165 protein-coding genes, 2 tRNA genes, 1 other RNA gene and 1 pseudogene (1 of these 169 running past the window's edge) are annotated in these 230,686 nt (G+C 39.0%); 51 read left to right on the top strand and 118 right to left on the bottom strand.

Annotated features, from left to right (window positions below):
* Nucleotides 1-85 precede the first annotated feature (85 nt).
* Both pnp and rpsO read right to left on the bottom strand, forming a co-directional pair.
* Nucleotides 86-2,221, bottom strand: coding sequence for a polyribonucleotide nucleotidyltransferase (pnp, locus tag ACN9MR_RS10340; RefSeq protein WP_426329613.1), 2,136 nt, complete (start codon nt 2,219-2,221; stop codon nt 86-88).
* 175 nt (nt 2,222-2,396) lie between these two features.
* A complete protein-coding gene (gene rpsO / locus ACN9MR_RS10335) occupies nt 2,397-2,681 on the bottom strand; it encodes a 30S ribosomal protein S15 (RefSeq protein ID WP_029275143.1) in 285 nt (94 codons plus the stop codon).
* Nucleotides 2,682-2,869: 188 nt separating this feature from the next.
* On the opposite strand from rpsO, the gene ACN9MR_RS10330 reads away from it, so the two are divergent.
* Nucleotides 2,870-3,418 carry a hypothetical protein gene (locus tag ACN9MR_RS10330; RefSeq protein WP_426329612.1) on the top strand — a complete coding sequence of 183 codons (549 nt, stop codon included), beginning with the start codon at nt 2,870-2,872 and terminating at the stop codon, nt 3,416-3,418.
* 166 nt (nt 3,419-3,584) lie between these two features.
* Here ACN9MR_RS10330 and ACN9MR_RS10325 read toward each other — a convergent pair whose 3' ends face one another.
* Nucleotides 3,585-4,061: a hypothetical protein gene (locus ACN9MR_RS10325; RefSeq protein ID WP_057934205.1), complete on the bottom strand. Its 477-nt coding sequence runs from the start codon at nt 4,059-4,061 to the stop codon at nt 3,585-3,587.
* Between the two features lie 7 nt (nt 4,062-4,068).
* Entirely contained in the window at nt 4,069-4,272 is a 204-nt protein-coding gene (locus ACN9MR_RS10320; RefSeq protein WP_426329611.1) for a hypothetical protein, read from the bottom strand.
* Between the two features lie 113 nt (nt 4,273-4,385).
* On the opposite strand from ACN9MR_RS10320, the gene ACN9MR_RS10315 reads away from it, so the two are divergent.
* The 4 genes from ACN9MR_RS10315 (at nt 4,386) to ACN9MR_RS10300 (ending at nt 9,640) form a co-directional block, all read left to right on the top strand.
* On the top strand, nt 4,386-4,805 hold the full coding sequence (locus tag ACN9MR_RS10315; protein ID WP_116249858.1) for an acyl-CoA thioesterase: 420 nt from the start codon (nt 4,386-4,388) through the stop codon (nt 4,803-4,805).
* Between the two features lie 326 nt (nt 4,806-5,131).
* Complete coding sequence (locus ACN9MR_RS10310) at nt 5,132-6,556, top strand: MATE family efflux transporter (protein WP_426329610.1); 1,425 nt, start codon at nt 5,132-5,134, stop codon at nt 6,554-6,556.
* 298 nt (nt 6,557-6,854) lie between these two features.
* Nucleotides 6,855-8,642, top strand: a complete 1,788-nt coding sequence (gene lepA / locus ACN9MR_RS10305; protein WP_426329609.1) for a translation elongation factor 4 — start codon at nt 6,855-6,857, stop codon at nt 8,640-8,642.
* Nucleotides 8,643-8,758: 116 nt separating this feature from the next.
* Nucleotides 8,759-9,640: a bifunctional 5,10-methylenetetrahydrofolate dehydrogenase/5,10-methenyltetrahydrofolate cyclohydrolase gene (locus ACN9MR_RS10300; RefSeq protein ID WP_426329608.1), complete on the top strand. Its 882-nt coding sequence runs from the start codon at nt 8,759-8,761 to the stop codon at nt 9,638-9,640.
* A 410-nt stretch (nt 9,641-10,050) separates the two neighbouring features.
* Here ACN9MR_RS10300 and ACN9MR_RS10295 read toward each other — a convergent pair whose 3' ends face one another.
* On the bottom strand, nt 10,051-10,386 hold the full coding sequence (locus ACN9MR_RS10295) for a Rieske (2Fe-2S) protein (RefSeq protein WP_426329607.1): 336 nt from the start codon (nt 10,384-10,386) through the stop codon (nt 10,051-10,053).
* 107 nt (nt 10,387-10,493) lie between these two features.
* Here ACN9MR_RS10295 and ACN9MR_RS10290 point away from each other — a divergent pair, with 107 nt between their 5' ends.
* From ACN9MR_RS10290 to ACN9MR_RS10280, 3 genes are read left to right on the top strand one after another with little or no spacing between them, the layout of a single operon-like run.
* Nucleotides 10,494-11,117 carry a 7-carboxy-7-deazaguanine synthase QueE gene (locus ACN9MR_RS10290; RefSeq protein ID WP_426329606.1) on the top strand — a complete coding sequence of 208 codons (624 nt, stop codon included), beginning with the start codon at nt 10,494-10,496 and terminating at the stop codon, nt 11,115-11,117.
* A 37-nt stretch (nt 11,118-11,154) separates the two neighbouring features.
* On the top strand, nt 11,155-13,041 hold the full coding sequence (locus ACN9MR_RS10285) for an OmpA family protein (protein ID WP_426329605.1): 1,887 nt from the start codon (nt 11,155-11,157) through the stop codon (nt 13,039-13,041).
* Between the two features lie 31 nt (nt 13,042-13,072).
* The gene (locus ACN9MR_RS10280; RefSeq protein ID WP_426329604.1) at nt 13,073-13,489 is read left to right on the top strand and encodes a DUF6526 family protein; all 417 of its coding nucleotides are present in this window, start codon (nt 13,073-13,075) and stop codon (nt 13,487-13,489) included.
* Nucleotides 13,490-13,692: 203 nt separating this feature from the next.
* On the opposite strand, the gene ACN9MR_RS10275 is transcribed toward ACN9MR_RS10280, so the two are convergent.
* The 3 genes from ACN9MR_RS10275 to recQ form a co-directional block, all read right to left on the bottom strand.
* Complete coding sequence (locus tag ACN9MR_RS10275; protein ID WP_426329603.1) at nt 13,693-14,409, bottom strand: YqjF family protein; 717 nt, start codon at nt 14,407-14,409, stop codon at nt 13,693-13,695.
* A gap of 2 nt (nt 14,410-14,411) precedes the next feature.
* Entirely contained in the window at nt 14,412-15,224 is an 813-nt protein-coding gene (gene kdsA / locus ACN9MR_RS10270; RefSeq protein ID WP_426329602.1) for a 3-deoxy-8-phosphooctulonate synthase, read from the bottom strand.
* Between the two features lie 81 nt (nt 15,225-15,305).
* Nucleotides 15,306-17,495, bottom strand: coding sequence for a DNA helicase RecQ (gene recQ, locus ACN9MR_RS10265; RefSeq protein ID WP_131031993.1), 2,190 nt, complete (start codon nt 17,493-17,495; stop codon nt 15,306-15,308).
* A gap of 91 nt (nt 17,496-17,586) precedes the next feature.
* Between recQ and ACN9MR_RS10260 the strand changes: the two genes are divergently transcribed.
* Nucleotides 17,587-18,555 (top strand): KpsF/GutQ family sugar-phosphate isomerase, encoded by a 969-nt coding sequence (locus ACN9MR_RS10260; RefSeq protein WP_426329601.1) that lies wholly within the window; start codon nt 17,587-17,589, stop codon nt 18,553-18,555.
* A gap of 15 nt (nt 18,556-18,570) precedes the next feature.
* On the top strand, nt 18,571-19,662 hold the full coding sequence (locus tag ACN9MR_RS10255; protein ID WP_426329600.1) for a mannose-1-phosphate guanylyltransferase: 1,092 nt from the start codon (nt 18,571-18,573) through the stop codon (nt 19,660-19,662).
* A gap of 161 nt (nt 19,663-19,823) precedes the next feature.
* On the opposite strand, the gene rlmB is transcribed toward ACN9MR_RS10255, so the two are convergent.
* Nucleotides 19,824-20,591: a 23S rRNA (guanosine(2251)-2'-O)-methyltransferase RlmB gene (rlmB, locus tag ACN9MR_RS10250; RefSeq protein ID WP_057934366.1), complete on the bottom strand. Its 768-nt coding sequence runs from the start codon at nt 20,589-20,591 to the stop codon at nt 19,824-19,826.
* A gap of 200 nt (nt 20,592-20,791) precedes the next feature.
* Here rlmB and dnaB point away from each other — a divergent pair, with 200 nt between their 5' ends.
* The gene (gene dnaB, locus ACN9MR_RS10245) at nt 20,792-22,354 is read left to right on the top strand and encodes a replicative DNA helicase (protein WP_029275163.1); all 1,563 of its coding nucleotides are present in this window, start codon (nt 20,792-20,794) and stop codon (nt 22,352-22,354) included.
* A gap of 335 nt (nt 22,355-22,689) precedes the next feature.
* On the opposite strand, the gene chrA is transcribed toward dnaB, so the two are convergent.
* Both chrA and ACN9MR_RS10235 read right to left on the bottom strand, forming a co-directional pair.
* Nucleotides 22,690-23,907, bottom strand: coding sequence for a chromate efflux transporter (gene chrA / locus ACN9MR_RS10240; protein WP_426329599.1), 1,218 nt, complete (start codon nt 23,905-23,907; stop codon nt 22,690-22,692).
* 37 nt (nt 23,908-23,944) lie between these two features.
* A complete protein-coding gene (locus ACN9MR_RS10235) occupies nt 23,945-24,280 on the bottom strand; it encodes a tetratricopeptide repeat protein (protein WP_426329598.1) in 336 nt (111 codons plus the stop codon).
* Between the two features lie 131 nt (nt 24,281-24,411).
* Here ACN9MR_RS10235 and ACN9MR_RS10230 point away from each other — a divergent pair, with 131 nt between their 5' ends.
* The 5 genes from ACN9MR_RS10230 to ACN9MR_RS10210 all read left to right on the top strand — a co-directional run bounded on the left by ACN9MR_RS10230 (nt 24,412) and on the right by ACN9MR_RS10210 (nt 29,564).
* The gene (locus ACN9MR_RS10230) at nt 24,412-25,149 is read left to right on the top strand and encodes an electron transfer flavoprotein subunit beta/FixA family protein (protein ID WP_426329597.1); all 738 of its coding nucleotides are present in this window, start codon (nt 24,412-24,414) and stop codon (nt 25,147-25,149) included.
* Nucleotides 25,150-25,211: 62 nt separating this feature from the next.
* Nucleotides 25,212-26,180 (top strand): electron transfer flavoprotein subunit alpha/FixB family protein, encoded by a 969-nt coding sequence (locus ACN9MR_RS10225; protein WP_426329596.1) that lies wholly within the window; start codon nt 25,212-25,214, stop codon nt 26,178-26,180.
* A 71-nt stretch (nt 26,181-26,251) separates the two neighbouring features.
* Nucleotides 26,252-26,866, top strand: coding sequence for a bifunctional nuclease family protein (locus ACN9MR_RS10220; RefSeq protein ID WP_029275168.1), 615 nt, complete (start codon nt 26,252-26,254; stop codon nt 26,864-26,866).
* Nucleotides 26,867-27,054: 188 nt separating this feature from the next.
* Nucleotides 27,055-28,434 (top strand): nucleoside permease, encoded by a 1,380-nt coding sequence (locus tag ACN9MR_RS10215; RefSeq protein WP_426329595.1) that lies wholly within the window; start codon nt 27,055-27,057, stop codon nt 28,432-28,434.
* Nucleotides 28,435-28,442: 8 nt separating this feature from the next.
* Entirely contained in the window at nt 28,443-29,564 is a 1,122-nt protein-coding gene (locus ACN9MR_RS10210; RefSeq protein ID WP_426329594.1) for a DUF3667 domain-containing protein, read from the top strand.
* A 149-nt stretch (nt 29,565-29,713) separates the two neighbouring features.
* Here ACN9MR_RS10210 and ACN9MR_RS10205 read toward each other — a convergent pair whose 3' ends face one another.
* The 12 genes from ACN9MR_RS10205 to ACN9MR_RS10150 all read right to left on the bottom strand — a co-directional run bounded on the left by ACN9MR_RS10205 (nt 29,714) and on the right by ACN9MR_RS10150 (nt 43,560).
* A complete protein-coding gene (locus ACN9MR_RS10205; RefSeq protein WP_057934373.1) occupies nt 29,714-31,003 on the bottom strand; it encodes a citrate synthase in 1,290 nt (429 codons plus the stop codon).
* A gap of 133 nt (nt 31,004-31,136) precedes the next feature.
* Nucleotides 31,137-31,667, bottom strand: coding sequence for a DUF3347 domain-containing protein (locus ACN9MR_RS10200; RefSeq protein ID WP_426329593.1), 531 nt, complete (start codon nt 31,665-31,667; stop codon nt 31,137-31,139).
* A gap of 95 nt (nt 31,668-31,762) precedes the next feature.
* Nucleotides 31,763-32,314 carry a hypothetical protein gene (locus tag ACN9MR_RS10195; RefSeq protein ID WP_426329592.1) on the bottom strand — a complete coding sequence of 184 codons (552 nt, stop codon included), beginning with the start codon at nt 32,312-32,314 and terminating at the stop codon, nt 31,763-31,765.
* A gap of 149 nt (nt 32,315-32,463) precedes the next feature.
* On the bottom strand, nt 32,464-32,982 hold the full coding sequence (locus ACN9MR_RS10190) for a hypothetical protein (protein WP_426329591.1): 519 nt from the start codon (nt 32,980-32,982) through the stop codon (nt 32,464-32,466).
* Between the two features lie 117 nt (nt 32,983-33,099).
* Entirely contained in the window at nt 33,100-34,029 is a 930-nt protein-coding gene (gene miaA / locus ACN9MR_RS10185; protein ID WP_426329590.1) for a tRNA (adenosine(37)-N6)-dimethylallyltransferase MiaA, read from the bottom strand.
* On the bottom strand, nt 34,029-34,688 hold the full coding sequence (locus tag ACN9MR_RS10180) for a hypothetical protein (protein WP_426329589.1): 660 nt from the start codon (nt 34,686-34,688) through the stop codon (nt 34,029-34,031). The genes miaA and ACN9MR_RS10180 overlap by 1 nt, the downstream gene beginning before the upstream one ends.
* 177 nt (nt 34,689-34,865) lie before the next feature.
* Entirely contained in the window at nt 34,866-35,228 is a 363-nt protein-coding gene (locus ACN9MR_RS10175; RefSeq protein ID WP_426329588.1) for a hypothetical protein, read from the bottom strand.
* 52 nt (nt 35,229-35,280) lie between these two features.
* The gene (locus ACN9MR_RS10170) at nt 35,281-36,375 is read right to left on the bottom strand and encodes an MBL fold metallo-hydrolase (RefSeq protein WP_426329587.1); all 1,095 of its coding nucleotides are present in this window, start codon (nt 36,373-36,375) and stop codon (nt 35,281-35,283) included.
* 147 nt (nt 36,376-36,522) lie between these two features.
* Nucleotides 36,523-38,079 (bottom strand): SusD/RagB family nutrient-binding outer membrane lipoprotein, encoded by a 1,557-nt coding sequence (locus ACN9MR_RS10165; protein WP_426329586.1) that lies wholly within the window; start codon nt 38,077-38,079, stop codon nt 36,523-36,525.
* 25 nt (nt 38,080-38,104) lie between these two features.
* Nucleotides 38,105-41,473 (bottom strand): SusC/RagA family TonB-linked outer membrane protein, encoded by a 3,369-nt coding sequence (locus ACN9MR_RS10160; RefSeq protein WP_426329585.1) that lies wholly within the window; start codon nt 41,471-41,473, stop codon nt 38,105-38,107.
* A gap of 204 nt (nt 41,474-41,677) precedes the next feature.
* Nucleotides 41,678-42,832 carry a FecR family protein gene (locus ACN9MR_RS10155; RefSeq protein ID WP_426329584.1) on the bottom strand — a complete coding sequence of 385 codons (1,155 nt, stop codon included), beginning with the start codon at nt 42,830-42,832 and terminating at the stop codon, nt 41,678-41,680.
* A gap of 140 nt (nt 42,833-42,972) precedes the next feature.
* The gene (locus ACN9MR_RS10150) at nt 42,973-43,560 is read right to left on the bottom strand and encodes an RNA polymerase sigma factor (protein WP_426329583.1); all 588 of its coding nucleotides are present in this window, start codon (nt 43,558-43,560) and stop codon (nt 42,973-42,975) included.
* 621 nt (nt 43,561-44,181) lie between these two features.
* Between ACN9MR_RS10150 and ACN9MR_RS10145 the strand changes: the two genes are divergently transcribed.
* Nucleotides 44,182-45,198, top strand: a complete 1,017-nt coding sequence (locus ACN9MR_RS10145; protein ID WP_426329582.1) for a LacI family DNA-binding transcriptional regulator — start codon at nt 44,182-44,184, stop codon at nt 45,196-45,198.
* A 21-nt stretch (nt 45,199-45,219) separates the two neighbouring features.
* Here ACN9MR_RS10145 and ACN9MR_RS10140 read toward each other — a convergent pair whose 3' ends face one another.
* The gene (locus ACN9MR_RS10140) at nt 45,220-46,149 is read right to left on the bottom strand and encodes a helix-turn-helix domain-containing protein (protein ID WP_426329581.1); all 930 of its coding nucleotides are present in this window, start codon (nt 46,147-46,149) and stop codon (nt 45,220-45,222) included.
* Nucleotides 46,150-46,443: 294 nt separating this feature from the next.
* On the opposite strand from ACN9MR_RS10140, the gene ACN9MR_RS10135 reads away from it, so the two are divergent.
* Entirely contained in the window at nt 46,444-48,516 is a 2,073-nt protein-coding gene (locus tag ACN9MR_RS10135) for a TonB-dependent receptor plug domain-containing protein (RefSeq protein ID WP_426329580.1), read from the top strand.
* A 26-nt stretch (nt 48,517-48,542) separates the two neighbouring features.
* On the top strand, nt 48,543-49,583 hold the full coding sequence (locus ACN9MR_RS10130; RefSeq protein WP_426329579.1) for an HmuY family protein: 1,041 nt from the start codon (nt 48,543-48,545) through the stop codon (nt 49,581-49,583).
* Between the two features lie 200 nt (nt 49,584-49,783).
* On the opposite strand, the gene ACN9MR_RS10125 is transcribed toward ACN9MR_RS10130, so the two are convergent.
* The 4 genes from ACN9MR_RS10125 to ACN9MR_RS10110 form a co-directional block, all read right to left on the bottom strand.
* Nucleotides 49,784-49,963: a hypothetical protein gene (locus tag ACN9MR_RS10125; RefSeq protein WP_010602585.1), complete on the bottom strand. Its 180-nt coding sequence runs from the start codon at nt 49,961-49,963 to the stop codon at nt 49,784-49,786.
* Between the two features lie 182 nt (nt 49,964-50,145).
* On the bottom strand, nt 50,146-50,730 hold the full coding sequence (locus ACN9MR_RS10120; protein WP_426329578.1) for a biliverdin-producing heme oxygenase: 585 nt from the start codon (nt 50,728-50,730) through the stop codon (nt 50,146-50,148).
* A 74-nt stretch (nt 50,731-50,804) separates the two neighbouring features.
* Nucleotides 50,805-51,224 carry a response regulator gene (locus tag ACN9MR_RS10115; protein WP_426329577.1) on the bottom strand — a complete coding sequence of 140 codons (420 nt, stop codon included), beginning with the start codon at nt 51,222-51,224 and terminating at the stop codon, nt 50,805-50,807.
* Between the two features lies 1 nt (nt 51,225).
* A complete protein-coding gene (locus tag ACN9MR_RS10110) occupies nt 51,226-53,439 on the bottom strand; it encodes an ATP-binding protein (RefSeq protein WP_426329576.1) in 2,214 nt (737 codons plus the stop codon).
* A gap of 144 nt (nt 53,440-53,583) precedes the next feature.
* On the opposite strand from ACN9MR_RS10110, the gene ACN9MR_RS10105 reads away from it, so the two are divergent.
* Nucleotides 53,584-53,952: a response regulator transcription factor gene (locus tag ACN9MR_RS10105; RefSeq protein WP_426329575.1), complete on the top strand. Its 369-nt coding sequence runs from the start codon at nt 53,584-53,586 to the stop codon at nt 53,950-53,952.
* A gap of 3 nt (nt 53,953-53,955) precedes the next feature.
* Here ACN9MR_RS10105 and ACN9MR_RS10100 read toward each other — a convergent pair whose 3' ends face one another.
* The 3 genes from ACN9MR_RS10100 to ACN9MR_RS10090 are packed head-to-tail and all read right to left on the bottom strand — an operon-like array spanning nt 53,956 to nt 55,320.
* Complete coding sequence (locus tag ACN9MR_RS10100) at nt 53,956-54,762, bottom strand: mechanosensitive ion channel family protein (protein ID WP_426329574.1); 807 nt, start codon at nt 54,760-54,762, stop codon at nt 53,956-53,958.
* Nucleotides 54,763-54,786: 24 nt separating this feature from the next.
* Nucleotides 54,787-54,939, bottom strand: a complete 153-nt coding sequence (locus tag ACN9MR_RS10095) for a hypothetical protein (RefSeq protein WP_426329573.1) — start codon at nt 54,937-54,939, stop codon at nt 54,787-54,789.
* 12 nt (nt 54,940-54,951) lie between these two features.
* Complete coding sequence (locus tag ACN9MR_RS10090; protein ID WP_426329572.1) at nt 54,952-55,320, bottom strand: STAS/SEC14 domain-containing protein; 369 nt, start codon at nt 55,318-55,320, stop codon at nt 54,952-54,954.
* 141 nt (nt 55,321-55,461) lie between these two features.
* Here ACN9MR_RS10090 and ACN9MR_RS10085 point away from each other — a divergent pair, with 141 nt between their 5' ends.
* Nucleotides 55,462-56,577 (top strand): alpha/beta hydrolase, encoded by a 1,116-nt coding sequence (locus ACN9MR_RS10085; protein WP_426329571.1) that lies wholly within the window; start codon nt 55,462-55,464, stop codon nt 56,575-56,577.
* An 84-nt stretch (nt 56,578-56,661) separates the two neighbouring features.
* Here ACN9MR_RS10085 and ACN9MR_RS10080 read toward each other — a convergent pair whose 3' ends face one another.
* A complete protein-coding gene (locus tag ACN9MR_RS10080; RefSeq protein ID WP_426329570.1) occupies nt 56,662-57,432 on the bottom strand; it encodes a Ku protein in 771 nt (256 codons plus the stop codon).
* 129 nt (nt 57,433-57,561) lie between these two features.
* On the opposite strand from ACN9MR_RS10080, the gene ACN9MR_RS10075 reads away from it, so the two are divergent.
* Nucleotides 57,562-59,832, top strand: a complete 2,271-nt coding sequence (locus tag ACN9MR_RS10075) for a glycosyltransferase (protein WP_426329569.1) — start codon at nt 57,562-57,564, stop codon at nt 59,830-59,832.
* Nucleotides 59,833-60,149: 317 nt separating this feature from the next.
* On the opposite strand, the gene ACN9MR_RS10070 is transcribed toward ACN9MR_RS10075, so the two are convergent.
* Nucleotides 60,150-61,616 (bottom strand): glycoside hydrolase family 130 protein, encoded by a 1,467-nt coding sequence (locus ACN9MR_RS10070; protein ID WP_426329568.1) that lies wholly within the window; start codon nt 61,614-61,616, stop codon nt 60,150-60,152.
* A 181-nt stretch (nt 61,617-61,797) separates the two neighbouring features.
* On the opposite strand from ACN9MR_RS10070, the gene ACN9MR_RS10065 reads away from it, so the two are divergent.
* Nucleotides 61,798-62,865, top strand: a complete 1,068-nt coding sequence (locus ACN9MR_RS10065) for a sensor histidine kinase (RefSeq protein WP_426329567.1) — start codon at nt 61,798-61,800, stop codon at nt 62,863-62,865.
* Here ACN9MR_RS10065 and ACN9MR_RS10060 read toward each other — a convergent pair.
* On the bottom strand, nt 62,851-63,954 hold the full coding sequence (locus ACN9MR_RS10060) for a metallophosphoesterase (protein WP_426329566.1): 1,104 nt from the start codon (nt 63,952-63,954) through the stop codon (nt 62,851-62,853). The two genes, ACN9MR_RS10065 and ACN9MR_RS10060, sit on opposite strands and share 15 nt — an antisense overlap.
* Nucleotides 63,955-64,213: 259 nt before the next feature.
* On the opposite strand from ACN9MR_RS10060, the gene ACN9MR_RS10055 reads away from it, so the two are divergent.
* Nucleotides 64,214-65,416, top strand: a complete 1,203-nt coding sequence (locus ACN9MR_RS10055; RefSeq protein ID WP_426329565.1) for a DUF763 domain-containing protein — start codon at nt 64,214-64,216, stop codon at nt 65,414-65,416.
* A gap of 264 nt (nt 65,417-65,680) precedes the next feature.
* Here ACN9MR_RS10055 and ACN9MR_RS10050 read toward each other — a convergent pair whose 3' ends face one another.
* From ACN9MR_RS10050 to gltB, 3 genes are all read right to left on the bottom strand, one after another.
* Nucleotides 65,681-66,238 carry an REP-associated tyrosine transposase gene (locus ACN9MR_RS10050; protein WP_426329564.1) on the bottom strand — a complete coding sequence of 186 codons (558 nt, stop codon included), beginning with the start codon at nt 66,236-66,238 and terminating at the stop codon, nt 65,681-65,683.
* Nucleotides 66,239-67,152: 914 nt separating this feature from the next.
* A complete protein-coding gene (locus ACN9MR_RS10045; protein WP_426329563.1) occupies nt 67,153-68,619 on the bottom strand; it encodes a glutamate synthase subunit beta in 1,467 nt (488 codons plus the stop codon).
* Between the two features lie 3 nt (nt 68,620-68,622).
* Nucleotides 68,623-73,122 carry a glutamate synthase large subunit gene (gene gltB / locus ACN9MR_RS10040; RefSeq protein WP_426329562.1) on the bottom strand — a complete coding sequence of 1,500 codons (4,500 nt, stop codon included), beginning with the start codon at nt 73,120-73,122 and terminating at the stop codon, nt 68,623-68,625.
* A 423-nt stretch (nt 73,123-73,545) separates the two neighbouring features.
* Here gltB and ffs point away from each other — a divergent pair.
* Together ffs and fsa are read left to right on the top strand one after the other, a co-directional pair.
* Nucleotides 73,546-73,645: signal recognition particle sRNA small type (gene ffs, locus ACN9MR_RS10035), an RNA gene on the top strand.
* 85 nt (nt 73,646-73,730) lie between these two features.
* Entirely contained in the window at nt 73,731-74,390 is a 660-nt protein-coding gene (gene fsa / locus ACN9MR_RS10030) for a fructose-6-phosphate aldolase (RefSeq protein WP_025141909.1), read from the top strand.
* A gap of 812 nt (nt 74,391-75,202) precedes the next feature.
* On the opposite strand, the gene ACN9MR_RS10025 is transcribed toward fsa, so the two are convergent.
* From ACN9MR_RS10025 to ACN9MR_RS10015, 3 genes are all read right to left on the bottom strand, one after another.
* Entirely contained in the window at nt 75,203-75,709 is a 507-nt protein-coding gene (locus ACN9MR_RS10025; protein WP_086546192.1) for a D-glycero-alpha-D-manno-heptose-1,7-bisphosphate 7-phosphatase, read from the bottom strand.
* 249 nt (nt 75,710-75,958) lie between these two features.
* On the bottom strand, nt 75,959-77,245 hold the full coding sequence (locus ACN9MR_RS10020; RefSeq protein WP_057934408.1) for a sugar MFS transporter: 1,287 nt from the start codon (nt 77,243-77,245) through the stop codon (nt 75,959-75,961).
* Between the two features lie 104 nt (nt 77,246-77,349).
* Nucleotides 77,350-78,468, bottom strand: coding sequence for a formylglycine-generating enzyme family protein (locus ACN9MR_RS10015; protein ID WP_426329561.1), 1,119 nt, complete (start codon nt 78,466-78,468; stop codon nt 77,350-77,352).
* Nucleotides 78,469-78,650: 182 nt separating this feature from the next.
* On the opposite strand from ACN9MR_RS10015, the gene ACN9MR_RS10010 reads away from it, so the two are divergent.
* Nucleotides 78,651-78,723 (top strand) — tRNA-Lys (locus ACN9MR_RS10010).
* A 431-nt stretch (nt 78,724-79,154) separates the two neighbouring features.
* Here the strand turns inward: ACN9MR_RS10010 and ACN9MR_RS10005 are convergent.
* From ACN9MR_RS10005 to ACN9MR_RS09975, 7 genes are all read right to left on the bottom strand, one after another.
* The gene (locus ACN9MR_RS10005) at nt 79,155-80,327 is read right to left on the bottom strand and encodes a glycoside hydrolase family 88 protein (RefSeq protein ID WP_426329560.1); all 1,173 of its coding nucleotides are present in this window, start codon (nt 80,325-80,327) and stop codon (nt 79,155-79,157) included.
* Between the two features lie 2 nt (nt 80,328-80,329).
* Entirely contained in the window at nt 80,330-81,445 is a 1,116-nt protein-coding gene (locus tag ACN9MR_RS10000; protein ID WP_426329559.1) for an alginate lyase family protein, read from the bottom strand.
* A gap of 81 nt (nt 81,446-81,526) precedes the next feature.
* The gene (locus ACN9MR_RS09995) at nt 81,527-83,989 is read right to left on the bottom strand and encodes a glycoside hydrolase family 2 TIM barrel-domain containing protein (RefSeq protein WP_426329558.1); all 2,463 of its coding nucleotides are present in this window, start codon (nt 83,987-83,989) and stop codon (nt 81,527-81,529) included.
* Between the two features lie 474 nt (nt 83,990-84,463).
* Nucleotides 84,464-85,348: a polysaccharide lyase gene (locus tag ACN9MR_RS09990; RefSeq protein WP_426329557.1), complete on the bottom strand. Its 885-nt coding sequence runs from the start codon at nt 85,346-85,348 to the stop codon at nt 84,464-84,466.
* Between the two features lie 218 nt (nt 85,349-85,566).
* Complete coding sequence (locus ACN9MR_RS09985; protein ID WP_426329556.1) at nt 85,567-87,441, bottom strand: RagB/SusD family nutrient uptake outer membrane protein; 1,875 nt, start codon at nt 87,439-87,441, stop codon at nt 85,567-85,569.
* A gap of 11 nt (nt 87,442-87,452) precedes the next feature.
* On the bottom strand, nt 87,453-90,539 hold the full coding sequence (locus ACN9MR_RS09980) for a SusC/RagA family TonB-linked outer membrane protein (RefSeq protein WP_426329555.1): 3,087 nt from the start codon (nt 90,537-90,539) through the stop codon (nt 87,453-87,455).
* A 622-nt stretch (nt 90,540-91,161) separates the two neighbouring features.
* Nucleotides 91,162-93,063: a 7TM diverse intracellular signaling domain-containing protein gene (locus tag ACN9MR_RS09975; protein WP_426329554.1), complete on the bottom strand. Its 1,902-nt coding sequence runs from the start codon at nt 93,061-93,063 to the stop codon at nt 91,162-91,164.
* A 163-nt stretch (nt 93,064-93,226) separates the two neighbouring features.
* Between ACN9MR_RS09975 and ACN9MR_RS09970 the strand changes: the two are divergent.
* Nucleotides 93,227-93,388: pseudogene (locus ACN9MR_RS09970) on the top strand (helix-turn-helix domain-containing protein); the annotation flags it as partial.
* Between the two features lie 169 nt (nt 93,389-93,557).
* Here the strand turns inward: ACN9MR_RS09970 and ACN9MR_RS09965 are convergent.
* Both ACN9MR_RS09965 and ACN9MR_RS09960 read right to left on the bottom strand, forming a co-directional pair.
* Entirely contained in the window at nt 93,558-94,637 is a 1,080-nt protein-coding gene (locus ACN9MR_RS09965) for an NADP-dependent oxidoreductase (protein ID WP_426329553.1), read from the bottom strand.
* Nucleotides 94,570-95,121, bottom strand: a complete 552-nt coding sequence (locus ACN9MR_RS09960; protein ID WP_426329552.1) for a hypothetical protein — start codon at nt 95,119-95,121, stop codon at nt 94,570-94,572. Before ACN9MR_RS09960 ends, ACN9MR_RS09965 begins: the two co-directional genes overlap by 68 nt.
* 109 nt (nt 95,122-95,230) lie before the next feature.
* Here ACN9MR_RS09960 and ACN9MR_RS09955 point away from each other — a divergent pair, with 109 nt between their 5' ends.
* On the top strand, nt 95,231-96,124 hold the full coding sequence (locus ACN9MR_RS09955) for a LysR family transcriptional regulator (RefSeq protein ID WP_426329551.1): 894 nt from the start codon (nt 95,231-95,233) through the stop codon (nt 96,122-96,124).
* Nucleotides 96,125-96,316: 192 nt separating this feature from the next.
* Here the strand turns inward: ACN9MR_RS09955 and ACN9MR_RS09950 are convergent, their stop codons facing one another.
* The 5 genes from ACN9MR_RS09950 to ACN9MR_RS09930 form a co-directional block, all read right to left on the bottom strand.
* A complete protein-coding gene (locus ACN9MR_RS09950) occupies nt 96,317-97,636 on the bottom strand; it encodes a gluconate:H+ symporter (RefSeq protein ID WP_426329550.1) in 1,320 nt (439 codons plus the stop codon).
* Nucleotides 97,637-97,643: 7 nt separating this feature from the next.
* Nucleotides 97,644-99,359, bottom strand: coding sequence for an IlvD/Edd family dehydratase (locus ACN9MR_RS09945; RefSeq protein ID WP_426329549.1), 1,716 nt, complete (start codon nt 99,357-99,359; stop codon nt 97,644-97,646).
* 24 nt (nt 99,360-99,383) lie between these two features.
* Nucleotides 99,384-100,961, bottom strand: a complete 1,578-nt coding sequence (locus tag ACN9MR_RS09940; protein WP_426329548.1) for an aldehyde dehydrogenase (NADP(+)) — start codon at nt 100,959-100,961, stop codon at nt 99,384-99,386.
* Nucleotides 100,958-101,794, bottom strand: coding sequence for a fumarylacetoacetate hydrolase family protein (locus ACN9MR_RS09935; protein WP_426329547.1), 837 nt, complete (start codon nt 101,792-101,794; stop codon nt 100,958-100,960). The genes ACN9MR_RS09940 and ACN9MR_RS09935 overlap by 4 nt, the downstream gene beginning before the upstream one ends.
* Nucleotides 101,795-102,498: 704 nt before the next feature.
* On the bottom strand, nt 102,499-103,386 hold the full coding sequence (locus ACN9MR_RS09930) for an AraC family transcriptional regulator (protein WP_426329546.1): 888 nt from the start codon (nt 103,384-103,386) through the stop codon (nt 102,499-102,501).
* Nucleotides 103,387-103,960: 574 nt separating this feature from the next.
* Here ACN9MR_RS09930 and ACN9MR_RS09925 point away from each other — a divergent pair.
* The 3 genes from ACN9MR_RS09925 to ACN9MR_RS09915 all read left to right on the top strand — a co-directional run bounded on the left by ACN9MR_RS09925 (nt 103,961) and on the right by ACN9MR_RS09915 (nt 110,397).
* Nucleotides 103,961-107,131: a SusC/RagA family TonB-linked outer membrane protein gene (locus tag ACN9MR_RS09925; protein WP_426329545.1), complete on the top strand. Its 3,171-nt coding sequence runs from the start codon at nt 103,961-103,963 to the stop codon at nt 107,129-107,131.
* A gap of 13 nt (nt 107,132-107,144) precedes the next feature.
* Entirely contained in the window at nt 107,145-108,695 is a 1,551-nt protein-coding gene (locus tag ACN9MR_RS09920; RefSeq protein ID WP_426329544.1) for a SusD/RagB family nutrient-binding outer membrane lipoprotein, read from the top strand.
* A 370-nt stretch (nt 108,696-109,065) separates the two neighbouring features.
* Complete coding sequence (locus ACN9MR_RS09915) at nt 109,066-110,397, top strand: Gfo/Idh/MocA family protein (protein ID WP_426329543.1); 1,332 nt, start codon at nt 109,066-109,068, stop codon at nt 110,395-110,397.
* A gap of 139 nt (nt 110,398-110,536) precedes the next feature.
* On the opposite strand, the gene ACN9MR_RS09910 is transcribed toward ACN9MR_RS09915, so the two are convergent.
* The 5 genes from ACN9MR_RS09910 to ACN9MR_RS09890 form a co-directional block, all read right to left on the bottom strand.
* Nucleotides 110,537-111,496 carry a DKNYY domain-containing protein gene (locus ACN9MR_RS09910; protein ID WP_426329542.1) on the bottom strand — a complete coding sequence of 320 codons (960 nt, stop codon included), beginning with the start codon at nt 111,494-111,496 and terminating at the stop codon, nt 110,537-110,539.
* 237 nt (nt 111,497-111,733) lie between these two features.
* Nucleotides 111,734-112,207 (bottom strand): hypothetical protein, encoded by a 474-nt coding sequence (locus ACN9MR_RS09905; protein ID WP_426329541.1) that lies wholly within the window; start codon nt 112,205-112,207, stop codon nt 111,734-111,736.
* A 121-nt stretch (nt 112,208-112,328) separates the two neighbouring features.
* Nucleotides 112,329-113,294 carry a hypothetical protein gene (locus tag ACN9MR_RS09900; RefSeq protein ID WP_426329540.1) on the bottom strand — a complete coding sequence of 322 codons (966 nt, stop codon included), beginning with the start codon at nt 113,292-113,294 and terminating at the stop codon, nt 112,329-112,331.
* A 165-nt stretch (nt 113,295-113,459) separates the two neighbouring features.
* Entirely contained in the window at nt 113,460-114,011 is a 552-nt protein-coding gene (locus ACN9MR_RS09895) for a hypothetical protein (RefSeq protein WP_426329539.1), read from the bottom strand.
* Between the two features lie 119 nt (nt 114,012-114,130).
* Nucleotides 114,131-114,451, bottom strand: coding sequence for a hypothetical protein (locus ACN9MR_RS09890; RefSeq protein ID WP_265852144.1), 321 nt, complete (start codon nt 114,449-114,451; stop codon nt 114,131-114,133).
* 375 nt (nt 114,452-114,826) lie between these two features.
* Between ACN9MR_RS09890 and ACN9MR_RS09885 the strand changes: the two genes are divergently transcribed.
* Both ACN9MR_RS09885 and ACN9MR_RS09880 read left to right on the top strand, forming a co-directional pair.
* Entirely contained in the window at nt 114,827-115,738 is a 912-nt protein-coding gene (locus ACN9MR_RS09885) for a HEPN domain-containing protein (RefSeq protein ID WP_426329538.1), read from the top strand.
* Between the two features lie 4 nt (nt 115,739-115,742).
* Entirely contained in the window at nt 115,743-116,330 is a 588-nt protein-coding gene (locus tag ACN9MR_RS09880) for a hypothetical protein (RefSeq protein ID WP_426329537.1), read from the top strand.
* A gap of 234 nt (nt 116,331-116,564) precedes the next feature.
* Here ACN9MR_RS09880 and ACN9MR_RS09875 read toward each other — a convergent pair whose 3' ends face one another.
* The 10 genes from ACN9MR_RS09875 to ACN9MR_RS09830 form a co-directional block, all read right to left on the bottom strand.
* Nucleotides 116,565-117,257 carry a hypothetical protein gene (locus ACN9MR_RS09875; RefSeq protein WP_426329536.1) on the bottom strand — a complete coding sequence of 231 codons (693 nt, stop codon included), beginning with the start codon at nt 117,255-117,257 and terminating at the stop codon, nt 116,565-116,567.
* A gap of 869 nt (nt 117,258-118,126) precedes the next feature.
* On the bottom strand, nt 118,127-118,996 hold the full coding sequence (locus ACN9MR_RS09870; protein ID WP_426329535.1) for an S-4TM family putative pore-forming effector: 870 nt from the start codon (nt 118,994-118,996) through the stop codon (nt 118,127-118,129).
* 2 nt (nt 118,997-118,998) lie between these two features.
* Entirely contained in the window at nt 118,999-119,991 is a 993-nt protein-coding gene (locus ACN9MR_RS09865) for a hypothetical protein (RefSeq protein ID WP_426329534.1), read from the bottom strand.
* A gap of 581 nt (nt 119,992-120,572) precedes the next feature.
* Nucleotides 120,573-122,402, bottom strand: a complete 1,830-nt coding sequence (locus ACN9MR_RS09860; RefSeq protein ID WP_426329533.1) for an ABC transporter ATP-binding protein — start codon at nt 122,400-122,402, stop codon at nt 120,573-120,575.
* Nucleotides 122,403-123,345: 943 nt separating this feature from the next.
* Nucleotides 123,346-123,753, bottom strand: coding sequence for a VOC family protein (locus tag ACN9MR_RS09855; protein WP_426329532.1), 408 nt, complete (start codon nt 123,751-123,753; stop codon nt 123,346-123,348).
* Between the two features lie 767 nt (nt 123,754-124,520).
* On the bottom strand, nt 124,521-125,591 hold the full coding sequence (locus ACN9MR_RS09850; RefSeq protein ID WP_426329531.1) for a dipeptidase: 1,071 nt from the start codon (nt 125,589-125,591) through the stop codon (nt 124,521-124,523).
* An 8-nt stretch (nt 125,592-125,599) separates the two neighbouring features.
* A complete protein-coding gene (locus tag ACN9MR_RS09845; RefSeq protein ID WP_426329530.1) occupies nt 125,600-126,715 on the bottom strand; it encodes a D-TA family PLP-dependent enzyme in 1,116 nt (371 codons plus the stop codon).
* Nucleotides 126,715-127,185 (bottom strand): RidA family protein, encoded by a 471-nt coding sequence (locus tag ACN9MR_RS09840; RefSeq protein WP_426329529.1) that lies wholly within the window; start codon nt 127,183-127,185, stop codon nt 126,715-126,717. Before ACN9MR_RS09840 ends, ACN9MR_RS09845 begins: the two co-directional genes overlap by 1 nt.
* A 19-nt stretch (nt 127,186-127,204) precedes the next feature.
* A complete protein-coding gene (locus ACN9MR_RS09835; protein WP_426329528.1) occupies nt 127,205-128,521 on the bottom strand; it encodes a gluconate:H+ symporter in 1,317 nt (438 codons plus the stop codon).
* 152 nt (nt 128,522-128,673) lie between these two features.
* Nucleotides 128,674-129,024, bottom strand: a complete 351-nt coding sequence (locus ACN9MR_RS09830) for a cupin domain-containing protein (RefSeq protein WP_426329527.1) — start codon at nt 129,022-129,024, stop codon at nt 128,674-128,676.
* A gap of 218 nt (nt 129,025-129,242) precedes the next feature.
* On the opposite strand from ACN9MR_RS09830, the gene ACN9MR_RS09825 reads away from it, so the two are divergent.
* Complete coding sequence (locus tag ACN9MR_RS09825) at nt 129,243-129,695, top strand: VOC family protein (protein ID WP_426329526.1); 453 nt, start codon at nt 129,243-129,245, stop codon at nt 129,693-129,695.
* A 56-nt stretch (nt 129,696-129,751) separates the two neighbouring features.
* Here the strand turns inward: ACN9MR_RS09825 and ACN9MR_RS09820 are convergent, their stop codons facing one another.
* Together ACN9MR_RS09820 and ACN9MR_RS09815 are read right to left on the bottom strand one after the other, a co-directional pair.
* Nucleotides 129,752-130,108, bottom strand: a complete 357-nt coding sequence (locus tag ACN9MR_RS09820; protein WP_426329525.1) for a VOC family protein — start codon at nt 130,106-130,108, stop codon at nt 129,752-129,754.
* 132 nt (nt 130,109-130,240) lie between these two features.
* A complete protein-coding gene (locus ACN9MR_RS09815) occupies nt 130,241-130,987 on the bottom strand; it encodes an SDR family oxidoreductase (protein ID WP_426329524.1) in 747 nt (248 codons plus the stop codon).
* Nucleotides 130,988-131,069: 82 nt separating this feature from the next.
* Here ACN9MR_RS09815 and ACN9MR_RS09810 point away from each other — a divergent pair, with 82 nt between their 5' ends.
* The 5 genes from ACN9MR_RS09810 to araA all read left to right on the top strand — a co-directional run bounded on the left by ACN9MR_RS09810 (nt 131,070) and on the right by araA (nt 136,925).
* The gene (locus ACN9MR_RS09810; protein WP_426329523.1) at nt 131,070-131,453 is read left to right on the top strand and encodes a winged helix-turn-helix transcriptional regulator; all 384 of its coding nucleotides are present in this window, start codon (nt 131,070-131,072) and stop codon (nt 131,451-131,453) included.
* Between the two features lie 211 nt (nt 131,454-131,664).
* Nucleotides 131,665-132,537 carry an alpha/beta hydrolase gene (locus ACN9MR_RS09805; protein WP_426329522.1) on the top strand — a complete coding sequence of 291 codons (873 nt, stop codon included), beginning with the start codon at nt 131,665-131,667 and terminating at the stop codon, nt 132,535-132,537.
* Nucleotides 132,538-132,673: 136 nt separating this feature from the next.
* Nucleotides 132,674-134,374, top strand: coding sequence for a ribulokinase (locus ACN9MR_RS09800; RefSeq protein WP_426329521.1), 1,701 nt, complete (start codon nt 132,674-132,676; stop codon nt 134,372-134,374).
* Nucleotides 134,371-135,072 carry an L-ribulose-5-phosphate 4-epimerase gene (locus ACN9MR_RS09795; protein WP_426329520.1) on the top strand — a complete coding sequence of 234 codons (702 nt, stop codon included), beginning with the start codon at nt 134,371-134,373 and terminating at the stop codon, nt 135,070-135,072. Before ACN9MR_RS09800 ends, ACN9MR_RS09795 begins: the two co-directional genes overlap by 4 nt.
* 362 nt (nt 135,073-135,434) lie before the next feature.
* Entirely contained in the window at nt 135,435-136,925 is a 1,491-nt protein-coding gene (gene araA / locus ACN9MR_RS09790; protein ID WP_426329519.1) for an L-arabinose isomerase, read from the top strand.
* 212 nt (nt 136,926-137,137) lie between these two features.
* On the opposite strand, the gene ACN9MR_RS09785 is transcribed toward araA, so the two are convergent.
* The 17 genes from ACN9MR_RS09785 to ACN9MR_RS09705 form a co-directional block, all read right to left on the bottom strand.
* A complete protein-coding gene (locus ACN9MR_RS09785; RefSeq protein ID WP_426329518.1) occupies nt 137,138-138,157 on the bottom strand; it encodes a zinc-binding alcohol dehydrogenase family protein in 1,020 nt (339 codons plus the stop codon).
* 122 nt (nt 138,158-138,279) lie between these two features.
* The gene (locus tag ACN9MR_RS09780) at nt 138,280-139,068 is read right to left on the bottom strand and encodes an SDR family oxidoreductase (protein ID WP_426329517.1); all 789 of its coding nucleotides are present in this window, start codon (nt 139,066-139,068) and stop codon (nt 138,280-138,282) included.
* Nucleotides 139,069-139,175: 107 nt separating this feature from the next.
* Nucleotides 139,176-141,371 (bottom strand): DUF5703 domain-containing protein, encoded by a 2,196-nt coding sequence (locus ACN9MR_RS09775; protein WP_426329516.1) that lies wholly within the window; start codon nt 141,369-141,371, stop codon nt 139,176-139,178.
* Between the two features lie 169 nt (nt 141,372-141,540).
* Nucleotides 141,541-142,968: a sialate O-acetylesterase gene (locus tag ACN9MR_RS09770; protein ID WP_426329515.1), complete on the bottom strand. Its 1,428-nt coding sequence runs from the start codon at nt 142,966-142,968 to the stop codon at nt 141,541-141,543.
* A gap of 128 nt (nt 142,969-143,096) precedes the next feature.
* On the bottom strand, nt 143,097-145,160 hold the full coding sequence (locus ACN9MR_RS09765) for an aceric acid hydrolase (protein ID WP_426329514.1): 2,064 nt from the start codon (nt 145,158-145,160) through the stop codon (nt 143,097-143,099).
* Between the two features lie 43 nt (nt 145,161-145,203).
* Nucleotides 145,204-145,794, bottom strand: a complete 591-nt coding sequence (locus tag ACN9MR_RS09760; RefSeq protein WP_426329513.1) for a hypothetical protein — start codon at nt 145,792-145,794, stop codon at nt 145,204-145,206.
* Nucleotides 145,795-145,819: 25 nt separating this feature from the next.
* Nucleotides 145,820-149,224 (bottom strand): glycosyl hydrolase, encoded by a 3,405-nt coding sequence (locus ACN9MR_RS09755; RefSeq protein ID WP_426329512.1) that lies wholly within the window; start codon nt 149,222-149,224, stop codon nt 145,820-145,822.
* 115 nt (nt 149,225-149,339) lie between these two features.
* Complete coding sequence (fucP, locus tag ACN9MR_RS09750; RefSeq protein ID WP_426329511.1) at nt 149,340-150,641, bottom strand: L-fucose:H+ symporter permease; 1,302 nt, start codon at nt 150,639-150,641, stop codon at nt 149,340-149,342.
* Between the two features lie 150 nt (nt 150,642-150,791).
* Nucleotides 150,792-151,235 carry a MaoC/PaaZ C-terminal domain-containing protein gene (locus ACN9MR_RS09745; protein WP_426329510.1) on the bottom strand — a complete coding sequence of 148 codons (444 nt, stop codon included), beginning with the start codon at nt 151,233-151,235 and terminating at the stop codon, nt 150,792-150,794.
* A 210-nt stretch (nt 151,236-151,445) separates the two neighbouring features.
* On the bottom strand, nt 151,446-152,528 hold the full coding sequence (locus ACN9MR_RS09740; RefSeq protein ID WP_426329509.1) for a Gfo/Idh/MocA family protein: 1,083 nt from the start codon (nt 152,526-152,528) through the stop codon (nt 151,446-151,448).
* The gene (locus ACN9MR_RS09735) at nt 152,525-153,763 is read right to left on the bottom strand and encodes an extracellular solute-binding protein (protein ID WP_426329508.1); all 1,239 of its coding nucleotides are present in this window, start codon (nt 153,761-153,763) and stop codon (nt 152,525-152,527) included. The genes ACN9MR_RS09740 and ACN9MR_RS09735 overlap by 4 nt, the downstream gene beginning before the upstream one ends.
* A complete protein-coding gene (locus ACN9MR_RS09730; protein WP_426329507.1) occupies nt 153,756-154,919 on the bottom strand; it encodes a CaiB/BaiF CoA transferase family protein in 1,164 nt (387 codons plus the stop codon). The genes ACN9MR_RS09735 and ACN9MR_RS09730 overlap by 8 nt, the downstream gene beginning before the upstream one ends.
* A 473-nt stretch (nt 154,920-155,392) precedes the next feature.
* Entirely contained in the window at nt 155,393-156,544 is a 1,152-nt protein-coding gene (locus tag ACN9MR_RS09725) for a CaiB/BaiF CoA transferase family protein (RefSeq protein WP_426329506.1), read from the bottom strand.
* Complete coding sequence (locus ACN9MR_RS09720) at nt 156,541-157,701, bottom strand: ABC transporter substrate-binding protein (protein ID WP_426329505.1); 1,161 nt, start codon at nt 157,699-157,701, stop codon at nt 156,541-156,543. The genes ACN9MR_RS09725 and ACN9MR_RS09720 overlap by 4 nt, the downstream gene beginning before the upstream one ends.
* A 105-nt stretch (nt 157,702-157,806) precedes the next feature.
* Entirely contained in the window at nt 157,807-160,386 is a 2,580-nt protein-coding gene (locus tag ACN9MR_RS09715; RefSeq protein WP_426329504.1) for a glycoside hydrolase family 2 TIM barrel-domain containing protein, read from the bottom strand.
* Between the two features lies 1 nt (nt 160,387).
* The gene (locus tag ACN9MR_RS09710; RefSeq protein WP_426329503.1) at nt 160,388-161,500 is read right to left on the bottom strand and encodes a glycosylase; all 1,113 of its coding nucleotides are present in this window, start codon (nt 161,498-161,500) and stop codon (nt 160,388-160,390) included.
* Entirely contained in the window at nt 161,497-164,256 is a 2,760-nt protein-coding gene (locus ACN9MR_RS09705) for a family 78 glycoside hydrolase catalytic domain (protein WP_426329502.1), read from the bottom strand. Before ACN9MR_RS09705 ends, ACN9MR_RS09710 begins: the two co-directional genes overlap by 4 nt.
* A gap of 276 nt (nt 164,257-164,532) precedes the next feature.
* Here ACN9MR_RS09705 and ACN9MR_RS09700 point away from each other — a divergent pair, with 276 nt between their 5' ends.
* On the top strand, nt 164,533-165,306 hold the full coding sequence (locus tag ACN9MR_RS09700; protein WP_426329501.1) for an IclR family transcriptional regulator: 774 nt from the start codon (nt 164,533-164,535) through the stop codon (nt 165,304-165,306).
* A gap of 321 nt (nt 165,307-165,627) precedes the next feature.
* Here ACN9MR_RS09700 and ACN9MR_RS09695 read toward each other — a convergent pair whose 3' ends face one another.
* From ACN9MR_RS09695 to ACN9MR_RS09595, 21 genes are all read right to left on the bottom strand, one after another.
* Nucleotides 165,628-167,793 (bottom strand): amylo-alpha-1,6-glucosidase, encoded by a 2,166-nt coding sequence (locus ACN9MR_RS09695; RefSeq protein ID WP_426329500.1) that lies wholly within the window; start codon nt 167,791-167,793, stop codon nt 165,628-165,630.
* Between the two features lie 141 nt (nt 167,794-167,934).
* The gene (locus ACN9MR_RS09690; protein WP_426329499.1) at nt 167,935-169,524 is read right to left on the bottom strand and encodes a sodium:solute symporter family transporter; all 1,590 of its coding nucleotides are present in this window, start codon (nt 169,522-169,524) and stop codon (nt 167,935-167,937) included.
* Between the two features lie 309 nt (nt 169,525-169,833).
* Nucleotides 169,834-170,919: a Gfo/Idh/MocA family protein gene (locus ACN9MR_RS09685; protein ID WP_426329498.1), complete on the bottom strand. Its 1,086-nt coding sequence runs from the start codon at nt 170,917-170,919 to the stop codon at nt 169,834-169,836.
* Nucleotides 170,920-170,986: 67 nt separating this feature from the next.
* Nucleotides 170,987-173,605: an L-rhamnose mutarotase gene (locus ACN9MR_RS09680; RefSeq protein WP_426329497.1), complete on the bottom strand. Its 2,619-nt coding sequence runs from the start codon at nt 173,603-173,605 to the stop codon at nt 170,987-170,989.
* Nucleotides 173,606-173,615: 10 nt separating this feature from the next.
* Complete coding sequence (locus tag ACN9MR_RS09675; RefSeq protein WP_426329496.1) at nt 173,616-174,512, bottom strand: sugar phosphate isomerase/epimerase family protein; 897 nt, start codon at nt 174,510-174,512, stop codon at nt 173,616-173,618.
* 5 nt (nt 174,513-174,517) lie between these two features.
* Complete coding sequence (locus tag ACN9MR_RS09670) at nt 174,518-176,065, bottom strand: acetylxylan esterase (RefSeq protein ID WP_426329495.1); 1,548 nt, start codon at nt 176,063-176,065, stop codon at nt 174,518-174,520.
* A complete protein-coding gene (locus tag ACN9MR_RS09665; protein ID WP_426329494.1) occupies nt 176,062-177,198 on the bottom strand; it encodes a sialidase family protein in 1,137 nt (378 codons plus the stop codon). The genes ACN9MR_RS09670 and ACN9MR_RS09665 overlap by 4 nt, the downstream gene beginning before the upstream one ends.
* Before the next feature lie 93 nt (nt 177,199-177,291).
* The gene (locus tag ACN9MR_RS09660; protein ID WP_426329493.1) at nt 177,292-177,957 is read right to left on the bottom strand and encodes a DUF3826 domain-containing protein; all 666 of its coding nucleotides are present in this window, start codon (nt 177,955-177,957) and stop codon (nt 177,292-177,294) included.
* A 149-nt stretch (nt 177,958-178,106) separates the two neighbouring features.
* Nucleotides 178,107-180,845 (bottom strand): family 78 glycoside hydrolase catalytic domain, encoded by a 2,739-nt coding sequence (locus ACN9MR_RS09655; protein WP_426329492.1) that lies wholly within the window; start codon nt 180,843-180,845, stop codon nt 178,107-178,109.
* Nucleotides 180,846-180,941: 96 nt separating this feature from the next.
* Nucleotides 180,942-183,755 carry a glycoside hydrolase family 2 TIM barrel-domain containing protein gene (locus ACN9MR_RS09650; protein ID WP_426329491.1) on the bottom strand — a complete coding sequence of 938 codons (2,814 nt, stop codon included), beginning with the start codon at nt 183,753-183,755 and terminating at the stop codon, nt 180,942-180,944.
* Nucleotides 183,755-185,173 (bottom strand): sialate O-acetylesterase, encoded by a 1,419-nt coding sequence (locus ACN9MR_RS09645; RefSeq protein WP_426329490.1) that lies wholly within the window; start codon nt 185,171-185,173, stop codon nt 183,755-183,757. Before ACN9MR_RS09645 ends, ACN9MR_RS09650 begins: the two co-directional genes overlap by 1 nt.
* Nucleotides 185,174-185,346: 173 nt before the next feature.
* The gene (locus tag ACN9MR_RS09640) at nt 185,347-187,179 is read right to left on the bottom strand and encodes a six-hairpin glycosidase (protein WP_426329489.1); all 1,833 of its coding nucleotides are present in this window, start codon (nt 187,177-187,179) and stop codon (nt 185,347-185,349) included.
* Between the two features lie 100 nt (nt 187,180-187,279).
* Nucleotides 187,280-188,212, bottom strand: a complete 933-nt coding sequence (locus tag ACN9MR_RS09635; RefSeq protein WP_426329488.1) for a glycoside hydrolase family 43 protein — start codon at nt 188,210-188,212, stop codon at nt 187,280-187,282.
* Between the two features lie 174 nt (nt 188,213-188,386).
* A complete protein-coding gene (locus ACN9MR_RS09630; protein WP_426329487.1) occupies nt 188,387-189,787 on the bottom strand; it encodes a glycoside hydrolase family 140 protein in 1,401 nt (466 codons plus the stop codon).
* A gap of 3 nt (nt 189,788-189,790) precedes the next feature.
* A complete protein-coding gene (locus ACN9MR_RS09625; protein ID WP_426329486.1) occupies nt 189,791-192,922 on the bottom strand; it encodes a DUF6298 domain-containing protein in 3,132 nt (1,043 codons plus the stop codon).
* A gap of 164 nt (nt 192,923-193,086) precedes the next feature.
* Nucleotides 193,087-194,727: a pectate lyase family protein gene (locus ACN9MR_RS09620; protein ID WP_426329485.1), complete on the bottom strand. Its 1,641-nt coding sequence runs from the start codon at nt 194,725-194,727 to the stop codon at nt 193,087-193,089.
* Between the two features lies 1 nt (nt 194,728).
* Nucleotides 194,729-196,384 carry a pectate lyase family protein gene (locus ACN9MR_RS09615; protein WP_426329484.1) on the bottom strand — a complete coding sequence of 552 codons (1,656 nt, stop codon included), beginning with the start codon at nt 196,382-196,384 and terminating at the stop codon, nt 194,729-194,731.
* 393 nt (nt 196,385-196,777) lie between these two features.
* Complete coding sequence (locus ACN9MR_RS09610; RefSeq protein ID WP_426329483.1) at nt 196,778-198,793, bottom strand: RagB/SusD family nutrient uptake outer membrane protein; 2,016 nt, start codon at nt 198,791-198,793, stop codon at nt 196,778-196,780.
* 36 nt (nt 198,794-198,829) lie between these two features.
* Nucleotides 198,830-202,066: a SusC/RagA family TonB-linked outer membrane protein gene (locus ACN9MR_RS09605; RefSeq protein ID WP_426329482.1), complete on the bottom strand. Its 3,237-nt coding sequence runs from the start codon at nt 202,064-202,066 to the stop codon at nt 198,830-198,832.
* Between the two features lie 402 nt (nt 202,067-202,468).
* On the bottom strand, nt 202,469-203,137 hold the full coding sequence (locus tag ACN9MR_RS09600; protein ID WP_426329481.1) for a DUF3826 domain-containing protein: 669 nt from the start codon (nt 203,135-203,137) through the stop codon (nt 202,469-202,471).
* A 10-nt stretch (nt 203,138-203,147) separates the two neighbouring features.
* Nucleotides 203,148-204,782 carry a fucose isomerase gene (locus tag ACN9MR_RS09595; protein ID WP_426329480.1) on the bottom strand — a complete coding sequence of 545 codons (1,635 nt, stop codon included), beginning with the start codon at nt 204,780-204,782 and terminating at the stop codon, nt 203,148-203,150.
* A gap of 224 nt (nt 204,783-205,006) precedes the next feature.
* On the opposite strand from ACN9MR_RS09595, the gene ACN9MR_RS09590 reads away from it, so the two are divergent.
* Nucleotides 205,007-205,876: an AraC family transcriptional regulator gene (locus ACN9MR_RS09590; protein WP_426329479.1), complete on the top strand. Its 870-nt coding sequence runs from the start codon at nt 205,007-205,009 to the stop codon at nt 205,874-205,876.
* Nucleotides 205,877-206,087: 211 nt separating this feature from the next.
* Here the strand turns inward: ACN9MR_RS09590 and ACN9MR_RS09585 are convergent, their stop codons facing one another.
* The 7 genes from ACN9MR_RS09585 to ACN9MR_RS09555 all read right to left on the bottom strand — a co-directional run bounded on the left by ACN9MR_RS09585 (nt 206,088) and on the right by ACN9MR_RS09555 (nt 221,296).
* Entirely contained in the window at nt 206,088-207,020 is a 933-nt protein-coding gene (locus tag ACN9MR_RS09585) for a dihydrodipicolinate synthase family protein (RefSeq protein WP_426329478.1), read from the bottom strand.
* Between the two features lie 57 nt (nt 207,021-207,077).
* Nucleotides 207,078-208,646: a sodium:solute symporter gene (locus ACN9MR_RS09580; RefSeq protein WP_426329477.1), complete on the bottom strand. Its 1,569-nt coding sequence runs from the start codon at nt 208,644-208,646 to the stop codon at nt 207,078-207,080.
* Between the two features lie 98 nt (nt 208,647-208,744).
* Nucleotides 208,745-212,365, bottom strand: coding sequence for a malectin domain-containing carbohydrate-binding protein (locus ACN9MR_RS09575; protein ID WP_426329476.1), 3,621 nt, complete (start codon nt 212,363-212,365; stop codon nt 208,745-208,747).
* Between the two features lie 3 nt (nt 212,366-212,368).
* Entirely contained in the window at nt 212,369-215,185 is a 2,817-nt protein-coding gene (locus ACN9MR_RS09570) for a glycosyl hydrolase family 95 catalytic domain-containing protein (RefSeq protein ID WP_426329475.1), read from the bottom strand.
* A 1-nt stretch (nt 215,186) separates the two neighbouring features.
* Nucleotides 215,187-216,773 (bottom strand): glycoside hydrolase family 28 protein, encoded by a 1,587-nt coding sequence (locus ACN9MR_RS09565; RefSeq protein WP_426329474.1) that lies wholly within the window; start codon nt 216,771-216,773, stop codon nt 215,187-215,189.
* Between the two features lie 234 nt (nt 216,774-217,007).
* Nucleotides 217,008-218,561, bottom strand: coding sequence for an MGH1-like glycoside hydrolase domain-containing protein (locus ACN9MR_RS09560; protein WP_426329473.1), 1,554 nt, complete (start codon nt 218,559-218,561; stop codon nt 217,008-217,010).
* Nucleotides 218,561-221,296, bottom strand: a complete 2,736-nt coding sequence (locus tag ACN9MR_RS09555; protein WP_426329472.1) for an alpha-d-galacturonidase — start codon at nt 221,294-221,296, stop codon at nt 218,561-218,563. Before ACN9MR_RS09555 ends, ACN9MR_RS09560 begins: the two co-directional genes overlap by 1 nt.
* A 269-nt stretch (nt 221,297-221,565) precedes the next feature.
* Between ACN9MR_RS09555 and ACN9MR_RS09550 the strand changes: the two genes are divergently transcribed.
* From ACN9MR_RS09550 to ACN9MR_RS09530, 5 genes are all read left to right on the top strand, one after another.
* The gene (locus tag ACN9MR_RS09550) at nt 221,566-222,330 is read left to right on the top strand and encodes an SDR family NAD(P)-dependent oxidoreductase (protein WP_426329471.1); all 765 of its coding nucleotides are present in this window, start codon (nt 221,566-221,568) and stop codon (nt 222,328-222,330) included.
* Nucleotides 222,331-222,363: 33 nt separating this feature from the next.
* Nucleotides 222,364-223,218: a fumarylacetoacetate hydrolase family protein gene (locus ACN9MR_RS09545; protein ID WP_426329470.1), complete on the top strand. Its 855-nt coding sequence runs from the start codon at nt 222,364-222,366 to the stop codon at nt 223,216-223,218.
* A 1-nt stretch (nt 223,219) separates the two neighbouring features.
* The gene (locus ACN9MR_RS09540; protein ID WP_426329469.1) at nt 223,220-223,549 is read left to right on the top strand and encodes an L-rhamnose mutarotase; all 330 of its coding nucleotides are present in this window, start codon (nt 223,220-223,222) and stop codon (nt 223,547-223,549) included.
* An 11-nt stretch (nt 223,550-223,560) separates the two neighbouring features.
* Nucleotides 223,561-224,382 carry an amidohydrolase family protein gene (locus tag ACN9MR_RS09535; RefSeq protein WP_426329468.1) on the top strand — a complete coding sequence of 274 codons (822 nt, stop codon included), beginning with the start codon at nt 223,561-223,563 and terminating at the stop codon, nt 224,380-224,382.
* Between the two features lie 394 nt (nt 224,383-224,776).
* Nucleotides 224,777-225,946 carry an alpha-hydroxy acid oxidase gene (locus ACN9MR_RS09530; protein ID WP_426329467.1) on the top strand — a complete coding sequence of 390 codons (1,170 nt, stop codon included), beginning with the start codon at nt 224,777-224,779 and terminating at the stop codon, nt 225,944-225,946.
* Between the two features lie 156 nt (nt 225,947-226,102).
* Here the strand turns inward: ACN9MR_RS09530 and ACN9MR_RS09525 are convergent, their stop codons facing one another.
* Entirely contained in the window at nt 226,103-227,254 is a 1,152-nt protein-coding gene (locus ACN9MR_RS09525; protein WP_426329466.1) for an aldose epimerase family protein, read from the bottom strand.
* Nucleotides 227,255-227,443: 189 nt separating this feature from the next.
* Here ACN9MR_RS09525 and ACN9MR_RS09520 point away from each other — a divergent pair, with 189 nt between their 5' ends.
* The 3 genes from ACN9MR_RS09520 to ACN9MR_RS09510 all read left to right on the top strand — a co-directional run bounded on the left by ACN9MR_RS09520 (nt 227,444) and on the right by ACN9MR_RS09510 (nt 229,079).
* Nucleotides 227,444-228,115, top strand: coding sequence for an HAD family hydrolase (locus ACN9MR_RS09520; RefSeq protein ID WP_426329465.1), 672 nt, complete (start codon nt 227,444-227,446; stop codon nt 228,113-228,115).
* Between the two features lies 1 nt (nt 228,116).
* Entirely contained in the window at nt 228,117-228,815 is a 699-nt protein-coding gene (locus tag ACN9MR_RS09515; RefSeq protein WP_215127090.1) for an NUDIX hydrolase, read from the top strand.
* A 191-nt stretch (nt 228,816-229,006) separates the two neighbouring features.
* A tRNA-Lys gene (locus ACN9MR_RS09510) sits at nt 229,007-229,079 on the top strand.
* Here ACN9MR_RS09510 and ACN9MR_RS09505 read toward each other — a convergent pair.
* A complete protein-coding gene (locus ACN9MR_RS09505) occupies nt 229,033-229,923 on the bottom strand; it encodes a recombinase family protein (protein WP_426330223.1) in 891 nt (296 codons plus the stop codon). The genes ACN9MR_RS09510 and ACN9MR_RS09505 overlap by 47 nt on opposite strands.
* Here ACN9MR_RS09505 and ACN9MR_RS09500 point away from each other — a divergent pair.
* A protein-coding gene (locus ACN9MR_RS09500; RefSeq protein WP_426329464.1) for a hypothetical protein crosses the window boundary here: on the top strand, nt 229,855-230,686 show its 5' portion. The gene runs 3,176 nt beyond the window's last position; the window shows 832 of its 4,008 coding nt (coding positions 1-832); its start codon is at nt 229,855-229,857; its stop codon lies off the right edge, out of view. The two genes, ACN9MR_RS09505 and ACN9MR_RS09500, sit on opposite strands and share 69 nt — an antisense overlap.

Raw genomic sequence — 230,686 nt, 5'->3', positions numbered from 1 at the left:
TGTCACTCTGATCCGATAGCTATCGGATTTATTTCAGCGTCTATCAGGCAGATGCTGAATCAAGTTCAGCATGACGTATCGATTATTACGCTTGTGGCGCTGCTGGTTTTTCTGGTCTTGGTAATAAAACTTTGCGAGAAAGTTTCATTTTACCTTGCTTATCAATGTCTAACAATTTAACCTCGATTTTATCGCCTTCTTTTAACACACCATCCATGGTTTCTAAACGTTCCCATGAAATTTCAGAGATGTGCAATAAGCCATCTTTACCTGGCATAACTTCAACAAATGCACCGAATGGCATAATTGATTTTACTTTACCTTGGTAAACTTCGCCGATTTCTGGTTTAGCTACGATATTACGGATACGCGTAACCGCTGCATCAATAGCTGCCTTGTTATCTGCAAATACTTCTACAATACCTTTACCATCAACTTCTTCGATAGAGATTGAAGCACCGGTTTCGCGTTGCATTTCTTGGATAATTTTACCTCCAGGGCCGATAATTGCACCGATAAATTCTTTATCAATAGTTAAAGAAACAATACGTGGTGCATGTGGTTTATAATCTTCATTAGGTGAGCTGATGGTTTTCTTCATCTCGTTTAAGATGTGTAAACGACCTTCTTTAGCCTGTAATAAAGCTTTAGTTAAAACTTCGTAAGATAAACCATTGATTTTTAAGTCCATTTGACAAGCAACGATACCGTGTTCAGTACCAGTTACTTTAAAGTCCATATCACCCAAGTGATCTTCATCACCTAAAATATCAGAAAGGATTGCATATTTACCAGTTTTCTCGTCGGTAATTAAACCCATCGCGATACCTGATACCGGAGATTTGATTTTAATACCCGCATCCATTAATGCTAATGTACCAGCACAAACAGTTGCCATTGATGATGAACCGTTAGATTCTAAGATATCAGAAACAACACGGATGGTATATGGATTTGCTTCACCTTGAGGTAATACTTTTTTCAATGAACGTTGTGCTAAAGCGCCGTGACCAATTTCGCGACGGCCAGCGCCTCTGTTTGGTCTAACCTCACCAGTTGAGAAACCAGGGAAATTATAGTGCAATAAGAATTTGTTGTAACCATTAAAGAAAGCACCATCAATCATTTGCTCATCATCTTTGCTACCTAAAGTAACTGAAGTTAATGATTGTGTTTCGCCACGCGTAAATACTGCCGAACCGTGAGCAGCAGGTAAGTAACCAACTTCACTCCAGATCGGACGGATTTCGGTAGTCTTACGGCCATCTAAACGGATACCTTCATCTAACAATAGGTTTCTGATGGCATCATACTGAACATCATGATAATAATGTTTAGCCATTGCTTTAGTTAAATCTGGAGTATCTTCTGGCATTGCCTCGAAGAATTCGTTGATGATCGCAGTGAAACCTTCTTTACGAACATCTTTATTGCCACCAGCTTTTGCTACAGCATAAACTTTATCATAAGTATCAGCATAAACTTTAGCTTTTAAATCAGCATCATGGTCTTCGTGGCTATATTCGCGTTTAACGGTTTTACCAGTAGCCTCAGTTAATTCAACCTGAACGGCACATTGAACTTTAATTGCATCGTGTGCAAATTTTAAAGCCTCAACCATTTCGTCTTCCTGAATTTCATCACACTCACCTTCAACCATGCCTATATCGTTAGCTGAACCCGCAACCATAAACTCTAAAGTTGCACGTTCTAAATCGCTGGCCAATGGATTGATTACCAATTTACCATCAATTTTAGCAACACGTACTTCAGAAATTGGACCGTTGAAAGGAATATCAGATACCGATAGTGCAGCTGATGCTGCTAAACCTGCCAAACAATCAGGCATTATATTTTTATCAGCAGAGATTAAAGAAATCATCACCTGTGTATCAGAGTGATAATCACTTGGGAACATTGGGCGTAAAGCTCTATCCACTAAACGAGAGATTAATACCTCGTAATCAGATAATCTTGCCTCACGACGTAAAAAGCCTCCTGGGATACGGCCTGTAGCCGCATATTTTTCCTGATAATCAACCGATAAAGGTAAAAAATCAGTACCTGGTTTAGCGCCAACAGTTGATACTACAGTTGCTAACAACATGGTATCGCCCATTTTCACCACAACCGAACCATCAGCTTGTTTAGCTAATTTACCAGTTTCAATTTCTACAATTCTGCCATCGCCCAAATCGAACGATTTTTTTATTACATTCATTTAAATAGAATTATGGTGTGTTTTCCTCTTTCTACACACCGTTGTTTATATATGTATTTGTTTTTGCAAACGAAGATAGGATTAAAAAAGCCTATCTATAATAAAACCCGTCAAAAAATAACAGGGAATTAAAAAGCCATTCCCTAAAGAATGGCTTTTTTTGATAAACTTGCGCTTATTTTTGTTTGATGATATCACGAAGCGATAAAGCTTTGATGATAGCACGATAGCGCTCAATATCTTTTTTGTATAGGTAAGCCAAAATACCGCGGCGTTTACCTACCAATTTTTGAAGTGACAACTGGGTAGAGAAATCTTTACGATTTTTCTTTAAGTGTTCTGTTAAGTGCGCAATACGGTATGTAAATAACGCTACTTGACCTTCTGCAGAACCCGTGTTGGTTTCTACTTTGCCGTGTTCTTTAAAGATTACAGCTTTTTTCTCTGGACTTAAATACATTCTTGAATAATATTAAAGCAATAAAAATTAATTAATTGTGGCGCAAAGATAAGGCTATTTTTGTTTATAAGCAAGTACTTGTTGCTATTATCTTTCTTGTGTATTTGCCGTTTTAGAAATATTTATCATCTTATAGGTTCAACAACTGATATTTTCTATTTTAGATTGAATTTACAACCTAATGAAATATGCAGAAAGCGCAAAATAAGCTCAAATTATCATTAAATACCGTGGTTGGTTTATGTGCAATTGTGACCAGTATTTGTGCTATTATTATAACATTATATCAAACAAGGTTACAAAAAGTTCAGCAGTATGCGTCTGTGAAACCACTGCTTATGAGTTATTCAAATAGTTTTTCGGATTTAAAAAAAACTGGGGAAAATAATTATCATTATGAGTTTCTGATTGTAAACCAGGGCCTTGGTCCAGCGATTGTATCTGATTACGATTTTTATTATAAATCAAAACGTTATAAAAATATAGCCGAAATTCTTAAACAAATAAAAAAGGATCACGGTTTAGAGGCTACTAAATCAGTAGTCTTGGCTAATCTTTGGAAAAACGAAATTTTGCCTGTTGGTGAAAAATTAAGTCTAATAAATATAAATGATGAACACCTTGGTCCACTTGTAGAAAAAGCTAATATTAAAATTATGGTTCAATATAAATCGCTTTATGGAGAAGAATGGCGTTTTATCAGTAATGATAAAGCCGGGCCACAGGAAATTGATTAAATTTTAATTTATCATTTTTTAAAAAGCCAATTCAGTTTTACATCGTTTGCTACCCTCTTGCCCTCGCAGCAATCTTTTTGTCAATGTCAGCCTGAGCCTGTCGAAGACCTGCATCAAAAAGGATTTCCGCTAAGTCAGGTTTAGGAACCAACACGTTGCAATTAACTTAATTTCTTTTGTTAATGCGCTCTAATTCCAAAACATCCAATTGATCTTTAGGTCTGTTTGTTGCCCGCTTATTGTCTAAGAGGTGGTTATAATGAAGAAATCTGGCTTTAATTCCATTTATTTCATCAACAGTAGCCATTTCAAAATACTCATTAAATTTCTGTTTATCCAACCCAGGGATATCGGTCATTAGATCTGCATACATGCCATCATCCATTAAGACTTCGCAATAGCCTGCTATAATTGGAACGTCTAACAACATATCGTACCGGCCGTAACCCATTTTATCTAAAGCGTAAATAAGGTTTTGCCTGTTCTCTTTTGTGTCTTTTAAGTAGATGTCTAAATCGCCTGTAGTACGGTTATAACCATATCGGTTAACGGCAAAGCCGCCAACAATTAGATAATTGACGTTAAAATGCTCAAATGTTTCTAATAACAAAAGCATTTCAGGATTTTCTTTATCAAAAGACATAAACCAATTAAATTGATGGCTTACGGATTACAAGCCCTTTGCCTTGCGGAGATTTTAGTGGCTTGCCGCCATTCATGGTAACCGAAATATTATTAAGCAGCAGAACGCTAAAAAAACGCTGTTCAGGGGTGCGACTCAAATAAATAGCATCACGTTCCTCAACGATTGTTTCGCGTGGAGTGTTGATATCATATAGTTTGAGTTTTCCCATTTCATATCAAAAATACGAAAAATTGTCAAGTAATACATTACATCATGTTCACATTTGTCAAGTAATACTTTACATTCAGTCATTATTAATACTTTTGCACAAAACATTTACCCTTGGAAAAGAATCAATACAGCATTTTCGAAAGTGAATTAAGAGTTCGTCCGGATGATATCGATATGTTTAACCATGTGCATAACAGCAAATACTTAGATTATGTACTGGCAGCACGTTATGAGCAGATGGAAAAATTTTACGGTATGCCCTGGGAGCACTTTACCAAACAAGGTTTAGGCTGGGTGGTAAGCCATGTAGATATTAATTTTAAACGCCCATTGTTGATGAATGACTTAATGCTAATTAGGACCGGTATTTTAACTATGAACGATAAAGGTTGTTCGGTTCAGTTTGAAATCATTAATCAAAAAACTGGCAAAGTGGCTTCGGATGGCATCTTTGATTACGTATTGATCGATTTAACTACCGGTCGTGGAACAAAGGTTTCAGAAGAAATGATTAAAGCATACAGTATATAAGTGTTCGACTACGCTCAGACTGGCAGCTGTTAAAATAGTCTCCGATTTTAAAAAAAATACGCCTAAATCCATCTGGATGGTCTGTGAGACAGAGACCATGGATCAACAATAAAAAATTAATCACTTCAATAAAAATTAGTCATCTAAATTTGACAATTCGAAATTTTATCTATCTTTGTTGCACCAAAAAGACCAGAGCCATGATAGTATCTGCAATCCGTTTGAGGTTCTAAATAACCGAGGATTTCCTCCCATTTCAATTTTTAGATATGTACGCTAAAAAGGCGTATCATTGGTTTATACATTACACTTTATTTTATTATTATATGTCACAGTCAACAAAGACGCAGGGCAAACTTTCGTCTTTTTTCGATATTCTTGTTCAATCTTTAAAAGGGCACGAAGTTGATTTAACTTCAATTAGTATTAAACGCGCAATTATTTTATTGGCTATTCCAATGATGCTCGAAATGGCTATGGAATCGGTTTTTGCCTTAGTCGATCTATATTTTGTAGGCCATTTAGAAAATAGTAGTCATGCTATACAAACCGTTGGTTTAACGGAATCCGTTTTAACCATTATTTACTCATTGGCTATCGGGTTGAGTATGGCTGCAACCGCGGTGGTTGCCAGGAGAATTGGAGAGAAAAATCCTGAAGCGGCATCGAAAGCTGGCATGCAGACGATTGTAATTGCGGTTTTCGTTAACATTATAATCAGTATGCTAGGTTTAATTTACGCAAGAGATATTCTATTGCTCATGGGTGCTTCAATTGAAACAGCTGATCAAGGTGTTCCATTTGTTCGGATTATGATGGGTGGAAGTATTATTATTGTACTCTTGTTCTTAATCAATGGGATTTTTCGTGGTGCAGGTAATGCAGCAATCGCAATGCGGAGTTTGTGGATTGCCAATATTGCGAACATCATCCTATGCCCTATCTTTATCAATGGTTTTGGGCCAGTACCAGCATTTGGTTTAACAGGCGCTGCAATTGCCACAACAATTGGTCGTGGTTTGGGGGTTACTTATCAGGTTTACAATCTGTTTAGTGGTAAAAACATATTAAAAATACGCATTAGTCACTTCTTGCCTGATTTTATCCAGATAAAAGCTATCGTTAAGATTGCCGCTCCAGCTATTTTTCAGTTCGTAATTGCGAGCTGTAGCTGGGTGTTTTTGGCAGAGCTTGTTGCCACTACCGGTGGTGATACAGGATCGGCAGGTTATCAAACAGCACTGCGACTTATGATGTTTTTTATGTTACCAGCCTGGGGCTTAAGTAATGCAGCCGCTACTTTGGTTGGTCAGAATTTGGGCGCAGGTCATATAGATCGCGCTGAAAAATCGGTTTTCCAAACCTTGAAATACATCATTATTTTCATGGCGATAGTAAGTGTACTGTTCTTAACCTGTGGGCATTTGTTCGCGGCATTTTTTACATCAAATGAAAATGTAATTGTCGTTGCAAGCAAAGCTTTAAAAATTTTAAGCATTGGTTTTGTGATTTATGGAGCTGCGATGGTTTTTAGCAGTGCATTTAACGGTGCTGGCGATACCTGGACGCCTACCAAAATTAATGTTTTTGCCTTTTGGCTGTTTCAGATTCCATTAGCTTACTTTTTGGCCAAATTTTTAGAAATGGGCCCAACAGGTGTTTTTATTGCCATCCCAACAGCTGAAGCGGGTATTGCGATAGCTGCCTATATCTTGTTTAAAAAAGGTAAATGGAAAAAAACGATGGTTTAGATTAAACCTATACAGAATTTAACCACAGATGCACACAGATAAACATAGGTAAGATAGCTGTGTGCATCTCTTTTATCTTTGATTCAATTTTTATAATCCGTACTAATAAATTTTCAAAAGCACTACTATCTCCGATAAAATAAACCTGATTGGAACGTACGCGGAGTGCAACGGAGTAAAGGGGAAAGCAGGTCTGCAGTAACAGAAAAGCCACTGTATTTGCTTTTCAAATCAAAGTGCTTGGAGTAGATATTTTCTAGATTAAAAATTACCTTAAAAAGCATATCTTTGCGCAAAGATGAAGCATATACGTAATTTTTGCATTATTGCACATATTGACCACGGTAAAAGTACTTTGGCTGATAGGTTATTAGAATATACCGAGACAATTTCAAAGCGTGAGGCGCAGGCACAATTGCTCGATAACATGGATTTAGAGCGTGAGAGAGGCATAACAATTAAAAGTCATGCCATACAAATGAACTATAAAGTAGGTGATATTGAATATAACTTCAACCTGATTGATACACCTGGACACGTAGATTTTTCGTACGAAGTTTCGCGTTCTATCGCTGCCTGTGAGGGTGCATTGCTGATTGTCGATGCTTCACAAGGTATTCAGGCTCAGACTATTTCTAATCTATATTTGGCTTTAGAGCACGACCTTGAAATTATTCCGATTTTAAATAAAATGGATTTACCTGGGGCAATGCCAGAAGAGGTTAAAGACCAGATTATTGATTTAATTGGATGTAAACGAGAAGATATTATTCCTGCCTCGGGTAAAACCGGCATGGGTATCCCTGATATTATCCAGGCAATTGTAGACCGCGTTCCAGCTCCGGTTGGTGATCCCGAAGCACCTTTGCAGGCTTTGATTTTCGACTCTGTTTTCAACTCATTCAGAGGAATCATTGCTTATTATAAAGTAGTAAACGGAGAAATTAAAAAAGGCGATAAAGTTAAATTCATCAATACCGGCAAAGAATACCTGGCTGATGAGGTTGGTATTCTAAAACTGGATATGTCGCCACGGAGTGTGGTAAAAACCGGCGATGTAGGTTATATTATTTCTGGAATTAAAGAAGCCAGAGAGGTGAAAGTTGGTGATACGATTACGACTGTGACGAGGCCTTCATTAGATGCTATTCAAGGTTTCGAAGAGGTTAAACCAATGGTTTTTGCAGGTATTTACCCTGTTGATACGGATGAATTTGAAGAACTTCGTGAAGCAATGCACAAGTTGCAACTGAACGATGCTTCTATCGTTTTCGAGCCTGAAAGTTCTGCGGCATTAGGATTTGGTTTCCGTTGTGGTTTCTTAGGAATGCTGCATATGGAAATTATCCAGGAGCGTTTAGAACGCGAGTTCGACATGACTGTAATTACAACGGTTCCCAACGTATCGTACATTGCACATACTACAAAAGGTGATGAGTTTATCGTAAATAATCCATCTGATTTGCCAGATCCAAGTAAATTGGATTCGGTTGAAGAACCTTACATTAAAGCAAATATTATTACCAAGGCTGACTTTGTTGGTCCAATAATGTCGCTTTGTATCCAAAAACGGGGAGCGATTATTAATCAGTCATATCTAACATCAGACAGGGTTGAATTGGTTTTCGAAATGCCAATGGCTGAAATTGTATTCGACTTCTATGACAGGTTAAAAACACTTTCTAAAGGATACGCTTCGTTTGATTATCATCAAATTGGTTATCGTAAATCTGATTTGGTGCGATTAGATTTATTGTTAAACGATGAGCCTGTTGATGCGTTATCATCTCTGATCCACCGTAGCAATGCTTACGATTTTGGAAAGAAAATTTGTGAAAAATTAAGAGAATTAATCCCTCGTCAACAATTCGAGATTAAAATACAGGCTTCTATCGGTGCCAAAGTTATTGCCCGCGAAACATTGAGTGCCTTACGTAAAGATGTAACAGCTAAATGTTATGGTGGTGATATTTCCCGTAAGCGTAAGTTATTGGAGAAACAGAAAAAAGGTAAAAAACGTATGCGCCAGGTTGGAAACGTAGAGATTCCACAAAGTGCATTTATGGCGGTTTTGAAATTAGATTAATACATAGTATCTTGATACCAGTATTAGGTATCAAGATAAAAATATAGTTTAGCACAGTGATGATTGAGTTGACCATTGGTCTTGATACTTGATTCTCACTACTCGATACTTTTAGAATGAAATTATTAGACGGTAAATACGTATCAGAAAAAGTTAAAGTTCAAATTGCAGAGGAAGCTGCCGAATTTTTAAATAAGAGTGGTCGCAAGCCACACCTAGTTGCCATTTTAGTTGGTAATGATGGTGGAAGCGAAACCTATGTGGCCAGTAAGATGAAAAACTGCGAAAAGGTTGGTTTCAAATCTTCACTTCACAGATATGACAACTCAGTAACTGAAGCTGAGTTATTGGCGAAGATTGAAGAGATTAATCAGGATGATGATGTAGACGGATTAATTGTTCAATTGCCTTTGCCAAAACACATCGATCCGGAGAAAGTTACCGAAAAGATCGATCATCGTAAAGATGTGGATGGTTTTCACCCGGTAAATTTGGGTCGGATGATGCGCAACCTGCCTTGCTTTATCCCAGCTACACCTTATGGTATTTTATTAATGCTGCAGGAATACAATATCGATACAACCGGAATGCATTGTGTTGTTGTTGGTCGCAGTAATATTGTAGGTAGTCCGATGAGCATTTTAATGGCCCGCAACGCCAATCCAGGCAACTGTACAGTAACGCTTACCCATTCTCGTACAAAGGATTTAAAAGAACAGGTTCTCCAGGCAGATATCGTGATTGCTGCAATTGGTAAAAAGAATTTTGTTACTGCCGATATGGTTAAACCTGGTGCCATTATTATTGATGTAGGTATTAACCGCGAAACCTCTACCGAAACCAAATCTGGCTTTAAGTTATATGGTGATGTAGATTTCGAAAATGTGGCACCGAAAGCTTCATACATTACGCCTGTACCAGGTGGTGTTGGTTTAATGACCATTGTCGGTTTATTGAAAAATACATTGGCATCGGCTAGAAAAGAGATATACGCTTAAAGGTGGAGGGTTGAAGGTAAAACCCAAAGCCAAATTAAATAAAACATAACAGGCGATTCAATATTATTGAATCGCTTTTTTTTTGAGATTGATCATATTTCCCATAAGTTTTATACAAGGAAGTAACGAAGACATAAATTAGTTTAGAAAAGGATAATTAATCGCCTATAAAAATTAACTTATTTAAACAGTTTAGCGTATTATTTGACCATTAAGAAGTTAAGAAAATTAAGATTTTAGCCATTGTAACGGATAATACGGTTATTAACTATAAACGAAATTTAGACGCTTTTAAGCTCGGTGTTTAGTTTGATTAACCGATTGAAACAGTTAATTAACCATAAGGCTATGGCCATCAAACTAATGAAATAATCACTAATAAACTAATGACTAGTGAACAAATGGAACCACTACCCCCAAAGTTTACTCCACCAGCTTTCTTCAAAACCGATATAGAGGCCATCTTCTCGTAATTCGGTTGGGTAGATGTTGATATAATCACCTTGCCCCTCTGCTCCCCTTCCCGTGGTTAAGCTGTATTCGTACCGATGGATTGGACAAACCAGGTGTCCGTTTTTACACCAGCCGCCACTAAAATGCCCCCCTGCATGCGGGCAGTGCGATTGGGTTGCAATAATTTTATCATCATTATTGATCAGACAGATCTGTTTTCCACCAACTTCTACGGTCTTGATGGTATCTGGACGGGGAATCTGATTATTATTTAGTGCCTTAAACCACTTCATTCTGCTAAAATACAGCAAATAAATATCACTCTTATTTCATCTTTCTATTAAATTTCAAAAGAGGAACAGCATCACCATATTTTTTTAGGATATTTGCATCCTCAAAAATGAAACAAGAAATACCAGAAGACGGCACATTACTTCCTTTAATGGAAGAATTTTATACCATACAGGGCGAAGGATTTAATACTGGTAAAGCAGCTTATTTTATCCGTTTAGGAGGCTGTGATGTAGGCTGCCATTGGTGCGATGTGAAAGAAAGCTGGGATGCCGAAATGCATCCACTTACGGCTTCGGATGTAATTGTTGAAAACGCAGATAAATTTCCAGGTAAGGCGGTTGTAATTACCGGAGGTGAACCCTTGATTTATAACCTTGATTATTTAACCAATAAATTAAAAGAAAGAGGCATTCTTACTTTTATTGAAACATCTGGTGCCTATCCACTTTCTGGAAACTGGGACTGGATCTGTTTATCACCAAAAAAATTTAAAGCACCAAGACCAGATATTACACCTTTTGCGCACGAATTAAAGGTGATCGTTTTTAATAAAAGTGATTTTAAATGGGCTGAAGAATACGCAGCTATGGTTTCTCCTACCTGTAAATTATATCTACAACCAGAATGGTCTAAATCAAAAGAAATTACACCGTTAATTATTGATTATGTAATGGCAAACCCAAAATGGGAAATTTCTTTGCAAACGCACAAATTTTTAAATATTCCTTAAAAACAATACATTAGCTTTGTCACCAAATGTTAATGTAATGAAATTTCGCTTAGCCCTCTTCTTTAGCATTCTGAGTATTTATTGTTTTGGGCAAAATTCCCTGAATAAAAAAGCACAGATTTTTTTTGAAAAATCAGGTCCATTTATTGATAAAATGGATTATACTGCTGCCGAACAGGTATTAAAAAGTGCAGTTGAAACTGATCCGTTATTTCAGAATGCCTATATTGTACTTGCTGGCGTTTATAAAGCACAAAAAAAGTATGCTGAAGCCAAAGCTACTTACGAAAAAGCCATACTGATCAATAAAACTGTAGCTCCGGCTGTAATTTGTGGCTTGGCTGAAACCGAATTCGCAACTCAGGATTATTTAAAATCGAAACAGCATTTTAGTGAATTTTTGACATTAGATTCTTCATCTGATAGAGCAAGGAGGGCAAAGAAATATCTTTTAGATTGTGATTTCGCTGCCGTAGCAATCAACAAACCCGTAAAATATAGTCCAACAAATTTGGGTGAAGGGGTAAATACAACAGATGCTGAATACTTTCCGGCGATAACAGCTGATGGCGAAACCCTGGTTTTTACCCGTCAGGTAAATGGTAATGAAGATTTTTGGACATCACAGCTTAAAAATAATAAATGGGATGCCGCTACTCCCTTATCCAGCAAAATAAATACTATCCGATACAATGAAGGGGCGCAAACCATTTCACCTGATGGGAAATACCTTTTTTTTACGGGCTGCAACCGACCAGATGGCCTAGGTAGGTGTGATATTTATGTTTCACACCGTGAAGGTAAAGATTGGGGCGAACCTTATAATGTTGGGAAACCCGTTAATTCTGAATATTGGGAATCACAACCGGCAATCAGTCCTGATGGAAGAACTTTGTATTTTATAAGCAACAGACCGGGCGGATCGGGAGGTTATGATATCTGGAAAAGCAGCATTACCGATGATGCCAAATGGGGACCAGCCATTAATCTTGGACCAGATATCAATACTGCTTTCGATGAGAATACCCCTTTTTTGCATGCAGATGGCAAAACGCTGTATTTTTCTTCTGATGGCTGGCCAGGTTTCGGTAATAAAGATATTTATTATAGCAGACAGGAAAATGATGGCAAATGGCAAAAACCAATTAATATGGGTTATCCGATCAATTCCTTCGAAGATGAAAGTGGTTTAGTGGTAAGTGCCGATGGTAATTTCGGTTTGTTTTCTTCGAATTTGAAAGGCGGCTTTGGTTTACAGGATATTTATAGTTTTGGAATGCCTGAATTAGCTAAACCCCTGAAAATTTCTTATGTAAAAGGAATTGTAAGGGATCGGGATACTAAAAAAACGATCGAAAGTAATGTTCAGGTGGTAGATTTGAAAAGCAATAAAACTGTTTTCGACGATTATACTGATCCAGAAACGGGTCAGTTTTTAGCTGTAATGCCTGTTGGGAGCAATTATTTGTTCAATGTAAATGCTGAAGGCTACATGTTTTACTCCGAAAACTTTGAGCTCAAAGCCGGAGATATCAATAAACCTTATCAGATTGAAGTTTACATCGAAAAAATAAAGCAAGGTGGAAATGTAACCTTAAGAAACATTTTCTTCGATACCAATAAGTTTAATCTTTTACCAGCCTCTATCCGTGAACTGGATCTGCTTATCGATTTTTTGCATCAAAATGAAAACGTACAAATTGAGATTCAGGGCCATACCGATAATGTTGGCGATGACAAGCTGAATGAGAAATTATCATTTAACCGGGCAAATGCTGTTTATGAATACCTGATTAAAAATAGTATTGATGCTAAAAGACTTACTTTTAAAGGATTTGGAGCGAGTAAACCGATTGCTGATAATAAAACTGAATCAGGTAGGAAAAACAATCGTAGAACTTCATTTGTAATCACTAAAATATAAGCATGTAAAGTATTACTTAAAAAAAATCAAGATGTCTCAGCATTACAGAAACCATAAAAGATTTTATCCACCTTTTCATTTTTTTACAATACCCTTAGCGATATTAGGATTAGGTTTCGCCATTTATTCTTGCATAGCCATACCTACTATAATTACAGGCCTGCTTGTGCTTGCGTTTTTCCTGATATCAATTATAGCTGTAATGGCACGGATGTTTTCACTTAAAGCACAAGATAGAGCCGCAAGGGCTGAAGAAAAATTACGTTATTATATCCTTGCGGGTAAAGCATTCCCAGATGGATTGAAGATGGGGCAGATTTTGGCTTTACGTTTTGCTAGTGATGAAGAATATTTGGCTTTGGTTGATAAAGCTGTGGCTGATAAGTTATCTCCTGATGAGATTAAGAAAGCCGTTAAAAACTGGCGCGGAGACTATCATAGGATATAATGTTAACTCCTTAATTCCGAATGTGTTGACGAAGGCACTGGACTGGAAATGATCAATAAAAGATCGTCATTTCGACTGAAGTGCAATCCCGAACTTTCGGGAGAGAGATCTTTCAGCAAAATTATTAATTGAATTAAAAAGATCTCTCCTCCGAAGGAGTTCCTTTAGAACACTACGGTCGAGATGACGATTTAGCTTGGCAATTAAAACTTCTTTCCTTTTAGTACCCTTATTTCAGAGCCTTCGGCCAAGAATACAGAATCAGGCTTAGCTTCGTTTAAAAAAGAAAAATCATTTCCGTAGTTAATTCCGAAATTCACATCAATATTATAATTTTTTACCGGATAAGTTTGCCAGCGCGGATGCTCCACACCATATTCAGAGGTTTTATTCGCTCCGATTTTGGTGTAGCCCCAATAATGTTCTGTAATAAATTCTTCTTCGCTACCAATCCGTATTTCTTCTGCCTTTGAAGAAGAAATAAGTGAAAAATTATGCCAGGTTCGGTTCTTCCAGCGATAATCTACCTCAAGCTGATGTTCTTGTTCAATCCAAACATGTTTCATTGGAAATGTTTGGTAATTCTCCTTATAAATGGTGTTGGCTACAAAAGTGATGGCAGGCTTTGGTACAAATTCTTTAATAAACACCACTCCTCTTTTCCACATATCTCCATCTTTAAATTTAACATAAAACCTTAAGTTAACTTCTTCAAAATTGGTATGGAAGGGAATATTAATGCCCCGGAGCTTGACATCAACAAACATAAAGCCCACTAAACTCACATAGTAGTTACCTCGCCAATCATCCAGTTCGGTGTGTGGAGGGAGGTATTTCGAAAGTATTTCTTTATCTACAGCATACTGTGCCAAAGCCAGTTTACGCCATTCGGCAGTGAGAAATACTTTCGGATTGTTCAAGATTATAATATAGCTTGTCTGATTCGGATCAGTTTGGTTAATGTTTCTTCCAACAGGTCTAAATGTAACATATTGGCACCATCCGATTTTGCATTTGCAGGATCAGGGTGCGTTTCAATAAATAAACCATCTGCTCCTACTGCAATTGCTGCTTTGGCAATAGTTGAAATCAATTCTGGCTTACCACCAGTAACACCACTACTTTGATTAGGTTGTTGTAAAGAATGCGTACAATCCATCACTACAGGAACGCCAAAACTCTGCATTTCGGGTAAACCACGGTAATCAACAATCAGATCCTGATAACCAAAAGTATTACCTCTGTCTGTTAAAATTACTTTGTTATTTCCGACTTCTTTTACCTTCTCAACTGCAAATTTCATAGAACCTGCAGAAAGGAACTGACCTTTTTTAACATTTACTACTTTTCCGGTTTCGGCAGCAGCAATTAACAAATCAGTTTGACGACATAAAAATGCAGGAATCTGCAATACATCTACATAAGCAGCTGCCATCTCGGCCTCGCCACTTTCATGGATATCGGTAACTGTTGGCACACCAAATTCTCTACCAATACGTTCTAAAATGCGCAAAGCTTTTTCATCGCCGATGCCTGTAAAAGAACTTCCTTTGCTTCTATTTGCTTTTCGGTACGAACCCTTAAAAATATATGGAATCTGAAGTTTATCAGTAATTGTAATAATCTTTTCGGCAATTCTCATGGCAATATCCTCGCCTTCAATAGCGCATGGACCAGCCATTAAAAAGAAATTTCCTGAATCGGTATTTTTTAATTTATCTAAATAGTTAAGCATAGTTGAGATGTGAGATGTGAGACATGAGATTGAGATCTGAGTTTGTCTCAAATCTAGTTTCTCCTATCTCGCATCTAATTTTTAATTTCCTAGTTCTGACATGAATTTAATCCGCATCAATTGAATTTCTTCGCGGGTATAATCGGTTTCGCCTAATTCGTTAAGTGCTTCGTCGATAGAATCGCTTTCAGCTGCTCTGAAATAGTCAAATACTTCATCCTGTCTATCATCATCAATTACCTCATCAATGAAATAATTTAGGTTCAGTTTAGTGCCAGAGTTTACAATCGATTCTACTTCTTTCAGAATTTCTTCATAAGTGATGCCTTTCGAATCGGCAATATCTTCCAGGCCAATCTGTCTGTCGATATTTTGAATGATCGAAACCTTCATCTGCGATTTATTGGCCTGAGTTTTTATAATCAGATCAATTGGGCGTTCGATATCGTTATCCTCGACATATTTTTTGATCAGCTCGATAAAAGGTGTCCCGAATTTCATCGCTTTACCCGAACCTACACCAGAAATCTGGCGAAGCTCTTCCATCGTAATCGGATAATGTGTGCACATTTCCTCTAAAGACGGGTCTTGGAAAACTACAAATGGTGGAACGCTTTTTTGCTTCGCGATTTTTTTGCGTAGCTCTTTAAGCAAGGATAAAAGATGGGTATCTAAAGCGCCTGTACCTTGTTTTACATCATCATCATCGTCATCGGCACCGTTTTCTATTGGTTCGTTTAGTATGAATTTAAGGCTATAAGGGTTGATAATAAAATCTCTTCCCTGTTTGGTCAACTTTAATAAACCGTAATTATCAATGTCTTTAAAAAGGTAATTATTTAAAACAGCCTGGCGGATAATCGATTTCCACATCAGCTCGCCTTCTTCTTTACCGATTCCAAATTCAGGAATCTTGCTGTGTTCGTAAGCAATGGTTTGAGCAGTTTCTAAACCTAAAAATACGTTTAACAAGTGTGCATCATCAAATTTTTCGCCTGATTTTTCGATAAATTTCAAAACGGTCAACAATTGACTTTCTGCATCAAATTGCTTTTTAGGCTTTTTGCAGTTATCACACATACAGTTACAGCCCGTTTCGTTAAAATTTTCACCGAAATAATGAAGGATCTGCTTTCGTCGGCATACGCCAGATTCAGCATAATCGATCACTTCTTTTAATATCTGTGTGCCAATTTCGCGTTCCGAAACTGGTTTATCTTTCATAAATTTTGCCAGCTTATCTACGTCTTTTTGAGCGTAGAAAGCAATACACACACCTTCGCCCCCATCACGTCCGGCCCTGCCAGTTTCCTGGTAATAACCTTCCATACTTTTAGGCACATCATGGTGAATAACAAAACGAACATCTGGTTTATCGATCCCCATACCAAAGGCAATGGTTGCAACAATTACCTCAGCATCTTCCATCAAAAATTTATCCTGTGTTTCGGCCCTAACCTTTGGATCTAGTCCCGCATGATAAGGTAAGGCACTAATTCCATTCAGATTTAATGCTTCTGCTACCTCTTCAACCTTTTTACGGCTAAGGCAGTAAATAATTCCGGATTTACCCGGATTAGATTTGATATATTTAATAATTTCTTTGGTAATGTCTCTTTTAGGACGGATTTCGTAAAATAAGTTGGGCCTGTTAAATGACGATTTAAATAATGTTGCTTCCGTCATTCCAAGATTCTTCATAATATCCTGCTGTACTTTTGGCGTAGCAGTTGCAGTTAATGCAATAATTGGAATGTTATTTCCTAATCCTGCAATAACCTGTTTAATCTTGCGGTATTCTGGCCTGAAATCGTGCCCCCATTCAGAGATACAATGCGCTTCATCAACGGCAACGAAAGAGATTTTAATCAGATTTAAAAATTCAATATTGTCCTGCTTCGCCAAAGACTCCGGCGCAACATACAGTAATTTAGTCTGACCGCTTAAAAGATCAGATTTAACTTGAGTAATTTCAGATTTGTTTAGGGATGAATTAAGAAAGTGAGCAATACTGTCATTTCCACCAAAAGCCCTTAATTGGTCAACCTGGTTTTTCATCAATGCAATTAGTGGAGAGATTACAATTGCTGTTCCCTCGCTCATTAAAGCGGGTAACTGATAGCAAATAGACTTCCCTCCGCCTGTTGGCATAATAACAAACGTGTTATTGCCTTCTAAAATATTTGTAATGATCGACTCCTGATCACCCTTGAAATTGTCAAACCCGAAGAAATTTTGTAGGTTATCAAATAACGACTTTTTCACGTCCATTTTGTGTAATAAAATATGCGATGCTATTTTTGTATCCAAAATAACATAATTTTACAAGAATTTCAAGTATTAACAGACAATTATTTTCTCTTTGAAAAGTAAAAAATCAATAATCCAATCAGCTGTAAGCACATTAGAGCTTGAGGCAGCAGCAATATTAAATGTTGCAAAGAATATTAACAGCGATTTTGAAAAAGTCGTATCAAGCATTTTACATGGCAAAGGACGGGTAATTGTTACGGGTATAGGAAAGAGTGCAATCATTGCACAAAAAATGGTAGCTACTTTTAATTCTACAGGTACCCCTGCTATTTTTATGCATGCCGCAGATGCTATTCATGGCGATCTGGGGATGATCCAGGTAGATGATATTGTAATCTGCCTCTCTAAAAGTGGAAATACACCAGAAATAAAAGTGCTTACCCCCCTGTTAAAAACATCTGGCAATCTTCTAATCGGGATGGTTGGTGAATTGAATTCTTTTTTAGCCGAACAGGCCGATCTGATTTTAAATACTTCTTTCGAAAAAGAAGCCTGTCCGCATAATCTAGCGCCAACTACCAGTACAACAGCACAATTGGCATTGGGCGATGCCTTAGCTATTTGTTTGTTGGAATGCAGAGATTTTAACGAATCCGACTTTGCAAAATATCACCCAGGCGGATCATTAGGTAAAAAGCTCTATTTAAAAGCCCGGGACCTGGCCTTGTCGAATGAGAAACCTTCCATACATCCCTCCGCTTCTGTTAAAGATGTGTTAATAGAAATTAGCAAAAACCGTTTGGGGGCTGTTGTTGTTGTTGATAGCGACGATAAGGTACTTGGCATCATTACCGATGGCGATATTAGACGGATGTTAGAAAATAACAATTCTATTGCAAATTTAAAGGCTGAAGATATAATGGGCAGAAAGCCAAAGAGCATACAATTTGATGCCTTAGCAGTTGATGCTTTAGATATTATTAAGCAAAATAACATTACACAGTTGCTAGTTCTAGAACAAAATACTTACTTTGGCATTATCCATTTACATGATCTCCTTAACGAAGGCATTGTGTAATTTTTAAAATAAAAAATGAATAAAGATTATTATGCATTAATTATGGCCGGTGGCGTCGGAAGTCGTTTTTGGCCAGTAAGTAGAACAGAATATCCAAAACAGTTTATCGATTTTTTCGGTATTGGAAAAACCTTGATTCAAAGTACTTACGAAAGATTTCTAAACATCTGTCCTCCTGAAAATATATTTATCGTTACCAACGAAATTTATTCAGATTTAATTAAAGAGCAATTACCACAATTAACAGATAACCAGATTTTGGCTGAGCCTTTAATGAGAAATACAGCCCCTTGCGTTGCTTATGGAAGTTTAAAAATAGCCGAATTAAATCCTAATGCAACGATTGTTGTTGCCCCTTCTGATCATACCATCGCAAATATTGATGGCTTTATAGCATCTATTGAGCAATCTTTAGCGGCCGCCTCGAAAAACGATTGTTTAATTACTTTGGGTATTAAACCAAACCGACCGGATACAGGTTACGGTTATATTCAGCATACAGATTATGTGCTCAATACCGATACTGATCTGCATAAGGTTAAAACTTTTACAGAAAAGCCAAATTTAGAATTGGCAAAATCATTTTTGCAGAGCGGCGATTTCTTGTGGAATGCGGGCATATTTATCTGGTCGGCGAAGTCGATACTGAACGCTTTCGAGAAACACCTTCCAGATATGTACGAAATATTTAATGTTGGTAGATCTGAGTTGAATAAAGCTGGCGAAAAAGAATTTATCAATAACGCTTATTTTCAATGTACCAATATTTCAATAGATTTTGGGATTATGGAAAAAGCAGAGAATGTTTATGTACTTCCTTCCGATTTCGGCTGGTCTGATTTAGGAACCTGGGCTTCTATTTATGAGATGGCTGAGAAAGATTATGTGGGTAATGCGGTTATCCCTTCAGAGCAGGTGCTGATGTTCGATTCATCGAACTGTATGGTAAATGTTCCTAAAGATAAATTGGTGATCCTGCAAGGGCTTCACGATTACATCGTTGTAGAAAACAATAATATGCTAATGATCTGCCCAAGAAACGAAGAGCAGCGGGTTAAAGAATTTGTGGCTGAAGTTAAATCGAGATTTGGAAATAAATTCATCTAATAGATAGATAGTATGAGATGTAAAATGGATGATGTAGCATAGTTTTCATCATCCATTTTATATTCCTATCTTATTTTATTGTGGAAGATCCTGAAACAAGTTCAGGAAGACGAACCTCAATGGGGTTTAGTAATAGATATTCATATCATTAACCCGTTTACCTAAACTGTTCTTTGTCTGACAGCTTCGTATAGAATTACTCCGGCAGCTACAGAAACATTTAACGATTCAATTTTTCCTGCCATTGGTATTTTGGCCAAGTGATCAGCTACTCTTAAAAGATCGTTAGAAATTCCTTCATCTTCCGACCCCATTACAATTGCCGTAGGCATGGTATAATCTGGGGCGTAAATAAAATCGCTGGTTTTTTCGGTACACGCTACAATTTGCAGTCCACTTTCTTGTAGAAATAAGCAGGTTTTGTGCAGGTTAGCATGGCGACAAATCGGAATGCTGAATAAGGCACCTGCAGATGTTTTAATCGCATCTGCATTGATCTGCGCTGCATTTTTTAAAGGAACAACAATTGCATGAACACCTACGCAGGCGGCCGTACGTGCAATTGCACCCATATTACGCACATCAGTAACACTATCTAAAACCAAAATTAGTGGAACTTCGCCCTTTTCGAAAACGGTTGGAATAATATCTTCAATATTCTGATAAGTAATTGGAGAAATTACAGCAATTACGCCTTGATGGTTTTTCTGCGACATGCGATTCAACTTCTCAATCGGAACGGAATTTAAAGGAATCAAAGTATCTTTTAAAAGGGCTTTTAATTCTAAAAAAAGATCGCCTCCCAGACCGCGTTGCTGGTAAATGGTTTCAATGTCTCTTCCTGCTTTAACGGCTTCTATTACTGCCCTGATGCCGAATACAAACTCATTATTCTCTTTTGCGCGTTGCGGTCTTCTAAAATTATCCATGTTTTGAAATTGTTAGGCAAAAGTATTCAAATAAAATGTTTTAGCCCTAAACAATGTGTTCCTTATTAACATTTAATTGTTTAAAAATTTATATGGCATCATAAATCCAATAAAATTTAATCTGATTATGCATCAATTTGTTAACAAACAGCTAGTAACTAATTCGAACAACCGCATCAAAATTTGCTTACTTTTGTGGAATGAGTATCGATAATGAACAAGGCGGAAAGAACAGTATAACTGCTAGAAAAAGCAGGTTAAGTAATACTATAAGTTCACAGGGGAAAATTCCCCCTCAGGCATTGGATCTTGAGGAAGCAGTTCTCGGAGCATTAATGCTCGAAAAAGATGCGCTTTCTGCTGTAATTGATGTTTTGAAACCAGAGGTTTTTTATAACATTGCCCACCAGAAAATTTTTGAAGCGATTCATATTCTATTTCAAAAATCGCGTCCGGTTGATATTTTAACAGTAACGGCAGAACTGCGAACATTAGGCTCTTTAGAAATGGTTGGTGGCGCATACTACATTACCAATTTAACCAATAGAGTTGCTTCAGCAGCAAATATCGAGTTTCATGCCCGTATTATTTCTCAGAAATATATTCAGCGTGAACTGATCAGAATTTCAACCGAAATCATTACAAATGCCTACGAAGATACAACTGATATTTTCGATCTCTTAGATCAGGCAGAAAAAGGACTTTTCGAAATTGCCCAGAATAACCTGCGTAGAGATACACAGAAAATGGACGATATCATTAAACAATCGTTAGCAACGCTTGAAGAGCTTCGTACCAAAACCGATGGTTTAACTGGTGTACCAACTGGTTTTACAGGATTAGATAGAATAACCGGTGGTTGGCAAAAGCAGGATTTAGTAATTATTGCTGCACGTCCGGCGATGGGAAAAACGGCTTTCGTACTAACCTGCGCAAGAAACGCCACCGTCGATTTTGCAAAACCAACGGTAGTATTCTCGTTAGAGATGTCTTCAGTTCAGCTGGTTAATCGTCTGATTTCTGGAGAAGCAGAAATTGAGCAGGAAAAAATCAGAAAAGGAAATTTACAGGAATGGGAATGGCAGCAGTTACACAGTAAAATTGGCCGTTTAACCGAAGCCCCCCTATTAATTGATGATACGCCTGCACTAAATATTTTTGAGTTCAGGGCAAAATGCAGAAGATTAAAATCACAATACGATATTCAATTGGTAATTGTCGATTACTTGCAGTTAATGCATGGTAAAGGCGAAGGAAAAGGCGGTGGTAATCGTGAGCAGGAAATTGGTAGTATTTCGAGGGCACTAAAATCGGTTGCAAAAGAACTTGATGTTCCGGTGCTGGCACTATCGCAGTTAAGTCGTGCGGTAGAGAGTAGACCAGGTTTGCAGGGAAAACGGCCAATGTTATCCGATTTACGTGAGTCGGGTTCAATTGAGCAGGATGCGGATATGGTATTGTTCTTGTACCGCCCTGAATATTATGGTATTACCGAGGATGAGCAAGGAAGATCACAAGCGGGTATTGGTGAGGTTATCATTGCAAAACACCGTAACGGTGAAACCGGGATTGTACCACTTAAATTCGTAGGTAAATTTGTGAAGTTTACCGATTTGGAAGAGGACTTTAATGCGCCGCCAAGTTCGTTTGCAGCTGATCCTTCAGCCGGTATGTACCCATCGCAGGATTTTGAAAAACAAAGCAACGTAATTATCCGTCCTTCAAAAATGGACGATTATAATGATGATGACCCACCGTTTTAGGAATTAGTAATCTATCTATTATTCGGAACAGAACTCATTTTTATTTTTTAGCATTTTTGAAGTTTGCTCCTGCTTTTATGTTATGATCTTTTTTGCCCTTCGACTCCGCTCAGGGTGACAAAAAAGAATTTCCGCTTCTTTTGGGATTAAAAACTATACACTGGCAAGGGAAATTTGGCCTAGTAGCAGGGAACCAACCTATCTAAACCCGATAAAACGAATGCTCCCGATTCTTCATCGGAGCAGCAGTGATAGCGGGGCTCTACATTAACCTATATAGTACTGTAATTGCTTTTCAAATTATAGTTAAGAATCAAAACCTTCATCTGTTATTACTAAAATAAATATCCAATTAATATACCTGCTAATACAATAACAGGTGGACTAACTTTTGTAAAATTTAACAATAAAAATGTAGCGACCATTATCCCTAAAAATATCCAGTTAAAGCCCATTGGTATTAACAGTAGCACAAAAGCAGCAATAATAAATCCAACGCTAACCGCATTGATTCCTGAAAGGCTATGACGGATCCGCGAGATCTTTTTCAGATCGTCCCAAAACGGTACAATAAATAAAACGAGGATTAGTCCAGGTAAGTTAATGCCAATAACCCCGATCAATCCTCCTAAAATTTGGCCCCATAGTCCGTAACCAAAATTCTTCATGCTTAATGCCCCTAAGTAACTGGTAAAAGAGAATGTTGGACCAGGTAAGGCCTGTTGTAATGCAAAACCCGATAAAAATCCGGATGAAGGCAAATAATGTTTCATCTCTACAAACTCGGTAAACATTAAAGGTACAAGCACTTGTCCACCACCAAAAACCAATATTCCGTTACGGTAAAAGTTTTCGAGCAAACGAATCGGTAAGCTAAAGGGTGATGTTCTGTTTATAATTGCACCTACTAAGGCAAACAGAAGCAAAGCACCTAAGAAGTAAATCAGTTTTTTGGGATTGATATTCGAAAAAAGTTTAACCCTTAACTCTGTCTCCTCTTTTGGTGTTTCGATGGCTGAAGAGATCATTCCGCCTATCAGTATCGACAATGGAAACACATAAGCATTTCTTAAAACTAATGTAGCAATAACCGAAGCAATGGCCAAAAATATAGAAACCTGAGAGGATAAAACCTTTTTACCAAGTTTCCATGCGCCGTAAGCTACGATACCCAGTGCAATCGGCTGGATGTATTCTAAAATATCGTTAAATTTTTGTTTTTGATCTAATAAAGCATAACTAATTGCAGCAAAGGTCATTATGGTTGCTGTGGGTAAAATCCAGATCAGGAAAGTAATAATAGCCAGTTTAAGTTTTCCAACTTTCCAGGCTATCCCGACCAGGGTTTGGGTAGATGCTGGTCCAGGAAGTACCTGTGCCAGTGCATTTAACTCTAAAAGTTCTTCCTCTGAGATAAATTTAGTGCTCTGAACAAAGTATTTAAGCAACAAAGCCAGATGCGCCTGCGCGCCTCCAAAAGAAGTAAATGTAAAAAAGATTACGTTTCTAATAAATAACCACTGTCTTTTAGCAGCAATAGGTTTTATTTGCATTTATAGTTAAACTAAAAGTCCCTTTAGGGGTTTGGGGTTAATCATCTTCATAATCTAATCCGGCAGCGGTATTATATGCGCCCTGTAATTCAGAAAAAGCGTGCATGTCTCTTTTGTTGCGTGCTATCTCCATACCCTTCTGGTAAATGGATATAGCTTTCTCTTTTTGATCATCTTTTTCGAGCAATTTCCCCAAATGGTAATAAGTACCAACATAATCAGGATGTTTATCCGTTAACTGAAGGTAAAAAGAATAAGCCTTTTCCTTATCATTTTGTGCGTTATACTCTGTGGCTAAGGCATATAGTATAAAAGGATCGTTTGGATCGCTTTCTAAAAATTCTAATAACTTACTTAAACGGGTTGATGACATTTTATTTCCTTGCTTTTTTAATTAAATTTGCAGAAAGACCTTATATAATAAACACATAACATATGGAATTATCATGAGCTAAAAATTTCAGCTTGCGATAGCTTCATAGCAATAAAAACCACTATTAACATATGAAAATATTAGTTTGTATCAGTAATGTGCCAGACACAACGACAAAAATAACTTTTACTAATGATAATACCGAATTCAATACGTCAGGAGTGCAATATATTGTTAATCCATACGATGAAATTGCATTATCAAGGGCAATTGAGCTAACCGAAGGCGGTAAAGGAACGGTAACGGTTATTAATGTAGGCGAAGCGGGTAACGATCCAACCATCAGAAAAGCGCTTGCAATTGGTGCAGATGATGCAGTTAGGGTTAATGCGGCACCGAGAGATGCCTATTTCGTGGCAAAACAGATTGCGGAATATGCAAAAGATAAAGATTTTAATATTATCCTAACCGGTCGTGAGTCTATCGATTATAATGGTAATCAGGTTGCCGCTATGGTTGGCGAATTTTTAGACATTCCATCTGTATCGATTATCAAAAAATTAGCTATTGATGGTGATACAGCAACAATTGAAAGGGAAATTGAAGGCGGTAAAGAAGTGCTAACCGTTTCAGGTAAGTTTATAGCAAGTTGTGCTGAAGGTGTAGCAGAGCCAAAAATCCCCAATATGCGCGGGATCATGAGTGCAAGGACAAAGCCATTGGCTGTTGTTGATGCAGTTGCTATCGAAGAGGTAACCAAAGTTACGAAATATGAAACTCCTGCTCCACGCGGAACGGTTAAGTTAATTCCCGCCGACCAAACAGAATCGTTAATTGGTTTACTTCACAGTGAAGCTAAAGTAATCTAAGTTTTCAGTCATAATAAATCAAATCGTTTACACCATCCTGTTAAGGATAAAGAAATAAATATATGTCAGTATTAGTATATGTAGAACAAGCTGAGGGGAAATTTAAGAAATCTGTATTTGAAGCTGTATCTTATGCCAAAGCCATTGCCGATCAACAATCAACTAATTTAACCGCAATTTCTATTGGCGATGTAGCTGATAGCGAATTAAAGGAATTAGGTAAATACGGTGCATCAAAAGTACTAAACGTAAGTGCCGATCAATTAAAAACTTTTGTAAATCAAGCCTATGCAAGTGTTATTGCTGCAGCGGCAGAAAAAGAAGGTGCCGATATTGTGGTTTTATCTAACTCTTTCTCTGGTAAAGGTTTAGCGCCGCGTATTGCAGTAAAACTTAAAGCTGGTTTAGCTGATGGTGCAGTAGAATTACCGAATACCGATGGTAAATTTTCGGTTAAGAAAACGGCTTTCTCAGGCAAAGCATTCGCCATTACCGAATTAACATCGGCTAATAAAATAATTGCTTTAAATCCAAATGCTTTTGGTGTTAAAGAAAATGCTACGGATGCGGCAATAGAGGCCTTTACTGCTGATGTTAAACAATCAGACCTGGGAACTGTTATTAAAGAAATTGTTAGGGCAACTGATAAAGTGTCATTACCTGATGCAGAATTGGTAGTGTCGGCTGGCAGAGGTTTAAAAGGACCAGAAAACTGGGGAATGATCGAAGAATTAGCTGGTTTGCTGGGTGCTGCTACAGCTTGTTCTAAGCCAGTATCGGATGCGGACTGGAGACCACATTCAGAGCACGTTGGTCAAACTGGTATTGCCATTAGCCCTAACCTTTATATTGCTATCGGTATTTCCGGTGCTATACAGCACTTGGCTGGTGTGAGTTCATCAAAAGTGATTGTAGTAATCAACAAAGATCCGGAAGCTCCTTTCTTCAAAGTGGCTGATTATGGTATTGTTGGTGATGCTTTTGAGGTTGTACCTAAATTAATTGAAGCATTAAAAGCACATAAAGGATAATTTTTGTCATCCTGAGCCTGTCGAAGGATTAAATTAAATGTTTCGACAAGCTCAACATGACATCGACAAATATGAAAAAAGTTAAATTAGATATTGTAGGTTTATCTTACAGCCAGACTCAATCTGGTGCTTATGCCCTTGTTTTAGGAGAAGTAAATGGACGCCGACGGTTACCGATTATTATTGGTGCATTTGAAGCACAGGCCATTGCAATAGAAATTGAGAAAATGACTCCTAGTAGGCCATTAACACATGATTTGTTCAAATCAATGGCTGATACTTTTCATATCAATATTCAGGAAATTATCATTTACAATCTGGTTGATGGTGTTTTTTATGCTAAGTTGATCTGTAGCGATGGTAAAAATACACATGAAGTTGATGCCAGAACATCTGACGCCATTGCTTTGGCCGTTCGGTTTAATGCCATGATTTATACCTACGAATTTATTTTGGCTTCTGCCGGAATCGTAATTGAAGGGAATGATTTTCTTTTTCTCGAAAATATGGATTCTATTGCAAAAGAGCCTGAAGCAGATAGCTTGCCTACCTCAACCCAACAACAAGGCTTTGGTGATTTGACATTAGAAGAACTTCAGCAGAAGTTACAGGAGGCCATTGCAGAGGAAGCCTATGAAAAAGCTGCAAGGTTAAGAGATGAATTGAATAAACGCGGAACATCTTAACGTTGTTGCTCATAAAAATGTTCACCTAATCAAAATTTGTCTAGATTTTTTCTCAAATCCTTTCAATAAAAAGCTAAATTCTAAGATGAGCCAAATTGTTTAAAATAATTTAGGTTCATTTTGGATTATCATTCAAAATAGTTCTATATTCAGCTTTTACTTTCAATAATTCAAACTAAACTACTATTATGAACGTTAAGTTTCGCTTAACTATAATGAGTTTCATGCAATTCTTTGTATGGGCTGCATGGTTAATTACGATTGCAAATTATTGGTTCGGAACCAAACAATGGGACGGTGCAGATTTTGGGATAATTTTCTCCACCATGGGCATTGCATCGCTATTTATGCCAACCATAACAGGTATTCTTGCTGATAAATGGATCAATGCAGAAAAGTTATATGCGATTTTACATATCCTCTACGCAGCCACCATGTTCTATCTGCCTCAAGTAGAAGATCCGCATACTTTCTTTTGGGTAATATTAGTGTCTATGTGTTTTTACATGCCAACCATTGCATTAAGTAACTCAATCAGCTATACAACGTTAAAAAATGGCAATTTCGACGTAGTAAAAAACTTTCCACCCATCCGGGTTTGGGGAACAGTTGGTTTTATTGCCGCCATGTGGCTTACCAATTTAACAGGGAATAAAGCAAGTGCAAATCAATTTTATATTGCTGGTATAAGTGCTTTATTTTTAGGTATATACTCTTTCACTCTACCTCCATGTAAACCTTTAAATTTAATCAGTGAGAAAAAAACATTCGCACAGAAACTTGGATTAGAATCTTTCAAGCTGTTTGCTGATTATAAAATGGCATTGTTTTTCATCTTCTCGATGTTTTTAGGGGCAGCATTACAATTAACCAATGCTTATGGTGATGTTTTTTTAGATGAATTTAAATTATTCCCGGTTTTCGCAGAATCTTTCGTAATCAGATATTCTACTATCATTCTATCCATCTCTCAAATATCGGAAACACTGTTTATTCTTGCCATTCCATTCTTTTTGAAAAGATTTGGGATTAAATGGGTAATTGCAATTGCCATGTTTGCCTGGGTATTACGTTTTGGATTATTTGCCTTTGGCGATCCTTCTGCCAATTTATGGATGATCATCACGTCTTGTATTGTATATGGTATGGCATTCGATTTCTTTAATATTTCGGGCTCATTGTTCGTCGAAACTTCAACCACACCAAAAACACGTTCATCTGCTCAAGGTTTATTTATGATGATGACTAACGGTTTCGGAGCTGTGTTTGGAAGTTTGGTGTCGGGTTGGATGATCAATAAATATTTTACTACCTATTATAGCAGTATCGATTCTTTATCAAAATATGTAAAGAGCGAAGCAGACAATAAACATCTGCTTCAATTTTTGAAAAACAAAGGAATCAGTGTATTAGAGAATGGAAATTTAAGCAGGGCATTAGATGTGAAAGACTGGCATAACATCTGGTTATCTTTCACCATTTATGTTCTGGTTATCGCAATAGTTTTTGTAGTCATATTTAAACACAAACATACAAGGGCAGAAGTAGAAGCCATTAACCATTTATAATTTATTCCATGTCAGCTGGTAAGTATAGAAAAGAACACAATTGCTTAAACTGCGGTGCTCATGTTGAGAAACATTATTGCAGCGATTGCGGTCAACCAAATTTAGAGTTAAAAGAAAGCTTCTGGGCTTTTATTAGTCATAGTATCGCGCATTATTTTCACTTTGATAATAAGTTCTTTCAAACCCTCTCTCCTCTTTTAACAAAGCCCGGCCAGGTTACACTCGATTATTTAGCTGGCAAAAGAGCAAGGTATATTAATCCGGTGAGCATGTACATCTTCGTCTCAATCGTATATTTTTTGGTCGTGTATTCACCAAAACATGTTGAAAAGGATCCTGATCATGGCGGGATCGGTATTGAAAATGAAAAGAGCGAAAATGTAACTGATAGTGTAAATAAAGCCCTCAAACTTACGGGAATGCCTAAAAGCATTGCAGATAGAACGACCAAATCGATTAATAAAGCGATTCGGAAAAAAGAATTTATTAAAATGGGCTTTGCTGATCAGGAAAAAGAACTGAACAGGCTTAGAACCGAAAACGATAAACTAGCATCTGATTCTATTGCCGATATGATCGAAGATTATAATGAGATCCATATTGAAAGAAATGATAGCACTTATGCAGCTTATTTAGGAAGGCAAAAGAAATTACCTCCCACCGAGCAAGACAATTGGTATGAGCGGATGATCAAAAAAAGGGCAATTAATATTGGAGAAAAATCGGAGGTCATTCAGGAAACTTTAGAACATAACCGACCAAAACAATACTTTTTGCTGATGCCTTTACTGGCCTGGTTTATTATGCTCAACTTCAGGAAAAACCATATCTATTATTTGGATCACCTGATTTTTACCATCCATGGCATGATGGTATACTTTATCGTTTCCATTTTTACCCAACCCATTATGAAACATGTGTTTGGGGAAACTTCTTTGGTCAGCAAAATTATCGAAGTTGGGGTTACCGTATATTTATTCTGGTACATGTTTAAAGCGCTTACCGTTTTTTATCAGCGCAAAACCTGGAGTACTATCTTTAAAATATTCTGGATATTGATCCTATACTCAGTTGCTTTTAAGCTTTCGGAAATGGTCATGATCAACCTGATTTATTTCGTGGCTACATAATAAATCCAAACGTCATCCTGAATTTATTTCAGGGTCTGATTTAGGATAAGATACAGAAATAGATTCAGGATGATTACAATTTGGTAAAGAGTTAACCTCATAAAAAAACCACCCGATATTATCGAGTGGTTTTTTTATGCTTAATGAAATTATTTTCTGTCTTTAAGCTCAACAAATTCTCTATCGGTTTCGCCAACATAAATCTGGCGAGGGCGGCCTATCGGCTCTTTGTTTTCGTGCATTTCTTTCCATTGTGCAATCCATCCTGGTAAACGGCCTAAAGCAAATAACACAGTGAACATTTCGGATGGGAAGCCTAATGCGCGGTAAATAATACCTGAATAGAAATCTACATTTGGATATAACTTACGGTCTATGAAGTATTGATCGGTTAAAGCTGCTTCTTCTAGTTTCTTGGCAATTTCTAAAATCGGGTCATCAATGCCTAGGTTTTCTAAGATATCATCACAAGCTTTTTTAATGATTTTAGCTCTTGGATCGAAGTTTTTATAAACCCTGTGTCCAAAACCCATCATGCGGAATGGATCGTTTTTGTCTTTCGCTTTTGCAATCCATTTCTCTGTATCACCACCATCAGCTTTAATCAACTCAAGCATATCAATCACTGCTTGATTAGCACCACCATGTAGTGGACCCCAAAGTGCAGCAATACCAGCGGCAATTGAAGCATATAAATTACAATCAGACGAACCTACGATGCGTACTGTAGATGCTGAACAGTTTTGCTCGTGATCTGCATGCAGGATAAGCAATTTGTTCATGGCGTTAACAACGATCGGATTTACATCATAATCTTCTGTACGTTGTCCAAATGTCATCCAAAGGAAATTGGTTACATAATCGTATTTATTTTTTGGATAAATAAGTGGATGACCTAATGATTTTTTATAAACGAAAGAAACAATGGTTGGGAATTTAGCCAAAAGTTTAATAATGGTTAAATCTTGTTCTTCGGCAGTTTGATTTGGTTTTAAGCACTCGGGGTAGAATGTAGATAACGAGAAGATCAGGGAACCTAATTGACCCATTGGATGAGATCTTGATGGGTAACCATCAAAAAATTTCTTCATGTCCTCATGGATCAAAGTATGCTTGCTTATGTCAGCCTGTAGATCTTCAAGTTGTTTTTGCGTTGGCAGATCTCCATAAATGATCAGATAAATAACCTCTAAAAAACTCGATTTTGCGGCAAGCTCTTCAATCGAATAACCTCTATATTTTAAAATGCCTTTTTCACCATCTAAAAATGTGATTTTACTCTTTGTAGAACCAGTATTTTTAAAACCAGTATCTAAAGTCACAAAACCTGTTAGATCTCTTAATTTTGAAATATCAATGGCCTTTTCATCTTCTGTTCCTGTAATTACTGGCAATTCTACTGTCTTACCATCAACTTTAATCTCTGCAATATCTGACATATTATTGTATTGTGTTTATAGCTTTCTAAATTATATAAAATTAATATACATGCATAACAAATCTGTTAAATTAATATGAATAATTAGTCAAAATGACGTAACAATCGTGCTTAATTAGACAGGATTTGAAATCTTATTTTGCTTTGATTTCTTCGGCAACTCGCCCACACTCCAACATTTCTTTGCCATAGTAAGGATTTTTAATTTCCTTTTCGGTTGATAACCAGTCACCTCCATCACCTTTGTTAGCCATTGGGCAATGCTGAACATAAATAGTGCCTTTTTCTATTTCCGCATTCTTAAATAATGCAATTAAATCAGCGCTTAAAACTGTGAAATCTTTTCTCTGCGAAACGAGATTATTGCTTGCAGCGATTTTGCCCGCAACAGCTGCAGTAGGCTCACAGCCTTTATAGTCAGCCAAACTCGTTTGTAACTGTGCTGCAGATTTTTGTGCACTAGCTGAATCTGATTTTACCAGTGCATTTTTTAAATCTACATATTGGTTAAAGATTTCAGATTTCTGTTTGTCTTTTATAGAAACTTCATTTTTAACCGATGCCGAATCTGTTTTTATTGAATCTTGAGTTTCTGTAGATTTTTTTTCTGCCTGGTTACAGGCCATTAAAGCGGTAAGTATTACTAATCCGAATATTCTTTTCATTGTATTTGGTTTTCGGCTCAAAATAGCAATTAAAATGGTAAATAAATAAAAAAGTCCCGATTTTCATCGGGACTTTAAATTAAATGATGTTTTAATTATAATTTGAAATTATATCCTAATCTCAGGTTAAATTGTCCGGTTTTCATGAAGTAGAGATCAGAAGCGCTATTGTTTACATAACCTTCATATTTTACACCAAGATCTAGACCGTTTTTCCATTCATAACCTAAACCTCCGGTATAAATAAAGTTCATATTAGCACCATCTTTTATGGCCAAACCAGAGCCTAACTCAGTACTTAAGTACATTCTTTCGACTGGAAACACTCTAACACCGCCTAATAAAGGGATAAATTCGAACTTAAGCGGACTTCCTTTCCATTTTAATCTGGTATAACCCCCCGAAGCTGTAAGGGCCACATAAGGGCTTAAATCATACTGAAGTTTTACATCTGCACCATAACCATAATCCATTTCAGACTTGTCCGGAAATAATCCACCGTTTACACCCACACCGATTTTAAAAGCCATTCCGCTTCCTGTTGTCATCGGCTCGGTGGTGCCCATTGTTTGAGCCTTTAAATTTGAAGTGCTTAATATTGCAAAGGCCGTTAATGTCGTTGCAAAAAGTTTAGTAACTGTTTTCATCTTAGATATTTTAAGTTATTAATTAAGGGTTTGGTTTATATACGTTAAAATACCTGAGGTGGATTTTTAAATTTTCATTTTTTTCAGAATGTTATGAAATAAAAAAGCCCCCTAAAAAAGGGGGCTTCCAATGTTATTTGTGATTAAGCTTATAGACTAAATCCGTATGCTAAACGTAGGCCAACATAACCAGTACTGTTACCATCTTTAGCTAAGCCTTCGTATTTTACGCCTAAATCTAAACCGTTACTCCAGGCATAACCAAGAGCTGGTGAATACACAAATGATGTTCCACTACCTTCGTTAGTACCAAAACCTGCACCAAGTTCTGCTAAACCATAAATACCGGAACCCGATTCGTTAAAGAAATATTTAACACCAGCTTTTACAGGAATGTATCCAAAATCTGGAACATCTACACCAGTATTACCAATTTCTTTACCTAAGAAACGGGTATAACCAGCAGTAACGGGAATCGATAATTGTTTATCAATATCAAATTGATAACGTAAATCTGCACCAAGCGCTACACTATATGCATCGCTTGTTGGTATACCGCCAAAAATTCCTATTCCTAATTTTTGAGAAGATTGCGCGTTAGCATTTGTGGTAAAGAATAAAGCCACGACAGCTGCTGAAGTAGCAATGATTTTAGTAATTGTTTTCATTTTAAAGTATTGTTTTTGAGTTAAACTAATATGCTGCAACAAATACAAAGGTTGTGCCAAAAGGGCTTTTTTAATGTCATTTAGGCCATAAACCAACATTAAGATGACCAATGAAAGTTAATTTTTATTAAGTGAAACTTTTTCAATTACAAACTGTTTTAACAGGTTTGTAGGTGCTGATGCATCGAGCCAAATGATCTCAACACTGTCCTTTTCCATTTTCCTAAAAAAGGTATTTTGCCGTTTAGCATATTGGCAAATGGCGATGCCAAGTTTAAGTTTCAGTTCATCCAATGTAAATAAGCCATCCAGATAATTAACAATGAATTTGTATTCCAAACCATAGAAAACCAGAATTTCTTTACTAATACCTTCTTTAAGCAATTGCACTACCTCCTCAATTAAGCCTGCTTTAAATCTTTGATCAAGCCTTGCCAGGATTTTTGCACGTGTTATTTCGACTTCATTCTTTAAGCCAAAAATAATGGGTTTAATTTCGGGCCGCTCTATAGCTTCCAGCTGGTTATATTTCAAATATTGTGCTATTTCTAATGCTCGGATCAGTCTTTTTTTAGAAGATAGATCAACATGATCGATGTTTTGGCTTCTATCTCTTTGCAATTTTGAAATCAACTCTTCTTTCGATAATAGATTTAGTTGATCTCTCAATTCTTGATTGACGGGAATGGCTGTAAAAGTTTGATTTTGCAAAAGACTGTGGATGTACATTCCTGTTCCACCGCAAAGGATAGGTATTTTGTTTTTTTTTGTTATGGTTTCAAAAGCTTCATAGAAATCGTTTTTAAAGGCATCTACATGATAACGTTCACCGGGAGCTAAAATATCAATGAGGTGGTGAGGAATCGTTTTGCCATTAATATGGTACTCTTGTAAGTCTTTCCCAGTACCAATATCCATCTGTTTAAATATCTGGCGGCTATCTGCACTAATAATTTCGCCATTTAACGCTTCAGCAACACTTACAGCAAGTTTCGTTTTACCAGATGCAGTTGCACCTAAAATGATGATGAGATTATGCTGATCCATTAAAATTTGAGGATAAACTTTAAACTTCCCGTATTAAACACTTCCGTTGCCAAAACCTGATTATCCTTTTTAAGCAGGCGGTTTAGATTTTCATCCAGAACATATATTTGAGGTTCTAAAATTGCTGTTTGGGTGAATCCTAGTTTAGTATAAGCCGCTCCTGCCGACCAGTCGCGGTCTGCATATGTCATCAGGTCATTAGGTTTATAAGTTTCAGCGAAAAAAGCAATCAACTTGCTAAGCCCCCCAGTAATAGAATAGCCTGCTTTAACCGCAAACCTGATCAATTCTGCCGATCTATAATTTTCAGTATGGTTCATTTTGCGTAGTGCCGAAAAAGTAGCGACAGCCACAAGCTCATCTTTTTCAAATAAACCAATTTTATATCGGCTGCTTACTGATCCCTGTAAGTGATTTTCAATTAAAAAAGAATCCGCAACGGGTTTGGTAATTTTGAATGCTTTGGTTTTTCTGCCATGAATTCGGATATTTTTGCCAAGCAAAGATTTTATTCTCGCTAAAACCTGATCTGGTTTTGATTGCCACAGATCTTCCCAAAGATGAATGAGTTTAATGTCTTCTTGAAGATATTTCTCCTGCAGCTCAATGAGATGTTGTGGGGTAAATTTATTGTTTAAATTTACCAGATGAATGATCAATTGATGATCAGTCCGTAATAATCGAAATTCATGCGCTATAAAAAAAAAGCAACCAATTTTATTATTAGCAAGTGCTAGGCTTAATTGGTGATGCCAGTTAGAATCAGAAGTTAAATTATTCAATCAGTAGAAGCTTGTTTAGAAAAATTATCTGCTACAAATTTAACCATCCGATTGTTAAATCCATTCTTTTTCTTTAAAGTTAGTATGGATAATTTCTACCAGTGTTTCTACTTCTTTTAGCTTAGAATCATCAAGGGCTGAAATTTTCAAACCCGCTTTGTTTTCGCCAAAATCACTTAAATTATGATTTGTAGTGGAAAACTCATCGGTATTGATTTTAACTTCTACAGCATCTCCATTAATATAAACACCTGAAAAAAAACGTTCAGTTACTTTTTCACCGTTTAATTCAATGTTTTTTTCACTATAAAGATCATAGCCGTTTTCCGAATTTTCGTGTACCGTATATCCGCGGGTGGCATAGGGCTGTATTCCGGCTCTAATGGTCTGAAAAATTTCAACAAGATCAGTTTTCATAATTGTATTTGATTTTAGAATTAAACACCATAGTACAATTATTGTTTAGTTTTTATTCTTCAAGCCACCAATTTTCCGTTGGTAAATATTCATTTAAAATTATTGTTTCACCTAATTTTGGGGTAACCAGAGGAAGCTGATTTGCTGCTGCAGCTAAAACCACTCTTTTTATGGGCTCGTTCCAGGGGTGCATGGCTAAGCTAAATTTGCCCCAGTGCACCGGCATTAAAACTTTTGCTTTTAAATCGATAGCAGCCTGCACTGTTTCTTCGGGAAACATATGGATGTACGGCCAATAGGCATTGTACTGTCCACATTCGAGCAAAGCTAAATCAAAAGGGCCAAACTCCTCACCTATTTTGGCGAAGTGTGTATCATAACCTGAATCGCCTCCTAAAAATAATTGGTAGTTTTCAGTTTTCAATACAAAGGCCGACCAAAGGGTTTGATTTCTTTTAAATTTTCTTCCGGTAAAATGCCTTGCCGGAACCGCTGTTAACTTCACGTTACTGAATAAGGTTATCGATTCTTTCCAGCACAATTCATTTATCTTATCAGCTTTAATTCCCCATTTTTCTAAATGTTCTCCTACGCCCAACGAAGTTACTATGGTTTTAACTTGTGGTGCAATTTTCAAAATACTGTTATAATCCAGGTGATCGTAATGATCGTGTGTGATGATCAGAAGATCAATATTCTTAAATTCTTCCGCTTTTACAACGTCTGTACCTAAAAAAGCCTTACTCCCAATAAATGAAAATGGAGATGGGGTTTTACTAAAAACAGGATCGACCAGAATCCTTAAGCCATCTATTTTGATCAGGTAAGATGAATGACCAAACCAAATAATTTCAGGGGTATCGCTTTTAGGGTCGCCGTTTATGTTAGGCAAAATAAAAGGGAGTGCTTTATCCGGAACTTTATCAGGGTGTTTTTCAAAAAAAAATGCCTTCAAAATCTTAAAAAAGCTTACACCCTCAGGCTGCATTGGTGTTACCGATTGATTTTGCAGTGCGCCATCACGATAATTGGCCAAATGGTGGATTTTTTCCAGCCGCAATCCCTTTGGTAAACGGCCAAAAACAGGCAGGTTTGTTATAATGAAGAATGCGATTAAGATAAAAAGTAAAAGATATACAGCTATCATTTTCAAAAATTAATAAAACCAAAGTAGGAATATGATTTTAAAAGAATAGCATGCTTTAGATATATGACGTATGGATTACTTGTGGTTTAAAGCAAAAAAGTTCTCCGCGTTAATAGCAGAGAACTTTTTAAGTTGATCAGGAGCGTACTATTTTAAAAGCCACATCGTCTGGTTTACATCATCGCTACCACCATACTGGCTGGCAACAGCAGCCGAAAGGTTGGCCGAATTGTAATTCAGCTCATTCGAAGGATATAACCACCTTAATGGAAAATTAGTAGAAGGTGAATTTAAATTCGTGGTCGAGTTTAATTTAAATACCGGATAACCTGTTCTTCGGTTTTCGAACCACCCCTGGTATTTGTTTCCCTGCAAAAAGCTGGCTACGTATTTTTGTGTAATTACCTGCGCTATTTGCTGCTCTGTTGAGCCAGTTAAGGCCACGGTAGCAGGAAAGGTATCAATATAGGCTACATCCATTTTCATGTTGTGATGATAATCGGCCAGATCAGGTGTATACTGGGCTATGAACTTCATAGAATTTGTAATCCCATTAGCATAATAGGTTTGTGCTGGTGTACCAGTTATCCATCCGCGAATAGTTGCTTCGGCAAGGATAAACTGTAGGTCCCAATAATTAAAAACGCCTACAGGTTCAGCATTAACCAGGTTTACATATCTAATATTAATATCGGTATAATCTTTATTCACCCTTCTGGTCTGCAAGCTTGAAAACGAATCAGAAGGCTCTATACTTGGATATGCGGCAATATCAGACTGCGAAACACCAGCGGTTATTTTAACAGGCGATGGTTTAGCATAATAAAATAGTCTCTTATCACTTGTTGTCTTTAGCGGCTCTAACAATACATTGGTTAACATCGTATAATTAGATTTTACAAATGAATTACCAGATCCGGCCGGAACATCGCTCCAAGGATAATTTTGACCAGCAGTAGCATTGTATGCCAATGCAAAATTATCGTTATAATCTCTCATTAATGGGCGGTTAGCCACGATATCCTTAAAGCGTTCGATTACTTTTAGGTCGGCATCGCCTGTTTTTTTGTAGAGATTAATAAGTACGTGCAGCTCAAAACTATTGGTTAATCTTCTCCATTTATCGGTATTACCTGCAAAAATAGGGTCGCCTTCAAAAGTAGCCCCTGAAGCAAATAAAGTATTGGCCTGATCCAGTTCGCTCAGAATGCCCAGAAAAACTGTTTTTTGACTATCGTATTTAGGTTGTAATATGGCGTCCGACTCACCTTTAACTGCATCGGTATAAGGAATATCCCCAACCTGCATTGTAGTCATAAAAAACTGCCAAGCCCTGATAAAATGGCCCAACGCCTGATAAGATTTTTTCAGCCCGTCGCTGGTCGCGTAATTTTCCATGGGCGTAATGTTGCGTAAGAGGGTTATACGGCTAAAATCAGTCCGGCTAATTTTATTGTATTGAAAATTCTCCTGTCCCTCGCCCCAAGTAAGATACTTACCCAGTAAAAATGGCTGCATAAAAGATTTGGCACTGCTGATATCTCCACGCGTGATATTTAATATCATCCCTGTAGCCAGCATAGCCGAATTTACCTGAGTAGTTGCATTTGGATTGGTATTAATGTCGTCGAACTTGCTGCAACCATTACTTAATAATGCCAACGCTGGCAACAATAAGCTATATTTTAAAAATTTACTTTTCATAAAATCTTCCTTAAACAATAAATAACTAGAAACCTACTTTAACGTTAAATCCTACCATTCTCATTGATGGTGAGTTTAGGTTCTCGGTATCAACATCAGGATCTGAGTATTTGAAATTGGTCCACATAAACAGGTTTTGACCAGTTAAAGAAAAAGACGCACTCTTTAAACCTAGTTTGGTTGCTGTTTTTGATGATAAGCTATAACCCAGCGAAACTTCACGAAGCTTAATAAACGATTCATTCTGTACCCTTGCATCACCACCACGGTACCATTGTGCATAATCCTGATAACCGATAGGCACATCATTTACGGCATACTTGCGTGTATCGCTGGTAATCTGTCCATATTTATCGTAGGTAACACTACCTGATACCACTTTAACGCCTTGTCCCACGTAGTTATTCTGCCCTAGCACAACCTGGTTATAGCGATATTCGTTATCTGTTTCAGGTGCAGTTCCAGAATCGAACATTTTGTCATATACATAATTATACATTAGACCGCCAATACGGCCATCGATATTAATACCTAGCGACCACTTTTTATAAGTGAAATTATTGATAAAGCCAAAACTGAAATCGGGCTCGCCGTAACCTAATTTTTTAACATAATCGCTCCAAACGGGATAACCACTTTCATGAATTACATTGCCTTCAGGATCTTTAACCCAGTAGTTATCGGTATAGGTATCTAACCTTTCTCCCTTTTTTACCCATAAATTATCGGGTGAGTATACAGGATCGAGATTGACATAATAGCGATGCTGGTTAGACCAGTTGATAGTAGAATACCATTCGAAGTCTTTATTCCTGATCACAGATCCATCAACAGTAATTTCAATGCCTCTTCTTTCGTAAGTTTCTTGTGTATTAACCAAAGTAGATGAGAAACCTGATGATGCAGGAATTGAAGTGCTTACCTGCTGGTTATAGTAATATTTATTAAAGTAAGCTACATCAAAATGCAGGCGTTTCTTAAATAAATATCCAGCAGCCCCAATTTCGTATGTTCTTTGTTCGCTTGGCAGCAGGCTGTTACCCAATAACGACGATGGATAGCTTGCAGAATTTAAAGTATTCCATGCGGCAGTTGTTGTACCGAAGGTTCTGTTTGTGGCATATACCCCTAAAGCGGTTTTAAATACCGCCCACGAACCGCGGATTTTAAACATATCGATTACCTTAGGCAGTTTCACCAATTCTGAAACTACGATACTTGAACCAATGGATGGATAAAAATAAGATCGTGATGCTTTTGGTTGGGCAGAATTCCAGTCGTTTCTTCCCGTAAAATCAAGGAAAATAGCATCGTTATAGCCAATAGAAGCCCTGCCGTACAAACTGTTGATCTGCCTGGTGCTATACCCTTGCGATACTGTAGGTGGCTCTACCGAACCAGCTAACGAATAAAAAGTTGGTGAAATTAATCCGTTTTTAGTTGTTCCACTTAATGATTCGTCAACGAAATAGTAAACTGTTCCACCTGCTAAAGCATCGATAGTAAATCTGTCTAGTTTCTTTTTGTAGCTCAGAATCACATCATCATTGGTACTGAAACCTTTAGCATCCTGGATAGAATACATACCGTTAGCATTCCATCCGCTACCATTAACCGCGCCGCCGCGGGTGGAATATATATTGGCAGTAGGATTACGGAAAGTAGTTTTATTGTTATAGTTATCGTATCCTAAACGCACTAATAAATTAAAATCTTTATTAATTTGGTAATTAGCCGTAACATTAGCATTTACGGTATTGTTTTGGATACCGTTTAATTTTTCGTTAGCAATTAAATATGGGTTATCATACCAGTTGGTATACATCCAGTTTTGTGTTTTATAAGGCACTTTCCAGTAGTCTTTATAATCGCGGATATCGTATTCGGTACCTGTCCACATAATTAACTGGTACAAATAGCCCTGGTTATTATAACCACCGCCCCAAATCTGATCGGCCCATCGGCGACTTACCCCCATGTGTCCTTCCAGCTTAAATTTATCGCTAAGCTTCATCTCTCCCGACATGGTTAAATTTATCATGTTCAGATTCTGGTTTGGAAACTGTCCTTTATTATAAATATCGTTTAGGCCGATCCTGAAACTTCCATTTTCGCCGGTTTGGGCAATACTTACATTATTATTTAAGATAATACCTGTAGAAGTAAAATTCTTCAGGTTGTCCTTTCCTTTCGATACCAAAGGCATGTTATCTTCAAACTGCTTTGTAATGGGATTCCAATCTCTGGCAGTTTTACCAATATCCAGCTTAGGCCCCCAAACATAATCGTTATCAATTACGCCGTTCTGTCCCCTGCCATAGGAGCTTTGTACTTCGGGTATAGCCAGAAAACCCAGTGATGCCATGGTACTGCTGTTCAAATCGATAGATAAGCCTTTACCAGCGGCACCTTTTTTAGTCGTAATTAAAAGTACGCCACCAGATGCCCTTGAGCCATACAATGCAGAGGCTGTGGGACCTTTAAGTATATCCATACTTTCAATATCATCTGTAGGCACATCTCTTAATGTCATGTTGCCATAAGGCACACCATCAATAACAAGCAAAGCACCCTCACCACGTAACTCGATGGTTGGCCTGGCGTTAAATTCGGTTGAGTTTTTAATCACTAAACCCGAAACCCTTCCAGTTAATGAAGTACCAACATCTACCCCTTTAACGGTTTGCAGCTCTTTACCGGCTACTTTTTGCACCGCATAACCCAGCGATTTTTCTGAACGTTTAACCCCCAGGGCTGTAACAACCACATCTGTTAGTTCGGTTGTGGTAGCTTGCAAAGAAATGCTATAATCCCGCTTACTGTCTATAGTAATTTCTCTGGTAGTGTAACCAATAAAAGAGACGATTAGTGTTGTGCCAATATTGGCGTTAATGGAAAAATAACCATTAGCATTAGTCGTGGTTACCGTTTTTGTTTCCTTGACCATTATACTTGCCCCAACAATCGGCTGGCCATTTTCATCCAGAACTTTGCCACTGATGGTTTCAAAGAAGGGATTTGATATCAGCTCGCTTTTTTTTCTGAGTACGATTGTTTTATCAAATATTTTATATGTCAATAACTGATTTTTAAAGCATAAATTCAGGACTTGCTCAAGAGGTACATTTTTAACATCAATACTTACGTTGTGGGCATTTTGCAGTTCAAGGTTATCGTAAAGAAAAACATATTCAGTTTGTTTCTCTATTGATTTAAATATCACTTCCATCGAAACATTTTTTTGTCTCAATGTGATGTTCTGACTATAAACACTTGCGCTTACCTGGCATAGGCACGCGAATAAAAATAGTGCGGTTAGCTTCATCACCAATATTAATTGTGTGGGCTTACGCCGGATTAATGATCCGGGCGCAAAAAAAATACTAAAATTCATGATTGAATTTGGGTTTAAAATATAATTGCTTAGATAACTTATTGTGCCCCTGCCGCAGAATAGCTGGCGCAGGCAGTCAATTTCCAAATGGCAAATAAAAGTGGTACGAACACTTTACATTGTTTGTAGAGGAAATTGAAGTCGAATGGTTTAGAGTATTATATCTTCATATGCTGCGTTTATAGTTTGACTTGGTTTGGTTATTTATTTAGGGTTTACTGTAATCTGATTGTACTCTACCTTACAATGGATGCCACTATAAGCCAGCATTTCGATCAATTTTGCCACGTTTACATTTCTAGGTATTTTTCCGGTGTATTGTTTTGCCGGAATTTTGCCGTTATAGATAACGTCGGCATCATACCAACGCGAAATCTGGCGCATTACTGCCGGGAGATCCGATTTTTCAAACTGGAAATAGCCATTCTTCCAGGCAATTACAGCCTCCAGATCTTCTATTTCACTCACATTAATCCCATCCACTTTTCCGTTAAAGCTCGCCTGTTGGCCAGGTTTCAGAAGTGCTTTTTTATCACCATGTTTAATTTCTACACTGCCTTCAAGTAAGGTAGTACGCTCATAAGCTTCATCAGCATAAGTATTCACGTTAAAATGAGTACCCAGCACTTTGATATCAGATTGATCCGTATGAACAATAAATGGTTTGGTCTTATTCTTAGCCACTTCGAAATATACCTCGCCAGTAATCTCCACCTTGCGTTCGTTGCCCACAAAAGCAGTAGGGAATTTAACCGAAGAGTTTGCATTTAACCATACCTCAGTACCATCAACCAAAATTAAATGGTATTGGCCACCCCGAGGGGTGCTTACCGTATTAATGGCTCCCGCTTTCGCATTTGAATTACCTGTAAACCGGTAAAGCAATTCGCCACTTTTTGTTTTAATTACTTCAACACCCGATTGGTTTGCCAATTGTCCGTCTGAAGTTTTATTGAGGATGATCTGAGAGCCATCGGCCAGTAACAATACCGCATTATTGCCACCTGGAACAATTGTTTTTTTATTTGTTTTAGTAGATGGGGTTAAAACGCCTGAACGATCTGATTTGCTAAAATAAATATAACTACCTGCAATCAGAGCGATTAAAATAACTGCAGCTTTAAAAAACAGTGTATAATTTAATTTGATCTGCTTGGTTTTTGTTGTTGCTTTATTTGCTATGCGTGAAGAAACCTGATTTAAAATTTGTTTTTTTACTTTACTATCTTCAAACTGGTTTTGGTTCAGATCTGCACCATTTATACGTTCATACCACTCCTCTACCAGCTTTTTTTCCTCTGGTGTAGCAGTTTGGCTATTGTACTTTCCGATTAAATATTTGATTTCGTTCGTATTCAAAATAGTGGCCTTTATAGAGATATACGGTTACCATGTAAAAAGTACCATGGCATTTAATGTTTTTTTTAATAAATTGAAAAACCTTCCTGAAAGGTAACAGACATACAAATTATTGGCATAGTGAAGTAATCTGGATGGAGTTACAAGTGTTTAGCAATAAACAATGCCAGTAAGGCCAGAGAAGAATCGTAATTTTTAATCTTTGCACGTAAACGTTGATAGGCCATCTGGAGTTGGTTTTTTACCGTTTGCTCTGATAACGATAGTTCTTCAGCTATTTGCCTGATAGAAAGATCATCTTCTTTTTTAAGCATATAAATTTCTTTCATCCGGATTGGCATCCGGGTTACTTCGATATCGATAATTGCTTTCAATTCTTTTTCGAGGAGCGTGTTTTGAGAATGTACATCAGATGGGCTTGCACTTGATGTTACACTTAAGGCATACCTTAAACGAACCTCGTCTTTTTCGTAAAGTTTTAAAATTTTGTTACGGAGAATAGCAAAAAGATAAGCCAATACACTACCCTCGGCATCTAAAAGCTCTATTTTATCCCATAGACTAACAAATACATCCTGCACAAGGTCTTGCGCAAGATCATTGCAATGAACCTTTTTGCAGGCCTGTTTGTAAAGTGCATTCCAATAAGCATCGAACACCAGGCCAAATGCCTTTGCTTTGTCCAATTTTACAATAAGAAAAAAATTACTTTCTAATTCTTCGTACATATGCACAATTAGGGAATGACTTTTAAGGTTTTAAAGAATGCCAAAGAAAGAACTTCCTTTATTAACCCTATGTTAAATTTAATAAAATATTTAATATCGTTTATGTAAACTAAAAATTCGCTAAAGGTTAAAAGGATCCTTTTGTGTGTGTTGTTTATTTGGTTAAAAGTGCTGTAAAAATATAAAGTATTTCACAATTGGCGGAAACAAATAGGCTGTTAAAAAAAATGCGTAAATTTTATACCTTTGAATAAGGGTTAAACATATAGCTTAGATAACTTTTGTGCCTGCTTGCAGGAAAATAACCCAATTTGGCGAGGAGTGGTACGAACACTTCTCGTCTTTTTTGTTTAAATACCCCTCCAAATTGAGGGGTACAATTGTTAATTATTGGGGTGTAGTTTATGATTGTATATCAATTTTGATTTTTAAGGGACTAAAATTGCTTTCTATTTATAATTTTTCTATTATTATTTTTTAGAACGTATGGCCTTTAGCCTTTCCGAAAGTATTGATATTTATATAGCAGAGGAAAGAAATGAGAAAAAAAAACAACGCAAACGTTTGATTAATTTTGTAATATTACATATTGAAGAAATTTAATGTAGTTTAGCACTCAGAATGCAGTCGAAACCAACAACCATCAAAGAAATAGCCAGAATTCTAAACATTTCTCCATCTAGTGTTTCCAGGGGATTGCACGATCATCCGAGCATTGGAGCGGTAACCAGGGAGAAAATTAAGCAGCTGGCGAAGTCTCTAAACTATGAGCCTAATAACGCGGCAATTCTTTTTCAAAAAGGGAAAACATATACTATTGGCGTAATTTTACCTGAACTATCAGAACACTTTTTCTCTACAGCTATTTCTGCAATTGAAGATGAAGCCATTAAGAAAAACTATACGGTTATTTTTGCGCAGTCGCACGATAATTATGAGCAGGAAGTAAAGCTCGTTGAAAAAATGAAAAATCAACGTGTAGATGGTTTATTGGTATCCATCAGTAAGGGCACTTCAAAGTTCGATCATTTCGAGAAACTCAATTCATTCAATATACCTGTCGTATTTTTTGACCGGATACCTCCTTTTAAAAATGTGCATTACGTAGCTTGTAGCTTGGAGAGTGCAACAATCAAAGCGGTGAACTATCTTTTAAAAAAAGGACATAGAAGTATTGGTATGATTAATGGGCCAAGTACCTTGTACGCAAGTGAGGAACGTAAAGATGGCTACATGCAGGCGATTACTTTCAACCGCTTAAAATTCGATCCATCGTTGGTGGTGAACTGTGATTTAACTGAAGAAGGTACTATCGACGCAGCCAATCAATTTTTAAATCATAAACGTAAACCTACAGCAATTGTGGCCTTTAACGATTATGTAGCCCTATTCCTGATTAAATATTTCAAAAAACTGAATGTAATTAATGATTTTGATATAGTGAGTTATGCAAATCTGCCCATTATCAGCTATTTGGATAATTCGCCGGTAGCTTCAGTTGAGCAATACCCATATTTACAGGGTCAAAAAGCAGCTAATATTCTGTTGGATCTTATTCACAGCCCTAATTCTGAGAACCAGGCTTACTACAACACCATTGTAGAGTCTGATCTGATTGTAAACGAGGTGAAAGAATAAACAAACGTTTGCGCTAAATTTCTAGCTTTTGTTTAAACTTCCAGGTAAAATATTAAACTGTTTTTTAAAAGCAGTGATAAAATGTTGTGCATTTTTATAACCTACAAGGAAGGCAACTTCGTTAACCGTTTTCTTTTCGTTAGATAGAAAATAATACGCCTTTTCCATCCTGATTTTATATAAATAGCCAAACACGGTATAACCGGTTAGTTCCTTAAATCCTCTTTTAAGTTTATAATCATTAATCCCAGCCTTGCGCGAAAGTTCCATTAACGAATTTGGCCTCTGCAAATCATGCTCAACCAATTGTTTTGCCAACAGAATCTTTTCTATATCCTCCTTTTTTAAAACGTGTGTTTGTTTCTCTGGTTTTTGATTAAAATAGGCGATAATCAACTCAAATATCCTGGCTTCTAGGAATAGACGTTTTACCCTACCCTCGTGTTTTGGGTAAATAATCTGCTGCAGTATCGATCCGATTTCCGGACTGATTGATTTTTCCGTTTTGATGTCGTTACCAAGTTCTCCTCCTGTTACCTGTCGAAAATAATCTTCTGTGAGCTGTATATAAAGGTATCTGGTTTTCTCTGTTATTTTAAATTTGATTGAACTAACGCCACCTGCATTAAAATCCTGCTCGTTTTTAGCCAATGATAATAAATTATCCTGCTGATGATTATAATAATAACTAATAGCACCATTCAGGCAAAATAGAAAGCCGGTATGTGGCTGAGAACATTCAAAGCAAAAATTCTCTTCCTGATTCGGATGGATCTCTATAATACCGATGTGGATACCCCTAAACCACATTTCTTTTATATTATACTTTACATCGCTCTCTTCAAATGTTATATCTGCCTCATCTATGTCTTTTATGCTATCAAAATTATCAAGATAAACATTCTTATAAACGATGTTTCCTTTAGGATAGTTTGAGAGTTTAATTTTCATCTGTATAAATTATTAATTTATTGCTCATTGTTTTCAATGGTATTTTTCACTTGCATTTATTTTCTCTATAGTGTTCAAGAGAACGTTTCGCTTAGTTAATGCGCTCGCAAAAGCTCGGTTTTTTAAGGGTGCTTAAGCACGCACAATTTTATTCACACCTTCTTGTGATTTGAAAAATCACGATGATTCCATATTCATTTAATCCGTTTGGCGGTATTAATTATCCGTTTAGCGTTATCTGTTTTTTGTGATTATCCACAAATTTGCACAATTATTTATAATTAGTCTAAATAAATGAAAATATATTTATCAGTTGCCTTATCGCTTTGTGGATTTGTTACTGTGGCTCAAGAAATTAAAGTAGATACTACAAAAGCAAATGATTTAAAAGATGTAGTGGTTACGGGGCAATATAGACCACAAAGCTTGAGGAACTCGGTATACAATGTAAAAACAATAAATGCAGAGCGGATTAAGTTAAGAGCTGCAACCAATGTGCAGCAGATTTTAAATACCGAACTCGGTTTCCGTTTTAGCAACGATTTAACTTTAGGTACAACTGATGTTTCTTTAATGGGGATGACTGGACGGAATATTAAAATTTTATTGGATGGTGTACCGATGGTAGACCGATCTGATGCCCGCGAAAGTTTAAACCAAATTGACATTAACACCATTGAAAGGATAGAAATTGTAGAGGGCCCGATGTCTGTTGTGTATGGCACTGATGCGCTTGCAGGGGTAATTAATATCATAACCAAAAATCCAGGAAAGCAATTGTTAAGCGTTAATGCGCGTGTACAGGAAGAAAGTGCCGGAAAAGAATATAACCTACTCAATGGTGCAGGTCAGCATAATCAGAATTTAAGTATGAGTTGGCAGCAAAAAGGCTGGAGTGTTTTGCTTGGTGCATCACATAACGATTTTGGTGGCTGGAATATGGCTCCGAAAACAGCATTTTTAGAAGAATTTAATAGCTATAAAAATCAATGGAAGCCTAAGGAGCAATGGCTTGGTCATACTAAAATCGGTTATAGAAATCAAAACTTTAGTATATGGTATCGTTTAGATGGGCTAAACGAGGATATCGATTCGCGTTTTGGTATAAATCCATCAAGTTTAGAAGGAAAGCTATCCACCTATACCACCAAGCGTTATACGCAACAATTGCAGTCTGAATGGAGGGTAAATGATAAATTACAGGTCACAGCTATAGGAGGTTACACCGATTTACAACGATCAACCCATACCGTTATCCATAATTTTACAAACAACACAGAACGTTTAAGCGACGATAAGGGCGAACAAGATATAGCAAAATTCAACTCAGCTATTTTTAGGGCCACAGCAATTTACACTTTAAATAAGTCAGTTTCATTTCAGCCTGGCATCGAATACAATAGAGATGCTGCTGGCGGACAGAGAATTAACGGATCACCTGTAATTAATGATTATGCTGCGTTTATTTCTGCAGAGGTTAAACTTGCTGGTAGAATAAGTGTAAGGCCAGGATTGAGGTTTATTAAAAACTCAATTTACGATTCCCCTCCTATAATTCCATCATTAAATACCAAGTTTACGTTAACCAAAGATTTAGATCTTCGATTGGCTTACGCTAAAGGTTTTCGTTCTCCGGCATTGAGAGAATTATATTACGATTTTGTAGATGCCAGTCATAATATTTTAGGTAACGCCAATTTAAAAGCCGAAGAATCGAACAGTTTTAATGGCTCCTTGGCCTGGGCCGGCATACATGAAAAAGATTTGCAGTTCCGTTCTACGCTGTCGGGTTTCTACAATTTGTTTAAAAACAGGATTAATTTTGCCCAGTCTCCTACAGATAACTCCATAACCTCACTATTTAATGTAGATAAATATAAAACCACAGGTGGTACGTTAGACAATACGTTGATCTATAAAAATATTCAGGCTACAATGGGCGTATCATATATCGGCCGATATAATGATTTAAGAGTGAGCAATCCAGACTTGGAGACTCCTGAATTTGCATGGGCTACGGAAGTAAACTCGAATATAACTTATACCCTTCCGAAAATAAATGGGAGTATCAGCCTCTTTTATAAATATACGGGGAGCTTACCAAGCTATAAACTTACTGCCGAAAACGATCCCAACTCAGTAAAACTGACGAAAATTGACGATTTCCATACTGCAGATTTAATGCTGAACAAAAATCTATTTAAATCTTTAACCATTAATGCAGGTATTAAAAACCTCTTTAATGTTACACAATTGAGCAACACTTCAACCGCAACTGGTGGAGCACACAGCACAGGTGGCGATGTTCCATATAGTTATGGCAGATCGTACCTGCTTGGGCTAACCTATAACTGGAATAAACTTTAACAATAAACAACATTAATTATAATAACATGAATAAACTGAACCCATTAATCGCTATCGCGTTTTTAGCTACAACATTTACGGCCTGTAAAAAGAATACAGAAGAACCAATTTTTGTTGCCCCACCTTCTGATGGAAGTACTTTAACACTTAGTGGTAAAACAGCAGAATCAAACTATACGAATATCGTTTATGCAGATTTTAGTGCTGATAAACAGTCTTCCGCAGAGCGAAAAAGTTTTAATATCGGATTAACCTCTGATAGCAAATTCAGAGTTGTGCTTAACCCTTCCTATCAAACTACAGCAACTGCAACTTCTAAAACCGATATTACAGCAGTTACATTGGCAGATCCAGGAACATCAGTTAATTTAAATCATGATATCATGGATCCGCTTACGGTGTCGTTAGTTGATTACTGGGATGGAAATATCACTAAAACAGCTTTTGCCGAAGTAAGTGCTACTGAAGCAGAAAACAAAGTTTACCTATTAAGCTACGAAGGAAATAAGGATAAAGACAAGTGGTTTAAATTAAAAGTTACACGTAATGGTTCAGGCTACAAAATTCAATATGCCCGACTAAACGAAACTGTAATAAAAACTTTGGATGTGCCTAAAAGTGCTGATTATAACCTGGTTTTTGTTTCATTAGAAAACAATAAAATTGTTCAGGCCGAACCGGTAAAAAACGCATGGGATATTTCATGGAGTTATAGTACGTTCAATTCTGGTTTAGGCTCGCCTTATTGGGTTCAGGATTTTGTGTCAATCAATAATTTAGGTGGCGTAAGTGCGGCAATGGTAGTTAAAAAAAATGCTTACGCTACATTTACAGAGACTGATCTGGCTGGTCTTACTTTTCTATCGGCTAAAGATGTAATTGGTACAACCTGGAGAACTTCACCTAGCCAAGCTGGTACGGGCGGCGCAGTTAAAAGTGATCTTTGCTATATTATTAAAGACGCTACTGGTAATTATTATAAACTGAAATTCAACAGCTACATTTCTGGCGATGGTGGTGAACGCGGTAAACCGGTAATCGAATATAAATTGGTGAAAAAAGGATAAGGTAAACCTGGGCTTACCTAAAAAAATATGTTTTGTTAGTTGGATATAGGCTCTCCGCGATGGGGAGCTTTATCTTTTTATGGGGTGGCCAGACTTACGAAGTCTTATAGGCCTCTTGCAGATAGACTTCGTAAGTCTACCCTAAACGCAAAAAGGGCTCTGGCATACCAGAACCCTTTTTGTTTCTTACTCGCGAAATATTATTTTCCAGAGTTTTTCTTGTCAGTTACTTCTGCACGGATTTCTTGTGCTAAAACTTTAAGATCTTGCATTGCTTTACGCACACGAGTACCAGCAGCTGCATTGCCAGCATTATAAAATTTTTCTACATCTGCTTCAATAGCAGCAACAGCAGCTTTAACTTTTGAGAATTTTTCCATCGCTAATTGATGTTTTTAAGGTTTAAAAAATTTATTTTTTCAATAATACATATTTACCTTGAATTAACAACAGAAAGCAAATATTTATTTGAAAGAAGTTTTGCACATTTACACAATCAAAAAAATGCCCTGGCACTATTATAGAGGTATTTTTTCGGATTTTGAGATCAAAATCTGGCAACTTAATTCAGTTGTTTCGATAAGTTGATCAGGTTATTGAAGGTCAAATTGGCGCTATTTATACAGCGTTCATAATCTGCCTCAGCAACGCTCTGGTTTATTACTGACACAAATATTTTCCATTTTGTACTCAGTTCGTCACCATAAACACCATAATAATTTAAGCCTCCTTCATGGTCTTTAAAATTTGGATTGGCTAAAATATGCCTTTTAATTACGTTTCCACCCAAAGTAGCCCCTTCTAACACGTACAGTGCACCTAAAACTTCGGCGGTATTTTTGTCCGGAACAAACAGTTCAAAATCTAAACCAGGCAATGTTAAACTATCTATATTCCAATATTTTAAGTCTTCTTCTAAAGCAGCAAGTTTCAATCTGCTTTTCATTTCCAATTGCTCGGCAATAGCCGCATCCAACATATTCGCGAGCGTATTCTCTAATTTCTGGTGAATAATATAATTAATGGTCAACAGCTTTTTATACTGATCAATACTTAAAGAATTGTTCATAATCTCATCAACAAACATTAAGGATTCTAATGTTTTATGGTTTTCTGCTGTTTCAGTTCTCAATAAATTGGCAATCATATAAGGGAGTTTAATTATTAAATAGAAAAGATCCGGATTTAATACCCGAATCTCTCCATATGGTTTTATAAAATTTAATTTAACCTCAAATGTTGGTTAAACCAAAAATCGTGTACAGAATGCACGCATTTAACCAGGTTCTCATAACCGTCAGGTTTGGTAAGATAGGCGTTCGCACCAAACTCAATTGATGCTTTAACATCGTCAGGATTATCTGATGTAGAGAATAGGATTACAGGTACGGTTTTGAGATAAGGAATATCCCGTATAAATTTTAAAAGATCTAATCCTGATAAGCCTGGCAAATTCAAATCAAGCAATATTAATTTAGGCTTGGTTTTACTTTCGGCAAAATTTTGAAGTTTTTGTAATGCCTCCGCACCATCTTCAACTATAGTTAAATTAAGGGTATCCTTAACCTCTTGTACGGCACTTTGCATAAAAAATGCATAGTCTACATCATCCTCAACATAAAATATATCTGGTGTTTTCATTTTATCTGTTTTTAAAAGCAACAAAAAAAGTCGATCCTACATTTAACTTACTCTCAAACCAAACCCTGCCATTGTGCTTTTCTACCACCCTTTTTACAATAGCCAGCCCCACTCCTGTTCCTTCTATATCCTTAACATTATCCATACGCTTAAAAAGCTCAAAAACCCGGTCGTAATAACGGTTGTCTATTCCTATACCATTATCTTTAACTGCGTAGATAGTCTCTCCTCCGTCTATATACGCAGAAACCTCTACTTTAGGTTTATCTACCATGGCAGAGTATTTTACGGCATTACCAATTAAGTTTGTGAAAACCTGCGCTATCATGGTCTTATCTCCTTTTACATTTGGGAGTAGCCCTAAAACCAATTCCGTACGGTCTGCTTTAAAGGCCGACCATACTTCGCTCCTTATTTCTTTTAACAGAGATTCTATATCAACTGTTTCAAAATTTATTTCAGAACGGCCAACTCTCGCCAAATTTAAGATCTCTTTAATTAAAAAGTTCATTTTATCAGCGCCTGTTAAAATCCTGCTCAACATTTTTTGGCCATTTTCATCAATGCTCTTATTTTTAAGCATTAGCTCAGCATAAGTTTTTATCGAGGTTAACGGTGTTCTTAAATCGTGCGAAACTGTATAGCTAAAAGTATCTAATTCTTCGTATGCGGCCTGTAGCTTTTCGTTAAGCAGCCTGATTTCGTTGGCCTTTTTATTGATGTCGGTAATAATAATTTCGCGTATCCTTAAAACCGAGGCGATTTCTTCGGCCATCCATTTTTCAGAAGTGTTATTAACTACCTGCGACCAGATTTCGAAAGATTTACGGGGAGATAGGCTCAACAAGCCATTTTCTGAAGGAACTACAGGTTTTTCAGGATTTCCAGCCCAATTCACGGTGGTAATGATTTCGGGTTTAAACCAGATGATCATTTCGCCCATTTCTTTATTGAGCATACAAGAAAGAAGTCCAGAGGCTATCGACTTGTATTTTTTAGCCGGAGAATGGATTTCAGACAGCCGATGGGTGTAATATATCGATTCATCATTGGTTGTTTTTAACCATTCAATGAGTTCTCTTATTTCTTCTTCTGATGGTACATTTCCGATAGTTTTAAGTTCATTTTCGAAAATAACGGCCACTCCCGAAGCTTTGGTTGCATCTAAAATAGTTCTTTTGTGAGTAGTTATGGCCTCAACTAAATACTTATCACGGTTTAAATGTTCTAAAAGAACATTGGCAGTACTTTTAAATTGCTCAATAATTTCTGCATCTTCTTCTTCCTGGCGGTATTCTAATGCTGAGGAAAGGATCTGCCCGATTAACTTAGCACCTTCTCTGGCTTTATAGTCTATAAACTTAGGACTATAGTTATGACAGGCAATCAATCCCCATAATTCGCCATGAGAGATTAAAGATATACTAAAACTCGAATGAACCCCCATATTCTTCAGATATTGAATATGTATAGGCGATACGGCGCGTAAGCCTCCATTGGTTAAATCGAGCGCTTCGTTTTCTTTAAAAGTTAGAATTGGCGAATCAGTTTTGTTTACATCGGCAATTAGCCTGGTCAGATTTAGTTTATAAAGCACCCGGGCCTGTTTAGGAATATCGGATGCGGGGTAATGCAACCCAAAAAATGGTTCTAAATCTGCTTCTTTTTCTTCTGCTACAACTTCGCCATGACCATCCTCTAAAAATTTATAGATCATAATCCGATCGTAATTGATGAGTTTTTTTACTTCTAGAGCAGCACCTTTTAACAAGGCTGAAATACTTTTTCCCTGAAGCATAGACGAGGCAGAACGGCCTATAGAACTCTGAATGTCGAATTGTAAGGTTACTGGTTCAAATTCCAATAACCACTCGCTTTCCGATGAAGAAATAATCAGATAAAAAGAAAGGCCATTAATTTCAACAGGATGGGGACTAATAGCATCAAAGCTTTTACGGATAATGCCTAACTTGAGCAGTTCTTCGATATGAAACGCTGGATCTTGTTGTTTAATAAACTGGTTTAAGACCGAAAGTTGTTTGTTTAATAGGCTTTTAGCTTCTTCCGCTAAAAAAACTTCTGCATTTTCACTAACGTAGGTAATGGATAGGCTGTTCTTATCAACTGCTATTAAAAAGCCATGTGATTGAATTTTACCGGGAATATGAATGGGTTCTTTATCGCAGTTGCTTAGGTCAACAGAAAATTTAGTCATATGTATTTTAATCTTGCAGCATATTTAATTCCACGAATTAACAAATATTAAGCCTCTTTTTAGAATGTCTCTATTTTATTAAATTCGGTTTTGAGATTTATTTTTTATTATATATTTGTTTGAAATTTAAAAATCATCTCAACTTTGGCAAAGAAGAATATTTTGGTTATCGAAGATAACCATGCAATCCTTGATGTTATAACCCTTATTTTAGAAAGCGAAGCTTTTAACGTTGATGGACTAAACAAAGGTGCTGATTTTATTGACCATGTTCAGGAATTTAATCCGGATGTAATAATCATGGATATTATGCTCCCAGACGCTGATGGAAGGCTACTTTTAAAAGAACTTAAAGATACTGCAGCTACACAACATATTCCCGTTTTAATGATTTCGGCCCGTTATAATGCCAGCAATTATACCTTAGATGGAATAGAAGCGGATGACTTTATGGCCAAGCCATTTAATATCGACGAATTGATGGATAAGATTTATGCTTTGCTAAGAAAATAGTTTTTACTCGTCCATTCCAGGTAATTTTATTCCTCCCAGTTTTAGGTTTTTCATCAGCACTTCTAAAAAAGAGAGTTTAGTATCTGTAAAACCATGTGCTTTAACCCAAACATTTAAACTTACTTTAAACCCACTATCTTCTAAAGCAGACACACCAATTCTCCTTTCGGGTGTTTTGAGACAATCCTTAAATTCATCGACAGTTTTATTGAAAACAGATACAACCTGTTCATAATCGATACCATAGCTAAACTTCATTTCAATATCCAATCTCCTGCTGCCTTCCCTGCTGATATTGATAATCACTTCGTTTGATAATTTGCCATTTGGAATAACTACTGTTCTGTTATCAAATGTTTTAACAATGGTATAAAATATCTGGATCGATGTTACAGTCCCTTCCTGACTTTGTGCAATAATATTATCGCCCACAACGAAAGGTTTCAAGAGTAAAATCAATACACCGCTGGCAAAATTTTGCAATGTACCTGATAAAGCTAAGCCTGCCGCAACACCAATACCACCAATAAGTACCGTTAAAAAAGTAAGCTGAATGCCAATAATCTGCATTACTGTAAGTACCAGTAAAATCCTTAAGGTAATCAGTATTAAGCTGGTTAAAAATGGCCGCAATGATGGATTTATATCTTTACGGTGCATGCCACCCTGCATCCATTTGCCCAGTAGCCTAATTAGCCATAAGCCTAAAATAAGCAGCACTATACCTAAAATTACAGATGGTCCTTTATCAATTATCCAATCGTAGGCCTTATCGTAAAAATGTGCTATGTTACTGGCATCAGTCTTCATAAACTAGGATTTTGTTGCTAATTATTAAGGTTTTTTATGTTTAACGGGAGCATCTTTAGTTACATTTACTTTTTTGGCATCTTTGGCTGATGTTACTTTATCATCAGCACCTTTAGCTTTTGCATTTTTCGGTGCAGTAGCCTTGCTACTTTCTGCCGATGTTTTAGATTTTTTCATCTTTTTTAATCATTAATCTTCAGCATTCAGCCAGGCCTTTGCCTCTTCTATCTCTTCGGGCTTAAAGCCTTTTGATTTACCTGGCGTAGCTAACGTAAAAACATCAGTAAACCACTCTACTCCTTTTTCGGCACTTACTACTGCAATTTTTTTCCATTTGGTAAAATTTTGCAGACCGGCTTTAACGTCCTGTACCCATGCACCCGCAGTGAAATTTTTCACATCAGTTTCTAAAACGAGCAGATACCTGATTTCCTTAAATCGCTCAGCGGTTCTTTTCAAGCCCGTTAATAAAACGCTCTTTATATCATCGCTTGTCACTTCGCCGGTAGCTCTTACGCCAAAAATATGATCCGGTAGCCCTGTTATTTCTGTTAGCATAATTATTTCGTTTATTTAAGAACACACTAATTCATCAAGATGTTTGCCATTTAAATAAATTAGGAAAAGTTGAGTAGCAACAAAAACACTATCTTACTGATACTGTTATAAAAACAATATTTATTATAAATAAAAAATCCTATGAAAACTAACTGGTTAAAACCTGCTTCATTTATTTGTGCTGTAGCTGTTTGTATTACTGCTTGTACAAGCGGAACAAAAACGACTACTATTACAGATTCGACCATAACTGACTCTACATCAACAACATTAAAACCTGCCGGCCCTGCGCCAGAGTGGGGAAAAACAATAAAGCCAGAAATGCAGGCTGTAATAGAAAAATTAAATAGCTATGGAGACAAGCCTTTAGAAACTCTAAGTGTTACCGATGCACGCAAAAATCATACACCAACCGATGCGGTAATGGATTTGGCAAAACAAAATAATATAACTGTGCCAGCTGCAAAAGTAGATACTATGGGGAAAGATATTGATGTTAGCGGAGGAAAAATCCACCTGCGTATTTATACGCCAAAAGCAGGCAGCGGGCCTTTCCCGTTAATTGTTTATTATCATGGCGGTGGTTTTGTTATTGCCAATTTAGATGTTTATAATGCTTCTGCACAGGCTTTGGCCGAGCAGGTCGGTGCAATTGTGGTTTCTGTAGCTTACCGCCTGTCACCCGAAAACAAGTTCCCTACTGCACATAACGATGCTTTTACAGCTTACGAATGGGCTGTTAAAAATGCTGTTGATTTAAAAGCTGATCCAGCTAAGATTGCGGTTGTTGGTGAAAGCGCAGGCGGAAATTTAGCAGCAAATGTATCTATTATGGCCAGAGACAAACACATTATGCTTCCTGTACACCAGGTTTTGATCTATCCTATTGCCCAGGCAGATACGAACACCGAATCGTATAAAATGTACGAAAAAGCAAAACCGCTTAACAAAGCAATGATGGGCTGGTTTACAGAAAAATATCTGACTACAATGATTGAAGCGCAGGACCCTAAAATATCGTTGGTTAATGCCAATTTAAATGGGCTTCCACCAACAACTATTATTACAGCCGAAATAGATCCTCTACACGATGATGGTGTAATACTCGCCAATAAATTGAAAGCTGCAGGGGTAAAAGTGGACAGTAAAAATTATGAAGGCGTAACACATGAATTTTTTGGCATGGCGCTGCTTGTACCAGAAGCGAAAGCGGCTCAGGCTTATGCCGCGGATCAATTGAAGGCTGCTTTTAAATAGAAAGAACAGCCTTGGAGTGATATCCACTCCAAGGCTGTTCTTGTAAAGCGTTTAGCGCAGCGCGCTTTTAAAACTTCAGGTTAGCTATGCCCCTTTTTTCGAGCCTAAACTCTGCATCAATTGATCATAAAGGTCATCGCTTGTCGCTTTTTGTGGTTTCATCTTTTTAACCGTTGCCCGTTTGCCTTTAGACTTTGCTTTTATAATCTTCAATAATTCGCTGCTGTAATCATCTTTAAAGGCGCTCAAGTCGAATTTGGAGCTGTATTGCTTAATTAAAGCCAAACCCACATCCATTTCTTTTTTGGTGATGGTAATATCATCAGCCTTGTTAATTTCTGATAAACTTCTTATTTCCTGTTCAAACCTGATTTTAGTAATCACAATTACATGTTCCATGGGATGGATAACACAAAGATTTTCGGTATTCCGCAGTACAAATCTGGCCACTCCAGCCTTACCCGATTTCTCTAAGGCCTTTAACAATAATCCATAAGCTTTTTTGCCCTGCTTTTCAGGCTCGGTGTAATAAGAAGTTTCGTAATAAATAGGATTAATATCTTTTATATCAACAAAATTCTCTAATTCAATAATTTTGGTTTTTTCAGGTGCAGCTTCTTCAAAATCGTGTTTGTCTAATACAACATACCTGTCTTTTAAAAAATAGCCTCTAACAATCTTCTCATAAGGCACTTCTTTATGGGTGTTTTCATTCACCCTTAAAAATTTAATCTTTGCGTGATCACGCTCGTCGAGCATATCTAAATCGAGATTACTATTCTGGACAGCAGAAAACAACTTAATTGGAATGTTTACCAAACCAAATCCAATAGAACCCTTCCATATTGATCTCATAGTTAAATATTTACTTACTAACAAGTGTCCAAATCAGATTGTTTTGGCTTTATTAAGTGTAAATTGAGGAAATCACAAACTATTTAGATAATACAATGTTATTTAAGTATCAACCCTATTTGAATACATATGAAAATCGCCTACATTTCAACCTATCCTCCTCGTGAATGCGGTTTAGCTACATTTAATCAAAATTTGGTTAATGCCCTAAGTTTAAATCCTGCTTATAATTCACAGAAAAGCTTTGTTGTTGCATTAAATGAATCGGATGATGTTAATGAACACGATTACCCAAGCGAAGTTAAATTCGTTATCCGTCAGCAAAATCAAAAAGACTATATCGATGCTGCAGATTTTATTAATAACAGTGATGTAGATAGTTGTATTATTGAACATGAATTCGGTATATATGGCGGCAACAGCGGCGTATTCTTATTGTCCTTAATAAATAGATTAAAAAAGCCATTCATTACCATTTTGCATACGGTTTTAAAAGAACCGAATTTCATGCAACAGACCATTATTAAAGAGATTGCTGTTAAATCATCTAAAGTAGTGGTGATGAGCAAAAAAGCAGTCATGTTTTTGAGCAATATTTACCAAATCCCTAAGGCTTCAATCAAATTAATTGAACATGGCGTTCCGGATCTGGAACCTATACCCAATAACGAGATTGCGCAAAGTGAACTTTTTGCCAATCGAAAGGTACTTTTTACTTTTGGCTTAATTAGCAGAAATAAAGGCTTAGAAACCGTAATTAAAGCTTTGCCAGAAATTGCCGCCCAACATCCGGATGTTTTATATGTGATTCTGGGCAATACTCATCCTGGCGTTGTAAAACATAATGGCGAAGAATACCGCGACAGTTTGAAAGCGTTGGCAAAAGATTTAGGCGTAGAAAACAATATTGCTTTCGTTAATAAATTTGTATCTGAAGAAGAATTGCACCAGTACTTAACGGCCTGTTATTTATACATCACGCCTTATCTAAATGAAGCTCAGATAACCAGCGGTACTTTATCATACGCTATTGGTGCAGGTGCAGCAGTAGTTTCGACTCCATATTGGCATGCACAAGAGCTTTTAGCCGATAATAGAGGCAAATTATTTGATTTCAAAAATGATGCGCAATTGGCAACCATTGTAAACGAACTTTTAAGCGATAAAGATAAATACCAAAAACTGAAGCAGAATGCCTACGAATATGGATTGAACCTCCGCTGGCCAGCCATAGGCAGTGTTTATCTTAACGTATTAAATGAGGCTGTGGCTACAGGGAAAAAACCAGAAAGAGTTACGCCTCCTATTATTGATGTAGAAGGTATGCCGGCGCTTAACTTAGATCATATTTCTTTACTAACAGATGATACCGGAATTATTCAGCATGCCCGTTTTGGCATTCCAAATTTGAAAGAAGGTTATTGTATTGATGATAATGCCAGGGCTTTAATTATGGCATTAATGGCTATTGAGCGGGATAAAAATCCTAAAGCTTTAAAATTCATGCCTGTTTATCTTAGCTTTATTCAATATATGCAAACAGATGATGGGAACTTTAGGAATTTCTTAAGCTTTAACCGTAATTATTTAGATGAAATTGGTTCAGAAGATTCGTTTGGCCGTACCATATGGTCGTTGGGCTATCTAGTTTGCAGTGCACCTAACAATTCATATCGTGAATTCGGCAGGGAATTATTGTTCCATTCTATTCCACATTTTAAAGGATTAAAATATCTGCGGGGAAAAGCCAATACCATTATAGGTCTATCCTATTATCTGTGTGCCCATCCTGGTGATGAGTTAGTCACAAAAGAAATCAATATGCTGGCCAATTCTTTAACGGCATCATATCAAGACAATAAAGATGGCGATTGGCATTGGTTTGAAGACATCCTTACCTACGATAATGCAATCCTTCCTTTAGCTTTGCTTCACCATTACGAAGTTACGGGGAATGCAATATCGTATAAAATTGCGATGGAAAGTATTGAGTTTTTAAATAGCTTTTCTTTCGAAAATGGATATCTAAATCCGGTTGGAAATGCAGGGTGGATGAAAAAACATGGCAAAAACCCGATCTACGACCAACAGGCTATAGAAACGATGGCAATGGTTTTACTCTATGCTAAAACATTCGAGGTAACTAAAGATGATAAATATCTGAATTTAATGCATATCAGCTATCAGTGGTTCTTAGGAAAAAACAGCCTGCATATTCCTTTATACGATTTTGAAACACATGGATGTGCAGATGGGCTACAGTATAACAGTGTGAATAGGAATCAGGGTGCTGAGAGTACATTGGCCTATTTCATCTCCCATTTGGCCATATTAAAAGCTGCAGAAGCAGAATATGAAACGCTGTCGTCTCCCTTGGTGGAAGCAGATAAGTGTAGTTAGAAGTTAAATGCACAGGAAATATAAAAGGCTGATTCAGAAATGAACCAGCCTTTTGTGTTATTTTCTTAGACAAATTAAGTTCAGATGATCGTCACCCTGACCTATAGCGGAAAGCAACGGAGATAATTAACTCAGGTCGAATCAGGCTTTCGATATAGATACTGAAACAAGTTCAGCAGGACGGCTTGCTATACGATCTGTCATCCTGAGCCTGTCGAAGGACTTGTTTAAATGCCGCTTAAAGCGTTTCGACAAGCTCAACGTGACAAATCGAATGAAACCACAACTGATGACAAAGCCCTCGTAAAAGATCGATTTTAATTATTCTCCAGTAATTTGGCCAGCAACAACTCGAGGTTTACACTAGCAAACGAAGAACTATAATCAGATAAGCCATAAGGGATTATTAATTCGCCATTACTAATAATCGATCCGCAGGAATATACTACGTTGGGCACATAACCTTCACGTTCATCGTTATTAGGAATAATCAATGGTTCTTTTAAATGGCCTATTTCTATATTAGGGTTTTCAAGATCCAATAAACTTACACCAATACAGTACCTGCGCATTGGCCCCACGCCATGTGTAATTACAATCCATCCTTTTTCCGTTTCTATTGGAGAGCCACAATTGCCGATCTGTACCAGTTCCCAATCGTACCGTGGTTGTTTTAAAAGAACCGGGTTTTCCCAAACATTAACTTTGTCAGAAAACATCAGGTAGTTATTCCAGCCATCTATCCGGCTCATCATCACGTATTTTCCTTTAATTTTTCGTGGGAATAATGCCAGATTCTTATTTTGTGCACCATCGCCATAAAGTGGGATTACTTTAAATTCGTAAAAATCTTCGGTTTGTACCAGTTTGGGAATAATTAAAGAACCGTCGAAAGCAGTATAAGTAGCATAGTACAGTACTTTGCCATCATCTTTAATAAATTTTACAAAACGGGCGTCTTCAATCCCTTTACGTTCAAATTCTGAAATAGGAAAAATTACCCGGTCTGAAATATCCGTATCTTTTGAAAAAGTTATGGTATGATAAGTGTCTGATAGCCAAAGTATTTTATCATATTCGATTAAACGGGCTGGATTTTCTTTATGTAAACTTTTAGAATCTTTAATGATGTTGCTTAAGCTGGTGTATTCAAATTTATCATCTAGCTTTGATTCAATTTCTTCCAATACAGAAGGATCGATTTGTGCATAAGCAGCTTTTTTTAAGAATAATTTTTTTACGTAAATGGCATTCTTCACTACCTCAGCCTCATCAACATAGTTGCCAACAGGTAAAACCTGAATATTATTGTCTTTATCAATTAAAGCACGCCTGAAAACAATTGAAGAAATATGCCCCTCACCTACAGCCCGAAAGCTAATGATTACCCGCTTTTCTCCCTCTACTAAGTCGGTTTGATCAGGATCGTCTACTATGCTTGGATTAAAAAAAGCTGCCGATTCTATTGAGTATTCATGTGTAAAGTAAGCACCGATCAGTAACCTGGTGTATTCATCAATATCGTCGAATTCGGTACCTAGGGCCGCAAACTGTTTTCTTAATTTTTTACAGTGCCGGGTCAGGATTTTGGTAATGTTACGGTGTCTTTTAGAATATTCCTGTAAGATGGGCGATATCAGCGAAAATACTTTTTCATCTGAAAACTCTAAAACTTTCCGGATTACTTCTAATGCTCTCTCCTCTCCATTAAAAAAAAAACGTGCAATAACTCTTTTTGTATCTGGGTTAACCTTAACTGGTTTACGTTCTATGTATAATCTCATTATTTCGCTGTTTTGGTGGTAATTTTAACGCTTTCCGCCTGATGTTCTCCAACTTTATATTAACGAAATTTACGACTTAATTGTTTATATTATTTATAGTATTTGCACATAATTTTTACCTTTAGTTATTCTCTCTTATAAATTAATTAAACCTTAAATGCATTATTAAAAAGCAGATAACATGATTCCATTAGATGAAACCTTGCGTTTAGGAAAATTAAGATACTACGAGATTTTAGGTACACCGGCAGAAGTTGCTTTTGATCAGATTGCACGATTGGGTGCTGAAATATTTGATGTTCCGAATGCAGGTATCGGTTTTCAGACAGATGACGACATTTTTATGAAAGCTCAAGTGGGATCATCAGTCGGCTTACCTTTAAAAAATGATGCATTTACTTTTTTTGCCTCTGCCCCAATCAGCTCACCTGAAGGTTACCCTATCGGCCTGATTTACGTTGCCGATGCCAAATCTAAAACAGTCAGTGAGCAGCAGCTAAAAATGCTGAAGCATTTGGCGGGTATGGTAATGGAAAAACTGGAGTCTAGAATTACAACCAGAAGGGCGCTAAGGGCCTATGATGATCGTTTACATGTACTTATTCACGATCTTAAAAACCCCATGACTACCATTTCTTTACAATCAGAATTACTGGGCCGCATTCCCGGTGTTGAAGAAAGGGCAAGCTTAATTGCGGATCGGATCAATATGCAATCTAAGAGAATAATCGAAAACCTGAATACTCTTTTGATTTCGGCTCGTAAGGAACCCCATTCATTTAAGCCCCAAAAGGCGAAAGTTGACCTGAAAGAAGTGCTCGAAGATGTAAAGTTTAATTTGGATTTTGCGCTTAAACGTAAAAACCAAACCATTTTGATCGATATTGAAACTCCGGTAGAAATTTTTGGTGATGCGGATAAACTTAAGGTTGTTTTTAGCCAATTATTGGACAATGCCATTAAATTTTCTCCAAAAGGAAAGAAAATTAAAATATCACATCAAACTGCCGAAAATGAAGTAACCATTGCAATAAAAGATAACGGTGTGGGCTTAACAACAGAAGATCTGGATAAAATTTTCTTGAAGTTCGCTTCATTAACGGCTATAGCTACAGATCATGAAAATACCTATGGTCTGGGGCTAATCACCGCAAATGCCCTAGTGGATATACATAAAGGAAGGTTGTGGGTAGAAAGCGAAGGAAAAGATTTAGGTGCAACATTTTTCGTTGCGCTACCCATTAAATAAGTTTAAATCTAATAATTCGCTGACTTTCATTTCTTCGAGTAAAATTCTTTCAGGAATAGCATTTCTATGGTACGACCATTTTATTAATCTTATAAAGCCATTCTCGATTTCGATACCGGTCATATCGCCATCACTAAAACAACAACATCCGCTATTAAAATAACCGGGTTTGTATTTGCCAAAACGTGGCGTTTTATCTCCTTCTTTTATCAGTTTACGAAGCTCTGCATTCAAAACAGCAAGATCATCAGCATTCTTTTCTTTTTTGGCTTTATTCAGTTTTATATAAATCCGCTCCAGGTGTGTTAATGAAGCAAAAACCGGCTGATGTGTATGTCCGGTAATTAAAGCAAGGTTCTTTTTTGTAGCTACCCAGCTGTACATTAGCGCATTATGTGCTGTTTTAAGTTGGTTGCTGTATGCTGGTGTATTTGGGTTAATTTGAAGGTACGATTGTAATGGCGCCCAAACTGTACTCACAAACCACTTGCTAAACCAGTTTCCATCACTCTGTAAATCGCCCTGATGGCCGTGGGTTAAGAAAATATCGAGTTTACTTCCCCCCACTGGCATTCTTAAGATTGCGCCTTCATAAATGTGGATTTTAGTTCCGTAAATTCTATTGAGGTTAAATCCTGCTAAAGGATCATTATCCCAATATAAATCATGGTTGCCGAATATCTTAGTGAAATGATTTTTTGAAATAAAAGCTTTTTCTGCTTCGAAAGTGTCCTTATTGTGTTTTATTACAGATTCTAGCAAATTCTCCCAAAGCTCTTCGCTATCGCCCAAATTTATGTAATGGAAATCCTGCTGGTTGTAATATTCGAGTGCTTTTAAATAATTCTTTTCAGCTAAAGTAAAATCATCGGCATAATCGCGGGCACCTTTATGCTGGTCTGATAAAATGATAAATTTATCAGTTTCGGCAACTTCAAAAATAAGTCCCCGTTTGCCAGGTGTGGTGTTGATGGTTTTGTATAGTTTGTTTAAAGCTGCATGAATGCGTTTACGGTTGGGCCTTGAACCAAATTTATTCGACATTCGAATAATCCAGGCACTGAGTAAACGTTGTAAGAATTTCTGCATTTATAAATGAGTCTTCGCTGTTGAATAATTTCTCAAAATAACAAAAAATATCAGCAATCGTTTTTTCTGAAAAGCAATAGTGGTAATTCTTAGCTTAGGTTCGGCCTTGCTTTCCGTTTTATGCCGATGTAAAATCGACATGCTCACTCCAATCAAGTTTAGTTTACAGCGGTTAATCGCTTTTATTAAAGTCAGCTCCTTTCTATCGCCAATAAAATAAGGCCTTTATTTTAAATAAAATTTACTAAATTTGTTAGTATTGAAAAGATCAGGAAGCGCAGATTTACCCTTACATTATGGCCACGTACCACCATGGCTGGCGCAGCGTATGGCAACACTTGGCCTGGCAATAACGGAAGCGATACTATTAGAATATGGTAAAGCAGAAGTAATACGCCGTTTAAGCAGTCCTTTTTGGTTTCAGAGTTTAGGCGCTGTAATGGGGATGGACTGGCATTCGTCTGGTATTACAACATCGGTAATGGGCGCTTTAAAGAAATCGATCAATCCCTTATCAAAAGAATTGGGCATTTACATTTGTGGAGGCAAAGGAAAATACAGCAGAGAAACGCCAAATGAACTTTTAAAAATTGCCGATAAAACGGGTTTAAATGGAACAGCATTGGTTCGGGCCAGTAAACTCAGTGCAAAAGTAGACAATACGGCCATTCAGGACGGTTTTCAACTGTATCTTCATAGTTTTATTTTAAGCAGCGAAGGCGATTGGGCAGTGGTGCAACAAGGCATGAGTGATAGTAGCTCCACAGCAAGAAGATACCATTGGCATTCTGAAAACCTAAAATCTTTTGTCGAAGAACCACATACCGGTATCTGTGGTATTAACCAAGGTAAGATCCTGAACCTAACGGCTAATGATGCTGATAAGACCAGACAGCGTATGATGAGCATTACAGCTGAATCGCCGGTAATGATGCTTAATGAAATACAAAAATTGGTATTGCCCGATCATCATGAGGTAAAATCGAAAGATATAGATTTAAAACGTTTAGGAAGTATTTTATGGCTGGCACAGGAAAAGCAACCGGGAGATTTTGAGGAATTACTATTACTCGAAGGCATGGGGCCAAGAACCTTACAATCGATGGCTTTAGTGAGTGAGGTGATTTATGGTACGCCTTCCCGATTTAGTGATCCTGCCCGTTATTCTTTTGCACATGGCGGTAAAGATGGGCATCCCTTCCCTGTTCCGGTAAATGTTTATGATGAGACCATAAGTGTTTTGCAGAAAGCAATTGAAAAAGCGAAGATTGGGAATACAGATAAACAACAAGCCATCAAATCATTGCATCAAATTGCCCGTAATGCAGAAAAAGACTTTGTTCCGAATATGGATTTTGAAAAGGTGATTCAAAAAGAACGTACTGAAAGCTGGAAATATGGCGGCAGAACAGTTTTTGGGAAAGTAAAACCGCCAAAAGATGATCAGCTGAGTTTGTTTTAGATAGAAGCTATCCGTAGCGTTCCAACGGTCTCTACGGATTGAGGAATGGATAAGCATCTCTGACTCGCTATAATATGGATTTTGAAAACCCAATCTTATTAAAAACCCGTAGAGACGCTGTGCTTAACTCCACGGACAGAACGTATAAGCCTTTCCTGAATGTTAGATCTATCCGTAGAGTTCCAACGGGCTCTACGGATTGAGGAATGGATAAGAGTCTTTGACTCGCTATGATATGGATAGTAGTATCCACCCTATCCAAAATCATTCTATAAAATCTACTTCTATCAACCCCTTTGTTGTTGTGTAATAATCAATAGCTGAAGAATAAACGTATTCTTCAGCGTTTCTAACAGCGCCCGATCTCACTGGATTTTCGTGTAAATAATTAAGCCTTTGATCCATCATTTCATTTGTAGAAAGTTCGACCGGATGATTTTCCTGCTGCCAAAACTGATAATCTTTATTTCTTTTATTTTCTTCACCAGCTTTTTTGAATATCCAAAGCATCCAACTTCGCCTACTTTCATAATTATTATTTTTGATTGCTTTAATAATGTTGCCCGAAGTAAACTTTTTAAAATCTCTCAATGCATCAGACAAGTTATTATCTTCATCTACCGACAAAATCAGATGTAAATGATTGCTCATGATACACCATGCATGGATTCTTAAACCTTTATTCTTTTTGCAATAAATTAAGCTTTCTACAATAATATTCGAATATTCCTTTCTGGTAAACACATCTACCCATTGTACTGTAGCAAATGTTATAAAATATATAGCTGTCTGATCTTTTATTTGATAACCATTTTCTCCCATATACTAATATAAGCTTTTAGGATTAAGATTATTATCTCTATAGGCATTACAAGATCTCTAGCCATTAGATTTATGTTAGATCTATCTGTAGAGTTCCAATGGGCTCTACGGATTGTGGAATGGATAGGCGTCTTTGACTCGCTATGATATGGAATTTAAAAACTCAATCTTATTCATAAATCCGTAGAGACGCTGCGCTTAACTCTACGGATAGAAAGGGGCTTGCATAGGTTCTTAAACATTAAGGAATAGATAAGGGTCTTTGACTCGCTTTTTATTGTTGAGTTATAAACTCGTTTTTATTCGCAAGTCCGTAGAGACGCTGCGCTTAACTCTACGGATAGAAAGGGGCTTGCATAGGTTCTTAAACACATATCTATCCGTAGAGTTCCAACGGATCTACGGATTAAGGAATAGATAAGAGTCTTTGACTCGCTTTTTATTGTTGAGTTATAAACTCGTTTTTATTCGCAAGTCCGTAGAGACGCTGCGCTTAACTCTACAGACAGAAACGGGTTTCCGTGTCGAAAGATTATCAACAACTAAACTATGATAGATGCTGAAATAAATTCAGCATGACGACCGCACTAAAACTTGCTAGCTGTAAGCTCGCTATGACAAGGTTAAGCTCACTAAATTCAGTATTTCCGTGTCAGAAAGTTAATTGATGATTAAACGTCTGCAAATAGTTCTCTTTTATAACGAAGATTAGCAAGGTTCGCATTTCTAATGCTTAATAAGAATTCTAGTGGCGATAAAATCGCCATTCTCTTGCATCCTCGTTATCAAACGAGGACGATATTTCTTAAAGGCATAAGCTCAGTGCCTCCGTGGCAGAGAATTAACTAAGATTTATTAAAACAAAAAGGTCGTGGTTTGCACCACGACCCTAAAAATATAGAATTTAAAACCTACTAAGCGTACGCAACTGCATCTTTCGATGCCAGTTTAGTTGTTCCCATCAGGTATTCGTCTACCTTACGGGCAGCCTCTCTACCTTCTGAAATGGCCCAAACTACTAATGATTGTCCGCGGCGAACATCACCTGCGGCAAAAATTTTAGCAATATTGGTTTGGTAGGTGTGTTCAGATGCCTTTACGTTTCCGCGGTTATCCAATTCCACTCCTAATTTCTCAATTAAACCTTCTTTTTGAGGGTGTAAGAAACCCATTGCTAAAAGTACCAGTTCGCATGGAAGATCTCTTTCGGTACCAGCTACTTCTTTAAAAGTAACCGGACGTCCGTTTGCATCAATTTCCCATTCTACATCAACTACTTTTAATGCTTTAAGATTTCCCTTTTCATCAGCAATAAAGTTTTTAGTATTTACCGACCAAGCCCTTTGTGCACCTTCCTCGTGAGAAGAAGTATTTTTTAGCAACATCGGGTAATTTGGCCAAGGCATATGCTCGTTACGTGCCTGTGGCGGCATTGGCATAATCTCAAACTGTGTAACCGATTTCGCCCCATGACGGTTTGAAGTACCAATACAGTCAGATCCGGTATCGCCACCACCAATTACAATTACATTTTTACCGGTAGCCATAATATCTTCCGCCTCAACGGCTCTGCTCGCTACACGTTTATTTTGTTGTTTCAAGAAATCCATTGCAAAGTGAACCCCTTTAGCAGAACGGCCGTCAATTGGTAAATCGCGTGGAATAGTTGAACCACCAGCCAATACAATGGCGTTGAAATCGCGTAACAATGTACCTATCTCAACATTTTCGCCTACATTGGCATTACATTTAAAAATAATGCCTTCTTCTTTCATTAAATCGATGCGGCGATCCACTACATTTTTCTGTAGTTTGAAATCAGGAATACCGTACCTCAATAAACCACCTGGCGCATCGTCACGCTCGAAAACGGTAACTTCGTGTCCAACCTTATTTAACTGAGCAGCAGCAGCTAAGCCCGCAGGACCTGAACCAATTACAGCTACTTTTTTACCAGTTCTGATTAATGGTGCTTTTGCTTTGATAAATCCTTTTTCGAAAGCGATTTCGATGATGTGTTTTTCAATTTCCTCGATAGAAACCGGCGGGCGGTTAATCCCTAATACACATGCAGATTCGCATGGTGCAGGGCAAATCCTGCCTGTAAATTCAGGGAAATTATTGGTGCTTAATAAAATATTTGCAGCTAATTCCCATTTACCTTGATAAACGGCGTCGTTAAATTCTGGTATCACGTTACCCAATGGGCAGCCTGACTGGCAGAAAGGTACGCCGCAATCCATACAACGGGCAGCTTGATTGTTTAATTCTTGTGAAGGTAAATTATTTAAAAATTCACCGTAGTGCTTTACACGTGTTGCAGCCTCTTCTCTGGTGGGCGCAACTCTATCGTATTCTTGAAATCCTGTTACTTTTCCCATGGCCTAGTGTGTTTTTACTTGTTGATTACGTTTGCTTAAAACTGCTTTGTATTCTTTAGGGAATACTTTTACGAAATGAGCAGATTGCGTTTTCCAGTCGCTTAAGATAAACTCAGCTACTCTACTGTCCGTTAAGCGGATATGTGTTTTAAGTAAAGCTAAAATACGCTCTTCATCTTCAGCTTGTAATGGATCCAGGTCAACCATCTCTTTATTGCATTTGCGTGCAAAAGTTCCATTGGCATCATAAATCCAGGCCACACCGCCACTCATACCGGCAGCAAAATTACTTCCGGTATCACCAAGAATCAACACTTCACCACCTGTCATGTACTCGCAACCGTGATCGCCCACTCCTTCAACAACAGCTGTTGCACCAGAGTTACGTACGGCGAAACGCTCGCCTGCTTTACCACGGGCAAATAACTCACCAGAAGTTGCACCATAAAGGGCTACGTTACCGATAATGATATTTTGCTCAGGGATAAAAGTTGAGTTTGAGAAAGGATAAATGGCTAACCTTGCGCCCGATAATCCTTTACCCACATAATCGTTCGCTTCACCTTCTAATGACAACGTTACCCCACGGGTATTGAAAGCACCGAAACTCTGTCCGGCCGAACCAACAAATTTAAAGTTGATCGTGTCTGGAGGCAAACCAGCGCCTAAATGAACTTTCGAAATTTCATTTGATAACATGGTACCCAGTGCACGGTCGGTATTTTTTACATCGAAACTGGCAAAAACCGGTTCGTTATGATCAATAGCAGGTTGTGCAGCAGCAATTAATTTATGATCTAAAACATGATCAAGACCGTGATCCTGGCCTTCAGTATTGAATAAAGGCAAGCCATTTTCTTCTGCTTTATATAATATCGCCGATAAATCAAGGTGTTTCAATTTCCAGTCTTCAGCAGGCAATTCGCGTACTTTTAAAATATCAGCCTGACCGATCATTTCGTTGATGGTTCTGAAACCTAATTCAGCCATAATCTCACGTAATTCTTCAGCAAGGAAATAAAATAAGTTCACTACATGGTCGGCATCACCGGTAAATAGTTTTCTTAATTCCGGATCTTGTGTTGCCACACCAACCGGACAAGTATTTAAATGGCATTTACGCATCATAATACAACCTGATGTTACCAGGGCTGCTGTTGCAACACCCCATTCTTCAGCACCTAATAATGCAGCGATAGCGATATCCCTACCAGTTTTAAGCTGACCATCTGTTTGTAACACGATACGGTTACGCAATTTGTTTTTTACCAAAGTTTGGTGTGCTTCTGCCAAACCTAACTCCCATGGTAAACCAGCATGTTGGATCGAGGTTAAAGGAGATGCTCCTGTTCCACCGTCAAAACCAGATACCAGAATCACATCGGCATGTGCTTTGGCAACACCTGCGGCAATAGTACCTACGCCAGCTTTCGAAACCAATTTCACATTGATCCTTGCTGCACGGTTAGCATTTTTCAAATCAAAAATTAACTGTGCTAAATCTTCGATCGAATAAATATCATGATGAGGCGGAGGAGAAATTAAACCAACCCCTGGTGTAGAGTGACGAACTTTTGCAATCCAGTCATCCACTTTGTGCCCTGGTAATTGACCACCCTCTCCTGGTTTAGCACCTTGAGCCATTTTAATCTGTAACTCATCCGCATTGGTTAAGTAGTAACTGGTTACACCAAAACGTGCAGAGGCCACTTGTTTAATTGCCGAGCGCATGCTATCGCCATTTGGCAATTTAGTATAACGCATTTCATCTTCACCACCCTCTCCGGTATTGCTCTTTCCACCTATACGGTTCATGGCGATGGCTAAAGTAGAGTGTGCCTCATGAGAAATTGAACCAAAAGACATCGCTCCTGTTGCAAATCTTTTTAAGATTGCCTCGGTAGATTCTACCTCATTTAAAGGTACTGACGGGCGGCTATAGTTAAATTCGAACAATCCACGGATGGTATAAGCTTGTTGTGTTTGCTCGTTTACCAGTTTAGAGTACTGCTTGAAAATATTGTAATCGTTTTTACGTGTTGCGTTCTGCAGCAAGTGAATGGTTTGCGGGTTAAACAAATGCGCTTCACCTTTACGGCGGAATTTATAAGTTCCACCTGCCGGCAACAGGTTTTCGGTTTCTGTTAACGGACCAAAACTGCGGTGATGTTTAATTAAGGTTTCTCTTGCAATTTCATCCAGTCCCAGGCCACCAATACGTGAAACCGCACCGGTGAAATAAGTATTCACTACTTGTTTATTTAAACCTAAAATCTCGAAAATCTGCGCACCCTGGTATGATTGCAGGGTTGAGATTCCCATTTTAGAGAAAATTTTAAGTAAACCGCTATTTACCGCGTAGATATAGTTTTTGGTAAGCTGCTCTGTTGATAAGCCCGATTCTTCTTTAAATTCATTAATGGTTTCTAAAGCCAGGTAAGGGTTAATTGCAGTAACACCAAAGCCCAGTAATGTGGCGAAATGATGTACCTCCCAGATATCGCCAGCTTCGATCACAATACCCACAGCCCCACGGTATCCTTTGCGGATCAAGTGATGGTGTACGGCAGAAACGGCCAGTAAAGAAGGCATTGCAGCATGCTCAGAGTCAATAGCCCTATCAGTTAATACAATTACCTGGAAACCATCTTCAACGGCATCAACCGCATAACGGCATAAACGGTCTAAGGCTTTTGCCATAGCACCAGGCTTGCCATCGGCCCTGAAATATGTCTGTAAAGTTTTCGCCTGGAAAACACCTGTATCAATACTTCTTAACTTCTCTAATTCCTGATTGGTTAAAATAGGGTGTTTAATGGCTACACAGTGTGCCTGTTTTGGGGTTTCTTCCAACAAGTTACCCATGCTACCCATAAAACTGGCCAAACTCATTACCACTTTCTCCCTGATCGGATCAATCGGCGGGTTGGTTACCTGTGCAAATAACTGCTTAAAATAAGAAGATAAATGCTGGGGACGTTTTGATAAAATAGCCAATGGTGTATCGGTACCCATCGAACCGATTGGTTCTTTACCTTCAATGGCCATAGGTTTAAGCAAAAGATCTACATCTTCCCTGCTGTAACCAAAAACCTGTTGATATTTAAAAATAGACTCTGTAGATAAGCCGGTGAACATTACACGTGGCTCAGGCAATTCCTCTAAACGGATCTGGTATTGATTAATCCAATCGGCATAAGGGCTTTTACCGCAAACTTCTTCTTTAATTTCGTTATCACTGATAATTCTACCCTGCTCCATATCCACCACGAACATTTTGCCTGGCGTTAAACGGCCTTTTTCGATTACAGTACTTTGGTCGATAGCTAATGCGCCGGCCTCAGAACCCATAATTACACGGTCATCAGAGGTAATGGCATAACGTGAAGGACGAAGACCATTACGGTCTAAAGTAGCACCTATTAATTTACCGTCGGTAAAAGCAATAGCTGCAGGTCCATCCCATGGCTCCATTAAAGTAGCATGAAATTCGTAGAATGCCCTCTTAACCGGATCCATATCTTCGTTACCATCCCAGGCTTCCGGCACCAACATCATCAATACATGAGGCAGGGTTCTTCCTGAGTGAAGTAACAGTTCAATAACATTATCTAAACAGCCTGAATCTGAATTGGTTTCGTCAATTACAGGCAATAACATATCTAATTCTTCCGGTGTAAAGTAAGCCGAAGCAAAAGACTTAACGCCTGCCCTAAACCAGTTTAAATTTCCCTGTAAAGTGTTGATCTCACCGTTATGTGCAATAAAGCGGAATGGCTGGGCCAATCTCCACGAAGGGAAAGTATTGGTTGCAAAACGTGAGTGGACTAAACCTAAAGCAGAAACCATGCGCTTATCGGTCAGGTCGGTGAAGTATGTACGTACCTGTAAAGAAGTAAGCTGACCCTTATATATAATGGTTTGCGCAGAAAGCGAAACAATATAAAAATCTTTACCACCATGAACAGTGTTTACGATCAGTTTAATCAGGTAATTTTTAAAAATATAAAGTTTACGTTCGAAATCTGCCCCCGGCGCTACTGCATAAGGACGAGCAATAAATACCTGCTCAATTTCTGGTTCAACAGAAAGGGCCATATTGCCGATATCTGTTGTATCAACATCAACTTTTCTAAAACCTAAAATTTCCAGGCCTAATTTTTCGGCGGCACGGTAAATCAATTCTCTGCACTCTTCTCTCGATCTGATATCTTTTGGCATAAATAACATACCTACACCATAATTATTGGTTTCAGGTAGGCTAAAGCCAGCTTTTAAACATTCGTCGTAAAAAAATTCGTGAGGAATCTGAATCATAATACCTGCACCATCGCCTGTATTTGGTTCTGCTCCACATGCCCCCCTATGATCTAGATTCTCTAAAATAGTAAGTGCATCAGAGATGATTTGATGCGATTTTCGCCCTTTCACATGTGCAACGAACCCAATACCGCAGGCATCGTGTTCAAATTGCGCATCGTACAATCCACTGTTTGGTTCCATTCTTTGCTCGTTAGTTGTTAGTGTATAGGAAACACTAAGATACGAAAAACAAATTTTAAATTACAGAGTTGACACGATTTTTAGAAAAATTTTAGTTCTTAAGTAATTTAAAGCTTTTAGATTAAAAAAATGATAATGATATCAATAAATATTTGCCAAATTTATAATGATAATATTATACAATAAATGCGCTTTTTCTACTAAATTCCGTCATAAATCGTTTTAATTACATGATTTATTTGTGAATATTTAATTCATATACGAATAGTATATCTAAAAAATTGTTTATCCTGTATTTCCTGCTGTAATCTAAAAATACACATTTCAATTTTATTAATTTACTAATCAGCTACATAGCCTAAAAGAGAAAAAAAATACAAAAATGCATTTTGTGTAACAACTTCTTTTTCTACCTTTGTGGCCGGGCAAGTCTTTTACGACCAGCTCCCTTTGAACTCCCCCAGGGTGGGAACACAGCAAGGGTAGAAGGTTGTAGCGGTGCGATAGAAGGTGCTTGCCCTTTTTTCTTTTCCCTTAATCCCCTGAAGGGGGAACTAAATTCTTCAGGGTTCAACCATAAAAACTCAAATATTTAAGAATTTATAACCATGAAATTTTTTATTGACACAGCAAATCTTGATCAAATCAAAGAAGCGCAAGATCTTGGCATTTTAGATGGCGTAACCACCAACCCTAGCTTAATGGCGAAAGAAGGTATTACTGGCGAACAAAATGTAATCAACCACTACAAAGCGATCTGCGATATTGTTGATGATAACGTAAGTGCTGAAGTTATTGCTACTACTTTCGATGAGATTGTTAAAGAAGGTGAAGCTTTAGCCGCTTTAAACCCTAAAATCGTAGTAAAAGTTCCGATGATTAAAGATGGTGTTAAAGCCATTAAATATTTCTCGTCAAAAGGAATTAAAACCAACTGTACTTTAATTTTCTCTGCCGGACAGGCTTTATTGGCTGCTAAAGCCGGAGCTACTTATGTTTCTCCGTTCTTAGGCCGTTTAGATGATATTTCTAGCGACGGTTTAGTATTGATCGAAGATATTAGAACCATTTTTGATAACTACGGCTACGAAACTCAGATTTTAGCTGCATCAATCCGCGGACCATTACACATTGTAAACTGTGCTAAATTAGGTGCTGATGTAATTACGGCACCGTTGGCTGCAATTGTAGGTTTATTAAAACACCCACTAACAGATAGCGGTTTAGCTACATTTTTAGCCGACCACGCTAAAGCTGCTGGAAAATAAGAATTAAAAAGGCGAGAGTCTTTAGAGTCCTAAGTCTTGAGTCGGATTTCCGGTTCAAAACTTAGGATTTTTTGTTTCATAGGCACCTTACGAAATCTCAATGGACTGAGCCTGGCAGGATTTCGTAAGTATGAGGTAGGGAAAAGCGTATTAGAATTCCAGAAGCTGCTGACTTACGAAGTTATTCATCCGCTTCTTCTCTTTCTAAACCCGTAAGTCATTGCGATTTTTTTTGGAGCGCAGGAACAGTGCTCGTAGGTTTCTGTAGTCCTGCTTTCCATTATATTCCGGTGAATTTTCGATAAAGATAAATTAGTCGAATACCGGAATGCCATTTCAATCAGGGCTAGGTGGCCAGGGCACCTTACGAAATCTCAATGGGCTGAGCCTGGCAGGATTTCGTAAGTATGAGGTAGGAAAAAGCGTATTAGAATTTCATAAGCTTCTGACTAACGAAGTTATTCATCCGCTTTCTCTCTTTCTAAACTCGTAAGTTATTGCGATTTTTTTTTGGAGCGCAGAAACAGTGCTCGTAGGTTTCTGTAGTCCTGCTTTCCATTATATTCCGGTGAATTTTCGATCAAGATAAATTAATCGAATACCGGAATGCAATTTCAATCAGGGCTGGGTGGCAGTAATAAAAGTTCTTTTGCCAGTTTAGAAATTCTGTAAAATGATTCTGCGTTAACGATGGAAACGGCATCCTTTTTGGCTGTCATCCTGTCCAAAGGACTCCTGTGGAGATCGTAGTCGAAGGACAGCCAAAAAGATATAGTGTACAGCGTGTTAAAACGCCCAAATGATAAAAGACACTAAACTAAAGACTCACGACTAAGAACTTCCTTTATCTTCTCATAACTGATCTGCTCATCAGGTTCGATCAGGATGCCCTTTACTCCTGCCCCATTTGCGGCCTCTACGTCTCTTGGCTTATCGCCGATCATAACAGATTGTGCCGGGTCGATATCGTACATGTCAATCGCATCTAAAATCATTCCCGAAGCAGGTTTTCTGCACTTGCATTCTCCGCCAACCGTGGGATGGTGCGGGCAATAATAAAAACCTGCAATATCGGCTCCTTTAGCCACAAAAGCATTGCGGAGCATTTGGTGCATAATGGCCAGTTCTTGCTCGGTATAACGTTTTAAGGCAATACCGCCCTGGTTGGTAATTACAATTAAGAGATAACCTTCATCAAATAGTTTTTTTAATACCGGAATCTGGTAATCCAGGATTTTAAAATCTTCAACACGGCAGATGTAATCATATATTTCGTGATTGAGTACACCATCACGGTCTAGAAAAATAGCTTTATTCATTATTGAGATATGAGTATGGTAATTTGAGCATATATCATAAATATAGAATTGTCATCCTGAGCCTGTCGAAGGACCTTTTAAAATGTCTCTCAGCGTTTCGACAAGCTCAACCTGACAACATTTGGAACGGAATTATAACAAATGATATATTCTCTTAATAATTTTGCCAAAATAACTGAAAATTAAGGACAAAAGAAAGCCCAATCTAATTAAAGACCGGGCTTAATCATAAAATTTATTTGGTTTTGGTTATTTCAAATTCAATCCTGCTTTATGGCCTTTTATAGCAAAATACAGAATGTACAAGTAACATGGTAATACGGTTAAAAGATAGGCCAGCTGAAAGTTAATATGTAATTTTTCATTTAAGAAAGCATATAATAAAGGCATTAAGGCACCGCCTGCAATCCCCATAATCATAATCGCCGAACCGATTTTGGTAAATTTACCCAGGTGGCTAATGCCCAGTGGGAAAATTGCCGGCCACATTAATGAATTGGCCAAACCCAGTAAGGCTACAAAAATCACCGCGAACCAACTGGAAATAGCAAAAGATAAAACGGTAAATATGATGCCTAAAATAGCACAGATTCTAAGGGCTTTTTGCTGAGAGATGTATTTTGGAATCGTAACAATACCGATAATATAACCGATTAACATACTAAAAAGCGTAATAGAGGTTAACTTCCCGCTAATTTCTGCGCTAATACCTAGCTCGCGACCATAAATACCGATAATATCGCCAGCCATAACCTCTGCGCCTACATATACAAAAATACAAAGTGCACCCAGGAATAAGTGTGGGAACTGAAAGATACTTGTATGTTTTACTACTTCCCCTTTGCTTTCGTCGATCACATCTTCTTCTACTTCAACTTCTGGAAGGTTGGTGAATTTAATAAAAACGGCAAAAAGACAGAAAACGATTGCCAAAACAATGTAAGGCATATTTACACGGCCTAAAACATCATTTAATAACTGCTCGTGAACAGCGCCGGTAGCAGCTTTGATCTGTTTCTCTACTTCTGAAGCATTTTTCAAAAACAGACTACCCATAATCAAAGGCACAATCATTCCGGCAAATTTATTACAGATACCCGCAATACTGATCCGTTTTGCAGCACTTTCTATAGGACCTATAATGGTTAAGTACGGGTTTGATGCGGTTTGCAACAAAGCTAATGCTGCACCCTGAACAAAAATTCCGGTTAAAAACAAGCCAAATGTCCTGGTTTGAGCCGCAGGTATAAATATCAAAGAACCAAGGCCTAAAATAACCAAGCCTAAAACAATTCCATTTTTAAAGCCAACTTTTTTAAGGATCCACGATGATGGCAGTGCTAAAAAGAAGTAAGCCATGTACGATGCAAAGGTTACGAAGAATGCCTGTAAGTTTGATAAGCCGAAAGATAATTTAAAGAAAGGAATTAATGTTCCGTTTGCCCAGGTTACAAAGCCAAAAATAAAGAATAGGGCACAAATGATAATAAGTGGTTTAGGCCCTTGCGTTTGACCAGGTTTAGTTGTTTGTTGCATAAAGTTTTGGTTCGGTTTAATTTGTTCGGGCCAAACTAAACAATAATATTTAATAAAATAAGGGTCAAACGTTTGCGTAATTTTAACTTTAACAGAAAAGGGCTTTAGTTGGAGCTTACGCACCTAAAACCGGTATGCTCTAAGCCTGTATCAACAGAAGTTTTCATTCTCGAAGTTACCCGGTAACCTTTACAATAAGAGGCATTACACATAAAAGAACCACCCCTTACCACTCTTTTAGGTATAGTCGGCTCCATAGGATCGTAGCTATCCGACGGACCTTTAGGATCGGTGCTCAACCCTGAAAGCTTGCTATAATAATCTGGGCGGTACCAATCGCTGCACCACTCCCAAACGTTGCCTGCCATATCATAAAGTCCATAACCATTCGGTTTAAATTTTTTCACTGCTGCTAAACCATTAAAACCATCCCAATTGGTGTTTTTAACCGGAAAGCTTCCCTGCCAGGTATTGGCTTTTACTTTACCTTTTTCTATATCTTCATTCCCCCATGGATATTTTTCATTTTTCAAAGCACCTCTCGCGGCGTACTCCCACTCTGCCTCAGTTGGCAACCGTTTACCCGACCATTTACAATAGGCCATGGCATCATCCCAGGATACATGTACCACCGGAAAGTTTTCTTTTCCTTTAATATCGCTGCCAGGGCCATGAGGGTGTTTCCAATTGGCGCCTTTAACCCAACGCCACCATTGTGATGCATCGTTTAAAGAGGTAACACTTTTAGGCTGGTAGAAAACCAAAGATGCTGCAACAAAAACACTGTCGGGCGGTTTTGGTGTACCTTCCGGAAGCTGTTTTTTCATTTCTTCCCAATCTGGTTTACGTTCGGCCGTAGTCACATACCCGGTTGCATCAACAAACTTTTTAAAACTGGCATTGGTTACTTCGGTAGCATCAATCCAGAAGGAAGAAACTTTAACCCGATGTTGTGGGTATTCATCATCTCTACCCTCTTTATCAGAAGCACCCATGGCAAACTCGCCTGCCGGAATTAAAACCATGCCTTCATGACTTACTTTGTTGTTGGAAGCAAAACTTGAAGAATCTTTTACTGCACCAAAACGGCTTGGCATATTTTTTTCGCATGAAGCTAAAGAATCTTGCTTGTGTTTATCCTGTTCTTCTTTAGCGTGGTTGGATTGACAAGAAAGTATAAAGAGAAGCGGCAAAAAAAACAAAGCAGAAAGAAATCTATGCATGATTGATATTAAATTAGGAGCGATAAAAATATCAATTAAGTTTAAAAAAGAGAAGCTAAATAATTAATTCGCCTATAAATCAATACACTAACACATTTGGCCATTTTTTATTTGCAGGAAATGCTTCATAACCCTATATTTGCACCACTTTAAAGGAAACGGATAACGTTTTAAGCAAAGTAGATTCCGTAGCTCAGCTGGTAGAGCATTACACTTTTAATGTAGTGGTCCTGGGTTCGAATCCCAGCGGGATCACAAGAAACCTCACAGAAATGTGAGGTTTTTTTGTTTTATTCCGGCTCGGATTCGAACAGCAGCGTTGGCCTGGGTTCGGGATATTGCGGGCTGAGCCAATCCTAGCGGGACCACAGAAAATAGTATCAAAACTACGTAAAATCTTGCAAATCAAATGATTGTATGCTTTTTGTTTTGGTGGAAAAGCCAAAATACTCACCGAATCTCATATTAAAAGTGTGTGATTTGGTGAGTAATTCTGGAATTAAAGAACTCACTGAATTATATATAATCACTTGATTAACAGGACATTCTATTATCGAGCATCTTGACGTTTTCAGACTGCAGGGCTAATTTTGTTAACCTTAATTCAGTTTAAAGATGGAAGCTTTGGTAGGAAAGGATTACGTCATTGGTAGCGCAACACCACGAAACCCAATAGTTTTCTCATATTACTTACTCCTCAAAAGCGCTTCCAGATAATAATAATCAGCATAATTTATGGGCACATCAATTTCTGATTTTGCGGGAAGATGCCCGGTACTATGCTCGAGAATGAAGCCATAATTATCACCAAATTTACTGGTATATTTTAGGTTGAGGCTAGATAAAATTTTATCAGCTGAGGCTTTATATTTTTTGCCTTTCACACTATATTTTGCGAGCTCATAAAGCGCAGAAGCGGTGATTGCTGCAGCGGAAGCATCCCGGGAAACATTTGGAATACCAGGGTCGTCGTAATCCCAATACGGAATACCGTCTGCGGGTGTAATTTTGTTATTCAGTATAAAACCTGCAATTCCATCTGCCTGAGATAAGTATTTATTGTTTTTTGTTTCTCTAAAACATAATGTGTATCCATATAAAGCCCATGCCTGACCACGGGCCCATGCCGATTCGTTTGCATAACCCTGAGCAGTTATTTTCTGAAGAATATGCCCTGCCTTGATTGTATCATAATCAACTACGTGATAAGAACTGAAATCGGAGCGAAAATGATTTTTAATAGTATTATCTGCATGGGACACAGCAATTTTATAAAAGGATGAATCACCCGTCATTTTGGTCGCTTCAAACAGCAATTCAAGATTCATCATATTATCAATAATTACCGGATATTTCCATTTATCACCATTGTGATCCCATGATTTTAGCACTCCGGCAGTCTTGTTGAAACGGGTGGAAAGCGATTTAGCCGCCTGAATGATGACTGCTCTGTATGCAGTATCTTTGGTTAGGCGGTAGCCATTTCCGAACGGGCAGTAAATCATAAAACCCAAATCGTGGGTACCACGATTGTATTGTTCTTTCCTGATATCTGCAGTATATTTCTTGGCAAGATCAAGCCACTTTTTATCTTTTGTGTATTCATAAAAATACCAGAGTTCTGCCGGAAAAAATCCACTTGTCCAATCTCTCGATGCAACCATTTTAAACTGCCCCTTTTCTACGGTTCGTGGAGATACCAGACTGGGTTTAACCAGACGTGCCGAGTCAACATTTTTAACCAAAACGTCAGTTTGTTTTGCTGCTGCTGCAAAAGCCTGCATTACGTTAACTTTCTGAGCATTTGCTGAGCCAGCCAATAACAAACAACATAACGTTATCTTATTTTTTAAATTCATATTTATAACCATATTAAAGGATTGCGAATGGGTAAATTCCTAACAACTTCTTCTACTTGAGGTGCATGGTCTAGTTTTTCCCAGTTGGAATACCATTCATGCTGATTAAACTGAACCGCTCCGAAAATTAAAAAGGGTTGTGCAACAGGCCAGTTTTCCCAATACATTACATCGGCTTTTAGAGGCCATTTATTTTTTTCGGCTATAAAAGGATAAAGATAATCCAGGCCTTTGCGGATCGATTTTCCATCTGCTGTTTTAAAATTCCACAGATCATCATTTGGAATGGACAAAATCTGGCAAAGCATCACCATCGCATCAAGGTTAAAAATCGAGTATCCATAGGGTTTCGTTCTGGCCATTTCTAAAGGAAAACTACCATCTATATCCATTTGATTGGGCAGTAAGATTGTTTTATACCTAATGCGCAACGAATCGAGGGTTGGCTCATCTTTACATAATTTAGCGAAAGATGCCACTTGCATCGCCCAGCACGTGGCGTGATTATTTTTAACTGTCTTTTCCTGTATGCCCGGTTTGGAAGTATTCAGCCACAACGTATAACTGGTAAACCATTTTTTAATTCCACTGGAGACAGACTTATCAAATGCCTTTGCGTCTTCCATCACCAAAGCACCCTGGGCAACTTCCATTAAGTGAATGGTATCGATAATACCATAATTTCTTCCGGTAAATCTGCCTTTTACTGCCTGGGCAAACAGAAGATTTGGATTCATTAAGGTTTCAGGATTGATAAACCATGCCTGAAAATGTTTAACCGCATGGTTTACATAACTTTCATTGCCTGTTATTTTATAGGCTGACGCCAATGCACCGATGATTTTACTAAAACGAATCATAGCCTTCCTATGCTCGACAAAATTATCCGGGTTCGTTAATCCATCTCGATTGATATAAGGTCCATCCGGATTTTTCGGGTCGGGCCAGAAGTAATCTGCTTCCGAAAAAAAATCATGTTTGCCACCAGCACTTCTAGGCGAAGATGATGCGGTGATGGTAATCGGCTCTTGTTCCATTGCCCATTTTGCCTGGCTTAAAATTTGCCTTTTAAGCAAAATACTAGCTTTCCTTTTGAAATCTACAGGTGCATTTTCCAAATCTATAATAGTATTAGAAAATGAACTTAATGCTAGATAAAAAACAGTTTGGACTAAAATTATTGATATCCTTTTCATCATCTACATGGTTATGAAAACGGTTGGAATGTCATCAGATTTTACAGAAGCTACACTTTTGCCTTTGTTTAGTTTCACTTTGATAATTGCTCTGCCATTGTAAGCCTGCACTTTTCTCGAACCGGAAGATGTTCCCAAGTCATCAATTAATCTTCCATCCCCCGTTAATCCAAAATTTACCCAGTTTGTTGCATCCAGACATTGTATCCCGGCTTCATCAAAAAGCTTAACCTCCAAGGTTGCAACATCTGCCTCCTCATTTATTTTGGTTAAGGTCATTTTAGCGGCTTTAGTCCATTTCTCTGTTTGATAGATAAATTTTATTTCATCGCTTACCGTAACCTTACCTTTTTTAGCTACGACCTTAACTGTATTTTCCCCTTTAAGAAACGGAAGGTTCCAACGTAAACCCGCAGCGGGGAAATCCTGGCTGTTTCTTTTCTTTGTCCCAAAGCTCTTACCGTTCAAAAATATTTCTGCGTGCGTACAGTTAGCATAAACTTTTACCATTTTTTCCTCTCCCTGCTCACCCCAGCGTACCGGCCAGCTATGCCCATAGATATGAACCATCGGTTTATCTGTCCAATACGATTGAAAAACATAATAGGCTTCTTTTTTAGTGAAATCTCTTTCAACAACACCCTTCTGGTTCATGTAAGGCACCGGATTATCAGGACGAACAGGGGTTGAAAAATCTTTGAATGGCCAGTAGGCCGTACCACTCAGCCAAGACATGTTTTCCTGTTCTTTAAGGTGCCAATCAATTAAATTGGTGATGTAGGATTCACTCCAATCGCCATCTTTGGATATTCTTGCGGCACCCCCGAATAATGAAGCGTCACCTGCCCGCTCGTCAGCGCTTTCACCGGTTTTAATTTTACTTAGGGCTTTATCAGGATTTTCTGAATGTCGCATGGCATGGCTATCGCCCCCCCATTCTACATGTAAAAAGCGCTTAACTTTAGCAAATTCATCTTGAGAAACCTTTTTATAATCGGTATAGGCACCACGGTACCAACCCGCCCAGATGGATGGAGAATATACATCAACAATATCTGCACAAAAATCGCATCGCCGGATTGCAGTATACCTGGATAAATCCAGTTTATGGGAGAGTCCATTAAGTTCTTTCATAAAGGTTCTGATTTTTTCTTTATCAAATTCAGCAAAATCACCTGGCCAATCATTTTCATTTCCCAAGCCCCAGATAATGATAGAAGGATGGTTATAATGCTGCTCAATCATGTTTGTAAGCATGTTTCTGGCTTGTTTTTTATAAGTTTCGCCACCTAAACCACCCCGGCACCAGGGGATTTCTTCCCATACAAGGATGCCCAAACTATCACAGAGGTTCAACACAATTCTCGATTGCTGATAATGCCCCAGTCGGATAAAATTCACGCCCATATCCTTCATCATCTGCATTTCAGTGCGAATCATTTCCTCGCTCATTGCTGCCGCAACGCCTGCATGGTCTTCGTGCCGATGGGTACCACGCAAGAGCAAACGATTTCCATTTAAACTGAAAGGGCCTTTCTCTGCAAAATTGATGTTTCTAAAACCTATTTTCTCTTCACTCTTATAACTGCCTGTGGATGAAACGAGATCATAAAGCAGACGATACTGCAAGGGTTTATCTGTCGACCATAATTGCGGCTTATTGATCTGCAAGCTCCATAACTCAGTATCGCCATTTAAATTATTGAGTTTTTTTTCCTGCTGTGCAACAACCTTTCCTTTTGGGTCGATCAATTTAAGATGAATAGTAGCATTTTCTAGGTCTGCAGGATTATAAAATCTTCCGCTCACATTTAATTTTCCAAATTTTCCCTGCGCGTCCACTTCAGCCTTGGCAAACATTTTTTCAACAGAGAGCGGTGGGGCATAAACCAGGTTTAAATAGCGGTAAATCCCTCCATAAACATTAAAGTCTGAAAGATCCGAGGGAATCATTTCCAAATCTCTTGAATTATCCGTACGGATCGAGACCGGCACTTGCCCTTTAAATTGCTTTTGGTAAACTTCCTCTTTTTTAAATGCGGCAACCGCATCTGTAATATCAGCCGTCCATTCATCGTAACCGCCTACATGAATTGCAACTTTTGTCGTGTACACATAAACCTCTGTTTTTTGACCAGCACCTTCGAAATGCAAAATGGTTCTACCATTTTGATAAGGATTTTCAATCTTTAGTGAAGTGCGGTACCACGCAGGTCCCTGATAATAATTCACATCAGGATCCACCGCATCTGTAGCATTAACGCAATGTGGTAAATTCACATTTTCCCATAATGGAACGGATTCAGGATTTCCTAAACCGATGGGACGGACAGCTTCCCATATACCTCCTAAATCATGTTTAAGAAATTCCCAGCCAGCATTTAGCCGCATTGTTTTTTGTGCAAATGCTATATCGGATGACAGAAAGAAACTGAGGACAACAAGATATCTGGCTATTTTTTTCATATATAATTAATAAACGAATTATTTTTTGCTTGTTGCTAATGCAAAACCATACAATCAATTGGGTTCCACAAGGCTTAAATTTGCTAATAAACTTTCTTAACTGAATAGCATTTAATATAAGTTTTCCCTCAATTGCTTTAAAATAGTCATAATTCCTTTTCCGTTTGGTCAAAGTTGATAATTAAAGAAACAATACCACTAAAAATTTATTTACAAAAAAATGTACCCACGATAAAGCACTGGCCATTCAGTTAGGGCAGTGGCTTACGCAATTCATTCTTGCTATTTTTCACAAAAGCTCAATGGAATCTGCTCTGCTGAAACTTATCGTTAAATCATCGAAAATCAACTTCCGTTATTGCCGGTCATATCTAATTATTAATTGGCTGTGCTGAATTTCTTTCTGGTAGTGGTATTTATCTAACTTATTGTTTTAAAAGATTTAGATGGTGATCAAGCTTCACCATCTAAATGCTATTGAATTTTGTTTACTACTAAATCATCAAAGTAAATGTAACTGGTCTGACTGGAACCCCAGACAGCAACATCCTTTCCACCCCTGAAATTATGGAAGGATAGTCGCTTGATTAGGCGCTGCGCATCGTTTGTCGTCCAGCGAATAGACTGATCTAATACTGTTTCACCATTTATAAGTACCTGTACCCAGCCATTTTTAGTAGACCCGGTATTACTTTTCACATAAAGATGTACCGTATAGGTATTTCCTTTGACAAGGCTTCCGCTTGTCGGATAAGATCTTCCAAAGGTATCTCCACAGGGACCAGCCATATCTCTATGATAAACATAAGGTTGAAAATAGACCCTGCTACCATTATTATACCACATTAATCGCAGACTTCCTCCATTTCCATCGGTAGCAATATCACAGCCCGTATTGCCTTCCCCTATAAGAAAGCCAAAACCTACCTTTCCTCCCCTACTCCAATCGAACTGACTATGAAAACGAACCTTAAACGTTGCCTCATATGCAGAACCATCAGATAGGTCTGCACCGGCGATAAGTCCGTTGGACACGGAGTTTGGAGCCAAGGTTGCCCTGGCCCACCCACCTGATATGTAGGCACGGTCTTCATTCCAGCCTGTCAGGGCAGCCATGCCGAAATCGCTACTTGCTTCACTGTAAGAATATGAACCATCGGGGTGATTAAAACTGGTATTGATGTTGCTTGGATAAGCTTGAGCGGCAGCCACTGCCATACTTTTATTTACCAAAAGTTTTTCCTTGTGGACAATGTCCTGTTTTGCTTCTGAAGAATCTTTCGAGCAGCCTAGAATAACGCTGAAAAAAATTAACATGGCAACACCAGTTAATTTGGATATTATAATTTTAACACTCATTGTAATTTTAGTTTAGGTTTAAATCTGGTTAGATATTTCTTGTTCGTGCGCTGCTGTCCTGGACAGCAGGGTACATTGTTTTGCTTTAGTTACTTATTAATTTATATATGTACTTAAAATGTTTTGATTTCGTCCGGATCAGGAAAAAAGCAGCCCTTGCTTAAGGGACTGCCCATTCTAACCAAAACCATGTATTCTCACACGGCCTTTATCTTCTATTAAGGTAACTTATCCAATGCGGGTACATTCTGATCATATCCTGCATAGCCCTTATTCTGGTTAATCCTGCCTTCAGTGTTAAACCGTTGTGCACTTGCCGGAACAGGCCATAAAACGTGGTAGGGTGCAATTTTGTAGTTTACACCTTGTAATGTTGGTACCTGGTTTTTATAAAAATCATTTTTTTCTATAATCCTGTCGTACATAAAATTATTATCAGAAAAAGTAGCAAGGCTATAACTCTTACCGTTATAAGCCGGCTTACCTGTTTGTGCAAAAATATATGCAATACGGGTAAGTTCTGTTTTACGAGGCTCTTCCCAAAATAATTCACGGGCACGCTCATCCAAAATGGTTCCTATTGTTATTTGTGCGGCATTTGTTAACAGCGTTGCATTAGCTCGGCTTCTCACTACGTTTAAGTCAGCCATAGCCAATCCAAGTTCGCCTTTCCAATAATAAGCTTCTGCCCTAAGTAGATAGGTTTCTGCCAAACGGAATACGTACCAATCAGTATTTGTTCCGCGGGGTGGTGTCCAATATGGGTCATTTGCTAAAGCATTGGTCGAATTGATGAAAACTTTATAATGTGGCCATCCAAACCAGTGACGAATGGTATCAAGTGCACCATTTGTAAAACGTTGTTTGATATTTGCATCCGAGTACATTTGCAGAGGCTGACCATATAAGGCTCTATCCGCAGCATTAGTTGAGGTTTTCAATGCCGGGTTATTGTACACTAAATCTGTCATATCCATCCACATGCCTTTTGCGTGTCGATAATCGGTATTATCCGTCCAAATGTATTTTGTGCTGTAAGGCGTCCCTCGGTAGCGGCCAATTCCTCTGCCGTACATTCTGGTCAGTGGAATTTCTGCGGTTACCAAATCAACAATTGCGGTCGCTCCTGATGGTGTTTTTACGTTTGCAAAATGCCAGGCGGGAACGGTGTTTCTCATCAGTTGTGAACCCAAGGCTGTAAAACCAGCAAAAGCTTCTCTATCAATCACTAAAAATAATGCTTCTCTATTGTTAGTGAGTGATTTATTATCCATTCGGTGCAAATCCCAGATTACATTTTTTGTCAAATCAGAAGCGGTGCTTCCAAAGCGCGTGGTCATCATACCATATTTTCCACCAGAAATTACATTAGAAGCTGAAGCAATTGCATCATCAAATTTACCAAGTGCCAGATTTACTTTAGTTAGCAAATGGCTAACAGCACCTTTGGTTACATCTCCCTTATTGCCCCCGTCGGTAACCCAGGTTTGGGCAAATTCAAGATCTGTTTTCATTTTGCTAAGGATTACTTCTCTTTTTGTGGAATAAAAATCTGCTTTTGGAAATTCCAAATCATTTAAAAGCAATGGTACATCACCGAACTGATGAACAAGTCTGTAGTAATAATAAGCCCGGTAAAAATATGCCGATCCTAAAATCAGATTTTTTTCAGCTTCAGACGCATATGTTGGCTTATCAATGTTTGAAATGATTGTGTTAGCCTGCCGAACTGCAACAAATTCATTATCCCAGTACCAGCCTATTTTGTTGAAGTCATCGCTATTAAGATTGGCATCCGGAGTGATCCTGGAAATTAAATCCTGAGCGGGTGTGTTTTTATCGGTTGTTCCATCCACAGCAACATCTGAAAAAATTGATTCCGTTAATAATGGAGCAGAATCGCCAAAAAACTCTCTTCGCGTTGCCAACCCAAGACCATTAAGTGCGGCTTTCATCGCGGTAAGATTATTTAGATTTTCTGGTGCATAAGCCGATAGTTGTTCTGAATCCAGAAATGCTTTTTTACACCCCGAAAAGTTCAGTAATGCAGCGAAAGCAAGTAGGATGAATATATTTTGATTTAGTTTTTTCATTTTCATTTAAGTTATAAATTAACATTAAGACCTAAAGTGTAGTATCTTGGTGTTGGACCATTATTTTGCGGGTCCCAAAATGTCCATGTTGGTGCATAATAGCCTGCATTATTTACATTGGCATAAATTTTAGCGCTTTTTACACGAAGCTTAGTAAGCAAATTTGATGGTACCGAATAAGATACGGCTACGGTGTTTAAGCGGATGAAAGAGTTATCCCAGTACACATTATAGCTTGTTCCGCTCGAACCGGAATTTAGTCTTGCGTAATCGTTTATTGGATTTTCGGGCGTCCAATATGGTAAAACATACGATGATGAACGGGCAAATCCTACACTACCAGGCTGGTTTTTTGCTGAATTGTATTGTTTAAGCTGCCCCCAGTTGGCAAGTAATTGAAACGAAAAATCAAAATTTCTGAAGATATTGAATTCATTTCTCATCGCAAAGAAGTAGCGCGGTGTACGGTAACCTAAAAACTTTTTGTCCTTATCAGAATAGGCATAATCTCCGTCAACATCTTCAAGCTTAAAATCGCCTGGTTTAATGGCTGCCTTTGTAAATTTGGCGGCTTCGGCCAATTCACTTTGCTGCCATACGCCCTGAACGTTATAATCCCATATTATGTCGATATCTTTACCAATAAACCATCCATTTCCAGGGTCGTCTGTCGGCAAGGCAAGTGCAACAATTTTATTTCTGTTGAAGGAAAAATTGAAATTGGTATTCCATTTAACAGGTCCATTAACAAGATTTTTACTATTCAAGTTTAGTTCTCCTCCACGATTATTGATACGGGCAAGGTTTGAATAAACATTAGAATAGCCGCTAACATTCGGCAGTGTCTGTCTAACTAGTAAATCACTCGTTTTCTTGTTATAGACATCAATAGAGCCGCTAATGCGATCGTTGAAAATTGAAAAATCCAAACCGGCATTCATCGCGGTAGTTTCTTCCCACTTTAAATCTGAATTTGCCATTTTTGCTCCAATTTGAACGGTGTTCACATCTGAGGCAGCACCACTACCGTTTACGGTTTGGTATTTACCACTCGTTAACTGAGCAAGTGCAGCATAGGGATCAACAGTTCCATTATCGGGGTTACGTAAATCACGGTTACCATTAATACCATAAGACAGACGAAGCTTCCCGTAACCTAACCATTTCTGATTTTTCATGAACGCTTCATCTGTAAATACCCATGCTAATGCTGCTGCTGGGAATGTAGCGCGTTTGAAGTTTACGCCAAAGACGGAATAACCATCTCTACGAACCGAAAGGGTTAATATATAACGACTCAATAAACTATAATTTATCCTTGCCATCAATGCATCTCCTGTATATACCTTATCTTCGCTATTTGTTACAGGTTTGATACCGCTCGAAAGATTATGATAACTTAGTACATCACTGGGAACGAAGCCTTCATTTGAAGCTTGCGTCCACCAGGTCTGGTATTTTTCAGCATTTGCCAATAGTGTTACATCCAGGTTGTGAATATTGGCAAAGGTTTTGTTCCATTTAAGTAAATTATCTACCTGCCAGTTGTACCGGGTTTCGTTGGCTCGTGTTGCAGATCCCCCGGGAGTTACTACATCCGGGTTTCTGGAAGATCGGTAATCGAAAGTTCTATAGAAATCCAGACCTGGACTGAAATTCAGCTGATAGGTGATTCCGAAAGGCAATTTTACACGTCCATAAACGCTTGCAAAAATTGTATTCTGCTTATTCATGCGTTCATTGTATGTCATGCTTAGAAAAGGGTTTCTGGCATTTAAACCGCTATCATCTGTAGGAATGCGCCTCAATTGCCCGTTTGGAAGGTATTTATCTCCGTAAGGCGACAAGTTTAATATCTGCGTCCAGTCTGCCTCAGTTGATCCATCTCCTGTTCTGGCTTCATCTCGATCGGCGAATTGGACGTTCATGCCCAAGGTTAGCCATTTGGCTGCTTCGCCTTCAAGATTTATCCTTCCCCTGATTGCGGTATAGTCACCACCTTCTATAACATTCTGGTTTTTCTGATAGTTTAAAGACATATAGTAGGTAATTTCCTGCTTCTTACCGCTTAAAGAAAGGGTATGATCCTGACGGAAACCAGTTCTAAAGATATCATCATACCAGTTGGTCGTTTTTCCGGCCAGGTAATTTGCCTTCTCATTTGCAACCAGGCCAAGTCTGTTGAGCCATAAATCAACCGGATCGCCGGTTTGCCCATTCAACCATTGGGTGAGATCAACGCCTTGAGGAAGATTTCTAGGATCGGTATACAAGTAATCTGGGGTTGTGGCGCCGCTCCGCAACACATCTCCTCTCCATGCCAAAAATGCTTCATCCTGGTAAGGCCGCATGTTTTTAGCTACCTGAGCAAGACCAACATTGGTATTAAAAGTGATCGTTGGAGATTCACCTCTGCCCTTTTTAGTTGTTATCGCAATAACCCCAGTTGCAGCTTTAGCTCCATAAACCGCAAGTGAACTTGCATCTTTTAAAACGTCTATTCCATCAATATCATTAGGATTGATATCCGCGAGCTGCCCATTGTAAATTACCCCGTCTAATACGATAAGTGGTGAGGTTCCTGCACTTAAGGTGGACTTCCCCCTTACAAGTAAGTCACCACCACCCTTAGCACTTGAACTCAGTCCAACCGAGAGGCCCGGAATATTACCTTTTAGCACATCTGCTATACTTTGTGGATTTTCATTTTCAAGCTGTGTTGCTTTTACGCTGGAAATGGCGCCGGTAGCATCACGTTTTGTTGTGGTACCATAGCCTATTACGACAACATCTGTTAGGTTTCTGGATTCTTCAGTCAAGGTAACAGAAATGCTTGTTCTCTGGCCAACTAAAATCTCTTGCGTGGTGAATCCCACAGCAGAAAAAACAAGCGTTGCATTAGGCGGAACAGATATTAAAAAGCTTCCGTCAGCTCCTGACGATACAGCAGTTTGAGCATTCTTCACTTTAACCGAAATGCCTGGCATGCCTACCCCGGTTTTATCTTTAATGGTTCCCTTCACAGCTATGCTTTGTCCAAAACACAGCGTAAATACAAAGCCAACCAATGCAATTAATAAGGTAATGGTTTTTCTCATTTTATATTTGGTTTAGAATAATTAGATGATACAAACCTATTCTAAATATTTCATTTTCCAAACAAAAATAATTCATAACTATCTATAAAATAGATAGTTATGAAAATTAATAATACGGTATAGCAACAATTGTATCGCTTAATAAATGCACTCCATCGTTTCCATTTCAAGTATGCTTATTTTTGATTAATACGGCTGAGCAACATCCTTTATCCGTTATTTTTTTTTCAGGGGAATGAATTCTATACGGCTTTTGGAAAGCAGATGCTGTATCAATCACGCTGATAAATAAGCATAACCGGCTCATTTGACTTTTGATTATAAATTAAAATTTACATACCGCATGAGGAATAAGGTTGAAATTGTGGCGAAAAACACACTATCCGATATCGTATTTAGGTGATAGCGATAAATGAACACATTCAGACCGCTTAGGCTAAGTAAACTTATTTCATTTTAAGCAAAATGTTAAAGCTGTCAAATTTATATCGGTGCGTTTTTAGATATGTAATACGGTCTTTAACTTCGGAGTGGAGAAGAAATAATTTTGTGATTCGAATGTATTAGCTTAAACGCCATTAGAGGTTGGATGGTATGCTGCCTGCTGTAGCAATCAGGATGATTACACAATTGATGGATCCAAAAGCAGCTTTCCCCAATCCCCATCCGAATTTTTCTTAAGCAAAGCTTTTTTATCAATCAAAAGCTTTTGCATTTTTGAATTATAGGTCCAGCAGGTGCTTTGACGAATGTTTAAAATCTCGGATAACTTATAGGAAGACATGGTACCCTTAGAGGTATAGATCAGAATAAACATATACAATGCCTTGTTTATGGGTATCTTTGAATTTTGGAGGATGGTGTGGGCAATTGCCGACTCATCATAACCACACTTGGTACATCTTCTGCTGAATGAGGTTTGACCTGGAGAGTGTTGCGTGTTTTGACACCTCCTGCAGGCATATCCATGACTCCATTTCAATTCGGAAAGGTATCTGAAACAACTATCCTTATCTGGATATATCCTACTGAATTCTTCAAAATCCAACCCCTTTTGCATAACTCTTGCACGTGTAACTTTCTCTATATTAAGATGGAGTTCAGAAATATCTTTTTTCAGCAAACGGTTCATCACCGAGATCTCTGCATTTTGTTTTTCAATGGTTAAGGTCTTCTGCTGAATTTCCTGGGTACGTTCATCGACAAGCACCTGCAGTTGCTCATTTAGGGTTTGGTTTAAGTTTTCATTTATTCTAAGCTGTTCAATAATTCTTTTTTGTACACTACTTTTTTTCTTTCGGAGTGTACGTATCGCATTACCTATTGCGAATGAAACCAATATCATTTCGATCACAAAACAGATACTTAGACTGTAATAGGTAAGGGTACTATAAGGAATCCATTTCAAAAGCAGTAAAATTTTGAGCACAAAACCTGCAACCAGAAATCCATAACCAAATACTAAAAAGCTCGCTGGCCGATAGCCAGATGAGAGTACGGAAATTCCGGCGCTGAATGCAACCAGGAGGGGAATAAATTCGATGACTTTGAAATTAAATAGCGGTGTATGAATCAGGCAAGCGATAAAGAAGATACTTCTTAACAGAATGGTAAGCACCACCAGCTTATAAAAAAATGGGGATTTTGAGCGCAGGTATAAAAACTTACTGGTAAATAATAGACCGAAAATGCTGCTCAAAAAAAGCGAAACGCCAAATCCATATATATTGATATGCGGATTTGTTGGCCACAGGTATTGAAAAGCAATACCATCGTTACACATTTCATACATACCGATACTAAAGTTGTACACCACATAAAATAAATACTGTTTACCCTTTACAGCAAAGTACATCAAAAGGTTGTAAAGGCAAAATACAGCAATCATCCCATAGAAAAGTCCAAATAACAAATACTCTCCCAAAGCGTAGCTGACAAACCATTTCAGATCCCGCAGAACAATAATGGTACTTACCGAATGTGGTGATTTGATACGGAGATAATAAGTAAAGGTCTGATCGGTGTGATTGTTTAAATCATATATAAAATTTTTGTGGTCATATCCTCTTTTCGAGAAATTATAATTGGTCCCATAATAATTTGCCTTGTAGTTCCCCGATCCATCAGGTGTAAATAATGTTAACTCACTTATTGACTGATCAAAAAACTCAAGTATCCATTGTTTTGAGCTCTCCTGATTATGCCTGATTTTAAATCGATACCAGTAAGCTGATCCTGGATTATCATTTTTAGGAATTCTAAGTGTATTTGAACGGAATTTATGCTGAAATTTTCTACTTATTATCTGGCTAATATTCAATGTAGCTTTAGGGTCTTCCAAAATATCAATCTGACCGAACGAAAGCAGTGTTTGTGGTGAATTATCCTGAATTTGTACAGGGTGCTGCGCCTGGGTCGTTTGAGCGAAGCAAATTAATGTGAACAACGCAGGTATGCGTATAATTCTATTGTAAATGATACTACTAAAGAAATTAATTACACGATACAAGCGGGCGGACGACATCTGTTACAAAATTTGGTTAGAATAGTCCTAAAGTATCAAAACATTATTTGAAGTCCAAACTTTTCTGTTTGAATCAATGGCCTATAGTGGATTGTAAATTTTCATAAAGTGCATATTTCACTGAAACTGTAAAGTTATAGACGGATAAGACCATATGCTGTAATCACTTACTGGGCAAAATGCACAACAGCACATTCATAAACACCTGATCAAAAAGGCAAAGCAACAGTTATCGACAAATCAGGCTTCGATAAGTGAAATAGCCTATGAATTAGGATTTGAACATCCCCTATCCTTTTGTAAACTATTTAAACGTCGCCCTTAGATTTCAGACGTTTTTTCCATTAAGCATCTTTGTAAAGATAGCCCCTAGCCTTCGCCCCATTGAGTTAGCGTGTATTCAAGTTTTTTTAGTTTACAAGTAGTATAACAACAAAAGCCTTCAGTTTAAAACCGGAGGCTTTTGTTTACGAAAACAGCGCTTAATATACCGCTTAAACTTCAACGAGCATTTTACCCTCATTGTTTCCTGAGAAAAGGCCGATGAAAGCTTCAGGCAATTTATCAAATCCTTTCATTATGGTTTCCCTGTAATGAAGCTTGCCTTCGTTTATCCACTGTTCCAATTGCTTTCTGCCATCCGGAAAACGCTGTTTATAGTCGCCGATTAAAAATCCCTGCATCAATAATTTTTTATAAACAATCAGGGGTAGTAAGCTTAATCCACTGACGGCGGCCTCCTTATTATTATAACTGTCAATGGAACCACATACGACCACTCTGCCGTAATCGTTCATGCGGCTAATCACTTCATCCGAAGCAACGCCACCCACGTTATCAAAATAGATGTCAACTCCTTCGGGGCACAGGTCATCCAATGTCTGTCCAATGTTGGCATTGCTTTTATAGTTAATTGCGGCATCCATTCCTAAACCAGATACGATAAAATCTGTTTTCTCGTCACTCCCTGTAATACCGATAACCTTGCAGCCAAATATCTTCCCTATCTGACCCGCGATGCTGCCTACTGCGCCTGCAGCGCCTGAAACCACTAACGTTTCCCCCGATTTGGGCTTACCTATTTCACTTAACGCAAAATAGGCAGACAGGCCTGTAGATCCTAATACACCCAGATAGGCACTTAACGGAAGGCTATGCTCCTTGATCACGCTAAAGTCGTTGCCGTTGCATACCATCCGGTCTCGCCATTGCATATAGCCCATTACTACATCACCCGGTTTGAAATCTTTGTGCTCCGAACTGATAACCTCGGCGATACCGCGCGAAAAGATGATATCTCCAACATTAATCGCTGGCGGATGTCCACCGGCCATAGCTACCCTAAGATATGGGTCAACTGAAATAAAGATTGGCCTAAGTTCGATATCACCTTCTTTTAATGGGCGAAGCTCTTCTGTCTCGAATTTGAAATCATCTGCTTGTGGTATTCCCTCCGGCATCTTAGCCAGCCTGATTAAATTACTTTTCATTACAATTGGAGTTTGATTAAATACCGTAATTTCCAGTAAGCGCTTTCTTTTCAATGCTTTTGGCAAAAAGAGGAGTTTCTTCATGATTATGTGCGTCAGATGCTACTTGACGGTCGTGGGCAGCTTGGTCTAGTGTGATATTGTGCGCTTTCATAAATTCAAAGAACTCAGGCGTTGCGGTGGCATGAATTTCATTGGTGTACTCACAGCTGTTATTATCCAGTTTGGTAACTTTCAGTTCCCAAAGTACCTGTACTTTAGTTCTGCCATTTGCTGTTATCGAATCAGATACCGATAGCATGCGGCAATAATCGGCCCTGTATTCGGTGGCCACATAGTGCTGAATGATTAGTGCGTTTCCAATGGTTTCCACGTTGATAGACATAGGCTCTCCTTCAATCGTACGGGTAAAGCCAGCCGCAATGTGGGCGATAGAACATTTTTGATATTCTGCATCAGGAAGGTTAAATAGCCAATCGGCGATATTTACCATTTCAATTGGCGCGTTAATGACTGCTTTTACAACAGAATGTGAAAGCGCGTTTTCGGAGGTTTGTTTGATTTCCATATTTTTTTTTAGTTTAACAGTTCAAAGGTCAAGATAAATTTATTATCGTCTAAACGCTTATTTTCGATGAAGTTGATCGTTAAAACCGATTTACTCATTATATTTGGATATGGAACTACGCCAACTCAAGTACTTTATTAAGGCCGCTGAATTACAAAACTTTACCGAGGCCGCTAATGGACTGTTTATCACTCAAAGCACCTTGTCGCAACAAATCAAACAACTCGAAGACGAACTGGGCATCCCACTGTTCGACCGTATTGCAAAAAGGGTACGTCTAACGGAAGCTGGAAAAACTTTCCTGCCCTTTGCCATAAAAACGGTAAAGGATGCCGAGGATGGAAAAAGTATGTTGAAGGATCTGATGAACCTTGATATTGGAACCCTAACCATCGGGGTTACCTATGGCCTCACAGACTTATTAACCAAAGCGATACTCGACTTTTCCAACAGCTATCCGAATATCCATTTACAAATAGGGTTTGGCACAACGCAGGATTTATTAAGCAAACTTGAACAGGGCCGCCTTGACCTGATGTTATCTTTTTCCCAGGAGGAGAAAGCCGGAAGCTATAATACAGAGCCACTGTTTTCTTCATGCCTTGCACTTATTGTGCACCAAAGTCATCCAATAGCATTGCGGAAACAAATCAACATCAAGCATCTGGAAAGCCTGCCATTGCTTTTGCCTTCCGGTGGCTATAGCATTCGTAATTATCTTGATGGATTATTGGACAAACACGATTTATCCCTCGATATCAAAATGGAAGTAAATGATATTAATGCGCTTTTGCAATTGGTCAGCAGCGGCCGCTGGGCAACGATCTTGATGGGATCATCTATATTTAATTACCCTTCTTTAAAAGCCATTAAGATAACCGGAGAAGGAATGAACAGGCTTGCTACTGTAACCTGGCCGGCGGGTTCTTATCGAAAAAAATCGGCACGCTTATTAATAGGAATTTTAAAAGATCTTGCGACGGATTATCATGTCAACAATTAATAAAAAGCTAAACCGTTATCGAACGGGTGCTTGATAAAGGCAGTCCTAGGGACTGGGAAGAAACGATCTAAGCTATATGCTGATTTTCCAATCATAGCAACGAGCACCAATTAAGCTGACACATTGAATACGGAAGATTTTACACGAGTAAGGAAGATTAAAAACGATTTTATTAAAGGTGATGATTATGATCTATTTAAACAGTACCTGGTTCATGAGCAGTATTCCGATAAGTCCGATAACTGAAACCAGTGTTTCCATCAACGACCAGGACAAAAATGTTTGTTTGATAGATAATCCTAAATACTCTTTGAATAGCCAGAAAGAGGAGTCATTTACATGAGAACAAAACAGGCTTCCAGATCCAACAGCGAGCACCATTAAATTTGGATCGGCACCATGAGGCCCAACAAGCGGATAAACGATACCAGCAGCGGTAAGGCCGGCTACGGTAGCCGAACCCAGGCAAAGCCTTAACACAGCCGTTATTAACCAGGCCAATAATAAAGGTGGTAGGGTCAACCCTTGCAAAATAGCAGCAAGGCTGTTGCTCACCCCTGTTTCTACAAATACTTGTTTCAAAATGCCTGCGCTACCGATTATTAAAAGGATCATCGCTATATCTTTTGTTGCATCAACAAAAATTACCATAATGTCAATCAGCTTTTTACCTGACCTGATCCCAAGTGTAAATGTTGCAATACAAATGGTTAATATCATGGCAATAGCTGGATCACCGATAAATCTGGCAAGATTTACTACAGCCGTATTGTCACTACATATTCTGGTTATTAACGTGGTAGCCAAAATTATAAGTACAGGTAACAATGCAGAAACCACACTATTTGTTATCCCCGGCAATTCATTATCGGGCAGTTCATCGGCCTGCAAGGTAACTGTTGGGCTAGATTGCATATTTATTAATGCTTTTGCGAAAAGAGGGCCTGCAATAATTATAGCAGGTATGGCCACGATTAAACCATAAATAAAGGTCTTAACCAAATCTGCATTAAACTGATTGACTAAAGCCATGGGCGATGGATGAGGAGGCAAAAAACCATGCATTACCGACAGCGATGCAAGCATAGGCAATCCTACATATACCAGGGGTAACTTATAGTTATAGGCTACCGAAAAAATAATTGGAATAAGCAATACAAACCCAACATTATAAAATAATGGAATGCCCACTATAAAACCTGTTAAAGACATGGCCCAGGTTACGGATTTATAGCCGAATGTGTTTTTTAATACCGTGGCTATTTTTTGAGCGGCACCACTGGAAGCAACGAGTTTTCCGAGCATGGCGCCTAAAACAATGATGATTGCCAGAGCGCCTAATGTATCTCCTAATCCTTTATTAATAGTTTGCGGAATATGAGCGGCGGGCATACCCAACAATAAGGCAGCCGTTACAGATACGATTAAAAATGCCAGAAAAGTATTAACCTTCGCCCAGGCAATTAATAGTACAAGTATAACTATACAGCCAAAAAGAATCAGTACGTCCATGTTTCTATTAATGGGAGTCTCTGGTTACGGCTGAACCCGACCCGCCTATTAAAAAGTCCAGATCAGCACCTTTATCTGCCTGCTGAACATGTTTGATATATAAGTTTACATAGCCACGTGTTGCAAGAGGAGTTGGCTGTACCCAATTGCTTCGCCTCAGGGCTAACGCTTCATCACTCACTTCAAGGTGGATACGTTTATTGGCTACATCCAGCTCAATGATATCTCCGTTTTCTACAAGCGCTAAATTACCACCAATAGCAGACTCTGGCGATACGTGCAGTATAACTGTACCATATGCCGTACCACTCATCCTGCCGTCCGATATCCTTACCATATCTGTTACGCCCTTGTCAAGCAGCTTTTTTGGTAATGTCATGTTACCCACCTCAGGCATACCTGGATAGCCGACCGGACCAACCGTTTTCAAGACCATTACACAAGTTTCATCGATATCCAGATCAGGGTCATCTACCCTCGCATGGTAATCCTCAATGTCTTCAAACACTACTGCCCTACCTCGGTGCTGCATCAAACCGGGCGTAGCTGCAGATGGTTTTATAACGGCACCGTTAACGGCAAGATTACCTTTTAGTACGGTAATTCCGGCTTCCTGAATGATTGGCTGCTCAAATTCATAAATAACTTCCTTATTATAATTTATTCCTCCACCAGCAATGTTCTCGGCATGCGTTTTCCCGCTTACCGTTAGGGTATCCATTTTTAAAACAGATTGCATTTGTTTTAAAACAGCAGGTACACCGCCAGCATAGTAAAAGTCCTCCATCAAAAATTTCCCAGAAGGCATAAGATTTACAAGAAGCGGCATTTTACTGCCAATATCATCAAAATCGTCTAAGTTTAGCGCCACACCCATACGCCCTGCAATAGCGGTGAGGTGAATAATAAAGTTTGAGGAACCTCCTACTGCAGCATTTACCTTTATTGCATTTTCAAACGCATCACGTGTTAGTATTTTAGAAATTTTCAGGTCTTCTTTAACCATTTCAACTATTCTCCTTCCCGATAGCTGAGCAAGCCTTTTCCGCCGGGAATCAACGGCAGGTATAGCCGCACCGCCGGAAAGGCTCATACCCAACGCTTCTACCATGCAAGCCATAGTAGAAGCCGTTCCCATTGTCATACAGTGGCCCGGACTACGGGACATGCAACTTTCTACTTCTGCATATTCATCATAAGTAATTTCGCCTTTCTTTAGTTCCTCTGTCAGCTTCCATACACTTGTTCCTGAACCTATATCATGTCCGTGATATTTTCCGTTTAACATGGGGCCGCCAGGAACCACAATCGTTGGCAGATCTACACTTGCCGCTCCCATTAGTGTAGAAGGCGTAGTTTTATCGCAGCCCGTAAGTAGTACTACACCATCAATAGGGTTACCTCTTATTGATTCTTCTGCATCCATACTGGCGAGATTACGGAACAACATGGCGGTGGGTTTCATGAGCGTTTCTCCCAATGACATGATGGGGAATTCAAGCGGAAATCCACCAGCCTCCAATACCCCGCGACGAACACTTTCGGCAATATCACGCAGATGGGCATTGCAAGGTGTTAGTTCAGACCACGTATTACAAATCCCTATTACCGGTCTGCCATCAAACATGTCTTCGGGCATGCCCTGGTTTTTCATCCAACTGCGATAGATGAGGCCCATTTTATCTTTTTTCCCAAACCAGGTCGAACTTCTATATGATTTCATATCTAGAATATACTATGTTAATTATTAATCCTTATTTAGATTGCCGTTTACCAGTCGCCAGATTTTTAACGGGTTTGCATTTTTTAATTCATTTGGTAATAGTTGATCAGGCATATTCTGGTAACATACCGGCCGCGTAAACCTGAAAATTGCAGCTGTGCCTACTGATGTTGTTTTTTGGTCTGTTGTAGCGGGGAATGGCCCTCCATGAACCATAGCGCTACAAACTTCAACACCTGTAGGAAACCCATTAATGAGTAACCTGCCTACTTTTTGTTCTAAAATATCGAGTAAATCTTTATACTCAACCAGGTCACTATCGGTTCCGTGTACTGTAGCGGTTAAATGCCCGCTAAGGTTCTTTGCTATTTCGATGATATCCTTTTTAGCGCTTGCTTCTACAACCACGCTGGTTGGTCCAAAAAGCTCTTCAGACAAGTCGGGATAAACTTTTAATAAATCACTCGTTATTTTGAATAAAACCGGGGAGGCAATAATTAAATCTGCCGTGTAATTGCCTTTTGCAAGTATTTCGACACCGGACATTTCGCTACGTTTTTCAACGCCCACTGTATATGATTTATGGATATCACCAGTAAGCATTACGCCTCCCAATGTTTGTCCAAATTCTTCTTCAAGCTGCTGGATAAAACCAGGGGCGGCATCAGCACTTTCATAAATAAGCATGCCTGGATTGGTGCAGAACTGGCCTACGCCCAGCGTTACTGAACTAGAAAACGCCTTAGCTAACAACTGGGGTTTTTCTGATAAAGCCCGTGGAAGAATAAATACCGGGTTAGTGCTACCCATTTCGGCATAAACAGGAATAGGTGTTTCCCGGCGAACAGCCATATCGTATATGGCCTTACCTGCACCAAATGAACCTGTAAATGCTACAGCCTTTATGCCTGGGTGCTTAACTAACTGAGCGCCTAAAACAGGACCATCTCCAAAAAGAAGCGAAAAAACACCGTCAGGCATTTCAGTTGCAATAGCGGCTTTATTGATGGCCTTACCTATTAGTGAGCTGGTTACAAGATGTGCAGGATGTGCCTTTACTATTGTACAGCAACCCGCTGCCAGTGCAGATGCAGTGTCGCCCCCAGCTACAGAAAATGCAAGGGGAAAATTACTCGCTCCAAAAACGACTACCGGTCCCAGTGCTATTTGCATGGAGCGTATATCTGGTTTTGGTAGCGGTAAGCGGTCTGAGTTGGCTGTCTCGATCCGGGCATCCAGCCAGGATCCTTCCTTTAATAAATCTGCAAATAACTTCAACTGGCCCACAGTACGTCCTCTTTCACCTTCTATACGGCCTTTCGGTAGTCCGGATTCGGCGCAGCAAACCGTGATCAATTCATCTCCAAGGCCAATAATCTCATCGGCAATCGCTTCTAAAAATGCGGCTTTTTTTACACCGGATATTTTGCGGTAAACCTGAAATGCAGCTGTTGCCTTTTCAACAGCCCTGTCAACTTCAGTTATGGTAGCTACAGAAAAGCTCGCCATTTTTTCGCCGGTGAGCCTGCTTATTGAACTGATCGTTTCACTTGCTTCGGCAGAGGTTTCGAAACCTATAATTTGTTCACCAAGGTTTATCATGTTACGATATTGATAAGTGAACCAATCTCCGAAATGGTTATTTTTACAATGTCTCCGCTTTGTAAAGTGAAATCATCGGCAGGGATTATTCCGGTACCCGTCATTAAATAGGTTCCATGAGGGAAATCCAATTCCCGAAACAAGTAAGCCACTAATTCCGTGTGCTTACGTTTCATTTGATTAATGGATATTTTCTCCTTAAAAAGGACGTCAGAATCTCTTGATATTTCGATGCTGATATTGGTATCCGGATCTATTGGCCCGTCTGTAACTAAAAGACAAGGACCTAATGCGGTAGCCCCATTGTATGATTTTGCCTGCGGGAGATAAAGCGGATTTTCGCCCTCAATATCTCTCGAAGATACATCATTGCCTATTGTATACCCTTCTATGGTGCCTTCTGAGCAAATAAATAAGGTCAGTTCCGGTTCAGGTACATTCCATTTAGAATCTGCCCTGATCCGTATGTTTCCTCCGGAACCCACTGTACGGTAAGGTGGTGACTTAAAAAAAAGTTCCGGCCGATCTGCATCGTATACCCTGGCATAAAAATCTCCACCTTTTGCTTCTTTTGATTCCTCTATTCTGGCTTCCCTGCTACGGAAATAAGTTACGCCAGCTGCCCATACTTCCTGGCTGCCTATAGGCGTTAAAACAGCTGAATTGGTGAGCGCTTGTAAATCTTCGTTAGGTTGGAGATGTTGCAACTCACTGCTCACCACTTTAAAGAGGTTGCTCCTGTTTACATACCTATCCCAGCTTTTCTCTTCTGTTAAGAAATATTCGTTATTGTGGTTGATAATAATCCCGCTAGAGGTGTTATAAATTCTCATAATTATTTGGTTAAGTTTTTTGGATCGCAAATTAGGTTTGAACCTTATTTAAGTATCCAGGCGGTAAAATCTAAAGGCAAATAAGTCCTTTTAACGCACATTTACAGCATAATGTTAATATAATACAATAAAATGCTTCAATACTAAAATTACCGGTTTGCATTGCCTAATTTGATTAGGATTTGATCATTATTAACTAAGATATTTTTTGGTAGCAGGCTAATGACAGATTTAAAAAATCACCGTCATTTCGATCCGATAGGAGCTATCGGATGAAGCGCAGTCCCGAAGCTTCGGGAGAGAAATCTTTGAACTATGCAAAAGATTTCTCCTCCGAAGGAGTTCCTTTGGAACACTACGGTCGAAATGACGCCCTTTGTATAGCTTTCATCAACCTATACCGAGGACAAGAAAAAACAATTGTACTTCACTCATTTTGATTCTAAAAATTAATTAACCTCTATCAATGACAAATTTCTAAAATTGGTCGTCATTTCGACTGGAACACAGTGGAATGGAGAAATCTTTGAACTATGTTAAAAGATCTCTCCTCCAAAGGAGTTCCTTTGGAACACTACGGTCGAGAAGACGATACCTCATTCATATTGATTTTATACAATAAATTATCCCTCATGATGACGGTTATGAACGAAAAATGTCTGTAGTAGACCTTTAAAGGAATATTAATAATCGAACTAAGGTTACTAGGCAAATTTTTTCTCTTCGGTTTTAAGATAATTGTATCTGTAATCCATCGGATTTTTTTTCGTAAGCGCTTTAAACTGATGATAGAAGTGAGAAATATTGTTGTAGCCACAGGCATAGCCTACCTCAGTCATATTAAATTCTTCTTCTAATAACAATCTGCATGCATTTCCAATTCTCACTTCCATTAAAAACTGGATATATGTTTTCTTTGTTTTGGATTTAAAGTACCTGCAAAAAGAGTGCTTTCCCATGTTAATTAATGCAGCCACATCATCTAGCCCTACTTTTTTGTGGTAATTATTAAACGTGTATTCGAATATCGTGTTAATGCGGTTTTGATCGATGCTGTTCACTTCCGGGTTAAAACCGTTGGAGGATATAATTTCATATTCTTTCGAAGCAGCTATTATTTCTAAAGCAGACAATAAATTGATCAACTTACGGGCAGGCGATTCGTTGAGCATTTCCTCCGCTATTTTGCCAACCTTTCGTCTGGTTACACCTTTTAAACGCAAACCTAGCTTACTGGTGTTCAGTAATTTAACAATCGGACTAATTTCAGGAAGATTCAAAAATGCATCACCCCAGATGTTGTTTTGAAAAAGAATCACGATGGTTTCTCCAACTTTTTCGGTATCGCTTTCCAGATATTTTTGTTCACACCGGAAAGTATGTGGCAGGTTTGAGCCAAATAAAAATACATCACCATTTTTAAAAGGACCAACGTGGTCGCCTATCAGGCAGGTACCATAGCTCCTTTTAACAACCAATAACTCGCACTCGGGATGATAGTGCCAGGCACTTAATATCGCATGCCCTATATCCTTATGGATATTAAAGGAATGCTCCGGGTTTGGAGTAGCCTTTTTTAAAGTAGCCTTCATGTTTATAATTGGTTAACTATAGCATGAAATTATAAATTATATGTGATATAATGCCTATCTAATTTAACTACTAATAGTATATATATTAACAACGCCAGGTTTTATGATTTGCGTATCAGATTGGTTTTACATCAAAAAAAATGCTGTAAGCAGTTGATAAACAGACATATTTTATATGTTTTATCAGACAGCAATTCATACCAGAAAGAAATATCTATGTTAATATGTTACAATTTTTTGCTGTAATACTGAAATTGCTTTTCATTAAAGTTGTCTTTATTTGCTTGTGTAACATAACTGTTTCGAAACCAAATATAAAAGGAAAGTGATGCTCCTATTCGTCGCAACTACTTTCCTCAAATAAACTATATAGCCTAAACATATTTGCCTTAATTTATTAGAACAGGGATTGATTAACCAGCAACCAATATAATCATATGAGATAGATTTACTTAACATTTAACCACCATACTTAGTCGCCAACGCGGCGTATGTTCCGGACTGACAGCACCGCCCCTTCTGCGGTTATTTAAGCTGTTTATTACAAAAAAACAATTCTAACCAAACAACAATTATGAAAAAAAAATTACTTCCACCAGTATTTATTTGTACTGTGTTAACGGTATTCATGTTTTTCGAGTTCACAAGCGCATCAGCTAGTGGGCTAACAACCGTAATTTTCAGCAAATCTTTAACAAGCAAAAAGTTAAAATTAGCGCCGATAGGAATTACAGGTAAAGTTACCGATGAACAGGGCGTTGGTCTACCCGGCGTTAGCGTTGCTGAAAAGGGAACGCGAAATGCTACGATAACCAATTCATCTGGCAGTTATACGATAAATGTTGCAAACACCAACGCAGTGCTGGTGTTCACATCCATTGGCTATAATCCCGTAGAAATTAGGGTAAACACAAAAACCGTTGTTAATGTTTCTATGCTGACGGTTACCAATGCTTTGAATGAGGTTATCGTAACTGCCCTCGGTATAAAGAGGGAAGCCAAAAGCCTCGGGTACTCGGCTCAAAAAGCCGACGTACAGGCATTACAAACTAACCGCACGACTAACCTTGCCAATGCGCTTGAGGGCCAAATCGCCGGATTGGACGTTTCTCCACCCGCCGCAGGGCCAGGTGGGAGTACAAAGATCCGTTTACGCGGACAATCTTCTTTCACCGCAGACAATGCGCCGCTAATCGTAATAAATGGCTTGCCAATGTCGCAGGGCGCAAGCAGCAGTAATGGCTATACACAAAATGTAGACCAGGGAGATAATCTGCAAGGTATCAATCAGGATGACATCGAATCGATGACTGTTCTGAAAGGATCTACCGCTGCAGCGTTGTATGGTTCGCGTGCCGTTAACGGTGCAATCATTATCACAACAAAGTCGGGATCCAAAAATAGTGGAATAGGTATTGACTTCAACTCTAATTTCACTATAAATCAGGCACTCGATTATACAGATTTTCAATATGAGTACGGGCAAGGTGAAAATAATATCCGGCCCTCATCACAAGGAACCGCGCAGAGTTCTGGCGCCTGGAGTTTTGGTGTGCCATTTGATAATGTACCAACGTATCAATTCGATGGTGTTCAGCGTCCTTATGCGCCTGTTAAAGACCGGATAAGTACGTTCTTTAGGCTTGCACCATCGTGGAGTAATACCGTTGCACTTTCTGGCGGTAATGACAAAGGAAGCTTTCGGGTGTCGCTTTCTAATCAAGACGCTCAGGGCATCATACCAAACAACGATTTTCATAAAAAGATTTTTAACGTTGGCATTAACTATAAACTTACCGATAAATTATCTGCACAGTTTTACGTTAACTATGATCACCAATTTAATAACAATCCGCCACTTGTAGGCGTACAGGGAAATGCAATTCCTACATCAATTTACAGGTTGGCAAACTCCATCTCTTTTGATGTACTTGAGGCTGGCGCAACGGATGCCAACGGAAATGAAACACCTACTTCGAGGTTTGCTACTGTTACCAACCCATACTGGATATTAGCGAACCAATTTCAAAGACAAACAAAAGATCATTTGCTAGGTACTGCTGTGGTGCGCTATCAGTTTTTCGATTGGTTATATTTTCAGGGCAGGGCAAATATGGATCTTTTGCAAACTACCTATGAATCGAACACGCCGACCGGTACGCTGGCAGTATCTGCAGCGCCGGCAGGATTATATAATGGTAGCTATGGGATAAGTACAGCAAGTACACGCCAAAATAATTTTGACTTCCTGCTGGGCGGTGGGCATAAGTGGAAAGATTTTTCATTTAATGCAACGGTAGGCGGTAATCACTTTCCCCTAACTACGTCTACATTTAGTGAAGCGGTAACAAACTTTTACATCAGGGGTTTATATACAATCGGAAACGGTGTTACGGCAAATTCGAGTTACAACCTGACTAAACAAACCGTAAATTCATTGTATGGTACTGCAGAATTTTCCTACAAAAATTTATTCTACCTAAATCTTACCGGCCGTACAGACTGGTATTCAGTACTGGCCAGAGATATCGATCACTATTTCTATCCTTCAATTAGCGGAAGTTTCGTTTTCTCGGAATTACTTCCAAAAGCAAAATGGTTAAATTTTGGAAAGATTAGAATTGCTGTTGCAGAAACGGGAAGCGCCCAGGGGGTTGCCCCCTACAATGCATTAACATTTGCGCTTGCTCAAAATTCATTTAACGGGCTTCCCTTAGGAAGTATAAACGGAACAGCTTCACCAAACACCCAGATTAAGCCTTTTGGCGTAAATGAAAAAGAAATAGGCATCGAGTTACACATGTTCAATAATAGAGTAAATCTGGACGTAGCTGCTTACGATAAGAAAACGACTAATCAAGCCGTTCCAATAAGCCTGTCTGCAGCAAGCGGATACAGCACCACGTTAGTTAACTTAGGCGGTTTGGACAATAAAGGATTAGAATTTAACCTCGAATTAATACCTATCCAAAACAAGAACTTTACCTGGAAAACGACTTTTAATTCTGCTTTCAACTCTTCAAAAGTATTATCATTAGCCAACAACCAATCGCAACTTGTAGTGGGCAGTCCTGAGTTTTTTGGGTCTATTGTTCACGTAGTAGGTTTACCACTAAACCAAATTGTAGGTTCAACTTATAAGCGGGATGATGCCGGAAATATCGTATTATCGGGAGGCAAACCCGTAGCAAGTGCTAAACCGGTTAATTTTGGTAGTGGCCTTCCTAAAGCAACAGGGGGTTGGCTAAATACGGTCAATTACAAAGGCTTCACCTTTATTGCCCATATTGATTATAAAGCAGGTGGCAAAGTGCTCTCGAGTACAAGTTTAAACTTATTAAGAGAAGGTTTATCAAAAGAGTCTTTACCTGGCCGTGTGGGTGGCGTAATTTTTCCTGGCGTAAACGCTACTGACGGATTGCCAAACACCACCGCTGTAAATGCAGAAGATTTTTACGCAAATTATCGTTCAACGAATATCTTAGATCCATTTATTTACAGCTCGAGCTTTGTTAAATTAAGAAGCCTTTCGTTGGGATACGACTTGTCTAGATTTATCAATAAAAAATATGTGAAAGGCTTAGTGCTATCTGCGGTATGCCGTAATGTATTGATCATTAAGAAATATACGCCCAATATTGATCCCGAAGCAATAGCCTCAAGTGGAGATAACTTGACAGGTTATGAGCAGGCATCGCTGCCAACAACACGTACTTACGGATTTAACTTAAATGTAAAATTCTAACTCTATATACGATATGAAAAATTTAATCAGAATTATAGCCATCGCAATCTGCATTCCAGTAATTTCCGGTTGCAATAAAGGGTTTGATAAATTGAATATTAATCCAAATAACCCAACAGAACTTGATGCGGCATTCTTGTTCACGAGTGCACAATTCGGAACGCATGGAGCGACGATGGAAACTGAGCCAACCATTGTGCAGCAATTTGTAAATCCGTTTTCGGGAATCACCTCGGCATTTAATTTTAATCAGCTGAATCAAACCTATACTTCACAAAATTGGAATGCTGAATATACGGGAACAAACAGTGGCGCAACAAGCTCTTCAGGCCCTGTTCAATTACTGGTCCAGATATTAAGCCAACTCAAAGGCAATGCAGCAAGAACAAATTTATATAACGAAGCCAGAATCTGGAAAGCGTACCAGTTTATGATGCTGGTAGACACCTACGGAAACGTACCATATAGTGAAGCCGGACAAGCCTATTTATCAAATGTGCTTACCCCTAAATACGATAATCAGGTAGCGATTTACACCGATCTGATTAACGAAGTTACTGCGGCAACGGCAGCTTTAGATCCAACAAAGGATATCGTAAAGGCTGATGTATTTTACGGTGGTAATATTGCCCAATGGAAAAAATTGGGTTATTCCCTATTGCTTCGGTTAGGTATGAGGTATAGTAAAATAGATCCGGGAAAAGCACAAACTATTGTGCAAGCTGCCGTAGCTGGTGGTGTAATGACATCAAATGCCGACAACTGTTACCTGAAATACAATACAACTTACGTGAATCCCGTGAGCCAGACGATTACTGCGATAGCGAATACCTATTATTTAGCGGCTCCCTTTGTAAATCAACTAAAAAATAGTGGCGATCCGCGATTGAAGTTTATATCCGGTAAATATGCAAACCCATTAGCTGCCCCTACATCCGTGCCAGATACCATATCTGCAAATCAGTTCGGACTTCCTGTTGGCTATAGCAGCGCTACTTTACCAACTGCTCCGGGATTTAGAGGAGCTAACGGTTCGGGTTTTAATTATTCCCAGGTTAATTATAGTATTTTCGGGAGTTTAACCGCTCCGCAATTTTTTATCACTCACGCTCAAACGCAATTACTCCTGGCGGAAGCTGCTTTTCGAGGCTGGATAACTGGTGGCAGCACACCTGATGTTTATTATGCTAATGGTATACGTGCGGCAATGGACCAATGGACAACCTATAACGCGGCAGCCATTATCCCTTTAGCTACACAAAATGCATTTATTAACAATCCCGTTAATGCTTACACATCGGCAAATGCGCTCAACCTGATTAATACGCAATATTGGGTGGCTTCCTGGGGTAATGGTACCGAGGCATTTGCTAACTTCAGGAGGAGCGGTTTTCCAGCCTTATCGCCCAATACCATCGCAGGACAAAATATAACAGGTGGTTTTGTTCGCCGGTTTGTTTATCCAACGCTTGAGCTTTCTGCAAATGCAACGAATTACCAGGCAGCAGTTGCAGACAATGGTGGGCCAGATAATATGGACACACGCATTTTTTGGGATAAATAGAAGAATCCTCTAGAGGACTCAAAATTTGCCTTTTTGATGAGCTAAATTCGAAGAGGCTGTATTATAAATTGTAATTCAATTGAACTAAAAGAGGTCGTCATTGCGAGGAGGAACGACGAAGCAATCTATTATGCTAGTAACCCTTGCTACAAAGATTGCTTCGTCGGCTGAAAAAGCCTTCTCGCAATGACGATCCCACGGGGGAGATTTATCTCCATTAAATTCTACTGTCACTCATATTGATTTTAAACAACCCATAAACTGATGGAGCGACAGGTATGGGTAACATTCTTATTAATTTTACCCATATCATGGATGCTCCATTAATTATTTTGTAATTTACTTTCAGTATAAATCTAACCTAAATTAAATGTTAAACCGTAGAAATTTCCTCCACTACGCTGCAACCGCAGTAGGAACCACTGCCCTGCTTTCTGCTTTAGACAATCCTGCCTATGCCCTTTTCAGTAAAACCATTGGCGCAAACGATCAAATTAATATTGGTGTAATAGGAATCAAAGGCATGGGATGGTCCGACCTCAAAGCGGCCCTCAAAGTACCGGGCGTAAACCTGATCGCCCTGTGCGACAGTGATGCCAATGTGCTTGATGAAAGGATGGCCGAATTAAAGTCGATGAATGTTGACGCTGCAAAAGTAAAAAGATATAAAGATTACCGTGCGCTGCTCGATAATAAAGATGTCGACGCCGTAATTATCGGGACACCCGATCACTGGCATGCCCTGATGATGATTCATGCCGTACAGGCAGGTAAAGATGTATATGTGGAGAAGCCGGTTGGCAACTCTATTGTAGAATGCAGTACCATGGTTAAAGCGCAGGAAAAATACAATAAGGTTGTGCAGGCAGGTCAATGGCAGCGCAGTCAGCAACATTTTAAAGATGCGGTAGATTTTGTAAAGAGCGGCCAGCTGGGAAATATCAGAACGGTAAAAGTATGGTGTTACCAGGGCTGGATGAAACCCGCTCCAATAGTGCCTGATACTTTACCGCCCGCAGGCGTTGATTATGCCATGTGGCTTGGGCCGGCAAATAAAAGAGCATTCAACGCCAGCCGATATCACTTCAATTTCCGCTGGTTCTGGGATTATGCTGGTGGCTTAATGACCGATTGGGGCGTGCATTTACTGGATTATGGCTTGCTGGGTATGAACTCACCTGTACCAAAAACCATATCTGCATTAGGTGGCCGCTTCGCCTATCCCGATCTGTATGAAGAAACGCCTGATACACTCACTACCTTATATGAGTTTGACAAGTTTAACATGGTATGGGATTCTGCTATGGGCATTGATAACGGCTCTTATAACCGCAACCATGGCATTGCCTATATCGGCAACAACGGCACGCTGATCCTCAACAGGCAAGGCTGGGAAGTTATTGAAGAAAAGATAAGCGGCAATAAAGTGAGCAAGCCCTTTGTTAAATCATCAGACAATGGACTGGACAATCATATGATCAATTTCTTTAGTGTGGTGAGATCCAGAAAAAAAGAAGAACTGAACTGTTCTATACAGGATGCCGCGCATGTAGCAACCGTTGCCCAAATGGGAAATCTTGCCTTCAGAAGCGGACAAAAATTATCATGGGACCATGCCAAGCATCAGTTTACAGACCAGAAGGTTAACGATAAATACCTGCTGGCCCAGTATCACAACGGTTACAGCTTACCCAAAGTTTAACAGATCAGGAGGTATACATGATCCCTCCGGGATTACGCCAAAGACGATCAAAATGTATAAAACCCTGCAATCGCACGATTAGCAGGTTTTTGCTTTTAGGGAACTGCCAGACTGATGTTGGTAGCCGTTATTTTTTATTCTATTTTGGTTCACAGCGCATTCTTTCGGTTACTTTAAATATATTTTCAGTTTCAGAAGGTTTTGAATAATCATAACGGTAAAGTTTCTCAACAATGCAATTACATTTGTCTTTTACCAAAGAAACACTGATTATTTTTGATTCGCCCGACCAATTTGAATATCTAATATTCCGAATTGTAAAACCTTTCAATTTTAGTTTTTCTACAATTTCAATTCTTTTATTTTGATCTTCTTTATATGATAGCAAACTGCTATAAATATCTTCAAATGCTGTAGGTTCATATTCGCAGAAATCTTTTCTATCAAAGTCAAAAGTCTTGATACTTGTTTTTTTAAAATCATCTTCACTAATAATACCAAACTCATAATTGTAGTTTTTGTCTTTACCTTGAAAAGGACTTGTGATTTTAAAAGTTTCTACATCTGCTCCGTATAGAATTTGACTATTATTAATTATATATTTTTTTGTCTTTCCCCAATTATCGTCAATAGGAACAAATTCATTTAAATCGTCAATATTTATAGCCTCCCCACCGTGAATTAAAAAATTATCCGCCTTTGACCAAGGATATTTAATCAATTTTATTTTGTCGGGATTAATACCTTTAATTACACAATCGTTTATGTTGTTATAAAAGCCAAAAAAATAAGCGGAGTCTTTATCACGAAAAATATAGTTTCCAATAAATTCAAAAGTGTTAGGATCAATATTTTTTATAAGTGCTCCGTCTATAAACAAGTGATTTTTGTCCTTGCCAAACTCAAAGTCACAATCGCAGTCAAAAGTTAATTCTTTAAAAGTCCTTGCGTCGGCTTGTTCAATTATTCGCTTATTTTGCCCGCTTCCCTCATTCCAAGATTCATAATAAACTTTGTCGCCTTCAATCTTATAGCCACGTCTGCAACTTGCCAAAGTTGAAATTGTTAAAACTAAAATTGCTAGTTGTCTTATTGTCATTGAATTACATCTATTATAATTGCCACCAACTTACCTCAATCCTTTGTCTGTCCGTAGCGTTCCGCAGGGCTCTACAGATTCGTAACTAGAAAAGGGTGTGTGACTCGCTGTTATTTGAGTTTATAAGTTTAATTTATTCTAAGATCTACACAGACGCTATGCTTAACGCTAACGGATAGAAGGGGTTATATCCTGTTATAACAGCAACCGTATTCAAAAAAATAATGTTACTAGTAATTATTTTTCTATATGTCCAACAATAACATTTGCTGGAATTTCCCACTTAAATTCGTTTCGCCAATAATATACCTCTGAATGTCTGTACGCGTCAAGGTTAAGTTGATCAAATTCATTTTGGAGACCGTTAGAGTTAACTCCCAATTCTTTTAATACTAAATTTATTCCTCCTTCAACTATTTGAATAGTATTATTGTAAAGAACCCCATAGAACCTAGAAGATAAATATGCGATTACATACTTTTTCAGTCCAATTTCCTGAGCAAAGAAATGAACTAATTCGTTGCCAAAACATAAATCCTCATTATCAGCGTAATATCTCAAATCTAATATAGAACTCCAGTGAGAAAGGTGGTCGTCGTCTAAAAAGACTATGGCATAATTACTTTCAACAGCAACTGCTAATCCATATTTTTCTACTTTGTCGATATTTATTGGCAAACGTCCAATCAAAGTATTGATATTATGTCCCATTTATTTAAGGCTTTTGAGTTGTGTTATTCTGTTAAATTGATGCCAACAATTACTAAAGATTGGAAAGGTTGAAGAAGAATTTTCCGCCACTTTTGCCAAGACGCTGTTAGGCACAGTAATTTTAATCATTAATCTTCTTTTGCAATTTAATCGGTTGTATTCCTACAACCTTGTTTTTGTCGTCAAAAGTCAACTTTATAATTTCACTTGGAGGATTAGAATTGTCGTCAGAATATTTGTACTGAAGTAGAGTAAACATACTTCCATCAAGACCCATCTGAATTCCGCTATAAATCAATTTAGTTTCTTTATCAAAATTAATATTGTCAATTAGCATATTAATTTGTCCGTCTGTAACCTTCTCACGGATTAAGTCAGATAAAAACGATTTTGATTTTGGTAAATCCCTTGCTTTTAAGGCTTTGAAAAATTCGGTTTTAATTATTTCTAAATCGGACAACTTTTTATCGTTCAATTTTGGCACTTCCTTTTCTTTTCCTTTCGCTTGGTTTTTAATATAAAGTCTTAGTCGGTGAGTTGGGTTAATAGTCATTGCACCTTTTCTTTCGTAATAATTAGAAACAGTCGCATACATTTCTATTTCAGTGCTGTCATTAGGTTTCCATGTAGAATTTTCTACAAATGTGTTTATAGAATCCAATTGACTAATATTAGAATAATTTCTTTTTACCACTGGCTGTCCGAAATTCTTTGAAATATGTTTTTTTAGTTCTGTATATTTTCCAATTAAGGCTTTTTGAAAAATATTTGATTTTTGGATATTATCTTGTTTCTCAAAATTTGACACGTCCCATTCATAAAGAACATAGGACATAGTTGAGTCTGTTTTTTTGAAAAAATAATATACTGTTAAGTCAGGAATGATTTTTTCTGTTCTTAAAAATTTAATTGGTTGTGCTTCTCCACCAAAAGAAACGTAGTTTGAAGTTGTTGGAATTCTTTCACTTCCCAATCTTTCTTCCATTTTCAAATAGTCAGTAAGCTTCGTATTGTGAATTTCAAAATTAAATTCCTGTGCATAAACAGAAGTTGAGAAAAATAAAATTCCAATAATTAATTTCTTCATTCGGTTTTCTTTTAATATTGTGCCTGACTTATATACCAGGCATAAACATTTTCCAATGAAGCTGTAAGCAGTGGTATTTGAGCCATAAATTTGCTGGTTTTGTATTGCTAATATATTAATTTATAGCTAAGCATAAGGACTCGTACATCTTTTTGCTTTGGGTGCTCACATCATCTTCTTTTCAACTGACGTACTTATCCAGTAAATTCCCATCTGTCCCCTATTATCCATTACGCCTTTTGGCAACTGATTTTTAGCACAGCTTGAAATGGAAGTATCTACACGTTTTACAAATGCAGTTAAGGCTTCAAGTTTATTTTCTGAAAATGGAAGTATCGTGTAATCCCAACTGGAATAAAAAGACAACATCCACTTAAATTCCTTATCGATTTTTCCATCGATTAAATATTGATCTAGAATGGAATACGATTCAGATACGGTTACATTGTCAAGATCTTCAATTCCTGTATAACAACTGGGCTCCACCTGCGCATACCAATTTAAAAATATCAGCCGCTTTAAGATTTCAAGCTTTGCTGCTTCGTCACCAATGCGAAAATAGAGTTCAAGATAAGATTTATGGATATTCCGATATTGGTCAAATATTCCTTCCTCGGCAAGTTTTTCGGTTACAAAATCCATCGTTCCATTTTGAGATTCAGCATAGTCCCAAATTTCTATTTCTCTATCAGATAAAATGTCGATTTCGTTTTTCATAATTTACTCCAACCCATGCTTCCTAGATAAACAGGGTCCTGCATAATCGAGAATCCCAGCGGATTGGTGGCGTCGCCCCGTTAGATAGTTAATATCCATTTCAGTATTAAAGAAAGTTTCTATTTTGTGTGCTTGGCCTTATTAACCCCAATCTTGCTGATTATCTTCTTTTCTGTTTCTGCCTGTATCACATTGATTATCAGATTTGGGTCAATATTTAGTATGTATGCTAAACGTAGAATTTCAGAAACGGTGAACTTTTCAGGATCAGCCAACTTCACAGAGTAACGTTCCGAATTGATACCTAACAATTTAATAATCTTAGTTGGGTATAATTCCGAAATATCGTACATCTTTTTAATCTTGTTGGTTTCAAACATTGCGCCTATTGACGAAAGGTCTTTTTCGGGACTATTATTGTTGTTCTTCCAATTAGCCATATTAATGCGTTTGTAACTAAAGTCGTCAATAGATTACTATTGATTTATAAAAAAGAACCATTAGTAAATTTAAAAATACGAATCGTTTGTTTTTGTACGGACTTTTCACTAAGTTTGGGTATGAAAGAATAAAGAATTATTTTTAGCGATTACTTCACAAAATATTGAAGCATTCGCACTTCGAGTCTCGTCTTAGAAACCTGAGAAATTTCAAACGGATACGAGAGGTAAGTGTAGTGCTCACGTCATAGGCGTGAGCCTGCTTTTCCGTATCCAAGGCTTCTCAGGGCCACTAAGACGGGAAGTGGGTTTCACGCCTTATTTTGTACCGCCCACTTCCAAGACTCATTTGAAAGAAATTTAAATGAGATCAATATGGAACCAAAATTATCACCAGAAGCCGAACACGCTGTCCATTTCAGGGCGTTGATCCATCGGCTCGCCCAGAAGTTCGAACCGCTACAGATCTTCAGCTTTTCGCAGAAAAGCTACACCCATAATTCCCAAGGCTGCTTCAATGACAATCAACGCTATTTTAAATGTGACCATTGCTTATTGGTAGTTACCGAAACAGCAACCCGGGTTGATTATGAAATGCAGGATTTCGCCAACACCTATTATCGGCAAGGCACAATTACCATCATCTGCCATGGCAGGCAATCCGTTATCGACGCCGTACAGCAAAACAGCCGCTTTTTTATCAGCGTGCTTACATACGGAAAACTGCTCTACAGTAAGGACGGACTATTCGATGGTGACCTGCTCCCCTCTTATGTTCCTGCTAAGGGCGCAATTAAGGCAATAAGACATTATGAACATCGTATACCACTGGCTGATGGATTTCTGATGTGCGCAACTGAGTGTCTGGAAAAGGAACAGTTTGGAATAGGTGCCTTTATGCTCCATCAGGCCGTAGAACAGACTTGTATCTGTCTGGTGAGGGTTAATATCGCCTACCGTTCTGAGTTCCATAATCTTTACCGCCTGCTCCGTTTGTGTACTTGCTTTTCTGAAAAGCCTTTTCAACTTTTCCTGTCCACTCCCGAAGATGAGCGCTTATTTGATATAATGGCAAAAAGCTATTCTGGTTCGCGTTACAAAGATGATTTTACGGTTTCCCGGCAGGATGCCGAGCGTCTTTATCAACGGGTCGCCTCTTTTCTTTTGCTGGCAAAAGAGATGTGCACCGAGAAAATAGAATTGCTGGCCAAATCGGCATCGGATGATGCAGCCTTAAAAAACGCTGATTATGTGCAGATCGAAAAAATATTACAGACCAATATTTAAGGCTATGAAGAAGCAGGCAAAAAACACATCAGATAACAGGATCGTTTATCTTGACCAAGATGAAATAACAGATCCGGTAAAAGTGCTACACCATTTTTTCAGTCACGCCTGGTTGCCCAATCATTTGAAGATGCTGAAACGCTGGCGAAACGATGCTGCGCTTGAATCCGAAGAACCGAAAAATTGCAGTCCAGACAGCCTGGTCTATCATTACGAACTCACCATAAAGCTGATAGAGGCCGCCTGGCTCTTAAAGCGTCACAAGCCTGGCAGACTTCACTTCAATGACAAACGGGAAAGTGAACTCGCAAAATGGTACATCAAAACGGAAAGGAAGAAGCTACGGGACTATCCTGGAAATCTGAGCATTCGGGAGATCGTAAAGCCATCATCTGTATTAAAGAAAATGTTCAGGATCTATAAACTGGATGGGTACAGAAAAATCCTGCACACCTGGCTTCACAATGCGTTGAGCAGCTCTTTCATAGAAGAAAGCCTTTCCAAATCTGAAGTAATCACCGTTTACGAACAATTGGTCAAACTGTTTGAGGCTACCTGGCTGATTAGTGAGCGTTTAAAAGAGGGTAATTGAACTTTATTTTTCGTCTTGACTGAACGAAGGGCTTAACGGAAAAGACAAACAACCGCGAAACCTTTTCCCTGATCTTTAAGGTATCGTGCAGACTTTACACAAACTCATAACTTATATAAATGTCCTTGTAGTCTGACTGCAGGTTGTTAACAATAAGCAAATAATCGAGTTGGATGGAAAACATGAAGTTGCTGGGATATTCCTTCTTAAGTTCACCGTACGGAAATGATATGACTATGATGCTTTTATTTCATCAATCGTTTTCTGAACCGTAAAGGGAATCTTCCCCTTTACCAGTTCTTCATAGGTTATTTTTTGAGCACCATAGGTATCAACAGCAATACAAAGATCTTCCGAAATCTGGTATCTATCTGAATAGTTTCTAGTCAAAAACTTATATAACAGTTCACAGAACATCCCAAGTTCTTTTTTAGAAAATCCATTGAGTTTGGCAACCAACCAGACTCCACCAAGCTCGATCTTGCCGTTCCGTTCATGTGCAAACAATATACTAGGCGTTACATAAAGCGGAAAATTGTCCATGTAAATTACCTTATGCACAGTCTGCACTGTCTCAAACTTCAATATTTTAGCCGGCCTGACTTCCATATGATTGAAATCCCTAAAACTAGTCAGGATTTCGATATTCCGGCGGTGCATTTCTTTTGGCCCTTTCTTTTCCGTACCCTCATATTTCACAGAAAGATCTTCTAGTTTTTTATCATAAAAACTGGTGTCGTCTTTCTTTATAACATTATAGATGCAGCTCGTACTGGTTATCCAATAGTCCCCTCCTCCGCCATCCTCATCTGGTTCCTTTTTTTCTTTTGGAAGTCTGGTCTTCAGTTTATAGGCAAAATTTTTCTTTCCCTTATCGGTGGGCTTCCTGTTAAATTCAATGAGTTCGTTTACTGTTATCTTCTGCATGGTGCTAAAAGACAATTATTTGTCTATTAAAGGCTTAAGATAAACATAAAACCCAACAACTTTACATATTTTAATAAACACTACTGCTTTATACTACAGGTAAATGAAGGAACAGCCTAATTGTATCTACAAATAATAGCATTGCATATAAACCTACTCAATTACTTTTTGTCACCTACATTACTCTTGCTTTGAAGCTATTCCAAACTGAAATCGTATTTGTTTTTAAACTTTTTGCAAATTAAACAGTTAACTCGCTGTTTTGATTCTCTCAACATCCGTAAAAATTAATCAGAGGCTCCGTCTTATACTCCCTAATTATTTCAAGATCTTTAATGTTATCTAAATTGAATTCTATGAGTGCTATTATAAGATTTTAACGTTCCATTTTTTATAATTTTGGTTTTTATCTATTAAGCCTGTGGCTTTTTAATGATCGATTCAATTTTCTTGAAAATGTGTTCTTCATAGGGGGAAAATCCTTTTTTGATGATAGATTGAGAATCTTGGTTTCCTCATTTTCATAAAAATCTACAATTGATGATGTCACACCATAGTCACTGGCGATCCTTCCCTTCTCTGACAATGCATTATACTCAAGCTTGGTGAGTAGTCTGTTCAGTCCAGCACCTCATCGAAAGATCAAGATAAAAATGTACAAAATGGCCAAAATGCAATACCGGCAACATTGCTGCTTTCAATTCTTACTTATGTTCGATATATTCTGAAAGCAATCTTTGTCATTTATGGTTCTTTAGTTTTTCGGCTACAAAGCATCCATCAACATATACCACTACGGTTGTCGGCTCTGGCAAGTAATCCAAGACGAGACAGGACACCTGTTCTTTAAAAAAATTGACATTAAGAGCTTATTCCCCGGAAGCATTGATCTTCATCCCTTCTTCAAGGTTGGTTCTTTTTTTCCTATAGAACCATTCGGGAACCAGTGAACTGTCCTTTCTGCTGCAGAAAATCTTGTCTTGTATTTTCCTTAGTTCATCCATAGTTGGCTGGATCTGCGAACCTCTTAACGCCTTAACAGCACCTTTCAACTCACTGGATGCAGTAATCGACTTCTCATTTTCCTGATATATTTTGACTGTAAGTACAATTGCAGGAAGAAGGGGTGCAAGTAAATACATCATGATCATACCAGCATCTTGTTTGGTTACCAAACTGATAGTAAAAGAAATGACCACTAACCCGATCAAACAATACAACGCCATGTTTTTGAACTTTTGCCTTAATTGTCCATCGTACCAAAGATTGGTTTCCTGGCAAAGTAATATTGCACTTTCTTTGGATAGACCTTCCAAATTGATATCGTACCAATTCTCGATTTTGCGGGATGGATCTGGAATGTATCTTTTGAAATTCTCATGTATAAAATTCATATCCGGCTTAGCGCCGCTATTATAAACATTCCATCCCATCCCATAGACGGAGCAGTCAAAAAGCTCCTGTACTTTAGCAGCTTTGGTACGCATAGAAGAAATAAATTTGCTAAAAATCAATAGATCTACAATGCTGACAATAAAAGATAATGACAAGATATATGGCGAAAAGTCAGTAATAACATCTTTGGGAAGTAGCCTAATAAAATTTAGCCCAACAGCGAATACGACTGTAAAAAGTACTTGCAAGCCAAATACATACTTAGCTCTTTCATAAGCTACCCTCTGGGCGGCCAAGAGCTTGAGGTTTTCTGGCTTATCTTGTAGTTCTTTAATATCATTCATGGTTATAAGTATTTAGGAAATGATTCGCCGAAGATCAATCTCCATTTTGCTATGGATTCTTCCATTTTCTTCTCGCCCTCTAAGTTCCTCGCTTCAACAGCGATAAAATAATGTTCTCCAGCCTTTACCTTGACCTTCTCTCTCTCTTCATACGATAAATGATTGATATCACCCTGAAAACCCTTTGGATCATTCAGGCTATTATGGATATTATGATAGATATAAGCAAAAACCTTGACCATCTCAATATCTTCATAAACGAAGCTTGCAACTCCAGACCTGTAATAATTCAATATTAGATTCTCCAAGAAGTAGGATTTAATTTCAGGTATTGACGTATTTTTCGCCCAAAACTTCACCAGCCTCACCATGTCCAGTACGGAAACATTCTGCATGTCGTTTGTAGAGATCGTTCTTTTTTTATCTACCCTTGGATCGGTCCGTTTCCAATTCCCTTTCCCGTCCGGGATAAGATAGAATGTACTATCTCCGTCACCAGTAGCCTTCATTGCTGGAACAATATCATAGACCCACTCATAGGATTCCAAATTCAAAGTTACCGCTTCCTGATTACGTTTGATCTCTGCCTTGCTATATTTCGTTACACCCTTTAAATGTTCTTTAAGTAAATTATTAACTTTTATCGAATTCAAGATCAGAGTATCATCATAGCAAAGGCTGGGCAATATCTTAGCGTCAGGGTGGATATGTACCTCTACTTCTGCACCGGTGTCAATATAAGTAGAACTCTGGGCATTTAAAATGATCATAATATCTATGTCATCCAATGGCCTAATCTTGGTCCGTCTGGAATAGGAACCATAGTCCATGCTTTGTTCTGGATGTAGAGGCGGAAACTCATCACCGTCTGGAAATTTTATGATTTCATTTACCAAGTTTTTCTTACTGGCCAGTGCCACATCATTTCTCCCAGAATCGATCCTGACATAATTTTTTAAGAATTCTGAAAATGCAGTAAACACTGTTGTAGGCATAAGGTTGTTTTATTTGGTTATACCAAGTTGTTCAAACTGGCACAATCTCATGCTTCAAAACAATGCCAAACGATAATTAACTGACAATTAGCACCATATAGTCATACAAAGAAACCGTTTGTATTTATTCTTACGGTAAAATATGTCATAGTGACACTCATGGGAGGCATGTATCCACTCTATCTCCCTTTGTCCGATAAACCGCATAAATATCTTCCCTACCTCAGAACAAAGATCTGTACAGTTCAATTTTGGCATCAATTGAAGATTGATCCAATATTTAACAGATTTAGTTGCTTTCAGGATAGTCAATCCAAATTCTTGGATCCATGTTTCTGCTAATTTGAGCTACTGGACTCACACTTGGGAAATCTATCCCCAATTCATTACAAAACCTACGTACCTTTCGTCCGTAATCGGGTTGTGCAACCAACTATTTCTTTTTTATTTGGTTGTGGTAAAATGCGATGATCGCTTTGCATGGTCGATTTTTACGCTCAGCAGCCTTTGCTCCAAACAAAAGTAGACATAGCCCATATTTTACTGGACTTAATTCATCGTCCAAGTCGAATATGGTACCTTTACGACTGCACCTCAAACTGCAAGCCACTCAAATACTTGTACAAACCCTGTTCACTGCTGATGAGTTCCTGATGGGTGCCCGATTCAATAATTTGTCCCTTTTCCATCACCAGGATCCGGTCTGCTTCACGAATGGTAGATAAACGGTGCGCGATGATGATGGAGGTGCGGCCGCTCATTAATTCTTCCAGGGCTTCCTGTACCAGGCGTTCTGATTCCGAGTCGAGCGACGAAGTGGCTTCGTCTAAAATTAATATAGAAGGGTTCTTTAATAGCGCCCGGGCAATGGCAATGCGCTGGCGTTGTCCGCCCGAAAGTTTTACCCCGCGCTCTCCTACTATGGTGTCGTAACTTTCCGGAAATGCGCTGATAAAATCATGTGCATTTGCCCGTTTAGCAGCCTGTATAATTTCTGCCTTTGAAGCCGTTAACTTGCCATAAGCAATGTTTTCCAGTATCGTTCCGCCAAATAACATCACATCCTGCGGAACAATGGCGATCTGGTTCCTGATATCCGTAAGCGAATAGGCGGACGCTGGTTTGCCATCGAACAGGATTTCGCCGCTTTGCGGATGGTAAAACTGCAGTATCAATCCTGCTGTGGTCGATTTGCCCGAGCCACTCGGACCAACTATGGCTATTTTTTGTCCGGCTTTGGCCTCAAAAGAGACCTGGTTTAATACGGTGGTTTCCGGCCGTGAAGGATAGGCAAAACTAACCTGGTTGAAAGCGAGATTACCCACTATTTTTTGGCTCGTTACCTGGTCCTTTTCATTGATGGAAACGGCTTCGCCCTGTTCTCCCAATATTTCCAGTACCCTTTCGCTGGCCCCAACAGCCTTTTGCAGGTTGGCAAAAAGTTCGGGAAAACTACCCAGCGAACTGCCGAGGAACATGGCGTATAATGAAAACTTTAAAAGTTCGCCAAAGGTTATTTCATGCTGACTAACCAGCACACAGCCATAGCCGATTACGGCCAGTACCCCACCAAAAACGCACAGCACTATAAAGGAAACAAACATGCCCCTGAATTTTGCGCCCTTAATGGCAATATCGGCTACCTGGCTGATGGTGTTCCGGTAACGCGTGGCCTCGAATGCCTCGTTTACAAATGCTTTTACATTGGCAATACCCGATAAGGTTTCTTCCACTATACTGTTAGATTCTGCCATTTTATCCTGGGCCTGGCGCGAAATCTTTTTGATAAAACGGCCAAACAGCACCGCAAATACAATCATCACGGGTAAGACCAGAAGCAGGGCAAAAACCAGCTTTTTTGAGATGATGGCCATAAAAACCACACCGCCTACAAACAGCACCAGCTGCCGCAACAGCTCCGCAATGGTGGTGGTTAACGTGTCCTGAACCTGTGAAAGGTCGGCAGAAATCCTGCTGTTCAGTTCGCCTACCCTGCGGTTGGAGAAGAAGTTCATGGGCAGGGTGATCAACTTGAAGTAGGTATCGCGCCTGATGTCGGCCAGGGAGCGTTCGGCTACCGTAACAAACCATAAGATCCTGAAATAAGACACTACCGCCTGCAAGGCCAATACGGCAAAAGCTAACATTAAAATGCCCTGTATGGTGCCGGGCAGGTAGCTGTTGCTGTGCTTGCCCTGTGCTGTATCAATTAAGGCACCGATAAAAGATGGAAAGGCCAGCCCGACCAAACTGGATAAAAACAGAAAAAACAACGCAGCAATAAATTTACCACGATAGGGTTTTAAATAAGTAAGTAAACGGGCAACGTTGCCCAAACTTTCCCGGGTTATTTTTGCTCTTGCCAGTTCAATGCCCGGTGCACTTCCGCTGTTTAATTGTTTTCTTGCCATTATGTTGATGTTGATGGTTGGGATAAATTTCCTGTTTTAATGCCTATTGTAGCACCAAACAGGATTGTGGTAGTGAAGACGGATCAACATCAAAAATACTTTAAAATATCTTGAACTATTTAAGCATGTTAGTCTGGTGGTTTACGCTGGTGGTGGAAAATACTTACCGGTTATTCTAATAAAGCAATCAGATTTTAAAACTTCTGGATTAAACAGCTCTATCGTATAATTCTCAAACATAGACAGATTCCTACGGGAAGGCCGTCATCCGATAGCTATCGGATGTGAGGAGGAACGAGAGCCCGCCCCGACTTTTTCCTATCGTGTGGACACATCTTTTGAGGTTAAATTTTTAGGCGTTCGGCTAACTTCCTCGAATATCACACTGTTTTAACCGAAGAACGCTGTCAATCCCAAGGGCCTGAGAAATCAAAAAAACAGTAGCAGGAAAGAACAGATAGTACTACCAAACCTAAAACGTAGTGGTTTTGTGTTCATAGATGGTAATTTAAAGCTTTAAGATATATTGAACACAAAACGAAGTGCCGCTGTTTTTTTGATGCGTGCAGGCTTGTGTAAAAGGCCCATTGCTGGATTGACAAAGCGCTTTGGGTACTTTGGCGCTCCAAAGTACCATGCCCCGCGGCAAAGAGCGGAAAAATCAACATTTGTATCTAAAAATTAGTTTTTTAGAACCAGAATCTTTTAATAGCAGGAAAGATGCTGAAACAAATTCAGCATGACGATCGCCCTAGGAAAGAGGTTATAAACACAAATCTAGGTTAGCAAAGATATGTCCACACAATTGGATTTATTCAGGAAAGCAATCTTTCCTGTCAGTGAATCCTGGTATAAAGATTGCTTCCCCCGTTTGGGACAGGCTGTCGGTTGAAAAAGGTTTTTCTCATCCGATAGCTATCGGATAACGATTATTCTCTGCCTATTAATTACCTTTAAACTTCTCTATAGCTTCGGGCGTTACCGACGTAAAAAGGTTCACCAGGTTGCCATCAGGATCTCTTAATAATAACGATTGATTGCCCCAGGGCATTACGGTCGGTTCTTGTACGACGGTACCTTTTAAGGAAGCAGCGAGCTGATCGAAAAGTTGCTGTACATCATCCACCCGGAATTCGATAATTACACTGCGGTTCTGTGCGGGCTGCGCCACATGGTTACCACCAAAAAACTGTAAAGTACGCGAGCTGCCAATGGCCAAAGTTGCGGTTTTGGTTTTCAGTTCGGCGAAATCGGGCGTGTACCTGGTGACAGTTAAACCTGTTATCTGTTCGTAAAAATGGATAAGTGCCTCTACCTGATCGGTAATAATGCGTGTTGATATTAAATTCATGGTCAATTGTTTTAATGATGCAGCGAAGTTACCGGGGGCTTATGACAACTGTTTGTCAGGACTGATGATTTTTTTTCTTTTTCCTGTAAATATTCCTGAAGACTAAGCTTGACGCGGAGCAAACTTAAAATCGCTGCATCAGCCGCTTCCATCCTATATAAACGGAACATCCTAAATCATTTCTTAAGCGGCAAAAAGGCAAAAGATTCAATCAACCTTTCTGAACTTGATCCTGCCTTATACATGATGCGCAATACACTAAAACCGATGAATGCATTTTGAATGATCAGGGCTGCTCCGACACAGCTATGGACCAACCATACCTTAAGCTAACTTTTTCTTTACCTTTTATTTAGCTATTGTTAACCTGTAGATCTAAAGCGAGGCAAATCTTTGATCTACCTGATCTACAACAGGGCCGTAACTCAACCAAAGCAAGTATGAAGCAGTGTGCAAGCAGGTACCAAGGAAGCCTGGCCGGAAGGTGGCCTAAACGTGGGGTAAATGTGGCATAAAGGTAGATTTTGGAATATTTTTTTTTATCTTTAATCAGATGGATTTGGGTTATCATCTTTTTTTGATTAATCTAATATACTAAAATTATGATTGTCTGGAATGTAATGATCAAAATTAACAGGCAAACAGGATCTTGTTTTTTATAAACGCGGGACGCTATTTTTTACTTTCGCTAACGCTTTACATGAAGTACGAAAATCGCTCATGCAAGGCAAAATATAGTTTTACTTAGTTTTTCCATGCGCTTGAATTTATGCCCAGGCTTTTCTTAAAAAACGTAACCAGTTGCCATGCATCAGGTTTTCGACATCGGTATCGGTATAGCCCCTCTTCTTAAATAAAGCCGGTATTTTTTGTAAGTCTGCAATGGTTTCCAGGTCGTAAGGACATTGCTCTTTTCCAAAAGCACCATCCAGATCAGAACCAATTCCTACATGATCGGTATTTCCGGCCAGATGGCAAATATGGTCGATATGGTCAATCATCACCTCCAGGTTACAGTTCATTGATTTAGGTATGGAGATTCCCCTCTGCCAGCCCGGAACCATCATCCAGGCGTCCAGCGCGCCACCAATTACTGCGCCTCTTTTGATCAGTTCTTTTATCTGCTCATCACTATACTGGCGGTTATGGTTCACCAGGCTTCGGCAGTTGTTATGCGATGCCCAGATAGGGCCACCGAAGCGGCTCAATGCATCCCAAAAACTGTCATCGCAAAGGTGTGTGGCATCGAGAATCACATTTAGCCGTTCCATTTCTTTCAATAATTCGCGACCGATCGCCGTCATTTTACCTGTTGCATTGGTACCCTGCGCGTAACGTCCGGGTCCGTAATGTGCCGGACCGACGGCCCTCAGACCATTTTGCCAGGCTTTTTCTAAATGGCCAACCGTTACAAGAGAATCTGCCCCTTCCAAACTCAAAATATAACCTACAGGCTTTTTATCATTAACACCTCCATCATTCCAGAATTCGAGGTGTTGCTCAAGGGTTTCCAGATTGTTCACCTGGAACATTTCACCAGCATCTTCCATCGCTTTATACCAGGCGAGCTGCCCTTGCGTTTGGGCCCAGGCTTGTTCAGGTGAATGCCAGCCCGCTAAGTGATTGTCAGGAGCAACATAACGGGCAATCTGCGTAGCCACAACTAAACCAATATTACCCTTACGCAATTCAGGAAGTGAAACTGTTCCACGACTGCGATCGGGCTTATCTGTTAAGCCAACCTCTCTTTCATTGATATCGGCGATAGCTTTAGTCAGATCACGATTCCACTCCAGGGCATTCATACTTAAATCTAAATGGGCATCTATTATAAACATGGCTATGATTAAATGGTGATTTTTCTTTTCCTTGAGATAATATCCCAGTATTTTAGTGATTGATCAGCGCCCAAACTAAGCGCTTTTTCATGCAGGGCAACTGTCGGGCAAATGTGATAGGGCAAGCCATAAAGCATGTCGCCCACTTTGTAATTGGCAGGATTCTCTGTTTTTAAAACCAAATGTTCTTCGCTCTGACTTTGAACTTCTAGCTGAGGCGCATTGAGGAAGAATACCCGGTTTTTCAAGTCCTTTTCGGCAGCAACGGCTTTATGCCCTAAATCCGTACAGATTAAATCTTCCGTAGGTTTAGATACAATGCGGCTGATCACGAGTGCAGCCGTATTAAATTGCTGTTCGGCAAAAGCATCCTGATAACCTTTGTCCCATAAAATAAAAGTGCCGGGGCTGCAGTCAAAATCTGTATGCCTGGCATATACCGGAAAAGTTGGTGTTCCACCGGCGATAACCGTTAAGTTCTTAATTCCTAAAGCCTCAAAGGCCTCTTTTAAATGATGAAGCTGAGCAATAATAGGTTCCGATTTTTGGTAGCGAACATCAATAGATGAATCATGAATATGGCCATCATAAGCATGTAAGCCTTTTATATTAATGTGAGGAAGGCTAAGTAATGCTGCAACTAAACCGTAAGCAAGTTCAGGCAAAACTCCTGTCCTGTTCATGCCAACATTTAAGTCTATAAAAATATCAGCAACTTTATTTTCCAAAACCGCTTTCTTGGAGATTGCCCTGGCTGTTTCAATATTATCAAGCAAACAGCTGAAACTGGTGCCTGAATATTGATCTATGAGTTTAAAGAAACGGTTAATGTTTTCGCCAACCGGCTGGTAGGCCAATAAAACATCCTTTACTTTAGCTAAGCCAAGCATTTCAGCTTCGGCGATGGTTGCGCATTTGAATTTATTAATGCCCTCATGGATTAGCATATTGGTAATTTCCAAACATTTATGCGTTTTAACATGAGGGCGGAGTCTGCCGAAATTATTGATCATGCCTTTCAGTATGCCAATGTTTTCACGAATTCTTGTTTCGTAAAAAACAAGCGCAGGTGTTTCCAGCGCCTCTTCATTTGGGATTAAGTACCAGTCTTGCTGCTGCATCATTAAAAAAGTTCGAACAATGCTTCAATTTCTACAGGAATATTATCGGGCAAAGAGCCAAAACCAACCGCGCTTCTTACGCCAATGCCATTTTCCTCACCCCAAACTTTTGCAAAAAGCTCACTGCAACCGTTAATAATATAGGGATGCTTTTCAAACTCTGGCGTACAATTTACCATGCCTAAAACCTTAATTACCCGTTTAACTTTGTTTAAGCTACCAATGTTTGTTTTTATGGTCGAAAGCATGGTTAAACCCACCTGCAACGCGGCAATTTTGCCTTCTTCCTGAGATAAATCAGAACCGATCCGTCCAATGATCAATGATTTATCATCCTGAACCGGGCCATGGCCGCTTAGGTATAGGTATTTTCCATCAACCAAACAAGGTTTGTAAACGCCAAGTGGCGCGGGTGCGGGCGGTAAATTAAGTTTCAGTTGTTCGAAGCGTTCGTCGGGGATTAAATTTTCCATATGATGTGTTTATTATTTTTTAAGCGATGATTATTTTAAGCAAAAGTACACCCAAAAGGCCTGCAATGCCAACAATAGATTCCATTAATGCCCAGGATTTGAAGGTATCTTTCAAAGTTAAACCGAAATATTCTTTAAACATCCAGAATCCGGCGTCGTTAACATGAGAAAACATTAAGCTTCCGGCACCAACCGCTAAAACCATCAGGTTGGGATTGGTATGCGTATGCTCCATTAAAGGGACAATAATGCCAGCTGTGGTTAAACCGGCAACTGTTGCCGAACCCACACAAAACCGAATGATTGCGGCAATCATCCAGGCCAGAAACAATGGCTCTGCTTTAACATGCTGCAAATAAGCGGCAATTTGATTACTTACACCGCTCTCTGTTAAAACCTGCTTTAAAGCGCCAGAGCCCGCAATGATCAAAAGAATTAAGGCGATATCTTTAATGGCATCAGCATAAATAAGCATGATCTCTGTGATCTTTTTTCCCTGTGTTATGCCCAATAACCAAGTTGCAACAATCAATACAATGAGCATCACAACAGATGGATTTCCGGCAAACAAAATATAGGGCAGGATAACAGCATCGGGTCTCAAAAGCATGGGAACAAAGGAAGCAACCGCAAGTAACAACACAGGAAGTAGAGTAGTAAAAAAGCTTTTAAATCCACCCGGAAGGTGTTCTTCAGTTAATTCTTTTGGGCTGAAAGAAGCCAACGGGTTTGCAGGAATGGCTTTGAGCGTACGGGCGAAAATGGGGCCGCCCAGTATGATTGCAGGAATTGCAATAGCTAAACCATAAAATAATGTTAAACCCATATCAGCTTGAAATTGAACCACTAATGCCGCTGGAGAAGGATGCGGTGGCAAGAATCCATGTGTTACGGATAAGGCGGCTAACATGGGTAAACCGATGTATAATGCAGGCAATTTATAACGGTAAACTACGGAGAATATCAAGGGAACCATCAGCACAAAACCTATACCGTAATACAGGGGGATGCCAATTAAAAAGCCGGTTAAAACCATAGCCCATTGAATGTATTTTTCGCCAAAAATAGTCATGCTCACCTTGGCGATCTTTTGCGCTGCACCACTTTCGGCCACCAGTTTACCAAGCATTGCCCCTGCCGTAATGATAATGGCTAAGGAGCCTAAAACGTCGCCCATACCTTTTTCGATACTCGATGGGATTTTTGAAGGTGGTAAGCCTAAAGCGAGTCCTGCCAGAAAAGATACCGCTAAAAAGGCTAAAAAAGCATTGATCTTAAATACAGAAATCAGTACAATCAATAATGCAATGCAAATAAAAACAATTAGTATAGTCATTTAATTTACGATAATTTTATCAACCATTAACCAGGCTTTTGTGCCTGCACCATAAAAACCGTCAGGGATAATCCCAATATTGGCAGCCTTAGTCTTTGATTACTCAAAATTATTTACTGCTATGTTTAAAGGCATAAACCAAAATACAATGATCAACTTGCCTCCCATCTAACCGTTTCCATTTCAGCAAGTTCGAAGGTGAGGTTCACCGAACGTCCATCAAGCGGTCTGGTGCAGTGCTTAACCATTGCAGGAATGGTGAATAGCTGTCCAGGTTTCAGCTCCACCGTACGGTCCTCAAGATCAACTAACAAAGTGCCTTCAACGACCATGAAGGTTTCATCACTATTTGGATGGTAGTGCCAGTAAAAGGGCTCCGTCATTACCCCAACCCTTACAACATGATCGTTAAAGTGGGAAAGCGGAATATTTTTGTAGCTGCTTACGCCAGCGGTTTCCTGCTCAATATCAATCACGGTAAGCTGAGGTATGGTCCCGGTCATATTTTTATTTTAGCCTTAAAATTACATATTTCCTAATTCAAACCCTATTAATATGCGATTACATCTTTAGTACCAGACTCATCACTGACTCAAAGATAGATGGACACCCGGTGCGCATAATAAATATCATACCCGCTGTTCCGATCTGTACAATTTATTCCATAAAGCTTAGATTAACTTTGTGAAATTGCTTAATTTTAAATTATAACCAAATACTTATGGAACAGAACCAATTGATCAGAATGGATAATATGGGCATTGTTGTGGCATCCCTTGACCATGCAATCTCTTTCTTCACAGAAATCGGACTTAAACTTGAAGGCCGGGCAACAATCGAGGGAGAATGGGCTGGTAAGGTTACCGGGTTGGGTAACCAGCACGTGGAAGTCGCTATGATGGTTACCCCGGATGGCCATAGCCGTCTTGAAATTTCACAGTTTCTTGCTCCGGTTACCATTTCAGACCACCGCGAAGCACCGGTTAATTCCCTTGGCTACCTGCGTGTAATGTTTACGGTTTCAGATATCGACGAGTTGTTGCCGAGGCTGCAAAAACACGGCGCCACACTTGTTGGTGAAGTTGTTCAATATGAAGACGTCTACAAACTCTGCTACATCAGAGGATCAGAAGGTCTTCTGATCGGGCTTGCGCAGGAGCTTCACAAAAAATGACGAAATTGATAAGCCTGTGGCCGCTTTATTAAAAGGATAGGGCATTAAGCCCATCCTTATAAAGACCACACGGCAAGCTCGTAACCATCTGGATCAAGGAACTGAAACCGGCGCCCTCCAGGGAAAGCAAAGATTTCTTTTGAAATTACGCCGCCTGCCTGAATCACATTTGTTCTGGTTCCTTCTAAATCCTGTGAGTAAAGTACAACCAGGATGCTTCCTTTCGACGGCGCTCCAATGGTAAAACCTCCATCCACAAAATCCCCTTCAAAAGCAGTATATTCAGGCCCATAATCGGTAAAAACCCATCCAAAAGCCGATGTGTAAAATGCTTTGACCTTTTCAAGATCGCGGGAAAGAAATTCAAGGTACTGCACCTGCTGGTGCTTTAGTTTCTGTGGAGTACTGCTCATAAATATGTTTGCTTGATCAGCAAAAATACCTATAAATGAGCTTGTCGCCCAAAAAATTATTGTTTTGATTTCAAGATGCTTTCCTAGTCACTGATACAGACAGTCTTCGTCTGCCCCTTTAACTATCTCGTCTTAGGCTTTCAGGCTCATGCCTCCGTCCATTACGATTTCTGCCCCTGTAATATAAGTGGCATCATCGCCACAGAAGAAGGTAACCATTTTGGCCACATCCTCAGATTTTCCGATTTTGCCGAGCGGAATACGGCCGATCAGCCACTGGTTAATGCCTGCTAACTGTTCTCCACTCAGTCCTATCTTGTTCATGATTTCTGTAGCAATAGGGCCTGGACTCACACTGTTCACCCGGATCTGGCGTGGCGCAAGCTCTACTGCTGCAATACGCATCACCGAGTTCAATGCTGCTTTGCTTGAAGAGTAAATTGAGCTGTTTGCCCCGTCCATATGTGCGGTATTCGAAGAAAGGAATACCACAGAACCACCATCATTCAGCAATGGGATAAATTTGCTCAAAGTAAAGTAGGCACCTTTAAAATTAACACTAAAAATGTTATCAAAACTTTTTTCAGTGGCATCCGCAACGCTGCTCTGCTCCACTACACCCGCATTGATAAACAGAATGTCAATTTTACCAAAGATTGCTCCTACCTCACTCGCCAATCCTTCAATTGCGGTAATCTGGCTCTGATCTGCCACCAATCCTATCACACCAAGGCCTGAAGCAGCCTTTTCAACGGCATCTTTTCTTCTTCCGGTAATAATCACCTCTGCACCCAGTGCTTTTAATTCTTTTGCGGTGGCATAACCGATGCCGCTATTTCCGCCGGTTATCAGCGCTTTTTTTCCTGTTAAATTGTTCATGATAAAAAAATAAATTTTATAACTTCAAAAATACGGTTGTATTGGTATACTTTTGTAGTCAGTATAACAGAGTATACCAATTATGGAAACAGAAAAAACAATCCAGATCGCAACAGAGGTGCTGTCCAATCCACGCAACCAAAAAGAAGAAGTACAAGCTTTACAGGATACGCTTTATGTGCTAGGGGGCAAATGGAAACTGCCGATCATCAATTCCATCTGTAATGGAAATAAAAGATTCCGGGATATTGAAAGAAGCATTCCGGGAATTACCACGCGGATGCTGAGTAAGGAATTAAAGGAAATGACGGCAAACCAGCTAATCAAAAGAACGGTGATAGACGATACTCCTGTAAGTATTGAATATACTTCCACTGAATACTGCCAGTCTTTTGGTGGTATCATCCTGGAAATGATCAGGTGGGGCAAAAGCCACAGGCAACGCTTGAAGGGGACTGCTGATTAGATCCATGGCTAACAATTTTTATCGATACAAAGTTCCATGATCTTAAAAGAACGAGACTAACCAAATCTATCTTTGTGTTAGCCAAATTGACTAAGAGCGCATTATCTTATTAAGATCAATTTTATCAGACCAATTGAAAGTTGTATTTTTCCAAAAAAACTGTGCACAAATTAAGTGCATCATATAATACCAGGCATCCGATAAGAAATATATGAATAGGGCATTTTTAATTCTTCTTTTAACTTTTTCTACCGCTGTAGTTTTCGGGCAAAAAAATAAATCAACCGATACGGCTAAAAGTAAACCTTTTGTTTTAGGCCTAATAGACGAAATCCAATCAAAAGAACTGGCTGAGAAAAGAACTTTGAACATTTACCTTCCCGAAGGTTATAAACAAAACGATACCACAAAATATCCTGTAATTTATCTGCTTGATGGTTCTGCAGATGAAGATTTTATCCATATTGTGGGGCTTGTACAGTTTAACAGTTTCGAATGGGTAAGCCAGGTTCCAAAATCAATCGTTGTGGGCATTGCCACTGTAGATCGGAAACGGGATTTTACTTTCCCGACCTCCATAGAGGGCGACAGGAAAAAATATCCTACAACAGGCCATTCGGATAAATTTATTTCGTTCATTGAAAAAGAGCTTCAACCCTATATTCAGACAAAATATAAAACGGATGCGAACAAAACCCTTATTGGTCAATCTTTAGGCGGCTTGCTGGCTACAGAAATCCTGATTAAAAAACCCGCACTTTTTAATAAATACATTATTATTAGTCCTAGTTTATGGTGGGATAATGGCTCGTTGTTAAATCAGGATTCCGAAATAAAGGAAAATATGTTTAAGCAACACACGGATGTTTACATTGGTGTAGGTAAAGAAGGTCTTACGCCAACTGAAATACCCAGGGTGATGGAAGTGGATGCAAATTTATTAACCGAAAAAATAAAAGGTTTCAAAAACAAAAATGTAAAAGTATATTTTGATTTTTTACCACAGGAGAACCATGCAACGATTATGCACCAGGCAGTGTCCAATTCTTTTAAATTTCTATACCCGGTAGTGAAAAAAGAATAGGGTTTAAAAAAATATCCAACACCGGTGGATACAAAATCATGCTACTAAAACGTTAAAATGAAGGTTTTTGATTAAAAAAGCAATAAAATTTTTTAATTCAAATAAATAAACGTTAATTAGACATTTATTTATTGTTATGAGCACAGCAAACTATGTAATTGGAGTGGATTATGGGACAGATTCTGTCCGGTCCGTTCTAGTCGATACCGCAAACGGAAAGGAAATCGCATCGTCAGTTTTTCTTTATCCGAGATGGCAGAAAGGTTTATATTGTAAACCGGCCGTTAATCAGTTCCGCCAGCATCCGTTAGATTATATTGAAGGTTTAACACACACTATAAAAGACTGTTTAACAAAAGCAGGTGGTGCTGATATTGCACACCTGGTAAAGGGAATTTCGGTTGATACAACCGGATCAAGTCCGGTGGCTGTTGATGCAACGGGTACTCCCCTTGCCCTGACCAAAGATTTTGAAGAAAATCCAAATGCCATGTTTGTGCTTTGGAAAGACCATACATCAGTTAAAGAAGCTGCAGAAATTAACGAACACGCTACTAAATTTAATACCAATTACCTTAAATATGTAGGTGGCATTTATTCATCTGAATGGTTCTGGTCTAAATTATTACACATATTAAGGGTTGATCCGACTATTAAAAAAGGTGCTGCATCGTGGGTAGAACATTGCGACTGGGTTCCGTTTTTGCTTTGTGGTGGAAACGACATTACAGCAATGAAACGTAGCCGTTGTGCCGCCGGGCATAAAGCACTTTGGGCAGAAGAGTTTAACGGTTTACCTCCTGAAGATTTCTTTAGCAGTCTTGATCCGCTTTTAGCAGGCTTTAGAGATAAATTATTTACCGATACCTATACTTCTGATGTTTCTGCGGGAACATTGAGCGAAGAATGGGCAACTAAACTGGGCTTAAGTACAGATGTAGTTGTTGGCGTTGGTGCATTTGATGCACACATGGGCGCGGTTGGCGGACAGATTGAACCTTACTACCTGAGTAAGGTAATGGGTACGAGTACCTGCGATATTTTGGTTGCCCCCAACCAGGATTTACATGGAAAATTGATTAATGGGATCTGCGGACAGGTTAATGGCTCGGTAATTCCGGGTATGGCAGGTTTAGAAGCCGGTCAATCTGCTTTCGGTGATGTTTATGCCTGGTTCAAAAATTTAATCAGCTGGCCATTAAATCATTTACTTACTGAATCTGACGTAATTGATGAAGCTACAGCTAGTGCATTAAAGGCAGAGCTCGAAGGAAAAATAATCGCCAATTTAAGCAAGCAGGCCGATGCTTTACCAGAGGGGGATTATGCAGAACTGGCTATCGATTGGTTGAACGGCCGTAGAACACCAGATGCAAATCAGGAACTTAAAGGTGCCATAACAGGTTTAGGTTTAGGAACCGATGCGCCACGGTTTTTCCGTGCCTTAGCTGCTGCCACCTGTTTTGGTGCGAAAGCTATTGTAGATCGTTTTAAAGAACAGGGCGTTCCGGTAAAAGGAATTATCGGTATTGGTGGTGTAGCAAAAAAATCGGCCTATATTATGCAAATGATGGCGGATGTATTGGAGATGCCAATCAGAATCCATCGTTTCGAGCATACCTGTGCTTTGGGTGCGGCGATGTTCGCTGCTGTAGCAGCAGGTGTTTATCCAGATATCGAAGCAGCAATGGCGGCCATGGGAACAGGCTTTGAGAAAGAATATAAGCCAAATATTAAAAAACAAAAACTTTACCGTCAGCATTACCAACAATATTTGGGGCTAGGCAGATACCTGGAGAAATACAATAAAAAAGATGTAAAACCTTACTTATCATGAGCAACTATCAAGATATAAAAGAGCAGGCATATCAGGCCAACATGCAGTTGCCCAAATTGGGGCTGGTACTTTTTACCTTTGGCAATGTGAGTGCTGCAGATCGGTCGAAGGGTGTTTTTGCCATTAAACCAAGCGGTGTACCTTACGAAGATCTGTCGCCCGAGAAAATGGTGATTGTAGATTTTGAAGGAAATACTGTTGAAGGAAGTTTACGTCCCTCTTCAGATACTAAAACCCATGCGGTTTTATATAAACACTGGGCAGAAATTGGCGGGATTGTGCATACACATTCTGCTTATGGCACAGCCTGGGCGCAGGCGCAAAGGGCAATTCCAATTTTCGGAACTACCCATGCCGACCATTTAACAGTAGATATTCCTTGCGCACCACCAATGGCTGATGAAATGATTAAAGGGAATTATGAGTATGAAACGGGTTTTCAGATCATGAACCATTTTGAAAGTTTGGGTTTAAGCTATAAAGAAGTTGAGATGATTCTGGTGGGTAACCACGCTCCTTTTACCTGGGGAAAAACGGCCGAGAAAGCAGTTTATAACAGCGCGGTTTTAGAAACTGTGGCACAAATGGCTTTGTTAACCGAGCAGATCAATCCGCAGGCACCAAAGCTGAAAGATTCGTTGATAGCGAAACATTACGAACGTAAACATGGTGATGGTGCTTATTATGGACAGCTTTAAGGTAGTCTTTAGTCACGAGTCTAAAGTCTTTAGTCTTGGGTGCAGAGATAGCGTTGCATAATAAGTTTGGAAAGCAGGTACAGTGGTGCTTGGGGAACGAAAGTCCCGCCATTCGCTATAGTCCCGATGAATCCCGATGTAAAATCGGGAGAGAACTGCCGCTGCTGTCGGGTTTAACATGGTAAGGTTTACCTAGGTAACCTAAACCTGATTGGAGTGAGCATCCCGATGTAAAATCGGGATAAAACGGAAAGCAGGACTACCTAACCGATGGAATACGGAACTTTGCTTTTCAAAAAATATTTCGGTCTGTGAGGACACAGACCATGGCATTGAATAAATTAAAAATAACATAAATAGTAATGATTGATTTAAAAAAATTACAAGTTTGGTTTATTACCGGTACACAGCATTTGTATGGTGAAGAAACCCTAAAACAAGTAGCGGAGCACGCGCAACAAGTGGCCGAATCGTTAAACCAGAACGGAAGTATTTCTGTTTCGGTAGTGTACAAACCAATTGTAAAAACAACTGAAGAGATTTTCGAAACCTTGCAACAAGCCAATATTGATGAGAACTGTATCGGCGTAATTACCTGGATGCACACCTTCTCTCCTGCTAAAATGTGGATCAGGGGCTTAAATGTTTTGCAGAAACCATTATTACACTTACACACACAGTTTAATCGCGATATCCCGTGGAATACCATTGATATGGATTTCATGAACCTGAATCAAAGTGCGCATGGCGACCGTGAATTTGGTTTTATGGTTTCGCGCATGCGTAAAGACCGTAAAGTGGTTGTTGGGCATTGGCAGGATGAAGAAGTGGCTAAACAGATTGATACCTGGTGCAGGGCTGCTGCCGGATGGCACGATTGGCAAGGTGCTAAATTTGCCCGTTTTGGTGATAATATGCGTTATGTTGCGGTTACCGATGGCGATAAGGTAGAAGCTGAAATGAAATTTGGTTTTGCGGTAAACACTTATGGCATAGGTGATTTAGCAGCGGTAATTAATGGAATAAGTGAGGAGTCTATTCAAACGTTATTAAAAGAATACGAAGAAACTTACGAGATGACTGCTGATTTAAAAGTTGATGGTGCCAGACATTCATCTGTTTACGAAGCGGCTAAAATCGAACTGGGTTTAAGAAAATTCCTGGAAGACGGAGGTTTTAAAGGTTTCTCAGATACTTTTGAAGATTTACATGGTATGATCCAGTTACCAGGGATTGCAGCACAACGTTTAATGGCCGATGGTTATGGTTTTGCGGGTGAAGGCGACTGGAAAACGGCAGCTTTGGTACGTGCCTGTAAAGTAATGGGTGCAGGTTTAGCGGGTGGAAATGCATTTATGGAAGATTATACCTATCATTTCGATCCGGCAAACTCGATGGTTTTAGGCTCACACATGCTCGAGGTTGATGCTTCATTGGCAAATGGTAAAGCCAGTTTAGAGGTTCACCCACTGGGTATTGGCGGCAAAGCAGATCCTGCGCGCTTGGTTTTTAACGTTGCTGGTGGCGATGCTTTAAATGCATCTTTAATCGATATGGGCAACCGTTTCCGTTTATTGGTGAACGAAGTAAAAGCCGTTGAAGCTGAACATGATTTACCAAACTTACCGGTAGCCCGTGTGCTCTGGAAACCACTGCCCGATATGAAAACAGGTTGTGCAGCGTGGATTTATGCTGGTGGTGCTCACCATACCGCTTATAGCCAGAATTTAACTACCGAGCACTTATTGGATTTTGCCAATATTGCCGGCTTAGAATATGTAAATATCGGTGCCGATACCAAAATCAATCAATTCAGGAATGAATTGCATTGGAATGAGGTTTTTTATAAATAATTTCAATAAGGCATACTCAATGCAAAAGCCGATAATCTTATGGTTATCGGCTTTTTTATGCGATCATCATCCTGTGATCGTCTTCCCCTTTGATCGTCCTCCTGAACCCGATAGCTATCGGGTTGTTTCAGGATCTTTTAGTAGGAATATTGTGTGTAATAGATGCTGAAATAAATTCAGCATGACGCCCAAGGTAAAAGTATGGCTAAAGTTTAATTTCCCATACTAACCATTGCTTTGATCACTCCATTTTTCGGATCCAACCAGCTTTCAAATTCATCTTTTACTTCCTCAAATTTAACTTGATGCGTAATATAATTGGTCGGATTAACCAGGCCGGCTTTCATTGACTTAATTACATGCTCAAAATCTTCAATAGTGGCGTTTCTACTGCTCATTAATGTCGATTCGCGCTTATGAAACTCAGGGTGGTTAAAAATTAAATCACCTTTTTGCAAGCCGATTAAAACGAATCTTGCTCCATGTGCCATGTAGTTTATAGCATTGTTAATGGCTTTCTGATTACCTGTAGCATCGATTACAACTGTTGGCATATCGCCATTGGTAATATCGCTAAGTTGTTGCACAACATCAGCTGAAAGGGCATTAACCACATGTGCTACCTTCAGTTTATCTTTACAAAATGCTAAACGGTCTTCGTTAATATCTAACGCGATTACATTGGCTCCGGCAATTCTGGCGAATTCCATTGTACCCAAACCAATTGGCCCGGCACCAATAACAAGCACAAATTCTCCAGGCTGAACATCTGCCCTACACACACCATGTGCACCGATAGCTAAAGGTTCAACTAATGCGAGTTCATCATAACTTAATCCTTCGCCATGTAAAAGTGTTCTCGATGGAACCTGTAAATATTCGCGCATACCACCATCAACATGTACACCGCAAACCTGCATTTTAACACAGCAGTTTGGTTTGTTCATACGGCAGGCAATGCATTCGCCACAATTAAAATAGGGTATAAAAGTAACAGCCTCTCCTATTTTGAAACTATCGGCTCCATCGGCTTCAACCAATTCGCCAGATAACTCGTGACCTAAAACTCTTGGGTAGTTAAAGAAAGGTTGGGTACCTTCAAAGGCATGTAAATCGGTTCCACAGATACCGATTCTTTTAATTTTTATAATGGCATGGTCTTTTTTAAGTTCTGGTTTTTCTGTTTCTGAATATTCGAACGTTCCAGGCGTTGTACAGGTAAGGGTTTTCATTTTAATTTAATGATTAAATAAGAAAAATCGTCATCTCGACTGAAGCGCAGTGGAATGGAGAGATCTATAACAGATTTCTCGACTGCGTTGCACTCCGCTCGAAATGACGTTGTCAGTGGGGATTAAGCGTTGGCCAAAGCTCTATCTAAATGAACATAACCGCCATCAACATGGATAATCTGTCCGGTGGTATGACTTGATTTGTTAGACATTAAAAAGGCTGTCATATTTGCAATTTCTTCTGCAGTTGTCATTCTATTTTCCAATGGAATTTTTGAAGTGATTTCTTTTAGTTTTTCTTCCGCATTATCCAAAGTCTCTATCCAGGTTTCGTAAGCCGGTGTCCAGCATTCGGCAACCACTACTGCATTTACACGGATGCCATATTTTAATAATTCAACAGCCCATTCGCGGGTTAATGCATTTCTACCACCATTTGCTGCAGCATAAGCTGAGGTATTCCCCTGTCCGGTTTCGGCGGTTTTTGAAGTGATGTTTACAATGGCACCTTTACTTTTGATCAATTCCGGTAAAGCATGATGTGCCATCAGATAATAATGCACTACGTTTTTATGCAGAGAAGCCATGAAATCCTTGTAATTTCCACTTTCCAAACCTACTCCATCGTTAACACCCGCATTATTGACTAAACCATCAATCCTTCCAAATTTAGCGACGATTTCTTTAACTACTTTTTCGCAATCATCTGGATTGGAAAGTTCTGCAACAAATTGTTCTGCTTGTTTGCCCTGCGCAGTAATTTCATCAACTACTTTTTGATTATCTTCTGCTTTTCTACCTACAATTACAGCAATTGCATTTTCCTTAGCAAATACTTCTGCAATGCTTCTGCCAATGCCTTTTGCAGCACCGGTAATGATGATAACTTTTTCTTTTAATTGTAAATCCATATCTTTTTAACTATTTTAGTGTGCCGCCACCCTGAATTCATTTCAGGGTCTTTTTAGATAGATGCTGAAATAAATTCGGCATGACGAAGTGGCTAAACCTTAGCCTATTATTTAATCATATTAATTACATCTGCCTTTCTTGATTCTGGCAATACTTTTAAATTTATTAATTTTCCATTCTTCAACTGTCCTTCAACGGTGGTTTGGTAAGGCGCATATAGCTTGAAATGTACATCCCATTCTTTAGGCCATGCAGGGTAAAGATAAATCTTTTTTCCGTCTACCTGCATCAGCATTTCCTGTAAACCGATCATACCAGAGCCGCCCCAATTATGGTCTGGTGTCCAGTCGAAGCCAGGTCCCCAGAATGCCGGGAATCTCCTTCCCGAGTCTTTTAACTTTGCTGTGGTTAATTTTGCAGCATCTTCTGTTAAACCTAATCTTGCTGCAAAAATATTGTCCTGTTTCCAGCCTATATAACTGCTGAATTTCAATACATCTGTATCGTACTTAAAGGTATTAATGGCGGTGTCTAAACCAGGTTTGCCAATCCCATAAATTCCCCAGGGATAAACAGGATACAACTGCGGGCTTTCTGTATTGTTAATACGCTCCCAAAGTTTTGCCGGAGCAATTGTGCTGCGATCGCCGAACCTTCTAAAACTGATAGATGGAATGGTTTTTAGCATGGCTTTCCATTCCGATTTTTGCTTTTCAGCTAAATTGGGATGCTCCAGAAGCCGTTCTAAAACGGTTTTTAGTGCGGCAATGGTTGAGGTAGCGTTATAGGCCATTTTATAGGTTTCAGCACCAGACCCAGGATACAAAACCAAATGTCCATCGGTATCTAAAGCTTTCGCACCACGTTGTTTGGCTAAATATTTGTAGTGTTCTTTGAAAAAGCTAAGTGAACTTTCAATCAACGGAAGATATTTGTCAATGTTATTGCCATTATACCTTTCCGTTTCCAAAATCATCATACAAAACTCTAAAACGGTATCCCACTCATACTCTAACCAGGCATTATATTCCATTCCCTTGTTAAAATCAGCAGGACGTTTCCATCCATATTCTGCTGGATTTGGTAATCCAAAATTTTCCAATTGCTCTGTAAAACTTGCGCCATTGTGCCCCCAGGCAGACTGTGTTCTGATTTCTGCATTTTTCAACAAATCCAGGTAGAAATCGAATTGAGGCTTCATCATTTCAAAATCGCCGCTTTTTAACATCGGCCAATAAACTAAACGTTGGTTTTGTGCGGTGTGCGTGCCACCACCCCAGTTCCTGAAATCGGGTGTATATTTCAGCGCGGTATCAGTAAGTTGCGGATCGAAGGTAAATAAACCGCCATTAAATTTTGTAGGGTATTTGCCAAAGGCATTGCAACCCAACATATACCTGAATAACTGATAATTTTTAGCCGATTGATTGGCTGATCCATCTTTCGAATTGATGTAAATGAAACTCTTATCCCAGTAGTCATTCCACCATTTTATACTTGCTTTTTGGCTATTTTTATTCTTTATGGCATTTAAGCTTAACTCCCATTCCTTTGCTGAAGCCGTTGTGGCAGTATTTAAAGTAATGGTAATACTGGTAGAATTTAAAGGGTTTTTACTTTTCAAGGTCCAGGCTTTAAAGGGGGTATTTAAATAGATACCTTCATAAGTCCCTGCCGGAAACAGGTTATCGCCCTGCATTGTGCCGCCGAAAATCAGGTTTTTTAGCGGATTGAATAATTCGGCCTTTCTATCATCAAGACCTTGCTGTTTTACGGTAATATCGAATACAGTTTCGGGTGTATTTTGATGGTAAAATTGAACGGTATTGTTTTTAAACGCAATTTCGTCTTTAAGCGTTTTTACAATACCCTGAGGCGCCCATTTATATGAATTTTGGTTGTTCTCTTTGCCTTTTGTAATGCGGTCTTCAAAGCGCCAGCTTTCGTAACTGGCTTCTGTTGTGGTATTTTGGCTGGATTTAATGTCTAAATGGATAACCGGATTAAAAACATCTACCCAAACATTGATTTTTGCACTTAATTTACCATTTGAGCCTGAGATCTGGGCGTAACCATCCTTTAAGATCAGTTCTTGTTTAAATGATTGCCCCTGGAAAGGATTTGGGGATAATTTGAGTTTTACACGACCAAGTTTAAGCAAGGTATTATTCTCGTCGAAAGTACCGCTTTTGGATATATAGAGGTGAACATTACCATTTTCTACCCAGAGGTTAAGGCCGATATCGCCGCCACCTACAGGCATGGATCCTGATGAATTAAGACTTTGGGTATTCCAAACCACGTTACTTAAGGGTTTTTCTTGTGAAAAAACATTTGAGGTGAGGAACCACAAAAACACAGAGCATACACAGAAAAGGTTGTGTTTTTTTGACCATATTAGGCATATCAGAACATTTAAGTTCCTAAATAAAATACTAAGTGGCTTCGTGGTTAAATTCATTTTAAAATTACTAATTCTCCCAATCATCAGTGCGGAATGAGGAAACAGGTAAGCCATCGTTCCCGAATAAATCGCCGGTTACAAAATCTTTAAAGGCATAGCGAACAGCCACCGGTACCTTAACCTGCTCTGCCGAAACGGTAATGCTACTTCCGGTTATAGTTGCTTTTGCGGAATAAAATTTATGGTCTGCTCCCGCTACTTCAAATAAGGTTAAATCTTTACCAAATGAAGTTAAGCCATTTGTTACATTTTGGAACTTGATAACCGCTTTATTTTTATCGATGTTCAAAGATTCATAGTTCGGGCTTAATGCACCAAAACCTTTTATACCATAAGTTTGAGACAAGGCCAGGTAAGCCAAACGTGTTCCGCCCTGCTTTTTGCTTGCAGGATGGATTGATTTTTCCTCGCCAATATCCATTAAAACAGCCATACCCGAATTTGGGATTTTAGTTAGGGATTTACGTTGGGCATCCCGTAAAAAGGCAGAGTTAAACTTCCCGCCAACATGATAAGGTGGCAATTGGGTATAGTTGTAGGGTGCGATTTGCGCATAGTAGAAAGGAAAATCGCCAATATCCCAATTTTTTCTCCAGGAGGAAACCATCGCAGGGAATAAATCTTCGTAGCGGTCTGGACGTTCATAATTCGATTCGCCCTGATACCAGATGGCACCTTTTATACCATAACCGATTACAGGATAAAGCATCCCATTGTATAAAGTTGTGGGCGTTCTGCTTACTTCTTTTATGCTGTCGGTTTTTGAGGGAATTTTAATCTCAGGAAATATTTTTAAATCCTCCGGCGACATCCAGGCCTCAATTGTAGAGCCGCCATAACTATCGTTGATGATACCGATAGGAACATTTAACATTTCGCTTAATAAGGAACCAAAGTAATAAGCGGTTGCGCTAAAATTGGCAACGGTTTCTGGAGCAGCTAATTTCCATTGCGAAGCTTTGCTGTTTTCTTGTCGTTCGGTGATGGAAGAACGTGGAACAGTATAAAGCCTGATGTTTTTATTGGCAGATTTTAGAATGGCCTCGTTGGAACCAATTATCGGTTGACTTTTAAATCCTTTCATGGGCATTTCCATGTTCGATTGGCCACCACAGAACCAAACTTCACCAATTAAAATATCCGTCAGGACAAGTTTTTCACCATCATTTAATTCTATATGATATGGGCCTCCGGCCGATGGAGTCGCAATTTTTATTTTCCATTTACCGGCCTGATCAGTAATAACGGTGTAGTGCTGTTTGTTCCAGGAAGTATTGATTTTTACCTTGGCAGCGGGTCTGGCCCAGCCCCATATGGCAACATTGCTCTGTTGTTGTAACACCATATGATCGGTAAAAATCGATGCAGGTTTTACCGTGGCCGACGCGATGAGGCCACAAGTGAGGTTTAAGAATATGAAGAGTTTTAGTTTCATTGTTTTTATTTATTTTTTAGTTGGGCGTCACCCTGAATTTATTTCAGGGTCTTAACGGTTAAGCTTCTAAGCTAGAAAGATGCTGAAATAAATTCAGCATGACGAAACGCCTACCAGTCCCCTACACATTATCTACTCACCGGCAACCATACCGACATTTCTGAATGGCCACGGTTTCCCCAGGCAAAGTATGGCACCAGTTTAATTTCTGTTGTTGTATTTTTATCTTCAATGGGCCTGTACAATACATTTTTCCAGTTGTTTGTCGTTACCATTTTTGCATTTCCTACCAAACCCATCATTGCAGCACCATCGATATTAATGGGTTTGGCCTCGAATATGGTTGAAGCCGGAATAAAAGCATTAAAAATACTTTTACCAGGTAAATCTGTCGATTCCAGGCAGTAAACAACTGGTCCGCGTTTTACCGCTACCTGATTCCTGTTTTCTTCAACCAAAGGATTAGCTTCTATCAAAGTGGCATCCATAGGGAGATTTAATTCTATTACATCACCTTTTTTCCAAACGCGGTTGATTTCTGCATAAGTTCCGGAAATGGCTTTAACATTTTCAGTTTTTCCATTGACAGTGATCTGTGCATCATGGGTCCATGAAGGGATTCTCAAAAATAATGAATAAGCTTTATTCCCTATTTCCTTAATGCTGATTTTGATCTTCCCATCCCAGGGATAATTGGTTTCCTGGGACAAAGAAATTTTCTGACCATCAGTTAATGTTGTATTTAGGTTATTACCACCATACAAATTGAACCACAATCCTTTATCTGAAGTACTGTAAGCATAATCACTAACTTCAGCAATGGTTCTGACTACATTTGGCGGACAGCAATTGGATAATGCGATATAAGGCACCCTATCTTTAGACCAGCGTTGTTTAAATGGTAAATCGTCTGATTGTGCTAAAGGATTGGTATATAAAAAGTTTTTTCCATCTAAGCTAATTCCAGATAAAACGCTATTGTGTAAAGCCAGTTCCATTACATCAGCATATTTTGCATTGCCTGTAATCTGCAACATGCGCCAGTTCCAAAGTACGTTACCGATGTTGGCGCAGGTTTCGTTATGTGCCGTAAAATTGGGCAATTGAAAATCACGGCCGAAAGCCTGGTGAATTTTCTGCACATCGGCCGGATTATAGGATGTGCCATCGGGAGAAGTTCCATCATACAACGAGCCACAACCACCCGTAATGTACATTTTGTGCTGATTGACATCATCCCACATTAAATTCAATGTTTTTAAAAGAGAATCTTTACCCGTTTCGGCATATAAATCAGCCACACCGGCATAAAGGTAGTTGGCACGAACGGCATGGCCCATGGCTTTGGTTTGCTGCAGGAAAGGAATGCGATCCTGGTTATCATCTGTGCCATCATCAATTTTTCCTTTGATAGCGATTAAATGTTGGGCCAGTTCTAAATAACGGGGATCTTTCGTGGTGCGGTACATTTCTACCACGCCCATATAATGCGATGGGCAAATGGCATTTCGTGCTAATGTTGGCGAAGCAGATTTATAGAAATTATACAGATAATCAGTTGCTTTTTTAGCAATGTTGAGCAAAGTAGTTTTTCCGGTTGCACGGTAATGGATGCAGCCCGCCGTCATTAAATGGCCTATATTGTACGATTCGAAGCTCAACCTATCCTGGAATTGGTTTTTAGCGCCTGTTTTACGTTGCTCAATCATGGCTTTGGTATAGATGTAGCCATCGTGGCGTTGCGATTTACCGATTACCACAATTGCCTTATCCATCATTTCGTTCAGTTTTGGATTTTTGGTTGAGGCATACAGAACAGCTACAGCCTCCAGCGTTTTATAATAATCGCCATCATGGAAAGATGGACCAGCGTGCGAACCTGTATCTAAGCCTGCTGCAATTTTGAAATTTTCAAAAGCATGACTGATCTTGGGATCGTTATAAATGGCCCACATATTGGGTACCATAGTTTCGGTAGCCACTTTAAAGCGGTCAGCCCAAAATCCTTTTGTCCAGGTTACATCCGTCATATTGATGCTGTGCAGTTTCGCATAAGGCGAATTTGACGTATTAACCAAAGCTTTGTCTTGTGCTTTAGCGCTTAACATTAGAAAAAGCGTTGCACAAATAATTACCTGAAGTCGTAAAGTCTGCAGGACAAAATTTTCGGATATATGTGGTAACCTTTTCATTATTTTTTAGTTTTTAACCTGAAATGTTTCTGGTTTTTTGTTACTAATCTAATTTATTGCTAAAAGTCCTTAGATTCTGAAGCGTAGGTAATGGCCTGATTATCATTTTCTTTGTAGTTTTTTTAAGGATTTTTTCGGAACCCAATAACGTTGTCGTTTCAGTTCTCACTCCTGTTAAAAGATCAAATACAGTTTCGGTTGTCGCATTTTTCCCATCATAAACCACGCTAGAGACTTTAATCAATTGAAAAATTCCATTTTTATAGATGAATTTATACTCAAAGCGAACATCATTTTTTTCGGTGTTCATTAATAAAAATCCTTTTTCAATAAAAAAATAAGGGATTTGATTTTTAGTATGTACGCCGTTTATGTATTGGGGTTCAATTACATCGGTTGAGGAGAAAACCATTTTAAATTTCTTATTTGGCTGTAATAAAAATATTTGTAACCTTAATGGAACCGCTGCATCGATCGTATCCATCATAATTACGGTTTTGTCGATTAAACCATCTTTATTTAAATCGCCCTTTTCTAACCTGATCTGGACATTAAAATTATCCTTCACCTTCTTTTGTTGAGCGTAAATAATAGTTTGGGTAAAAGCCAGAATTAATACAATTATTTTTTTCATTTATTTTGAAATATTAAATTCCCATTTACTCTTCCACTTGTATCACCACGGGTCCTAATAATCCTGCAGGATTTAAAGCTTTGCCTTCCAATCGGAAAGGTGCAGTTGTTTTTGTAATTCTTTTATTTTCAGGTAATTTGCTATCGCCAATTAAACGGTTAGCCCAGGTATTTGTCACTTCAATGGAAATTTGGTTCTCGCCCTTTTTAATGGCTTTACTAATTTCTAAACGGTACGGAGCAGTCCACAAAGTACCGCAGTTTATTCTATTGATTTTTACTTCGGCAATACTGGAGAATTCGCCTAAATCAAGCCAGATTTTATCTTTAAGCTCTCCGTTAAAGTTGAAGGTTTTGGTATAAACTGCAGTTCCTGAATAATATTTAACCAAGCTATCGGCATTTAATGTCCAATCGGTTAAGTCGTTAAAAATTACAGGTTTTGATGCGCCAGCATAAGCCGTATCGAATTTCGCTTTCCAGGTTTTGGAAATATCCTGAATGGTTTTGAAGCTTAACCAGTTATCTCCTCCATTGGCCTGGGTTTCTGTAGTTGGCTTTTCGAAGATTACAAAAATGGATTGATTGGCTTTTAATTTCATATTCAACCAAGTTCTTTTGTTGAAGGTTCCCCATTGTTTTACATCGATTTTTTGATTATTAACAGCATCGTAAAACTCCGGGATTTTATTTATCACACGGAATGAAAAAAATAAATACCTTTCTTTATGCTCTTGGTTAGCGATGAAATAAATTTCTTTAAAGCCGTTTTGTCTATGTGAAAAGGCTATTTTTTTTGAATATATTGGAGGTAAATCAGTTATTTCATCATGTATATCGCTAATATCCAGATCCTTTTCTACTCTTAACTTATTAAAGTTTTCGCTATAATACGGCGCTTTAATTACTACTCCAAGTCCTATTTTCTTAATAAAGTTAGGTTTAACATTTCTATCCCAAATCTCGTTAACCACCTTATCAAACTCAGTTTTACTCACTTGTTTTAAACCGTTTTGATAGCGTGGTTTATCTGCAACAATTACCTTTGCACCGGCCTTAATCAATTCTAAAAGTTTTTTAATCGTTTGATAGCTGATGTATTGGTAATTTGGATTCATCTTTAGTTTTCCGGTGAAAACCAAAATTTTATAGGTTGCCCCACTTTCGAAAACAACATTGCCATTTTTAACGGTTGCCGTACTCAATACATCAGGATTAAAACTATCGTAAGTATACCCACGTAATGGGTTTACCCAATTTTCGGGATCGGCCATATTTGCAGAATGGGTAACGCCGGCCGGAATCTGCCTCAACGGCTCTCCAACATTTGCGAGGCGTTTCTTTTCAGCTTCTACTACGTCAGCACCAAAAATACCGGGCAAGGTTTCGACCAGTCTATCTGGTAAAACAGAACGGCGTGGTAATTCTTCACCCGTAAAAACGGCGATATCAACAACTGGTTTTCCTTGTTGTAACAGGTTTTGCGTTCTTTCTGCATAATCTATCCATGCTTTACCTGCTTTCCACCAGGTTTGGTCGCGTTGAAAATATAGGCCAACACCATCTAAGGTCATTCCAGGTTTCCGATCTGTCCAGGGGTTGTGTGTAAAAACGTGATAAACGAGCTTATTGATTCCGAGGGCATAGTTTCTATCCTGTAAGGTTTTCATATTAGCTGGACTTTCGTCCCAATCCATCCGAACGGTGGTAAAAGCCTCGGCCTGGATGATGTTTTTACCATAAATATGTGCGCCCGAAATAGCATCCAACATATCGTTTGGTTTATCATGTGTCGGGCTGTTTAACCAGAACTCGCCCATGGGTACATCAACCGTTTTGTAGTGCATCAATCCGTCACTCATCATGGTTGGTGCAATACTTTCAGCGGTAAAAGTTACGCCCTGATCCTTTGCCAGTTTAGCCAGCGTTTTGTAAAACTGGTCGACAACCAATTCTGAAATCGTTTTTCTAACATCGTAAAGGAAATTTTCGGACACGGATACATTCTCTACAGGCAATCCCGTCATGATGGGTAAATAAGGCGTTAAATCGTAACCTCTTCGCTTTAAAAATTCTGCTTTAAATACGGACGACCAATTCTGACTGCCACATTCCCAACTATCTACATGGAAAACGCTTAATACTTTTTTGGCTATTTCTGGTCCGCCATGTTTTAAAGCTTCACCGTACCAATTCTCGAACTGTAATTTTACGGCTTCCGGATTAAATTTATCACATTCCAATCCCTTACCACCGCCACCTGTTGCATTGGTATGCCCTGTGGAAGTATGGCCAAGCCTTAAGATGGTCCAATTGCCTTTCGGCGCTTTCCAATGTAAGGTTCCGTCTGGATTTAATTTATCCGTTAGGTTAATGATCTTATTCAATGGTACACACAGGTTTTTGGCAATTTCTGCCGCTGTGCTTCTCTTACTGATCCGCCAAACTGAACCATTTTTGCCCTCGAACTGGTTGATTTGTGCTTCAGAAGATAATTCGAGGTTTACGAGCTTTAATGATGGTTTCCATTTGGCTGCATCTAGATCCTCTGAACCTGGTTCTGATTCCTTTTTATCATAAATAAACCTGAAAAACTTAGCAGTGGTAGGTACAATGGAATGGGTAACATCTTCATCGGTATCCTGCCAACCGTGTCGTGGTGCTTCTAATCTACCAATAGATCGGAAGATTTTCCCTTCATCACTTACTTCGATAGTCAAACGTTGTGCCTGATAGTTATTTCCGTTGACTTTAATGGTTATCGTTCGGCAGGTGAAAGGTTTTTCAAATTCGTATTGAATATAACATGGTTCATTTGAATTAAAGTTTTTCTTATTCTCTGGTTGAACCAGGCCGGTGGCATCGGCTCCATTGCTCGCTGTAATTTTTGGGATAACGGTTCTTGTTGATGTGCTTTCACCAGTTGGTGAAGGGTAAGCGTAAACGGCAATATCTTTATAATAATTTTCTTTTGATTCTGGTTGAGGTAAACTGATCTTATTGGCTGTATTACTGATATTTATTTTAGACCAGACTACTTTCTGCATCGAAAGATCCGGTGTTATCCATGGGCCACCTGCTAGTGCGAAACCATCGCTCACATGCATACCTAATTTCAGATCTAACCGTTTAGCCTCAGTCATGGCAAACTCAACCATTTTCCACCATTCTGGCGTCAGCTGAACTGCGGGTGGCGAATAAACAGGCGTTTTATCGGGTCCTTGAATGCTCATTAAATAAGCACCCCCAATACCATTTAATTTCATCGCTTCCAGGTCGGCAGTGATGCCTTCTTTTGAGACTCCCCCTTTTACCCAATACCAAAATACCCAAGGTTTTGCACTTTCGTTCTGTTGTGCACCAGCAATTGATGCAAAGCAAAAGCATGACAACAGAATGAATATTAAAATCTTGCTAAACCTAAATTTCATTTTTTTTTATTTTCTTATAATACCAAAGGTGGCTTTCAACCTGCGAAACAATCGAGAATAGATTGTCACGTCGTGCCTCCTCGCATCCGATAGCTATCGGATGACGGACTTATATTTATTTGTGTGCGATTTTATAACCTCTTAATCCGAAATAAAGAATAACCACAAAACAGACCAGCGGAATACTGTAGCCGATCTGAATATTGTCTCCATACATATCGATTAAACTTCCCATACCGAATGGTAGAATTGCGCCACCTACAATCGACATGATTAACCATGAAGAGCCCGGTTTAGTATCATCACCTATACCCTCAATTCCTAGCGCAAAAATGGTTGGAAACATAATTGACATAAAAAAGCCGATAGCACCCAGTGCATAAACTACATAAGAACCTTTGCCTAAAATGGCAACCAGACATAAGATTATTGATATAACTGCATAAATTACAAGTAATTTATTTGAAGATATGAACTGTAAGAGCGCCGTTCCAGCGAAGCGGCCAGCGGTAAATAAAAATCCATAAACAACCAGATATGATGCAGCTGTTTTTTCGTCAAAGCCACCGCCCTGTTGTGCCATTCTAATAAAAAAACTGGTTACGCAAACCTGTGCACCTACATAGAAAAACTGAGCAATAACAGCCCACCTAAGGTGTTTATGGCGTAGCGAGCCAAAAAAACTTCCTTTAGCCTCACCATCTATACTTTTTGTTTTAATTTCCGGAAGGTGGATAAAATAAAATATAATAGCAATGACCAATAAAACGATCCCTAGTGTAATGTAAGGTGTTTTAACCGATGCAGCCTCTTCAAGAAAGTAACTGTTTCTACTAACTTCTGTCATTGCTGCCAATTCTTCTTTGCTGTGCGATTTACCTGATAGGATAAACAATCCACCAATCATTGGTGCTACCATAGCAGCCAGTCCGTTGAAAGATGCAGCAAGATTTAATCTGCTCGTTGCTTTAGCCGGATCGCCCAATACAGCAGCATAAGGATTAGCAGAAGTTTCGAGCATGGTTAAACCACAGCCAATAATGAAAAGCGCAATTAAAAATGTAATGTATGATAAGTTATTAGCAGCTGGCACAAATAAAAATGCACCAAAAGCAAAGGCCAACAATCCTGAAATCATGGTTGCTTTATAACCCCACTTTTTCAAAATCATTCCGGCTGGAATAGCCATTAAAAAATAAGCGAAGAAAACAGAAGTATCGATCAATGTAGATTGTCTGTTATTGAGGTTACAGGCTTTCTTTAGGTGCGGAATTAAGATTGAATCGAGGTTATGTGCCATTCCCCAAAGGAAAAATAAGCTGATTACGAGTATAAATGGTAATAAATACTTCTTTCCTGATGACGGATCGCCCTCAGTTACAATTTCTGGCTGTGTGGTTACTGGTTCATTAGTCATTGGTTCATCGGTTTAGTTCTATAGTTGATTGGTTCATTTGTCATTGGTTCATTAGTCACTGGTTCATTAGTCATTTGTTCATTGGTGTTAATTATGTCTGGTAAGACTATCGCTATAGGCGCCCAGACCAATGAACTATTGACGATTGAACTAATGAACCTTTTTCACCACCAAAAGATGGTCGCAGACTAGTACAACATCTCCATGTTGGTTAACGATTTCTACGTGTTCGGTTACAGTGCCATATTCTGGCCTTTTGCTCTCTCCTTTTTCAGAGATCGTGATTTCGGAATGAATGGTATCGCCAATGAAAACGGGTTTTACAAAACGCAGTTTATCATATCCTTTACTCATGGCCTCCGGATTAATTTCTGATGCGGTTAAACCGATACCAATACTAAAGATCATTGTTCCATGCGCAATTCTTTGTTTGAAAGGTTGTGTTGCACACCATTCGGCATCCATATGATGTGGAAAGAAATCGCCTGTATGACCTGCATGAACTACAAAATCGGTTTCGGTTATTGTGCGACCTAGTGTTATACGTTTATCCTGTAATTGATAATCTTCAAAAAATGTTGATTTGAAATACATAGTTTTTAACTTTTTATAAGCGATGCAATCGCTTTTCTCCTGCATCCTCGTTACAAACGAGGACGATTTTGTGTTTTTTATCTATAATTCCGTCATTGCGAGTTTTCGATTTTTCATCGAAACGAAGCAATCTTTCTTGCAAAACAGATTGCTTTACCGATAAAAATCAGCACAGGTTGGCTCACTCAGTCCATACCTCCCAATGACGTTCTATTTATTTAATCGTTCTTTTACCTTTACGCCACCAATATCACTTGATTGATAAGCACTTTCTACCACGGCCATAGTTTGAATCACATCCTCCACACTGGTATGCAGTACATCGCTTGAACCTTCATTATAGCGCATCAAACTGGCCATAGTACCAATAAAAGCCTCAGGAAACCAAGATCCCTCCAGCTTAACGGTTTGCCATTCCGGTGATTTTCCATCTTCTACAATGCAATATTCAAAAACATCAGGTACACCATGAGGGTAATCCATTAATAAACCAATTTTAGCTACAATTGCGCCTTTGGTTCCCTCCCATTTAATATAACTTTCCTGGTGCTTTGGACCAAAATCATGGTCATGGTTGGTGTTGATTACTGCATGCATGGTGTCGCCATAATCGAATAATATCGTAGAACGAGATGATGACAAGCTTTTCGCCGGATGTTTTAGGGTTTTTGCTAAAATACTCTCTGGATTGCCCAAAAACGAACGGATCAAATCGACATAATGAATACTATGGTATTGAATTTCTAAACGCGGATGAATAATTACATGCGGAAAAATTTCCCAGGGTGTTTTAATCGTTACGCGGACTTCCATATCGTATAATTGGCCGATTAAACCTTTATCGATGATGTATTTTGCGGCACTTACAAATGGTGCAAAACGCAACTGAAAGTTTATAGCTGCTTTTAAATTCTTGGTTCTGCAGAGTTCGAGGATTTCTTTTGCCTGTGTAAAATCATCGCCCATGGGTTTTTGAATTAACACCGCACTTCCATCCGGCAACTGCTTTAATGTTTCGATGTATTGCTCAGGCATGATGGTTAAATCGTAAATTGCATTTGCTGGTGCCAGTTTTACGGCTTCGGCCACTGAATTATATACGTTTGGAATTCCAAAAGCATCAGCCAATTTCTGTGCCCGTTCTTTCGTCCGGTTTACAATGCCGTGCACTTCAAAACCGGCAATTTTATATGCCGGAAGATGCGCATCGGCCACTATCCCCCCTGCACCAATCATAATGATGGGCTGTTTGCGCTGTGGTAGTTCGGGTTTATATTTGATGTCAATACTCATTTGTCAATTTCATTAATCTGGTTCTGTGCAAGCTGGATGAGTTCTTTGGTTGCGACATCGGTATTGATGGCTTGCAACACCATTTGGTCGATAATGGCGGCAATAGCCGCCCAATTTTGTTTCTGTGGCAACATATTGGCCACCTCGTGTAATTGTTCTAATTTATGGTAATAAGGAATAACCTGGTTAATTTCTTCATCTTTCCAGGTCGAAATCCTGCAACCTATCCCTCCTGCTAACGTAAGCTGTTTATCCTGTTCTGCAGCCAGTGTAAAACGAAGAAAATCGTAGGCAATGTCTTTGTTTTTACTACCCTTTGCAATGGTGTAAAGCCAGTATACATTTAGCGAAGCTGAGTTTTTACCTGGAGCGCATGGCAATCGTTCAACATCAATCTTTCCTTTTACCTTAGAGTTTGCATCTACTTCGCACATCGCTGCAAAACCGAACCAATTGATCATCATCGCAGCTTCACCTTGTGAAAAGGCTATTCCTGCGGCTACAGATTCGAATGCTGCTGATTTTGGGTGAACAGCGGTTTTGTCATTCACAATCGTCCGGTAGAAATTAAGCCCGTCAATCGCCGCTTGTGTATTGATCTGGATAAAACCATGTTTGTCAACCAGTGACCCGCCCCTTGTCCATAATTGCAGCGCAAAATCGAAAACAGTATTGTGGCCATCGGGATAACAGGCGAAAATACTGCCATATAAATTTTGTTCAGGACGGTTGAAAAAACGGGCAATCTGATGAAAATCTTCCCAGGTTTTGGGTATTGCTAAGGTTTTGCCGAACTGAGCAAAATATCGGGACTTTTCGGTTTCACTTTCGAATAAATCTTTTCTGTAGATAAAACATTCTGGTCCATCATGAAATGGTAAGCCCACCACTTCCCAGCCGAAACGCTGCAGCCCTAAAAGCGATCTGCTCCATCCCCTCGGGAAGTCATCTGGTTTATTTTTGTTGATGTAGGGATTTAAAACTTCGAAATCATTGTCTGAATAGCCTTCCAAAACCCAATCGGTACTGATGTGCGCAATATCAAAATCGCCTTTTGCCAAACCTTTTTGAGTGATGGTACGATCGTAAAGCTCGTGCAGGTCCATTACCACCATTTCCAACTTTAATGTACAGCCCGAACGGGTACAATATTGTTCCCAGAATTTCTGCATGGCAGCTTCAAATGGCGCAAATTTACGAACGGCTATCCTGAAAGTTTCTATTTGGTTATGCATTTGCAATGGTATGCTGTGTTATAAATTCTTTGATAATTTTTTCATTATCCTGTCCTAATTTTGGCGAACCAATTGGTGAAGTCAATAATTCTCCATCAATACGGATCGGGCATCTGGTGGTTTCATATTTGTAACCATCTGTCATTTCCACTTCCTGAACCATCTTGAGCACTTTAAAACCCTCATGGGCCATTAAGGCATTCCAGTTTAACACATCGGCACACCAAATATCGGCAGGTTCTAAAATAGAAAGCCATTTTTCGGTAGTTGCCGATAAAAGATGATCGGCCAGAATGGTTTTAATCTCATCACGTTTATCAAATGCCTCAGCGATTTCAATGTAATCTTCTAATGGTTCGCAGCCAAGCAGATTCCCGAGCTGTGGAACAGAAGCCATTGCCAGGGCTAAATATCCGTTTTCTGTTTGATAAATCCCATAAGGAGCGCCTAAATATGCATTTGCATTGTTCTTTTTAGAACGTTGGGGTAACGATCCGCCATCATTCATAAAAGTGGTGATGGTTTCAAACTGGAAATCGTAAGCGGATTCCATCATACTGATCTGTACAAAACCGCCTTCATTTTTTAACGCTTTTCGGTATAAACAGGCCAGGATTCCCTGCGCCAGGTGCGCGCCTGCCAACATATCTACAATGGATAAACCCATTGCTACAGGGCCACTATCGGCATTTCCGGTTAAAGAGGTTAAGCCGGTAACCGATTGTAAGAGTAAATCCTGGCCAGGTTTGTTTTTCCATTCTGTATTGTTGCCATAGCCTGAAATTTCGCCATAAATTAGGGTTGGATTTAAAGCGATTACGGATTGATAATCGAAACCCAAACGCTCCATTACGCCTGGCCGGAAATTATGGATCATTACATCTGCTTTTTTAAGCAGTTCGCGTACCATTTCACAATCTTCTTCGCGTTTTAAATCAACTTCAAAACTTTCTTTATTCCTGTTGATGGCATGAAAAACAGATGATTCGCCGTTCATAATCAGATTTGAGGTATAAAGCGTGCGGCAAATGTCGCCAACACCCAAACGCTCAATTTTGATTACACGCGCACCCATATCGGCCAGGCGTAAACCTGCCGATGGCCCCGATAGGAACTGGCTGAAATCGATAACTAAATAATCTTCAAGCGGTAGCATAATTTTATTTTTTAAATCGTCATTTCACTAAATGCAATCGTCATCTCGACCGTAGCTGGGAGATCTATTAGGTCTTTGTCCTATAGATTTCTCCATTCCGCTGCGCTCCAGTCGAAATGACGACCTTATGTTTAATTTTATTGACGTTGTGATTGTGGTCGCCACAAATCTTTTTACATCGTTTATTTCTATTAGAACGATCGTCATCTCGACCGTAGTGGAGAGATCTATTAGGTCTTTGTCCTATAGATTTCTCCATTCCGCTGCGCTCCAGTCGGAATGACGACCTTACGTTTAATTTTATTGACGTTGTGATTGTGGTCGCCACAAATCTTTTTACATCGTTTATTTCTATTAGAACGATCGTCATCTCGACCGTAGTGGAGAGATCTATTAGGTCTTTGTCCTATAGATTTCTCCATTCCGCTGCGCTTCATCCGATAGCTATCGGATCGGAATGACGATCATTTTTATTAACTCAATTCAAACTCTTTATTAATCCCAGCTGTATCAAAACCCAGTTTTGGTGCTGCTTTACCGGCAAATAATTTTTCATTATCCAGTCTAATCGGACTTACGGTTGTCTTTATTTTTTTGCCTTCATCTAAATCCAATTCCTGTTCAATCTGTAAGCTTTTATAAGTATTCGTGGCTGTAGCGGTTTGATAATTTAATACTTCTGCGCACCAAATGCCCTGGCCTTCTAAAAGATTAACCCAATATTTTGTGTCTTCTTTTCTGAAGGTTTCGGCCAGGCGGACAATTAATTTATCGCGGTTTTCGAATGCTGAACCAGCCTCAACGTATAAGTCAGTAATATCGCAATTGATGATCGCGCAGATATTCGGCAGGTTGCCCATGGCCATTGCAATATAACCATCTCTGGTTTCGTACATGCCATAAGGAGCGCTTAAATAAGCGTGTGCACTGCCTTTTGCTCCGCTTCTATCGGGCAATTTACCGCCATCATTTAAGTAGGTGGTTAATACCTCAAACTGTACATCTAAAATAGACTCAAGCAAACTCACCTCAACCAAAACACTTTTATTGGTTTTTGCCCTTTTGATCAAAGCGGCCATAATACCTTGTGCCAAATGGTTTCCGCACATGATATCCGAAATGGAAAGTCCGAAAGGAACTGGTCCGTCTACATCAACACCCGATAAAAACGTTAATCCAGAAACGGATTGTACCAGTAAATCCTGACCTGGCTTGTTTTTCCACGGGCCTTCGCTTCCATAGCCGGTTACCATACCGTAAACAATTTTTGGATTGATTTTTTGAACATTTTCATAATCCAGACCAATTTTCTCCATCACACCAGGACGGAAATTATGCGTCATCACATCGGCTTTACTGATCAGTTTTTTCAGTCTTTCTAAATCTTCCGGATTTTTTAAATCGGCGGTATAACTTTCTTTATTCCGGTTGATGGTGTGAAAAAGCAGGCTGTCTTCATCCACAAAAAGATTCTTGATGGATAAAGATCTGCAAGCATCGCCTGTTTTTGGCCGCTCGATTTTAATCACACGGGCGCCTAAATCTGCCAGTTTTAATCCTGCCGATGGTCCTGCCAGAAATTGGCAAAACTCTAAAATCAAAAGTCCTTCAAGCGGTCTGTTCATGATAACACTAAACTTTTAGATTGCTGATACAATTTGTTCATAGCCGATAAAACCTCGATTTCATCTCCACCATTTATTAAATAATCGCGAACAACATCGCCTGCATGGTCTTGAAAATACATCGAACCATGGTAACGCGGACGGAGAAAAGCTCTTTGTAAGGCCGGTAGCGTATTTAGAAAATAATGCTGACTCTGGCGGTTGACTTCTTCGTTTTTCCATGCGGCCAAATGCCCGGGCTGACCGCCACTTTCAAAAAACAAGGTAGCTTGACAAGCTGGAGAGCCTACAAATTCTACATATTTGGCCGCAATCTCCATTGCTTCGCATTTAGCAGAAATGGCTAAACCTGTTCCACCTAGTGTGCTTCTCAGGTTGGTTTTACCATCTAAAGAAATCATATCGTGAAAATGCAAGGTTTTGCGGGCATAACCATTACGCGAATAGTTTGAGTAGCCGTAAGCAAACGGGCAATACGCAATTTCATCGGTTAAAGTCATTGCTTCATATACCTGAATCGGGTTTCTATTGAAGTTTGCTTTATCTATTTTCAAGGCCAGCTCGCGATACATTTTCAAAACTTTTACGCCGATTTCTGTTGAAATTACTTCACTATCATTTTGGCAGGGATCTTCGCCCAGGGAGCAGCAAATGGTATAAAAATTCATTAACACATCGATGGGGATACCAGCAAAAGCAACCAAACCATTATCGGCAAGTTCCAATAGATCTTCAAAAGATTCAGGTAATTGCAAACCCTTTTGAGCCAATAAATCAGGCCTTGAAGCTGCTACAGGAGTTGCAGCATCTATCGGTAAGGCCCATAAGTGTTCATCATAAAAATAACTCTCGTAAGATTGGCCAACAGTGTTTTCTTCCTGATCTTTTAAATATTCTTGAGAAAGGTAAAGGTCTAAAGGCACAATTGATTTTGTTTTGGCGGCAAAACCTGCCCAGGGATGATCGATCACCAACAGATCAAACCGTTCTGCCAACTCCTGGATCGAAAAATCGGCAAATTGCTGCAAACTTCTTTTCTCCCAGGTGATGTTTACATTTGGGTGCAATTCAGAAAATCGCTGTGCCGTAGCCACCATCGGCAAAAGCCCGCGGCTATGGTTCCAGGTTATTCCTTTTAAATTAATCGTATTCTCCACTTTAATTTCTTTTTTTATCTAATGGTTGGTGTCTCCACCGACTATGTTTTTATTTTATTTATTTCGGTTGGTAAGACACCAACCGATAGATCCATTTCTGTTATTCTATTTACCTGTTTTTATCATTATCGATGATGGTGCTAAACCAGCTGATGTAGCTGTTAATTTTATGGTTCCTGATTTTTCTGTTGATTGAAGAATGGCTAAGCATAAACCATGGAAAGCTTTGCGGTAATTGGCTTTAAATGGCTCTAAGCTGGCCTGAAACCCATTATCAACACCTGCAATAAAGCCGACACCTTCAACCCGAAAATCAACCAGATTATCTGCATCAGGCACTACGTTGCCAGCTACATCTAACACGCGAACCGTTACAAACGATAAATCCTTACCATCAGCTTTAATATTTTTTCTATCTGCAATTAATTCAATTTTTGCAGGATCTCCTGCAGTTTTCACTTCACGTATTAAAACATCTTTGCCGTTTTTACGGGATACTGCTTTTAAAGTTCCAGGCTCAAAAGGCACATTCCAACGTACATGTAAATCATCGCCCTGTTTTGATTTTTTTCCTAATGATTTTCCGTTCAGGTACAATTCTACTTCATCAGCATTATTGTAATAAGCCCATACTTCAACCGATTTTCCTTGTTTCCAGTTCCAATGAGGCAGAATGTGTAATACAGGTTTGTTTGTCCACTCGCTCTGGTACATGTAATATGAATCTTTCGGAAAACCTGCTAAATCAACGATTCCAAAGTATGAGCTTCTTGCTGGCCACGGATAAGGTAAAGGCTCACCCAGGTAATCGAAACCTGTCCAAACAAATAAACCCGAAACATGATCATATTTTTTTGCTGCTGCCCAGGTTTCTTCATGTGTAGAACCCCAATAGGCTGAAACATTGTCGTAGGCAGAAGCCGACCACTCGTTATTCCCTTCTGTAAATTTCGTTTTTCCATCTTTTGGCCAGCGACGGATGGTATCGGCAGTATCGTAAAAACCTCTGGTTTCTAAAGCGGAAGTGGTTTCTGTAGCCAAAAACTTAACGCCGGGATAATTTATAGGGAAATCTTTATACAGTTTGTGGTTGTAGTTTAATCCATAGATATCTAATGCATTGGCCTGATAGATGAAGTTTTTTTCTGCTTTTGTTTCTGTTAAAGCTGAGATTACCGGCCGGGTTTTATCCAGATTTTTAACGATGCCAACCAATTCTTTTGAAATCGCGATGCCTGTACTATCAAATTGTTCGCGGATTTCGTTGCCGATGCTCCAAAGGATAATGGATGGGTGGTTACGATCGCGTTTAATCATATCTTCCAGATCTCTTTTGTGCCACGCTGGAAAATCGAGGTGGTAATCGTTTTTGGTTTTCTTTTTCACCCACATATCGAAAGCTTCGTCCATAACCAGGAAACCCATTTTATCGCATAAATCTAAAAACTCAGGAGCAGGTGGATTATGCGCTGTACGGATAGCGTTCACGCCCATTGCTTTCATCATTTCCAGCTGGCGTTCCATAGCCCTCACATTTACGGCAGCACCCAGGGCGCCTAAATCGTGGTGCAAACAAACGCCTAAGATTTTCATTGGCTTTCCGTTTAATGAAAAGCCTTTAACTGCATCGAAATTGAACTCACGAAGCCCAAAAGGTGTTGTATATTGATCAATAATCTTCCCATCAGCTTGTGCAATTTCTACAACCAACTTGTACATTGTAGGATGATCAACAGACCACAGTTTAGGATTAGCTATTCCAAGGCCGCTAATCATCATTGTTGTAGCAGTTTCACTTGTATTGAGCGGCCATTCCTTTTTTTGCAGTTGGCTATTTTTATCGTCCAAAATGGTCGTCAGGATTTTATAAGCACCTTTTGTCTTGAACTTATTTTCAATTTCAATTTCAGCATTTACTGATGCGATACTTTCACCAGGTTTTAATTTTCTGCTTTCGCTGCTTTGACCTTTATCACCACTGATTACGAAGGTTTTTACAAAAGTGCCATTGTGTTTAATTGAAACTTTTGCTGCAGATGTAAGCCAAACATTTCTGTAAATCCCTGAACCCGAATACCAGCGCGAATCAGGCTGCGCTGAATTATCAACTTTAACCGCAATGATATTTTTTCCAACTTTTAAGAATCTGCTGATCTCGTAAGAAAAAGAGCTGTAGCCGTAAGGTTTTTTGCCCAAGTATTGGCCATTGATCCAAACTTCACTATTTTTATACACGCCATCGAATTCGACAGTGATTAATCTATCCTTAAAATTGCCAGGAGCAATAAATTCTTTTCTGTACCAACCAACACCTGTGGGTAAACCACCTCCCTCAGGTTTAGCAGGGTTTTTCTCATCGAATTTGCCTTCAATACTCCAATCGTGCGGTAAAGTGAGTTTTCTCCACTTAAAATCGTTATATGCTGGAGATTTTGCATTTGGTTCGTCACCTAAGAAAAATTTCCAATCTTTGTTAAAACTGGTTCTGATGCGTGAAGTAGAAACGGTCGTCATTTCGACCGTAGTGGAGAAATCTATATTTAAACGATTCTTATAGATTTCTCCATTCCACTGCGCTTCAGTCGAAATGACGATCGATGAATATTTCGCTTCGCAATGATGTGATGCAAATAATACGAAAATAGTCAGCACAAAAATCCAATATGTAAGTTGAGTTATCTTCATCTTAATTCTTTGTTTCGCTTACAAAATTCACTTTACTTTTGCCTAAATCTTTCGATGTAGCCACTGCAATTCCACGCTGATCCTGTTTGTTAACCGCACAATAAAAATGGTACACTGTGCCTTTGTATTTCAGTACGAAAGATTTATGCGCGTATAATTCATCGTATTTTTCTGACGACTCAATCAGGTTATCTCCAGTCCAATCTGTCCAGTTTACCAGGTCGTTTGAGGCAGCAAAGCGGTTAAATGAACCTTTTCTATCTTGCCAGAAAGCACCGAAGTAAAACATTACCCAGGTTCCATTAATGTTTTGAATTACAGCATCTCCTGTAATGCCAACAGGATGATGAACAACAGGGTTTTTATTAAAGCGCTGCCAATGAACCATATCATCAGAAACGGCCATTCCGATCCGTTCGTACCAGCGTGTTTTTTTATTATTCACCAAAGAATCACCCACAGCATTGTAGTACATTACAAACCGATGTCCCGTTAATTTTTGTTTATCTTCAATTACCGTACTTTTAAATAATTTGTTCCGGTTTTCCCACCAACGTACATCTGCATCGCCCGAAGCTAAAACGGGTTTATCTAACCTATTCCATTCTTGCACAATAGATGGATGTTTTATGGTGTATGCTATGCCAATTGATAAAGGCTCCACTTCGTAACCTTTTTCCTTGCCACCGAAATACGACATCCAATATTTGCCATCAAATTGATTTAAAGTATAGCTTCCGCCCCATTTGGTATCCAATAAAGCATTATAACCTGCCTTTTGGTTATCGTCCCAATGTCCGGCATCTCCAAACGACATTAGTTTGCCCTGATTTTCCCAGTGCAATAAATCTTTACTTTTTGCCAGCCAGGTTTCGTAACCACGACCACTAAAAATCAGATAGGTCATATACCAAAACTTTCCCTTGCGGAAAACTGTTGGGCAATCCATTTTATGGTCTTTATCTTCAGGAACCATTACCAGGCCGTATTTGTAAGGTGTTTTTACTTCCTGATAAATTTTTTCCATGGTTTCGGCTGAAACAGGATTAGCGCTTTGGGCATCCAATTTATATGCACTAACAAAAAGGAAAAATGCGAGGATTATCTTTTTCATTTGTACATTAAATTAAATTTATAATAACCTGACCCTACGGTAACCTTGGTTTTGCCATTTTCTGTTCCTGCATCCTCAATTGTTGAATTGTATTCTTCTGAGAAGGTATATTTCGGTAAAACAGGGAAATAAACTGTCGCTTTTGTATTTACCGGAATGTTGATTTCTAAAATGAAATTTTTATCCGTTTTGATCCATTTGGTTGATATTTTGCCGTAAGGAGCATCGTAACTTACATCGGCAGAAGTTAAATTGCCAACCACTTCTGGCTCGATTTTAATATGCTTAAAGGCAACAGAATTTTCTTCCTGTCGAATACCGCCAATGCCACTGTACAGCCATTCCATTAAGTGCCCCAGCATAAAATGATTGTTGGATACCGTTGGCAAGGCCGCCCACGATTCGGTTAAGGCTGTTGCGCCTTTGGCCAGCTGCATCCCGTATCCTGGAACATCTGAGCGACTGTTCATATCAAAAATCACATCTGATTTACCGGCGTCTTCTAAAACACGTAACACATAGCGATAACCAATATCGCCTGCTGTTAAACTATTTTTACGATCTCTGATATCTTTGACTAAATTCGCGATCACAGCATTTTTATGCTTTTCTTCAACCAGTTCCATATAAACTGCCATTGCATTTGCAGTTTGCGATCCTGTTGCATACTGTTTACTTTTTGCATCAAAGAATTTATGGTTGAAAGCATTTTTCACTTCAATGGCAAGTTTCGCATAGGCTATTGCATCAGCCTTTTTGCCCAGCAGCGTAGCCATTTTTTCTAAGATTTTTAAATCATAATAATAAATGGCTGTGCCCGTAACGCCCATTGGGGTTAACTGAGAAACGCCGGGCGGTTTTGGACCCAAATCATACCAATCGCCTAAACCTTGCGATAAAATGTGGTTATTTGCTTTGGTACCCAAATAAGTGATGTAATGCTGCATCATCGGGTAATAATCAACCATAGCTTGTTTATCGCCATACCACTGATATAAATACCATGGTATTAAAATGCCACTGCTGCCCCACTCTGGAGAATCGCGGAACATATCGCCACCCCATTCAAATTTTACATACTCAGGCGCAATTTCAGGGATCAAGCCACTTGCCAATTGCGAGTTTCTCATGTCTTGCAGGGCTTTTTTAAACAAAGGTGCAGCATTGTAATTATACCGTACAGAACTACCCATTAAATGCAATTCCTCTAACCAACCCAATTTTTCACGGTGTGGACAATCGGTAAAAACACTTACCATGTTACTTTTAATCGCCCAATCGATCAGGCTGAAAGTTTTATTGAACAACTCGTTCGAGGATGAAAACTTACCTACCTGCTCAGCGCTATTTCGGATATGCAAAGCTTTTAAAGCTTCTACCACTGATTTGTTGGATGGATTTTCTTTACCGCCTGGAACAGTTCCTTTAACCTGCAGGTAACGGAAGCCTGTATAAAAGAATTTAGGACGCCAGGTTTCCAAACCATCGCCTTTTAAAATGTAGGTAAAATAAGATGGACTGCCGATATTTTTTTGTGTTACCGAACCATCAGCTTTTAATAATTCGGCTGGGGTAATACGGATAGTATCTCCTTTTTTTCCTCGGACTTTCAATTCGATAATTGCAGAAGCATTCTGCCCCATATCATAAACCCATTCGCCATTGGCAAGCGGATTAATATTTTGAGGTGAAAAGTTTTCGAAAATCTTTACAGGTTCTTCTTGCTGCGCATGTAACTCCGGACCATTAACCAATAACGATGATTTCCATTTGCTATCATTAAAACCCGCTAAATCCCAACCTTTTTGCTCGAGGTTGGCATTGTAATCTTCTCCACCGTAAATGCTTGAAAAAGTTATGGGCGATGGCGCGGTTTTCCAACTTTGGTTGCTGATGACATTAGCCGAAGTTCCATCTGTATATTCAATCAACAACCTGCAGATCATTTTCGGATAACCATAGGCTACTTTTAATTTTCTATACCGTTCTTTAACAGGAGGAATATAATAAAAACCATTGCCCAGCATCACTCCGATTGCATTTTCACCTTTCCTTAACTGTTTGGTTAAATCATATGTCAGGTACAAAGCCGCTTTATCATACTTCGTCCAACCGGGTGCTAAAAAGTCATCACCAACTTTCGCGCCGTTTAAACTCATTTCAAAATGGCCTAAACCAGAAATAAAAGCCGTTGCTTTTTTTACTGTTTTCGTTATTGTAAAACCTTTACGGAACATCGGCAAGATATTATTGCCGATGTATTTGTCTTTTTTACCATCCGTTGGCAGACTATTTACGTTAGAATCAGCCAGTTTTTCGTAGGCAATCCATTTTGCACCTTTCCAATCAGCTGTGCTGAGCAAACCCATTTGCCAAAAGGCCGGAGCGCTCCATGCGGATTCATGTCCGGAATTGTCCCAAACACGGACTTTCCAATAATAGGTTTTGCTTGATAATAACTGTTTACCTTTATATTTAATCTGTAACGATTGGCCAGACTTTACTTTTTTAGTGTCCCAAACGTCTCCAATATTTTTATTTAAATTGCTTAAACTGCTGGAAACTACGATTTGATAACCTGTTTGCATGATATTGTGCCTAGCTGACTGCAGTTTCCAGCTCAAATGTGGCGAAAGAACATCGATGCCGATAGGATTGTTCAGATACGCACAATCCAATTGAGCAACCTTAATATCTTGCGCAAAAAGCGAAATGCTTAATAGATAAAGCCAAGAAAATATTACAAGTTTGCTCATTCACTATTGCACACCGTTTCAGATGTTTTGGTTAGGTTTATAAATGGTCGTCAGGGATAAAATCCGTTCAGAAATAAATTCTAAATTCTTCTGAATTAAGCTTTATAAATTTCTTAACTTTAAAATACTATCTCTAATTCAAATATAAATGTTTTTTTTAAATATGAAAACATATATTCGTATTTAAATTATACAAAATCTTCTCTTGGATAAATAAGAAAGCATTTTGTATGTTTGAAATTGTAAAAAATACGATACAGCCAAATTTAAACCCGTATGAACGAAAAAGAATCAAAGTACCAAGCCCCTGCTTTGGATAAAGGACTTGATATATTGGAGTATTTATCAGCACAATCTATCCCATTGTCTCAAACTGAAATTGCTATTGGTATTGAGAAAACGCCCAACGAAATTTACAGGATGTTGATGAGTCTGGAAAGTCGTGGCTATATTTTACGTGATGAAGTTTCGGGCAAGTATAGGCTGTCGTTAAAGCTTTTTTACCTCTCGCACAGGCACTCACCTATTGATGAACTGCGTAAAGCTGCTCAGTTTCCATTAGAAGAACTGGCGAACAGTATCCGTCAATCTTGCCACTTGAGTATTTTGTATATGAACCAGGTAATGGTGATTATTCATGCCAAAAGCCCGGGACCAATTGCGCTTTCTATCGAAGAGGGAAATTTGTTTCCATTGCCACTAACTGCATCAGGAAAGGTTTTATTGGCTTACATGTCGGACGATGAGAGGAATACCACTTTAAAAAACAATGCCATTTTTAAGAAATACCCTAAAACCCAGCAAGAGGATTTTCTGACTTCATTGGAAGATATTCAGCAAACGGGTTCGTATTTCAAAAACAGTGACTCGGTTTCTGGTGTAACCGATCTTTCGGTGCCAATTGGTATTAATGGCAATAATGGAATTATCGCCTGTTTAACCATTTCGATGTTAAATGCACTAAATGTAGATCAAACTATCGCAAATGATGTAATCCTCGCTGAGGCATATAAATGTGTTAAAAAGATAGAGCAGCGGATTGGGGTTTAACCCCCAACCCCCTAGAGGGGGCTTTGACTTTCTGATAGTTAATATAACTGCCAATTGCAATTGCCAACTGATTTGGGCGTTACCCTAATCCCGATGAATCGGGAAAGGGCCGGCTCCGCTTCGCTCTGTTGCTTGCGCTCGTTTCCCAACGAGTGCATAAATAGATAAACGAATTAATCGTTTGTAAACGACAAACTCTTCAACGCTTATAAGCTCATCGTCATTGCGAGGAAGAATGACGAAGCAATCTTAAAGCGGTCGCTATAACCCATAGTAGTAAGATTGCTTCGTCGGCTGAAAAGCCTTCTCGCAATGACGAAACTAACCAGAATACTTCACGCTATAATTTTTGCCTTTTTCGATTGTAACCTCATAAATTCCTTTCGAAACCTCTTTTACTTCAACACCTCTTACAACTGGTTTGGTTTTGCTTTTTATCTTTAGTTTTCCTACCCCTGTTGGAGAAGAAACTTTGATTTCTTTTTTGCTGCAATACACTGATATATCGCCATTGGCTGTTGGTACTATACCTTCCATCCATTCCAAACCACCTAAATTGGGTTCAATGGTGTAAGTTTCATAACCTGGTGTTGTAGGTTGCACACCCAAATAATATTTTCCCAATAAATAAATCGGGCTGGCTCCCCAGGCATGGCAAAGGCTCTTTCCAAAAGGCCTGCCGTACATAGCCAAATGTTCGGTTCCTTTTTTATCCGGGTTGTATTCCTCCCAAAAAGAGGTTGCGCCTAATTTTAACATGCCGCCCCAATAATTTTTCATTTCCTTTAATACATATGGTTGTTCGCCCATGGCACATAATGCTTCAAGCTCATAAAAACGCATATAAGGAGTAGTAATTTTGGCTACTTTATCGTTTAAGAGTACATTTTCTTTAACCGCTGATTTTTGTTCTGGTGTAAAATAATCGAAGAAAATACCGAACATGTTGGCATAGCGGGTTACATTATCTGTTTGTTTATCGTCAATCCGGCTGTGAACCAAAGCACTTTTTTGCTGATTCCAATAAAGTTCAAAAATCTTAGCTTTCAGCACTTTTGCTTGTTGATCATATTTTACAGCACCCTGTGTATCGTTAGCTAATTTGGCACATAAAGCCATCGTTTCTAAACTGCGTGCGTATAAAAGCTGTTCGAAACTTACTTCACCATCTTTACTCAGTTTATCTGCCCAATCGATAAAAATCCAGTCACCTGGCATCCATTCTAACAGGCCATTTTTATTCTTTCTTCCATCGATGTAGGTTATCAACGACTGCATTCGCGGGTAAATATCCTGTACAAACTTCTGGTCGCCGGTAAATTTATAGTAATCATAAATCCCTAAAAACCAATAAAAAGAGTAATCCATAATGGTATTGATGTGCGCCGTTACGGGATCTTTGCCACGTTGAGCAAGCAATGTCCGTTTTACGGTGGGCGCATCAAAAAACGAATAGTAGTTCATCAAATAACTTTGATAAGCATCGCCACTCCACACCCAGCGATCGCGTTTTATGCCATCGATAAAGAACTCGCGGGTATTTAAATGGAAGGTATATTTGGCTACATCGTATATTTTGTTTAGTTCTGAGTCTGATGATTTAAAACTTCCACGTTCCGTTACAGGAGCATATTCGTATAACATGGAAACAGAATCAGCAGATACCGAACCTTCAGATTGATAATTTACATACCTGAAGGCTTTTGAAAGCGGCATAATGGAATCTTTTTTCTGCAACAGGTTAATGTCGAGATAATCTAAGGTTTCACATTTATCGGTTGATAAGGCCTCTTCTTTCGATTCTCCGTAATAAATACTCAGCCTTCCTTTTCCTTTTAAACCGTGTACTTTTATAAAACCAAAAGTTTCTTTTCCGAAATCAGATATTACACCATTGTTTACTTTTTCTATTTTAATAGCTGATTGCGCAACAACGGGCAATTTAAACTGTGATGGCAATTTAGTTGGATCGGTTAAATTCCATGAGCCTGCAGAAACAAAGGTAGTTCCCGATTTATCGGAGGTTTTTCCACTCGCATCGATCCATTCTTTATCTTCGAAAGTAGTGAGCCAGGTTTCATCAGAAGCTACCGTTTTACCCTGAACAAAAATTGCCGGAACATTAGCCTGGTTGTAAACTTTTAAACTCAATTTGTGCTTTCCCGCTGGAATTTGAATGCTTTTTGGAAAGCCCGCAATGGCCTGACCATCGATTTTAACATTGTAAGTACCTTCTACAAACAACTTGACCTCTTCCGATTGAGCAAGATTAAATTCTTTGTGAAAATCGACCAGAACATAATGACTGTCCATTTTCCAGAATACAGGAAAAAAGGAGCCTCTTTCGGTTCTGCGGTTCTGCATTACATTGCTCATGTAAATATCTAAATCGCCCGGGTACCAGATCCAGGATGCCTTTTGCGCGAAAAGTTGTGCCGCCGAGCAAGTGAAAATGGTGAAGAGGATAAGTTTTTTTATGTTTTTCATATTGTTTAGTTTTTATATTTATCGTTATTTCGACTGTAGTGTTCCCAAGGAACTCCTTCAGAGGAGAAATCTTTTAGCCATATAACTTCATAGATTTCTCCATTCCGTTACACTTCAGTCGAAATGACGATCCTTCTAATTTTAATGCCCATTAAAGAAAAGGTAAAGTGTAACCATTACGATTGCAAGCGCTATCCACGAAATCCAGACCGATCTGGATGGCTTTTCGATATTGGCCTGGTGTTCTTCATTAACCGTGTAAATACTTGGCGATCTATCCAGTAAAGAAATCAAAATCGCGATGATCATTAATCCTGCGAAAATGAAAAATGAGAGCATCAGATAATGTGGCCAGAAAGTGTATTTATCTGACGGCAAAATCCAGAGATAAGTAACCCCAACACCCAAGCTTAAAATTGAGCCGATTGAAAGTGTAAAATTCACTGCTTTCCTTGTGGTTCTTTTCCAAAAAACGGTGAGTAAAAACACGACTGATAACGGCGGCGCAATAAAGCCCAAAACAGATTGAAAAACATCGAATAAATTCAATCCTTTAATGTTATCGATGGCCAAAACCACTACAACTGCAAAAATACATCCTGCAACAACTACCCATCGGCCAATGCGGATGATCTGTTTATTACTCGCCTGTGGGTTTATTTTCTTCACATAAATATCCATCGTAAAAACGGTACTTAAAGAGTTTAAAGAAGATCCGATGGTACCCACCAAAACCGCAATCAGCACAACGATTACCAGGCCATTCATACCAGGCGGGAATAAATTGGTTACCATGGTCATATACGCTTCGTTCGGATCTTTTAAACCAGGAAAAAGCACATAACATAATATTCCTGTCCCAATAAATAAGGGTAGGGAAAGGATTTTTAACCAGCCAATAAAACTCACCCCCAACTGCCCTTGTTTTAGGTTCTTAGCACCTAAAACAGATTGAACCATCGATTGATCGGTACAGAAAAAGGCTACAGCTGCAACCGGATAACCCAATAAAATGGCATACCATGGATATTTTGGATCGCTGGCAGGTTGGATTAAATTCCAGAAATGATGTGGTGTTTTTTGATATAAAGCAGAAAGCCCACCAACTTTGTTCAGTCCCAAAAGCATGAGCGATAATGAAACGGCAATCAATAAAATCATCTGGAAAACATTTACTTTGGCAATGGCTTTTAAACCGCCGAAAAAGGTAAACAGTCCAGCAAAAGCAACCAATACAGTAACCGATTGCCACATGGGGATGCCTAAAATCTGGCGGACCAAAAAACCTCCTGCAAATAAACCGAGCGATAACCACGAAATTAAAATCTTAACCAGCGCATACCAGGCAAGGATGTTTTGTGTAGAATCGCCATAACGGTTGCCCATAAATTCGGGCATGGTACTCACTTTGGCAGCGAGGTATTTTGGGGCGAAAACAATGGCCAGTAAGAATAAAAAGATAAAGGCATACCAATCGAAATTAACGGCTACGATACCAGTACTATAGCCAATACTCGCAAAAGCCAATAACATCGACGGACCTACATTGGTGCCCCACATGTTGAAACCGATGCTGCTCCAGTTTAATGATTTATTGGCCAGGAATAGGGTTTCATCTTTGCTTTTCTTTTTCGAAAAACTGGCGCGGTACCCGATAATCATAAGGATAACGAGGTATGCGATGACAATGATGTAATCTAAACTGGTTAATCGTTCTACAATGTTTTCCATTGATTTATTTTGGTGAGTTTGGTTGTGTTATTTCTATTGTTTTTTGCCACGGAATCACAGCATTCATGGCGCCGGCAACGAGCATTTTTAGTTACGTCATGCTGATCCGATAGCTATCGGATTTATTTCAGCATCTATTTTACCAGATAGATTGCTTCGTGCCTCGCAATGAAGATATTTCTCATTACTGGTTCGTGAGACACAAACCTTGGCTATTAGAAATCTATCTAGTCAGATCTCTCCGTTTCACTGCGTTCCAGTCGAGATGACGATTTTTTTTATTGACTTTGCCGAGATGACGTTCCGCTTTTACAATCCTATCGATTCTCTTGTAATGTGATTGGCTTTCAAAATTTCATCAACTTTTACCGGTAAACCCGTTTCTAAAGATTGATCCATGGCCTGCAATAATGCCACAGTGCCAATTCCTTCTTTTAAATCAGGATATGCCGTAAAATTATTGTTGATGCTATCTGCAAAATATTCCAGATAGTTCTGGTATTCCCCGGCGTGATGGCTTTGTCCTTCAAAACGGAAATAGTGCTTTAAAGTAGAATCGCCCCAGGTAATAATCTTTTCTTCGCCGGTTTTGGTTGTAACCGAATAACGCAGTTCGTGGTAATCGGCCTGACTTGCGCCTTCTGTTCCACGGAGAATACAAGTCATACCACTATCGCGACTTGCGGGTTGTGTTGGGCCGGTATAAGCACCGCTAACCCTCGCAATTCTGCCGTCCTTAGCCTTGAAAATAAAGTGCATGGTGTCCTGATTTTTCAGTCCGGCTTTTAAACCATTGCTGCTCAACATACCATAACCCATAACTTCTTCAATATCGGGCATGTACCACCTGATAAAATCTACAGGATGGCTTAAGCCGCCATACAGCCATTTAAATGATTGTTTTAACGACCATCCCTTTTCCAAAAACCAGCGGTGATCGGCATGGTAGTGACTTTCGATAGTGATCAGTTCACCGATTAAACCTGCATCAAAATCTTCCTTCTGACGCATTGCCGGCTCAAAAAAACGAGAACTTTGCCCTACAAAAATCTTTTTTCTTGATTTCCTGGACAGTTCCAGCAACTCATTGGCCTGAGCTAAATCATCAATAAATGGTTTGGTACACACCACATGTTTACCATGTTCAAGCGCCAATTTAATGTGCTCAAAATGTAGATGATCCGGTGTGTAAATCGCGATCATATCGATTTTATCACTGGTCAACATATCTTCGTAATTGGTTGTCCAGTTTTGAAAATCAAATTCTAAAGCCCGTTCTTCGCAAAGTTTTTTGTTGGCATCGCAAATCTGAATCAGTTTAAATTTTCTACTTGCCAATGATGCAGAAATGGTGCTTCTGCCCTCTCCTAAACCTAAAATCCCTAATCTTAACATGATATTATTTTTATAAGCGTTATTGTTTTCCTCCCCCTGCCCCCTCCAAAGGGGGACAATAAGTCCTCTATTCTATTGGTTTAAAAAATACCCAAACTTCTTCGGGTTTTGTTCCTTCAATTCCCTCCTGGTATTTTTTCATTATTGCATTCCATTCGTCCACTTTTGGATTACCCTCAGTGGTTTTTGGATTCAATTCATCTAAACTTTTTCCTTTTGGAATACTAATGATCAGCATTAACTGTCTATCGTTTTTAAAGATGGCCAATCGCTGAAACTCGGCTTTACAGAATCCTTTCGATATTTCCGGCCATTTTTCGAACTGCGTTTTATGGTAAGCGAGATATTCTTTCTGGCGTTTTTCATCCTTCACCAAATTGGCTGATAAAATGATATTGTCCCATTCTGCTACGGCTTTATCGCCACAATTCTTTTCTCTGTTGAAGTCGTAAAACAGATTGTCGTACAATTTAATTTCTGCCGCATCTAAACGTTTTAAAGTTTGTTGCAAACTTTCTACTTTTAAACTTGAAGTATAAATAACCAATCGATTTTTCCATTTATAAATTGAACCTGGCAGGAGGTTATTTTCTTTTGCAAAAGTTTTTAAGGCATTGTTGCCCGGCAGATTACCGGTCTTAAAAACCAATTCTAATACAACAGATTGATCAACAGCCTGATTGATGCCTCTTTTCGAATAATTGGCTTTTTCTTTTAATAAATATTGAAAAGGCTTTTCTAAACCTGCACTTTGTTTGATATGATCGGAAACTTTTGGTCCGTTGCTTTCCCATAAATTGTCTGGTCCGTTGGCATTTTGAAGGTACTTTTCAGTTGGGGTCCAGTTGTTTTTGATGGTAAAATACGAAGAACCTTCATCTGTATAAAGATAGAACCAATGATCAGGCAGGTGCGAATATGGTGCTTTATAAATGCTATCGACTACATTGTTGGTAATGAATGATCCCGGCTGAGCAGATAAGGTATAAATTCCAGCCACATCATACATATGTTTTCCGTAGTGATGGATCTTATTGCCACTGATGGTATTGTTTTCCATCGCGTTTTTCGCTTTTGTCCAGCCCCAACCCATGCTGATGCCCGAATAAGACACCTCGCTAATTTCATTATGCAGAATTTTAATCCCTTTAACATAACCTGCACCTATACCCACTGCGCCCCAATCTTCATTGGTTACATCGCTAATGAGGTTATTCTCGATGGTGTTGTTGGTCGAAATCTCCCTTTGATCTGTGGGATTATATGGTAGGTGTACTTCGGTCGCTTCATCAGAGAAAGTTCCGATTAGAATAGCTGAACCACCAATATCCTTAAATAAATTGCCTTTAATTTCGTTCTCAGCAGTCCCTTTTTTATAATCCAGCCCTGTTGATGCCAGGTGCTCGAACCGGCAAGATTCGAAAGCTGTGTGATTGGCATAACTTACTTCAATTGCAGCCGCGGGGCGGCCCACCCAAGCCTGATTTTCTAGCGTAGGTTTGTCTGGTGTCCCTGCTTTTTCAAGTTTATAAGCATCAAGCATGTACATGCCCGCCTGATGGGGTACATGGCCTTGTTTTGATGGCCTTAACCATGTAGAATGCTCAAATGAAATATTCTTGAAACTCACATAGGAAACCGGTTGATCAATTGTTCCCTCTATTTTAACCAGGTTTTCTAAAGCCGGAGCAATCACTTCAGCGTTTAGCATATTTTCTGATGTTTTTGGCCAATAATAAAGCTTGTGGTTCTGTAAATCTTCAAACCATTCTCCAGGTTCGTTTAAGAACTGAATGGCATTTGTAAGATAAAAAGCAGAATTCCCTGTTTTGTCTGAAATCCATGGTGCCGGCCATGGATGCTCGGATTGAATCCTGCTTTCGGGCTGCATAAAAGAAAGTTCTGCAGCATTACCTACAATTTTAACAGATTTTACACGAAGATTTGCAATGGCCCACCATTGATGAATCAGCATTTCTATTCCTTTAATATTGGCTAAATTGATGTTTTTTTGAAGTGGAATTTTACAGGTTTGTTTTTCGCTATCCCATGATAAAATCCTCTCCATTTCATCACCATTGTAGTTTTTTGCACGAACGGCCTTATTGCCATTTACCCATAACTGCCTGAAATGCAGATTTCTTCCGTCTAGATTTGGAATATCAGCTACCCAAACCTTGCCGATAGATTCTTTTGGCAGACCAGCAACTGTTTGATTTAACTTTTTCCAGTTTTTGATTTGAACGCCTCCGCTTAAAATAACTTTTTCGTTAGGTGCGGAAATAATTGTTGTCGGACTGTCTTTTGTACCAGAATCTTCAGGTCGAAGAACTACGGCTTCGTGTAATTGATAAAAACCTTTGCTGATAATAATCCTGATTCCGCCTTTAACTGAAATATCATTTAAACGCCTCAATTCGCGGGCTTTTCTGATGGCTGAATGCAGCGTGGCTAATGGTTTTTCCTTGGTTCCTACATTAGTGTCAGAGCCATTTGTGGATACGTAAATATCTGCTGCATTAACTTTATAACACAATAATGATAAAAAAATCAGCAGACTAATGAATGGTTTAATTTGTTTGGTTCTTGGAGACACGAACCAAGGCATGGGGACACCGTCACAGTACATGTCTCCACGTACCAATAGATTGTAAAAACCATAAAATTTTCTCAAAAAGTATTTCATTGTATTTATACTATTTCGGTTGAAAAACAGATTTCAGGTAGCTGGTATTGGCGCTGAAATTATATTTTACATTTGTTGGCTGTTTGGCATCCCGGCTTCTTTCTACCACTAACCAACCACTCCAGCCCATATCATCTAAAGTTTCTTTAACTCTATTCAAATCAATTTTAGGATCGTTTTGTAACCAAACGCCATCCTCGTTTGTGGCATGGATTTGAATAATATTCTTTTTACCTAAAATTCTCAGCTCTTCATGTAAATCTCTTCCATTTTTGATGGCATTCGAGAAATTGAAGTAACTTTTAACATGCTTGCAATCAATATCTTTTAAGAGTTGTAATTCGCCTTTTGCATCTAAAGCACTTTCAATTCCGATGGTAATTCCCGCTTTTGAGGCCATTTTTCCGGCAACTTTTAATCTTTCTACAATAGGTTCGCGCAGTTCGGGGTTTTTAACTAAATCGCCCTGAATACCCAATGGCAGAAATATCACTTTAATATGCATCGCTTTAGCAGTATCTAAACAATCCCGGATCATTTTCTGATAAGTGGGTCGCTTGGCAAATGATTGCGCATAAAACCCGGTCATCGCCAATGAGCAGAACTCCAAATTCAGTTCTTTGGCTTTATCCAAATATTCCTGCCTGATTTTTGGGTCTGCTAGTTTATTTTCAAATGTTTCCCGATCGCCCAAACCACCCATGTCTATTTCCAGTCCGTCAGCACCAATTTCCTTCGCGAGTGGCAAAGCACTGATTTTCTGACGTTTTAAGATCATTAAATCAATTACTGCAATCTTATACCTGATCTTTTTCTCTGCTGCCAAAAGCAATTGATTGGGAATCATTAAAGCACCTGTTAGCAATGCCACATGACCGATAAAAGACCTTCTGTTCTGATACTCCATATCTATTATTTGCTTGTGCTTAAGGGAAATAATTTTTCCAGATTTTCAAATCCCATCATTGCATTTTTAGGTAATCTTTCGCCTTTATCGCCAAAAACATAGAGGGCGTTTTCCTTTTCGATGGTTACTTTACTTTCGTCGTATTTACCTGTTTTGGCTTTAACTGCAGTACCATTTAGTTTGAAGTTTTTGATCAGGAAATCGTAAAGTGCAATACGTTTATTAATGCCAAAATCATGTTTTTCATCAGGAAGGTTAACATTTTCGACCTTATCTTTCACACCATAATAACTGTACATTTTTTGGAGGTAAGGAAAATCGTGTTCGGGTGTGTGTGCCGTCCAGTCGCTACCATCTGACACCAATAACTGGGGACGAGGTGCTGCCATTGCAGCCAGTTCTACATTATCAGTTCCGCTGCCACATTGATGGATTGGCATTCCGCTTTCGCAAGGACAGCCACCATAAAAGTAAGATGACATCGCTACTACTGGCGCACTTAGCTTAATCCTGTCATCCATGGCGGTCATTAAAATGGAATGACTTCCTGCACCCGAACCCCCACTGATGCCAATTCTGGCTGTGTCGGTTTCTTTTAACACACTGAAGTAGTCTAAAATCCTGATTCCTCCCAAAGTCTGAACGGTTTGCGCCAAGCTTTTACGGTGATCTTCATATTTAAACTGGAGCATCGATTCGCCCCAGGCAAATAAATCGTAGCTAAAAGCCATGGCACCCATTCTGGCAATCATTGCACAGCGGATCTGGCAATCAGGTCTGTAACGCTGCTTTTCCCAGTGCCCGTCTGGACTTAAAACCAATGGGATTTTTCCTTTAAAATTTAAGGGTTTATATAGTGAGCCATTAATCCAAACCCCAGGTAAAATTTCCAATGCAATGTTTTCTACCGAATAACCATCAAAAATTCTTTTCGCCGTGATAATCGGTTTTGAATTTGGTTTGGGGGGCAATGGCGATAACAATAAGGCTTGGTATAACTCGGGCTTTATTTGTGCCTTACGTTTTTCCCAACTGGCCCGATCGTGGTATTTTGTTGCCAAGCTATCCAGATAGGCCCACCCATCCTCAACTTCCCAACGGTAATATTCGTATTCTTTCAATTTGTAAACACCTGGTTTTTCTTTGTTTACTTTCATATCCAAAGGGGCAAGCACATTCGCAATTGTTTCATCAACGTTTGCACGGAAACGCCATTCTGCATAATTCACCCATTTATCTTTTACCTGTGGTTCGGAGTATTTGATTTGAACTTTAAAGCGTGTTTGAATCTCTTTGAGCACATCTACCAATGGCTTTTTATAGAAGTTATCGGTGTTTTGGATTTGGGCAAAAGTTGATAAAGAGATAATTGTGAAAAAAAATAGTGCCGTTAAACTCATTCTATTACTAATCGACCGTCCGTCATCTCGACTGTAGCGCAGTCCCGAACTTTCGGGAGAGAGATCTATTACAGATTTAGCTTCGCTGAGCACTACGTGGTTCTCGACTACGTTGCACTCCGCTCGAAATGACGATTTTTTTATGTTTCTCATGGTTCCTCGTTTTTAGTTTCGCCAATTACCGGAGCTGTATAACCTTTCAGTTTCGGCCAAATACCATTTTTTATTTTCTTCAATTTTAGCTTCGAAGGATCAACCACAACATGTTTAATTTTCTCTCTTCTCCATGTATAAATGAAATGTAACATGCCATCAGAAGTTTGAATCACCGCAGGGTAAGAATACTGGCTGATGGGCGAATCTTCCAGAATCAATGCAGCTGACCATTTCTTTCCATCTTTGGAAATGGAAACATTTAACGGGGTACGTGGTCCTTTGGCTAAATCGCCTGGAGGCAAAACATGGTTATAAACCAATACATGGCGGCCATCTTTCATGGTTACAGCATCTGTACCGGAGTTATTATTGGGTATTGATGTTTTGGTTAATGCCGACCAGGTTTCGCCGTTATCTTCAGACCAGGATGTTACAATGGCTCGATTTGCTGTTCTGGCCAATAGCTGCAATTTTTCATTTCCATGTTGTAAAATGCTCGGTTGAATGGCTTTGATCCCGTTTTCTGCCAATGGACCCACAGTTCTCCAGGTTTTACCATTATCTTTGGTCACCTCAAAGTGAATTTTCCAACCATCGCCTTCTTTGCTTGATGGTGCAAAAAGGTTTCCATTGCTTAACAAAACAGGTTTATTTTTTACAGGACCAATATAACCATCGGGCAACTTTGTAGCATCCGACCAGGTTTTACCGCCATCTTTTGAGGTTCTCATCATGCCCCACCATTCTGATGGTTTTGGCCCGATTTTATAAAACAACAGTAAATCTCCGCCAGGAACCTGATACAAAACGGGATTCCATGTAGGTAATCTTTTACCATCAGGTTGGATACCGTTAGCAGCCGAAACCGGTGGCAGCCATTTGCCATCCACAAAACGACTGATGTAGATTTCTACATCGGGATTCCGTTCTTTTGTGCCACCAAAAAATGAAGCGACTAAACCCGTTGGCGTTTCTGCGATTGTTGCAGAGTGGCAGGATGGGAATGGAGCTTTATCGTAAAGAAATTCTTGTTTTACGATTCCCTTTTGCCATTTTTCTACTTGAGCATTGGCACTAAGTGTTACTGCTAAAATAAGTCCTATTGTGGTGTATATTTTTTTTGATATCATAATTCTTTCTCTTCGAGGTTGATTACACAGATTATTTGATTTCACCGATTTGATTTTTACATCCAAAACTGAAAACTTCAAACGGTGAACTGCCTACTGCTTTTGTTTTGCTGCTTTCTCTTCTTTTATTTTTTTGGTATACGCACTATAAAGCGCTCTCCAGCTGCGACCGTTATTATTCAGCATCTGCTCTGATTTCGTTTTGTAAATTTCGAAAATGGCCGAAATCTGTTTCATGTTTTTATAATCGACAGCCTGTTCCCTGGCCTGTTTCAAAAAAGCTAAAATCTTCAATTCCTCGTCAGCAGTTAAATCCGGAACAATTGCTTTGTAACCTTTCATCGTGAATTCAACCTTTCCGATGGTGTATTTGTCTAAAATGGTTTCTACCTGCTCTGGTGTTAAATTCTTTTTCAATCCATCCATAAGCGATTGATGAACCGTTGGCGGCATAGCAGAATCAGCAATAATCTGTTTGTCTAAATCACTTAGTTTATTGCCGGTAACCGGGTTTATTCCATCAGGAACGGTTGATGATGGATGATCGTTATGCCAATCTTTAATGGTCGTTAAATGAACTGCAATTACATTTTCGACAGCAGACTTTTTTGCTGCGTCGGTTAAATTTAGTGCTGAGGTCCATTCTTTGGCCTTTGTCAGGATTTCTTCTGGTACAACAATATCTTTGGTTTGACCGAATGCATTTACTGAAGTGATCAGTAAGGTTATCAGCATAAATGTTTTAAAAAACTTTCTCATAATTTAATATTGTTATGTAATCCAATTTCACTTTTAGTTTCCGTCATTGCGAGGCACGAAGCAATCCTAATGCTATCGCTACCGTTGTAAGATTGCTTCGTGCCTCGCAATGACGATGAGGCGCCAGGGTCTGTGTTCCAATAGGCCATCTATTTCCGCTCCACTACAAAAGCATAATCGCCAGAGCCAAGCTCATAAACTGCCCTGTTATTATCCATTTTTACAAATTTTAAATCCTTTATTGACTTAATTTTTTCTGAAACTTCATTTTTATTATTTGCAGGAATGTAAACCAACGCCCTTGTATTTGCTGGGATGGTAATGTTCCAGTTAAATTGATTAGCCGTTTTATTATAACTGCTTTTGATTAGCCCATAAACCGAATTGTAACTGGCATTTACCGAGTTTAAACCATTAATCATTTCAGGTTTCATGATGATCTTTTTAAAAGCAGCCTCTTCAGATTTTATACCAGCCAGGTTTTCGTAATACCAAATAAGCAGATCGCCAAGCATCATCACATGGTTCTGCGAATTCATTTTCGGATCGGCCGTATTGCCATTCCACAGTTCCCATATCGTTGTTGCACCATTATCAACCATATAACCCCAGCTCGGATAAGATTTTTGCGTAGCCACCGTATAAGCTAAATCTGGCCGGCCATAATCGTTTAAACAGCGCATTAACCACTGAATACCCACTAAACCATTGCTTAAATGGCCTTTATTGGTCACTTCAACAGTATGAGTAATATTCTTGAAAACCTGATCTATTTTGTTCTGTGGAACCATTCCGAAATAAAGTGGAATAATGTTATCAGTTAGTGCATTAGAGGCATAATAACCTTTATCGTTATAATATTTCTGATTAAAAGCTTCCTTGATTTTATTTCCCAAAAGTTCATATGCTTTTACATCTTCATCGCTGCCACTTACCTTAGCAAATTGTATCATCAACTGTGTAAAGTGATAATAATAAGCCGTTGAGATTAATTCGGAAGGATACTTTTTGTCCGCACTTTTACCACGGCCAAACTCGATGGTAATGGGGGGCATACACCAATCGCCGTAACTATCTTTAGTTAAAATATAATCTTTCATATAGCGGTCTTGCATATAAGCCAACCACTTTTTCATTGCGGGGTAATTATCCCGAACGGCAGAAACATCGCCAGTTTGTTTGTACAGCATTTCGGTCACCAAAAGCATTGCCCCCGGCCAGGTCATGTTATCGCTGTAGTACCGCCAAAAGGCAGGTGCCACATCAGGAATAGCGCCATCCTCTTTCTGCGAATTTCTGATGTCCTGCAACCATTTGGTATAAAAGCGTCCGTTATCAAAAAGAAAACTTTCTCCGTAAGCCACAGCGCCCCTATCTCCTAACCATGGCATCCGCTCGTTGCGTTGAGGGCAATCAACCGGAATCCCCTTGTAACTTCCGGCAATCCCCCACCAGGCATTTTTGAAGAGCTGATTGGTTAAAGCATCTGAAGTTTCGAACGTTCCGGCCGTTTTAATGTTATCGTAGATCATTTTGCCAACAAAATCATTCACTGATGGTTGGTAAGTATACCCTGAAAGTTCTACATACCTAAATCCGCGGTAAGCAAAAGTGGGTTCCCATGTTTCTAATTCGCCTCCTTTTAATGTGTATAAATCGGTACATTTCGCATTGCGAAGGTTAGCCGTAAAAAGTTCACCATTATTTTGAAGTGATTCTGCAAAACGCATTTTGATTTGTTTGCCCTTTACACCTTTTACCTTGATCTGCAGCCAACCCACCATGTTTTGACCCATATCTAAAATATACCGGCCACCCGAAAGTTTAGTGATTGAAACGGGTTTAAGCGTATTCATCACCTTCATGTTTTCATTCATCTGGGCTTCAATGGTTCCTGTTGGTTCTTGTACAAATTCCGCTTTTGTCCACTTGCTATCGTCAAAACCTACCTTATTCCAGCCTGCTGATTCCTTTGTTGCATCGTATTCTTCGCCATCATATTCGTTATTGGTTCTGATAGGCCCATCTGCTGTGCCTTTCCAGCTATCGTCGGTATCAATATTTGCTGTTGTTCCATCGGCGTAAACGATGTTGATGTTCATCAGCATTTTCGGAAAACCAAACGTTTTAATTTTATAAGGTTTTTCATTTTGGCGCATGGCGAAGAAACGCCCGTTTCCGAGTATCGTGCCAACCGCATTTTTACCATGCTGAAGGTAACTGGTTACATCGTAAGTGTTAGATTTTACGTTTTTAGTATAATCTGTTGGTGATGGAGATAAAACATCATTTCCAACTTTTTTTCCGTTGATAAACAACTCGTATAAACCTAAACCAACGATCGATGCCGTAGCAGATTTGATTTCTTTCGTACTTTGAAACTCTTTTCTGAAATACCTGGCTGATAAACGAGAATCGGTTTTAATATTATCCCATGGGAAAGCCCTATCAAAACCAATCCAGCCTTTCGGCCAATCTTTGTAATAAAGTAAACCCATCGAAAAATAGTTGTTAGCCGACCATTCGCTTTGACCCACATTAGTCCACACTTTGACTTTCCAATAGACTTTCGTCCGGCTTTTAAGCACTTTTCCGTTGTAGGCTATATGAATAGATTCTTGTGAGTTGATCTTTCCTGAGTCCCATAAATCGCCCTCATTGGCACTTAATTTCTCGAATGAAGAAGACACCAGCACCTGATAAGCAGTTTGCATTACATTTCTTTCATTTGAGATAATTTGCCATGCCAACCGGGGTTTCAAAACATCAATACCCAGAGGATTCACGAGCATTTCGCAGGTTGTATTTTGCAACGAGACCTGTGCCATCACTTTGGAAAAGGATAGGAACCAAATGCTGATGATCGCGATGTAGATTTTAATGTTCATTCTATTTTCTTTAAAGATCAATTCGTCATTGCGAAGCTGGACTTGCGCGAGCTGAAGCAATCTTTTTTGCTAAGGTTATTGTTTTCTATAATTCCTTTATTGAGATTGCTTCGTCGTGCCTCCTCGCAATGACGATGTATTGGTTGAAAAATCAAAATACAAGGTCATATTTAATGCCCTGCTTGGGGCTTTATCAAAATCGTAATAAATATTCTTCATTCCCATTGGTCCGGTTGTTTCTGGTTTTTGAGTTTTTGTGCCAATTGCCGAAATTGCATTCATAAATGAAATTTCACCATTAGGAAATGTCGGACTCATGTTGTCATATTCTGTATCTTTCGATTTTTTTGGTGTAAATAGTCTTAAAAACACATCTTCTCTATCTGTAACTACCTTAAACGATTGCTGTTTGCCAAGAAACTCGCACCAATACATATTTGAATAATAACCTTTAAACTCGGGGTATTGCCAAGGTGCTTCACCAGTTGCTGAGTTATTATAATCCTTTTTCCAAACGCCAAATCGAGTACCTTTCATTCGGTTTTTCCAAACGCGGTATGGTCCATTTCCTTTATATTCAACAGCTTTAATTTCTGATTCAGGATAAGAAAAGTTTAGTCCTACGAAGGTGGTAAAGTAATCTGACGGAAAATATTTCACTTCCATTTTTAGCCAGCCTGATGGATAAATTGTCCATTGTAAAGTATTCCAACTTTCTTTTTTATCATATTTGGATGAAATCACTAAATTTTCACCATCCATTTTTTGAGTAAAACCCTTAAAGTTATTTACACCCTCTTGCAAAATCGGACCGTTCGAAAACGGAATGATACCTTTGGTATTTTTTGCCTGCTGCAACAAACCTGATGTTTTATCGAAAGTTAAATCAATGCCATTAGCCGAAACCTGATAGACTTTCGTATCCTCTTTAATAGTTACCTTTGACAAACCTGTTTTTACAACAATCTTCTCTGCATCATCTTTAGGCAGTGTTATCGGGAAACTCCAGGTAAACAATTCCTCACCATTGGGTGCATTTGCTGTAAGATAAAGTGCATCAAAGCTCCTCCAGTCGCCTGGAAGATTAACTTGTAATTTTCCTTTTTCGAAAGGCTTGATGTTTGGTGCAACGGCTTTACCGGATTTGAACTCTGTATCATCGCCGGCTTTTAACTTCTTCAATTTCCAATTAAAAGTACATTGATTGAGATTGGTAAATGCATAACGGTTTTCCAATAAGAAAGAACCATCAAAACCAGCTGTCATTTCTCTTTTCTCTACAAAAACGGGACTCCATACTTCTTTAATGGTAAAAAAACTTCCTTCTTTTTCGTGATATGGGCCAACAATTCCGTCAGGACCATGATTTCCATCGGTATCTAATTCGCTGTTTTTATCGGTGCGAACCACAGCCTGATCAGCAAAATCCCACAGGAAACCACCTGCAGAAAGTGGATTGTTCCACATCGCATTCCAGTAATCTTCAATGCCTGCACCATGACCTCCATCCCACATGCCATGCAGAAATTCGGTTGGCATTAGAATGTTATGACCATGATCGTAATTGCCGATTCCGTAGTTAAATTCGCGGTAATGTGTGGTTTCGAAACCTCCAAAAACTTCCCAAGGGTGGATTAACGGACGTTTTTGTATATCTTCTTCAGCAAAAAGATGATCAAGTTCGCGGTTATGTCCGCCTTCATTACCATTTGCCCAAAATATAATCGATGGATGATTTTCATCATTCAACATCATTTCTTTCATCAATTTTGTTCCCGTAGGCTTATCATAAGTGCCATGCCAGCCGGCCAGTTCATCCATAACGAATAAGCCGAGCGAATCGCAAACATCAAGAAAATGGCCGTCTGGCGGATAATGCGACATCCGAACGGCATTCATGTTCATTTCTTTCATTAACAGTACATCGGCAATACTGATTTTTTTACTGGTAGTACGGCCTGATGATGGATAAAAAGAGTGACGATTTACACCTTTGAATTTCATTTTCACTCCGTTTACATATACACCATCACGTTCTTTTACTTCAATTGTCCTAAAACCAATCATTTTAGAAAGCTGATGAATCTCTTTACCATTTTTAACTAAAGTGAATGTTGCAGTGTAAAGATTTGGAAATTCTGACGACCATAATGCTGGATTTGAAAACTGATGGTGCATCTGTATGCTTTTACTTCCTTTTTTTATTGAAGTCGTAAATCTTTCACCGAATCTTTTTCCATCTTTTCCTAAAAGTTCTACTTCAAGCTTATCCGCATCACCTGCATAATTCAATTGAGTATTTAAATGGCCATCAGCTTTAGCATCTATCTGAATTCGATCGATATGAGTTAAAGGCAAAGATTCAAGATAAACTGGTCTGAAAATACCACCAAAAATCCAGAAATCGGCTTTCCGTTCAGCCTCGTTAACAGATTGATTAGCTGAATGTTTAGATACCTTTACTTCAAGCAAATTATCGCTACCAAGTTTTACCAATTTAGAAATATCGTATCTAAACACATAAAACGAACCCTGATGTGTTTCTCCGGCAGATTTTCCGTTGATTTTAACCTCGGTATCTGTCATCGATCCCTCAAAAACAATATTGATTTTTTGGTTTTTCCAACCTGTAGGAACCTTAAAAGTATATTTATAAAGTCCTTGTTCTTTGCCTTTATTTTCCTCTTTGTTGAAACCGTAGTTATATTTCCCAAAACCTTGCAATTCCCAGTTTGAAGGCACGGGAATAGTGGTCCACTTCCCCGAATTTGCGCCAGCTGTACAGAAGAAATCCCAGTTAACGGTATTGTCGTTCCCAGTTCCCGAGAGGTATAATTTCTCCGTTTGCTGTGCTCTTAGGGAGCAAAACGTGGTTATTAAACACAAGAAAAGTATAAATCTGCGTTTCATTAATTGGTTTTAAATGATTTGATTAATGGATTATCGGTTCTAAAAGGCAATGCTGGCAAACCGTAACAGTTAAAATTTCCTGTTGGATTTTCTGTCCAGTTATAGCGAACCACAGTTGGTTCGGCAATTTCGTTTGAAGAAACCACCACTTTATCGTCTTTTACAATAGCTTCAGCATTTACGAATTTACCGTCTTTCCCCGCGATTGCAAATCCTAAAATAGGTTTATTGTTTAATTCCAGGTATGTAAAATGGAGCAATGCTTTTCCTTTTTTAAAGGATGCAGACTGGTAAATCGGCCCAGAAAAAGGTATATCTTTGTTGTATGTTTTTGCTAGTGCCAAAAGCGATAATCTTCTACCTACTTCCCACTTATAAGTTGGATGTAAATCTCCCCCATTATCGTTCAAATCTGATGTAGAAATCATCCCCGTATTGGGCAAACGCAATAGCTGTTGTTGCGCCTCCCAAAAAGTTGGTTCCGTTTCGGCAGTTAATACAACCTTATCGCTTTTTTGTTTACTATAATCGAATGGTGTAATCTGAACATAATAAAACGGCAGATCCTTTTCTTTCCAGGCTTTTCTCCAGCTATTGATCAATACTTTCATTTTATAAGCGTAGCTGATTTTCTCGTTCAAAAAACAGTTTGTTTCGCCCTGATACCAAAGAAAACCGCGGATTTTAAATTGAGTTAAAGGTTCGATCATGGTCGGATAAAATTTACCAGGATCGTTACCCACTTTTTGGTTTTTGAAGTAATCCTCTTCTGCAAATGCATTTTCTGAAATCCACGGTTCAATGGCGCTGCCTGGAATGGCCGAAGAGATCATGCCGACAGGAATACCTAATTTTTGCTGAATTTCTTTCGCGAAGAAATAACCTACAGCGGAGAAAGCACGTAAAGCGGAATCTTGTGCTACACTCCAGCTTTTATGGATCGAATCGGGTTTGATCAAAGTTTTGCGGTTAACCAGGAAAATCCTGATCTGATTATTGTGTGCTTTTGCAACCTCGTCAGATGGAAAACCCAAGTTTTCATTTTTTGGTTTCGGAATTTTGGCCAGTTTGCGCATCGCATATTCCATATTCGATTGACCTGAACATACCCAAACCTCGCCTACCAGGATATTGGTAAGTTCGATTTTATTTGAGCCATTAATAGACATCGTTTGGGGCTTTGAAGATGTTTTGAGTGGAGCTAAAACAACAAGCCAATTTCCATCTTTATCGGTTATTGTTTGTTTTTTTTGTCCGGCAAAAGCGACTTCAACTTTCTCATCCGGAGATGCAAAACCCCAAATATTGATGGGTTTATCCCGTTGCAATACCATATTGCTCGATAAGATTTGAGGCAAAAGGATTTTTGCATTGGCGGAGAAGGGACATAACGATAAGAGAATAATTACTATCGTCATTTCGAGCGAAGTGCAGCGCAGTCGAGAAATCTGTTTAACTTGGTTCAAAGATTCCTCCACTGCGGTCGGAATGACGCACAGGAAAGATTGCTTCGTCGTGCCTCCTCGCAATGACGCCATAAAAGGAAACGAGGGGAAAACTGAAAACTTCAAACTGAAAACTGCCAACTGTCTCAAAATCCCTCCGTTTTTAAATATTTAATCGAATAAACAGCTTCCTTTTTCTCTGATTCTCCAGCATTTTTTAGATCATAGGTTTGATCGGCAGGTGTATCTACATCAGGAAAACGACGCACATCGCCGGTGCGGAAAACAATTCTGGAAACATCGGCAACAGGCTGAAAGGCCAAACTGGTTAATGCATCTTTTCCGTTGACAGTAATGGTGTAAAATCGGGTAAATGCATCTAATTTTAGTTTGATGTCGTAATTTTTCCCTGCCTCATATTTCATGAAGTTTTTATATCGTGCACCAGCTTTTGCACTTAAGATTCCTGCAGTATCAAAAGTTAACCGAACGGTAGCAGCTCCTTTAGCATCCTGCAATTCGATTTCCAGTAAACCAAAATCACTTTGCTTTGGCGTAACCGAAAACGAAGCCATGATTTTTCTGGATGCCGGAAACAATCTTTCGGCTTTCGCATAGTCGAATGGATCTTTATCTTTCAATACCAAAGTTCCATTGTTAACCGTTACTGGCGCCCAAAGCGGACTATAGATATTCCACATTTCGAGTGCCTTATCAGTCGGCATTTTACTAAAATCGTCATTTACATGTTGGGTTGCTTTATCATTAACGGGTACCGGAACCGAAGAAACCCAGATGTCTTCTTTATTCATGCTGTAGGTTACCCATAATTTTCCGTCGGCAGGTTTTCCGTTCCCTTCTTCAATACCACGAACATACTGCGGACCGTAAGACTTGTAATTGCCTCCATAACGCATGGGCGTAATTTCTCCATTTACTAATAAAAGGTTGGTATAATCTAAACCGTTTTTGCTTGTTGAAATGGCTAAAGGCCAGCGGTATTCAGATGGATTATAAACCGTCGCGTAGTTACCGTCAGCAGTTTTTTGACCCCATATTTTGGCATTACTGTTTACAAAACCTGGTGCACGCGACGCGTTTTCAGGCCAACTTTTACCGTTATCATTGCTGATTGCTGTTAAGGCATTTTTCCATAAACCTACCACTCTTCCATCAGGTAAATGATAGTAGCTGAAGGCTTTATATTGTTTCTGCAAAGTAATTAATGGGTCTTTTCTATCCGCTTCTTCATTCCACTGTTGTGTCATTAACTTATTTGATAACAATTCATTACAGGCTTCAATAAAAGCTTTACTTTTGCTTTTGGTGTATAACGGATATTTGGTGTTTTTCTCCGAGTAACCTGGATTGTAATGGATGAAATAAATTGGACCATATTTTCCATCTGGCTGAATTTCTCTTACTGCCCTGCCAATTCCATGGCCATCGTTCGGATCGTCTTTCGCGTCAAAACTGATTGCGTAAAAACCCAAAACCAGGAATACATTCTTAGTGGAAACATAAAAGCCCATGCGTTGATGCATTACTGCGTCTAAATCTTTCGCTACATCAGTTCTACCCTCTTTTGTGGTTCCATCAGGAATGCGGTAGATTGGAAATACCACTTCTGGTTTCGTCCAGTTGTAGCCATCTTTTGAAGACTGTAATAATGTTTGCCCTGGCGGGATGCTCTCGCCCACTTTATCGCTTAAATATTCGATATAAAATTTATTGTTCCAATAAGCCAGCATCGGCGCATGGTTGTAGGTCCAGCCAAAGTTTTCGGCCAGTTCAGGCTGTTCCCTATTCGCACGAAAAGTTTGGATACTGTGTACGCCCATCACTGGCGAAAGCTGCCCATGATGATAATCTGCGTTAACTAAGGTTTTACCGGTATAGCGCACTGTATCCTGCGCCTGCGAGTTTTGTACTGCAAGTGCTAATGTTAGGCTTAAACAAAGTATTTTAAATATTTTCATGTTATTCTATTCTTTCCTTTCGTTCGTCACTCTGAATTTATTTCAGAGTCTTTCCCAATAGATGCTGAAACAAGTTCAGCATGACGACCGTATTAAAAACCTATCTACCATTCTTCAATCTTTCAATCAATTTCCTTTTCACTTTTATAATTGTTCCGTGTTTATGCCCTTCAGGAATTGAAACCTCGGCAGTTACATCCTTAAAAGATTTAAAATCGGCTGTTTTGTAAGCTGAATAAATCTTTTGTCCGTAGGCATCGAAATAGATCAGCCAGTCATTTTTTACTTTTACCACAGTTGGTCCCTCCGTTAATTTCGGACTAAAAGTTTCAGAAACCTTTTCATAAGGGCCTAAGGCATCCTTTGCAAACGCAACTTTTAAATTCCTATTCGGACGCGTATTATCTTTTAAAACCAGCACATAATCTTTGGTCGTCCGTTTTACAATAACCGCATCGATTACACTAAAACCAGGATCGAGAAATAGTTTTGGTTTTGAGAAACTCTCAAAATCTTTGGTTGTAATACTATACATCCGGTGGTTATTCTCCTCTTCTTCTATTCCTTTAGCAAAGCGATATGGTATGGTTGAGGCCCAGATGATTACATATTCTTTTTTCTCGTTATCGTAAAAGATTTCCGGTGCCCACACATTTACGGTTTTTGGCTCACTTTCCATTACCGGAAGAAACTTTTGCTCACTCCAGTTGATCAGGTTCTTAGAACTTGCGTAACCAAAACCTTTATCGCCTTTCCAGCTACAGGTCCATACCAAATGGAAGGTTCCATCCGGGCCTTGAACGATTGATGGATCGCGTAAAACTTTCTGCGTTCCGACTGCCGGTTTTAAGAAAGTTTTATTTAAATCCGTCCAATGGTAAGCATCATAACTGTACAAAAGCCTCAATCCTTCGTTTGCAGGCTCATGGAAGGAGGTAAATAAATAGGCTTGTTTTGAACAGGAACTTAATCCGCACAGCAGCAGGCCAATTATAGCTAAGCGAAATGATGATATAGAATTGGGTTTAAACACAGTTATCTTTAATTATTTCTTTTTTTGCAATTGTCAGTCTGAGCGTAGTCGAAGACCTTTTCTGTAATTTTTTAAAAAGATTGTCCTTCGACTACGCTCAGGATGACATCTTTTTAACTCTCGCAATAGATTTCTCCATTTCGCTGTGCTTCAGTCGAAATGACGACTTATTTACTATATCTCCTCCAACACTAATACCCAATCATTACCATTTGCAGGCTCACCTGGTGGGTTAAACTCTTTTATTCCTTTATTTTCAAATTCTCCAATTGGGGTGATTTTCCCTGTTCTTGGATCAAACCATGATGCTTTTACTTCGTCGCCATCAATTTTACCTAGCTGCACACTGAAATTGCGCCCTGTATAAGTGTAAAGCAATGCAAATTCTTCACCTCTTGTGGCAAGAATCCGATCGTACTTTTCGCCGTTTTTACCTGCTACCAAAGTCTGATCAGGCACACGGTCGAAATAAGAATGAGAAAGCATTAAATCTTTTAAGTATTGCATCTGTTTAGCGCCTGGGGCATTAATTGCAGTGATCCACTGGTCTTTCGGACCATAAGCAGGTTTTAAATCTGTTTTTTTGTACATCTGCATCACCGAATTATGACCATAGGTATAGCCAAAAGCACCAGCAAAAACCGACCAGTAACCATATCTCCTCACATCACTGTCTGTCCAGCGTGGTTGAGTGGTATCGTGTAAACCCTGAGGAATATCTTCGTACGAAGGCTCACCATCAATGGTTGGTTTGGTAGGTTTTAATTTATAATCGGCTTCGATATATTTCCAGTTATCCTCGCCATAATGCAATTTTTCATTTTTAGAGGTATCCTGATCATAACGGCGATGGCCAGATTGAACCATATCAAAATCGCACCATTTTGCATTTTGAAACCATTGTGAAGAAGCTGTTCTTCCCCTGGGGTGGAAAGTAATTAAATGATTCGGATCGTTTGCCCTTAAAGTTTCGCCAATGGTCTTCCAAACATCGGCACCATCACTACCTTTAATATCACCACCGTTGAGCCAAATGATGTTCCACTTATCTTTATAACGTTTTGCCAGGAACTCAGCATAAGCCTTTGCCTGCGTTTTGTTCACTTTTTTATTTTTGACATTGGTACCCCAAACCGGAACCAGGGCCATATAGAGGCCTTTTTCTGCTGCCTGATCAACGATATAATCTACATGGTCCCAATAATCATAAGCCAAAGAATCTTTTGAGTTATTGCCTGGCGTAAGCATCGGCTTTGATACATCTGCATGTACAACTGAGGAATCGAGGTATTCGTTTCTCGATGGCACATCATGTAATAACATCACCTGAATTACATTAAAACCTTTCTGTTTGCGGTCTTCGAGGTAAGTATTTGCTTCTTCTCTTGTTAACCTGCCAAACAACAACCAGCCGGTATCGCCAAGCCAGAAAAATGGTTTACCATCGCCGGTGGTTAAATATCTGCCATTCTCAGAAACCAGGAGGCTCTTATCGCCAAAATGAGGTTTCTCCTTACAGCCAAAAGCGAGGCAGGAAATCACAGCAAGTAAAAATATTTTGGTTTTAATGTTCATGTGTTAAATTTTATTGATGATGATGACTTCGTCTCCCGACCCAACCTTCTCTAACTTAGCAATAGCGCCGGCGCTAATTTTCTCTTCTTTAAGTAGTTTCCCTGTTCTGGTATTCAGCACTTTTACGTTGAATTTTCCAGATATTTTGCTCAAATCGAGATTGATGGCATTAGCAGAAGCGTTATACAAAATATAGGCCTTGCCAGGGTTTACTAAACCATATTGTTTTGCCGATTTATCTGCAGGTAAAAAGGGTTTCATCGAAGATGCCGCGGTTAAAATTGAAGCATCAATTCCATCGACATTGGAGAGCGAACCGCCTGCCATTAAAATTGCCCAACCGAAACTGTCAAAGCTATCGCCTGAATAAATCACCGCTTTTTCAGGGAATTTGTTTTTATACTCAGATACCGCGTGGTAAACTTCTTCGAAAGAGGTTTTTTTAGGTTTTAGCAAACGTGCATGCTGACGTGGAGCCAAACTTAATCCTCCTTGCGGTGCATAAGCGCTTCCATCGGCTTGGTAATGCCAATAACGGATGTCGATCAGGTCAACCACTCCGGCGCGCTTTGGATCAGCCAAAATTGAATCCTGAACATCTTTAGTTACACTTAAGCCGATAATTGGGTGTTTACCTGTTTCTTTTTCCCATTCGTTAATGGTATCGATCCAGAACTGAACAAAGTGTAATGGGCCAGTAAATTCGGCCCCAATTAATTGGATAACGCCTGTGTTTCCATCAAAATTCTCTAAACATTTTCTGATGTAAGCTTTATGTATCGCCCTGCGGTGCTCGTTGCTGATATCGTAAAACTGCTCGGCCATAAAAATGCGTTTGTCACCAGCATATGGTACAGGTTCAGGGAAACCCGTGTTGTTGATATTGTTTGCGGTACGCCAGGGGAAATCGGCATAATGTGCACCAGCTTCAATAATGTTATGTTGAAAATAGTTCTCGTGGATTAAAACCAGGCCTTTCTGATCAGCCAGATTAGCAAATTGCTTTAACCTGTCCCAATACCAAAGGTTGTATTTGGTAATATCATATTTGCTCAAACCGTCCCAGGCTTTATCCTGTCCGCTACGGGCAAAAGGCAATTCGTAAAACGGTGCCCAAACTTCGCCATCCATACGGCGGATGCGTTCGTGATCGTCTCTTCTCCTATCGTACCAAAGGCCATAATTATGATCGAGCACTTTAACCTGACCATTTTTCATGGCGTCGGTTATCGAATCCAGATCATCGGTAAGGCCGTTACCAGAACGACCAGGAACAAAACGGGTGACATGAAACTTTGTGTTTTTTAATCCATACGGACGGGCACTGCCATTCCACCAGGGCACATCCTGACGATCGCCAAGAACGATTTCGCTGCCACGGACCAACCAACCATTTTTGATGCTCATTGCGCCTGCCAGAGCAGGTTGAATAACTTGATCTATGCCAATTTTATCTATACTTTTTGCCGAACCGACAGCTGTAGGAATTTTATTTCGATCTGGAGCCGCATCAATATATCCTGAAACCGTTAAAGCGGGTTTGTAAGCTAATTTGGTTAGTTTTAAGGCCACATCTACAGGCGGACTGCTTGATGCTTCCGTTTCTACAGGTAGCACAAAATTCCTGCTATCCGCTTCACTTCCCAATCTATCCTTTAATTGTGCATAATATAAACTTCGTGGCTGGATCTGTTCGTTAGACATATCCCAATAGCCATTCCCGGCAAATTGAGACCAGGTTCCAAAAGCCCAGTTTTGAGCTGTTGGCGGCTGAAAATTATCAACTCTTGCCGCACTACATTGCCAGAATACACTATTTGCTGCACTCCAGCCTGCGCCTTGCCCATCTTGTCCGCGGTTTAAATAACTTAAAGCTTGTCCGTCGATGTTTACGATATCGAATAAAACGCCTGATGCCCAGCTATCAATTGTGCCGCTAAAACTGAAAGGCAAATAAGACTGACATTGTACAAAAACATTGGGGCCTGGAGCGCAAAAGCCAACAGCAAAATCATGGTAACCATATTCTGAGTATAACCTTTGAAAAAGGATTTGCTGGCCAGTAGTTAAAAAAGTAAAACGACGCTCACCACCGATTTCGGAAATTGGGGCTAACGATTTACAATCTTCAACAGTAATCCTTTTTGAAGTTTCCAAAACATTTACTGCAGAACCTGCAAAATGCTCAAAAACCACCTGACGAATCCAGGCATCCTGTACGTTTTCTAAACAGATAGCTGTCCAACGGTGATACTCGTCTTTAATATTTTCTTTATGATAATCTGATTCGATTTTCAGGTTTTCAACTCCTGTTTGTGCAATTCTTCCATCCCATTTATATTTCGAAACTGTTGCGCCACCATATTTAGCCTCTAAAGCTGTTGTAATTGGCGCATCGAAAGTGATCGAATTGCCGTTTATGGCGGTAATTTTTCTATCCCAATAAATATCCCTAGTTCCTGGTTTCCAACCTAAAGCACTTTCACCTCCACCAAATTCTACCGTTTTCAGGGTTTCGATCCATTCTTTGGTTGATGGGCGATGAATGATGATCTGATCACCTACTTTAAATCCGTTGGCATTAGCCAGCGTAATTTTATTTGCATTAACAGGCACATAAACATCAGTAACTGCGATTGCCTGTTCTTCTATCCTGTTTTTTTGACCTAGAATCCTGATTACACCAATCCGGTCTAAACCAGTTGCAAAAATCTTTGTGCCATTTTCGCTCATTCCACTTCCACGGAGTACTACTCCAGAAGCTGAAAACCCTAATGTTCCGGCAACTTCGTAAGTTCCTTTTTCTAATAAAACAGCACCACGCAGCCCATCTTTACCAAGGGGTAATTTCGAAACATAATTAATGGCCGATTGAATCCTTAAAGTAGCATCGCCCTTTGAAACCGGAACAACTACTTTTATTGTTGCATTAGGAATGGCTTTTTCGCCTGCCATGTAACCTGCATAAGAAAAATCGGGAATCCGGTTTCCATCTGCATCCGGTGTATAAGCCATTTTACCATCCTTCCCTTTAAAGATAGGTTTTGGTGGTTCTACCGGTTTTGTTTTTTGGGCAAAAGAAAAATTAATCGCCAAAAGCGCCATTACCAAAATCGGCAAGGTTTTTAGTTGCATGGCTTTTAATATGTGGTTAGTTTTTGGCATTAATGTTATTTTCTTTGTCAACAATCTATGAACGGTCGTCACCCTGAATTCATTTCAGGGTCTTTATAGCATGAAAGATGCTGAAATAAATTCAGCATGACGATTTTGGATAGAAGATACTCAGTCTTTTTTCTTTAATCTTTTGCAGGCCTCACTTTATTGATATCTACCAAACTATTCAAATAAACTTCGATATTGGCATAGCCTGATTTCGAAATTTTTGAAGCATCCTTAGCATCTTTTGGGTTTAAACCATTTTTTGTTTCCCAAGCATCAGGAATACCATCCTTATCGGTATCTACATAAGGTTTTCCTTTATATTCAGGATAACCGCCTACTTGTGCGATATCTGAAATAATTCCTTTTTTATAAGAATCGGCAGGTAAACGACGTTTCACATAACTTTGTTGAGTAGGTAATTTCCCATCTTCAACATGCTCAATTTTTCCTGTTGCAACCTGTTTGATAATACGTTGGTCTACTGCATCGCGAACAGGTAAAGATGCACCTGCATTGGCCAAAACATAATCATAAGCTTTTTTAGTATCAATGATGGAAATTTTAGCCATTGGCAAAGGTTTATCTACTTTCATCGAATCTAACAACTTTTGTTTATCTCTTTTACTTTCAGGCTGAACACCGCCATCCCAATTGTTTTTGGTTACCTTTTCATTTCCTTCTATAATATTTCCGGTTACGTAAGCTTTACCAAATTCGTTGGCAAATTTTTTATCTCTACCCGATTCAGGTTTTAAGATACGATAAGAAATCGGTTCTCCGGCAGGCGTAATGGGGCCAGGTTTATAATAATTGTTGATGAAACTATAAAATGAGGCATTATCGCCACCATCGGCACTCCTATTCCACCAGTTGAAGATCACATTATTTGCAAAACCAAAATCACCGTACATCCCGACAGATGGGTTCCGGCTGATATTTGATGCCCAAAGATTACGCATAAAAGTACTGTTCAAACCACCAATTGTACTTCCGAAAGCATGGTTATAGGTATCCAAAGCCTCAGAAAAGATCGAATTCTGGATGGTAACGTTTACAGTAGGTAATTTTACAGGTTTAGAACCGTCTTTTGGATCGTAAACATGGCGGTAAATCGACATGTTTTCATCTAGTCCCCAACTTGCCGAAACATGATCGATAATGATGTTTCCGACAGGATTTCCGCCAATGGCATCATCTCTACGGGTAACATCGGTTGCGCCACGACGGAAACGCATATAACGGATCACCACATCATGTGTATTGATCCAAACCGATTCGCCAGCCACACAGATCCCATCACCAGGTGCACTCTGACCGGCAATGGTGATATAAGGTGCACGGATAATCAGTGGAGTTTTTAATTTGATAACCCCCGAAACGTTAAAAACAATGATTCGGGCACCGCCTTGCTCGCAGGCCTCGCGTAAAGTTCCGCTGCCCGAATCTTCGAGACTTGTTACCACATAAACTTTTCCTCCGCGGCCGCCAAAAGAATAAGCACCACCACCTTCGGCACCCGGAAAGGCTACTGTTTTAGCTTGTGGCAAATCGCCTGGTTTGGCTGCCCATGGAATATAAGGTTTACCATGTTTTGCTTCTTCATCTACAATGTGTTTTACTTTTAAAAATTGCAGTTCGGATTTTTCTTCAATGCTTTTTAAAAGCGAATCGGCTTTCTTTTCCATAGCCTCTGGGATTACCGGATATTGCGCAAAAGCCACATTTCCAATACCACAAAGCGCTATTATGCTAAAAATTGAATTCCAGGCACGCATATTAGTTTGGTTTTACGATTGAAACAGGAACCACACTGTTTAAATATACTTCGATGTTCGAATAACCACTTTTAGTGATTTTTGCTGCATCGGATGCATCTTTAGGATTCAAGCCATTTTTTATTTCGTATGCGTCTGGCATGCCATCGTCGTCGCTATCTTTATATGGCGTTCCTTTATATTCAGGATAACCGCCCACCTGAGAAACTTCTGTAATGATACCTTGCTTATAAGAATCGCCAGGTAATCTGCGGTGTTCGAATTGAAATGCTGATGGTTTAGCGTTAGGATGAACTTCAATTTTTCCGGTGGCTACCTGTTTAACTACACGGGTATCAACCGGATCTCGCTTTGGTAAGGTAGCACCTGCATTTGCTAATACATACTCTTTTGCTTGTAGCGTTGGGATAATGCTGATTTTAGGCATCGGGAATGGATCTTTAGCTTTCATCGCTGCGAAATATTTACTTGCCGCTTCGAAAGACATTAAATTTCCTTTTTTATCTTCTAATTGAACACCCCCATCCCAGTTGTTTTTGGTTACTTTTTCATTGCCGTCGATGATGTTTCCAGCTACATAAGCCCTGCCAAAAACAACATAAGGTAATTTACTGCGGCCAGACTCTGGTTTTAAAATGCGGTAACTGATTGGATCTTTTAGTTCGGTAACGGGTCCTGGTTTATAAAAGTTATTGATGATGTTGTACTGTGCAGTATAATCGCCACCATCTGTAGAGCGGTTGTTCCAGTTGAAAACTACATTATTTGCAAAGTTAAATATGCCGTTCCAGCCAATTGAGGGGTTACGGGCGCCATTATCAGCCCAAAGGTTACGTACAAAAGCACAGTTTTCGCCACCCAAGGTTGAACCAAAAGCATGGTTCCAATAGTCTAATGCTTCTGAAAATATCGAATTTTGAATGGTGATGTTCACCGTTCCCAGTTTTTCTTCAGTTTTGCCGGTACTATCGTTGTACATGTGGCGGTACATCGACATGTTTTCATCCAAACCCCAACTTGCCGAAACGTGATCGATCATAATATTACCTACCGGATTACCACCAATGGCATCATCTCTGCGGCCTACAAAGGTTTCACCCCTTCTAAAACGCATAAAACGCACAATTACGTCGTGGGTATTTAACCAAACCGATTCGCCAGCCACACAAACACCATCTCCAGGAGCCGTTTGTCCGGCAATGGTAATATAGGGTGCACGGATAATCAATGGTGTTTTAAGCCTAATAATTCCTGCAACATTAAAAACTACAATCCTTGCACCGCCCTGTTCGCAGGCATCACGCAACGAACCCGGACCGCTATCGTTTAAGTTTTTAACTACAATAACCCTACCGCCATGGCCACCAAAGCTATAAGCGCCTCCGCCTTCAGCACCTGGAAAGGCCAGTAATTTAGATTGGGGCAAATCGTTTGGTCTACCTGCCCAAGGAATATAAGGTTTACCTTCTGCAGCTTCTTTTGCAATAATCGGCTTGGCCTTTTCCCAGGCAATATCAGATTGGTGATAAGCTTCCTTCATCATTGAATCAGATGATTTTTTGATGTCAGCAGGGATATTCGGATATTGGGCAAAGGTATAATTTGCGGAGAGTATTAATGCTGTTGTTAGCAACAGATTTAAAATGTTCTTTTTCATTTGTGTTGTTCGTTGGGAAGAGAAAGAAATTACGAAATATTTTAACTAGCAGAAAAAATCTAATTGCTGATATTGAAAATCGTGGCTCATTTCTTTGTCTATCCTTGTAAGTAATTTTGGTTAGAAAGTATATTATCTTTCAAATTTGCATGCAAAAAGCAGCTGTTTAATGTATAATTTTGGCTATCTATTGTATAATCTTATCAATTGCCAAAAATGCCTGTAACAAATTAAATTCATTCTCTCAGCCATGTTACAAGATAGGAATAAAATTCATATATAAATGTAACATTCTTAAATAAAAAAAAGGAAACAAATTAATGTTCCCTTTTTTCAAAAACCAAATATAAAAAAACCGGGGCGGTGAGCAAACCACCCCAAGATCTTCTGTAATTACTTTAATGGATCGAAGGTACCAGCACCATTCATGCTATCCCAACCTGTTGTTTGTTGTAGATAGGGACTTGCTGATAATACAGTTTGATTGATTCCAAAGAAATAATATTGAGGATACCATGTGAATTTCCAATTCGCTGGGCTTGTTTTGTCAAGATCATCTCTAACGCTTACTTTAAAATAGTTATCGTAAAGGTAATCAAGGTATTGATCGTATGTTGTTATACCTGCAGGATAGGTAGCTGGGTCTCTGTCGATTAACGGAGCTGTTCCTGTAGCAGGTTTTAATAATGGATCATTTGCACCAACGTAATCTGCACCTGCAGTGGTTTTAACACCGATATAAAAACCAGTTCTGCGGGTACCGTTTAATGGAGCAAAACCTAATCTAGCTGTAGTTGTGCCTGACTCAAATAACATCCATCTCCTTAAATCCCAAAAACGTTTACTTTCATAAGCGAATTCTATTTTTCTTTCATTTAATACGGCGGCAAATAATTGGTCGCGGCTTAAACCAACACCCAAACCATAAGACCCATCAGTACCCGCTAAAATACCTGCCCTATCTCTTATAGATTTAATGCCTTCAAAACCTTCGCTAAGTTTATCTGTGCCAATAGCCGATTCGGCTAAGTTAAGTACTACTTCAGCAAATCTTATTTCCATATAATCTGTTGGACTATTACTGAAATTACCAATGGAGTTGTTTGCATTTGGATTATTAGCTTTGCATAAATATATACCGCTTGCATTGGCTCCTTTTGTTTCAGTAGTGCCATTATAGCCTGCTGTTGCCGTTTTTTTCCAAACATAAGTCCATTGCTTATAATTAGCTGCACCAGAATAGGGCCAGATGGCTCCATTATATACAAATGTTTTATAAAACCTAGGATCTCTGTTTTTGTAGAATTTAGCGTCAGAATATGGATATGTTGAAGATGAGGCGGTAATCGGCTTGCCATCTCTCATTGGAAAGGCATCTACAATCTGTTTGGTTGGCGATATTGATCCGGCACCATTAATTTCACGTGAACGTGTAGCCTGCTCCCAACCATTGTTTTTTTGTGGATTTCCGGTTGTTAAAGCATTAAAGCCAAAAGCGAATACAGATTCGATACTGTTATCAGCTATAAACATATTTCCCCATGCCACTCCATTTGCTGTTCCTCCTACTTTATATAAACCAAAACCATTAGTCTCTAATAAGGTTTTTGCTGCTAGATTTGCCTGGTAGGCTCTTTCCCAACGTGCCCTGTCATCAGTGCGGTTAAAAAGCGGACTTGCCCATGTTAAGAGTACCCTGCCTTTTAACGCAGCAGCGGCACCAGATGTAATTCTACCATTATCTACTCCTGTCCATTTTCCAGGCAATAAAGAAATTGCCAGATCTAAATCTTTAACAATCTGTTCGATACAAGCAGAAGATGAACTTCTTTGTATTTCATTCGCTGGTCCGGAAGAAACAATCGGATCTTGGGGCGTTAAAACCAATGGTACTCCACCATATAACTTAACCAATTCGAAATATTGCCAGGCTCTCCAAAAGTACATCTGTCCTTTAAATTTATTGGTTATGTCTGTTGTTAAACCATGTTTGTCAATTTCCTGAAGAAAAAGATTAATCTCTTTCATGCGGGTCCAGGTGTTATTAGCCACACTGTTTGGCAAACGTTGACCAAAGTATTTCAATGCATTTGTATTCACATAAGAAATCTGTGCCCATTCTTTATTCCAGTCCGTCTCACCAGCCAGCTCATCAGTTGTTTGGGTAAAGGCCGAACTGTAAGTGCCGTTATCTGTAGCACTCTGTACCTGCACATTAGGCGTACCATTGTTTGCTGGTAAAAACAACCCGTATACATAATCTACATATCCCTGAGCCAGTGAGGCTTCTTGAAAAACCTGCTCATTAAAGCCTGCGTAATCTTTTTTCTCTTCTAAAAAACTGTCTTTGCAGCTCGCAGTTAATATAACCAGCGAAACCAAAACATATATTTTATTAATCTTTTTCATGTCTCTAAAATCTAATAGTACAACTATTTTTAATTGTTAAAACGTTACGTTTAATCCAAAAGAAAATGTTTTCAGGTTCGGAAAAACGTCGTATGCCGTATCACTGTCTCTATATGAATATGGGTTATAGAAATTATAAGGATTTAACGCTGTTGCATAAACACGTACATTGCTTACTTTAACTTTTTCAAGCCAAGCTTTTGGCAGAGAGTAATTTAACTGTAAGCTGGCCAAACGCATTCTAAATGAAGAAACTTTCCAGAAATTTGATGTTGGACTTAAGCTAGTGGCTTCCCAATTTGGGTTTGGCATGGTACCTGTTGGGTTTAGGATGGGATCATAAATATCACCCCAGATTTCTGGCACACTCGCAAAAGTACGTGAAATAGAATTGTTCATTTTTTTACGGGCATCGATTTCCGACCATCCCCCAAATGAGCCTGAAATTACCGCCTCTATTCCTATTCCTTTATAATTTGCCTTTAATGTTGTTCCGTAACCATAATGGTTGGTGGCTTTTTTTGATAACTGTACCTGATCATTAAAGTCAATTATACCGTCTGGACCCGCAAAAGATCCATCAGGCTGTAAAGGTCCTCTAACATCTCTATAATAGAGCATACCTGGCTTTAAATCTTTGGCCAACACTGCTGATCCGCTACCGGCAGCACCTGGATTTACCGAGGTAATTTTGTACTGACTAACATAAGCATCGATTTCTTGCTGATCTTTAAACATGCCTAAATAATCATAACCCCATTTACCAACATCAGATGAAGTTCCATTACGTGGATTCCAAGGATACAGAACATCATTTGCGTTGTAATCTGCTTTAATTACTTTATTATCTGACCAAGCAAATCTAAAATCTACGCCATAACTAAAATCCTTCCCGATTTTATCGTTCCAACCAATTCCCAGTTCGTAACCAAAGTAATCTGCTGTAGCATAATTTTGCGAGGCTACCGAACCACCAATCGTGATTGGAATATTAGATGTTACCTCTGTTAAAATATTTGTTGCGTGATTATAATAACCATCCAGAGATAATGTAAGTCGGTTTTTTAAAAATTTAGCATCAATACCTACGTTGTTTTTAAGCTCGTCGCTCCAGGTTGCATCAGGGTTTGGAGATGCCTCCATTTTATACCCTGCAGTTGCATTTCCATCTCCACCAAATACTGCTCCCTTACCATCCTGGAAGGTATAACGCTGTCTCCATAACCAGGCCTTAGTTTGATCGTTACCTAATAAACCTATTGAGTACCTTAGTTTTAAGAAGTCAATACCAGGTACTTTAAAAAAATCTTCTTCTGAAATTACCCAGCCCAATGAGCCCGAATAGAAATTACCCCAATAGTTACCCGGAGCAAATTTGGTAGAAGCATCGCTTCTAAACATAAATTCTGCAAGGTACTTATCTGCGTAACTGTAGTTTGCTCTCGCAACGTATGATAGAGATCCTCCTTCTGATTTTGTAGTACTTCCATCTATCGCGCCGGTTGCTGAGTTAAACTGGCCATTTGTTTGTTGGATCGGATCTGCTTTAAATACAACCTCATTATTAAAGGCCTGCTCAGATCTTTCTACCGTAGCTAAAGCACCTATTGTATGTTTTCCGAACGACCTGTTGTAGGTTAGCACAAAGTTTGATTGTGTTGAATTTTGTGTCGTATTGGAATAGTATAACCGATTACCATTAGAAGCAACAAGAGCTGTTGGTAATGTTGCCCCATCGTAAATATGTTCATTAGTACCTAATTTTTTAAAGGTGTAAACATTATATTTTGTTCCGATCTGTGATCCATTGCTGCTACCCATATTCCTAGAATATGCAGCTCTTGCACTTAGACCTTTAACGAACGGAATATCGTATTGAGCATTTAAATTTATCGTAAAGTTGGTATTTCTGGTGTTCGCCAGATTGCCTAATTTCTCGATTTCGTAGAAATGATAGGTAGAAAAATCATTAGTGGTTCCTGGTAGTTTTACAGGGTATCCATTAATATACATCGGCACGTAACGAGGTGCAAGGATGAGGTTCCGGTAATCGTTGTCATCTAGCTCACTACCGATTTTATTAAAGGTTTTAATGAGTTCGCTATTGTTTCCTGAAACCTGTAAACCAACCTTCAGATTGGTTGCCACCTTAATATCAGCACCTGATCTAAAGTTCCAACGTTTAAAATCAAGGCTCGAAAGGTTTCCATCTTGCTTGTAATAAGCAACATCACCAAAATAGGTTGCACGGTCTGTACCTCCGGAGATACTTAAAGTGTGTTTCATGTTATAGGATGATTTCCAGGCATCTTCTAACCAATCGTAATTGATATTTTTGAAATGCTCTAATTCATCCTGACTAAAAAAACTATCAGCTGCTGAAGCACCTGTTGGATTTACATTAGCGCCATTCGGTCCGTTCATAATGTTATAATACATCCCAAACTGATAGGCGCTCATCATTTTAGTTCGATAAGCTTCGTCATTAAAAGCATACGAGCCGCTATAACTGATGCGTGGAGGTCCGATTTTACCGCGTTTAGTTTTTACTAGCACTACTCCATTACCTGCTCTTGTACCATAAATAGCTGCAGATGCATCTTTTAGGAAAGATAAACTTTCTATTTCAGAAGGATCGAGGTTATTAAAGAGGGTAGCATCAGGTTGTCCGTTTTGAGGATTGATCTGAATTACATCGTCTATTACATATAGCGGGTCGGTAGAACCGCCATCTTTAGAGAAAATAGTGTTCGGGTTTCTGATGGTCAACTTTGCTGTAGAACCTGGTCTTGAAATACCTCCGCTCACCCCAACACCCAATATTTTTCCCGCCAGTGCAGCACCTATATTACTTGCAGGTAAGTCTTCCACTTCAGTTGCCTTTATATCTACAACAGCACCTGTTAAATGACTTCTCTTTTGCGTACCGTAACCAACAACAACCACATCTTCGAGGCTCTTGTTTTCCGGAACTAAACGTACAACAATATTGGTTTGTTTACCTACTGTTACCTGCTGCCTTACATATCCTATAAATGAGAATACAAGAACATCTGCATCAGATTTTACCTGAATAGTGTAAACACCGTCAGCATTGGTACTCACATTACTTGGAATACCTTTTAAACTTACATTTACCCCCGGTATTCCCTGCCCATCTGCCTGATCGACAACTTTACCCGTAACCTTTCGATCCTGAGCAAAGAGTACTGCGCTTGCCAATAGCATGAATAGCAAGGGCAAAGAAATTTTGCGTAAAAATTTTAAATTCATCTTATTATTTGGTTAGTTTTTAATTCTGGTAAGCCTGAGCGCTCCCCCCTAGATCATTATCTTATCTTTTGCGACTAAATAAATGTCAAAACATTACTTATTAAAGTAAAACAAAAGGAAACGATCTATAGCTTTGCTTGTTTTCTATTTTTGAGTTAGATATTTTTTTGGTTAGAAAGTATATTAACAATCAAAAAAAACGTGATTTTATATTTCAGGTGAATATGCTGCCATAAAATGTAGTACATATCATTACCCTTTAATCCATTTTTTAATTGATGATACAAGATATAAAATAATTCATATATAAATACAATATTCTTAAATAAAAATAATTAAATATTTTATAGCGCTTATTGTGAGCAAAAAACAATATTAATGTCTGTCTAAAACAACAAGTCTTTAATTATTTTCAACCTTTGCTTTTCGGCGCTTCTCCCACTCTATCCCTTCCTGCTTTAAATCATATCCGGCGGCCGATAGGTAATTATTTATCCTGCCTTTATACTTACCAAACCAGGCATGTTTTTTATCTGATGATTCTGCATCCATGGCATGTTCTCTAGCCTCGGTTAACCAGATCAGGATCTGTTTTTTCTGATCTTCGGTTAAAGTTAAAATCTGTTCCTGATAAGCCTTGTAAGTAATCGGCAATACATTATAGGTCATGCCATTTTTAACCAGGTCAACCTGTTCATTAGTGAGTTGTGCCGAAAGTTTGCTGATGTATTTTTTATGAAGTTTAGCCAATGATGCTTCTACAACACGGGCATCTTTAGCAAGCGCTGAATCGCGTTCTACTTTATTGTCTTTGTTTTTCTCTTTTATTGCTTTAACACGGGCATCGCGTGCGGCATAAATATCATTTAAATCACTATATTGATTTCTGATGATTACTGTCACTTTTTCGGTTTTCTTTGCATCTGTAATCCCCAGATTGGCGACAATTTTAGCCGAACGCTCGGTAATCATTTTGGTATAAGCTTCCTTATCTGCAACTGCGTTGCCCTGAGCAAAAATGGTGGTCATGCCCGAGAAGGTTAACAATAAGGCTAAAATTGATGATTTCATGTCTTTATATTTAAATTGTATTTATTTTTTTTAGACTAACATCTCCGCAAAAATGCACTTTTAAGCCAAGTTCATCCAATGCAGCGGCTTTAATACGGCAAGCTTCATGTGCTCCTGCTTCATAATTGGCATAAACCACCTGAATGTGATTGGCTTTATGTCTGGCCATCAGCTGATCGCGGCTTACACCTTTTAAAATGGCATGCATAATTGGCCATTCGGGTGTTGTTCCGTTCCACCGTCTTTTGGTTTCTTCTTCAGGCAAAGCTACTACTTCCCCAACGCCTAAATCGCAATGTAATTCATTATCCATTATATAAACACGGCTCCAAACAATGAAACCCGGTTTACTAACACCTTTTAACGACCCACCGCCTAAACGGAAATACATAGCAGGCTGCCTATCGCTGCTTGCTCCGGCATAACCATCAATAAAATGTGCAGGTGGTGCTGCTCCAGAAATTAAAAACAACCAAACAAAACCATTTACATCATCATTTTTGTAATATTCGCCCCAACGGATATCGTGAAGGGTGTTTTCTCCGGTCATTCCCAGTTCTTTCCAAAGATTGTAGGTTACCAGAGCATCTAAACCTGCACATTCATCTACCTCGTTAAAATGTGGTAAAGCACGTTTTGGGTAGAGTTCTTTACCATCTACAGAAAATACCGGCGGACGGTCTTCGTTATTTAATAAACCTTCTACCAGATCACTCGCAACGGTTAAATCTTTTAGGCCTTGTTGGTATTGTATCCCAATGGTATCGCAGCTAAAATCATCTGCAATCCTTAAGGCTGCAATATACATTTTGCACTGTTCAAGTGTTTGTCTTTTTGTTAACTGGGTTTCTTCTTCGGTGCCCCAGTTAAAAGTCATGCCTTTTTGTAAAAGCCAATCTAAAACGGCTTCTGCCTCAGCATCCGTTACCTGTAACATAGCCGCGTACAGCGCCGATTGACTTAAACGTTCTTTAAAAAAACCGGTCCTATGGAGTAATTCATCGGGTATGATAGCATTGTACATACCCATGCAGCCCTCATCAAACACGCCCATAATTACTTTGCGCGCTTTTAAATTCCGGGCAAAGGTTCTTCCTGTCTTGTCATCACCCGTTGGGATTTTACTGAGCGCAAAACTTTTTACATGACTTTGATCGTAGCTGATTTTACCAGTCGAGAGCCATTCCTGTAATCCTTCAGTAAAAAAATCATCAGTAAAATCTTCACTCCATAAAGTACTATAAGGTATAGCTGCCTTGGTTAAACAACCATTTAGGTTTAACATGCCCACCAAACCAGGCCATTGTCCGCTCCAGTTGGCTACGGTTAATATTGGTCCGCGATGTGTGGTAAGACCTGCAAATACATGATGAGAGTATTGCCAAACACTTTCTGCCACAATTAAAGGCTGGTCAGGATCAATATTTCTAAAGATATCCATACCCATTCTTTGCGAATCGATAAAGCCATGTTTTTTTGTTGAATTGTAAGGATGGGCACGTTTAACTTTCCAGCCAAATTGCTCGATAGCCAGCGTTAATTTTTGCTCCATTTCAATTTGGGCAGCCCAGCAGTTTTGATTTGCCGAAAGCCGTAAATCTCCGCTAGAAACCAGTAGAATTTCGCCTTGTTTGACTTGTCTCATAATTTATTAATGAACAAATAATTTATATAAAAATAATTTGTCTGCTTATATTTGGGTTATGCCTTTACGGCTATATACAAAACTCAACAATGAAAAACACTATTTTCTGATAGTTTTTATCAAATTAATATAGGATGTTATCATTAAACTCGTTAACTTTAGACCGCTGTGGCATAATTTGTTGAATATTGTAATGCAGTCCTAACCAAATATTTATTAGTTACATGAAACCTCATTTTCATAAAGTTCCAATTACCTTACAAAGTTCCTTTAGCATCCGTCATGATATCAAACCTGATTTTGGAAATATCTGGCATTACCATCCTGAACTGGAATTGCATTATGTAATCAAAGGAGAAGGCGTTCGTTTTATTGGCGACAACATCAGTAATTTTGTGCCAGATGAGATGGTGCTTTTGGGAGAAAACTTACCGCATACCTGGCGTTGTAAAGATGAATATTTTCAAAATAACCCCGATCTTACAACCGAAGCCATGGTAATCCATTTCTTACCCGATTGCCTGGGGAAATATCTGCTTACTTTACCTGAAGCTTATCTGATTCCTAAACTATTCGAAAAAGCAAAAAGCGGAATGGTAATTAAAGGGAAAGCTAAAGATAAACTGGTTGATTTAATGCGGGCTGCTGTTGATGCGACCAATTTGGACCGGATCATTATCCTCTTATCTATCTTAAAAACATTGGCAGAAACGGATGAATTTTCGACGATTGTAACGAGCAAAAATACATTCTATCAAAGCAATGAGTCTGAAACACTCCGTATCAATAAAATCTGTAATTATACCCTGAGTAATTATAAAAAGGATATTACATTGGAAGAAGTGGCTTCATTAAGTAATTTAAGCGTAACTTCTTTCTGCAGGTATTTTAAACTGATGACAAAGAAAACCTTTTATGATTTTCTGATCGAAATTAGGGTGAGCCATGCCTGCCGTTTCCTGATTGAAAACAAGCTACCTACCGAAATGATCTGTTTCGATTGTGGTTTTAATAATGTGTCTAATTTCTACAGGCACTTTAAAAAGGTTACGGGGATGACGCCTTTAGACTATAAAAGGAAGTATTTGAATTAGCTTTTCATAGTGATCGTCATGCTGAATTTATTTCAGCATCTATACTGCAATACATTATCAGATCCTCAAAAATTACTAGCAAAATAGATCCTGAAACAAGTTCAGGATGACGACTGAACATAAACGATATCGTCCTCGACTACGGCGCAGCGAAATAGAGATATCTATTTACAAAGATTTCTCCACTTCGGTCGAAATGACGATTACACCACTATATAAAAACCTTAATGTTTAGATTGTTGCGAAGCAAAGTATAATCATCAAACAATGTTTCTACTTCTTTTACTACACTTGGCGTAAATGCGCCTACATTTCTGCGGGTAAAAGTCGAGATATTAAGCCCTCGCTTTTGCAGGAAATATTTCGACACTACTGGGTAAACGTTATGCATTACGTCCATGTTATCGATTAAAAACTGTTGTACCACCTGCACTTCATCTTTAAAAACTTCATCATTGTAATGGTCGCAGAGCCATACAATCAATTCAGGGAAATAGTTCCCTTGAATGCATGATAAGCCTGAAGATCCGGCTTTTAGCGATTCTACCGCATGTACGATATATGCATCGTATAATCCAAAAGTCTTACCTTCTGTCAGTTTCAGTTTTTCTTTAATCTGTCCGAGGTCCAGGCAGGTGTCTTTATGGTAAATCACTCGATCAGTAGAAACAAAATCGGCTAGTTGCTGTGGTTTCAATACTCTTTTATAAGGCACGGGGCATTCGTAAAATCCTAATGGAATTTTATCTGTCTGGTCTAAAAGATCGAATACTCTTTCGTTAAAAACCTCGTCAGTTTCATTTTCTTCGGCAAGTAAACTGGTAATGGCAATCACCGCTTCTACCCCCGCATCGCTTACTTCTTTCACAAAATCGGCCTGTTTACTTATTTCCCCACCAAAGGTTCCGGTTGCTACTACGGGTACCGCTCCATCCACTACTTTTATCACATGTTTTATGGCCTGAATTCGTTCTTTACCAGTCAATTCAAACATTTCGCTCGATAGGCAATTGGCAAATAAACCTGATGATCCGGCCTGTAAATAAATCTCAGTAAGCTGTGTAAGGGCTGGGTAATCGATGTTCCCATTGCTTAAAAAAGGCGTGAGCATTACCGGGATGAACCCTTTTTGTGAGTTTTCCATTATATTCTGATATGGTAAATTGTTCTATTTAATTGCCTGATAAAACCAGAATGGTTTTTAATGGGCTGTTTTAGTTTTAATATTTTTAATTTTCGTTAAGAAAAGTCCTGCTAAAAAAATGGTTAAAGTGCCGATCACGATAATCATGTTTTTATGTAAAGGATTTCTAAAAACTTCATATTCTGGAGGAAGAAGTGAAGAAAATGTCATCCATATAATTACAGCAATGCCGATTATTGTTGCTGTTATGGCTTCATGGTTTTTAGTTTGCCTGCTGATAATACCCAAAAGGAATAGCCCTAGCATTCCTGCTGCAAAAATCCCTGATAATTCCCACCAAACATCTAAAATGCTTTTTACGCCGATCATGGCAATGCCAGCAATCATGCCCAATAAGCCAAAGCCAATAGTGGCCAAATGTAACAGCGATAAATTTTGTTTCTCCGTTACATCAGGTTTAAAATATCTCTTATAAATATCAACAGAAAACACCGTTGCTGAGGCGTTCATTCCAGAGCTTATGGTGCTCATTGCAGCCGATAAAATGGCCGATACAATTAAACCAACCAAACCGATCGGAATTTTGGTGACCATGAAATGTGGCATAATTTTGTCGCCATAATCTGATGGTTGTAATGCATGTTGTACCTTTAACACCTCTGCTGCCGAAGCATGTAGGGGCAAACGCTCTATGGCTACCTGGTGTTTTATAGACTGCACCAAGTCCGGATTGATTTCATAATAGGCATACAAGCAAGATCCTATAATAAAAAATAGCAATGATGCCGGGATATATAACCACACGCACAACCAGATCGATTTCGAAGCTGCTTTACTTGATGATGCCGTATGATAACGCTGGATATAGTTTTGGTCCATTCCGAAGTTATTCAGATTGATAAAAAAACCATAAAGCAATACCACCCAAAACGATGATCCTGCAAAATCGAACTTAAAACTGCCGAGGCTAAATTTGTCAGCAGATTTCCCGATCTCTACAATCTTCGAAACGCCTCCCGGCATATTCGAAATGATTAAATACAGGATGAGTAAGGCACCAAAAGTTTTCACCACCGCTTGTACCACTTCTGTCCATATTACCGCTTCAATTCCTCCTAAAACGGTATAAACAATGATACAAATGCCCATTACGATCATAATCATCTGCATGGAATACCCTGTAAGTGCCTGTAGGCTCAGTGCAATTCCAAAAAATATCGATCCCATTCTGGCCAACTGGGTTAATAAAAAACAAACTACTGCATATACTCTTGCCCATGCGCCAAAACGTTTTTCTAAATGGGTGTAGGCCGATATTTCGCCAGTATTCCGATAAAAAGGAACAAAGTATTTTGAAGCGATCCAAGCGGCCAAGGGCATCGAAATACTGAATACAAATGCATTCCAATTGCTCCCGAAAGCCTTTCCGGGCACGCCTAAAAAAGTATTGCTGCTTAAAAATGTTGCATAAATAGATAAACCTATCGCCCATCCGGGGATCAGGCCCGAGGCTTTTGTAAATTGCTCGGAGTTTTTATTTTTCCTCGAAAAATAAACCCCAACTAATATCATTCCAACAAGATAAATGAAGATGATTGCAAGATCGACTACAGGAAGTCCTTTCATTATTTGTTGGCTCGTTTATTAATTTGGTTAAAACAAATATGCATGACTAAATATCAACATTAATATAAGATTTTGGCTACATATTGTACCATCTTATCTTATTGAACATCTAAAGCATCAACTGCCAGTCCTTTGGTTTCTGTGGCAATCAATTTGAGTTTATAAGTCCCGGCATTAATCATGCTCCCGGTGTTAGTGCTCAGGTAATTCCATTTTCCAGTTTTAGTTGGTGCAAATTCAACCATTTCTGTTTTCATTAATGTTCCGTCTGCCGATGAAAATTCCAGTTTGGCTTTCAAGGGCTGATCGGACGGGTTATGGTACTTAATGGTTAAGGAATAGGTATCGGCAACACCAACTGAAATATTCCATGTTAAGCTGCCCGCATTGGTTGCACTAAAAATTACGCGCTGTTTATCCATCAATACTGCTTTTGTAATGTCTTTCCCATCTAAAATGCCATCAGTAGCTTTGTAGGTTGTGATGGTTTTTAAATCATAAGCGGGTTGTAAATGGGTAACGGGCAATACAAAAATAGTTGCTACACTATTATCAAAAATGATTCTTTCGTCAGGAACAAATCTTTTGCGATAAAGATTAAACGTTTCATCATTGCTGTTGCTCAGTGTGGTTCTGGTATTCTCAAATCCCTGCGGAATACTACTGTTTTTATTCAGCGCAATAAAGGCATCAACACTATCAGTAGCCGTAAATTCGATACTTTCCTGTCTTCGTGAAGCTTTTAACCATTCTGCACCATATAAATTTGAAGGTAAATAGGTAAATGCTGATTTCTCTCCTTTAAACTGTTCATCTCCAATATCCAGCCAGCTGTTTAACTCAGCATTTTTTATTCTTGTTAAAAGTGAATTGCTTACTGGCGCGGGTTTAATCTTTTGATTTAAACTAGCTATGGCAATGCCCGAAATAACTGCCTGCCCCACTTTCACCTCAGGGAAGTTAATCTCTAAAAAGCCACCTTTGATTGAAGTTTTAACTGTTTTTTTCAATAAAGTGTTACTGCCAGCCTCTTTCCAGATATCTAAATCTTTAATAACCGTTTTTCCATTAAATGCCACATCAAATAAACGCATGGCCCTTGCATCAAAACCTCCGCCAATACCCAGCCATGGTTCTATAAAATAAAGTTCAACCAGATATTCGCCGTCAGGTAGTGGAAAATGATATTTCAACTGATCTCTGCCAAATCTGAAAGTCTGAAAAAGCTTCCAATCTTTAGTACCTTCAATGGGTTGAAAGGTACGGCGTTGACTGGCAAAAAATGCTGGAATACCCGTAAAACCTGCCGTCCAGGAGGTTGAACCAAAACTATTCGATGAAGTTAAGTTCCGATCAGCAGACCATTTATTCCCGTTAGTATCTGTATAATCGCCACCACCGCAGTTTACACGGTACACATAATTATAACCCCGAGATGGTACTGTTAATTTTTCATCCTTGATTAAAGTATTGAAATTTGGGCTTTGAGGCAGATTTTGCAATAGTATTTGATCTTTAGCCACAGCTTTTCCGTTCACGTAGCCCACTGCATACAATACATTATATTGGATATCTGGCTTGTTCCATTGGAAATGTGTACCTATTGTACCACGTTTTCTTTTACCCAAAGACTGGCCGTTTACATCATTAAACAGTTCTACTTCATCGCAGTTAGAATAAACCACAATACTGTCTTTTATCCCTGGTTTGTTCCAACGGTTTGGCCAGGTATGCGAAACAATATATACCATAGGCTCAGTTTGTTTTGGGGCATAATTTGCCCTGAACATGTAGAACACATCTGTGGGTTCTTCCCAAGGCGTAAACATACCCTTGTAATTTACCGGGCCAACCCGATCCAGATCTCTTAATCCTTCGCCACCTTGCACCCTGCCCGGATTATCGTGTGAGCTGTAAAGCCAGAAAAAATGACCAGCGGTTTTATCTTTTACCGATTCGGCCAGGCGAACTTTTGTTTCCATCAGATCGGCCATTTTATTTTCGGTATAACCTTTACCATTGTCATCTGTATCATGAAGATCAATCGTTCGCCAGGCACCGTATTCGCCAACCAAAACCTGCCTTTGAAGATCTTCTCCATAAGTTAACGGATTACCACCATAAGTGCCCGTCCAGTTTTGAGGTACGTCCCAATCGGTTCCTTTACCGCCATTACAGGTGGTTACTTTTCTTTGTGATGAAGCTGTTGGATCTAATTTTCTGATCAGTTCGGTACATTCTTTTGCGAAATCTTCGGGCAGAGTGCTTTCGTTTTCCAAACCCCATAACACCACTGCGGGACTGTTCCTGCGTTCTTTTACCCAGTCTGTTAGAAGCGACTTAAAATTCTTCCGGAATTCCGGTGTATCGTACCAGATATGTGCAGCCATTTGGGTCCAGCATAAAATCCCTTCCTTATCCCAATAATCTGAATACAATAAATTGTGTGGTTGATGTGCATCACGGAAGGCATTAAAACCTGCTGCCTTAATTTGCCTTACCCTCGAACTGATCTGCTCGTTGCTAAAAGCATGGCTCTGCCCAATTAAATGTTCATATTCTGCAATCCCATTAATAAAAACAGGTTTACCATTTAACAGAAACTGTTTCTGGTTCGCTTGTTCGTCAATAGGCCAACTGATCCACCGGATGCCATAGGGCGTTTTCAGCTCATCTACAATTTTTCCATTTTCTACGATGGAGGTTTGTAAAGTGTATAGATATGGGTTTTCTAGAGACCACAATTCCGGATTAATGATTTTATCGGTCTGCTGATCAATCTGAACTTCTTTGCCACCGGAAAGAATTATTGTTTTCGTTAATTCTTTAACCGGCTTCCCATTTTGATCTAGTAATCTGTTGATTATGGATACCTTTTTAAGCTTTAAACTATAGTTTTTAACTGTGGTACTCAGATTCAGAATGGCTGCATTTTCTGAAATTTTATTATCGTTCCAAATGTGGATACCAAAAGGTTCAACTCGGATATCACTAGTCACAATTAAATGTACCGGACGAAAAATACCCATGGGCTGTGAACCTTCTGAAAAACCACGTTCGGTAGAGCAACCGCCATCCACCCAGGGTAAATCCTGAATATTTGCAGGATGATCGGCCCGGACTGCTAAAATGTTCTCCTGACTGCTCAGTTTAATTGCAGCAGTAACATCTAATGTAAAAGTTGTTCTGCCGCCTGCATGCTCACCTACTTTTTTGCCATTTAACCAGATGCTTGCGTAAGAGCCAACGCCTTCGAAGTACAAAAAGAACCTTTTTCCCTGTTTAACTTCGTTAGTTTTGAATGTCTTGCGGTACCAGGCATAACCATGTTTATTGCCATGAAGTTTGCGTTGATAACCTTCGTATTGATCCCAGTTATGTGGAACATTTACATTCTTCCAGTTTAAGGGTTTGTAGTTAGCCAGCTGAAAGCCATCAAAAGCATTTTTGTTTTTCTCATCGGCAATGCTAAGCCAATTGGCGTTTAATAAAATGTCTTTCCGGGTTTGGTTTTGTGCATATAGTGAACTTGCTCCATAAAAATGGATGAAGCATAACAGCAGTAAAAGCAACAGTTTAAATTGAATTCTTTTTGGTTCGTGGCGACACGACCCAAGGCTCATGGAGCAAAAAACAATAAAAAAATTAACTTTAAATAAGTCTCTTCTAAGGGAGATTGCTTCGTCGTTCCTCCTCGCAATGACGATTTTGTTGTTCATATTTTACTGCGATTTCAGGTCTCCATTTAAATTATAGCTTTCACCAGCTTTAGTTTCGAACGTTGCATTGTTATTTTTGTAACGGATTTTACATGGCCCACCTGTTTTAGATTTTATGGTAAGTGAGATTAATGCACCTTTATCCCAGGTTAAATCCAGTTCGAAACCTCCTCTGGCCAGAAGTCCTTTAATTTCTCCGTTTGGAATAGCAGTAGGTAATGCGGGTAAAATATCTAAATAGCCCTGATGGCTCTGTACAATCATTTCGGCGATTCCGGCAGCACCACCAAAGTTTCCATCTATTTGAAAAGGCGGATGCGCATCAAAAAGATTTACATAAGAACCTGCCCCATTATTAGCAGGTTTCATTAACATTTTTACCAATTTCATCGCATGATCACCATCTTTAAACCTGGCCCAGAAATTAATCTTCCAGGCTAAACTCCAGCCTGTAGCATCATCTCCCCGATACAATAAGGACTGTTTTGCTGCTTGCATCATCTTTTCGTTATCATCCCAGATAATATCATTTCCAGGATACACACCCCATAAATGAGAAACATGGCGGTGTTTACTTGCGGTATCATCTACATCTGTTAACCATTCTTGTAACTGTCCATATTTGCCTATCTGATTTGGTGCTAGCTGTTTAACCTTTTCAGTTAGCGATTTTCTAAATTCGGCATCTACATTAAGCGTTTCGGCTGCTGCTATGCAATTTCTGAAAAGCGATCTGATAATCTGGTGGTCCATTGTTGGGCCAGCCACTAAACCGCCATTTTCTGGCGAATTAGAAGGTGTACTGATCAACCAACCAGTTTTGGGATCTTTCACTAAAAAATCTTCATAAAACAAAGCAGCTTGTTTCATTAAAGGATAAGCCTTAGTTTCCAGGAATTTGCGGTCTTTACTGAATTGATAATGTTCCCATAAATGCTCACTTAACCAACCACCTCCACTTACCCAAATACCATGATTTGAAGCATTGATGGGGGCTGTTCCATTCCATAAGTCGGTATTGTGGTGTAAAACCCAACCACGCGCATTGTAATATTCTTTTGCTGTTTCGGCTCCAGCTTTTGCCAGTCCTTTGATTTTGTTGAAAAGCGGCTCATTTAGTGCCGATAAATTAAGGATTTCGGTTGGCCAGTAGTTCATTTCGAGGTTAATATTGGTGGTATACTTGCTTCCCCATGGTGGCGTAAGCAAATCGTTCCAAATCCCTTGAAGATTGGCTGGCTGAGTACTTGGTCTCGAGCTGGAAATCAACAAATATCTTCCATACTGCATGTACAGTGCCGCAAACGCAGGGTCGTTCGCGGTTGCAAATTTTGTTAATCTTTCATCTGTTGGAAGGTTCTCATTATCCGATCGGCCAAAATCGACACTAAAGGTATTGTAATAGCTTTGATATTCTTTAATGTGGCCCTGTTTGATCTCTGCGTATGCTTTACCTTTTAAACTATTGAGTGCTTTAATGTTGGCCACTGCCGGATTCCCAGAAACATCCTGCGCATTGATAAAATTGGTTCCGCCTGTCAAATAAAGTGTCACTTCATCCGCCTGATTGATGCTGATTTTGCCATTAATCACTTTCACAGATCCATTTTTGATTAAAGCTGTTAATCGGCTTTCTCCCTTAATCGCACCATCTTTTACCTGAATAGATAAAGCAATTACATTATTCGCTAAAGTTTTCACGGATGATTTTCGGTGAGCACTTGAAAGTTCAGCATCGAAACTGATGGATGCTTTTTTATCGGCCGTTAAATGGATTACAATGGCTTGGTTTGGCTGACTTGCAAAATACTCACGCTGATAATTTACACCGTTTAGCGTATAAGTTGTTTTTGCAACGGCTGTGCTGATGTCCAAAGACCGTTTATAACGGGTAACAATAGATTTGGTCTGCTTGAAATATAGATTCAAATCACCAAAAGGCTGATAACTGCCCTGGTATTGCGGAACGGCAGGTGGATTTTCATCTTGAATTTTATATTTCCAATCTTTAACCAACGAAACACCCTGTTCCATACTTTCTCCGGCCGGATAAATTCCTATTTTTTTTGTAGTGTCTTTATAGCCGGCCAATCCGCCTTTATCGAAATAATTAAGCACCTGGATGGCAATTACATTTTTGCCTTTATTAATCAGTTTTGCAGGAATAGTATATTTTCTTGGCTCCGTATTATCGGTATTGCCAACCAATTGACCATTTATATAAGTGAAATCCTGATCGCGGATGCGGTTAAGGTCGAGTACAAGATTTTTTCCTGCCCAATTTTCGGGCACGTCAAAAGTGGTTCTGAACCAAACGGCACCATCTAAATTGGCTAAGCCTGCCGTTTCCCAACCCTCGTAGGCAGGCACTTTTATCGTTTTCCAAAGTTTATCGTCAAAATTGGCCAAAGCAGGGCTGCCCTGAATGCCTTTACCAGCTTTCATTTCATTTACCCAAACTTTCCTGTCGCCCGAACTACTTTGCAAGCCCATAAAATGTTCTTGTGCTAAAGCTTCTGCTGCTGCCTGTTTTCCTTCAAAAAGTAATTTCCTGATCTCAGGCAGATATCGATAGGCGCCTTTTCGGTTATAATCCCTAGGTTTACCCGTCCAAACGGTTTCTTCGTTAAACTGGATATGATCTACAGCCGCTCCAGCGAAAATCATGGCGCCCAATCTACCGTTTCCGATTGGCAAGGCATCCGTCCACTTTTCTGCAGCCTTTTTGTACCATAGAGTATGGTTGTTTTCTTGTGCAAAGCTGCCAAAATACGCAGTCAATATTAAAAATGATGTACTTAATAAAAGTTTAAACCTCATATTATTGTCCTTTATCGCCTGAAATGATTTCGATATTACCGCTTACTTCCTTCTCCTTCTTAACGGCCGCTTTCACTCGTCTAAAATTATTATTTCCTAAGAATATATTTTTAGTCTCGGCCCCGCTTAATTTCAAATAGGTAACGGTTCCTATAACCGGGAAAGCATTGTACAGGAACAGATCAGATACATTAGTGATATCAATTACAGCCGCATTGGCATGAGGTTTATTGCTTTTTAAACCATCCACAATTAAATTATTCACCTTTAATGCCTTTATCGATGCACCTAATTCGGTATTCACCGTTACGTTATGAAACTCAATATTACTGGAATTTTGAATAGAAAAACCAGTTTTGGCATCCATATTAATATCATTGAAGGTAATATTATCGATAGGCATTTCTTCTAAACCATTTAGATAACCTGCCTGATTAACCTGACCGGTGATATTGCTGAAATGGATATTTCTAAAGACAGGCGTTCGATCAGAAACAGCTTCCACATTTGTTTTTGAATACTGCATATCCAGTACAATAGCCTGATCTTTAATGTTTTTCATGATAATGTTGCTCACTCTGATCTCTTCAACAACACCACCTCTTCCACGTGCTGTTTTAATACGGATGCCCCTATCCGTTCCATCGAAGACACAGTTCGAGATGGCTATTTTACGCACATCGCCCGACATTTCACTACCAATAACCACTCCCCCATGACCCGATAACATGGTACAATTTGTAATCACATAATTTTCTGCAGGAACAGCCATTTTTCTTCCAGGGGCATCTTTCCCCGATTTGATGGTAATACAGTCATCGCCTACACTGATGTGGCAATCTGAAATGTGCACATTTTTACAAGATTCAGGATTAATACCGTCTGTATTCGGCGAATGCGGGTTGTTGATGGTAACGGCATGGACTTTAACATTTTCGCAGAATTCTGGATTGATCGTCCAGAAAGGCGAATTGCGAATGGTTATGCCATCAATCAATACATTTTTACAGAACATGGGTTGTATAAACGGCGGGCGAAGAAAGCCACGTTTCATCTGCTTAGGATCATCTGGCAAAATAATATCTTTGTTTAAGCCCTCAAAAGTAGTTTGCCATTTAGAACGCGCTTGCCCTTCTTTATAACCTTCTACAAAATCCCACCATTTTTTTCCATGCCCATCAATAATCCCCCTACCAATAATGGAGATATTTTCTACTTTATAGGCATAAAACAAAGGCGAGAAACTGGTTACATCTACTCCTTCGTAACGGCTTTTCACCATGGGTAAATAATCGTCAAAATTATCGCTGAAATGCAACTCAGCACCGGCATCAATCAATATGGTGATGTTGCTTTTTAAATGTATAGCGCCAGTTAGGTATTTTCCGGCGGGAAAATAAACTGTTCCACCACCCGCTTTTGATGCCGCTTCTATCGCATTTTTTATTGCTGTCGTTACCAGTTCACTGCTGTCGTTTTTTGCACCGTATTTGATTACGTTGTAATAAGACTGGGCTTTTGCAGTTAAACCCATACCAAAAGCAAGGATAAAAATTAAAGCTTTAATAATATTGATGGAATGTTTCATTTGGTTATATTTTATTGTTTTTTCGTCATTGCCAGGCACGAAGCAATCTTACTACTATCGCTAGGCATAATAACTAACGCTTTAGGATTGCTTCGTGCCTCGCAATGAGAATCAGTTTAGTCCATTTTAAGTCCACATCGTCCTCGTTTGTAACGAGGATGCGTGAGAATGGCGATTTCATCGCCTCTTGATCAATTTTACTCCTGTCTGTGAAGACACAGACCAAGGTATTCATTAATTCATCTGTACCTTTAAAGGCTTTAAATCCTTCCCTTTGTAAATTTCTTTACCATCTGCAAACACCAACAATCCTTTGCCTTTATTATATTTTTTTCCGGTTTTATCCCACAAAATAGTCAATGTTTTATGGTGATACGAAACTTGATCTAATATGAACCAATCCCATTGATTTTTAGGTATTAATGGAAATATCTCAAGCACATTATCCTGACGTGGTTTTATTCCGATCAGGTCATTAATAATCAAATCATTAAAAGTAGAATGATTGTAAAAACTGCTCCTTGGATTATCACCTTTTAACCATTCCCCTGTTTTCTCATCCTGATATTCACCGATGTAAGGTTTTCCGTTTTTGACATGGGATGCCGCATACTGGTGCAGTTCCTGATAAAAGACTTCGGCAGTCATTTTACCCTGTTTTTTATAATTGGTTAACAGATTGGCCAGTCCTTTTAATGTTTGTGAGCTGGCAAAAGGCCAAAGCGCTCCATCCCATTCGCAACTGTGCCCTGTTCCCCTTGTTCTAAATGTTGGGTTTCTTCTTTCAGCCGTGGTTAGGCCCCATGGCGCTTTAAATCCGGCTGTATCCAATAACTGATCCCAGGCTTTTGCATATTTTGACTGATCATCAGGTAAGTTAAATTCCCACGGCGTAAAACCGATGGCTTCTCTAACATCCGATGAACCTCCTTTGGCTTTTCTTGTTTCGAAAAACAAGGAAGCAGCATTCCATAAACTATCCTGAACCAGCTTTTTAAGTACAGTTGCTTTGTTTTTATATTTATCGGCTAAGGTTTTATCGCCTAAAAGAAGCGCAATCTTATCCAAAGCCAAGGCATTGCCATACATATAGCTGTTTATAGTTGGCCGTTGGTTCTGGTCTTTACGTGAACCGCTAATCGATTCTTCCATGCCATCCTTAACATCATGTTGCCAGAAAAGGCCGTTTTTAAGCTGCCTTTCGGCTTCCCATTTGCCATAATCTTTATCCAGCGCAGGCAAAATTTCTTTTAAAAATACTTGATCAGGCTGCACCAGATAATTCTGATAAACTGCATCGTCTACCCAGCTGCTAAATTGATGGAAACGTTGTTTGGTCTGGCCAACATCAGCATGGTAAAGCCAGAATTTGATATAATCTTTTAAATAACTATTATCCTTTAACCATCTGCCTTCGTAAATATGGTGACCTAGTGCGCAGCTAATGGAATTGTACTTCCCTGCATGTTTAACCGGTTCGATAAACTCAGTAAAGATAAACCCCTCGGGCGTTTTAACCAGGTGTTTACGGTATGTCCACCAGCGGTAATAGTAGTTTTGCTCCAATACCGAATCGGGACATTCGAATAAAGGCGCCTGCTCAGCTAACCATGTAAAGGCTTCAGCATTGGGCACATAGTTTTTCACGGCTTCTGTGTCGATCGAATTGAAATATGTCACATATTTCTTCAATTTCTCGGTTCCCAGAATTGATTTCTGCTGTGCAAAGCCTGTGATTGTCAATACAGACAATGCTGCTACTGCAATTAAGTTTCTTGTATTCATCATTATTCAAATAACCAATCGATGTCTTTTCCTCTACCATCTAAACCTGCATTAAAAATCCGCAGTTCCTGTTTGTCATCAATAAATCCCAAAACCAGGCAGGCCCCTTTACCTAAATTTAATGTATGTGTACCTGCAGGGAAAGAATAAGCATGAACATTTACCGGAGGAAAGCCATAAGGTACTAAGGCATTTGATATTTTAATCTCCGATTGACCATAATTGTTGGCGCTAGCATCTGTTTCTAACTGTGGAGGAGCAAGATATTGAGCATCTTTCTGATTAAAAAAGCCTATCAGTAATTTCACAGGTACTTTGGTCCTGAATTTAATATCTGTCCCAATTTTAATCTGCTTTTCTTTTGCCAGTTTAATTCCTTTTAAACCCACCAACTGTGCTGCAACTTCTTTAATCTTAATTGCAGTATCTGCAAAAAGCGGTGCATCTTTGGCTATCACATAACTTTCTGTTTCGTTTAAGACTTTAACGTCAGCAGTTCTATAAGGCACAATTGCGGCAACTGTTCCCTGTTTTATCGACTTCAGTGAATCAATACTATGTTTAAAATGATCAAGTTCTTTATTAAAAACCGGCAACATCTCTTTCCAATGGATAAAAGTTTTATCTACACCTCGCATCGGGATTTTCCGTTGTTTGGTTTGCATGCTATTGGCGTACAGGTAACTGTTTTCCGTCAATTTAACCAGTTTAGCATAATGATCTACACTGTTTTGGAGAAAAGGTAATGCCTGCTCTAAATCAGCTACCTGATTCGAATTTTTATACCGCAGTATCCACAGGGCTGCCTTAACTTTTTCGGCATAAAAATTAGCCATTTCATCATAACAATAGATATCATTTCTAAGTCGCTTAAACTCTGCAGTATCCTTTGTTACGCTGGGTGCAGCCTCATTAATAGATTGAATGGCTTTTTTGCCATGTTCAATTACTTCGCGTGCCACCTGAACCGGGGTTTCTCCAATATGGCCTTGTTTCTTCCACTCTTTTTCGGCGTATTCGATAATCATTTCGCCTTCTGGGGCTTCAGATTCGTACATTAACGTAAACAACCCATAACGGAACGGATTAATGAGCTGAGTCATCAACATGCCCAGGGTCAGTGTTTGTCGGTTGCCATCGGTAATGCCATACCTGCGCAAAAGTTTGGGTGATATCTCACCAGATTCTTCATAAGCATTCAGAATAGCTTTACCCCCGGTTAAATCAGCACCATATTTATTGGCCAGCTCATTTCCCCAATAGTTAATTTCTCCACTACGGTCTCTTTGCGAATTCCACGAATATCTTGCCCATTCCTTATACCAGATCCAATCTCGGTCTACCTCCAATAGTCTGCCTTTTACCTCGTCTGCCGAATAAGGCCAATCCCAATAACTTGCTTGAGGATATAAATGCAAGCCTTTTGCACCATAAATCTTGTTCATCGCCTGAACTGATTTCTGGATAAAGTCTGCCGAACCATAACGAAAGGGCTCCAGATTAGCTAAAATATGGACATTTGAAATATTAATAGTACCAATAGCGGCTAATTTCCTGTTTAAATCGGCCCATGCCCCACGTGGTGTGTAAGTGGTTAAAGCCTCGCCGTTAAACTTATTTTCGGTATATAAATTTTTATATAACGGTAAAGCGGCTTTCATCACACTTGGCGCATCAGTATCGTGTGCACGAAGTACAATCGGCGGTTCTTCCTTAATCCCAGCGGCCTTTAATCCATCTTTCACTCCGGGAATAATTGTTTTGGTAAACCAATCAATGTCATCCTGCCCCACACCTTCCATTGCTTCGCCCAAAGCCACCATTAAGCCTACATTGGGATATTTTTCTACAAATGAGGCGATCGATTTACGGGTATAATCAGCAATTAAAGGAATAATCGGACGGTTTCTGTCTTGTGTTTTTAAGCCGTGTTTATCGGCAAATGGTTTTGGAATAATAATATTGTAAAACATCTGGATCACCCAGATGCCGCGTTTATCAGCTTCCTTAGTCAAAAACTGGAAGATTTCTTCATTCTTTTTTAAAGTCGCATCATCCACCTCTACTGCATAAGGATAATCTTTTAAGCGCAGCAGCGATGAAAAAGGATGTCCGTTCCATAAATAAAGCGAATTATAGCGGTTTTCGACCATCATATCCAGGTATTTGATCCATAATGCCTTATCGTAAAGCCAGGGAAAAGTTTCCGGGGTGTAAGGATACTCATAAACATCGTGGCCAGGCAGATAATCTGGTTTTTGCAGACCAATACAAGTACCTCTTAATACCATTTCAGGCTGGTCGGAAAGCGCGAGCTGCGCAGGTAATTTACCACTACCCTTGATTTGATCTGCGAGTTCTATGCAGCCATATAAGGCACCCGATGCATCGTTGCCGATTATATAAAGCGCCCCGTTTTTTCCGGTATAAATATGAAAGCCCTCTTTTTGGGTCGTTGAAATCTTATTTTTAATCGCTGCTGGAAGATTATTGATAAAAAGTTTATCCGAAAATACACCAATCGCAATTGCGTTATAAGTAGTGCTAAGTTTGTCTTTTTGTTCAATTTTTGTTGAGTAATTCAGCTTAGCTAAGGCTTTTGATAACTTTTCGGCACCAAAACGCACACGAATATGATTTTCCGTAGAAATTACAATTGTTTTCGGCACCCGAACACTGGCATTAGAAAATGATATCGATAGAAAATAACAGGAAATAAAAATCAGAAAATTTCTCATTCAAATTGGCTCTAATAACAAAACCTATTTTCTAGGTTTTTGTGCAATATTTGGTTAATATTTATTTTTAAATATAAATGTAATATTCAAATATAAGTAATAATACCGAATGGCTTTGTAAAATTTATGCAAGGTAAGGCCATTGGAATATCCAGAATGGCGTATGACAATATCTGTTAATATTTAGACAAGAAGATAAAATTTTTAACCAACAATATTTATTTTATTTGTATCCGTATTCTAATCAATTATAATTTATAATCATATACATGTTTTCACTAAAAAACAAAAAAGCCGTAGTTACAGGCGGGGGAAGTGGCATAGGAAAAGCTATTGCTACCATTTTAGCTAAACAGGGCGCTGAGGTGCACATCATCGAATTGGGAACAGAACACGCCCAGGATACTTTAGATGAAATTAAAACAAATGGTGGAGAAGCATTCAGTTATGGATGTGATGTTTCAGACCATAATGCTGTTCACGAGGTTTTTAAACAGATTGGAAATATCAATATCCTGATTAATAACGCAGGCATTGCACATATTGGCAAAGCTGATACTACAGATGAAGCCGACTTTGACCGTGTAATGCGCGTTAACGTGAAAGGCGTTTATAACTGTTTACACGCAGCCATTCCACAGATCCGTTTATCTGGCGGAGGTGTAATTATCAATATGGCTTCAATAGCTGCATTAATTGGCCTTCCAGACCGTTTCGTTTATAGTGCAGCAAAAGGTGCTGTAAAAGCAATCACCATGAGTGTAGCGAAAGATTATATTGGCGAAAACATCAGGTGTAATTCAATTTCGCCAGCAAGGGTTCATACCCCATTTGTTGATGGCTTTTTACAGAAAAACTATCCGGATAATATCCCCGAAATGTTCGAAAAGTTATCTAAAACACAACCCATTGGCAGAATGGCTAAACCAGAAGAAGTTGGTGCCCTGGCTTTATACCTATGTAGCGATGAAGCCTCATTTATTACAGGTTGCGATTACCCGATTGACGGTGGATTTACTACCTTGAACAATTAATAAATATTTTCAAATACAATAAAGCATTTTAGAATGAAATTAATACGATTTGGCGAAGCCGGAGCTGAAAAACCTGGGGTAATTATAAACGATAATTATTTCGATGTTTCTGCATTGGTTAAAGATTATAATGAAGAATTTTTTGGTGGCGATGGTTTAGAGAAATTAAAGGCTGCAATTGCATCGGCTGATTTGCCACAGGTTGATAAAAGTGTACGCCTTGGTCCTGCCCTGGCCCGTCCTTCTAAAATTATCTGTGTGGGCCTAAACTATAAAGACCATGCTGCAGAAACCAACGCGCCTATTCCAACAGAGCCAATTTTGTTTTTCAAAGCTACTTCTGCTATTGTTGGACCAAACGATGACCTGATCATTCCAAAAAACAGTAAAAAAACCGACTGGGAAGTGGAATTGGCGATTGTGATCGGCAAAAAAGCAAGTTATGTTGCTGAAGAAAATGCTTTGGACCATATTGCTGGTTATGTTTTGCATAACGATTATAGTGAGCGCGAGTTCCAGATCGAAAGAAACGGACAATGGGTAAAAGGAAAAAGTTGCGATACCTTCGCACCTATCGGGCCATTTATCGCTACTCAGGATGAAATTGCCGATGTGCACAATCTTCGTCTTTGGTTAACGGTGAACGGAAAAACCTTGCAGGATGGCAATACCTCAAATCTGATTTTCAATGTTCCGTTCATGATTGCTTACATCAGCCAGTTTATGACACTTTTACCAGGCGATGTAATTACGACTGGAACACCTGCTGGCGTAGGCTTAGGTCAAAAACCTGAACCTTGGTATTTAAAACCTGGTGATGTGGTAGAACTGGGCATCGATGGCTTAGGCTCGAGCAAGCAAACTGTTAAAGCCTACAGTGGAAACTAATATGAAAAGATACTGTTTAACACTCGATCTCGTAAACGATGAAAGGCTGATAGAAGAGTACAAGCAGTATCATCAGTCGGTTTGGCCCGAGATCAAAGAAAGTATTACTTCATCTGGCATTGATGATCTGGAAATCTATTTATTAGGAAACAGGCTGTTTATGATTATGGAAGTGAATGAAAGTTTTTCTTTTGAGGAAAAATCGAAAGCCGATTTAGCCAATCCAAAAGTGCAGGAATGGGAAAATTTAATGTGGAAATTCCAGCAGGCATTACCAGGTTCGAAACCAGGAGAGAAATGGATCCTGATGGATCAGATATTTAAACTTTAAATTGCTTTTTTATGATTGATACACACGTACATTTTTGGAATTTCGACCCGGTTAGAGATAGCTGGATAAATGAAGATATGTTTGCCATCCGTAATGATTTTTCTCCAAAAGATCTTACAGCGGTTTATCAAGATCTTCAAATTACAGGATGTATTGCTGTACAGGCTAGCCAATCGGAAGAAGAAAACCATTTCCTGTTATCGCTGGCAGAACAAAATGAAATTGTAAAAGGGATTGTGGGATGGGTAGATTTACTCGATCCAAATTTAGACGAACGCTTAACTTACTGGAGCAATTTCAAAAAGATTAAGGGCTGGCGACATGTTTTACAAGCCGAAAATGCCGATTTTATCCTGAACAAAAAGTTTATTGCTGGCATTAATCTTTTAAAAAAATACAGTTACACTTACGATTTATTGTGTTATCACAATCAATTAGCTGATATTATCAAAATGGTTGATCAAATCCCCGATCAACCATTTGTATTAGACCATTGTGGCAAACCGGATGTTAAAAGTCAGGATTTGACCGCATGGGCAACAAATATTAAAATATTGGCTTCTAACCGAAATGTGCGTTGCAAGGTATCGGGCTTATTGGCCGAGGCTGATTGGAAAAACTGGACTGAAAAAGAGCTTTTTAATTGCTTTGATGTGGTGTTTGAACATTTTGGTCCTGAAAGGGTTATGTATGGTAGCGATTGGCCGGTAATGCTGATCAGCAGGCCTTATCAGGACTGGTTTAATTTAGTTGCAAAGTACACAGAGCAATTCTCTGCAGCTGAACGTAAACTAATCTTTAGCGATAATGCTAAGGTTTTTTATGGAGTTTAGTTTTATGAAACGGCCGTCATCTCCTTTGGAACGCAGTGGAATGGAGAGATCTATTGTGCATGAAAGACCCTGAAATAAATTCAGGATGATGATGTGCTGGAATGATCATCTCGACTTGACCATAACAAAATGGAGAAATCTTTGAATCTGTCATGTCAGTTTAAACAGATTTCTCGACTTCGCCGCACTCCGCTCGAAATGACGGATTAAGCTTTATAGCTAACGCTCGTTTAAAACGATCATGTAATAGCATCTCGTATTTTACAATATAATTGTAAGTATACCTAACATAAAACGATAATTACAAAACAGCAGATAGAGCAGGATGGAAAATATAATATAAAATATTAGTTTTCGCTTTCTAAAATAGATCTGACCATTACAATATTTAAATATGAGTAAAAAGATTACATTCCCTTACAATTCTCAATTCCCTTCTGTAGCCGACTTAAGAAAAAAGGCAAAATCAAGGATTCCTAAATTTGCTTTTGACTACCTTGAGGGCGGTTGTAATGAGGGGCTTAATTTATCACGGAACGAGAGCGACTTCGACAATATTTACCTTAAGCCGAATTATTTACGTGTTGGTGGAGATATCGACATGTCGATTGAATTATTTGGCTGTCGTTACAGCGCTCCATTTGGGGTATCTCCGATTGGCTTGCAAGGTTTGATGTGGCCTAATGCACCCGAAATTTTAGCTAAGGCTGCCGCTAAAGCCGATATTCCTTATACATTAAGCACCGTATCTACCAGTAGTATCGAACGGATTGCCGAAGTATCTGAAGGAAAAGCATGGTTTCAATTGTACCACCCTACCGAGAATAGCTTGAGAGATGATATCTTAAATCGCTTAAAAGCTGTCGAATGCCCGGTATTAGTGGTTTTGGTAGATGTACCTGCATTTGGTTTGCGATATAAAGAAATTAAGAGTGGATTATCCATTCCACCAAAAATGTCTATCAATAACATCTTGCAGGCTTTTGCCCGTCCGCTATGGGGAATTAAAACCCTGCAACATGGAATTCCATCATTTGCTACCTTAAAGCCTTATATGGAAAAAGGAATGGACATGTCGCAACTGGGGCAGTTCATGAACAAAACATTTACGGGTAAGGTTGATATTGAAAAGGTTGCAGCCATTCGTGATCTTTGGAAAGGACCTTTAGTACTGAAGGGAATTGCGACTGATGAAGATATGCAGGCTGCTATCCAGATCGGTGCCGATGGTGTGATTGTTTCCAATCATGGTGGCAGACAAATTGATGCAGGCGAATCCTCAATCAATTCACTGATCAAATTGGCGAACAATCCACTATACAAATCAAAATTGAAGATCATGTTGGATGGTGGTATCCGTTCAGGCGTCGATTTAGCAAGAGCACATGCAGTTGGATCTGAATTCAACTTTATGGGCCGGCCTTTTATGTATGGAGTTGGTGCTTTAGGTAATGAAGGAGGCGATCATACCATCAATATGTTCAAAACCCATTTATACCAGATCATGCAACAATTAACCATTGAGAAAATTACACAATTTCCTGATCGGTTATTAAACCCTTAAAGCGGAATTTGCATTAAAATAAGAGGTTGTATCATAAACATAGTTTCTTCCGAAATTTGTCACGTTGAGCCTGTCGAAATGCCGTAACGGTGTTATAGCAGGTCCTTCGACAAGCTCAGGATGACAATTCTATATTTATGATACAACCCCTTAGCGTTATTTCAAAAACTTGTATGTTGTACTTGTTCTATAAGTTTCACCTGGTTTAAGCACTGTCGATGCAAAATTTGCATGATTTGGTGCATCAGGAAAATGTTGTGTTTCTAAGCAAAAAGCAGAACGGTGAGGATATGATTTTCCACCTTTACCATCCTTATCAGCCCCCGTTAAAAAGTTGCCGCTATAAAACTGCAGGCCTGGTTCAACCGTATAAACTTCCATCGTTATTCCTGTAACCGGACTTTTAATGGTTGCAATAGCCGTTTTGCCATCATGGTGGGTCAATACAAAATTGTGATCGTAACCTTTACCGAATTTTAACTGCTGATCATTTTCTTCGATCGATTTTCCGATGGTTTTCGCTTTGTTGAAATCGAAAGCTGTTCCAGCTACAGGCTGCAATTTACCTGTCGGGATAAGGGTAGAATCTACTGGTGTGTAAGCATTTGCATTAATCGTCACTTCATGATCCAAAATTGTGTTGTTTCCCTCACCATTTAGGTTAAAATAAGCATGATTGGTTAAATTTACAACAGTCGCTTTATCAGTAGTAGCTAAATAATCAATCTGTAAAGCATTATCATCAGTTAAGGTATAAGTTACCTTCACATCTAGTTTCCCCGGATAACCTGCTTCGCCATCATTTGAAACATAACTCAACTCTAATTTTTGTCCATCCAATTGTTTAGCATCCCAAACTTTCGAGAAAAAGCCATCTGTACCACCGTGTAAGGTATTCACGCCATCGTTAAGCTGTAAAGTATATTCTTTCCCATCCAGGCTAAATTTACCTTTACCAATACGGTTTCCGTATCTGCCAATTAACGCACCAAAAAACGGTTCGCCTTTTTTGCGGTACGCGCCTATGCTATCGTAACCTAAAACTACATCTGTTAACTTATTATTTTTATCGGGTACCAAAAGTGAAACTACCCGTCCGCCATAATTGGTAATAGAAACCGAAGCACCTTGTTTATTTTTTAAAGTATAAAGCTTCACACTTTTCCCATCAATAGTAGTGGTATATTTTAACGAATCAGTTTGCTCGGCTGTTTGTGTCTCTTTATCTGATTTTTGGTTACAAGAAGTAAAAGCAACAGCTAAACACAATGTAGCGAAGGGCAAGGCCTTAAGAAATATTTTTTTCATGGATTAAAAATTTGAGGAAGCAGACCTGCAATTGCACACAAAATTAGATACGGCTTCATATTGATTTATTTTTGGTTAAGGCTAATGTAGGAAAAAATTATTAACGTTAAAGTAACGATTATACTTATTTTTTCATAATATCGGTGAGGATTCTCAACAGTAAAAAAAATCACATAATTTAGCAGCCATATGCATAATTTAAATTTCAGACCAAAGGCTTTTCTTTTTGATTTGAACGGCACTATGATTAATGATATGGAATACCATTCCTTGGCCTGGTACAGCATCATGACGGAAGATTTAGGCGCCAAACTTGATTACGAAAACGTAAAAAAAGAAATGTATGGTAAAAACCACGAAGTTTTAGAACGCGTTTTTGGAAAAGATAAATTTAACGCCGAAGAAATAGAACGCCTTTCTATTGATAAAGAAAAGCGTTATCAGGAAGGCTACATGCCGCATTTAGCGCTGATTGAAGGGCTGGATCATTTTTTAGAACGCGCAAAAGAGGCAAACATTCCAATGGCGATCGGATCTGCTGCGATACCTTTTAATATAGATTTTGTAGTAGATGGATTGAATATCCGTCGTTATTTGGATGCAATAGTGAGTGCAGATGATGTAAAAACAAGTAAGCCAGATCCCGAAACTTTTCTAAAGGCAGCGGCAGCATTAAATGTTGCACCGGCAGATTGTCTGGTTTTTGAAGACGCACCAAAGGGTGTAGAATCGGCCTTAAATGCAGGTATGCCCTGCATTGTATTAACCACAACACATACTATCGAAGAATTTGAAGGTTATCCGAATATCTTAAGTTATATTTCAGATTATAACGATGCTAAATTAAATACGCTATTTTAACATGGGAAAATATTTAAATCAAAAACCTGTTCTTGTTGCAGTAGACTGCATTATTTTTGGTTATGACGGCGATCAGCTAAAACTTTTGGTGATAAAAAGGGCAATAGAACCCGTAAAGGATAAGTGGAGTTTGATGGGTGGTTTTATCGGTGAACATGAAGATCTTGATGGTGCCGCCAAAAGGATTTTATTGGAATTAACAGGATTGCACGATGTTTACCTGGAGCAACTTCATGCTTATGGTAGTCCAGACCGGGATCCTATCGAACGTACGGTTTCGGTAGTCTACTTTGCACTGATCGATATCAATAAATATAGTAAACAGATCAATGATCAGTACCATGCCGAATGGTTTAAGCTAAAAGAAGTTCCCGAATTAATTTTCGACCACGATATAATGGTTAAGGCCGCTATGGATAAAATCCGTTATCAGGCAGCCCTCCACCCTATTTTATTTGAGCTTTTACCAAAACGGTTTACTATACCGCAATTGCAGGCTTTATACGAGCAGGTTTATGATTCGCCGATAGATAACCGAAACTTTATCCGTAAGATAACAGCCAGTGGATTATTGATTAAACAAGCCGATAAGGACAAATCGAGTTCGCGCCGTGGAGCCTTTTATTTTAAATTGGATAAAAACAAACACAAAGCGCAGTTCCAGTCTTTTCTTAATTTTATCCCAAAAACGAGCGAATAAGCAATGATTTGAGAAAATGTAACTCTATTGAAAATAAATTTTAAAGTTCTTTCTGGGCTGACGAAATTTAAAATCAACCAGTTAGAGGCGCCAATTTTACATGAACTAAAAAACAATAAAAACATTTTCAAAAAATGTTTGCAAGAAAAAGATAAATCCCTATATTTGCACCTCCTTAAACAAAGGGAAATGATTCCGTAGCTCAGCTGGTAGAGCATTACACTTTTAATGTAGTGGTCCTGGGTTCGAATCCCAGCGGGATCACTTCTTGGGACAAGTTAGATAAATCTAAACTTGTCCCATTTTTTTTGCCCTTCAAATGCTTGTGAATGAGGGATATAAGTTCGAAAACCTGGTTAACTCTTTTGGTTCGAAACCCAAATCCATCAAATATTACTTTTTCCGGGTAGATCGAACCAATTATTTTTCTTTTACACACTACGTCACCTTCCTGATATAGCTTAGTGAGCTTTGACAGCACCATAAGCCTATCATCCAACAAGGGCCTTATATTTTCATTCTTCGTTTTATGCGATGATATCTGAATTTCTAACCGATTGATTTTCGATTCAAGATCTACTTTAAGCAGCCTAAATTCACCGGGGTCTAAATGACCATCGAGCAGTAACTCCCTTGCTTTATTAAGCCTGGTCGTGGTTTCTTCCAGTTTATTCCTATAGCCTTTAATCTCATGTTGATTAAAAGCCGTCTTCCCTCTATAGCATTCTAAAATAAGTTCCTTAAAGAGGATAAGCTCACCAGTCGAAAAATCATATTTCGCAATTTCATTGACCATTTTTTCATGAACAACCTCAGCCTTATACCTTGCTCCACATTCTGAACTACAGTGATAATAATGATAATACTGAGTACGTCCTTTTGAACCGCTGCCGGTTAACAACCTTTCGCAAAGGGGGCATTTTAAAAAACCACGTAAGGGCAGTTTTGCATCGATAGGCGTTTTTACACGCTGTTTCTTTTTACGACCGTTTAAAACATCCTGCACATTTAGGAATAATTCTTCTGAAATCAATGGCTCATGCAATCCATCAACCAATTCTTCAGGTTCATCTTTATATTTAGGAACTACAATTTTCCCATAATACAATGGATTGCGGATTGCTACCCAAAAGTTGTTTTTACTACACCTTTCAATGGGATTCAGCCATCGCTAGGCATACCATTAATGATCGTCTCCGCTGCCAGCCCCCTCATGACAGTAAATGCAGCTCAAATTACAGCCGGCCATGCCTTGCCGGACCAACCGGTGGTTTTGGGATTTTTGGGAACATCTCCAGAATGGAACGGTGTCTGGCAATTGACGTCAGATGGCCGGATAATCAACCCGTATTATCCCAATCTTGTGATCGGTGTTTTGAACGGAGAGCACACTTGTGTAGTGAATCGGGATAATACCGATGATACTCAGATTTGGAATATCGTTGCTGCCCAAAATAGTAATAACAATTTTACGATAACTAATAAGGTGACGGGAATGTATTGGACAGCGCCGTCTCCACAATATATTGGGTATGATGGTGGGCAGGATGAATATTCCGCCGCTATAACATTAGAAGCAGCACTTGGAAATGATGGCCAGAACTGGATCTTTTTACCGGCCGCAAAAATGCCCGGCAATAGCTTCTACCTCATCTCTGCAATGGAGGGAGAAGGTAAACCGGGAGAAGGTAAATCTCCTTATGCCATTTCTTCCGCGACAACAGGCACCATTACTAATAACATTTATCTTGAAAACTGGCAGCCAGGTCTTCCTGCACAATTGTGGTCCTTTAGACCAGATGGTTCCATCGTTCAAAGTACAGATGTCCACAACTACAATCCGCTGGTGTTAACTGCAACGGGCAATACGT

The organism is Pedobacter sp. R-06 (genome assembly GCF_049913135.1).
Classification (GTDB): Bacteria; Bacteroidota; Bacteroidia; order Sphingobacteriales; family Sphingobacteriaceae; genus Pedobacter.
Note: the sequence above shows the minus strand (reverse complement) of the source record. Positions and strands in the feature narration are given on the sequence as shown.

Coding starts and splice junctions, on each gene's coding strand:
- ACN9MR_RS09565 (WP_426329474.1), bottom strand. CDS start 216,773: ATGAAACATTCCATCAATATTATTAAAGCTTTAATTTTTATCCTTGCT.
- ACN9MR_RS10025 (WP_086546192.1), bottom strand. CDS start 75,709: ATGAATAAAGCTATTTTTCTAGACCGTGATGGTGTACTCAATCACGAA.
- kdsA (WP_426329602.1), bottom strand. CDS start 15,224: ATGCTTAACTATTTAGATAAATTAAAAAATACCGATTCAGGAAATTTC.
- ACN9MR_RS09530 (WP_426329467.1), top strand. CDS start 224,777: ATGAGTAAAAAGATTACATTCCCTTACAATTCTCAATTCCCTTCTGTA.
- ACN9MR_RS09645 (WP_426329490.1), bottom strand. CDS start 185,173: ATGACGATAGTAATTATTCTCTTATCGTTATGTCCCTTCTCCGCCAAT.
- ACN9MR_RS09910 (WP_426329542.1), bottom strand. CDS start 111,496: ATGACAATAAGACAACTAGCAATTTTAGTTTTAACAATTTCAACTTTG.
- ACN9MR_RS09870 (WP_426329535.1), bottom strand. CDS start 118,996: ATGAATGATATTAAAGAACTACAAGATAAGCCAGAAAACCTCAAGCTC.
- ACN9MR_RS10125 (WP_010602585.1), bottom strand. CDS start 49,963: ATGGAAAAATTCTCAAAAGTTAAAGCTGCTGTTGCTGCTATTGAAGCA.
- ACN9MR_RS09920 (WP_426329544.1), top strand. CDS start 107,145: ATGAAAAATTTAATCAGAATTATAGCCATCGCAATCTGCATTCCAGTA.
- ACN9MR_RS09845 (WP_426329530.1), bottom strand. CDS start 126,715: ATGATGCAGCAGCAAGACTGGTACTTAATCCCAAATGAAGAGGCGCTG.
- ACN9MR_RS09905 (WP_426329541.1), bottom strand. CDS start 112,207: ATGGGACATAATATCAATACTTTGATTGGACGTTTGCCAATAAATATC.
- ACN9MR_RS09785 (WP_426329518.1), bottom strand. CDS start 138,157: ATGAAAACCCTTACCTGTACAACGCCTGGAACGTTCGAATATTCAGAA.
- ACN9MR_RS09830 (WP_426329527.1), bottom strand. CDS start 129,024: ATGACCGGGACCATACCTCAGCTTACCGTGATTGATATTGAGCAGGAA.
- ACN9MR_RS10160 (WP_426329585.1), bottom strand. CDS start 41,473: ATGAATTTTAGTATTTTTTTTGCGCCCGGATCATTAATCCGGCGTAAG.
- ACN9MR_RS09575 (WP_426329476.1), bottom strand. CDS start 212,365: ATGAACAACAAAATCGTCATTGCGAGGAGGAACGACGAAGCAATCTCC.
- ACN9MR_RS10235 (WP_426329598.1), bottom strand. CDS start 24,280: ATGTCATCAACCCGTTTAAGTAAGTTATTAGAATTTTTAGAAAGCGAT.
- ACN9MR_RS10225 (WP_426329596.1), top strand. CDS start 25,212: ATGTCAGTATTAGTATATGTAGAACAAGCTGAGGGGAAATTTAAGAAA.
- ACN9MR_RS09800 (WP_426329521.1), top strand. CDS start 132,674: ATGAGCACAGCAAACTATGTAATTGGAGTGGATTATGGGACAGATTCT.
- ACN9MR_RS09540 (WP_426329469.1), top strand. CDS start 223,220: ATGAAAAGATACTGTTTAACACTCGATCTCGTAAACGATGAAAGGCTG.
- ACN9MR_RS09825 (WP_426329526.1), top strand. CDS start 129,243: ATGGAACAGAACCAATTGATCAGAATGGATAATATGGGCATTGTTGTG.
- ACN9MR_RS10210 (WP_426329594.1), top strand. CDS start 28,443: ATGTCAGCTGGTAAGTATAGAAAAGAACACAATTGCTTAAACTGCGGT.
- ACN9MR_RS10215 (WP_426329595.1), top strand. CDS start 27,055: ATGAACGTTAAGTTTCGCTTAACTATAATGAGTTTCATGCAATTCTTT.
- ACN9MR_RS10285 (WP_426329605.1), top strand. CDS start 11,155: ATGAAATTTCGCTTAGCCCTCTTCTTTAGCATTCTGAGTATTTATTGT.
- ACN9MR_RS10300 (WP_426329608.1), top strand. CDS start 8,759: ATGAAATTATTAGACGGTAAATACGTATCAGAAAAAGTTAAAGTTCAA.
- ACN9MR_RS09795 (WP_426329520.1), top strand. CDS start 134,371: ATGAGCAACTATCAAGATATAAAAGAGCAGGCATATCAGGCCAACATG.
- ACN9MR_RS09980 (WP_426329555.1), bottom strand. CDS start 90,539: ATGAGAAAAACCATTACCTTATTAATTGCATTGGTTGGCTTTGTATTT.
- ACN9MR_RS09640 (WP_426329489.1), bottom strand. CDS start 187,179: ATGAAAATATTTAAAATACTTTGTTTAAGCCTAACATTAGCACTTGCA.
- ACN9MR_RS10060 (WP_426329566.1), bottom strand. CDS start 63,954: ATGCAGAAATTCTTACAACGTTTACTCAGTGCCTGGATTATTCGAATG.
- ACN9MR_RS09895 (WP_426329539.1), bottom strand. CDS start 114,011: ATGAAAAACGAAATCGACATTTTATCTGATAGAGAAATAGAAATTTGG.
- ACN9MR_RS10075 (WP_426329569.1), top strand. CDS start 57,562: ATGAAAATCGCCTACATTTCAACCTATCCTCCTCGTGAATGCGGTTTA.
- ACN9MR_RS09570 (WP_426329475.1), bottom strand. CDS start 215,185: ATGAGGTTTAAACTTTTATTAAGTACATCATTTTTAATATTGACTGCG.
- ACN9MR_RS09855 (WP_426329532.1), bottom strand. CDS start 123,753: ATGAATTTAATATCAACACGCATTATTACCGATCAGGTAGAGGCACTT.
- ACN9MR_RS09715 (WP_426329504.1), bottom strand. CDS start 160,386: ATGAAGATAACTCAACTTACATATTGGATTTTTGTGCTGACTATTTTC.
- ACN9MR_RS09995 (WP_426329558.1), bottom strand. CDS start 83,989: ATGAAAAAAATAGCCAGATATCTTGTTGTCCTCAGTTTCTTTCTGTCA.
- ACN9MR_RS10175 (WP_426329588.1), bottom strand. CDS start 35,228: ATGAAAACTGATCTTGTTGAAATTTTTCAGACCATTAGAGCCGGAATA.
- fucP (WP_426329511.1), bottom strand. CDS start 150,641: ATGACTAATGAACCAGTAACCACACAGCCAGAAATTGTAACTGAGGGC.
- ACN9MR_RS10085 (WP_426329571.1), top strand. CDS start 55,462: ATGAAAACTAACTGGTTAAAACCTGCTTCATTTATTTGTGCTGTAGCT.
- ACN9MR_RS09625 (WP_426329486.1), bottom strand. CDS start 192,922: ATGCAACTAAAAACCTTGCCGATTTTGGTAATGGCGCTTTTGGCGATT.
- ACN9MR_RS09755 (WP_426329512.1), bottom strand. CDS start 149,224: ATGAAATTTAGGTTTAGCAAGATTTTAATATTCATTCTGTTGTCATGC.
- ACN9MR_RS09930 (WP_426329546.1), bottom strand. CDS start 103,386: ATGAAGGCTACTTTAAAAAAGGCTACTCCAAACCCGGAGCATTCCTTT.
- ACN9MR_RS09950 (WP_426329550.1), bottom strand. CDS start 97,636: ATGGACGTACTGATTCTTTTTGGCTGTATAGTTATACTTGTACTATTA.
- miaA (WP_426329590.1), bottom strand. CDS start 34,029: ATGGATCAGCATAATCTCATCATCATTTTAGGTGCAACTGCATCTGGT.
- ACN9MR_RS09730 (WP_426329507.1), bottom strand. CDS start 154,919: ATGCTACCGCTTGAAGATTATTTAGTTATCGATTTCAGCCAGTTCCTA.
- ACN9MR_RS10110 (WP_426329576.1), bottom strand. CDS start 53,439: ATGACTAAATTTTCTGTTGACCTAAGCAACTGCGATAAAGAACCCATT.
- ACN9MR_RS10045 (WP_426329563.1), bottom strand. CDS start 68,619: ATGGGAAAAGTAACAGGATTTCAAGAATACGATAGAGTTGCGCCCACC.
- ACN9MR_RS09770 (WP_426329515.1), bottom strand. CDS start 142,968: ATGAAACTAAAACTCTTCATATTCTTAAACCTCACTTGTGGCCTCATC.
- fsa (WP_025141909.1), top strand. CDS start 73,731: ATGAAATTTTTTATTGACACAGCAAATCTTGATCAAATCAAAGAAGCG.
- ACN9MR_RS09600 (WP_426329481.1), bottom strand. CDS start 203,137: ATGAAATCATCAATTTTAGCCTTATTGTTAACCTTCTCGGGCATGACC.
- ACN9MR_RS09555 (WP_426329472.1), bottom strand. CDS start 221,296: ATGAGAAATTTTCTGATTTTTATTTCCTGTTATTTTCTATCGATATCA.
- ACN9MR_RS09805 (WP_426329522.1), top strand. CDS start 131,665: ATGAATAGGGCATTTTTAATTCTTCTTTTAACTTTTTCTACCGCTGTA.
- ACN9MR_RS09525 (WP_426329466.1), bottom strand. CDS start 227,254: ATGAAAAAAATATTTCTTAAGGCCTTGCCCTTCGCTACATTGTGTTTA.
- ACN9MR_RS09875 (WP_426329536.1), bottom strand. CDS start 117,257: ATGCAGAAGATAACAGTAAACGAACTCATTGAATTTAACAGGAAGCCC.
- ACN9MR_RS10135 (WP_426329580.1), top strand. CDS start 46,444: ATGAAAATATATTTATCAGTTGCCTTATCGCTTTGTGGATTTGTTACT.
- ACN9MR_RS10070 (WP_426329568.1), bottom strand. CDS start 61,616: ATGAGATTATACATAGAACGTAAACCAGTTAAGGTTAACCCAGATACA.
- ACN9MR_RS09965 (WP_426329553.1), bottom strand. CDS start 94,637: ATGAAGAAACTCCTCTTTTTGCCAAAAGCATTGAAAAGAAAGCGCTTA.
- ACN9MR_RS10325 (WP_057934205.1), bottom strand. CDS start 4,061: ATGTCTTTTGATAAAGAAAATCCTGAAATGCTTTTGTTATTAGAAACA.
- ACN9MR_RS10330 (WP_426329612.1), top strand. CDS start 2,870: ATGCAGAAAGCGCAAAATAAGCTCAAATTATCATTAAATACCGTGGTT.
- ACN9MR_RS10090 (WP_426329572.1), bottom strand. CDS start 55,320: ATGCTAACAGAAATAACAGGGCTACCGGATCATATTTTTGGCGTAAGA.
- ACN9MR_RS09670 (WP_426329495.1), bottom strand. CDS start 176,065: ATGAGAAACATAAAAAAATCGTCATTTCGAGCGGAGTGCAACGTAGTC.
- ACN9MR_RS09705 (WP_426329502.1), bottom strand. CDS start 164,256: ATGAGCAAACTTGTAATATTTTCTTGGCTTTATCTATTAAGCATTTCG.
- ACN9MR_RS09520 (WP_426329465.1), top strand. CDS start 227,444: ATGCATAATTTAAATTTCAGACCAAAGGCTTTTCTTTTTGATTTGAAC.
- ACN9MR_RS10020 (WP_057934408.1), bottom strand. CDS start 77,245: ATGCAACAAACAACTAAACCTGGTCAAACGCAAGGGCCTAAACCACTT.
- ACN9MR_RS09585 (WP_426329478.1), bottom strand. CDS start 207,020: ATGGAAAACTCACAAAAAGGGTTCATCCCGGTAATGCTCACGCCTTTT.
- ACN9MR_RS09810 (WP_426329523.1), top strand. CDS start 131,070: ATGGAAACAGAAAAAACAATCCAGATCGCAACAGAGGTGCTGTCCAAT.
- gltB (WP_426329562.1), bottom strand. CDS start 73,122: ATGGAACCAAACAGTGGATTGTACGATGCGCAATTTGAACACGATGCC.
- ACN9MR_RS09815 (WP_426329524.1), bottom strand. CDS start 130,987: ATGAACAATTTAACAGGAAAAAAAGCGCTGATAACCGGCGGAAATAGC.
- dnaB (WP_029275163.1), top strand. CDS start 20,792: ATGAGTATCGATAATGAACAAGGCGGAAAGAACAGTATAACTGCTAGA.
- ACN9MR_RS10310 (WP_426329610.1), top strand. CDS start 5,132: ATGTCACAGTCAACAAAGACGCAGGGCAAACTTTCGTCTTTTTTCGAT.
- ACN9MR_RS09515 (WP_215127090.1), top strand. CDS start 228,117: ATGGGAAAATATTTAAATCAAAAACCTGTTCTTGTTGCAGTAGACTGC.
- ACN9MR_RS09850 (WP_426329531.1), bottom strand. CDS start 125,591: ATGTTTATAATAGATGCCCATTTAGATTTAAGTATGAATGCCCTGGAG.
- ACN9MR_RS09580 (WP_426329477.1), bottom strand. CDS start 208,646: ATGAAAGGACTTCCTGTAGTCGATCTTGCAATCATCTTCATTTATCTT.
- rlmB (WP_057934366.1), bottom strand. CDS start 20,591: ATGGATAATTTTAGAAGACCGCAACGCGCAAAAGAGAATAATGAGTTT.
- ACN9MR_RS09885 (WP_426329538.1), top strand. CDS start 114,827: ATGGAACCAAAATTATCACCAGAAGCCGAACACGCTGTCCATTTCAGG.
- ACN9MR_RS09860 (WP_426329533.1), bottom strand. CDS start 122,402: ATGGCAAGAAAACAATTAAACAGCGGAAGTGCACCGGGCATTGAACTG.
- ACN9MR_RS10065 (WP_426329567.1), top strand. CDS start 61,798: ATGATTCCATTAGATGAAACCTTGCGTTTAGGAAAATTAAGATACTAC.
- ACN9MR_RS09595 (WP_426329480.1), bottom strand. CDS start 204,782: ATGAGACAAGTCAAACAAGGCGAAATTCTACTGGTTTCTAGCGGAGAT.
- ACN9MR_RS10320 (WP_426329611.1), bottom strand. CDS start 4,272: ATGGGAAAACTCAAACTATATGATATCAACACTCCACGCGAAACAATC.
- ACN9MR_RS09690 (WP_426329499.1), bottom strand. CDS start 169,524: ATGGAAAACATTGTAGAACGATTAACCAGTTTAGATTACATCATTGTC.
- ACN9MR_RS09560 (WP_426329473.1), bottom strand. CDS start 218,561: ATGATGAATACAAGAAACTTAATTGCAGTAGCAGCATTGTCTGTATTG.
- ACN9MR_RS09630 (WP_426329487.1), bottom strand. CDS start 189,787: ATGAACATTAAAACCAAAATATTTTTACTTGCTGTGATTTCCTGCCTC.
- ACN9MR_RS10230 (WP_426329597.1), top strand. CDS start 24,412: ATGAAAATATTAGTTTGTATCAGTAATGTGCCAGACACAACGACAAAA.
- ACN9MR_RS10145 (WP_426329582.1), top strand. CDS start 44,182: ATGCAGTCGAAACCAACAACCATCAAAGAAATAGCCAGAATTCTAAAC.
- ACN9MR_RS10295 (WP_426329607.1), bottom strand. CDS start 10,386: ATGAAGTGGTTTAAGGCACTAAATAATAATCAGATTCCCCGTCCAGAT.
- ACN9MR_RS09695 (WP_426329500.1), bottom strand. CDS start 167,793: ATGAAAAACATAAAAAAACTTATCCTCTTCACCATTTTCACTTGCTCG.
- ACN9MR_RS09655 (WP_426329492.1), bottom strand. CDS start 180,845: ATGAACATTAAAATCTACATCGCGATCATCAGCATTTGGTTCCTATCC.
- ACN9MR_RS09900 (WP_426329540.1), bottom strand. CDS start 113,294: ATGAAGAAATTAATTATTGGAATTTTATTTTTCTCAACTTCTGTTTAT.
- ACN9MR_RS10195 (WP_426329592.1), bottom strand. CDS start 32,314: ATGAAAACAGTTACTAAACTTTTTGCAACGACATTAACGGCCTTTGCA.
- ACN9MR_RS09975 (WP_426329554.1), bottom strand. CDS start 93,063: ATGTCGTCCGCCCGCTTGTATCGTGTAATTAATTTCTTTAGTAGTATC.
- ACN9MR_RS10170 (WP_426329587.1), bottom strand. CDS start 36,375: ATGATAGCTGTATATCTTTTACTTTTTATCTTAATCGCATTCTTCATT.
- ACN9MR_RS09665 (WP_426329494.1), bottom strand. CDS start 177,198: ATGATATCAAAAAAAATATACACCACAATAGGACTTATTTTAGCAGTA.
- ACN9MR_RS10200 (WP_426329593.1), bottom strand. CDS start 31,667: ATGAAAAGAATATTCGGATTAGTAATACTTACCGCTTTAATGGCCTGT.
- ACN9MR_RS09760 (WP_426329513.1), bottom strand. CDS start 145,794: ATGAAAAAAATAATTGTATTAATTCTGGCTTTTACCCAAACTATTATT.
- ACN9MR_RS09990 (WP_426329557.1), bottom strand. CDS start 85,348: ATGAGTGTTAAAATTATAATATCCAAATTAACTGGTGTTGCCATGTTA.
- ACN9MR_RS09660 (WP_426329493.1), bottom strand. CDS start 177,957: ATGAGAAAGTTTTTTAAAACATTTATGCTGATAACCTTACTGATCACT.
- ACN9MR_RS09925 (WP_426329545.1), top strand. CDS start 103,961: ATGAAAAAAAAATTACTTCCACCAGTATTTATTTGTACTGTGTTAACG.
- ACN9MR_RS09880 (WP_426329537.1), top strand. CDS start 115,743: ATGAAGAAGCAGGCAAAAAACACATCAGATAACAGGATCGTTTATCTT.
- ACN9MR_RS10290 (WP_426329606.1), top strand. CDS start 10,494: ATGAAACAAGAAATACCAGAAGACGGCACATTACTTCCTTTAATGGAA.
- ACN9MR_RS10255 (WP_426329600.1), top strand. CDS start 18,571: ATGAATAAAGATTATTATGCATTAATTATGGCCGGTGGCGTCGGAAGT.
- ACN9MR_RS09835 (WP_426329528.1), bottom strand. CDS start 128,521: ATGACTATACTAATTGTTTTTATTTGCATTGCATTATTGATTGTACTG.
- ACN9MR_RS09915 (WP_426329543.1), top strand. CDS start 109,066: ATGTTAAACCGTAGAAATTTCCTCCACTACGCTGCAACCGCAGTAGGA.
- ACN9MR_RS09945 (WP_426329549.1), bottom strand. CDS start 99,359: ATGAAATCATATAGAAGTTCGACCTGGTTTGGGAAAAAAGATAAAATG.
- ACN9MR_RS10280 (WP_426329604.1), top strand. CDS start 13,073: ATGTCTCAGCATTACAGAAACCATAAAAGATTTTATCCACCTTTTCAT.
- ACN9MR_RS09680 (WP_426329497.1), bottom strand. CDS start 173,605: ATGAAATACTTTTTGAGAAAATTTTATGGTTTTTACAATCTATTGGTA.
- lepA (WP_426329609.1), top strand. CDS start 6,855: ATGAAGCATATACGTAATTTTTGCATTATTGCACATATTGACCACGGT.
- ACN9MR_RS09550 (WP_426329471.1), top strand. CDS start 221,566: ATGTTTTCACTAAAAAACAAAAAAGCCGTAGTTACAGGCGGGGGAAGT.
- ACN9MR_RS10130 (WP_426329579.1), top strand. CDS start 48,543: ATGAATAAACTGAACCCATTAATCGCTATCGCGTTTTTAGCTACAACA.
- ACN9MR_RS10050 (WP_426329564.1), bottom strand. CDS start 66,238: ATGGGAGAAAATGGTTATCAAATAAAAGATCAGACAGCTATATATTTT.
- ACN9MR_RS10205 (WP_057934373.1), bottom strand. CDS start 31,003: ATGTCAGATATTGCAGAGATTAAAGTTGATGGTAAGACAGTAGAATTG.
- ACN9MR_RS09615 (WP_426329484.1), bottom strand. CDS start 196,384: ATGAAAAAGAACATTTTAAATCTGTTGCTAACAACAGCATTAATACTC.
- ACN9MR_RS09605 (WP_426329482.1), bottom strand. CDS start 202,066: ATGAATTTAAAATTTTTACGCAAAATTTCTTTGCCCTTGCTATTCATG.
- ACN9MR_RS10150 (WP_426329583.1), bottom strand. CDS start 43,560: ATGTACGAAGAATTAGAAAGTAATTTTTTTCTTATTGTAAAATTGGAC.
- ACN9MR_RS09685 (WP_426329498.1), bottom strand. CDS start 170,919: ATGTTAAGATTAGGGATTTTAGGTTTAGGAGAGGGCAGAAGCACCATT.
- ACN9MR_RS10080 (WP_426329570.1), bottom strand. CDS start 57,432: ATGAGATCAATATGGAAGGGTTCTATTGGATTTGGTTTGGTAAACATT.
- pnp (WP_426329613.1), bottom strand. CDS start 2,221: ATGAATGTAATAAAAAAATCGTTCGATTTGGGCGATGGCAGAATTGTA.
- ACN9MR_RS09940 (WP_426329548.1), bottom strand. CDS start 100,961: ATGATAAACCTTGGTGAACAAATTATAGGTTTCGAAACCTCTGCCGAA.
- rpsO (WP_029275143.1), bottom strand. CDS start 2,681: ATGTATTTAAGTCCAGAGAAAAAAGCTGTAATCTTTAAAGAACACGGC.
- ACN9MR_RS09780 (WP_426329517.1), bottom strand. CDS start 139,068: ATGGATTTACAATTAAAAGAAAAAGTTATCATCATTACCGGTGCTGCA.
- araA (WP_426329519.1), top strand. CDS start 135,435: ATGATTGATTTAAAAAAATTACAAGTTTGGTTTATTACCGGTACACAG.
- ACN9MR_RS09820 (WP_426329525.1), bottom strand. CDS start 130,108: ATGAGCAGTACTCCACAGAAACTAAAGCACCAGCAGGTGCAGTACCTT.
- ACN9MR_RS09590 (WP_426329479.1), top strand. CDS start 205,007: ATGAAACCTCATTTTCATAAAGTTCCAATTACCTTACAAAGTTCCTTT.
- ACN9MR_RS09710 (WP_426329503.1), bottom strand. CDS start 161,500: ATGAAAAAGATAATCCTCGCATTTTTCCTTTTTGTTAGTGCATATAAA.
- ACN9MR_RS09985 (WP_426329556.1), bottom strand. CDS start 87,441: ATGAAAAAACTAAATCAAAATATATTCATCCTACTTGCTTTCGCTGCA.
- ACN9MR_RS10120 (WP_426329578.1), bottom strand. CDS start 50,730: ATGATTGCCAATTTATTGAGAACTGAAACAGCAGAAAACCATAAAACA.
- recQ (WP_131031993.1), bottom strand. CDS start 17,495: ATGGACGTGAAAAAGTCGTTATTTGATAACCTACAAAATTTCTTCGGG.
- ACN9MR_RS09935 (WP_426329547.1), bottom strand. CDS start 101,794: ATGAGAATTTATAACACCTCTAGCGGGATTATTATCAACCACAATAAC.
- ACN9MR_RS09620 (WP_426329485.1), bottom strand. CDS start 194,727: ATGCGTGCCTGGAATTCAATTTTTAGCATAATAGCGCTTTGTGGTATT.
- ACN9MR_RS09840 (WP_426329529.1), bottom strand. CDS start 127,185: ATGGAAAATTTAATCCCCGACGAACGCTTCGAACAACTGAAACTTAAT.
- ACN9MR_RS09745 (WP_426329510.1), bottom strand. CDS start 151,235: ATGTATTTCAAATCAACATTTTTTGAAGATTATCAATTACAGGATAAA.
- ACN9MR_RS09865 (WP_426329534.1), bottom strand. CDS start 119,991: ATGCCTACAACAGTGTTTACTGCATTTTCAGAATTCTTAAAAAATTAT.
- ACN9MR_RS09765 (WP_426329514.1), bottom strand. CDS start 145,160: ATGAAAAGGTTACCACATATATCCGAAAATTTTGTCCTGCAGACTTTA.
- ACN9MR_RS10140 (WP_426329581.1), bottom strand. CDS start 46,149: ATGAAAATTAAACTCTCAAACTATCCTAAAGGAAACATCGTTTATAAG.
- chrA (WP_426329599.1), bottom strand. CDS start 23,907: ATGCAAATAAAACCTATTGCTGCTAAAAGACAGTGGTTATTTATTAGA.
- ACN9MR_RS10015 (WP_426329561.1), bottom strand. CDS start 78,468: ATGCATAGATTTCTTTCTGCTTTGTTTTTTTTGCCGCTTCTCTTTATA.
- ACN9MR_RS10190 (WP_426329591.1), bottom strand. CDS start 32,982: ATGAAAACAATTACTAAAATCATTGCTACTTCAGCAGCTGTCGTGGCT.
- ACN9MR_RS10220 (WP_029275168.1), top strand. CDS start 26,252: ATGAAAAAAGTTAAATTAGATATTGTAGGTTTATCTTACAGCCAGACT.
- ACN9MR_RS09740 (WP_426329509.1), bottom strand. CDS start 152,528: ATGAGTATTGACATCAAATATAAACCCGAACTACCACAGCGCAAACAG.
- ACN9MR_RS10005 (WP_426329560.1), bottom strand. CDS start 80,327: ATGAATTTAAAAAATAAGATAACGTTATGTTGTTTGTTATTGGCTGGC.
- ACN9MR_RS09650 (WP_426329491.1), bottom strand. CDS start 183,755: ATGAAACGCAGATTTATACTTTTCTTGTGTTTAATAACCACGTTTTGC.
- ACN9MR_RS10165 (WP_426329586.1), bottom strand. CDS start 38,079: ATGAAAAGTAAATTTTTAAAATATAGCTTATTGTTGCCAGCGTTGGCA.
- ACN9MR_RS10115 (WP_426329577.1), bottom strand. CDS start 51,224: ATGAAAACACCAGATATATTTTATGTTGAGGATGATGTAGACTATGCA.
- ACN9MR_RS09545 (WP_426329470.1), top strand. CDS start 222,364: ATGAAATTAATACGATTTGGCGAAGCCGGAGCTGAAAAACCTGGGGTA.
- ACN9MR_RS09535 (WP_426329468.1), top strand. CDS start 223,561: ATGATTGATACACACGTACATTTTTGGAATTTCGACCCGGTTAGAGAT.
- ACN9MR_RS09610 (WP_426329483.1), bottom strand. CDS start 198,793: ATGAAAAAGATTAATAAAATATATGTTTTGGTTTCGCTGGTTATATTA.
- ACN9MR_RS10095 (WP_426329573.1), bottom strand. CDS start 54,939: ATGAAAAAATCTAAAACATCGGCAGAAAGTAGCAAGGCTACTGCACCG.
- ACN9MR_RS09890 (WP_265852144.1), bottom strand. CDS start 114,451: ATGGCTAATTGGAAGAACAACAATAATAGTCCCGAAAAAGACCTTTCG.
- ACN9MR_RS10100 (WP_426329574.1), bottom strand. CDS start 54,762: ATGAAGACTGATGCCAGTAACATAGCACATTTTTACGATAAGGCCTAC.
- ACN9MR_RS09955 (WP_426329551.1), top strand. CDS start 95,231: ATGGAACTACGCCAACTCAAGTACTTTATTAAGGCCGCTGAATTACAA.
- ACN9MR_RS09675 (WP_426329496.1), bottom strand. CDS start 174,512: ATGGAGTATCAGAACAGAAGGTCTTTTATCGGTCATGTGGCATTGCTA.
- ACN9MR_RS09725 (WP_426329506.1), bottom strand. CDS start 156,544: ATGAACAGACCGCTTGAAGGACTTTTGATTTTAGAGTTTTGCCAATTT.
- ACN9MR_RS09960 (WP_426329552.1), bottom strand. CDS start 95,121: ATGGAAATCAAACAAACCTCCGAAAACGCGCTTTCACATTCTGTTGTA.
- ACN9MR_RS09700 (WP_426329501.1), top strand. CDS start 164,533: ATGAACGAAAAAGAATCAAAGTACCAAGCCCCTGCTTTGGATAAAGGA.
- ACN9MR_RS09735 (WP_426329508.1), bottom strand. CDS start 153,763: ATGCATAACCAAATAGAAACTTTCAGGATAGCCGTTCGTAAATTTGCG.